Raw genomic sequence first — 227932 nt, forward strand, 5'->3', positions numbered from 1 at the left:
GAAGACCTGCAGAGCGCGGCGGGTGACGACCGTGAACTTGAGTTCGCGCTCGAACCGGTCGAGCCGACTCAGGGCTTTGAGGATGCGGAACAACGAGAGCACGCCCGCCTCCTGGCTGGGGACGATCGCGTCGTCGTCGCCGACGTCCGCCTCGGGGGCGAACCACAGCAGATGGTCGAACTCGCGCTCGGACAGCAGGCGCTCGATCCGTTCGACCGAATCGCCGGCGACGATCGGCTGATGCTGCAGTTCGATCGCGGCCGCACGCAGCCAGGCGAACAGCGCCTCGTCTCCGCCGAGCAGCAGGCAGCGTTCGCCCGGCGCCGGCGTCACCGTGTCGCGTCCGAAGCGGACCGGATTCCAGATCGGGACCAGCGCATGCAGAGCAGGTCTGGACGCCGGGGTCGCGGCCGGTCTCGCGAGCGCCAGCACCGTCCCGACGGCGCGCGTCGAGGCAACGCTGGGCGCGGACGCGACCGTGCGCGAGACCAGACCGCGGATGCTCACGCGCGAACGGCCCTGGTCGTCGATCAGATCGATATCCAGCGACGGCATGCCGGCGACGGACGCGCCCGGAGCGCGGCGGACCCAGACCCACATTTCATCGGTGGTGACGCCGTGGACGATCATCTCGTCGAAGGCGAACGGCATCACCGCGGCGCCGCTTTCGCTGTCCAAGCCGGCGAGCAGGCCAATCGTGCACTGCATCGCCGAATCCATCATCGCGGGGTGCAGGCCGAAGCGCGGGCCGGACGCTTCCGGCAACCGCAGGCGCGCGATCACCTCGTCGCCGTCGCTGCGCAGCTCGGCGATGCCCTGCATCGTCGGCCCATAGCGCAAACCCAGCGCCTGGAAACGCGCGTACAGCGCATCGCGATCGCGGTTCTCGCCCTCGATGGTCTGGCCGACCGCGGCGATATCCAACGGCTCCGCGTCGATGGCCTGCGCACCGCAGCGGACCGTTCCGCGGGCGTGGGGCGTTTCGCCCCCGGCTTCGGAGAAGATTTCATACTCGAGCCAGCGTCCGCCGCTCTCGTCTTCGCTGTTGTCGTGGAGCGCCACCGTCAGCGCGAACGCATCGTCGACCACTACCGGCTGAATCCAGGCGTGATCCTTGAATTCAAGCGTCCGCGTCTGCTCGCCCGGCAGCGCCAGCATCGCCGCGGCGCGCACCATTTCGACATAGGCCACGCCAGGCAGCACGCGGCGTTCGAGCACCACATGGTCGCGCAGGAAGAATTCCTCACCGTCGAACTTGGACGTGAAGATCAGACCCGATATGTCGGACACATTGGCGTGCAGCAAGGGATGCAAGATCGACGGCGCCGCCGCCGCGATTGCTTCCGGCCGGGCGTGTTCGGGCCGCTGCGGTATCGCAAAGCGTCTTTTCTCGAAGGGATATGTGGGCAGCGCAACGCGCCGTGCTCCCGATCCCGCATACAAGGCATCGAACGACAGCTTCGCTCCGCGGCAGTACAGATCCGCCATCGCGAGCAGTTTGCTGCGCGTTTCTTCAGTCGGCAAACCGCCGAGAACCTGCTGCACCAGAAACTGCGCGAACTCGTCCAGGCCAGGCGTCGCGTTGCCGGATTGCTCGACGTCGAGGCCGACAAAGCAATCCGGCGCGCGCCGATGCCGGTTCAAGCGCCCGAGCTTGGCGAGCAGATCGCTGGCATCGCTCGCCACCAGCACGCAGCGATTCGCAAAGGCACTGCGGCCCGTGGCGAGCGTAAAGGCGATGTCGTCGAGATGTTCGCCCGTGCCGGCTTCGAGCCAGGCGGCCAGGTCGGCGACCTTGCGCCAAAGCGCGGCCTCGGTCTTCGCCGACAACACCACGATGCGCGGCATCTCCGCCGCGCGTGGCGGCGCCGGACGCGGCGGCGGCTCTTCCAGCACCATGAAAACATTGGTGCCGCCGATGCCGAGACAGTTGATCGCCGCGCGGCGCGGCGTGTCGGCCTGCGGCCATTGAATTGAATCGGTGTTGACGTGGAACGGGCTGTTCTCGAAATCTATCTTGGGATTAGGCTTGGCGAAATTGATGCACGGCGGAATGTGCTGGAATTTCAGCGACATCGCGACCTTTATCAGGCTCGCCATGCCGGCGGCGATATCCAGATGGCCGATGTTGTTCTTGACCGATCCGATAGCGCAGAACTGGCGACGCTCGGTCTCGCTGCGAAACAAGCGGCTCAGCGCCAGGATCTCGATCGGATCGCCCATCGCCGTACCGGTGCCGTGCGCCTCGATATAGCCCAGGCTGTCGGCGGATACGCCGGCGTTGTCCAGCGCGCTACGCATGCAGTCGAGCTGGCCTTCGACCTTGGTGGCCAGGAAGCTCATCTTCTGGCCACCGTCGTTGTTGATCGCCGATCCCTTGATCACGGCGTGAATGCAATCGCCGTCGGCCAGCGCCTGTTCCAGGGGCTTGAGCAAGACCATGCCGACGCCGCTGCCGAATACGACGCCTCGCGCGTCCGCATCGAAGGCGCGGACCTGCCCGTCGGCGGAAAGGATGTTGCCGCTCTCGTACAGATAACCGGCCACATGCGGCGTGCGCACGCTGACCGCACCCGCCAGGGCCATGTCGCACTCGCCCGAGCGGATGCTCTGGCATGCCATATGCACCGCGACCAACGAGGTCGAGCATGCGGTCTGCACCGCGACGCTCGGGCCGCGCAGATTCAGTTTGTAGGACAAGCGCGTCGGAACGAAATCCTTGTCGTTGCCGACATGCCAATGGCCCCCGGTCTTGCCGACGACATCGGCGTAGTGCCCGGTGCACGACAGCAGTTGGCTGGAGACGATGCCGCCGGACCCGGCGAACACGCCGACCCGGCCGGGTTGGGTGCCGGGTGGATAGCCGGCATCCTCCATGGCCGACCACGCGCATTCGAGCAACAGCCGATGCTGTGGATCCATGACTTCCGCATCGCGCGGCGGAATCCAGAAAAACTCCGCGTCGAAGCAGTCGTGGTCGGCGAGCAGCGGCGCTACTTTCACATAATTCGCATCGGCCAGCGCTTCGGCCGACACCCCATTGGCCAGCAGTTCTTCGGCGGAAAGCGCGGCGATACCCGAGCGACCGGCGCACAGATTGGCCCAGAACTCATGCGTCGAGGCCGAGCCCGGGAATCTCCCGGACATTCCGATGATCGCAATGTCGCTGTGTTTCCTTTCCATACCGAATCCTGCTGCAATGGATGTCTTCGAGTCCGCCACGCAACGTGGCCGGCCCGGGAATCGCTCGTCTTAAAGGGAAACTGCTTGATCAGCGCTCGTAGGCGGCGCAAAGATCGCCGACCGTGCGCAGGCCGGTTATCGGCACATCGCCGCTCGCGAACGGGTCGTAGGAGAACTCGATTTCCAATATCGCGAGAATGCGGGCGATATGCAGCGAGCGGAATCCGAGATTGTCGATGAGCGCGCTGGAATCGCTGATCGTGCCGAGTTGTACGCCCTCCTCCTCGGCGACGCGACGGAGGGTGTCGTAGATGATCTGCTGGTGTGCGCTCATGACGTTCCTGGAATCGGGTTGAACAAAAGAAACAGCGACGGGGTTGGGCGTTAGCATGAGAAACCGCCATCGACCGCCAGGGTCTGACCGGTGATGGCGCGCGTCGACAGCAGGAAACGGGCGCTGTCGACGATGTCGTGGGTAGTGCACATGGCGCGCATCGGCGTCCGGCGAATGATGCGGGCACGCTGAGCGTCGGTCAGGTGGCCGACCATCTCGCTTTCAAAAAAACCGGGCGCGATCGCATTGACGGTGACCCCCTGCGGTCCGACTTCGCTCGCGAGGCTGCGTGTGAGCCCAAGCAGCGCTGCCTTGGTGGCGCTGTAGACCGCCAGACCCTTATGACCGCGCAGGGCGTTGACCGAGGAGATATTGATGATGCTTCCGTGCCGCGCCGCGATCATGGCCTTGAGGCAGGTACGCGTCAGCACGATCACCGACTCCAGATTCAAGGTCAGTGCCAGATGAATGTCGCGCTCCGACGTCATCGTCAGCAAGCCCTCGATGCCGACGCCGGCGTTGTTGATCAAGGCATCGATGCGCTTGTAGCGGCGCAAAACGTTCATGCCGAAGGCCCTGACTCCGTCGAGGTCGGTCCCCTCGATCGCTTCCCAATGGAAGCGCGCGCCGTCGGGATCGGCGCTGCGCAGCTCATCGATGAAGCTGTTGCTGGAACGGCTGAACGTGGCGACGATGTCGCCCGCGTCGAGCCGGTCTTGCACCAATGCCTGCCCCAGTCCGCGGCTGCCGCCGCTGATGATGACCACTCGGTTTTCAGTCGACAATTTCTTGCTCCCTTTCGGCATTAACGACATCGTCCTGCGCTTTGCGCGCGGGGCGGCGAATCTTCTTGAAGCGCGCGCCAAACATGGGTTCTTCGCTGACCCCTACCCCGACCGGCACCTTGAACGGCGGCAGATGCTCCCGGCAATGCGCGCGCACGCGCCGCTCGACCTGCGCCGCCGGCTCGGGCACGATCAGTTGTACCGTCGCGAAAACCAGTTGCCCGGTCAGTGCGCTCGTCTTGCCGCTGACGACGACATCGCTGATGTTCTCCACTTGCAGGATCAGGTTCTCGATCTCGCTCGGGTACACCTTCTCGCCGCCGACGTTGATGATCTCCGACTCGCGCCCGAGTATGCGCAGGTAGCCATCGCGCTCCTCGACCTTGTCGCCGGTGTTGAGCCACCCATCCTGATCGAAAGGAGATGGCGCATTGAGATAGCCGATCATCGCCGCGTCGGTCCTGATCCACAGGATGCCGTCGACGATGCGGGTCTCATGGTGCTGCCCGCCGACCCTCATCCAGGTCGAGCTCGCGTCTTCCGATCGCGTCGGCAGTATCCCGACTTCGGTGAGTCCATAAGTCTGTTTGCAGCGCACGCCGGGCAAGGCTTGGTTCAATGCCTTGAGCGTCGCCAGCGACATCGGCTCGGTGCCGTAGGTGATCAACTCCAGCGACGACAGATCGTAGGTGTGGTGCTGATCCGAAATCAGGAGCATGTTGAGAAAGGTCGGCGTGGTCGGCAGCAGCTGAACGCGTTGCGACTCGATCGCATGACATACCGCGGCGACCGAGCGATCCGCGACAAAAACCGCGGTGCCGCCGTTGAACAGCACATGCAGCAGCGTGTTGACGCCGCCGATGTGGTCGAACATCAGGAAGATCAGGGTGCGATAGGCCGCCCCGGGCTTCTGCAAGACATGCGCGATCAGTCTCGAGAAACGATGCACCGAGGCCTTGTTCTTGCCGGTGGACCCGGAAGTGAACAGGATCAGCCCGGCTTGCTTCGGCTCGCCGCGCAGGCGATCGAGCAGCGGGTGACGCCGACCATGGTCGCAGTGCGTGTACCGACTGCCGCCGTCGTTCGAAAACTCGAAAACGCCATCGACGCATGCGGTCGCGAGCGCGTCTCCCACTTCGAAGTCGCTGGCGGACAGGAAAGGCACCACGACGTTCGCGTTTTCCACCAGCGCGAACAGCAGCCCGATCATGTCGCCGGAGACCTTCCCGCGCAGCGAAATACATGCGCCCGGAGCGATGTCCATCGCCTGGAGTTGCTTGCGCCAGTAACAAATCCTGGCATGCAACTGAGCATAGTCGAGCGTCGCGCCGTCGCAGACAATCGCTGTGCGCTCGGCGTGATCGGCCCAACCTTCGATTAGTTTCGTCAGATTCTGCATTCAACCCTCCGTGTTCGAAGACCCGCAACGCGGGTGGATCAGCCGATTGTCCGGCCCGGCAATGTCAAGTCGACGACAGGATCGATGCCTGCGCGCCGCGGTTGCGGGCGTGGCGAGGCGCATCGCGTCCCGACTTGGGTGGCAAAGATGCATGCTCATCAGCCCGCGCCCGCCTCGAAGATCGCGTCGAGCGCGTCCTCGAATTCGAGGCTCGCCATGCGTTGCTCCGTGTAGTCGGACGCCGGGGTGCGATCTGGGGCGTAGAGCGATTCGAGCATCGAGGCGAACTCCTCGTCGTGCACGCGTTCGGCGTCCGGCGTCGCCGGGTAACCGATCGTCAGGCCCTTGATCTTGATGAGCACGCGGCCGTCGGCATCGATCACGTCGATGTCGATCACGGCACGGCCGTCGTGGCGGCCGCCGCCGCGCGCCGACCGAACCCAGATCACGCCTTCACGGGCACCGACGGATTCGAACGCGATGCGTTCCAGTGCGAGCAAGGTCGTTGCCGACGGTGGAACGCCGCCGCTGGCCAGATGGTCGAGGCCGGCCAGGTGCGAGAGCGAGAGCAACGCGAAGGTGTCCAGCGCATCCACCGCATCGACTGCGCCATCAGGCTTCGGCGGCAAGCGAAATTCGAGCAAGTGCTGTCGCTCGCCGCGAAGGCAGGCGACAACGCCGTCCGGCAGGCGGTCGCGGGCCATGCCTGCATCGACCATGGCGCCATAGAAGTTCGCGGCGTCGTGGACTTCGCCACGGAACAAGGTGCGTAGTTGCGACAAATCGATGCGGTCCGGACCCTTGCTCGCGTCAAAGTTGCCTCGCCCCTCGCACAGCATCGACTCGCCGTCCGCGCCCGAGGTCCTCACTTCGAAGTCGAATTCGCTGTCGCCGGTCGCGTACAGATCCGCGCAGACGGTGCCGCCCTGTGTTGCGGGCTCAAAGCCCGCCCAGGCCAGAGAACGCAGTTCGATGCGCGTCTTGTGTCCACGCTCGCCGAGGGATTCCCGTACCGCCAGCCGTACCATTTCGACCGGCAGCAGGCCCGGCAGTCCGGCTTCGGGCCGCAGCGCCGTCCCGCGCAGCGATTTGTCGAGCGCCGCACTGTCGGACGCGAACGACTGCCGCCCGAACACCGAGACATTGCGATGCAGCAGCGGATGCATGACCGCCTGGCTGCCCGCCTTCTGCTTCTCGGGGGCGATGCTGAACCAATAGCGTTCACGCGCGAAGGCGTAGGTCGGCAGGGCGCAGCGGCGCATGGAGTAACCGCTGTACAGCGCCTTCCAGTCTGGCTCCTGCCCCTGGAGCCAGACGTCGAGCAGCGTCGTCAGATCGCCCTCGCGCAGCCATCGCTCAAGGGTCGCGGCGTCGGTGGTGGGAATGTCCGCCTTGCGGCGCACGCTGGACTGGCGCACGCCGGCTGTCGCGGCGTCGCCGTCGACGTAGGCCTGCAGCCGTTCGATCAGCTCCTGCGCGCTCGCCACGATCAGGGCCATGCGCTCGGGCATCACGTCACGGCCGACCTGCAGCGTATACGCCACATCGGCGACGTCTTCTTCCGGATGCTCGCGCAGATGCGCCAGCAGGCGTGCGGCGTTGGCGCGCAGGCGGTCGGCGTTCTTGGCCGAGAGCACGATGGAATACGGGCCGTTCGGGCGAGCGCGCGGCGTAGTGTCGTCCGCAAGGTATTCCTCCAGCACGACGTGCACATTGGCGCCGCCGAAACCAAACGAGCTGATGCCCGCGCGACGCGGATACGCGTGGCCTTGTGCGTCGACTGCCGGCTCCCAATCCTTGGTCTTCTCCACTGGATAAAAAGGCGTGTTGTCGAGATTGATGTAGGGATTCAGTTTCTCGAAGTGCAGCAGCGCGGGAATCTGCTTGTGTTTGATGGACAGCAATACCTTCAGAATGCCGGCGATGCCGGCCGCGGTTTCCAGATGGCCGATGTTGGTCTTGGCGGAGGTGAGCCCGATGTGCGGCTTTACCGCCGGCGGCAATTGATGCTTGCGGTACAGCTCCGAGAACGCCTTCTTCATGGCCTGTATCTCGATCGGATCGCCCAGGCTGGTGCCGGTGCCGTGGCATTCGAGATAACCGACGCTGCGCGGATCGATCTCGGCCTTTTCGTAAGCTTCGACCAGCAGATCGGCCTGCGCGTTCGGGTTCGGCGCGGTCAGCATCGTCACCTTGCCGCCGTGGTTCTCGGCGGTGGATTTGACGACGGCGTAGATGTGATCGCCGTCGGCGATGGCGTTTTCCAGCGGCTTGATCAGGATCGCGCCGGAACCTTCGCCGCGGACGTAGCCGTTCGCGCGCGAGTCGAAGGTCTTGCACTTACCGTCGTCGGCCAGCATGCCCGCCGCGCCGAAGGAGATGTGGCCCGCGGGGGTGAGCATGACCTGCACGCCGCCGACGATCGCCATGTCGCAGCTGCCGGTGTGGATCGATTCGATCGCGCGGTGCAGGGCCACCAGCGAACTCGAACACGCCGTGTCCAGCGGCGCGCTGGGCCCGTGAAGATTGAGCAGGAAGGACACGCGGTTGACCAAGATCGCGTGCGAGGTGCCCGAGGCCGAATAGCCGTCGAGTTCCGCCTGGTTCGTCGCCATCAGATCGATGTAGTCGCGGGTAGCCGCGCCGACGAACAGACCGGTCTTGGTGCCGGCCAGATCGGAGACGCGATGGCCGGAATCCTCGATCGCGCCCCAGACGCTCTCCAGGAAAATTCTCTGCTGCGGGTCCATCATTTCCGCTTCGCGTGGCGAGATGCCCCAGAACAGCGGGTCGAACTTGTCGACCTCGCGCATGAAGCCGCCCCACTTCGACCGCGTTTTATTCTTCTCGGCCATCGGATCGCCGTAATACGCTTCCCAGTCCCAGCGGTCCGGCGGAATGAGCGTGACCATGTTGTTCTCGGCCTTGCTCAGCTTGTCCCAGTATTCGTCCAGCGTGTCCGCCTGCGGCATCACCCCGCTCATGCCGACGATGGCGATCGGCCGCTCAATGAAACGGCGCCCCGGCGAGAAGCGGCCCGTGCCTGCGGGCGCCGGCGCGTCCGCCACCGCGAGTGTGTTCTTGGATGCGAATACCGGCTGATCGTGGACCACCTGGGCCGTGCCGGTCGATCCGGCGCTGACGGCCGGCGACGGCGTGCCCGCCTGCGCATGCACGCGCAGCATGTTCTCGCGGTAATCCTGCGCGAGATGCTTGGCGATTTCGCGGATGTTCGGATATTCGAAGAACAGGACCGGCGTGATGTCCAGGCCGTACTTGTCGTTGACCATATTGCTGAACGAGGTGAGCCCGATCGAATCGAAGCCCAGGTCCAGCAGGATCGTGTCGAGATCGACATCGTCGGCGTCGATCTTGAGAAAATCCATGACGATCCGCGACAGCCCGTCCTGGACCTGGATCGCCAGATCGCCGCCCTCGCCTGCCACCGCTGCCGGCGCGGTCGCGGACACCGCTACGGCGGCCTTGGGCGCGTCGGCCGCGCCGATGCCCCACGCGCGCTCGACCTTGTCCTTCACGCCCTGCAGCACCGCGAGATGCGGCAGATCGCTGTGCAGGCCCCGCATCAAAGCCTCGATACCGACCTCGCGCCGCAGCGGCCGGATACCGAGATTGCGCTCGAAGAACAGCGCGGTCTGCTCGTCCAGCCGCATGCCGCCCTCGGCCCAGATCGACCAGTTGAGGCTGAGCGCCTTGCCGTGCCGCTGTCCGGCGCGCGCGCGCGCATTGCGCTGCGCGGCGAACGCATCCATGAAATGGTTCGCGAACGAGTAATCGCTCTGGCCGGCATTGCCCGCCAGCGCCGCCAGCGACGAAAACATCACGAAGAAATCCAGCGGATCGTCGCGCGTCGCATCGTCCAGCAGCACCGAGCCGCGGATCTTGGGCGCGAACACGGCCGCCATTTCCTCGCGGGTCTTGTTGCGCAGATACGCATCGCGCAGCACGCCGGCACTGTGGATGATGCCGTGCAGCCCGCCGTAGCGGTCCTTGCACACGCGGACGAGTCTTTCGACATCCTCGCGCCTGGACACGTCGGCCGGCACGTACACCACTTCGCCGCCAGCGGCGCGCATGGATTCGAGCGCCGCTTCGGTTTCCGGCTTGAGCGCACCGCGACCGCTCAGCACCATCCGCGCCTGGAACTGTTTCGCCAGATGTTCGGCGAAGATCAGGCCCAGACCGCCCGCGCCGCCGGTGATGAGGTAGACGCCGCGGTGCCGGATCGGGGCCGCTTCCTGCGCCGGAGCGCTGGGTTCGGGGCAGTCGTGGATGCGGCGCAGATAGCGTATGCCTTCGCGATAGCGCACCGCGAGGGCCTTGGTGTCGTCGCGGAATTCCGCTGCGATCGCGGCCACCGACACCCGGTCGAAACCGGGTTCGACGCCCGAATCCGCGCCGACGATTTCGACGACCTTGCATGCGAGTTTCGGACTCTCCGCGCGCAGGATCGTCGCGAAGCCCTGGATCGCCTCGTTGTGCGGTTGCGCCACGGGCGGCGCGCTGAAGTACAGATACTGCAGGCGGACATCGGCCTCGCATTTCTGCGCGATGACCGCCTGGGTCAAGTAAAGGAACGCGTACACGCCGCGATCGAGCGCCTGCATCGTGGCGTCTTCGGCCGACAAGCCGTCGGCGCCCGTGCCGGGCAGCGCCGACCACGCGAAGCATACGTGCAGCGTGGCATCGGACTGTTCGCGCAGCGCCGAAAGCAGTGTGTCGAAATCCTCGCGCTTGCCGGCATCGATGCGATAGCGATGGGCGTCGACGCGGGCGAAACCGTCGCCGGGCAACACCGCGATCAGCGTGTCGGGATCGCCTCCGGACGCTGCCAGCGCGGCTCGGTAAGCGTCGTGGCTGGCCTCATCGGGCGCGAACAGCACGATGGCCTGTCGCGAGGGCTCGGCCGCAAGGAAAGAGAGCGGCGATGGCTGCCAATCGGTCCCGAAGTACAGGGTCGAGAACGCAGCGTCGGCGTCGCCCGGCGGCGGCGCCTTGGACGCGGCGCCGGGCTTCTCGTGCACGTCGAGCAGCGGCACGCCGACCGAATCGCGCACCCTGACCAGCACCTTGCCCTGCTCGTCGACGATGAGCACATTCATCTTCGACAGGTTGGACGATTTCTTCTCGTCCTTCGCCTCGGTCACGTAGCTGTAGCAGACCTGCGTGAGCGGATGCAGGATCTCCACTTCGCCCAGCGAATACGGCACGAACATCTCGCCGCCCGCGTCCGCCAGCCGCGCGGCCATCGCCGCCTGGAACGAGGAATCGACCAGCGAGGGATGCAGCACGAACTCGTCGAAGCGCGTGCCATCCAGCGCCGGCATCTTCAGCGCGCCCAGCACTTCGAAGGCGGCCTGCGGATTGCGGCGGACTTCGGTCAGCGCCTGGAAGCTGGGTCCCAGGCCCAGACCGAGCGTCTTGAACAGTGGATAGGCGCGTTCGGCGTCCATGACCTTGTCGCAGCGTCCGCGGATCGCGGACAGATCGACGTATTCGTCCTGCGCCGCGTCGTCCTGGGCCGTGGCGTAAAAGAGCTTTCCCTGGCAATAGAGTTGTTTTTTTCCATCTTCGCGTTCGCTGAAGACCTCGAACACCACCGAGTCGCCGGCGGGTTTCAGTTCGATCAGCACCTCGTTGGGAACTGCGTTGCGCACCGTCAGCGGGCTGACCCAGAGGATGTTCCTGATCCTGCGGACCTTGCGCCCCGCGGCGATCTCGCCGGCCTTGCGCGCCAGATCGAGATAGGCCACGCCCGGAAGCGTCGGGATGTCGGATACCAGATGGTCGTAGATGAAGAATTCGCGGTCGGTGAATACCTTGCGGAACACCTGGCGCTCGAACGTGGATTCGTTGCTGTCGATCAGCGGATGCAGGCCGGCGGCCTGCCCGGCCTTCATCGGGCCGATCGCGCTGCCTTCGACGGGTTCGAGCCAATGACGCTTGTCGGCGAACGGATACGTCGGCAGCGAAATGCGCCTGCCCTGCCCGCCGGCCTGCATGCCCTGCCATTCGGACACCAGGCCGTCGATCCACAACTGCGCCAGCTTCATCGGATCGCGCGATTTCGCGAGCAGATCGACGAAGGCTTCCTTTTCCCTGCGGTTGAGGATCTTGGTGATGCCTTCGGCATTCTTCACGTGGCCGATCAGAATGTGCTCGTCGCGCGTGCCCGCCAGGAAGCACTGCAGCCTGTCGATCAGCCGCTCGTGGTTGTCCGCAAGGATGGCGACCCGGTGATCGAAGGATTTGCGGCCAAGCTGCAGGGTGAAGGCGATCTCGTCGAGGCTGGGCGCGGATGCGTCGTCGCGGTGTTTTCCGAGGAAGGATTCCAGCCGCATCGCGACCTGGCGCAATTGCTCTTCATTGCGCGCGGACAGCGGAAAAATCCGCAGTCCGCGTTCCACCGGCGCGCCGTCGCCGGACGGTGCGGTGTCGTCGACCGCTTCGAGAATCACATGCGCGTTGGAACCGCCCGCGCCAAAGGAGCTGATGCCCGCGCGCAGCGGCTGCAGTACGCCGTCCACCTCTTTCGGATGCCACGGTGTCAGCGCCTGCTGGACCACGAACGGCGACTGCGCGAAATCGATGAATTCGTTGAGCTGCGCCGAATGCAGCGACGGCACCAGGGTGCGGTGACGCATCTGCAGGATGGTCTTGCACACGCCCGCGATGCCCGCGGCCGCTTCCAGATGGCCGATATTGGTCTTGATCGAGCCGATCGCGCAGCTGCTCAGCGCGACCTGGTCTTTTTCGAACGCCTGGTTGAGGCCGGCGATCTCGATGGGATCGCCCAGTTCGGTGCCGGTGCCGTGGGCTTCGATGTAGCCGATGCTGCGCGCATCCACGTTGGCGTTCTTCAGCGCCATGGTGATGACGTCGCACTGCGCCTTCGAGTTCGGCACCGCATAGCCGCTGTTGCGTCCGCCATGGCTGATCGCCGAGCTCTTGATCACCGCATGGATGTTGTCCCGGTCGCGCCGCGCCTGCGACAGCGGCTTGAGCAGCAGCGCGCCGACGCCCTCGCCCGGCACGTAGCCGCTGGCGCCGCGGCCGAAGGCGCGGCACAGGCCTTGTTCCGACAACAGGCCGCCGGCGACGGTGATTTCCTGCTTGCACTGGTGCACATCCAGGTTGACGCCGCCGACCAGCGCGGCAGCGCATTCGCCGCGCCGGATGGCATCGCAGGCGAGATGGATCACAGTCAGGCTGGCCGAACACGCGGTGTCTACCGCGATGCTGGGGCCGGTGAAATTCATGAAATAGGAAACGCGGTTGGCGACGCTCCACAGGAACGAGTTGGCGATCACCTGGTTGCCGGCCAGGCGCTCCTCCGCGCCGACCATCTGGTACATCGCCCACACCGCGCCGACGTACACGCCGATCCGGCGCGCGCCCAGTTCATCGCTGTGAAAGGCTTCCGGATAGTAGCCGGCGTCTTCCAAAGCTTCCCAGGCGACTTCCAGGAACAGGCGTTCCTGCGGGTCCAGGGTTTCCGCTTCGCGCGGCGAGATGTTGAAGAACAGCGAATCGAAACGATCGAGGTCGTCGAGAAAACCGCCGCGGTACCGGCCCAGCGCATCGCGGTTGCGCCGGCGATCGAACCGCGACTGCGGAATCTCGCTGATGCAGTCGCGGCCCTGGGTCAGATTCTCCCAAAGCTCGTCGACATTCCTGGCTTTCGGCAAACGCGCGGCCATGCCGACGATCGCGATGTCCATATCGACCTGCATCGGCATCTCGGACGCGCGCGATGCGGCAGCCTCGTCGGCATGCACGCTGTCCGCCGCTTGCGGCGTTGAAGCGGGTGTCGCCGAAGCATGCGTCAGCGCAGCTTGCGGCTGTTGCATGGCAGGATCATGCGCATCGCCCGCGGGCGCCGACGCGACTGTCCGCGGCGACAGCAGTCGATGGAGCGCGAGCCGGACGTTGAGATCGCCCGCGCCCTCGGCGGCGCTGAGGTCGGGAATATTGACGATGTCCGCGAACGCATCCACCAGCCGGTCGCCCAGCTGCTTTACCTCGTCGGCCTTGAGGCCCACGGGAATGGCCAGTCTGACCAGCTGATTGAGCGAGGTGTTCTGCTGCATGCCGACGCTGTGTGCGCCGGCGCGGATGCCCGTCGCCAGATAGAGCCATGCCGCGAACGATGCTACCGGTGCGACGAGATCGCGAAACTCCGGAATCCGCTTGACGTCGATCAAAACGCAGTGAGCCGTCGCCGGACGCACGACAGGCAATTGCCGCTGCGCCAGACGCATCCCTAGCGCACGCACGGCATCGACACGGCGACGGACCTGGGTCTCGATGTAGCCGCGGTTCTGCAGCGATGCCGCGATGCACTTCTTCTCGGTGACGTCCAGCGCTTTGCCACCGCGCTGCTGCAACGCCTGCAGCCGGTCGTGCAGCGCCTGATCGTTGGTGGCGATCAGTCCGCCCTTGTTGACGCAGAAATCCTTCGCCAGACTGACGACGACCGCGTCGGCCTGCGACAACAAGGCCTCGCAGACCTGCCACAGCGAGGCGTCGCGCCATTCAGGGTCGTTGTCGATGACGACCAGTGCGTTCTCCAGCACACGCGTGGCATCGAGGACCAGCGATACTCGGTGTTCGCGCAACAACGCCTTTACCTGTTTGAGATGCGACAGCGACACCGCGCCACCGCCTGTGGCGTTGTCGGTCAGCTCGATGCAGACGAAAGCGATGCCAGCGCCATGAGCGGCGATCTCGGCCTGCAGCGAGGGCAAATCGAGGTTGCCCTTGAAGGGCGCGTCCGAGCGCAGATCGAATGCATCGGCAGTGGGAATTTCTACCGGGGAGTATCCGTTGTCGATCTGATGGAAGATCGTGGTGGGGAACAGGATGTTCTGCGGGACTCGGCCCTTCTTGTCCCATGCCTGGCAGAACAGCGCTTCGGCGGCGCGCCCGGATTCGGCGAGCGTGAAGTGCTTGAACGGGAATACCCGGCGCAAGCCGGCGTTCACGTCGATCGGACGCTGGATCTGCGCGAACAGGGTCGCCATCTGCTTATCGATGGCGGGCAGGTGCAGCTGCGCCCAGGAGTCGGTCTTCAGATCGAACTCGACCTGCGCGGCGGGAATGTTCTGCGGATTGAACCCGGCCGCTTCCAGTGCTTTCCAACGCGGGCTGGATGCGACGTCGACAGCGACGGTTGCGGCGGCGGTCGAGGCAGGCGCCGCATTCGCTTCCGCGGCGGACGCCGGTGCAAGCGAAGCGTCGTCGAGCGGCGGTTCGTCGCTGTCCGCGACCGACGGGTCGGCGATCATCAGGATGATCTCGAGAATATTGTCCGCCTTGCCTGCATCCACGGCACGGCACAGGAAGATGTCCTTGCTTTCCGGACGGAACTTGTTCTTGAATTGGAGATTGCCCGCGTCGTTGAAGATCTCCTGGCGGCGCAGATCCTCGAGGATGTTCTCGATCGCCGGGTCCGCGTCGGGGGAATCGGCGAGTTTGCAGCCGTAGGTGCCGCCGAGGCTGAAGACGCTGCAGCCTTCCTCGCGCAGCGTCTGGATGATGTTGACGATCGCGAATTCCAGCCCGCCGAGCGGCATGTCCGGTCCGTAGAATTCGAGATCCATCAGATAGCCGGCGCCGGCCGCCATCGGCGACACCAGGATCGCGTTGCGCAGGACATCGTCGACATAGGTCAGGAACAGCCGGTGCTCGCGGTCCAGCGTGCCCGCGAGGATCTCGGCCCTGACGATGTGGATCAGCGGATTGATCATCGTGCGCGTCGCGCACCACCGGTCGATGATGCCGGCGACCGCCTCGGCGGTCTTCGCATCGCTGCCGCAGACGTATTCTTCCGTACGGCAGGCGCCGGCGTTCGCGAACTTGGACACCAGATAGCGCAGACGTTTCATCTTCTGGCCTTCCAGCGTGAAGGACGCCAGGTCGGTCACACGCTGCATCACGCCGAACGGCGTCGCGGAAAAGCGCTTGCCGCACAGCTCGGGCAGCCGGTCTTCGACGAACACATTGAACTGCAGGCCGTGCGCGTCGCAGTACCGGTACAGCTGCTCGGCGAGCTGCGGGAAGTGCTCTTCCGGGCCGGTATAGCCGTACGCCAGCAGGATGCCCCTGCCTTTGCCGCAGTTGAAGTAGCCGCGCTGCGCGTCGCCGAAGAACAGCAGCGGCGCGATCATCGCGGTGCCGCGCGACACCGAGGATTCGTTCTTGTATCGATCGAAGATCTCGAGCCGGCGCTGTTCGAGCTGCGGGTAGCGATGCAGATGTCTGAGCGCAATCATGGCCGGCAACCGCGTTTCGCCCGTGTGGCTCGTTACGGCCCGCGCAGGTTCGGTTTGTGCTGAAACGGCTTGTGCCGAAGCGGCTTTCGCTGGAGCGGTATGCGCGTCACTGGCGTTCGACGGACGCGATTGCGCTTGCTGCGTAGGCGCGGACGGCAAGGCGTCCGGGAATTTGCGCGTCAGCACGCCCGCATGCGCCTTGACGAAATACCGGGCGAGATCGCCAACGTTGAAGTTCTCGAACAAAAGCGTCTTCGGCAACGTGCCGAAGTCCTGTTCGAGGCGCTTGAGTATCTTCAGGACCAGGAACGAATTGACGCCGAGTTCGCCGAACGGCGTTTCCGCATCGAAGACCAGCGCCGTATCCGCCGCTTCGCAGATCAGCGATTTCAGATAGCGCTCGGTGCGCTCTTGCAGGGTATCGTGATCCATCATTGCTCAGCACCCCTTGCGTTCCATCCCCAACGCCAAGTCTCTCTGGCGCCACGTCGAATCATAGTCATTTGAAAATATTGCAACAGCGAAAACAGTGAAAAATTCCCGGTAATTTCGCTGTTTTTTCGCGAATCAAAATCTGCGCCACGCCGCAGCCCGGCCACGTCACCGCCTGCGCCCGCGATGCTTCGCGGATACAAGTCAGATCTCGACAACGATCTTTCCGCACGCATGACCTTTCTCCAGATGACGGATGGCATCGGCAGCGTCCCCAAGCGGGTAACGACGATCGATGACTGCACGAAGCACCCCTTGCTCAAGCAATCCGACGAGCGTCGCCAGATCTTCGGCCGTGGGAGTGTTCGACACCACGATCCAACGATGTCCGCGGTCGATGAGCGGCATCGCCAATACTTTCAGCGCGAGGCGCAGCGGACCGAACCAGTGGTTCGTGCCGGTGCCTCCCACCCAGATGAACCGCCCCCGCGGCACAAGCACGCGCCGGCAGCGACGCAGAGGTTGGCTGCTGACCGTGTCGATGATCGCGTCGTAGCGGGTGGAACCGGCGGTGAAATCGTGCTTGCGGTAATCGATGACATGATCGGCGCCGATGTCGTGCATCAGCGATATCTTGGCTTCGCTGCACACGGCGGTGACCGTGGCGCCGAAATGCTTCGCAAGCTGTACGGCATGCACGCCCACCCCGCCGCCCGCGCCGTTGATCAGCACATGCTGTCCGGACGTCACTTGGCCGTAGTCGCGCACTGCGTAGAGCGCGGTGCATCCCGCCAACGGAAGCGTGGCGATTTCGGCGAAGCCGATACCATGCGGCTTATTTACCGCGACCGCTGCATCGACGCACAGGTACTCGGCGAGAGCGCGGGTACGCCCGGTGGAAAAGTCGGCGATCTGGCCGAAGACTTCATCGCCGGCACGAAACGTGGTGACATCAGCGCCGACGGCGTCGACGACCCCGGCGAAATCGAGGCCGACACCGTTGTTTTTCGGGCGTTTCAGGCCGATCTGAAGTCGCAGCATGTAAGGGCTTCCGCGCAGCAGATAGAGATCGGCAGGGTTGACCGAAGCGGCGCGCATGCGGATGCGCAGCTCATTCGGGCGCGGCTGCGGCATCTCCACGTCCCGGAATTGCAGGACATCGGGTGACCCGTACTCGTGGTAGACGACGGCCTTCATGCGCTCGTCCTGATATCGGTCTCGATCTTGACGATCGTGCCCTGCGCGACCGCGACCAGCATGGATTCCTGATTGCGGACGACGTAGACCTTGCAATCGCACACCGCCTGCCTCAATGCGAAGGACAGCACGGAGGACTTGGCGACCAGCAGTTCGCCGATGGTCGGCATCACGTAATTGATCTTGAATTCCGAGGTCACGCAATTGCCGAGCACGGTCGCGCCGGCGAAGGTCAGACAGTTGTCGGCCAGGTAACTGACGACGCCGCCATGCACGAACCCGTAACTTTGCTTGAAATCCTCGCGGATCCGCAGCGACAGTTCGGCATAGCCCTCCGACAGCTCGCACAGCTCCGTCCCCAGCAGCCTGCTGAAGGGCTGCGACACCAGCACCTGCTGGCCCATTTCGAAGAATCTGCTCAACTCGACGCCCTCCTTGCACGAGCGTCACCGAGTCGGTACGCGCTGCCGGCGGCATCGTTCAGGCCGATCCGCTCCAGCGCACCGCGGTAGGTCCGCTCGTCCCTGCCGAAGGAATTGATCACATCGCTGAATGTCGATGCGCTGTTGGCCGGAAGCAGGTACTTGACGAATGTCGCGAGGGTTCCGCTTGGGCCGACGTCCAGCAAATGAAAGTCGCCCCTGTCGAGCAGGCTGCGCACCGTGGCGCCGAACTCCACCGGCTGTCGGAACGTGGTCCACAGGCGCCGCGGCCAGTCTCTTGAATCGCTGTCGCCGTCGTGCACGCGGCCGTCCACACACGACACCGTCGGCGTGCGCAGCGGCGCGAAGTCCAGCTTTTCCGTCAGCGCCATGAACGGCGCTTCGAGCGCCGAGTGCATTTGGGTGTGGAACCCGTAGTTGACGGCCAGCGTCTGATGGACCACGCCGTCGCGCGCCAGCGCTTCGCGCAGCGGTGCGATCGCGTCGGCCGGTCCGGTTACGACAAGATGCCCGTCGAAATTGCGCGCGGTTACCCAGCAACCCGTAAGCCGGTCGGCATAGCGCGTTTCGATGTCGGGCACGCCGACCACCGCCAGCATCGTCGCCGGCGGACTTTGGGCTTCGACCAGCCGGGCGTAATCGACGGCCAAACCGATGCCCTGCTCGATGGTCAGCGCTTCGCCGACGATCGCGGCGGTGAGTTCGCCCAGACTGTAGCCGAGCAGATAGTCCGGCTTGGCGCCCGCTTCGATCAGCACTTTCGCCAGGCTGAACTCGAACGCGACCAGCGCCGGACTGGTGTGCAGCAGGCGGTCGAACGGCTGGCCTTTGTCGCCTTTGCGGTACAGCACATCGCAGAGCGAACCGCCCATCAGCGGCCCCGCGATTTCGTCGCAGTGCTCCATCCACAGCCGGAACCTGGGATGCCGGTCGTACAGCTCGCGTCCCATCTGATGGTACTGCGAGCCTTGGCCGGAAAACATGAAAACGAGAGGAAGGCGCATGGACAGTCAAGCCGCCGAATGTTCTTCGAGCGACAGCTCGTCGAGATCGAAGTAGCCGTTGAAGCCTTCCATGTAGACGGCCGCGCGATGGCCAAACAGCACGATGGCCGGAGTACGCGTGATCAGCGCGCCGTGCTCGGCCGCCACCGACTTCACGCCGGTGCCGACGGGATGACGGGTGTTCCAGGCCGCGACCTTCTGCTCCGCGAGCGCGAAACGATCGTTGTTCGCACCGCCATTGGATTGTGCATGCGCGCCGCTGGCATCCCCGGCGGCGCTCGCGGACGCCGCAACAACGGCGCCAACATTCGGAACCTCCGATTTTTTCTCCACTTGCGCCGTCGGCGCCTGATCCGCGCCGGCCTTCGCCGCGATCTGCCTGATCTTGACGATCATTTTCGCCAGCACGTCTCCATGGCCGATCTCGACGAATTCCATCGTCTCCGACAGCGACATGAGATGGTGGATGGTGTCGTTCCACAGCACGGTGCTGGAGATCTGCTTCGACAGGTACTCGACGACGGCAGCGTCCGGATACGGCTTCGCGGTCAGGTTCGCGATCACCGGAATCTTCGGCTTCGAGAATTTGCGCTTCTTGAGGAAGGCCTCGAACTTGCGCTTCGCCGGGATCATCAGCCGCGAATGGAACGCACCGCTGGTATTGAGCGGAACGTACATCACCCGGTCGAACTGAAAGACCTCCTGGCATGCGGCGATGTCGGCGACAGGCCCGGAGATGACGATCTGCAGCGGCGTGTTGTAGTTGGCGATGTCGACGTTGCTCAAGCCTTTCTCCTTGAGCAACGTCTCGATCTGGTCGCGGGTGGCGTTGACGATAGCGGCCATCGCGCCTTGGTCCGCCTCGCTCATCAACTCGCCGCGCTTCTTGACCAGCTTCAGGCCGGTCTCGAAATCGAAGCATTCCGCCGCCAGCAGCGCGTTGAATTCGCCGAGGCTGTGACCGGCGAGGTAATCGGGGGTCTCGCCGGTGTCCTGGACTCTCTTGTAGTACGACAGCGCATTGACGACGTACAGCGCCGGCTGGGTGAACTGGGTCTTGCCCAGTTCGCGCCGCGGGTCCTCCAGACACAGTTCCTTGATGGAGTAGCCGAGCACCGCGTCCGCCTTCGCGGTCAGCTCCGCGAACGCATCGAACAGGTCGCCGCCCATGCCACGCGCCTGCGAGCCCTGCCCCGGGAACATGTAGGTTTTCATCGAATCCTCCTGAAAGAACGTATGTGCGAGTTTTTTGCCGATCAGCCGCGTTGCAGGCAGATCGCGGTATTGATGCCGCCGAAGCCCATGCTCATGTTGAGCGCGCGCTCGACGACGTGATCGATGGCGGTCGCGCCCACCCAGCGCAATCCCGCGTCGATGGGGTTGTCCAGATTGCGCGACGGATGCAGGCGTCCGGCCTGCATCTGCAGCATCACCGCGATGAGTTCGACCATGCCGGCGGCGCTGAGCGAATGCCCCACCAGCGATTTGGTCGCATTGAGGTAGGCGCGATCCAGCCCGCAGGCGCCCAGCGCGGCCAGCTCGGTCTCGTCGCCGATCACCGATGCGGTGCCGTGCGGATTGACGTAATCGATCGCATCCGCGGGCAGCCCGGCCATCGCCAACGCATCGCGGATCACGGCGGTTTCGCCTTCGAGCGACGGATTGGGATTGCGGTTGGCGTCCCAGGCCATCGCCCAGCCCTTGAGTTCGGCGTACGGCGTGCGCGTCGCGTCGGCGGCACGGCGAACGACGATCGCGCCGCAGGCTTCGCCGAAGATGAAACCGTCGCGGTCGCGGTCGAACGGCCTGCAGGCCAGTTCGGGCGCGTGCGCGAAGCGATCCGAGCCCATCGCGCCCAGCGAACGGAACGCCTGGCACTCGAAGAAGGACAGATCCATCAGCGCGCCGAGCGCGATGCAGACATCGACCTGCCCGGAGCGTACCGCTTCGATCGCCTGTATCGCGGCCAACTGTCCGCTCGCGGACGCGCCGCCGACGGTGATGGCGAGACCGCGGATGCCGAAGGCTTCGCTGCACACGCCGCACAGATCGGTGTCCATGAACGTCATTGCATGCGTCGGACGCAGGAACTCCACCTGGTGCTGATACTTGGCCTGGCTCAGCGCCAGTTCGCGCTGCTGGATGTTGGACCCGCCGACGATCAGGCCGATCCGGCGCGGATCGACGCCATCGAGCCCGGCGTCTTCCCACGCTTCGTGCACGGTCGCGAGCGCCACCTGCGCGGACCAGGACAGGTTGCGCAGCTTCACCGCGGCGATGGCATCAGGCATGCGCAGATCGGCGATCTCCGCGCCGATGAACGGCGGAGCGACGTCGTCAGCCGCGAACGGCTTTTGCCGGCCAGGACGCTGCATCGCCGCGAACCGGTGCTCGCCGGCCAGCAGCGCATCGGTGAAGTCGCGACGGCCCTGGCCGATCGACGCGGTAACGCCGATCCCGGAGACGACGATGGGCGTGGACTGAGCGGAATGCATATTCAGAGCAGTCCATCCTGGGAGCGTTTCATATTCATGGAGCGTGCGTTCACAGGCGGGCGTGCAGCAGCGTCGCCAGTTCGCCCATGTTCTCGGCCTTGGCGAATTCGATCATCGGCGCCTTCAACGACAGCGATTCGAGCGACAGCATCACGACTTCGGAGCGGTCGATCGAGTTCGCGCCGAGTTCGCGCAGGGAGTCCGTGAAACGGAACGCGTAGTCGTCGAGGCCGGGCACGACCTCTCGGGTATGGCCGACGATGGTGGCGAAGACATCTTCAAGGGTCATGGCGATCTCGGTTGCGGAGTAGGCGTTTGTGGAAGGAATCAAAGGGTTCGGATGCGATCGGGTTCGGGATGCTGTTTTCGGTAGCTCGGCTTGTCGTCGGCGGATGGAATGCGTGCGCTCATGCGCCAAACAGCGTGGCGATCTTCGCCTTCACCTCGGGCTGGGCGAAGGTCACCGCATGCATTTCGACCTCCTGCGCGATCGTGGCGGGCAGCGCTTGTCGCAGCGGCGCGCTCAGATGGTCTTTGAATGCGACCAGCGAGACGCGCGGCTTCTCGGCCAGCGTCTGCGCGAGTTCCAGCGCGTGCGCCACTACCTGGTCGCGCGGGACTACCGGAAACGGAATCCCGCGCTTGTGCAGTTCTTCACCGCGGTAGTTGTTCGCCGAGAGCATCATCTCCGTGGCCAGGCCCAAGCCCAGCTTCTGCGGAAGAATGAAGGTCGCGCCCATGCCCGGAGTGAAGCCGTAGCGCATGAAATTGGCGGTGTAGATGTTCTCCCGCCCCAGCACCACCAGATCGGCGAACATGCCCAGCACGAATCCGCCGCCGATGCCGTGCCCCTGCATCGCGGAGATCACCGGCACCGGACAGTGCAACGGCAGGCCGTAGAGCGCGCGGTCGGTGAATGCGCCGCGGCCCTCGGACAGATTCATCAGCTGCTCCTGGGTGCCGCCGCTCGCGAAATAGTTGTCGTAGCCGGTCAGCACCACGACCTTGCACTCCGGCAGACGCTCGACTTCCGCGAACGCGTTCATCAGTTCCTCGGTTAGCGCCTCGGAAAAGGTGTTCTTGCTCGCGCGGTCCTGCATCGTGATCTGAACGATCTGCGGCGCCACGAACTGCAGACTGACGACTTTCTCGGTGCTCACGCCGCGCCCTCCCACGGAAACTGGCCGGTCTTCACGTAGCGCGAGATCCTTTGCAGGTTATCGACATCGCAGAACACCTCGCGATTCGCGGCCAGCGCCATCGGCTCGGCCGCGGCGATGGACGTCTCGATCGCGCTCATGTAGCACTTGTAGCGCGCAACGCTGGTCTTGTTGAGTCTGCGCAGCCGCAGCAGATGCTTGCGCAGCAGGTTCTCGCTGTTGTCCTCGAAGGCGTCGACCAGCCCCCACTCGCGGGCGACCTGCACTGCAACCGGCTGGGTCGACAGGGTCATGGCGTTGGCCTTCGCGAAACCGATCCGGCGCACCAGGAACGGCAGCACGCAGGCCGGCATCAGCCCGAACAGCAGCTCCGAGAGGCTGAACACCGCCGCGGCATCGGCGAGCACGATGTCGCAGGCGGCGACGAAACCGATGCCGCCGGCGTTGGCCTTGCCGCGGACATGCGCGACAGATACGTACGGCCCGGTCGCCAGGCGCCGCCAGACGTCGTACAGCGGCTTGGGGTCCTGCTGCGGCACGCCGTCGCCATCGAAGCTCTTCTGCAACTCGGTGAAATCCGCGCCGAAGCAGAAGACCTCCGGCAGACCTTCGACCACGACGACCTTCGCGCGCGCGTCGCACGCGTCCAGGGCCGACGCGAACTCGGCGATCAGGCGGTCGTTGATCGCGTTGTTCGCTTCGGGCCGGTGGATCTGCAGATACGCGATGTCGTCGTCGAAACGCATGCGCAACGCGGTGAAGTCGGCGCTGTCGATCGGGCTGCCGTCCATCAGCCGACCCACTCGTATTCGCGGTGGAATTCCTTGATCTCCTTCAGGAACAGCACCGGCTTGTCCATCGCGCCGCGGGCCCGGGCGATGAAACCGGTGTCGAGCACGACGTTGCGCGTGCCGAAGCGGACCGCATTGCTGCCTACCAGCAGGCGGTCGTATTCCTCCATCGTCAGTTCGATGCGGCGGTCCAGATGCGCCTGGATGCCCATCGCGCGCAGGCGCTCCTGGCCTTCCTTGCGCACCACGCCGCTGAAGAATTCCGAGCAACAGCCCGAGCCGTAGGAGAAGGCGCCAACGCGCTTCGGGGTTTCGAAATCGCCGTGGTCGATGGTGCTGGCGATCGCCAGCGCCGTGGTCGCGCCCATGATGTTGGCGACGCGCTGGCAGTGGATCATGCCGGGAGTGACGCGACGCTGGAAATCCTCTTCGATCTCCTGCGGCTTGGCCCGCGCCATCTTGCGCATCATATTGCGGTGCGCGCCCTTGATCATGCCGCCGAACGGGCAGTGATAGGCCAGGTAGGTGAAGGTGGCGGCGAAATCCGCGTCCGGCACGCGCTTCTTGTATTCCAGGAAGGCGTTCTCGCAGCAGTCGAGATAGGACAGCAGCGACAGATCCGAATCGCCGGCGTCGCCGTCGGCGGTGGGCCGGCAGGTGTCCATGACTTCGTAGCCGTAATAACCGTTCGCGCCGACATCGACCTGGAAGATGTGCGGCTGATCGCTGATCAGCATCGCGACCGCGCCGGAGCCGTTGCTGGGCTCGGCGAACGACCAGTCGGCGGTCAGCGCGTCGCCGCCCTCTTCGACCATGAAGCGCGAGATGTCGGTGGCGAGCACCAGCGCCTTCGCGCCCGGCGAGGCCTGCGATAGCACGAAGTTCACCGCCATCTGGATGCCGGCCGCGCCGGAATAGCACGCGTTCTTGATTTCGAACAGGCGGCAGTTGCGATTCAGACCGAGCAGCGAGTGGCAGTAGGTGCTCATCGATTTGCCGAAATCGAAGGCCGATTCGGTACAGGTGATCACCATCTCGATGCGGTCCCGCTCCTCCGGGCTCAGCGCATCGACGATGGGCTTCGCGGCGTTGACCGCAAACGTGATCGGGTCTTCGTACGGCAACGCGACCGTCTTTTCCTTCATCAGCAGGTTCTCGAACCGGGTGGTGTCGAGCCCGCGATGCTCGGACAGCTTCCTGACATCCAGGAATGCCGTGCCGGCGAACACGTTCATTGCTTCAATACCCACTGCTTTCATGCTGTTCCTCTCCAAAGACCCAATGTTGTCCTGTGTCGCCGCGTCCGATGCCGGTCGCCGCTACGGGCGCAGAATCCGCCAGTCCAGCTTCGCGCCCGTGACCCAGAGTTCCGCGATCTTTCCGATCTCGCCGGTCTCGACCAGCCGGCGCATGAACTCCTGACCGGCCTGGGTATCGCCGATATCGAGCTTGTCGCCCGCGCCGGCTTTGCTGGACCCGCGGTACACCTTGCGATGGTAGAAATCGTCCTTCTCCTCCAGGAAGCCCTTCAGCAACTCCTCGAATTCGTCGACCGAACGGGCCACGAAGGCCACCCGCTCCTGCATGCCGGTCCTGCCGGACTGCAGGGTGTGGGCGATACGCCGCAGCGTGTCCGCACCGCGATCGATCCTGGCGAGGAAATCGGGATACGCCTGCAAGGTGGCGTGCAGGGTCTGCGCATTGCGCGCCGAGAACACCAGCAGCTGGGCGTTGTCGGCGTTATCCGAGTCATGACCGGAGGCAAGGTCGAGATACTCCTCGATGACCACGTGCGCGTTCACGCCGCCGAACCCGAAGCTGCTGACCCCGCCGATGCGGGTCTGCCCGGCCGGAACCTCCCACTCGACCGCTTGCTGCGCGACCCTGTACGGCGTGCGTTTGAGATCGATCAACGGACTGACCGTGTCGCAATGCAGACTCTTGGCGATCTTCTTGTGGCGGATCTGCAGGATGAGCTTGATCATGCCGACCACGCCCGCGCCGTACTCGAGGTGGCCGATGTTGGATTTGATGCTGCCGAGGTAACACGGAGCGGCGATCTGTTTTTCCGCGGCGGTATCGGCGTCGAGGAGTTCCTTCGCGACGCTCTTCAATCCGCTGATCTCGACCGGATCGCCGAGCTCGGTGCCGGTGCCGTGACATTCGATGTAGCCGACACGATGGAAGTCGATGCCGGCATCCTCGATGGCGCGCAGGATCACCGCGGCCTGCGCGTTGGGATTGGGCGCGGTAAGCGATGTCGTCCGTCCGCCGTGATTCTCGGCCGCGCCCTTGATTACCGCGTAAATATCGTCGCCATCGCGCTGGGCGGCTCTGAGCGACTTGAGCATCAACATACCGACGCCTTCGCCGCGCACATAACCGTTCGCTTTGTCGGAGAACGTCTTGCAGCGACCGTCTTCGCACAACATGCCGGACTTGGTGAAACTGATATACACATCCGGCGAGAGCAACGCGTTCACGCCACCGACGATCGCCACCCCGCAGTGCCCCGCACGGATGGCTTCGATGGCGCGATGCACCGCCACCAGCGAACTGCTGCAGGCCGTGTCGATAGGATTGCTGGGGCCGTGCCAATCCATGTGGTAACTGATCCGGTTCGGCCCCACCGAAGACAAGGTGCCGGTCACCGAATAGGCTTCGATGGGAAGGTGGCTCATCATGGTGGTGTAGCTGCTCGGGCCGCTGCCGACGTAGATGCCGGTGTTGGTGCCCTTGAGGCTGTCGCCGCCGTAGCCCGCGTCCTCGATGCATTCCCAGACCGATTGCATCATCAGCCTCTGTTCCGGGCTCATGTACATCGCTTCCGCCGGCGATATTCCGAAGAACAGCGGATCGAACTCCTTGATGCCGGGAATGAAGGAACCCCAGCGGCTGACACCCGTGTATTCACGCCAGTCCCAGCGGTCCGATGGGATCTCGCTGATCATGTCGCGCCCCTCATCGAGCATCCGCCAGAATTCATCCGGGTTGTTCGCGCCAGCGATACGGCAGCTCATGCCGACCACGGCGATGTCTTCATCGCGATAGCTGGACCGGTTCCGGTAGGCTTCGCGGAACCGGCGCGCGAACTGCGACACGGCAGCGCCGCCCGAAACCACCGGCTCATGCGCTGCCGGCTGCGGCGAGGCATTCGCCGGAATATTCGCCGAGCGAGCGGCGCCCTGCGCCCCATTAACCGCGAACTTCCTGATCATTTCCGCCGCATGATTCTCGGCGAGGAACTGGCTGAAGCGCAGCAAGTTCGAAGCCTCGAACATCGCCGTCGGCATGAGATTCAGATCGTAGACGTTGTTCAGATGCGAGACGAAGCTCGAGATGAGAATCGAATCGAAGCCGAAGTTGGTCCAGTCTTCAGTCTCGTTGATCTGGTTGGGCTTCATTTTCAGATGCTGCGCAGCCTGCAGGCGCATCTCCTGCAGGATCTCGCGCTGCAGCTTGTCGAGTTCGGCCGAAGATTGCTGCGGCCGCACGTCCACCGCCACGGCCTTCGGGGGTGCGAACAGGGCCGCATGCGCATTCTTCTGACCGTAAAGCGGCAGCAGGTTGGCGTGCGGCGAGGCAATGGCCAGACGCAGCGCCTTCAGGCCTTCCGCGCTCGGCAACGGCTTGATCGCATAAGTCCGGGCGAGGGTCTCGCGGCTGGCGTCGTCGATCCGCATCGCGCCTTCTTCCCACAGCGGCCAGTTGATGGCGAGCGAACGCCCGCGCGCCTGCTGTGCGCGCACGCGCGTCGAGCGCGCTTCGATGTACGCGTCCATGTAGCCGTTCGCGGCCGCGTAGTCGAACTGCCCGGCGTTGCCGAGCGCGCCGGCCACGGACGAGAATGCGATGAACAACTCAAGCGGGCAGCCGGCCGTGGCGCGATCGAGGTTCTCGATGCCCTGCACCTTCGGCGCGAATACTCTGTCGATGGCATCGGTGGTCTTGTGGATCACCAAGGCGTCGTCGATGAGCCCCGCCGCGTGCAGCACGACATCGATTCCGGGATGTTCGGCGACGATCTTTTCGACCTCATCGAGCCGCGCGATGTCGCAGCCGCGATGAATCACGTTCGCGCCCAATGCCCGCAGCGCTTCGATGCGCGCCGTCTCGGCCTCGTTCGGCGTGCGCCGGCCCAGCAGAATCAGGGTGCTGCCCGTCGTGCGTTCGGCGATATCCTGTGCGACCAGCAAACCCAGCGCGCCCAGTCCGCCGCTGATCAGCGCGGTGGTGCCGTCGCGCCAGGCGAACTCGCTGCCGATATCGGCGTCGGCATCCTCATAGGACAGCGCCACATACGCGTCCGCGGACTTGAGGCGCACATCGATCTGCGAATGTTCGATCGACACCGTCTTCAACGCCGCCCAGAGCCCGCGCGCGGCGTGGTCGCGCTCGGTCACATGCAGTTCGAGCGCCGAACGGGTGTGCTTGTCCACTGCGAGCGACTGCGCCGCCGCCAGCACCGCTTTGGCCGTCGCGACATAGTCGCCGCTCGCCTCCACCACATGCACCGCCCGATCATCGGCGTGCGGCGGCGTTACGTTTTTCCAGACCGGCCGATGGAAGCTCAAGCGGTCCTGCCTGGCGTTCAGATCGATCTCGCGGCTCTGGAATCCTTCGATGATCACCCGGACGTTGCCGCGCTCATCGGCGGCGACATAGTGCATACCGTCGGGGCGCTGACGGATATGAACGATCATCGTGTCCGTCAGCGCACCGACGACCAATGTGTTGATCACCGCGAACGGCACGACGTTCGCTTCCGGATTATCGACCAGCGCGAGACCGCTCTGGATGATGCTGTCGAGCGCACCCGCGTCCATTACCATGCCGCGCGCAGACGAGCCCGGCAGGCGGATCGTGGCCAGACCCTCGCCCTTGCCGTCGAGGAAAATCTCCTCGACGCCCCGATGGGACGGGCCCAGCTCGACGCCGCGATTCCTGTAGGTCTGGTAGAACGCCGATTTCGTCGGGCCGGGACGTGTGATTTCAGCGCGCAGCCGGGCGATATCCAGCTCCGGAGCATAGCCTTTGCTGGCCAGGCATTCGGACGTCTTCTGCACCGATACACGGGTCTGGAAATGCACTCCCTGCTCGGTGCTCACTTCGACGCCGAACTGACCCGCGCCGCCCGGATACACGCGCACGGTGACCGTTCGCTTGCCCTTCACCGTCAACGCATTGACGAAAACGCTATCGCTCAGCACGAGCATGGCGTCGTCGCCCGCAGGCGCCGACGCCGCGACCGCGGCGCGGGCGATCTCGAGATAGGCCATGCCCGGCAGGATCTTCTGCCCCTGGATGATGTGGTCGGCAAGAAACGGCTCGGTGCCGTCGAACACAGAGCGGAACTCGCCGACGGGATAGTCGTTGCTTGCGCTCGTCGATGCCGCGGTCTTCATGAGCTCACCGCCATTGAAAGTCGCGCACGCTCGCTCGTCGCGATGCTCGACGGTGGCGGCACCAGGGCGCGCAGGTAGAAATTAGTGATCTTCACCAGCGTTTCGCCGCTTTCGCTGAGGATATGTACGTTGAACACCAGGGCGCCCCTGCCCTCGCCGGCGTCGTCGCCGGACCGCTCCACCAGCGCGACGCATCGCGGCGTCAGGCTGCCGAGGATTTCGATCTCGTCGATCGCGAACGGCAGATGCGGCACGCCGCCGTCTTCCGCGGCCAGCAGCGCCACTACCGTCTGCAACGCACCGTCGATCAGGCACGGATGCAGCACGTACTGCTCGAAATCCTTCGTCAACGAGGGCGCCAGCACGAGCTTGGCCAAGGCGCAGCCGTTGCCGATCGCGACCTCGTCGATCACCCGGAAGGTCTGGCCATAGTCGAACCCGAGGCGCTGAAACAGCTCGTAGTAACGTTCGCCGGCATGGCTTTCGCCGCAGCGCTGACGCCATTGCGGCAGCGACTCGCGCGACGACGACTCGGGCCCGCTGCGATCGTCGAAGAGCGCGCGGCCTTCACAATGCAGGACGCTCTCATGATCGTCATCGACCGTGGTCACGGCGAATTCCACGCTGTCGCCGGTCGCATTGCTCAGTCCGATTTTGAGATCCTGCCGCGGATCGGTCAGCGACAGCGGCTGAACCCAATAAATGTCCTTGAGCCGGCGTACGCGTCTTTTTCCGGCGACGGTCGCCGCAATACAGGCCATTTCGACGAAACCTGCGCCCGGGAACACGGCTTGGCCGTGGACCTTGTGATCTCGGGCGTAATACTGGTCCTCGACGAGAGCGGCATCGAAGCACACCCGCTCCAATGTCGAGGCATTGTGCGAGATGAGCGGATGCAGGCGCGGCGGCGTGCTCGCCGGTGCGGCCTCCATCGCGGTGAAGTCGACCGCCCAATGCCGGTCGCGCGCGAACGGATAGACCGGCGCGCCGGCCACGGGCCGCAACGGCGCGCCGTGCGGGCCTATTGCGTCGTGCAACCGCGGCCACTCGACCTTGCCGCCCTGCGTCCAGAACTCGGCCAGCCCGGCGAGATCGGCTTGCGCGCACAGCGTCTGCATGCGTTCGCGCTGCCCGCGCGCGGCGTAGCCGGCCTGGGCCTCGGGACTGCCCTGCCACAGCCGCGCCGTGCCGGAGAGGTTCGGATCGGCGTCGAGCCAGCGCTGCAGGGTCTGCCGCAGTTGCTGCGCGCTGTCGGCGATCAGGGCCAGCCGCTGGGGCATCGCCTCGCGGCCGATCTGCGCGGTGCGGCACAGCGCCGCGAGATCGCAGCCAGGATCGAGCGCGAGGAAATCGACGTACCGATAAGCGTATTCGCGCAGGCGTTCGACGTTCATGGCCGAAAGCACGAACAGATGTCCGCCCGCGCCGGCGATGGGTGCATCGGCTTGCGCGGACGCCACCGATTCGGGCGCCACATATTCCTCCAGCACCGCGCAGGCGTTGACGCCGCCGGCGCCGAACGCGTTGATCAAGGCCCGGCGCGGAACGCCCGCCGTGGTCTCCCACGCGCCCAGGCTAGCCTGCAGGACGCACGGCGAGTGGGCGAAATCGATGTCGGGATTCACGACCTGCGCATGGATGCTGGGCGCGATCTGCTGGTGCTTGAACTGCATCAGGATCTTGGCGATGCCGGCGATGCTGGTCGCGGACTCGGCGTGGCCGATGTTGGCCTTCAGCGACGCCAGCGCGCAGAACCCCGTGTCGGCGGTCTGCAGTGCGAAAGCCTGGGTGATGGCGGCGACTTCCAGGCTGTCGCCCATTCGCGTGCCGGTGCCATGGCCTTCGATGAAACCGATGCTGCGCGCCGGCACGCCGGCCTGGGCCAGCGCCTGCGCGATGACCTGCGCTTGCGCGTTCGGGTTGGGCGTGGCGTAGCCGCTGGAGCGGCCGCTGTGGTCGTAGGCGCTGCCGCGGATCACGCCGTAGATCCTGTCGCCGTCGCGCTCGGCCAGACGCAGCGGTTTAAGCACCAGCGTGCCCACGCCTTCGCCCGGGATGAAGCCATCGTCGCCCGCGCCGTAGCTGCGACAGGCGTCGCCGACCGCGAGCATCCGGCGATGGCAGAACGACTGGTACTTGGCCGGATGCAGATACAGGTTGACGCCGCCGGCGAGCGCGAGCTGGCACTCGCCGCGCCGCAGGCTCTCGCAGGCCAGATGCACCGCGACCAGCGACGACGAACACGCGGTGTCGACGGGCAGGCTCGGACCCTGCAGATCCAGGGCGTAGGACACGCGGTTGGCGATCGACCAGGGCATCGCGCCGGGCGTGACCATGCGGCCGCGCTGCCAGGCCTCGGGGGCCAGCAACTGATAGGAGTTGGTGGTCACGCCCACGAACACGCCGACATCGGCGCTCTTGCCTTTCGGGTAGCGCTGCTTCAGGCGTTCGCGCGTGTAGCCGGCATCTTCGATCGCGGACCAGGCGGACTGCAGGAAGCGGCGCTCCTGCGGGTCGATGATGTCCGCCTCGGCATCGGCGATGTTGAAGAAGCCGGCGTCGAACTTGTCGAAGTCCTCCAGGAAGCCGCCGCGCTTGCAATAGATCTTGCCGCGCTCGGACTGCGCGGGATCGGGATCGTAGAACGACGACGCATCCCAGCGGTTTTCGGGCACGTCCTCGATGAGATCCGTGCCGGCGCGCAGATGCGCCCACAGCGCGTCCATATCGTCGGCCTGCGGGAACGAGGCATGCACGCCGATGATGGCGATCGGCTCGGCGTGTATGTGCGCATCCGGCGCGGGTGCGGCAACTGCCGCCGGTTGCGGCCGCATAGCGGTGGATGCGGCGATTGATGGCGTGGCATCCGTCGCGGATTGCGCAGCGTCGGCGACGCCTTGTGTCGCGCCCTCGCCCGCCAGCTTCGCGGTCAACGCGGCCGCCGCGTGTTCGACGAGATACGCGGCCAGCTCGGCGACGGTCTCGTACTCGTACATCAGGGTCTTCGGCAGATCGCCGAGGTCGTGTTCCAAGGCCGCATTGAGGCGTCCGATCATGATCGAGTCGAAGCCGAACGCCTCGAAGCGTTCTTCGATATCGATCCGGTCGGCCGGAATCCTGGTTTCGGCATGGACCAGCTCGCACAGATAGGCGCGGGTCCGCGCCAGCAGGACGTCGCGGTCGATCGTCGCTGCGCCGGCCTGCGCGGCGGCGATGGCGCTGCTGGACGGGTCGCAATAGGCCGCGATCTTCGAGGGATGGCCGTACAGCGCCAGCGCCCGCGCAAGACCGGAACGCAGCAGCACGTCCCAGTAATCCAAGCCGATCCGTGTCGGCAGCGCGCACAGCCCGGTCCGCTCCTCGGTGCGCTGCAGATCGGCCTCGGACAGTTGCATGCCACCGGCCTGCCAGTACGGCCAGCCGATCGACAGGGTCCTGCCGTAACGCGCACGGCGCGCCCGCGCGGCTTCGCGATGATCGGCGAACGCATCCATGAAAGCGTTGGCATAGGCGTAGTCGGTCTGGCCGACGTTGCCGAAGCTGCCGGCACCCGACGAGAACAGCACGAACAAGTCCAGCGGCTCGTCGGTGGTGAACCGGTCCAGATGCACCGTGCCCTGCACCTTCGGCGCCAGCACCCGGCGGAACTGCGCGCGGTCCTTGCGGATCAGCAGCGCATCGTCGTTGACTCCGGCGCTATGCAGCACGCCGTTCAGCGCGCCGAAGCGCGCCTTGACGTCCGCGATCAGCGTGCGCGTGGGCTCCGCCTCGGCGATGTCCGCCTGCAGATACACCGCTTCCGCGCCGAGCGCACGCAGTTCTTCCAGCACTTCCTCGACCCGCTCGTCCAGCGCCGAGCGCCCGCAGATCGCCAGCCTGGCGCGATAGTGTTCGGCCAGATGGCGCGCGAACACGATGCCCAGGCCGCCCAGGCCGCCGGTGATGAGATACGTCCCGCCGTGCTTGAGCGGCATCGGTCCCGCCGGCACGCGTTCGGGCGACTGCAGCGCCAGCGTACGCACCGAGCGCCGACCCGGGGCGGCGCCGCGCGTCCGGTAGCGGACTTCGGTTTCGCGCTGCGGCGCGGTCTGCAGTTCGTCGAGGAGCGCGGTGACGGTGTCGATGACGCTGGTCGCCGGATCGATGCCGTCGTGCTCGATCGACAGCACGCGACCGTGATAGCGGTTGTTCTCCAGCGCGAGCGAGCGGTAGAAGGCCGCCAAGGCTTCGCACGGCGCGCTGTTCGTCCCGGCGCCGGCGTGGAAGAACGACACGAACGCGCACGGCGCCTGCCGCGCGCCGGCACCGGCCAGCGCCCTGCACAATCCGAACAGCGGGTCGATACCCGCGTGCAGGGCGTGTTCGATGGCCTCGCCCGCCGCCGGGTTCGCCTGCCCGTCGGCGTGCGCCGACAGGCGCGCGGCGTTCGCGTTGTGGATCACCCGGGTCGGCATGCGGCCCTGGCTCCTCAGTGTCTCCAGCAGCGCTTCGAAATGATGCGCCTGCGCGGCGTCCACGCAGAAGTGATCGGCGGCGTCCTGCCGGAAGGCATCGCCAAGACGCACGAGCACAATGGTCTTCAGCGGCGACGCGGTGTGCAGGCGCGCCTTGATCTGCTCGAACAATTGATCGTCGGTGTCGATGATCAGCAGCGCGTCGTCGGGTCCGAAGGCGGCGCGCGGCGCGGGCAGCGCGGCGTCGCGCCAGACCGGCGCATAGCAGGTCGATCGTTTCTCTTCGCCGCTGTCCGCAAGCAGCGGCGCGGGCGCGGATGGCGTTGCGGTGGGCGCAGGCTGGAGGGCCGGGGCCGCCTGTGGCCAGTAGCGTTCCTTAGCGAAAGGATAGCCCGGCAGACCGTGAAGCCGCTGCGGCGGGTAGTCCGCGTAGAACGACGGCCATTCGATCTTCGCGCCCTGCGCCCAAAGCGCGGCGAGCGCGGCGGACTGACGCAGGCCGTCGCGCAGCAGCGCATCGGCGGCATCTTCGCTCGGAATCACGGTGTCCTGCGCGCGCGACACCGTGCCGCGATGGCAGGTCCCGCCGCCGGAAGTCGACACGAATTCGCGCAGCTGCGTCCGCAGTTCGGAAACGCTGTCGGCGACCCATGCGCAGCGCTCGCGCATCGGGTCGCGCCCAATCTGCAACGTGTACGCCAGATCGCGCAAGGCGACCTCCGCGTCGCTGCGATCGGGCTCATCCGCCGCATTCTTGTCGAGGAACGCGAGCAGATCCTGCGCCATGGCCATGAGCTGCGCGGCGGTGCGCGCGGACAGCGGGACTATGCAGGACGGCGATGCCTCCATCGGCGCGGCCGCGCCCCGCGAACGCAGCGCGGGCACGTACTCTTCGATGACCACATGGGCGTTGGTGCCGCTGAAGCCGAACGCGCTGACCGCCGCGCGCCGCTTGCGTCCCGCCACCGAAGGCCAGTCGTGACGCGTCCGGCTGACGTAGAACGGCGAGGCGGCGAAATCGAACAGCGCGTTCTCCTGCCTGAGATTCACGTTCGGGGCCAGGGCCTTGTTGCGCAGGCTCAGCAGCACCTTGTGCACGCCCGCGACGCCGGCCGCGCCGGAGGTGTGGCCGAGATTGGTCTTGATCGCGCCCAGCGCGCAGGCGTTCTTCCTGCCGCCGTGCTCCTTGAATACGGTCGACAGCGCTTCCAGCTCGATCGGGTCGCCGAGCTTGGTTCCGGTGCCGTGGGTTTCCACGTAGTCGATCGACGACGCGTCGATCTCGTAGCGGCGGTAGATGTCGCGCAGCAGTTCGATCTGGCTGTTGACGCTGGGCGCGGTGATGCCGTTGGTCTTGCCGTCCTGGTTGATGCCCGATCCGATGATCACGCCGTGGATGCGGTCGCCGTCGCGCTCGGCGTCGCTCAGGCGCTTGAGCACGAGCGTGCCCACGCCTTCGCCCGGCACGAAGCCGTCCGCGCCGTTGTCGAAGGTCTTGCACTGGCCGTCGCTCGCCAGCATGCCCGCGCGGCACATGCCCAGATAGGACTCGGCAATCAGGTACAGGCTCACGCCGCCGGCGAGGCCGATGTCGATTTCGTGGTTCAGCAGCGCCTGGCAGGCCAGATGGGTCGCTACCAGCGACGACGAGCACGCGGTGTCGATGGGGATCGCCGGCCCCTTCAGATTCAGGTGATAGGCGATGCGCGCCGCGCCGATCGCGAAACTGTTGCTGGTCGTCTCGATGTTCTGCGGATTGCTCTTCGCCAGCAGGAACGAATAGTCGCTGCTCATGATGCCCATGTAGACACCGCACTTGCGGTCGCTCAGCGCGGCGCTGGAATAACCGGCGTCCTGGAAAGCGCGATAGCTTTCCTGCATGAACAGCCGATGCTGCGGGTCCATGACCTCGGCTTCGGCCGGAGAGATCTGGAAGAACATCGGGTCGAAATGCTCGGCGCCGTCGAGCATGCCGAGCCATTTGCAGTACACCTTGCCCGGCTTGCCGGGCGTCGGGTCGTAGTACGCATCCACGTCCCAGCGTTCCGGCGGAATTTCGCGGATCGAGTTCCGACCCTCGGCCAGGTTGCTCCACAGCTGGTCGAGATCGTCGGCGCCGGGATAGCGTCCGGACATGCCGACGATGGCGATCTTCTCCTCGTTGCGCTGCGCTGCGGCCGCGGGCCGCGCTTGCGGCAGCGTCCGCACGGCGTGCGAACGGCGCTGCAGGACGATGCTGTCGCCAGCGGGCATCGGCATCGCTGGGCGCGGCGCGAACGACGCGGCGGCTGCGAACGATGAAGTCGCGGCCGGCCTCGGCGTTTCCCGCTGCGCGGTGGGCATTGCCGCGGATGCGGATTCAATACGCACGGATGCTTCGGGCGCGGGCGCGACCGGCTGCGGACGCGACGCCAGTTCGCCCTGAAGGAAACGGGCCAGCGCCTGGACGGTCGAATAGTCGTAGACCCGGGTCGCGGAAATCTCCAGACCGTAGGCCTTGTTGATCATCTTCACCCATTCCACGCCGACGATGGAGTCCAGCCCCAGATCGACGAACGAGCGCTCGTCGTCGATCGCGGCCTCGTCGAGGTACAGCGCTTGCGCGAGGCTCATGCGCAGCGAGCGCTTGAGCGCATCGTGGTCGACGCCGACGACGGCCTGTGCGACGGGCGTGGGCTGCGAAGCGGATGAGGCATGTTCAACGAGCGCGGGCGCAGCGAGGGCCGGCAAGGCCTGCACAACGCTCGCCGGGCGCGCGACGGCCCGCACGGGCGCCGCGGGCGCGGTGGACACCGCGGGCAACTGGCTTTCGACGAACGCGCTCAGCGCCGTGAGGTTGCTGTAGTCGTAGACGCGGGTCGCGCCGATGTCCAGGCCCAGGCCCTTGTTGATGTTCTTGACCCATTCCACCCCGACGATCGAATCCAGCCCCAGATCGACGAAGGGACGGTCGTCGTCGATAGTCGCTTCGTCGAGATACAGCGCCTGCGCCAGCGAATACTTGAGGAAGCCGAGGACGTCCCGCGCGGACGACGCGGCGTTCTGCGATGCGGTGTTCGGCGATATGTCGATCGACGGAGCAGCGTTCGCCTGCGCGCTCGTCCGGTTCGTCGCCAACGCAGCGGGCGTCGGCGCAATGGATGTCGTCGCATCCAGCATCGGCAGGCGCGAAGCGTTCGGCTTCGGCAGCGCACCGCCGACGATCGCGGGCACGGCGGCCGGTTCGGGCAGCACGATGGCACCGGGCTTTTCGAGCACGGGGGCGGCGGCGAACGCGGCCGGCGCCGCATCGATGTCGATCCTGTCGGCATCGGTCCGCGCTTCGGCCTGCATCGGCAGCAGCCGGCCACGGCCCTGCGCGTGCACGTATTCCTCTTCGGCTTCGCCGCTGAAGATATCGAAGTCGACACCGTCGTGCTCGCTCGATGGATACAGCGCGATGTGCAGAGCGGACGCGCCGTCGACCACGAACGGCGACGCGAAGCGCACTTCGCTCAGCTCGACCGCCGCGGCGGTCGGCGACACGCGCTTGGCGCAGGCGACAGCCACGCGCGCCATGTCCAGAAGCACCGACGACGGCAGCGGCGCGCCGGCGCCGCCGGAATGGCCGACGACGAACGGCTCGTCCGTCTGGAACAGCGATGAATAGCGCAGCTGATCGAGATCGGAGGTGTTTTCGTGCAGCAGCGGATGCAATGCGTTGCCGGCGGCCGCGCCCACCGCACCGGTCCGGGAAGCGGCGCCCGAAGCAATGACGTTGGAGAACATCCCCTTGACCGGGTCGATCCAGTATCTGTCCTTCGCGAACGGATAGGTCGGCAGGTGCATCCGGGTCGGCGCGTTCCTGCCGTGGAACTTGCGCCAGTCCAGATCGAATCCCTTCGCCCACAGCTCGGCCAGCTTGGCCAGCTTGCGCTGCGCGATCCATTTGTCGAGGGCCTCCTCGTAATCGGGATCGGCGGCGAACAGGCCGAGCATCTCGCGGTGCGCCTTCAAGTTGCCGCGATAGGCGCCGTCGGCCGCGGCATCGACCGCACCCGCCTTGACCCATGCGCGAAGCAGCTGCTGCAGCCGGGCCGCGGAATCGACGACGAACGCCAGTCGCTCTTCCATCGGCTCGCGCCCGACCTGCAGCGTGTACGCCAGCGAGGCATGATCGATCCGACGGCCCTCCTCCTCGGCGTCCTGCAGGAATGCCAGCAGGTTCCGGCCCTTGACGAGCAGTTGTTCGGACGTGCGCGCCGACAGCGGCACGATGGTCTGTACGCCCGGCAGCGTTGCATCCGCGGTATGGGCATGCGCAGCGCCGGAAGGTTCTTCGATGACGAAGTGCGCATTCGCGCCGCCGGCGCCGAACGACGACAAGCCGGCGATGCGCGGCATGCGCCTGCCATCGACCACGGGCGCGTCCCAGTCGCGCAGGGACTGGTTGACTTCGAACGGCGTGACCGCGAAATCGATATTGGGATTCAGCCGCTGCGAATGCAGCGATGGCGCGATCTGACGATGGCGCATCTGCAGGATGACCTTGGTCAGTCCGGCGATGCCCGCCGCCGATTCGCAATGACCGATGTTCGACTTCGCCGAACCGATCAGGCAGAAACCGGTGTCCGCGGTATGTTCGCGGAACGCCTTGCCTAGCGCCGCGATCTCGATCGGATCGCCTAGCTTCGTGCCGGTGCCGTGCGCTTCGATGTAGCTGATGTGGCGCGCATCGACGCCTGCGTCCTTCAGCGCGGCGGAGATCACCGCGGCCTGCGCCTGCGGATTCGGCACCGTGTAGCCGTTGGTCTTGCCGCCGTGGTTCAGCGCGCTGCCGCGGATCACCGCATGGATCGCATCGCCGTCGCGCTGCGCGTCGGACAGGCGCTTCAGCACCACCACGCCCACGCCTTCGCCCGGAATGTAGCCGTCGCCGCCTTCGCCGAAGCTCTGGCAGTGGCCGTCGCTGGAGATGAACTGCCCCGCGCTCAGCATGCTGTACTTGTCGGGATGGATGCTGAGATTGACGCCGCCGGCCAGCGCCATGTCGGTGCGGCCCAGCTTCAGATCCTGGCAGGCCAGGTGGATCGCGGTCAGCGACGACGAGCACATGGTGTCGAGCGTCATGCTCGGTCCGTGCAGGTTGAGCGCGTACGACACCCGGTTGGCGATACTGGCCAGGCTGCCCGAGCGGTTGTATTCGCCATACATCACGCCGGCGTAAACGCCCACCTGGCCAGGCAATGCATCGGCCTGCGGCATCCGCAGGCTCTTGCGCGAATAGCCGGCGTCCTCGATCGCCATCCACGCATGCTGCAGAAACAGACGCTCCTGCGGGTCGATGTACGGCGCCTCGCGCGGCGAGATGTTGAAGAACTGCGCGTCGAACTCGTCCGCGCCCTGAATGAAGCCGCCCCACTTGCTGTAGTGCCCGGGCTGTTCGCGGTCGCTGGTGTAGTAGTCCTGCCAGCGCCAGCGCGACTCGGGAATCTCGACCACGCAGTCCTTCCCGTCGCGCAGATTGCGCCAGTAGTCCTGCGGCGTTTCGGCTTCCGGATAACGGCCGCTGAGCCCGACGATGGCGATCGGCTCGGATGTCGTGCGCGCGGAAGGAGCGCGGCGCACCAGTCCATGGCTCTTGCCCCGCAGCGGCGGTTGGGTGTGCGGACGCGCTGCGGCGGATGCATGCCGTGGAACCGACGCGGTCTGCGCGGTGTTCGTTGCCGTCGTGTGCTCGACGGTCTGTACCAGCAGCGCCTGCAGCTCAGCTCGGTACGCCTGGGCGAGATGTTCGCCGAGCGCGGCGACCGTCTGGTATTCGAAGAACAGCGTCTTCGGCAACGGGCCGAGATGTTTTTCGAGCTGAGCGGTGAGGCTCATCGCCAGGATCGAATTGATGCCGTAGCTTTCCAGCGCTTCGTCGATATCGATCTGTGCCGGCGCGATCTTCAGCAGCGGCGCGAACTGTCTGCGCAGGAAATCGCGGACCAACAGCCGCAGATCGCCGCTGCCTGCGCCGGTGCCGACACCGGCATCGACGGAAGCGCCGACGGCGGAAGCATCGAAGAAAGGAGCATCGACGTCGCGCATCGCCGGCGCATGCACGGGCAGGCGTGCGGGCGCACGGCGCGGCACGACGGCCGGCGGCGCATCGAACAGACGGCGCAGCCGGAGGCCATCGCCTTCGACCGTCAGTACCTGCGCGTGCGCGGACGCCAACGCCCGGCGGAACACCGCGATGCCCGACGCGCTGCGCATCGGCAGCATGCCCGTCTGCGCCTGCAGCCAGCGCACGCCGTCGGCATCCGGACGCATGCCGCCCGCGTCCCACAGTGGCCAGTCGATCGCCAGCGTCCTGCCCGAACGCTGCCCTTGCGCGACCCGCGCCTGGCGGAAGTCCGCGAACGCATCGAGGAAACCGTTCGCGGCCGCGTAATCGGCCTGGCCGACGTTGCCGAACGCCGACACGCCGGACGAGAACAGCGCGAAGAAATCGAGATCCGCATCCGCGGTGGCGTCGTCGAGATGCCAAGTGCCGCGAACCTTGGGCGCGAGCACGGCGGCCACGTCGGCGGCGGTCTTCTTCAGGATCAGGTTATCGCTGCGCGCGCCGGCGCAGTGCAGCACGCCGCGCAGCGCACCGATGTCGGCGATCGCTTCGACGACGCGCCGGCACTGCGCGGCGTCATCCAGGTCGAGCTGTCGATAGTGCAGCCGATCGCCGAAGCCGTACGCGTCCAGCCGCGCGGCAATGTCGCGGTCCGGCGCCGAACGGCCGGTCAGCACGACCCGCGCACGCTGCGCATGGTCGAGGATGTCGCGCGCGAACACGCCGCCGAGGCCGCCGAGGCCGCCGGTGATCAGATAGACGCCGTCTTCCCGGTAGGGCGAGTCGCCGAGCTCGCCATGCGCATCGTGCGCGCCCACGGCCGTCTGCGGTAACAGCGTCCAGTCGAGGCTGCGCCATCCTTCCGCGGACGACAGCAGCGGCGAGCGCTGCGGCTGCGCGGCGGCTTCGGCCAGATCGGCGGCGAGCGTATCCGGCGTCGCCTGCGCCTGCACGACGACGAGCTGCGCGGTGAGCGCGGGATTCTCCAGCGCCGCCGTTCTGAGCATGCCGCCCAGGCCGGTCAGCAGCCGCCCTTCCGCGGTATCGGCGATCACGCACTGCAGCAGCGTCGTTTCGCCGCCGGTTCGCTTCAGCACGTCCTGCAGATGTTCGAACACCTGCAGCGCGATGGCCTCGTAGCGCAGCGCGGGATGCGTGGCTTCTGCCGCGGACAACGACTCGACCGCTCTCCCAGGACGCAGCGCCGACAGCGCCGCGGGATCGACGCCGGAATAATCGCAGAGCAGCACACGCACATGCGCGAACTCCAGCGCGCCGGTGTCGAGATTTTCCTCAGCGGCACGACTCGATGCGATACCGCGCGGACGCGGTTCGCTCCATCGCGGCACCGCGACCAGCGTTTCGATGGCGGAAGAGTCGTTCGTGGCGGCGGCGCCGGCGGCGAATCGGCGCGCGCAGAACCCGCGCATCTGCACGCAAACATTGCCGTTCGCGTCGCACAGATCCAGATCGAGGGTGATCTGCGCCGAATCGTCGGACGAGCTATCGGCGCGGCGCACGAACGCATGCAGCCGCTGCGCGCAGTCGCCGAGGATGCACAGCGATTCCATCGCGAAGGGCAGCATCGGATCGGCCGGCGGCGCGTCGCGCCCGCCCAGTCCGATCGCCGCTTGCAGCGCGCTGTCGATCAGCGACGGATGCAGGATGTAGGCGGCGTTGTCCTCGCCGGCAAGCGCGTCGGGTAGCGCCAGATCGGCCAGGACCTGGCCGTCGCCGCTGTCCAAGGCGACGATGCCGCGGTGCGCCGGGCCGTACTCGATGCCGATCCGCGCGTACTGCCGGTATACCGTGTCGGCGTCCCAGTGTTCGCGGCGCATCGCGTCGCGCAGTGCGGCCAGATCCAGCGGCGCTGCGACGCCGTCGCCTTCGAAACCGTATTGCCCGGGATCGTGGAAACGCACACGGCCGGACGCGTGGTCGGTGCGGTGCCCTGCCTCGGTTTCGCTGAACACGGTGAACCCGAGCAGGTCCTCGTCCGCATCGAGTTCGATCAGGATCGCGCGCTCGCCTTCGACCGCGAACGGCGACAGCCACAGCACGTTCTCGAACGCGATCAGCGAGGTGGTCGCAAGCTCCGGCACCGCATCGGCGACCGCCGCGCGCGCCATCTCCAGATAGGCGACGCCCGGCAGCACGCCGAAGGCGGCGCCCGACGGCATCCTGACCCGATGATCGCGCAGGAAGAATTCCTCCCCGGTCAGCTGCGTGCGGTAGCGCTGCCGGGTCAGGGTCGAGACATTGAGATGCAACAGCGGATGCAGGCGCGCAGGCGTCGCCCGGCGGCCGGAGAACTGCCGTATCAGCTCGAGCGCGTTGGCCTTGTCCAGCCGTCTGCTCTTCAGCTCGGAAACAATGTACTCGACGAAATCCACCATGCCATCCGTTCTCGTGTCCTTGTCCGCTGCTCAGTGCAGCAAGTTCAACGCCTTTCCCAACGTGTCGCCCATCGCTTCAGGCCAGTTGCTTCACGCGCGCCGCCACCTCCGCGGGGCTCATCGTGTCCTCTTCCAGTTCCGCGAAAAGCCCGGCGATGACGTCCAGGTTGTGCAGGTATTGGCCGAACGGCGGCGCTGCCGTCGCCGGAGCGGCGGCCGCACGCACCTTGTCCTCGGACGGAAGCCAGCAGTGCATGCGCGCGAAGGCGTAGGTCGGCAGATGAATTCGCTCGGTCCGCCGCGCGCTGCCCGCGTCGGCGTTGTCTGCGTGGGCCGCCTGCCGGTAGCCCTGCGCGCCCAGGTCGGCAACCTGTTCCTGCAGCAACGGATGCGGATGCCGGAATTTTTCGCCGGCGTGGCCCGGCATCGCCACAGCAACGCTGTCGTCCGGCGCGATCCAGTAGACGTCCTCGGCGAACGGATACGGCGGCAACGCGACCATCGGCGGCGTGCGCGCGCCGTGCAGCCTGCGCCAGTCCAGCGCCAGACCTTTCACCCACAGTTCGCACAACTTCAGGGCATTGCCTTCGGCGATGCACTTGTCGACGACCAGAGCCGCCATGCCGGCGTCTTCATTGAGCAGGCGCACGCTTTCGCGCCCCTGGCGGACGTGCGCGGCGAAAAATCCGTGCGGAAGCGGCCGGTTCGAACCCGCGGCGTCGATGTAGACGCCCAACTGGTCGATCACGTCCTGCACGCTGCGTGCAACGAAGCTCAGCCGTTCGTCCATCGCGTCGCGATGGCACTGCAGGCTGTAGGCCAACGCGGCCGGGTCGTATCCGGGATCGCGCGCGGACCCCGCCCGCAGGACGTCGCGCAGATCCGCCGCCTTGCGCAGCAGTTGTTCGGACGAGCGCGCCGACAGCGGCACGATGAAGCCGGCATCGGGCAGCATCGGCGGCTCGACCGCGACGGCCGACCCACGCGCGGCGGACGGCACGTGTTCGGCCAGCACCAGATGCGCGTTGGTGCCGCTGAATCCGAAGCTGCTGATCGCGGCGTGGCGGGCGGCGCCATCGGGCGAAGCCCAGTCGCGCGCGCTGGTGTTGACGAAGAACGGGCTGGCGTCGAGATCGAGGTGTTCGTTCGGTGTTTCGAAGTTGGCGCTGGGCGGCAGCGTGCGGTGCTTCAGCGCCAGCAGCAGCTTGATGAAGCCGGACACGCCGGCCGCGGTCAGGCAGTGGCCGATGTTGGTCTTCACCGAGCCGATCGCGCAGTACTGGCGACGGTCGGTCGCCGTCCGGAACGCCGACTTCAGACCGTCGACTTCGATCGGGTCGCCGAGCTTGGTGCCGGTTCCGTGCGCTTCGACCAGTTCGATGCGGCCGGGATCGATGCCGAAGCGGTCGTAGACGTCGCGGATCAGACGCTGTTGCGATTCCGCATTCGGCGCGGTGATGCCGTTGGTGCGCCCGTCCTGATTCACGCCCCAGCCGCGCACGACGCCGAGGATGCTGTCGCCGTCGCGTTCGGCGTCGGCCAGGCGCTTGAGCATGACCACGCCGACGCCTTCGCCCGGCACGAATCCGTTCGCGCGTTGGTCGAAGGTATAGCAGCGGCCCTCGGGCGAGAGCATGCCCGCCTGTGCCGTCTTCAGGAACATGTCGGCGTTGGCCATCACGTACACGCCGCCGGCGAGCGCGATGTCCGCCGCGCCGGTGATCAGGCTGTCGCAGGCCGACGCGATGGCGACCAGCGACGACGAGCACGCCGTGTCGATGGACACGCACGGCCCCTGCAGGTTCATGAAATACGACACGCGCGCGGCGAGGATCGAGGTCGCGCCGCCGGTGAAGCCCAGCGCGTTGATCTGCTGCTCGCGCGAGAGCAGGTTGTAGTCGCCGTGGGCGCAACCGGCGAACACGCCGCACCTGCTGCCGGACAGCCGTTCCGCGGTGTAGCCCGCATTCTCCATGCCATGCCAGCAGCATTGCAGGAACAGGCGCTGCTGCGGGTCCATCGCTTCGGCTTCGACCGGCGACAGACCGAAGAACAGCGGGTCGAACCGGTCGTGCCCTTCCAGCACGCCCATCCACTTCGAATTGCTCTGGCCGAGCCCGGGCTGCCCTTCGACGTAATAGTCGCGGGTGTCCCAGCGCGACGACGGAATCTCGCTGACGCAGTTGCGGCCGCTGGCGATGTTGTCCCAGAAGCTGTCGACGTCCTTCGCCATCGGGAAGCGGCCGGCCATGCCGATGACCGCGATTTCGGTGGCGTGCATGCCGGACGCAGGCGGCGCCGCTACGACCGTAACCGTGTCTGCGCTGCGCCACGATGCGAGCGCGGGCCAGGCAGACGGCGCGATGAACGCGGTGTCCGCAGCGGACTGCGCGAACTGCGGCGTTCCGGAGGACGCCGAAGTATGCGCTGCGACGCGCTGCGCGAGCGTATCGCGCACCAGACGCGCGAACTGTTCAACGGTCGGATAGGTGTAGACGCGGGTCGCCTCGATGGCGATGTCGTAACGCTGGTTGATCGCGCGCACCCAGGTGACGCCTGAAATCGAGTCCAGTCCCAACTCGACGAAACCGCGATCGGCATCGATGCTGTCTGACGGCTGCCGCAGCTCCTGCGCCAGCAGCTCGATGAGCGTGCGACGCACGGCGCCGAGATCGACGCCCGCCGCGGATGCGGATACGGGTATCGATGGGGGTGCGGACCCTGCGGAGGCCGCCGATGCCGATATCGCACGCTGCGGCTTGGCGGTCTGCGCGTTCGTCGGCGGCGCCACGGCGGTGCTGGCGATCGCCGCATCCTCGCTCTGGCCAGCCTGCGCATCGGTCGGGTCGTGTTCGCCGATGTGCCTGGCGAGCGAACGCAGGTTCGGATAGCGATAGACCTTGGTCGCTTCGATCGCCAGCCCGAAATGCGCGTTGATCCTGCCGATCCAGGTGACGCTGGAGATCGAATCCAGGCCCAGATCGACGAACGGCGTGGCCGCGTCGATCTCCGCCTCGTCCGCGCGCAATTCTTCGGCCAACAGGCGGCGAATGACCGGCAGGATGTCCGCGCCCTTCACGGCGCTCGCGCGATGCGGCGCGGCATCTACCGGTGCCTCTGCTTCCGCCTGAGAAGGCGCGAACCGCTGTTCGATGCGGCGCAGCGCATCGGCATGCCCCACCAGGGTCGTTTCGTGCATCGCGACTTCGCGCGCGAACAGCGCCTTCCAGGCGTCGAGATGCCGTGCGACGCATGCGGCCTTCCAGGCGACGAGGTCGGCGCGCGCATGCCGCGCCGCGCTGCGCGCGAGCGCGAGCGCGGCGTCGACAACGCGCTCGCGCGGCAGCACGTTCAGCAGCCGATTGCGCCGCGCCAGCGCTTCCCCGTCGATCTCGCGCCCGGTGAATAGGCTGTCGCGCGCCAGATCGAAACCCAGCCGGGCCGGCAGGATGGCGGTCGCACCCGCGCCGGGCGTGAATCCGAAGTTCATGTACGGGCTGAGGTAGCGGCTTTCTTCGCTGAACAGCGCGCCGTCGCAGAATAATCCCAGCGTCCAGCCCGCGCCGATGCCATGGCCCTGCATCGCGGCGAAGACCGGCAGCGGGCAGCGCATCGGCAGATGGAACACGTCCTGATCGGTGAAGCGGACCCGGCCTTCCTGGATCGCTTTCAGGCCGTCGCGGGTGCCGCCGGAGGAGAAATAGGTGCCGTAACCGGTGAGTACGACGGCCTTGTATGCGGGCGACGCGCCGATGCGCTCGAAAACTTCCTGCAGTCCGGCGATCAGCGCGTCGGAGAACATGTTGCGCGCGTCGCGGTCTTCCAGACGCACCAGCACCACGCCGTCGGCATCGACGCTGGCGTGGACCACGGTCGAGTCCAGATGCAACGCGCCGGCTTCCGCCGCAGTCGCCGGCGAAGCATCGACAGCAGCGGGATCGGCGGAATGGGACGCATCGCGCAGGAGGCGCGCGACCAGCGAGGGCGGACTGCCGGAAAAGTCGCGAGGCTGCGCGTGCAGCCGTCCGGCGAGCTGCCGCGCGAACTCGGTCGCCGAATCGGCCGCACAGACCTGCAGCAGCGGCAGCCGCTGCCGCAGGGCGCGACCGCTGAAGCGCTCGCCGCTCAGCGCCCAGGTCCGGCCCCAGGCGCCGAAATTCCGGGCCAACAGCGCGTCCAGCAGTTCCAGATGTCCGCAATGCGCGTGCAGGGCGATCGCCCCGTATTCGCCGTCCTCGCTGTAGACCGCGGCATCGCAGGCGAGCGCCAGCAGCAAGCCGGCATCGATCGCGCTCTTGTCCAGCACCGCTACCACGGGTGCGCGCAGCCGCGACAGTTCGCGCAGCGCGTCGCGCAAGGCTTCGTCGTGCGCGCTGGCGTCTTCGGGCAGGAAGCCGTCGAAATCGCTGTGCAACACCACCGCGGCGGCGCCATCGGCCGCGCGCAGCGACTGCTGCAGCTGCCGCAACAGCACGTCGGTGGGCGTCGAAGCATCCGCTTTCAAGCGCAAATGCAGGAAATTATCGTCGTCTCGCGTCAGCGCGACGGCATCGTGCGCGGTCGCGCTGTCGAAGTCGGCCGCCTGCGGCGCGGCGTCATCGATGGAGGCTGCGGCGTTACGCACACCGGCGTCCGCGGCGAGGCCGGCATCGAACTCGCTCGCCAGATGCGCCTTGAGCAACCGCAGAGCATCGGCGGATTTGTCCGACAAGCTCGCGCAGTACGCGTCCACCGTGGCGTCGAAATCGCTGCGCGACACGACCACGGCGCCCCACCCGGCCGCCTGCAGTTCGCGGCCGCTGAGCGGTTGCTCCTGGATCGCCAGCAGCGATGCCAGCGGTTCGCCGAAGCGCGCGGCGAGCCATTCGCGCTGCGCGGCGTCGACGAGGGTCGGTCCTTGTTCGGGCGTGGAGAAACCGTAGTCCTGGTCGTCGACCGCGATGACGCCATCGCAGGCGCAGGCGAACCGGAAGCCGGCGCCGAGCGCCTGCCCGCGGAGCAGCGCCAGCGTCGGCGCGGGAAATGCGGCCAACGCTTGCAGGAGCGAGTGCGTGGCCTCGCGATCGAGCGCCGCCTGGCTGTCGCGCAGGAAGATGCGCTCGTCGCTTTCGATCAACAGCGCCTTCAGTGACGGCAGCGCGGCCGCATGCGCCAAAGCTTGTCGCAGCGCATCGATGAGCGCGGGTTCCAGCGCGCCCGCGGGCGCATGCAGACGCAGCGCGAAGATGCCGTCGCCGCGATCGCGCATCAGCACCGATGCGGAAGACGTCCCGTCGCCGAGGGCCTGGCCATCGCGATGACCCATGTACGCACCGCCCTGCGTCGAAAGCGGCAGCGAGGGTTTGTCCAGCGTCGTCGCGGCGATCGCGGCGATCAGCGCGGGCGGTTCCAGCGCGATCGCGCCGGGCTTGTGCAGCGCGGCCGCGAACGATGCCGCCGCCACGTCGACATCGGCGTGCGACGCGTTGTCGTGGTGCGATGCGCGGCTTTCGAACCGGCGATCCAGCATGCGCACGGCCGGGGTTGCCTGGAGCGTCCGCTCCGGGGCCGGTTCCGCATCAGCCGCGGCGGCTGCCACGGCGGGCAGCAAGGTCAGCGCGGTGAATTCGATGCACGCCGCGCCATCGTCGGTATACAGGGAAATATCGACGCACGGGGCGCCGTCGCGCCGCGGCGTGGCGTGCGCGCGAATCCATGCGTATCGCGGGCGGCCGCGCACGCGATGCACGCGCATCTGCGCAAAGCCCGCGGGCAGATGCGGCACGTCGTGCGCGAAACCCAGCCACTGCGCGGCGAGCATCGCCGCGTCGACGGCGGGCGGGTCGATCGTGCAGTCCGCGAACGCGGTCTGCGACGGCCCCGATGCCTCGAACGTCGCCCACAGCCCGTCCGCGGAGCGCTGTACCGCCGTGACGATCGCATACAGCGCATCGGTTTCGAACCCGTTCGCGCGCTGCGCTTCGATCATCGCGGCGCGGTCGGGGAACATCGTCGAGACGCCGCGCGACCGTGCGGCGATGTCGGGCATCGGCGCGGGCGCATCGGCACAGGCTTCGACGAAGCCTTGGCAGAACACGTGGCCATCGGCGGGCGCGGACAGTTCGAACGCCGCGGTCTGCGGTTCGGGACGCCGCCCCTGGCCCGGCGGCAGCACCGCGATCTCGACCTCGATCGTCGCCGGCATCGCCCGCGGCGCGCCGAAACGCACGTCGCGCAAGGCCCATGCCCTGCCCTGTTCGAGCATGCCTTCCTCAAGCATGCCCAGCCCGTCCGCCAGCGCGGCCCGGGCCGCTTCGAGTTGCAGACCGCGCGGCACAATCGCCTGCCCCTGGAACCTGAGCCCCACGATCCGCGGATCGTCCGCGCGGAACAGGCTGAGATAGCGCTGCTGACCGGGTTTGGAAGCGTTGCGGTGGACCAGCGAATGGATCGCCTGCGCCGTCGTCGCGGCGGCGTGCGCGTCCGTGGATTCCTCGCGCCGGTAGCGTTCGCGCGCGAACGGATAGACCGGCAGATGCATCCGCCCCGGCAGCGGTGCGCCATGCAGTTTCGACCAGTCGAGGTCGAGGCCCTTGGTCCAGACATCGAGCAGCCGCGAAACCTTTCCGGCGACGAACCAGCCGTCGACGCTGGCCTGCAGATCCCGGTCGACGGTGAACAGCGCGATGCTCTCGCGGTGGCGGCGCGACTGCGCGTAGTAGAGGTCGTCCGCGAGCGCGCCGTCCTCGGGATTGTCGTCGTCGAGGAACGCGGCGAGCTTGTCGATCAGTTCGGCGCGCGAACCCACGCGCATGGCCAGGCGCTCTTCCATCGCCTCGCGCCCGAGCTGCAGGGTGCAGGCCAGGCCGTGCAGATCGATGTCGGCGTCGGCCTCGACGAACGCCTTCAGCGCCACGGCTTTTTGCCGCAGCTGCGGCAGGGTGCGCGCCGACAGCAGCACCGCGCAGGGCGTGGTTGAAACGGCGGATTCGTCGCGGGCCGCGCGGGAAACGCCGGTATGCGCCTCCACGATCAGATGGGCGTTGCCGCCGCCGGCGCCGAACGAGGAAATGCCCGCGATCAGCGGCGCTTCCCGGCCGTCGATCACCGGTGCGTTCCACGGCCGCAGACGCTGATTGACCTCGAACGGCGTGGTCCCGAAATCGATGTTGGGATTCAGCCGCTGCGAATGCAGCGATGGCGCGATCTGACGATGGCGCATCTGCAGGATGACCTTGGTCAGCCCGGCGATGCCCGCCGCCGATTCGCAATGGCCGATGTTCGACTTCGCCGAGCCGATCAGGCAGAAACCGGTGTCCGCGGTATGTTCGCGGAACGCCTTGCCGAGTGCCGCGATCTCGATCGGATCGCCCAGCTTCGTGCCGGTGCCGTGCGCTTCGATGTAACTGATGTGGCGCGCATCGACGCCTGCGTCCTTCAGCGCGGCGGAGATCACCGCGGCCTGCGCCTGCGGATTCGGTACCGTGTAGCCGTTGGTCTTGCCGCCGTGGTTCAGCGCGCTGCCGCGGATCACCGCATGGATCGCATCGCCGTCGCGCTGCGCGTCGGACAGACGCTTCAGTACCACCACGCCCACGCCTTCGCCCGGAATGTAGCCGTCGCCGCCTTCGCCGAAACTCTGGCAATGGCCCGCGCTGGAAATGAACTGGCCGGCGCTGAGCATGCCGTACTTGCCGGGATGCAGACTGAGGTTGACGCCGCCGGCCAACGCCATGTCGGTGCGGCCCAGCTTCAGATCCTGGCAGGCCAGATGGATCGCGGTCAGCGACGACGAGCACATGGTGTCGAGCGTCATGCTCGGTCCGTGCAGGTTGAACGCGTACGACACCCGGTTGGCGATACTGGCCAGGCTGCCCGAACGGTTGTACTCGCCGTACATCACGCCGGCGTAAACGCCCACCTGCCCGCCGCGGCAGGCCTGCAGCGCGGCGCGGGTATAGCCCGCGTCCTCGATCGCCATCCACGCGTGCTGCAGGAACAGCCGCTCCTGCGGATCGATCTGTTCGGCGTCTCGCGGCGTGATGCTGAAGAAGCGAGGATCGAATTCGTCCGCGCCCTGGATGAATCCGCCCCAGCGGCTGCTGTGCAGTCCGGCGGCCAGCGCTTCGCCGCCGACGGGGTCGCGATAGTAGTCCTGCCAGCGCCAGCGGTCGGCGGGAATTTCGCGGATGCAGTTCACGCCCTGCGACAGGTTGCGCCAGTATTCGTCCAGATCCCAGGCGTCCGGATAGCGGCCGCTGATGCCGACGATGGCGATGCTTTCGCTATGGAGGGATGGGCCGAGAGTCGGTTCGTCGTCGATGGACGGCTTGTCGATGCGCGCCATCGCGGCAGCGGCGTCCGCGCCGCGCATGTCGGCGTCGCTTCGCGGCGCAGACGCAACGGGCTGCGCCTCGGCGTGCGGCTGCGGCTGGATGGCGTCGGACGTTCGACGCGCCGTGCCGATGCGCTTGCCGGGCACGTGCGATCTCGCGGCCGTCGCCGCTGCGATGGTCGCGAACGGAGCGGTCGCGGTGTCCGCGGGCACGGCACGCGGCGACAGCAGTGAAATCAGGCGGTCGGCGTGCGCGCTGCAGAAATAGTCGTTGAGCTGCGCGATGGTCTGGTATTCGAACGCCAGCGTCTTCGGCAGCCTGCCGAAGATCGTTTCCAGGTGCGTCACCAGCTTCATCGCCAGGATCGAATCGATTCCGTACTGTTCCAGCGGCGCCTGCGGCCGCAGGCGGGCGGCAGGAATCTTCAGTACCTGCGAGAACTGCTGGCAAAGGTAGTCCAGCGCTCTTTCGCGCAGGGTGTCGTCCATGCCCACCGGCGTTGCGTCGACGACCTGGGCGGTCGCGCTGTCGCGGGCGGTCTCGCTTGCAATTCTTGCCGCGGAATCCGTTGCGGAATCCGTTGCGGAATTCGTCGCTTCGAGCAGTGTCCGCATCGCCGGCAATCTGCCTTCCATCACCAGCACACGCGCGCAGGAAAGCGCGAGGCCGCGGTACATCGCGCGCATCGCGGCGACGGTGGACAGCGGACGCATGCCGGTGTGGTCCAGCAGCCGCTCGCGGGTCGCAGCGTCCATGCTCATCCCGCCGTCCTGCCACAGCGGCCAGTTCACCGACAGCGTGCGGCCATGGCGCTCGCCCCGCGCCGCCAGACGGTTGCGGTGCGCGGCGAACTCATCCATGAACGCATTCGCCGCGGCGTAGTCGACCTGGCCGACGATGCCCCAGCACGCCGCGAAGGACGAGCACAGCAGGATGAAATCCAGCGGCAACTCGCGCGTCGCGAGATCGAGATTCGCCAACCCGGCTACCTTCGGCGCCAGCACCGATGCGAACGTCGTCGGCGATTTGCGCAGGATGAAACCGTCGCGGATGATGCCCGCGCAGTGCACGATGCCGCGCAGCGGCCGGTCGTGCTCCCGCAACCTGGCCACGAGCGCGTCGACGGCGCTGCGATCGGTCACGTCGAGCGCGACGTATTCGATCCGGTGCAGCGGCGTCGCCAGCGCATCCAGCATCCGGCGCGCATCGGGCGCGAGCGTCGAGCGCCCGGCCAGCACGATGCGAGCGGAGCGGCACTGCGCGAGGATCTCGCGCACGAACTGAAGACCGATGCCGCCGGCGCCGCCGGTGATCAGATAGCAGCCGCCTTCCCTGAACGCCACCGGCGCCGCGGACTGCGCCTGGCCTTCGACATGCTCTCCCAGCACGCGCCATCGCAAGACTTCGCGGCGCAGGCCGCCGGCGTCTCGCACATGGCGGACGGCCGCGCCGCGCGGCGCATCGGCGCGCGACTCGTCGTGCACGATCTGCTGCAGTTCGGCGGCGCCGATATCGGCCGGCACCCTGATCACGCGCGCGACCAGGGCCGGCGTTTCCTCCATCGCCGTCCTGAACATGGCGTCGAAGCCGCAAGCGACCGCCTCGTCAGCGATCCCCGTATCGGCATCCCTGGTATCGGCGACGATCACCAGCGCGCGAACGCTCCGCGCGCTCGCCAGCATCGACTGGATCGCCGCGAGTCCCTGCAGCGCCGCATCGGCAAAGATTCCATCTATGGAGGTGACATTCGCGGGAGGCGCGAACGCTTCGATCTGCGCGTCCCCACGGCTCGCCTTCAGCGACGCGACCACCGCCGGATCCACGCCCCAAACGAATAGCCTGTCCACGGGCTGCGCCGGGGCCGAGGTCGCCGACGCGGCGAACCATTCGGGTGTCGCGAGCACAACGCCCTGCCCGGCGTCGGACGCCTGTCGTTTCAAGGCCTTGATCCGGACCAGCGCTTCGGCCTGCGCCAGCCGGCCTTCGGCGACCGCGCGGTAGATGGACAGCAGCGAATCCTTCATGACGACAACCCGAGTTCGACGGCATCTTCGGCAGACAGGTCTTTTCTGGAGATGCTTTCCAGCAGGTCCCGATAGAAGGTTTCGTCGAACATTTCCGCTTCATCCGACGTGGCTGATTGCTGCGTGCGCGCTGCGTGCATCGACGTCTCGTCGTACATCACGGTTGCGTCCACCATTCGCGTCCCATTCGACATTCCTGCTCCATCGAAACCCCCTGCCCTGTCCGAATCGCCCGCGTCGCGCGATCCGGCCAGCGTCGCGGCCTTCGCACCGTCTACCGGCCGCCAGCCGAAGCCGCGGATGTCGATGCAAAGCACGCCGTCCGCGTCGAAGATGGAGACATCGCAGCTGTCCACGGCCGCATGTCCGCCGCTGTCGTCGATGGTGCCCGCCGCGGGTGTCAACACGACGACGACTTCCGATGGGCACGGTGCGTGCAGCGTCAGCGAGCGCAGCGTGAACGGCACCGACGGCGCTTGCGGCAGCGCCTGCAGCGACGGCAGGAAGCCGACGCACGCCTGCAGCGCGGAGTCCATGATCCCCGGAGGCATGCGCCAGGCGTCGCCGGCGATGGCGGGTAGCGCGAGGTCCGCCACCAGCTTTCCACCCACCCGGGAGATCGCGCGGATGCCGCGATGCGCGGGGCCGTAATGCAGTCCCATCCGGGCGAAGGCGGCGTAGATCTCGTCGCCGCTCCATCGCTCGCCGCGCTGCGCCGACGCCAGCAGCCCGGCGTCCGCCATGCGCTCGCCGGCGGCATCGACGAAGCGTGCTTCGCCCTGACAGTGAAGGACACGACCATCGCCCGAACCGCTGGCGACCTCGAAAGCGATCACGCCGTCGTCCTCGACGCCGAGTTCGATCTCGACGGCCATCGGCCCGTCCACCACCATCGGCTGCCACCAGACCACATCACTGAGCGTCAATCGCCCGTGCGATCGCGTTGGCGACGCGGCGTGTCCGGACGCCGTATCCGCAAAGGCATCCGGCAGCGCATCGGCGATCGCCGCCGCCGCCATTTCCAGATACGCGACGCCGGGAAGCACATGCTCGACCCGTCCGTCGCCCAGACGCACGCGGTGATCGCGCAGGAAATCCTCGTTACCGTCGAAGGTGGACCGGTAGCGCTGCTGGCGCAGGGTCGACGCGTTGATGTGCAGCAATGGATGGATCTTCGACGACGCGCCTTCGGCGCGCTGCGCCGTCGCCGCGGCGTCGTCTTCCAGCCAGTAGCGTTCGCGCGCGAACGGATACAGCGGCAGTTCGACGCGTCGCGGACCACGGCCGGCTTCGGCCGGATGGAGTTTCGCCCACGGAAGATCGACACCATCGACCCACAGCTCGGCGAGCTTGTCGAGTTTTCCGTCGCGCAGGCAGGTATCGATCAGCGCGGCCTTCAGCTCGGCGTCCTGGCCGATGAAGGCCAGTTTGCCGCCACGCGACAGGCCGCTGCCGACGTGCATATCCGCGGCTGTTCGTTCCGCGGCGAACGCACGCAGCCGCGCTTCGAGTTCGACCAGCGAATGCGCGACCAGCGCGCAGCGCTCCTCCATCGCTTCCCTGCCTACCTGCAGCGTGTAGGCGATGTCGTGCAGCGAAGGCGCGGCCTGCGCGTCGTCGTCGGCGATTCGCGCCGCCAGTGCATCCGCCAGCGACTGCGCACGCTGCCGCAACTGCTCGGTGGTTTTGGCCGACAACGGAATCAGCGCCGGACGCGCAGGAGCAGCGTCGTGCCCGGCGGCGCCGCGCGTCGGCGCCGCTTCCAGCACCAGATGCGCATTGGTGCCGCTGAAGCCGAAGGAGCTGATCACCGCCGAACGCCCGCCCTTCGCGTTCTCGGGCCACGGCTTCAGCGCGGTGTTGACCACGAACGGGCTGTCGGACAGATCGATATGCGGATTGAGGCGTTCGAAGCTCGCCGCCGGCGGAAGTTGGCGATGCTTCAGCGCCAGCACCAGCTTTAGCGCGCTGGCGACGCCGGCCGCGTAGAGGGTGTGGCCGATGTTGCCCTTCACCGAGCCCAAAGCGCAGTAGCCGGTCTTGTCGGTGTAGTGGCGGAAGGCCTGGGTGAGTCCTTCCACTTCGATCGGATCGCCCAGCTTCGTGCCCGTGCCGTGCGCTTCGATCAGCTGGATGTCTTCCGGATCGATGTTGAAGCGGTCGTAGACCGCTCGCATCAGGCGCGTCTGCGACACCGGGTTCGGCGCGGTGATGCCGTTGGTCTTGCCGTCCTGATTGACGCCCCAGCCGCGGATCACCGCGTGGACGATGTCGCCGTCGCGCTCGGCGTCGGCGAGGCGCTTGAGCATCAGCGCTCCCACGCCTTCGCCGGGCACGAAGCCGTTGGCGCGGTGATCGAAGGCGAAGCAGCGGCCGTCGGTCGACAGCATGCCGGACTGACCGGTCTTGACGTGCATCGTCGGGCCCGCCATCACCGCCACGCCTCCGGCGAGGGCGAGGTCGCAGTTGTCCGCGACCAGACTGTCGCAGGCGTTGGATATCGCCACCAGCGAGGATGAGCACGCGGTGTCGATCGACAGGCACGGCCCCTGCAGGTTGAGGAAGTAGGCGATGCGCGCGGCGAGGATCGACATCGCCGCGCCGGTAAAGCCCTGGCTGCTGAACTGATGCTCGCGCGAACGCTGGTGGTAGTCGCTCGCGCCGCAGCCGACGAACACGCCGCAGCGGCTGCCCGACAGGCTGCGCGGGTCGATCGCGGCGTTCTCGATCGCGTGCCAGCAGTTCTGCAGCATCAGCCGCTGCTGCGGGTCCATGCTCTCGGCTTCGGTCGGCGAAATGTTGAAGAACAGCGGATCGAATGCGTCGCAGTCGTCCAACACGCCCATCCAGCGGCTGTTGGTGGTGCCGGGAATCGAAATGTCTTCGCTGAAGTAGCGTTCGATGTCCCAGCGCCGCGGCGGCACGGTATCGATGCAGTCCTTGCCGCCGGCGATGTTGCGCCAGAACGCGTCGAGGTCGCCGGCGCGCGGGAACTGGCCGGCTATGCCGATGATGGCGATGGCGTTGCTGCCCACGGCCTTGCGCGCGCTCTTGTTGCGCCACGAGGCCAGGGTGCGGGCCGATCGTGCGGCTGGGCGCGTGCGCTCAGCGAGCGGCCTGGCGTCGACGGGTTGCGCCGGCGCCGAGGACGGCTGCGGCTGCATCGCACGCGCCGGCAGCAGGCCGGCGAGAAAGCGCGCGAATTCGGCCAGGGTCGGATGGCTGTAGACCTTGGTCGCTTCGATGCGGGTGCCGTAAGCGGCGTTGATCCTGCGAACCCAGGTCACCCCGGTGATCGAGTCCAGGCCGAGGTCGACGAACTGCCGGTGCGCGTCGATCTCTTCCTCCGGCATGTGCAGTTCCTGCGCGAGCAAGTGCCGGAGCGCAATTGAGAGATCCGCCTGCGCGGCCGCGGCATCCGTCGCGACTGGCCCGGTCTCCGTGATCGTCGTCGGCGATGCAGTCGGCGACGACGCCGGTTCCGCGGCGGCGGGCGCCGGCCTGGCGGCATTGGCGACGGCCTGCGTCCCCACCGCGCCCGACAGCGCCATGCGCTCGACGACGAAATCGCAGAACTGGCGCAGCGTCGCGTGGCTGTAGACCTTGGTCGCCTCGATCCGGGTGCCGTAAGCGGCGTTGATCTTGCGGACCCAGGTCACCCCGGTGATCGAATCCAGGCCGAGGTCGACGAACTGCGTGTCTTCGTCGATCTGGGCCGCGTCCATCTGCAATTCGGTCGCGAGCAGGTCCTTCAGGGCATGCGCGATCTTCTGCGGCGCTGCGGTTCCGGGCGTCGTGGCCGCCACGGGAACGGCGTCTTCCTCGGACTGGAAATGCCGGATCACGCCCTGCAGCGCGTGCTCCTTTCCGACGAAGCTGCGCGCGTGCATGGCCAGTTCGCGCGCGTAGGTGTCCTCGATCACGGCCAGGCCGGGGACGGCGAAATACCGCTTCAGCGCACGCACGTCGGCGGGCGCCCGCGCCGCGATCGCGTCCGCCAGCGCCAGCGCATGGGGCAGCACCTCGTCGCGCGCTATGCAGGGGTGCGGCAATCCTTTCGCGCGCAGCTCGCTGCCGCTGTGCTCGACCGCGGCGAACAGGGTCTCCCGGGCGAGGTCGGGACCGAGCGTGGCCGGAAAGATCAGCGTCGATCCCGCGCCCGGTGTGAAGCCGTATTGCATGTACGGGCTGATGTAGCGGCTTTCGGCGCTGAACACGCACAGGTCGGCGAACATGCCCAAGCTCCAGCCGCCGCCGATCGCGTGCCCCTGCATGGCGGCGACGACGGGCACGGCGCAACTCATCGGCAGCTGGTAGATCTTCGTGTCGGTGAACTTGGCGCTGCCCTGCTGGATCGCCAGCAGGCTGTCGCGGGTGCCGCCGCAAGCGAAATAGGTGTCGTAACCGCAGAGCACGACGGCGCGGTAATCGCCCGACGCTTCGATATGAGCGAAGACCTCTTCCAGCCCGCGTACCAGCGCGGGCGAGAACATGTTCTTCGCCTCGCGATCGACCATGCGCACGACCAGCACGCCGTTGTCGCGCAGTTCGGTCTCGATGGCGGGGAATTCGGGCATGGGCTGCCGCGCCGCGACCCGGCTGGCGTCGCCCGCGACCGCGTCCGATACGGCAAACGCGTCCGCAAGCCGGGCCAGCACGGCGCGGCGGCGCGCGCGCAGCGCGGGTGCGCGCAGCACAAACGCATCCGCCAGCGCCCGCGCATGCGTCAGCACCTCGGCCGCATCGCCACGCACGACCGCCGCTGCGGACGCCAGTTCGGCCCCGGCGACCGCCGCCGGCTGGAACAGACAACGCTTCGCGCGATTGGCGCCCAAGCGATGGGCGAACAACACCGCCGCCCGTCGCAGCAGCGACGGGTCACGCCACAGGGTATCTGTCGAATAGCGCGCGCCTTCGGCGTGGACGCAGGCGTCGGCGCTCAATCCCAGCAGCCAACCGGCGCCATCGGCATCGCCTTCGAACGCGACGACGACCGGCGACGGGTACTCGCACAGAACCTGCTGAAGCGCCGCCAGCTCGGCATCGACCCGCTGCGCTTCGGTGGCCTCGCCGATGGCGGGCAGAAACCCGTCGATCTCGCTGCGCAGCACCACCGAAGCATCGCCGGCGTGCTGTGCCAGTTCGGCCAGCGTCGCTCGCAGATCGCGCAACACAGTGGCTGCGGTGGCATCGCCGGTGCTGTCGGCGAGGCGCACCGAAACGGCCGCATCGGATAAGTATTCGACCGCGATTCCCGGCCGCGTCTGCGGCAGTGCAACGGGTACCGTCGCGGAACGCCGCGCATCGGATGCGTCCGCGATCGGCCTGTCGTGCGGGCCCAGACGCGACACGCAGTCCCGCAGCGCGGCGGCCATGTGCGTCTTCAGCAGGTGCAGCGACTCCCGCGGCTTGCTCGCAATGCGCTCGGCAAGCGACAACGCCGCGGCCAGCGCGCCGTCGCGCGCGACGACCGGAACGGTCCATCCCTTCTGCGCCAGCTCACGCCCGCTCATTGCACCGCTGACGTAGATCAGATCCTCCGCCCAGGCGTCGCCGAAGCGGGCCGCCAGCAGCGCGGCCTCCGCGGCCGTGGCTTGCGCACCGTGCTGCGGATCGGAGAAGCCGTAGCGCGATTCGCGCGCGCAGATCATGAAATCGCAAAGCGCGCCGAGCAGAAAGCCGGAGCCGTCGGCACCGCCGCCCAGCACCGCGACGGTCGGCAGTGGGAACTCGACCACGGCGCGATGCAGTCCGGCCGCGACGGCGTCGTCGAGCGTATCCGCGCTGCCGTGCAGGAGATCGGTTTCGGCGCCGACGAACAGCACCACACGCGTATCCTCGCGCTCACACAGATGTTCGAGCGCCAGCAGCGATTGCGCGATGACCGCGCGATCCAGCACGGGTTGCAGCAGGGCAATGGAGAACACACCGCCACCATGCCCGCGCAATTCGACGCAAGCCGGCGGCGCATCCGCACCGGGATCGGCGTCCGGCGATGGCAACGCGACCTTGGATGTACCGGTGGAACGCGGTGCCGGCACTGCATCGATCTCGCCGACTTCGCGCAATCGCATGGCCGTGGGCTTGGCCGTGACCGCGCCCGTGCGCGCATGCGTCCCGGGGGACGCCGCGTGCGGCAGGAAGACGATGCGCGTGCCGATGGCGGACAAGGTCGGCGCCGGCGCGGCGGTTTCCGCGAGGGCGGCCGCGGCGGCTTGAATCGCAACCGCATCGCCCCGGTCCGACGGTGGGGCGGGCGCGTCGTCGAACGCGCGCGTCCACTCCAGATGCAGGCCGTCCGCTCGCAGGCAGGGCTTGCCGTGCGCGTCGTACAGCGCGATGTCGCAGCGCCCGGAATCGTCGTCCCGATAGCTAAGAACGAGATAGGCCGGACGGTCGCCGCCCGACCGCACGCGTACCGTCTGCACCGCGCGCAACGAGACATCCGACGGCACGGCAGGCGTCTGCCCGAGTTCGTCCAGCAGCCAGGCGGCGGCGAGCGGCACGGATGCGAGCGCTTCGGGGGGCAGCGACCACGACTCGGCGTCGGCTGTTTCCGCGGCGAACTCGAGCACCACCTCGCGGCCCGTGCGCGCGAGGCGGTGCGCGCGCAGGCCATGCACGCCAAGCGTCGCCAGCCGGTCGTGGACGGCATCGACCGCAGCGCCGCGCGCGAGGCGTGCGATCAGGGCCGCCACGTCCGCTCGATCCTGTGCGTCCGGCGTCGTGAACGATGCACGCCCCTGGCAATGCACGCGCTCGAGGCCGCCCCGAATCGCGTAGATCTCAAAGCCCAGCGCATCGCCGGTGTCGGGCAGCAGCGCGATGTGCAGCTCGCAGCCGTCGTCGACGAGGATCGCATCGTCGGCAACGACGTCCTCGAAGCGCAATTCGCCTGCGGCGACATTGTCCGGATACGCCGCGGCGATCGCCGCACGCGCCATTTCCAGGCACAGCAGCGCCGGCAAGCGCCGTCGGCCGGCGGCGTCGCGCGCCAGGAAGCGCTCGTCGCCCTGCAAATCGACGCTGTAGGCCGGGCCGCGCAAAGCCGAGGTGTTTCGCTGCAGGAGCGGATGGACCGCCGCGGCCGTCCGGGCGTTGCCCAGCGTGCGTTGCGGCTCGATCCAGTGGCGATCGCGTGCGAAGGGATAATTCGGCAGGCGGACGCGCCTGGGGCGCGCGCCGGCATGGAGCCGCGCCCAGTCGATCTCGACGCCCTTGACCCAGTGCTCGGCGATCCGCGCCAGATCCCGCTGGAGCAGCCAGCCGTCCCGGCGTTCGGCGAATGCGGGATCGGCGTTGCAGCCGGCGAGGAATTCCTTGTGCTTGCGCACACTGCCCCGATTCGCCCCGGGGCCGGGATGCACGGCCTGCGACAGCGCCTGCAGCTGACAGCGCAGGTCGTCCAACGATATTGCGACGAGGGCGATGCGTTCGTCCATCGCCTCGCGCCCGATCTGCAGGGTATAGGCGATGTCGCGCAGGGCGGCGTCGGAGGCGTCGCGTTGCAGGAAACCCAGCAGGCGCTCGATTTTCCACTGCAATTGCTCGGGTGTACGCGCCGACAAGGGCACCACGCAGGCGCCGTCGTTGTCGCGTTGCCAGAGGCCGTCGGCGTAGGCCGGCGATGATGGCGGCTCTTGCAACACCAGATGCGCGTTGGCCCCGCCGGCGCCGAAGGACGAGATGCCGGCGATGCGTGGAACCTCGCGCGCCGCGGCGGCTTCGCCCAGTACCGGCCGCAGCCAGGGCGTCAGGCTGCGCTGCAGGCGGAACGGCGTCGTCGAGAAATCGATCTCGTCGTTGACTTCCTCCGCGTGCAGGGTCGGTACCAGTTGCCCATGCCGGAACTGCAACAACACCTTGGTCAGGGCGGCGATGCCGGCGGCCGACTCGCAGTGGCCGATATTGGATTTCAACGAGCCGATGGCGCAGTGCTGGCGCGCCGCGCCGGCATCGGCCGGCGCGCGGCGGCTGGCGCGGAAGGCCTTGGTCAGGCCGGCGACTTCGATCGGATCGCCGAGCGCGGTGCCGGTGCCGTGGGCCTCGATGTAGCTCACTTCGGCGGAATCGACATCGGCGCGGGCCAACGCGGACGACACCACCTGCGCCTGCGCGGCCGGGTTGGGTACCGTGTAGCCGTGAGTGCGGCCGCCGGCGTTCAGCGCGCTGCCCTTGATCACCGCGTGGACGGTGTCGCCGTCGCGCAGGGCATGGTCCAGTGGCTTGAGCACCACCGCACCGACGCCTTCGGCATCGACGAAGCCGTCGGCGTTGCGGCCGAAGGAGCGACACTGCGCCCCTTCCGACAGCATCCCCAGAGCGGTGAGTTCCAGCATGTGCTGCGGATCGACGATCAGACTGACGCCGCCGGCGATCGCGGCCTCGCACATGCCGCTGTACAGGCTGTCCAGCGCGAGATGGATCGCGGTGAGCGAGGAAGAGCAGGCGCTGTCCACCGCGAACGAAGGGCCGGAGAAATCGAACAGGAACGAGACCCGGTTGGCGATCGAGTAGAACAGCGGCTGCGCGGTGTAGCGCGAATTCATCGCTCCGACGAACACGCCGACCTTGCCGCCCGCAGCGAGCGTCGCGGGCGTGTAGCCGGCGTCCTCGATCGCGTGATAGCTGGTTTCCAGGAACAGGCGTTCCTGCGGATCGATCTTCTTCGCTTCCTTCGGCGCGATCCGGAAGAACAGCGGATCGAACTTGTCGATGTCGTCGAGGAAACCGCCCCAGCGGGTGCAGCTTTTGCCGGGCTCGCCCTTCTGCGCATCGTAATAGTCCTGCCAGCGCCAACGGTCGGCGGGGACTTCGCTCGCGCAGCTGCGCCCGGACGCCAGGTTGTCCCAGAACGATTCCAGATCGGGCGCCTGCGGATAGCGGCCGCTGACGCCGATGATGGCGACATCGAAGCGCGCAGCGCGTTGCGCAGGTGCGTCGGCCGAAGGCGTTGCGTCCGCCGCCGGCCGCATCGGCAGCGCGGGCGGCACATCGCCGCGCGGCGCCGACCATCGGCGGCCGGAGCGATCCAGCGTTCTGCCCGGTGCGCGCACGGCGGGCGGCGACACCACCGGCACCTGCGTCGATGCGGGCGCAACCGCAGTGGACGCCGGCACCGCAGCGGCGTGCACGGAAGCCGCGCGCGCGACGGTTTCCCGATCGTGTTCCAGGAAGTATTCGACCAGGCCGTCGATGCTATGCACTTCGAAGAACAGCGTGCTGCGCGTGTCCGGAAAAAGCTTGCGGAAACGCGTGGTCAGCTGCACGACCAGAATGCTGTCCAGCCCGTAGTGCTCCAGAGGCTTGTGGGCTTCGATCTCGCCCGCGTCCATCCGCAGCGCGCCCGCGATCATCTCCCGGAACAGCTGCGCGCAGGCCGCGCGCATTGCGGCATCGTCGGGCGCTACCAGCGCGGAGGCGCCGGCCGAAGCGGATGTCGCCGCGGGCACGGACGTCGTCGCGGAGGCTATCTCAAGCGCTGCCGTCGCTGGCGCAACCGGCGATACCAGACGCTGGCGAACCACGCCGTCGCTTCTCGCCGCCAGGACCAACTGGCCCAGCCCATGATCCGCGTGCGCCGGGAAGCGGATATCGAGGAAGCGCTCGGCCTTCAGCAGCGATGTCCACTGCTCCGAAGACAGGCACGGGCTGCCTGGCAGGCGCAGCTTCTCGTCCTCGTACAGCCACCAGCCATCGAGCAGGCCGAAGGTGAAATGCGTCTGCCACGACCACGCGCTGAGCTCGTTGACCAGCAGCACGCCGCCGCGCTTAAGCAGCGCCTTGGCGTTGCGCACCGTGTCGCGCATGTCGGAAGTGGCATGCAGCACGTTGGTCGCGATCACCGCGTCGTAGCGGTTGCCCTCGATCGACTGCAACGAAAGCGGTTTGCCCACGTCGAAGATCGCGGTGCGCAGCGCCGGAAACTCCGGTTCGTAGGCCTCCCGCGCATGCAGCAGGAAGGCCTTGGACAGGTCGGTGTAGCAATACTCTTCGACCAGGTCGCCGAAACCGCGCAGCATCGGCAGCAGCCCCGCGGTGGTGCCGCCGGTGCCGGCACCGATTTCGAGCAGGCGCAGGCCGCGCTCGCCGCGCGCGGCCCTGGCGGCGAATTCCGCGCGCAGGGTGTCGCCGAGCACCCGATTGAAGTGATCGGCGATCAGGTTGTGCTTGTAGATGCCCTCGACCAAGTGCATCGACGATTCGGGGAACAGCACGTCGGTGGCGGGCAGCGCTCCGGTCAGGATTTCGGGCAGCCTGCGCAGGCAGGCTTCGATCAGGGTGAGATAGGCGCGATGATTGGCGTTCTCGCACCAGCCCGGCATCGCCGCGTCCCAACGCGGCCAGAGTGCTTCGACGGTTTCCTCGATGAGAAAACGGCAATGCCCCGTCAGCGGATCGACGGCGACGAGCCGATGCGCCTCAAGATGAGCCAGCAGGACATCGAGCCAGCGGCGATGCGAAGGGCGCAGCATGGCCAAGCGTTCGTCCGGCGCGTATTCGCCTTGCGCATCGGCGAACAGCGCACGCACCTGGGCCGCCACGATCGCGGTGGCCAGGCGCTCGGCATCGGCCGGCAGCCGGGCGGCGTCCAGGTCGGAGGCGCAGATATGCGGCGACGCGTGAGCTCCCGTCGGAGTCTTATCCGGTGCGTTCATGCGCGTTGCCACGTCCCTGTTGAGTTAGTGGATCTCTCATCGTCCGGGCAGCGCCGGATCACTTCCGATACCGTCAGATCGTCGAGCGCTGCATCAGACATCACTTCGTCGCTGGCGCAGGCGCAGGCGGCGAAATAGCCCGAACGCCGGCCAAGCGCCGCGACCGCGTCCAGCTTCGCTTCGAACTCCGCATCGGGCGCGCCGCGACCGATCCAGACACATCGGCGTCGTTTCGCCGTGGCCGCTGCCTGATCCATCATTCCCTGCCGGCCCGGAGTGTCGCAATCAGCACAGCAGCGCTTCGTGGTCCGCGAGCTGAGCCATGCGATGCAGACGTTGATGCCACATCAGCGATAGCGCGCTTTCCCTTGCCGTAATGCGGCCACTGCTGCGCGGCCAGCAAGCTCATCCGCGGGATGCGTGCGGGCCTTTGCGGCAATTCATCCCCCCAACAGCGCAGGCCGACCAGACGCATCGATTCGTTGTCGACGACGGCGCCTGGCGCAGCGAGCGCCTTGTGGAGCTCGCTTTCACCGACAGGATTGAAGAGCGACAGGCCCACTTCGTTTTCGGAAGTCTCCGACGCCGAGTCGGATGCCTGCGCGGGTCGATCAGAGAAAATCCGGAAAATCCGGCAAACCGGAGAAAGCACTTCTTCAGACATGGTCGCCTGCTACTCGATCCTAAGAAGACTGCGCGAAAAATAAATGCATGCGGCGCGTACAGCGGTATTCCGACGTCGCGGCTCTCGAGTATCGACATCGATAACAACGACGACGTTTACGCATACGGCGCGCGCAACGGAATCCCGACGTTGCGGTTGTCGAATATCGAAACGAACAACGATGGCTATCCCCATACGGCGCGCACGACGGTATTCCGACGTTGCGGCTTTACGAGTATCGAAAGATAACTACGACGACGATCACGCATACGGCGCACGCAACGGTTCCCGTCATTGCGGCTTTACGAGTATCTATAAAGATAACTACGACGACGATCACGCATACAGCGCACGCAACGGTTCCCGACGTTGCGGTTTACGAGTATCGATAACGACAACAACGACGGCAACGATGCGTGCAGTAGTTGTAAGCAGCGAGAGGTCGATACTCATTCCCCGTGGACACAGTTAGCAGAACGCCCAGCAAAATGTCAACGCGCCGCCACTGTGCTTGTGACACATTGCAAGAGAATGAAAACTTTCCGGAAGATCGTATCGTCTCGTCTACATAAATGAATCGAGGTGACGGATGTCATCCAAATCGATTATGAATGCAGAACATTAGAATTCGTCACATATTTCGAAAAATGCGCAGCTATGATCGCGAGGCCTGGGGTATGGGGAATACCCCCGCAACAGCCTTACGAATCACCATCGCGCATAGGCGAGAAAGGAAGCATGTCTGCACCAATATCCGTCCTGGCGACCGCTGCTCCCGCGCGTTTTTCCGAAGCCAATCGATCCAGCATCGACGTCTGGCTCACCTACTACGACGAGATCGTGGATGACGGCCATCTGTTCGAACTAAGAAAGTTACTTAGCGACGAGGAAGTAGCGCAGGAAGGTCGTTTCTACTTCGCCGACGACCGTAAGCGCTACCTGGTTACGCGATCCATGGTGCGCACCCTGCTCTCACGCTACGCGCCCATCGCTCCGAAGCATTGGGAGTTCTCGAAGAACGCCTATGGCCGCCCCATGATCGCGAACTCGATCCTGGAAGCCCGGGATCACCTTCAAGACCTCAGCTTCAACATCTCGCACACCCGCGGCTTGATCGCGCTCGCGGTGAGCCGCGATCGCGACCTGGGAATCGATGTCGAACATATTTCCAGGCGCCAGATCTGCCTCGACATCGCGCAGCGGTACTTCGCCCCGAGCGAGGTGGCGGATCTCTCATGCGTCCCCCCTGCTCGACAGCAGGATCGATTCTTCGAGTACTGGACCTTCAAGGAGTCCTATATCAAGGCTCGCAGCATGGGCCTTTCGCTGCCGCTGGATGGATTCAGCTTCCAGTTTCCGCATCACCGCGCGGTACGCATCAAGATCGATCCGGAACTCAGAGACGACGCCGAACGCTGGAGCTTGTGGCAATACCGGCCGACCACGGACTACTTGTTGGCGATCTGCGCCGAGCGCGGCGATGGCGCGCCGCCTTGCGTCTCGATGCGGAAGTTCACTCCCTTGGTGGGCGAAGTTCCACTGAGTGCGCGGCATCTCAGGAGTTCGGAGCCCTGTTAGCCGACCTCAACCAGTCGACGCACGGCAATCATGCTCTCCTGCGGATATCCGAAAGCGTTGTTGATGTACGTCACGCCATCGATCATGACCCGTCGATTGATGTGACTGTGGCCATAGACGTGCGTATCCGCGCCAAGCGCACGCAACTGCCGCTCTATGCCGCTACTGCCGAGCACCGGGTTGAGATAGTGCATGGAGGCGGGGACGAAGAACGGAATCAGATCGATCCGCGGCAGGAAGTGCGAAAACGTCACGACCCGATCCCGGCGCGCCTGTTGCGGAAGCGTTTGCGGATTCATCTTGAGGAAGCGTTCGGTCACCTGTTGCGGCCCGATGCCGTCGGGCCAGCGGCACGCGCGGAAGTCCATCCACAACATGCGCAGGTCGCTGTTCGGCTCGCCGAAGGAAAAGTCGTACCACCCAAGCAGCGGCACGATCAGCGTATCCCCGTGGCTGTAGGGGCGGCTGGACACGCCGGAATCCTCCGCGATGGCCATCACCTGTTCGAACTTGCGCAGCGAGCACATGTCGGCGGCTTCGCGTCGAACCCACAGATCGTGATTGCCGGGCACGAACAGCACCTGGCGAAACTTGGCGGCGAAACGCCCAAGGCACCACGCGAGCAGGCGACGGTCTTCGGTGATGTCGCCGGCAAGAATCAGGACATCGTCGCGGTAGTCCATGTCCGACAGGTTATCGACCCATCGGGCATTATCGGGATAGTCGATATGGATGTCGGAAAGGGCAAACAGCTTCATCACGATCCTCGGCTCGACCCGCAAGCTGGGCGCGCGGACGGCCAACTCGGTGCGCCGGGGAGTATATACGCACGGTCCTTGCGCGCATCCAACCATTCCAACGCGATCCGGCGCGAAGCCGATGCTTAAACGCATCTTTCGCAAATCGCGCACTCAACGGCTGTCGGACTATTGTCTCGACGACACGCTGGGCAATCATCTTGACCTGATCTTTTCGGTCAAGCATCAGAAGCAGCGAGCGCTCAATCGAATCATGCGCCAACGCCTGATCGATGGTCGCCAGATGAAGGGACTGGGCGGGCGCACGCCTCGTCCATACCGCGACGGGTTATTGGTGCGATACGGGCTCGGCGACGGCTGCGCGCAGACGATCGAACTGAAAGAGCCCTTCGGCCTGGATCAGGCGGGAGACCGACTGGTCGTGGCCACCGGCGATGAGGTCCGCGTCTACGACACCAGTGCGCAGGTCGTGCATGTCTATCGCAATCCCTGGTTCGCGCAGCTGCATTCGGTGTACTTCTCGGCGGATGGCGAACGGCTGCTGACGGCCTCGACGGGTTTCGATTCGGTGCTTGAGTTCGACCTCGGACTTCGGGAACTCACGTGGGCATGGACGGCATGGGATCACGGCTACGACAAGTCGCCGGCGGGCGTGCGTATCTGCCGGGCGGGCCCGGGCGTGGCGACTGGAAAGCGCATCAACGTGAACGAGGCGCAGAACTGGGGCGGATTCGGGCTTCCTACGTACCTCACAGCCACTCATCTGAACAACGCCTGCTATCGGCACAACGACCTCATCTTCGTCACGCTGTTCCATCAGGGCTGCGCGATCGTGGTCGAACGCAGCTCGGGCGCGTCTCGCGAAGCGCTGAGCGGCCTGCTCAACCCGCATGGCTTCGAGCCTGGATGGGCAGGCGACCACATCGTGACCGACACGCGTCGCGGCAGAGTGATCTTCTTTGACGAACACCTGACCATGAAAATGGCGCTGCGGGTCGAGGCCTGCGCTCCCGTGGAGAGCCGCGCGGGCTTGGGAGAATGGTTGCAGAACGTGCTGCATCTCGACCGCGGCCTGTACGCCGCGATCGACATCCACCGCAGCTGCATCTGGCTGTTCGATCCGGGCACGCGACGCCGGCGCAAGATCGAAGTGAACCCGGATTGGGCGGTCCAGAACGTGATTGCGGTAGACCCTCAACGCGTCAGGGCATTGCATCGACTGAATGAGTTTCCCGAGACACGCCATGACATCGCGGACAGCGCCGGCCTGATGACCCCGATTGCCGCCATGCATTCGCCATTGCGGATGCCGTGGTATCGCAAACTCGCCCGGGCGGCCGGGGCCTGGGTGTAAAGGCTTCCGGGTCCAGAACTCCACACGACATCCGACGAAGGCCCGCGCGCGCTTGACGGCTTCTCCATCGTCGCGCCGGTCTGGCGCATGGGCTCCAAACAGCGCCTGGCTGGCATGCGAGGCGTACTGCTGCTACGAAGGCCGCTTGGACCAAGCCGCCTGAAGACCTCATCCGCCGCAATGTTGGCGCAATCTTTCTTTTTAAGATCGGATTCGAACCTTTCCATAGGGAATCCGAATGAATCCAGCATCGCTGCATCCCGCCGCATCGAAGCCCGCAACCTTGGCGCCTTCCGCGACCGCCCACGGCAGGCTGCGCGATCTGGGTTCGTTCCTGCGTACTTGGCTGCACTCGCCGGCGCGTGTCGGGGCGATCGCACCGTCCAGCGCGGCACTGGCGCGTTTGATTACCAGCCAGATAACGGTTGCCGCGGGCCGGGTCTTGGAGCTGGGGCCTGGCACAGGCGTATTCACGCGGGCACTGCTCGAACGCGGGGTGTTCGAGGAGGATCTGATCCTGGTCGAAGCCGCGCCTGAATTCGCCGCCCTGCTGAAACAGCGTTTTCCGGCCGCGCAGGTGCTGTGCGCGGATGCTCGACATCTGCCGCGCCAACCGTCATGGGGCGACCGCGGTGTCGCCGCAGTGGTCAGCGGCTTGCCGCTGCGCAACCTCTCGCGTCGTCACCGGCTTGCCGTACTGCTGGGCGCATTCCGCTATCTCTCGGCCGACGGCGCGTTCTACCAGTTCACTTACGGCGCCCGTTTCCCGCTGCCGCGATCATGGACCGACCGTCATGGGTTCAAGGTGCAACGGCTCGGCCGCATCTACGGCAACCTGCCGCCCGCGACGGTGTATCGCGTAACCCGGCGAGTGGCCTCGCGATGGATCGGGGCATGAGCAAGCCCATGCGATGGCAGAATGCAGCGGACTCGATGGGACCGGGCTCATGCGCATTCTGCTGATCGAAGACGAACCTGAGTTGGCCGCGGCCCTGACCCAGGCGCTGAAGCGCTACGACATGGTCGCCGACCACGTCCCTACCCTGGGCGAAGGTCAGGCCGCCGCGATGGGCGATGTCCACGATGCGATCGTGCTCGACCGAAGTCTGCCGGACGGCGATGGGGTGGCCTTGATACCGCGTCTGCGGGCAATGGGCCTGCGCACGCCGGTCATCGTTCTGACCGCGCGCGCAGACCTGTCGGATCGCGTCGTCGGCCTGGATGCCGGCGCCGACGATTATCTGGTCAAGCCCTTTGCGATCGAGGAACTGCTCGCGCGGCTGCGCGCCGTCTTGCGCCGGCCGGCACGGATGGCCTCCGATACGATACGCATCGGTCTTCTTGCCTTCGATCTGGTCGCCCGGCTGGCGGAGGTGGACGGCCGAGCGCTGGAACTTCCGCGTCGGGAACTGTTGCTGCTCGAAGCCCTGTTGCGCCGCCGAGGCCGCACGGTGATGCGCAACGTGATCGAGGAAGCCGTCTATGGATTCGACGACGACATACAGTCCAACACGCTCGACTCCCACGTTTCGCGCCTGCGCCGCAAACTGGCCGAGGCCGGCGCCGGCGTGGAGATCCATGGCATCCGCGGAATCGGCTACCTGCTGCGGGAAGCCGCATGATCGGCGTGCGTCCCCACTCGTTGAAATGGCGCTTGCTGTGGCGGTTGCTGGTACTGCAAGGCGCCCTGCTCGCCGTCTTTGGATTGCTGATCGTGCTGGCGCTGTTCAGCGCCAACATCGCAAAGGACGCCGACAACGCGGTCGAGATTCTCCAGCATGCGCTGACGCTGGACCGCAACGGCCGGATGACATTGCGCGAAACAGCCGACCTTGCCGAACTGCGCAGCGAAATTCCGACCCTGTGGTACATCATCCGCGATCAGCGCGGCCGCGAACTCCGCCACGGCCCGATACCGCCGGAATTCGCGGCGATCGGCGGCGCATTGGATCAGGTCAGTCAGGCGCGGCTGGGTTATCTGATAGACGAGGACAAAGCGAGCGGCGCTCGCCTCAAACGGGTCGAAACCTCGTTCGGCCGGGTGCAGATACTGACGACCGAAGAAGGACGGGTGATGGCGCCCGGCCGCGCGAGCTGGCTGATTCTCTCGGTACTGGCCACCATCATACTGCCGCTGCTGATCCTGATGACCCTGGTCACCTCGATAGCCACGCCCAAGGTCGTGCGCTGGTCGTTGAGGAGTCTGGAACCGGTCGTCGAAATCGCACGCCGGCTCGACGTCGAACGCCGCGGAGAACGCTTGCCCGAGGCCGATGTTCCCGATGAGGTGCTTCCTTTGGTATCCGCGGTCAACGATGCCCTGGGCCGTTACGACGAAGGCCACGAGCGTCGCCGGCGCTTTCTCGTAGACGCCGCGCATGAGCTGCGCACCCCTATCGCGATCCTCAACGCCCGCCTGGAGTCGATGCCCCCTGCGCCCGAGCGCGCGCGGCTGCTGCAGGACGTCGCGCGGCTATCCGTGCTGGCGGAGCACTTGCTGAACTTGCAACGCCTGGATCGGGCGAATCCGAATTTTCAGCCGCTCGACCTGGTCGATCTGGGGCAACAAATAGCGGCTAATTTAGCGCCGCTCGCGATTTCCGCCGGTTACGAGTTGGGGTTCGAAACCGATGCCGATGCAGTTCCCGTCGCTGGCGATGCTTTAGCGCTGGAGCGCGTCCTGGTGAATCTGGTCCAGAACGCCATCGAGTACGGCGGCAACCGCGGCACGATCACGATCTTCGTCGGCTGCGACAGCAGCCACGGCATCGTCGAAATATCGGATCAGGGGCCGGGCATTCGTCCAGAGCATCGCGAGAAAGTCTTCGAACGCTTCTATCGCGTTCAAGAGAATCAGCGTGGCAGCGGATTGGGATTGAATCTGGTGCGGGACATCGTGCTATTGCATCGCGGCTCCATCGACATCGTGGACACCCCGCAAGAAGGCGCTTGTTTCAGGTTGTTATTGCCCTTGTCGTACCCGCGACATTCAGGGCATGGGAGCGGTTGGGCGAGCGCAAAAGACAGGCCGGCCAGCGCTGTCTGAAATCGCGACGGTCGAGTGCAGATCGCCCACCCGCTCCGGGCGAATCTATTGGCGCACCTCCACCGACATCACCTTCTGAACAATCTTCCAGCTGCCCTGCACCTTCAGGCACGACAGCAGGTCGGTGAAGTAACGCGGCGGCATCTGCAGCCTCAGCTTCACCAGGGCGAGATTATCCGAAACATCGATCGCGACAATCTCGTCCTTGCGCTCGAGTTCGAGTTTTCGCGGCGCGGTCGCATCGCGCACGCCGGTCAGCCAGGTCTCGATCGGCATCACGCCGACTTCGCCGTCATCGCCGATTCTGGTTACGGCGCTGCGAGGGTGAAATATCGTCTGGAACTGCTCCGCGTCCATGTCGTACGCGGCATCGAAATAGACTTGAACCAAGTCTCGCAAAGCATGTTGGGCGTCTTGCATGGATTTATCCCGCTGGCTGGTATCGGAGATGGATTGCTGCGAAGGATTATTGGATCGCGCTCATATATGAGTAAAGTGCACATATCTGCATAGGACTCATGAGTCGATTTCATGAAGAGCGAACTGAACGACCTCGCGGCGTTCGCCGTCGTCGCCGCGGAGCGAAGCTTTACGAGGGCCGCGGAGCGGCTCGGGGTCACGCAGTCGGCGCTGAGCCACACGATCCGCGGGCTGGAACGTCGACTGGAACTGCAGCTCCTCGCTCGCACGACCAAGAGCGTGTCGCCGACGTCCGCGGGCGCCGAGCTTTTGAAGAGTCTCTCGCCGGCGCTCGAGCAGATCGATCGCGCGCTCAACGAGGTTCGCACCGCCCGCGATCGACCGGCCGGGCGGCTTCGCCTTGCCGTGTCGAAATCCGCCGCTGCGTTGGTGCTGTTGCGCAAACTTCCGGCGTTCGCCGCGGCCTATCCCGAGGTGGTGCTCGATGTGTCGACCTGCACGGGGCCGGTGGATCTGGTCGGTGGCGGGTTCGACGCCGGCATCCAACTCGAAGAATTCATTCAGAAGGACATGATCGCCGCGCGCGTGACCCAGGAGCTGCGGCTGGCCGCCGTCGCTTCACCGGCATATTTCGCGACGCGCGGCCTGCCCTTGAATCCGCGCGACCTGAGCTGCCACAGCTGCATCGGGCTGCGCCTTCCGGGCGGTTCGTACCGATGGGAATTCGAGAAAGACGGCGTGCCCGTGACCACCACGGTCGCCGGGCCGCTGGTCGTCGACGACACCAGCCTCGCCATCCAGGCCGCCTTGGCCGGCCTGGGCATCGCGCTGGCCTATGAAGATCAGGTGGCGGACTGCATCGACCAGGGCCAGCTCGTCAGGGTGCTGGAAGATTGGTCGCCGTCATTTCCCGGATTCTTCATCTACTATCCGGACCGTCGCCACCAATCGGCGGCGCTTTCCGCATTGATCCGCGCCCTGCGCGTGAGCTAGCGCCGCCCGCGGCAATGCAAGCCCGCGGACAGCTCAGCGCGTTTCGTCGGCCGTCATAGCCATCACCGCAAACAGCATCCAGGTGGTGTGCGGAATCCATTGCTCCACCCAGCGCCACTGCTCCGAATCCGGGCCGGGCGCGAAGCTGATGCCGGCGCCGGTGTCGCTGCCAACGGCACCGGTGATGCCGTTGGAGATGCCGCCCACGAACATTTCGCCGGCGCTCTCCAGCACCGTCGGCGGGTTCTTGCGGCCGAAACCGTAGAGCATGCAGATGCCGTAAGGGTTGCGGCCCAGCGTCCAGTCGAGCTGGCTTTGCGCGTAACCGGCACGATCGGCCGGCAGGCCGTAACCGGCGGCGCCGTGGTCCGAAAGCTTGCGGCCGCCGATGATCATGGCCGCGCTGAGCGAGGCCAGACGGGCGCTTTCGCCCTGCCACCAGTAGCCGGTTTCATTGCGATGCGGAATGAAGAAGCCTTCCAGCACTTCGCCCGCGGCCTTGCCGTCCTGCGTCAACTGGAAGCGCTGGCGCGCGTAGCCATACGGATTGGCGACCGCGTTGGTGAGGGTCAACTCATGCTTGAGCGCCAAGCCGATGGCATCCAGCGCACGTTGACGACGTCCCTGCTCCGGTTCGATATCGACATAGGCCGACAGACTGATCACCGGCAAGCCGGCTTCGGCCGCGTGATAATATGGGCGGCTGCCGCCGTCGCTGATGAAACCGCCGTCGGCCTGCTGCCGCGCGATCAGGCTGGCGGCGCGGTCGCGCGCATCGTCTAGGTAGCGCGACTGCGAGGTGGCGTTGTGCAGTTCCACCAGCGCCATCAACGCGGTGTAATCGTCGATGATGTTTTCTTTTCCGTCGGCGCCGTACTGCGCGTTGAACTTGCGCAGGTGCTCGTAGCCACGCTGCGCATCGGCCAGATATTGCGCGCCGTCGAATTCGCCATGGCGGCCGCTTTGCCTGGCCAGCATCGAGGCGCGCGCGAGCGCGGCGATGGCCATGCCGCCGCCGGCGCGGAATGCCGAGCGGTACAGCGTCGTATACGTTCCGGCCGCGCCTTCGTAACCGGTGACCATGCGCTTGGCGCCCGGCGTGCCCCATTGGTCGAACACCGTGGTGTAGAAGTAGCCCTCAGCATCCAGGATGCGGTGCAGATAGTCCGCGCCCCAGAACGCTTCGTCCTCGGCCTGCGTCTGCAGGCCGTGGGCGGTAAACAAAGCTTTGCGTGCATGCGCGCCATAGGCCAGCACCCACGCCGCCATCGAAGCCTGCTGCGGATTGAAATGGTTGGCGTAGCCCAGGTGCGACAAGTATTTGCCCTTGTCGCCGCCGGCGTCCTGCCAGCCGCCCCATACGTTCACTGTGCGCGTGCTCTTGAAGATGGGCAGGTCGCGATCGGCGTCGTCGGTGTGGCGGCTGCGCTTGAAGTAGCCCAGCAATTGCGCGCCGGTGGTGGCGAAGACCGCGTTGTCGCGTACCAACACAGAGGCCGATACCGCATGTTGCTTGCCGATGCGCACTTCCACTTCGTATTTGCCGGCGTCCTCGGCATCGGAAAACTCGACACTGAAATAACGCTTGCCCGGGCTCCACTCGGTAAACGGCTGCAGCGGCCGCAGCTCGCCTTGCTTGATCGGCTTGCCATCGCGCAGCACGGTGTAGCTGCCCACCGCGGCTTCGCCGGCATATTCGACGACGGCCAGTTTCGGCCCCTTGCGTTCCAGCGCCACCTCGTTGATGTGTACCAGCAGCGGCGCTTTGGGCAGGCTCACCGATACCGAGGTCTTCGACGCTTCGGGCGTGGCGGCGCCGGCCGGCTGCAGCAGGCTGGACCACGCCATCGCCAGTGCGGCCATCATTTGAATTCCGGTCTTGCGGGACTGCGGCAAACGGGTCATCGGCACGGTTCCGGATAGACTAGCCACCGCAACTTAGCCATGTCGCCGGCCGTCGTCAATAAATACTTCACATGGATGTATGAATAATACGAGCCATCCCTCCCCTACGCTCAACCGGTTTCGACGCCTATGAACATTGGCCGCGGCGCCACCCAGCAATCCAGCGCCCCCTACAACCGCCGCCTCGTGCTGGACTTCATCCGCCAGCACGGCGCGGCCTCGCGCAAGGACATCCAGGAAAAGGTCTCGCTCAGCCCGCAGACAGTCGCCAACATCACCAATGAGCTGGAATCGATCGGCCTGATCGTCTCGCGCCGGCAAAAGGATCTGAAGACCCGCGGCCAGCCGCCCATCGCCTTCGAAATCAATCCCGACGCCGGCCAGTCCATCGGCATCAGCCTGGAACCGGGCCGCGCCTCGGGCGCGCTGGTCAATCTGGTGGGCCGGATCGATGCGCGCTGCGAGGTGCCGTTGCAGGGCTGCGATCGCCCGCAACTGCTGGCCGCCCTGCTGGAGCTGGTGGCCACGCTGCGCCGCCAGGCCAATGCCCGGCTATGGGGCATCGGCGTGGCCCTGCCCGGCCCGCTCGGCGACACCGAACTGAGTTTTGTCGGGCCCACCGCGCTGGAGGGCTGGAAGGATTTGTCCATCCTCGACCAGTTGCAGGAAGCCACCGGCCTGCCGCTGTTCCACAGCGTCGACAGCGTGGCCGGCGCGCTCGGCGAGACCTTGTACGGCGTGGCCAGGCACCTGGACAACTTCTTCTACCTGCATCTGAGCATGGGCCTGGGCGGCTCGTTGATCGTCGGCCGCAACACCTATCGCGGCGCCGACGGCAACGCCACCGAGATCGGCCACGTGCCGGTCGTCCCGGGCGGCACGCCGTGTTATTGCGGCAACCAGGGCTGCCTGGAGCGCTACCTGTCGCTGCACTCGCTGGCTGAGGCGCTCGGCATGGACGACGGGCAGATCCATACGACGGACTTGCTCGACCGGCTGGACGACGCCGGGGACCAACCGCTGCAGCAGTGGTGCGAGCAGGCATCGCAGCGGCTGCGCGACGCCATCTGCATGATCGAGAACATGCTCGACCCGCAGACCATCGTGATCGGCGGATCGGCGCCGCAGAAACTGGTGCAGCGCCTGGTCGACCTCGCCCAGCCGCTGCACCGCTCGGTCCGCGGCCGCCCCGCCCCGGAATGGCCGCGGGTGATGATTTCCCAGCGCGAGGAAGACTGTTCGCTGCTCGGCGCGGCGGTGCTGCCGATCCATGAGCTGCTCTCGCCGCGCCTGGAAGGCCTGCAGAAAGACGACCTGGAGGAACTGCAGACGGCGGAGCTGCTCGGTCACCGCCCGTCCGTCGGAGGACGCCGCATTTAATTAAACTTCCACTGGATATTTTTATTGACGGGGCGGAATTGGGGTGACTATAGTCGCCCCCCATGAAGCTCGATCAGCCTCAACTCAGCCCTCCCCAATTCAGCATCATCGGCGACGTCAGCGTGGACCTGGTCCTGGGCACGCTGGACGGCTGGCCCAAGATCGGCACCGAACAACTGCTGCCGCGCAGCGAGCTGCGCGCCGGCGGTTCGGCGGCCAACTCCGCCCTCGCGGCCCGGCATCTCGGCCTGAGCCCGCATCTGATCGGCGCGATCGGTAACGACGACCTGGCGCAGTGGCTGCTGCTGCAACTGTCGGGTATCCGCGTCGAACTGCAGACCTGCGCCAGCGACACCACCATGTCGGTGGGACTGCTGCATACCGGCGGCGAGCGCACCTTCTTCACCAGCTACGGGCATCTGCAGCATCTGACGCCGGACTTCGTGCTCAAGCACCTGCCGCAGGCATCGCCCGGCAGTGTCGCCTTGTTCACCGCCCCGTTCCTGTTGCCGGGCCTGCGCGAACATTTCAGCCAACTGTTGGCGCAGGCCTCGACCAAGGGCTATCAGGTCGCGCTGGATACCGGCTGGCCGCCGGAAGGCTGGACGCCGCGGGTGCACGGGGAAGTCGAAGGCTGGCTGGCCCATTGCGACCATCTGCTGGTCAACGAGCTGGAAGCGATGAGCATCGCCGGCCACCCGGACGACTGCCAGGATCTGGAGCTCGCCGTGCAACGCGTCGCCCACCTGCTCAAGCCCGACGCCCATCTGATCGTGAAACTGGGCGCCGCCGGCGCGCTGGCTCACGTCGATGGCCGCAGCCTGCGCTACGCAACGCAAGCGGCGCTGGAAATCTTCGACACCGTGGGCGCCGGCGACAGCTTCAACACCGGCTATCTGGCGGCACGCTTGAATCAGGCCGGCCTGCGCGATGCGCTCGCGGCCGGCTGTCGCACCGCCAGCGCGATCCTGCCCCGCTTCCCGCGCAAGAGCATCGCCGCCGGCGAACTCTCCCACTGCCTGCTGCCGCAGTCCTGACTCAGGAGACGCGACCATGAAGCACCGGCCGATGATCGTCAGCTACATCCTGCTGATCTGGTTCGCGATCTCCTTCATCACCAATCTGATCGGGCCGCTGATGCCCATCGCCATCCAGGACTTCAAGCTGAGCCTGACCATGGCCGGCTTCATGCCGTTCTCCTTCTTCCTCGCTTACGGCCTGATCTCGATTCCGGGCGGCATCCTGATCGAAGTACGCGGCACCCGCTTCACGTTGTTCGCCGCGTTCGCGCTGAATTTCGTCGGCGCGCTGGCGATCGCGGCGATGCCGGGTTACGTCTCGGTCGTGGCCGGCCTGTTCGTCATCGGCTTAGGCATGGCGCTGCTGCAGGTAGTGATCAACCCGCTGATGCGCACCGCCGCCGGGGAGGAGCACTTCGCTTTCTTCTCGGTGATGGCGCAGTTGGTGTTCGGCCTGGCCTCTTTCCTCAGCCCGCTGGCGTTCCGGCTCTACATGCAGCGCCCGGGCATCGAGGGACAGCCGCTGGCCTGGCTGACGTTCTACTGGTACTTCAGCGCCGCCTTCGTGCTGCTGGCCCTGCTCAATTACAAACTGCCGCTGCCGACGGTGGAACTGAAGGACGACGAGCGCGCAGGCAGCCGCGACGCTTACCGCAGCCTGCTGCGGCGCGTCGATGTGCGCCTGTTCTTCCTGGGCATCGTCGCCTATGTCGGCACCGAGCAATCCCTCGCCAACTGGATGTCGCAGTTCCTCCACAGCTACCACGGCATGTCCGCCACCGAGCAAGGCGCGATCGCGGTCAGCCGCTTCTGGGGCCTGATGTCGCTAGGCTGTCTGGCCGGCCTGGGCCTGCTGAAACTGCTGGATTCGAAACGGGTGCTGGCGATCTTCTCGACGCTGGCCATCGCCTGCCTTGGCCTCGCCCTTTTCGGCACCGCGGAGATCTCGCTGCTGGCGTTTCCCGCCGCGGGTTTTTTCCTGTCGGTGATGTTCTCGGTGATCTTCTCGCTGGGATTGAACTCGGTCAGCCAACACCACGGCGCGTTCTCGGGAATTTTGTGCAGCGGCATCCTCGGCGGCGCCGTCGTGCCGCTGCTGATCGGCTTCGTCGCCGACCACTGGGGCCTGCGCGTGGGCTTGTCGCTGGTCTTCATCCCCCTGCTCTACATCCTCAGCGTCAGTGCCTGGGCCAGGCCGCTGGTGCGCAACCAAACCCTGTACTCCGGGAAAAACACTCCCGCCTCGCCCTGACCGGGCCATACCACCAGCCGCTGCCGCGGGTCCGCCGGCCCGAGTCGCCGTACAACCAGGAGCCAATCAATGAAAAAGCATCCCAGCGATGTTCGACCGACCGGCATCGCCGCCGCGGTGGCCGCGGTATTGATCAGTTGCGCGACCGCCCCGGTCATGGCCCAGTCCAGCACGACCGAGAACGACAAGCAGGCCGACGCTGGCGAACCCCGGACGACGCTCGAAACCGTGCACGTTTCCGCCACCCGCATCGAATCGGACCTGCTGAAGACGCCGGTGGCCGTCACCGCCGTCACTCAGGAAACGCTGACCCGCGAAGGCATCCGCGACGTACGCGGCCTGTCCGGCACGATGCCCAACGTGCAGATCGGCGCCGGCCCGGATTCCGGCGTGCAGGTCAGCATCCGCGGCATCGGCGCGAACAACTTCACCGAGATCGGCGATCCGGCCGTGGGCCTGCATGTGGCCGGCCTGTATTCGCCGCGGCCGCAGGGCGCGCTGGCGCTGATGTTCGACGTAGACCAGGTCGAAGTGTTGCGCGGCCCGCAGGGCACTTTGTTCGGCCGCAACTCCACCGGCGGCAGCATCAACATCATTCCGGCCAAGCCGCGCTTCGATTCCACCTTCGGCAGCGCCGAACTGGACGTGGGCAGCTATAACCTGCGCCAGCTCAACCTGATCCAGAACATCACCGTGAACGATCGCTTCGCCCTGCGCTTTTCCGCGACCAAGGTCGAGCGCGACGGCTGGATCGACCAGCAGCAGGACTTCACCGACGTCGATATTCCCGAGCGCGGCTTCATCGCCGACGGCATCCCGGACGTGGACCAGCGCCGCAACGTCAAGGTCGGGCGCGACAAGTACTACTACAACCGCGACGAATGGGCGTTCCGCCTCGCCGCCCGCTTCGCCTTCACGGATAACGTGGAATGGCTGCTGGCGTACGAGAAATTCCAGAACTCCGGCGCCGGTCAGGTGGGAATGAAAGACTGCGACCAGGCCGCCGGCACCCGCTTCGCCTGCCAGGGCGGCAAGTGGGACGTGAAGATCAACGTGCCCGGCAAGACCGACATGTCGATCGACACGGTGCGCTCGAACCTCAACTGGTTCCTCAGCGACAGCAACAGCCTCGAATACAGCGTGGCCTTCGCCACGCAGAAGCGCTCGCAGATCGCCGACGACGACGGCGGCTACCACGAGATCCCCTCGCAGGTCACCGCCACCTTGCCGGTACCGCACGAAGGCGACTGGGGCATCTGGCCGGTGCGCGACAACACCTCCATCACGTTGGACTCGAAGTACCAGTCGTTCGTACACGAGTTGCAGTTCAAGCATCAGGGCGAGCGCCTGAAGCTGGTGTCCGGCCTGTTCTGGATGCACGAGAAGAACCAGATCAACTACGCGCAGGAACTGCTGGTCAACGCGCCGTTCGGCTACCCGATCAGCCAGTTCTACCATCAGCCCAATCGCCAGGTCGATGCCAAGGCGATCTTCGCCCAGGCCGACTGGCGCTTCGCGCCCACCTGGACCGCGACCATGGGCGCGCGCTACAGCCGCGACGAAAAGACCGACCGTGGCGGCCAGGTGTACGGCGGTTGGGATACCGAATCGACGGCCTACTACAACGGCCTGTACGACCCGGGCACGCCGGGCGAGCCGGGCTTCCGCCCGCACAACGGCCGCGACCTGACCGAACGCATGGGCCCGTTCGGCGGCATCGACGCCTACAAGCTGTGGGGACCGCCGGCGGAGAACGAACACTCCGAAGCCTGGCGCAAGTTCACCTATCGCCTGGGCCTGACCAAGGACCTGTCCGATGAGGAAATCCTGTTCGCTTCGTTGTCCACCGGCTACAAGGCCGGCGGCTTCGGCGACAAGGACGATGCCTGCGACGGCAAGGTCTGCATCGACGGCCCGCCCGGCCCGCACTACACCTTCTTCCCGTACAAGCCGGAAACCGTCACCAATTTCGAAATCGGCTACAAGGGCCTGCTGCTGGACAAGCGCCTGAGCCTGTCGGTCACCGCCTTCTACAGCCGCTACAAGGACATGCAGGTGACCGGCGACTTCTACGCCGCCAAGGTTCACGTCGATGAGCCCTGCCCGGCGCAGGACCCGACCTGCGACATCGTCAACAAGTGGCAGACCGTCAACGTCGGCACGGTGAACATCCCGGGCCTGGAAGTGGAAGTGGATTACCTGCCCACGCCCAACACCCGCATCGGCGGTTTCTTCTCGTACATCAACAGCAAGATCAAGGACTACCCGACCTTCAGCGACGAATGGAACTGCGGCGTGCGCGAAGAGTTCGGCGCGCCGGCGTGCCCGGAGCCCTACGCCGGCCCCGACCCCACGCTGGCCGGCCGCCAGATCTACGACATCACCGGCAACCATCTGCCGATGAGTCCGAAATTCACCGCCGGCGTCAACGTGTCGCACACCTTCAAGTTCGGCAACGGCTATGAACTGGTGCCGTGGGTGAACGTGAAGTGGCAGGACAAGATGTACTTCACCCTGCGCAACCTCGACAACGCGCATATCTCCGACGCGCAGGAGGCCTACACCACGGTCGATGCCAGCCTGAGCCTGCAGTCGCCGTCGTTCTGGCGCGCCGAGCTGTATGTGCTCAACGCCACCGACAAGATGAGCAAGAATTCGGCCGGCGACGGCGGCGGTTTCGTCCGCGCTTACTGGAACGACCCGCGCACGGTCGGCCTGCGGGTTCGCCTCGACTACTGATGCTGCGGTTGCAACGCGTAAAGCCCCCTCCGCTTGCGGGAGAGGGGGCTGGTACTTGTACGGCCCTGCGACTGCAAGGACAGTCGCAGGGTTAATACCGCGGCAGGTCGAGACGATGATCCGCCGGCTCTGGCGTGACGCCATGAAGACGACTGCTTCCGACCTGCGGCCTTGAGCCGGAACTCAGCTCAACGAAGCGCTTCGGCCGATGCGCCCTGCGCGCGCGGCTTGGCATCCATGAAGTCCCGGATCAAGCCTGCAATCGGCTCCACGTCCTCTTCGAGGGCGAAATGGCCGGTGTCGAACAGATGGACTTGCGCCTTGGGCAGGTCGCGCTGGTAGGCATAGGCGCCCGGGGTGAGAAAGATCGGATCGTTCTTTCCCCAGACGATCAGCGCCGGCGGCTGATGCTTGCGAAAATACGCCTGCCAGGCCGGATAGTGCGACGGATTCGAGCCGTAGTCGTAGAGCAGGCGCAACTGGATGTCCTGCATGCCCGGACGATCCAGCAGGGCCTGATCGAGCAACCAGTTTTCCGGCGCGATGGCCGCCGGATCGCGCACGCCGTGCAGGTAATGCCATTTTGTAGAACTCAAGCTCAGCAGCTTGTCCGCGATCAGTTGCGACCGCTGCGGCGTGCGCTCCTTCCAATAGGCCCGCAAGGGGTCCCACAACGAGCCCATGCCCTCTTCGTAGGCGTTTCCGTTCTGGATGATCAAACCCTCGATTTCTTCCGGATGGCTCGCCGCGATGCGCAGACCGACCGGAGCGCCATAGTCGAACAGGTACAGGCTGTAGGACTTCACCTCCAACTTGCGCAGCAGACCATGCATGGTCTTCGCGATCCGGTCGAACGAATACTCGTAGTCGGCCGGCGCGGGCACGGCGCTGGCGCCGAAGCCGGGGTAGTCCGGGGCGATCACCCGATAGCGATCGGAGAGCAGCGGCATCAGGCGGCGATACATGTGCGAAGAACTGGGCAGGCCGTGCAGCAGCACGATCACCGGAGCGTCCTTGGGGCCGGCCTCGCGGTAGAAGATTTCCACGCCATCGGCTTCGACGACGCTGTGGCGCGTCGTGGCGCTGGGCGCCGGCGGCGGCATGGCGGACGCGTCGGCCGCCGGCAGAAGCATCGAGGTCGCCAGAACGGCGGTCAGCAGTTTGTCCATGATCGTGTCGAATCCGAAGAAGTTGGGGATGCCGTAGTGGCGTTGCGTCTTCGACGCCACCGGCTGGGCTGGCGGCTAATTTCTCTCATTCCGCTTGAAATAAGAATAACCACGTATCAAAATTTATTATTCCCCCAATCGGAATGATCGACATGGACCGGTTTCATCTGCTGACCGTGTTCGTCGCTGTCGCCGAAGAACAAAGCTTCGCCGCGGCCGCGCGCAAGCTGGGCCTGTCGCCTCCCGCCGTGACCCGGGCGGTGGCGACCTTGGAAGAGCGCCTCGCCGTCAAGTTGCTCAGCCGCACCACCCGCTTCGTTCGCGCCACCGACGCGGGGCGGCGCTACCTGGAAGATGCGCGCCGAATCCTGGCCGAACTGGACCAGGCGGACGAAGCGGCCGGCGGCGTCGACGCCGAACCGCGCGGGCACCTGACGGTAACCGCGCCGGTGCAGTTCGGCCGGCTCTTCGTTCTGCCCGTCATCGGCGAGTACCTGCGGCGCTATCGGTCGGTGCAGGTATCGGCGATGTTCCTGGACCGGGTGGTGAATCTGCTGGAAGAAGGCGTGGACGTCGGCGTGCGCATCGGCGAACTGCCGGATTCGAGCCTGCAGGCCATCCATGTCGCGAATGTGCGCAGGGTGCTGTGCGCGTCGCCCGATTACTTGCGCGAACGCGGCCAGCCGAAGACGCCCGCGGATCTGGCCGGGCACGACATCATCTCGGCCCTGGGCACCAACCCGGTCACCGACTGGAAATTCGGCGAAGGCCGCAAGCAGCAAACGCAGCGCATCGCGCCCCGGCTGATGGTGACGGCCAACGACTCGGGAATCGATGCGGCCTTGAGCGGGTTCGGCATCACGCGATTGCCTTCTTACCAGATCGAATCTTATCTGGCCGCCGGCCGGTTGCAGATCGTCTTGAGCGAATTCGAGCCGGCGAAGGTGCCGATACACGTGCTTCACCGCGAGGGGCGATACACCTCGCCCAAAGTCCGCAGCTTCCTCGATCTGATCGTCGCCGAACTAAGACAGAACACGACATTGCCCTGACAGGCCCGGACTACCGGCTCGCGCGAACAGTCGCCGCCATCGCGGGATGCGCGCTGGCGAATGCCGGGCCGCACGCGGCGGCCATCGGGGTTTCCCAGCGCACGCGAGCCTCCGGCGGCAGTGGCCGTGGTTTGGACGTGCGAGAATGAGTACGAGACCGGCGCCCGCAAAGCGCCCGGGGTGACAGCTCGTTCCAGGAGAGAGCGTTGACGCGCAACAATCAAAAAATCGATGAGCTGCGCCGGCGAATCCCATCGTTCACCTGCATCGTGGGTTGTCACGACTGCTGCGGCCCGGTCACCGCATCCTCGGAGGAAATGGCACGCCTGCCGGTCAAGAGCGAAGCCGAGCATGACGCCGCCCTGGCCCAGTTGAGCTGCCCGCATTTGGGGAGCCACGGGTGCGAGGTTTACAACGAGCGTCCGCTCATTTGCCGGCTATTCGGCACGACGCCGCAACTGCTGTGCCCTAACGGGCAACGCCCGGTGTACATGATCGATACGCGAACCGAACAAGAGATCCACGCCTTCCTCAGGCAAACACGGCAAGTGCTGGTCTGACCAACCTGTAGGAGTTGCCCGCCCTTGAGGGGCCGGGCTGAAGCACCTTTCAAACTCGACGCCCTGCCGGTCCGTCTGCGGCCGCCGGTATCGGCTGCGGCCACCGTCCCCCGCAGTGATCGCGGAAGCAAGCGCAGGCGCCGCCGCCTCATATCGCCATTCCCCAGCCGATGCCAGCAGCGTCCGCCGAGCCGCGGATATCCGCCACGGCGATGGAAAGACCGGCGTGAGCCATGCGCCCTTCGACTGCCCCCCATCCTGGAAACCGTGGCACCCATCCCAATGCGGAAGCCCAAAAGGTGACCCGGTTGGCAAAGGGTCGCCCTTGCTGCGCCGCCACATGCTTTAGGCCCCGGCTTCTGGTGATACTTAGATCGATCCAATCGCTTCCTTAAGCGGATCGAGACAAGCGAAAACCCCACACGTCCATACCTTGTTTAGATCGATCTAAGTGCCGTCGCTCAGTCAAGACACCAGTCACAGGGGCAACTCCGGGGGTAATTCAATGAAAGTCCACGCTCGTAACACCTTGGCAGCGGCGCTGTGCGCGGCGCTCTATGTACCGGTCTGCGTACACGCTCAATCCCAGAACACCCAGCCCGCACCGGCTACCGCCGATGCATCCGGACGGGCCACCGATCTCGACAAGGTCGTGGTCACCGGCTTTCGCTATTCGATCGAAAAAAGCCTGGACCAGAAGCGCAACGCGAACGCGGTGGTCGAAGTCATCACCGCCGAGGACGTCAGCAAGTTCCCGGACAAGAACGTCGCCGATGCGCTGCAGCGCGTGCCGGGCGTGGTGATTACCCGCAGCGGCGGCGAAGGCAAGAGCGTGAGCGTCCGCGGCCTGGCGCCGGACCTCACCCTGACCCAGTTGAACGGCAACTATGTCGCTTCGTCCGAAACCAACGACGAGGCCACGCGCTCGTTCAACTACACCCTGCTGCCGGCGAACATGCTCTCCGGCGCCGAGCTGTTCAAGACGCCGGAAGCGCGCATCGACGAAGGCGGCATCGGCGGCACCGTGATCCTGCGCACCCGGCGCCCGCTGGAGATGGAATCCAACACCGGCTTCGTCACGCTCGAAGGCACCTATTCCGACACCAGCAAGACCACCGATCCGCAGTTGTCGGCCATGTACTCCTGGCACAGCGACGACAGCCGCTTCGGTTTCCTGCTGGGCGCGACCCAGCAGAAACGCACCAACCGCAGCATGGAAGTCAGCACCGAGGATTGGAACTGGTACACCGACAAGGTGAACGGCGTCGCCACGAATCCGGTGACCGACGCCAATGGTCGCCCCCTCGACCCGAGCATCGGCAACTGGTGGGGACAAGGCTCCGCCATCAACGACCAGAACGGCAATAGGTACTCGGGTTTCTTCCTGCCGACCTCGGTCAATTTCGGCGTGCGCGAGGAAGAGCGCGAGCGCAAGGGCCTGCAGCTGACCTATCAATTCAAGCCCGCCGACAACCTGACGCTGACGGCCAACTACTTCCGTTTCGAACTCAAGGGCGACTACACGCTCAATACCCTGAAGATTCCCGAGTGGAACCTGGCCCGCTTCAACTCCGACGGCAACTGGGCCTCGGGCAGGCTGCTCAACGGATTCACCCTCGATCGCAGCGGTACGGTCGTCACCGCGGCGGAGTACGAAAAACTCGCGGGCAAGGCGTATCCCTGCAACGATGCCGAGGCCGCGGCGCAGGGCAAGCCCGGCGGCGGCTGGGGCTCGGACGATTGCACCGTGCCGACGCCGCAACTGACCGGCGGCTACAGCCGCGAAAAAGCGCTGTCGCAGACCGCCGGGATCGAGATGGAATGGCAGGCCACCGATCTGCTCCACATCGCGGCCAAGGCGGGACGGACCTGGTCCGACGGCGGGCCGTCGATGAGCTTCCGCATGTCGGCCAAGCCGCGTCGCAACGTCAACGGCGCATGGGAAGCCGGCAATACCCACAGCGCGTGGAATCTGAGCGGCACGCCGTCGATGACGTTCGCGTCGAATCTTCAGAACCAGTTGATGGCCGGCATCGCCGAGATCGATACCGGTTCCACCGACTCGTCGTGGAAAGAAACCAGCATCACCCAGGACCATTTCCAGATCGACGCCACCAAATCGTTCTTGAGCGGCTGGCTCGAATCGGTGCAGTTCGGCGCCAAGTTCAGCGACAGCTCGGTGCATCGCAACACCGGCAACACCTACTGGGTATGCCAGGGCGCAGACCCGGACGACTACGACAAGCGCTATCAGGCCGGCTGCGATTCGACCGCTGGCATCGCTCAACCGGGCTTCTTCCTGTCCAGCCCGATCGGCAATCTGGCCGGCGGCTTCAACGCCAATGTCTTCCCCGGAATCAACTTCCCGGCCTACATCGATTATCTCAACGGCCGCTACGGCCAGATGCAAAGCCGCCGGGAGCCGGATTTCGTCTACGACGTCGATGAACAATCCACCGGCGGCTACTTCCAGGCCAATTTCCGCACCCAACGCCTGCGCGGCAACTTCGGCGTGCGCGTGGTCAAGACCAAGCAGAGCGCGGCATCGACCGACGCGGTCGAGCGCTTCACGGATTACTTCGCCGATAACGCCGGCGGCACTCCGATGTCGTGCACCGACCCCGCCGCGGGCGCGCTGCTGGGGTCCAATGGCGGCTATACCTGCGAAAGCGGCTTCGTGCGATTGCCCGAGCGACTGGCCCGGTCGAAGACCTTCGCCCTCAACACGCTGGACAAGAGCTACACCGACTACCTGCCCAGCTTCAATATCGCCTGGGACCTGACGGAAAACATCGTGCTGCGCGGGGCGGCGTCCAAGGTCATCGCGCGATCGGCCTTCACCGACATCGCCTATCCCGGCGCGCTGAATTACTACAGCCAGGAATACAGCAACGACCGGTCGGCCGCCGGCGGCAGCGATCTGGGCTGGAGAGGCAACGGCAGCAACAAGGCCCTGGACCCTTACGAAGCCACGCAATACGACATCGGCGTGGAGTGGTACTTCCGTCCGGGCTCGGTGCTGGGTCTTGGCTTGTTCCGCAAGAACGTCAAGAACTTCGTCGTGCCCGTGGTCCAGGACACGGCGGTGACCATCGGCGGGGAAACGGTCACCGTGCAGGACTACAGCACGTCCGCCAACGGCCGCGACGGCGTCTCGCAGGGCGTCGAAGTGTATGCGCAGCACACCTTCGATTTCGGTCTGGGCTTCCAGGCCAACTACACCTACAACGACACCAATCTGGCCGCGGTCGAGCTCAACGGCGAGCAGATCGCCAGTTCGCCGCTGGTGGGCAGCGCCAAGAACCAGGCCAACCTGACGGTGTTCTACGAGACTCCGAAGTTCCTGGTCCGTGCCTCGTACAACCGTCGCGGCGAAGTGGTCGGCGGCCTGCACACCGGCCTGAACTACTACACCGAGCCTTATGCCCAGCTCGATCTCAATGCGTCCTACAACCTCACCGACCGGTTCACCGTGAGCGGTTCGGTGCTGAACGTGACCAAGGAAGAGCAGCGGGCGCACCTCGGCCATGACACCGATGCGCGCCTGTGGACCAACAACTACTCCGGCCGAATCATGTATCTGGGTTTGACGTACAAATTCTGATCGCGGCAGAGGATCGGCAGCGGCCTGCCCTCGCCTCGCGTATGCGAGGGCAGGCTCTTCGATGACAAGGTCGAAGCCGAGGCATCGCGCCGATCAGACTTCAGAAAACCGCCCGCACGGGCGGTTTTCTCGTTCGCCCACATCGCTCATCGCCGATGCCGTCAGGCCCCGGCAAACCTCGTCCTCACGATCGACGCTCCACTCAATGCCCGTCCTTCGCATCGGTCCAGCCCAGATCCGGCTCGGCGTGATAGTGGATACCCAGCGCATCCAGTTGCGGACGCAACGCGCCCATGCGCTGCACGAACCCGGCATAGCCGCGCTGCCCGGCCGGGCTCCATGCCAGTTCGGCCACCGCCGCCAGACGCGGCCACAGATGATCGTCCGCCGCGGCATCGGAGTGCACGTACTCGGTCCATAGCGCGGCTTCGATACCCACCGCGCTCTTGAACGGCGCCGGATCGAAGGCGTAGACCCGGCTCAGCGGCACGCCGTCCCCGCGGCACCAGTCGGCGCCGGGCTGGCCTTTGTAGTTGCCGTGGTCGATATACAGATACGAACACGGCGACAGGATCAGCCGATGGCCCTTGGCGACCGCCGCATCGATGGCGTAACCGTCGTTCCACAGCTGCAGCAGCACGTTGGGCTTCATGTCGGCCACCGAGCCCTCTTCCCAGACGATGGCGGTGCGCCCCATCGCATCCACCATCGCCGCGGTGCGCGAGATGAAATCGGCGTAGAGCGGATGCTTGATCTCGTCCCCGCCGATATGGATTTCGGCCGACGGGAAGATCGCCACCACCTCCTCCAGCACATTGCGCACGAACGGATACACGACCTCGGGCTTTTTCAGGCAGAACACGCTGAAACCCACTTCCACGCCCGAGTAGGCGCTCAGGTTGCCGACATCCTCGCAGGCCAGCTCGTTGTACGAAGCCAGCGCCGCCTGCACGTGCCCGGGCATGTCGATCTCCGGCACGATGGTGACGCCGCGCGCCTGCGCATAGGCCACCAGATGCTTCAGCTCCGCTTGGGTGTAATAACCGGCGCGCCCGTCCTGCACCGCGCTGGCGCCGCCGATTTCGACCAGCTTCGGATAACGCTTGATCTCGATGCGCCAGCCCTGATCGTCGGTGAGGTGCAGGTGCAGGCGGTTCAACTTGAACAGCGCCATGCGATCGATGTGCTTCTCCAGGTACTCGACCGGCAGAAAGCTTCGGGCCACATCCAGGGAAATCCCGCGCCAGCGATACGCCGGCACATCGGTGATCACGACGCGAGGCAGGCGATAGTCGGCCTGGGCTTTTGCCGGCAACAACTGGCGCAGGCTTTGCACCGCGTGCAACAGGCCGGTGTCGGTCCGCGCGCTCAGACGGATCGCATCGTCCACCACCAGCCGATAGCCTTCCTCGCCCAATGCCGGGTCGTCGATCAGCCGCAGCCGGATCGGTGTCGCCGCCGGGCCATTGCCGCCGATGCTCAGCCGGGTCAGCAATTCGTCCAGGGCGCGTCCGGCGTTGGTCGCGGCCGCGTCCTTTTCCACCGCCGCGGAAGACATCCGCAACTCGCCGGACGCTACTGTCATCGACTGAGGAATGGGCACGATATGCGCTGGCGGCGCCTTGGCTTGCGCGACCGCAAGGCGATGGTCGCATCCGCTGGCGGCGACCGCCGTCAGGCAGAGCAGCAGGACTTCAAGCTTGAAGCGCATTTTCATCTGGGCAGGCAATCCGCTGGGGCATCCCCGCATCATGCACAGTTCGGGTCCATAGGAGCAGTGAGGCGCGTCCAAAGCGTGTGCTGGTTCGTTGTTAGACTGGGTCCAACCCCTTGGAGATCGAAAACATGGCGCTCAAGCGGATGGACAACGTCGGAATCGTCGTCGAAGACCTCGAAAGCACGATCGATTTCTTTCTCGAACTCGGCCTGGACCTCGAAGGACGGGCCGCGATCGAAGGAGAATGGGCCGGACGCGTCACCGGACTGGGCGATCAGCATGCCGAGGTCGCCATGATGCGCACCCCCGACGGCCATAGTCGGCTCGAGCTGTCCCGCTTCCTGCGGCCGACGGTCGTCGCGGATCATCGCAACGCCCCGGTCAATGCCCTGGGTTACCTGCGCGCCATGTTCACCGTGGACGACGTCGACGACACGCTGGAAAGACTCCGCGCGCACGGCGCGCAACTCGTGGGCGAAGTGGTCAATTACAAAGACGTGTACAAGCTGTGCTACATCCGCGGACCCGAAGGGCTGCTCATCGGACTCGCGCAAGAGCTCGGCTGAGGACGGTATGGGTCAGCCAGGAATTCTGGCGGCCCAGCCTCATTCGACAACCGGGCCCTGATAGCAGCGGAGGTTTTCAGGAGGCGATTCCCTCCCCTGCTGACGGCGCCGGTACCGCGTCCTGCTGCTGCCCTGCCGCACTTCCAGCCTCCCCGGCGCGCCGATCAGAAGTCGCCGCAGCCGCTCTTGCGTTCGCTCGCCAGACAACTGTTGAGGTTCGGGCGCGAGCGCACCTTCGACCATTCGCGCGCGAGCGTGTCGCCGCCGCGCGCCAGCCCCGGAGTATCCAGCGGCCCCGTCGATGGACACGTCGGCGTCTTGCCGACATTGCTGCTGTAAACGTAACTGTCCGGCGGCAAGCGGGTCATGTCGGGAAGCGTAGGCGGCGGCAACGAGTTCAAGCTCAGCGCGGTGAGATTGGCCGGCGCCTGCGCGAAGGCATAGTTCTGCGCCTCCAGGCCGCTGCCCTGGATCGGATAGACCCCGGGCACCGCATCGGCGCCGACCTCGGCGGAGAACTTCAGCACGCCGGTGGTAGCGGTGCCCTGCGTGTCGCCGTTGCGGAACCCGGCCACGCTGCCGGTGAAGTCGCCGAGCTTTTGCCCGAACAACACCGCCAGCGGATCGGCGACATAGGTCAGCGTCGCCTTCTGGATTTCGAGCGCGGTGGCGTTGCTGCCGGCCGCGACGAACTCGTAGTTCCGCGACGAGACGCCGCCGAAGCCGATGGCGTACCGGCCCACGCCCGAAGCCTGAGTGGCGTCGCTGCTCCAGGCCAGGCTGCCGGCCAGATCGGCCGCGCTCTGGCCGTTGCGGAAGCCGCTGACGGTTCCGCTCAGGGCGCCGTTGGGATCGCCGTACAGGCGGATGAAAGGATCGGCCGTGAACACCAGCGGCGCCTTCCGGATCTCGAGCGCGGTGGCATTGCCGCCGGCCTCGACGAACTGATAGTTCTGCGAGGAGACGCCGCCGAAGTGGACGGCGTACTGGCCCACATCCGAAGCCTGCGTGGCGTCGCTGCTCCAGGCCAGGCTGCCGGCCAGATCGGCCACGCCCTGACCGTTGCGGAAACCGCTGACGGTTCCGCTCAACGCGCCGTTGGGATCGCCGTAGCGGCGGCTGAAAGGATTCGCCGTGAACAACAGCGGCGCCTGCTGTATCTCGAACGCGCTGGCATTGCCCGGCGCTGCGACAAAGTTGTAGTTCTGCGAGGAGACGCCGCTCAGGCCGATGGCGTACCGGCCCACGTCCGAACCCTGCGTGGCGTTCGTGGTCCACACCGGCGTGCCGAGCAGATCGGCCACGCTCTGGCCGTTGCGGAAACCGCTGACGGTTCCGCCCAGCGTGCCGTTGGGATCGCCGTAGAGCCGGCTGTAGGGATTCGCGCTGAACACCAGGCTGGCCGGAGTAATGCTCGCCGTGCCCGGGTTGATTTGCAGGGCGTAACCGGCCGGCGAAGTGAAGTTGCCGCCGATCGCGTAGTTGCCCACGTCGCTGAGGATGGTGGCGAGCGTGGCGGCGTCGCCGGTGATCGCGTTGCCGAACGTATCGCCGAGGATCAACCCGGCGAAGCTGAAGCTCAGCGCCGGATTGTTCAGCCCGTACTCGCGCACGAAGCTGGCGACGTCGATCGTCGCGGTTGGCTGCGCGGCATAGATGAAGTGGTCGCCGGCGGTGGGCACGGTCACGCCGCAAGTACCGCCGAAACTGCAGTTGTACAGGTTCGGCAGCGCGCCCGAGCCGGCCAGGCCGCCTCGCGTTTCGCCGACCCAGGTATTGGCCCACACCCGCCAGCGATTGCTGGCGTTGATGCCCGACCCGGCCGCGTTCTGCAAGCGGCCGGCGGTGACCAGATCCACGTCGGTGCCGCTGACATCCTGATTCAGTGTCAGGTCGCCGGCGTTGTTGCGCACCGACACCGCGCCGCTCGCGCCGATGCCCGATTCCGACAGTGCGCTGACCGCACCGGCCGCGTCGAATCCAACCGCCGCCACGTTGCCGATGCTCAGCGCGTTGATGTCGGTGTAGTTGAAATTTCCCGCCGCGCCGCCGGCCAGGGTATTGCCCGAAACGTCGTTCTGCCCCGCGCTCAGATCGACGCTGCCGTTGTTCGAACGAGCCAGCAGGCTTTGCGCGGTGATGCCGCCCGCCGCGCTTTGGCTGATGTTGCCGCCGCTGACCAAGGCCAAGGTGCCGCTGCCAAGATTCACCGCGCCATTGAGCGCGATGCCGCCGTTGCCGCCGGTATTTTGCAAGCTCAGGTTGCCGCCGCGCGTCAGCGCCTGCGCGATCGTGATCGCGCCGGCGTGATCGGCGTGGCCAATCACCAGGTTCGGCGCGGCGATATTGGCCAGCGAAGCCGCCGATACGAATTCGCCGGCGCCGCCGCCGATCCGCAGCGCCGCGGCGTTGCGATCGAGCACCTCGCCGGCCGCGGTGACTTCGCCCGCGCGCACATTGACCGCACCGGCGGTGACCGTGCCCGCGAGTTGCATGGGGCTGACGACGCCGTTGTTGCCGGCGCGCAGCAGCACCGTGCCGGCGCCGCCGTCGATGCGGCTGGCCGCGCCGATGCTCACGCCCACGCCGCTGCCGTCGGAGGAGCCGTTGAGTTCGATACCGCCGCCGCCGGCGATCACGCCATCCTCGATCACCAGGGCATCGGAGACTTGATCGGCGTTGGGACCGCCGTTCGCGCCGGAATGACCGCTCAGACGGATGCGTCCGCTGCCGCTTTGAATCGCGAATCCGCCCAGCACGCCCAGGCCGGATTCATTCGGGAAAGCGCCGCCGCCGTTGATGCCGACGATGTCGATGGCGCCGGAGGTCGTCGACATGCCCGCGTTGGTCCCGCGGCCGTCTAGCTGCACCCCGTAAGAACCGATATCGCCTACGCCCAGCAGGCTGATATCGCCGGTCGAGGCATGAATCTGCGTGCCGCTCAACAACAAGCCCTCGCCGACGAACTCGCCGGCGCTTGCGCCCAGTCCTCGCGCCCGCACCAGGACATTGCCGCCGCCGTTCGCATCGTTTTGTCCGATGCGCGTGTCGAGCGTGGTTCCGAACAACTGCAAGGCGAAACCGCCGACGGCGGTGGCGAAACCGTTGACCGCGTCGTTCTGGCCGTACATCCGGATCGCGCCGCCGTTGCTCAGCAGCGTTGCGTTGGCGAACGAGATGCCGCCATTGATCTCGGCGGCGAAGACAGCATTGCTGATGACGTCGATATTGAGCGGGCCGTTGCTGGAGCCGATGCTGAAGTTATTGCCGGCAACCTGGTTCTTCGCGCTCAGCATCACGGTCAGCGGCGCGCTGCCGACGCTGCGATTGATCGCCACCGCGCCGGCCGAGCCATCGACATTGAGGTCGCCGCGCAGGCTCGCGGTGCCCAAGGCGACGACGTTGAGGCTGCTGCCCGCATCGAGCCCGCGATTGATATCGCCGTCCTGAAGAACCGTGGCGGTGACCGCTTCATACGGATCGGTCGGCATGGCGCCGGTGGCGGCGCCGTTCACGATCGAAACATTCTGCGCGCCGACGCTCCAGAACCCGCCTCCGGTGCTGACGCGGACTCCGCGCAGATCGAAGCCGGCCGACGATCCGGTCACGACTTGGCCGCCGAAGCCGCCGTTGGCTCCGCCATGCGAGCTGAGATCGCCGAAGATGCGCGCACCGCCGTTGCCGCCCTGCAGTCCGATATAACCGCCGTCGCCGTTGTCGATCGCGTTCGCGCTCAGCACACTGCCGGCATCGACGACCAGGGTGCCGTCGCTGCTGCCCAGGTCCATGCGGCCGCCGCCGGCCTGCCCCGATGCGTCGAGCCGCGCGCCGTTCAAGACCCCGACATCGCTGCCGGTCACGCTGATGGTGCCGCCGCTCTGGCCGGGGTCCGCGCCGCTGACGTCGATCTGGCCGCCGTCGATTTCCACGCGGCGGGTGCCGGCCGACAGCACCACGCGTCCGCCGCGATTATCCAGCGTGCGTGCGCGGATCGTGCCGGTGTTGACGATGCCGCTGGTGATGTCGTTGCTCTGTATCGTCAACACGACCTGACCGCCGTCGGCCGTCAGCGTGCCGCTGTTGTTGATGTCGAACGCCAGCACCGAACCGCCGTCGTCAATGGTCACCTGGGTCAAACCATCGCCCTGGAAATCCAGGGTGAGGCCGCTGCCCTTGGCGCCGATGACGGTGCCGCGCGGGGCCGAGATCTGACCGGTATTGTCCACCGAATCGCTCGACAGCAGCGCGACCGTGCCGCCGGACGTGGCGGTGATCGTGCCGTCGTTGGTCACGCCCTCACCGTTGCCGGTGAAAACGAATCGGCCGCTGTCGACGCCGGCCTGGAAGTCCGCGTTGCTGATGCTGAGCGTCGATGCCACCAGGCTGCCGACATTCACCTGCGAGCCTGCGCCGAACACCACTCCGCTGGGATTGACCAGGAACACGCGGCCATTGGCGTTGAGGCTGCCGAAGATTTGCGAGACCGGCACCACGCTGCCGTCGCCGACCACGCGATTGAGCAACACGCTGGTCGCGCTGGGCTGGGAAACATTGACCGTCGCGGCGCTGCCGATGGAAAAACCGCCCCAATCGATGATCGCGCCGTTGCTGGCCTGAGTGATGGTCATCGTGTTGCCGCCGGGCAGAGCGATGACGGCGTTGCCGCCAATGACGGTACCGTTGATCGGCAGCGTCGTGGGCAGCGGCGGCTGAGCCTGCGCCAGCGAAGTCGCCAACGATGCGGCCAGCGCCAACGGCAAGGCATGCCGGACCAGCGGCCGCGGCGTGCGATGGATGGATCGGACATTGGCTTGCGCGCCCATGGGAGTCTCCACTCAGAGATGCTTCTGCAGTTGCAGGTACAGGCGCGGCTCGCGCCGATCGGCGACAGCGCGTATCTCGGGCCAGGCCAGCGTGGCGTTGAACGCCCAGTTGCCGGGCCGGGCCCAACTCAGTCCCAGGCCGTAACCGCGCAGGCTCTTGCCGTTCTCCGGAACGAGGCGCGAGCGGTCGTGATCGAACGCGCCGTGAGCGGCGTCGTAGAACACGAACGGAGTCACCCGCTCGTTCAGCGCGTAACGCAGTTCGAGGTTGGCGATCCAGCCCTCGTCCACCAGCGCTTCGTTGGTCGAGTACGCGCGCACCGCGCGGGGTCCGCCCAGCGAGAGCTGTTCGGAGGAATCCAGGTTGCGATTGGCGAGTTGCACGCCGACGCCGAGGAACAGGCTCAGGTCCTTCGTCAAGGCCTGCAAGCGCGTCGCCTGCACGGTGAACTTGGTGAAATAGCCCTGGGTTTTCCGCCCGATCGGCGATTGGTCGATGAATTCGCTGACCGGATCGCGGATATCCAGCTCGCCGCGATAGAGCACGCCGTTGACGCTGGTGTAGCCGCCGCCGAACAAGGCATCGCGATGCTCGAACGACCAACCGGCGGTGGCGCCGCGTATGCGTTTTTCGGTCTCGAAATCGACCGCTTCGAACTCGTCGGTCAGCGACTTTCGATCGAAGCCGAAGCGCAGGAACAAATTGGTCCCGCGCTGGCGGATCAAGGGATAGGTGGCCGAGACATCGGCGATGTCGGCCGTGCCCGTGGCTTGCAGGGCGCGGAATTCGCCGCCCAGTTCGTACTGCACGCGGGCGACGCCGGCGCCGACGCGCAGACCGTCGTAGCCGACCGGAAGCTCGTAGGCCAAACGGCCGAACGCGGTATGCGCATCCTCGGCCACCATCACGCGCAGATCGAGATTGTCGCCGTGCCCGGTCGGACTCGCCCAGCGCATGGTGCCGCCGGCGCGGAGGCGTCCCGACTCCGGGGTGCCGTGGTTGTCGACCTCCACCACGAATCCCAGGGCTTCGCCGCGGGACACCTGCACGTTCAGATCGGTGCTGCCGATGGCGGCGCCGGATTCGACCGCGGATTTCGGCCGGATGCCGGGCAAATCCGACAACAGCAGCATCGCGCGCTCGTAACGCGGGCCGTTGAGCGCCTGCCCCGGCTGCAGCACCTTCATCAAGGTTTTCTCGACCCGCGCGGCCGGTATCGGCGCATCGGGATCGACATCGATATGGACCTGGCCCAGGGTGCCTTCGACGATGTTGATCGTGACCTTGCCCTGCTCCACTTCCTGCACCGGCACCACGGCCTGGGCGAGGAAATAGCCGCGATCGCGATAGCGCGCGGTCACGCGCTTGGCGATGTCTTCCAGATCGGCGAGGGTCACCTCCTGTCCGATCCGATAGGCCACCATCGTCTGCAGGTCGGTGTCGCTTAAACGCGTGTTGCCGACGAACTCGATCGCGGTCAGGGTAAAGCGCGCCTGCGACGGCGCCCGCATCTGCGGCTCCGGCAGCGCCTGCTGCGGGGCCTGCGGTTCGGGTTCGGCCCGCGCCTGCCCGCACAGGGCCATCAACACGGCGCAGGCAAGTATGCGCAGGCGGAATACGGAAGGCTGCATCGGCGTCATCTCAGTTCTCCACCGTCAGGCGCCAATTGCCGATCAGGTTGAACGACGCCCAATAGAACGGATGCGAGGTTTCCGGGTGCTCGAGCACCGCCAACTGCCCGGCCTGCATCGCCCGTTGCAGGTCCTCGCCCGCGCGCAGATCGCGGTAGAAGGTGGTCATCAGGCGTTCGGTGTCGCGGTCGGGAACCGGCCACAATGAGGCGACCAGCGCCGAGGTCCCGGCCGACAGGAACGAGCGCGTGAAGCCCAGCACTTCATCGCCGTCGGCGACGCGGCCCAGCCCCGACTCGCAGGCCGACAGCGTCACCAGCGAGACGTTGTTGAGATTCAGGCTCAGCACTTCGCGCGCTTCGAGAAAATTCTGCCGGCCGTTCTCGTCGGCGAGCAGGATCTGCGAATGCAGCGGGTCGGCGATGTCGGCGCGGGCGTGCGCGGCGACGTGGACGATGCGCGCCTTGGGCGCCTCGGATTGGAAACGCGCTTTTGTCGCCGCCGCCTCCAGGTAAACCTGCGGACGCGGGAACAGCGCCGCCAGATTGCCGACTTCGCGCTCCGCTCCAGGCAAGGGCTCGGCGACCGCGGGGCTAACCAGCGGATTGCCGAACGCGAGCAACTGCGGCGCCGTCCTTGGCGCGCGCGAAGCCAAGCGCGCGGCGATGCTGACCGACGGCGCGATCGCGATGGGATGGCGCTGGATCAGGTATTTGCCGTCCACGCGCAGCGCCTGGAACGGCAGGTAATGCAAGGGCCCGTGCGGAATCACGATCAGGCGTTGCCCGTCCTGCAGGCGCAGCGGCGCCAGCAACAAGGTGGCGATGCTGTCGCCCGCGTCCACCGCGGACGGACGCAGGCCGACGATCGCCTGCCGGTAGGCTTCCACCAGGCGCACCAGATCGGCGCGCGACACCGCGATGCGGTGTTCGCTCACGCCCTCCGGCGAGATCACCCAGACCAGCAACTGGTCCGGCAGCGAGTGGAAGGCGACGATGCGCTCGTCGGCGCGCAGCAGCTTGCGCAGGCTGGCGACATCGGCCACCTGCGCGGTGGCGTCCTCCGGCGTCTTGCCGCGGTCGGCGACCGCGTCCAGCAACGCGCGCGCGCGGCTGCGCTCGCTGACGGCGAACGCGCGCTCGGGGTTGCCGGTCTGCGAATACAGACGAATCGCGCGCTCGAACACCGATTGCAGATCCGAGAACAGACCCATCTTGAATTCGTCGCTGCGAAAACGCGCGCGCACGTTGTCGAACGCGGCGAGCGCCTGATCGAGTGCCTGCGCCGCCTGATCGGGATGGCCCAGCGCCTGCTCGCTGCGCGAAACCCCGTCCAGCGCCCACATCCGGTAATTGCCTTCGTCGCCGGGCACCGTCTGCGCGGCCAGGCGCTGGAACAAGGCCAGCGCCTGCTGCGGCTTGTTTTCCGCCAACAACAGGCGGCCGCGCGTGCGTTCGAGTTGGGCGCGCTGCGCCGGATCGTCCGGCGCCTGCAGCGCATCGAGTTCGCGCTGCGCGCGGACGAGGTCGCCGGACTGGATCAGCGCGTTGGCCAGCGAGGCCTGCACCAGCGGGCGGTAGCGCGCGGAACTGGTCTGCAGCGCGAGCTCGTATGCCGCGATCGCCTCCGGATAGCGTTGCTGCCGGCTGCGCACGTCGCCCAGGATCTTGTGCGCCGGGCCGTGCACCTTTTGCGGATCTTCGGCGTGCTTGGACAGCGCGAGCGTGGCGAAGGTCTCGGCGCGGTCGAGCTGGCCGGAGTAGCTGAAAACGATGGCCAGATCACGGTAAGCCTTGGCCAGCAGGTCTTCGTTGCCGGTCTGCAAGGCGACGTGCAGGGCCTTGCTCGCCGCCTGCACGCTGCGGCGGAATTCGCCGCGGTCGGCCAGCGCCACCGCCTGGCTGCAATATTCGTAACCGTCGAGCCGGACGGTTTCCGTCTCGTACAGGGCGGCGCCGTCTTCGGCCAGGGCCAAGGCGGTATCCGCATCGTCCATGCGCGAGATCGCATGCAGCGCCGCGCGCACGTCGGGACGCTCGATCTCCGGCATCGCGGCCGCCGGCACCGGCGCCTGCGCCAACGCGCAAGGCGCGATCGCCACCAGCGCGATCAATGCGACATGGGCCAGACGCGACGCGAGCGCCGAGTCCGTGCGGTTCCGCTTCTGGCAGGAAAGCGGGCGAATAATGCGCATGCCGAAACTCCATGTCCGGGGGAATGTCGATCGCGATCACAAATCGCGGCGACGACCGGAGTCTAGGAAGGCATGCGCGCCGCGCCTATCCGTGAAAGGGAGTAGTGCTTTCGGCTTACGCGGCCCCCGCGTGGAGGCCGAACGACAGACACCGGGCGGCAGAGCGCGCGGTGTGTTTACCGCGAAGCGGTCAGGCCAGCTTCGCCAGACGCAGGCCGGCCGAGCAAGAGACCTCGCTCTCGTCCGCCGCGCCAAGCGCGCGGCCGTCCGCCGATGCGTCGCGGCAGAACTCGATCAGGCTGCCCGGCGTCGGGCCCGAGACGTACACGCATCCCAGCGGTGTCAGGAATTCGGCGCGCCGCTCGGCGGACAGACCCGGCAAGATCGCGCGCAGTACGCGCGGATCGTAGAAACGGAAGAACTGCGTGCGGCCGTCCGCTCCCGGAATCCGCAACCAGGCGCGCAAATGCCCGCGCAACGCCCGGCCGTCGCTGCCGGCGCGGGTGCACAGGACGATGCCGCTGCCGCGTTCCCACACCGCGCGCAGCGCGGCGGCGACGGCCGATGCCTCGCAGTGCAATCGCACCAGATACGGCGCGCATTCGGCCAGGACCGGGTCCAGGCCCTCGGCCAGCAGACACCAGAACTCCGCGCCGGTGGCCCGCAGACGCTCTGGCAGTCCCGGGATCTTGCGTCCATCGAGCACGGCGTAGACATCGCCGGCGCCGGTGAACAGGCGCTCATGCAGCACATCTTCGAGCACGCCCGCGTTCATGCCGGTCTCCCGTGCCGGGGCGGCCGCCCATCCTGGACCTGCCGTCCGCCGCGCACTTCCGACTGCCTTGTCATCGTCCTGCTCCTGTCTGCTGCCGCCCTTCCTGAGCGACAGGGCGAGGGAATTCATCGACCGATTTCTCGATCTGGGCCCCCCGCCATATCTGAAACGAATTAACGCCCATGCAGCGGCCACCCATCGCGACCGCGGCCGCCCGCCTTGCCGGCCCGGCGTATCGCGCCGAATCCCGGCGGACGCGCTAGATTACCTCGGCGATGAATACCCATGTTCAAAATCCGGCCACGCCCGACCGTCGCAGACGGCCCTACGACCTGTCGCTGGTCGCGCGGCTGAGCCTGCTGGCGATCGTTCCCGCCACCCTGATCGCGATCCTGCTGGCGGTGCTGCTGAACGACAACCAGCGCCGCGAAGTCGAGCGGGTCACCTCAGCCTCGGCCGAAGTGGTGGCGGAGAATTTCGCCGCCGCCGCCTCATCGGCGATGAAGCAAGGCGACCGCGCGGCATTGGCGCGCATCGCCAAGCCGTTGGCGAGCAATACCGACCTGGTGCGCGTGCAATTCCTCTCGCGCGAGGGCGAAATCCTGGCCGAGGCGCTCGGCCCGACCGCCGCTTCGCAGTCGCGCTACGTCGAAGTCTCGCGCAAGATCCGTTCCACCTCGGCCTCGGCGCCCTCCCCCGGTTGGGTGCGCGTGCAGTTCGGATTGCAACGCATGGACGACATCCGCACGCGCCAGGCGCAGGCGACCGCGGCGGTGCTGGCGGTGTGCCTGGTGATCGCCGGCGTGACCGGATGGCGCGTGGCCAGGCGCGTCAGCGCGCCGGTGCTGGAACTGGCCGAAGCGGTGGACAAGCTCGGACGCGGCGGGCGCAGCGTGCGCGTCCCGGTCACCCGCGGCGGCGAGATCGGCCATCTGCAGCAAGGCTTCAACGCCGCCTCGGTCGCCCTTACCGAGGCCTGGGAGGAACTCGAAGCGCGCATCGCCGCGGCCACCTCCGAGTTGGCGCACAAGAACGCGAAACTGGAAGCCGCAAGCCAGGCGCGCGCGCATTTCCTCGCCGCCGCCAGCCACGACCTGCGCCAGCCGCTGTACGCCCTGACCCTGTTTTCCTCGGCGCTCAAGGTCGGCGAAACCGATCCCGCCCGGCTCACCCGCGCCAGTCACATCCAGGAATGCGTGGCCACGCTCGACGGCCTGTTCTCGGAGCTGCTGGACCTCTCGCGGCTGGAAAGCGGCGCGATGCAACCGGCGTTCAGCGAGTTCGCCCTCGACCCCTTGCTGGAAGACGTGAACCGCACCTTCCGCATGATCGCGGAGAAACGCGAACTGCGGCTGGTCCTGCGCAAGACCGACGCCTGGGTGCATACCGACCGCATCATGCTCGCGCGCGTCATCAACAATCTGGTCAGCAACGCGCTGCGCTACACCGAGCGTGGCGGCGTGCTGGTCGGCGTGCGCCGCGCCGGCGACACGCACGTGCGCATCGAAGTATGGGACACCGGGCCCGGCATCGCGCCGGAGTACCAGACCCGCGTGTTCGAAGAGTTCTTCCAGGTCGAGCAGGCGCGCGCCGACGCGGAAAACCGCGAACACGGCCTCGGCCTCGGCTTGGCCACGGTGAATCGCTTGATGCATTTGCTGGGCGGCGAAGTCGTGCTGCGCTCGCGTCCGGGCAGCGGCAGCGTATTCAGCGTGACCATCCCGCGCGCCGGCGCGGAAGCCAGCCGCCGCGTCAGCGAACACCCGACCGAAGCGCCGCTGGACGTCAGCGGCCTGCGCGTGCTGGTGATCGACGACGAGCGCGCCATCCTGGAAGGCATGCGCGTGCTGATGCACAGCTGGAACTGCGACATGCGCGCGGCCGAGGACGCCGAGCAGGCGGTGGCGGCGCTGCGCGACTGGGGCCCGCCCGACATCGTGCTGTCGGATCTCAAACTCGCGCGCGGCCGCACTGGCCTGGAGGCGCTGCAGCGGCTCGACGCGCACTACGGCGTGGACGCCGGCGCGGTGCGCCCGTTCGCGCGCCTGCTGATCACCGGAGAAACCAAGGGCGAGCGCCTGCACGAGGCTACCGCGGCGCGCATCCCGGTCCTGCATAAGCCGGTGCCGCCGGAGCGGCTGCGCGAGGCGATGATGGCGGCGATCCTGACCAAGCAGGCCTGAGAACCTGTTCACGATCTCCGCAACAGTAGCGCCAGGAAGGGCAAATGGATGATTGCAAGCAGGTATTGAGCTTGGCGCTGTTCGCATTGGGTATGGATGGCGTCACGCAGCGATGGCTAAGGCCAGTAGAGCGGCGGCATTAACGCCATTGCGGTGAACGAGTTGCCCTGGTCGGTGTTGAAGATATCGGGCGTGCCTTGGTGGGCGATGGCGTCCTCGACCGCCTGAGGCAGAGCGTGGTTTCCATCGTGATCGACACGCGCCAGACGAGTACGCAACGGCTGTACCCGTCGATCACCGCCGCCAGATAGACGAAGCCGCGGGCCAACGGGATTTAGGTGACGTCCATCGCCCAGACTTGGTTGGCGCGGTGATTGGCCGATGGCGCAGCAGGTAGGGATAGATCTTGTGGCGCGGATGGCGGCGGCTCGTGTTGCGCTTGCGATATAACGCTTCGATACCCATCCGCCGCATCAGCGTGGCGACGTGCTTTGAGCAGGTAATCCACCTGTCGGGCTGTGCAGATTTCCGGCGCCAGCTCTCTGTTCGACACAGCTAACTGCGGCAATTAAGTCGCACCTTCCTCAGGCACATTTATTCAACCTTGAAGGTCGTGTCCACACGACGTAGCCTCGAACCCAGCCGCTTCAAGGATTGGATATGCGCCGACACCGCTCATGGATGGCCTGGATTCGCAACCGGTTTCAATTGCCCGCGATCCTTGTCGCTTTACAACAAGCTCAGGCTGGCATTCACGTCCACATCCCGTGGAGATTGCCGTCCCATGTCCCGTCTGGATATCGCCGCGCGGGCGCACCGCCGCCTGAGCCGCCCAAAGGATCCGATATGCGACGACACCTTACTTGGATATGCCTGAGTCTGCTGCTGCCCTTGTCCGCTTGCAGCTCTTCCTCTTCGGAGAAAATCGTGCCCGACTTCAAGCAGAACCCGCACCCCAAGCAGGTTTATCAGCTCACCCTGACTATCGCCAACGCGCCCGGGCCGTTCGCGTCGGTCGAAGGGTTCATGCAGTTCGACGTGGGGACGCCGGAATGCCTGCCACCACCGAGAGAGAACGGCGGCCATCTGTGGCCGACGCCGACCGAAACCATCCCCTTCGCCTGGACCCGCGTCAGCGACACGCAATACACCGGCGTTGTGTACATCGACGGCATGATCGATGAGGACTACTACGGTCGTGGCATGTGCCGTTGGAAATTGATGCAGGCACGCGCCGCATTGAAAGCAACAGGGGCAAAGCGAGAAACGCGGTTCGTTCCGAATATTTATCCGGAAAAATTGATCGCACAGCAAGCTGAAAGCACATATTTGTTAAGAGAGGACTACCCTCGCTATTCCGAGGCTGCGTCAGAAGAGCCTGTGAGCTATGGTCTAACCGACCGTTCGAAAATGGCTCACCTACGGGATGACGAGTTGTTCACCATCACTCTCACGCCCAAGGCGGCTACGCCATGACCATCCCTACCCAGCAGTACGCCAATCTGGCGGAGCAATCCTACGGAGACGATCTCAATGGCCTAAAAGGCCAATGGCAGCATCCGGTCGATCAAGTGTTCGAACTGGAAGGCATGAAGTACAAAGCGTTGGAGTATATGGATCGTCCGTCCGGTTACCAGGGGGCGATCTACCAGCGCGTGGATACCGGCGAGATCGTAGTAGCCCATCGTGGCACTGAGTTTGACCGCGAAGCAAAACAAGATGGCCTCATTGCTGATGGCGGTATGGTGTTCAAAGGCATCAATGCCCAGGTCGAAGACGCTGTGGAATTGACCCAGAGAGCGTTAAACCGTGCCAAGGAACACAGTCGCGCCTATGGACATCCCATCGAAGTCACCACCACCGGCCACTCCCTAGGCGGCGGCCTGGCTCAGATCACCGCGCACAAATTCGGCCTGCGCGGCGAAGCCTTCAACCCTTACGGCGTCGCCAGCTTCGACTACGGCGTGCCCGAAGGTGGCAACCGTTTCGTCAATCACGTCATGGCCGGCGATGCGGTCAGTGCGGCGAGCCCGCACTACGGCCAGGTACGCGTCTACGCCAAGCCGGAAGAAATCAACAGCCTGAAAGCCGCGGGTTACAACAACCACGAGGGCCTTTCGACCGACGTCCTGCATCGCGCTCCGATCGTGGCGGCGGTGCTGTCCGGAACCAAGGGCACCTCGCACAACATGGATAACTTCCTCAACGTTGATGGCGACCAAAAGAAGGACCAGTCCGTACTCAGAGATCCCAGAACCCAGGCCTTGGCGAAGCAATACGAGCCGATGATCGACAAGTACCGGGATGATGTTCGCCACCTGCGCGGCGGCATCACCCAGACGATCGAAATCGGCGAGAAAGTGATCGAGCTGCACGAGAAGGCCGCCAAGAGAGCGGTCGAGGCCGGCGTACAGACCGGCAAGGCGGTCGTCGACACCGGCGAGAAGATTCTTGAGCTGCACGAGAAAGCCGGCAGAAAAGCCGCCGAGGTGGGCGTGCAAGCCGGAAAGAAAGCCGTCGAAACCGGCGAGAAAGCGGTCGATCTTGGCGTTCATGCCGGCAAGAAAGCCATCGAGGCGGGCGAGCAGGTCGGCAGGAAGGCCGTCGAGATCGGCGAAAGCGTCGGCCGGAAGGCCGCGGAGGTCGGGGAGAACGTCGGCAAGAAGGCGCACGAAGCGGCCGACGGCATCGGCGACTTCCTGCATTCCAAAGCCGCCGCTCTCGGCGCGGGCACTGCGCTGCTCAGCAAAGACCCCTTGGCCTTCGTCAAACAAATGACTCAGGCGCATGCCTCCGGCGATCAGGACACCTTCCGCGCGATGACCCAATCCGCCGCGAACCACGGCGCCGGGCAACAGCTGCGCCAACAGGCCATCGCCACCGTCGATCGGCAAGAGCAGCAGGCGGCCGAACACCTGGCCGCGCAACAGCGCGAACAGCAGCAACGCGAACAGCAGCAAGCCGCACCGCACAGCCACGGCGGCCGCTCGCGCTGAGCAGCCCGCCACCGCGGGCACTTGCCGTAACCGTTCGCAAAGGAGCAACACCCTGCATGGATCAGACGGATCGCTGCAAGGAAACACCTCGATCAGTTGCAAGGCGTGCTGGCCGACAGCGGTCATGTGGGCCAACCCTTTGCACACGCCCGGCCTCAGCGCACCTGGTAGACCTGGGTGTTGAGTTGCAACACCGCGTCGAACTGCACCTTTTCGCGCTCCGGCCCCAGTTCCATGAGCGCGTCGATGCGGAATCGCAAGGTACGTTCGAACGCGCGCTGCGGTTCCAGCGAGATCCTGACCCGGGTCAGGCGCGGCTCGTGCAGCGCGACTGCCTGCTCCAGGGCGCGGCGGATGCGGTCGCGATCGTGGACATTGAGCAGACTGTAGGAGGAGAAATCCGGAATGCCGTAGGTCAGCGATGACTTGCGGCATTCCTCGAACGCATCCGGGATCAGCCGCGCGCCTTCCGAGCGCGTATTGAGCAGGCTTTCCAGGTCGCGCGAAATCGCCGCCCTGATCGCGTAGACGTCGCGGCGGTCGCCGGGCGGGCTGTGCTGGTCGAGTTGATCGAGCAGGCTTTGCATCGCGGTGTTCGCTCTCGGCCGGCCGCGCTCAGCGAACCTGCATCAGCATGCAGATCAGCAACGGCTTGAAATCGTCCGGATCGACCTGCTCGGCGCTCTTGGCGCCCCATTCGATATGGATATGGCTCAAGTGCCGGTTGATCACCGAGCCGGTGCGCGGGAATTTGATCCCGGCGCTGTTCCACTCTTCGCCGTTGTAGATCAGACCGCCCCAGCGCATGCATTCGCGCATGCTCAGGAACACATCGACCAGTTGATCGGCGATGGCGCGTTCTTCCTCGACCGTCGCGTCCAGGATGATGTCCAGGGCCCGCCCGGCGATGTGCGGATCGCCGCCCGACTTGTGCGGCCCCGCGGTCGCCTGCAGGCGACCGAGCTGGCGGGGCTTGGGATACTTTTCCAGATACGTGCTGCGGATGAGATCCGGGCCGAAATGGTAGATCGTGTTCTTGGTTTCTTCGACGACTCGCGCGGCCATGAGGGTTCCTGAGAATTTTCGGAGATGCGGAAGATTTCGCCGATAACGGCGCGGCGACACGGCATTCAAGGCGGCGGCATTCATCCCGCCCGCGCCGGACAGACCGGCGCTCGCATGAATCTGCAAGAAGACGTCGTTCGACCAATAAGTGCGCGAGCCCGATGTTCATGCCCGCGCCGGGCAGCACGCCGTTGCCCATCCCTCACCGCATCGCCGGGACCCAACGGCGCCCGGCCCGGCGATGCGGGCCGGGCGCCGCGCTGGCTTACAACTCCGTCAGTTCGTTCGAACCGTCCGAATGCCACATCCACACATCGCCCTCGAAGCCGTCGATGCATCCGTACGGAATCGTCGGCCACGCGCCGGTGGTCTGGGTGTGGTTGGAAGCGATCACCCGGGCCGCGGCGTTCTTGGCCATCGCGCTGCAGAACAGATTGCCGTCGCCGCTGCCGGAGAACGACACGACATTGCAGGCCACCAGATAGATGGTGGATACGCTGGGCGCGAGCAGCGAGAACAGCGGCAGCTGCGCCCAGCCGAAGCCCGTGCCCAGGCCCAGTCGGGCGTTGGCGCCGTGGCAGTTGATCACCAGATTGAATCCGCCCTCGGTAAGCGGCGCCGAACCGGCGACCGATGCGACCCAGGCCATGATATCGACGGGTTTCGCGGCCGGAGGAACCGTCCAGCTGTTCCACATCTTGTAGTACGGCCCGGGAACGCCTTCGGCGTTGAGGACCATGGAAGGTTGTTCTAACTTGATCATTGTCGTGATCTCGAGTCGCGCGCCGGCCCGATCCGTTTCCCGGGATGGGCCCGGGAAACGGCCGCGGGAGATCGCGCGCCCATGTGGGAGCGGTCAGACCTTCTTGTTCGCCTTCAGATCCCAGCCGGCCGAGGCGTTGCCCGCGGCTTTGCCGTCGATGCCGATCTTGGTGTAGGTCATCTCGCACTTTCCGAACACCAGGCTGACCGATTCGATCGGCACGTCCTCGTCGCCCTTGGCGTCCCCGCCGCGGCCGACCGAGCTGATCAGCACGTCGGTGAGCTTGTACTCCATGTACTTGGCCTTGTCGCCGCCGGCGCGATTTAGATGGATGATCGCGGCCGGAACGTGCTGGCCGGTGCAGCAGTACTCGAACAGCTTCGGGCTGGCGATATCCAGCAGCTTGGTGAAGGAAAAATTCTGGATGTTGACGCGCGCCGAGCTGAGGCTGCCGGCGGACGAGGCGGTGCTGGACTGCGGCTGCGAAGCGCCGAAGCCGTAGTTCTTGATCTCGATCCAGTCCTTGTGCTTGTCGTCGGCGCTTTCGCCCTTGACGCCCTCGAGCTGGATGAATGCATCGAATGCCATGATCGTGCTCCTGTATTTCAGTGGCCAGGTAGTGAAGGTCTCAGCGTGCCGACTTCGGCAACTCCGCCACCAGGCGGAGCGAGACGCTGAGTTCGTCGAGCTGGTAGTGCGGGCGCAGGAACGCCACGGACTTGTACGCGCCGGGCTTGCCCGGTATTTCGCTGACTTCGATGCGCGCCTCGCGCAAGGGGAACTGCGCCTTGCGCTCCTGCGACGCGTTGTCGTCGAGCAGGACGTACTGCGCGATCCAGTTGTTGAGGAACATCTCGACGCTGGACTTGGAGGCGAAGCTGCCGATCTTGTCGCGCATCATCGCCTTGAGGTAATGGGCGACGCGGCTGACCGCGAAGATGTACTGCAGCTGCGCAGACAGGCGCGCGTTGGCGTTGGCCGCGTCGGTGTTGTATTCCTTCGACTTCTGCACCGATTGGGTGGAGAAGAACGCCGCGTAGTCGGTGTTCTTGCAATGCACCAGCGGGATCAGGCCGAGGTCGGCGAGTTCCTTCTCGCGGCGGTCGGTGATGGCGATCTCGGTCGGGCACTTGAGCGCCACCTCGCCGTCGTCGGTGCTGAAGGTGTGCGTGGGCATCCCTTCGACCAGGCCGCCGCCTTCCACGCCGCGAATCGCCGCGGTCCAGCCGTACTTGGCGAAGGCGTCGGTGATCTTGCTGCCGAGCGCGTAGGCGGCGTTCATCCACAGGTAGCGCTCGTGCTCCTTGCCGGTGACCGTCTCGGTGAAGTTGAACGCTTCCACCGGCGAGGTGTCCGGCCCATACGGCAGGCGGCCGAGCACGTGCGGCATGGTCAGGCCCACGTAGCGCGAATCCTCCGAGCCGCGGAAGCTCTTCCACTTGGCGTATTCCACCGTGTCGAAGATCTTCGCCAGATCGCGCGGGCCCGACAGCTCGGTGAAGCTCTCGAATCCGAGCAACTGCGCCGAGGCCGCCGACAGGAACGGCGCGTGCGCCGCGGCGGCGACATGCGAGATCTCCTCGACCAGGTACATGTCTTCGGGCTGGCGGCCGAACTCGTAGTCGCCGATCAGCGTGGCGAACGGGGCGCCGCCGAAGGTGCCGTATTCCTCTTCGTAGATCTTCTTGAACAGCGAAGACTGGTCGAAGTCGGAGGCGTTCTTGAAATCCTTGACCAGTTCCTTCTTGGTGCAGTTGAACACCTTGATCTTCAGCGTGGTGCTGGTTTCGCTGTTGTCGACCATGTACTTCAGGCCGCGCCAGCTGCCTTCCATGCGCTGGAAATCCTCCATGTGCATGACCGCGGACAACTGGTCCGACAGCAATCGGTCGATCTCGGCGATGCGCGCGTCGAGCGCGGTGATCGCGTCCTTGGACACGACCAGGGCGCCGTCGGTGACTTGAGCGACCAGTTCGGCCATCAGATCGCGCGCGCGGGCGCGCTCGGTATCGGTCTTGGCGATCTTGGTCTGGGTCAGGATCTGTTCGAGCAGTCCGCCCTCGGCGGCTTCGGCGGCGGCGGTCGAGGCCGCCTGGGTTTCGGTATTGGCCATGATGGACTCGCTAGCTTCGCGGACGGGACGGCTGCCGGTGCCGGCCGCCGTGACGACTTATTCGGACTTCGGCCCGACTTCCTTGCTGAGCTGGGTGATCTTGTCCGTATTGAGCAAGACCTCGTTCAACAGATCCTCGAACTTGTCGTTGCCGGCGGCCTTGTTGCGCAGATCGGCGAGTTTCTGCCGCGCTTCCAGCAATTTGCGCAGCGGCTCGATCTGGCCGATGACCTGTTCGGGCTCGAAATCGGCCAGTTGCGCGAAGGTGAGATCGACCGCGAGCTTGGAACCGTCGTTGGCCAGCTTGTTATCGACCTGCCCCGCCACGCGCGGCTTCATTGCCTTGAGGACGTCGTTGAAGTTGTCCTTGTCGATGTTGACGAACTTGCGGTCCTTCAACTTCGGCAACGGCTCCTCGCTCTTGCCGGTGAAGTCGCCGATCACGCCGGCGACGAACGGCAGTTCCTTCTTCTCGATGGCGTCGCCGACTTCCACGTCGTAGGTCAGCTGCACGCGCGGAGCGCGGACGCGATCGAGCTTGTGCTGGGTGCTTTCCTTCTTGGCCATGATCTCTCCCGGCTTGCGCGGTGATTCAGTGACAGCGAGTCTAGGAATGGCGCGGCGCCGCGAAAATCCGTCGGACGGCCGATCGACGGCCTATGCCGTTCGAACGAGGCGATGCGGCGCGAGCGCGGCGCGGCGAACGCCGAATGCGGCGAACACCGCGTTCATAGAGTCCGCGAAGCCGCGACGGCATCGCCGGATGCGCCCGATTCACTGTTTCAGGCCGACCCGCGCCCGGATCGCCGCCAGCACGCTGTCGTCGCGCACCACTTCGGCGAGAAATTCGTTCAATGGCATATCCGCCCATTGCACCGCCTGTTCCAGCAGGGAAGCCACCGGGCTGTGCGGCTCGGTGCGCTTGAAGTAACCGGCGATGTCGCCGAGCGCGCGCAAGGCGGCCTGTTTCGAGGTCCGGCTGTCGCCGCCGAGATCGAGCGGCGTTACCGCGGCGCCGTTGCGCGGCGATGCGCCGGCGGAACTGTCCTCGCCCTCCCCCGCCGCGGCGCCTGCCGGATTGAGCAACCCCTTCGCTTTCGCGGCCTGCTGCAGCACCTGGGCGATGCGCTTCAGCGTGGATTCGATCTCGGCCAGGCTCGGGGACGCGCGGCCGAACTTCGCGTCCGCCACCGATTTGAGATGCGCATACGCGGTCTGCGCGGCGGCGATGCCGGCGAGCATGCCGCGCAGGTCGGCGTCGGCGACGGCGCGAATGCGCGCATCGAAGGCCTCGCCGCCCAGCTTGCCTTCGGCGAGCGCGGCTTGATGCGCCTCGGCATTCTGGCGCGCCAGATTGTCTACCTCGCGCGAGGTCTGCCAATCGATCAGGGTGACCGCCGTGGCCGCGTCCGTGTTCAAGGGCATGCGTTGCAGCGCCGCCGCGGCGTTGCTGTTGAACCAGGCCAGTTTTCCGGCGCGTTCCTCCAGATCCTCGCCCTCGGCCAAGGGATGCAGGCCGTCCCAATGGCGCTCGATCAGGCCGGCGATCACCGCGAACGCGTCGCGCGCACCGTCCAGGCCGTGGCGAGCGATCAGCGCCTCGCCTAGCCAGCCGGCGGCCTGCAGGTCTTTGCTGACCCGGCTCAGCGCTTCGACCGACAAGTCCAGGGCGAGCCGCCAATCGGCGAGTTTGACCTGGGTCTGCCATTCGCCTTGCGGCAATGACGCGTCGTCGGCGCGGCGCGCTTCGCGGATGCGGTCGAATAGGTCGGAAAACCCGGCATCCTCGCCGCAGGGTGCGTCGGCGCTGATGGGGGCCAGGAGGGCATCGATGTCGATCGCCATGGCGTAGCTCCTAAGCGGCACGCGGGCCGCGTGGTTCATTCGAGAATGGTTTGCGGCAGCGCCAGCGGCGCGCTGCCGCGCGAGGCCAGGAAGCGCTGCATCTGTTCGCTGGGCTCGATGCGCAGATGCACGCGCGCCTGGCGGAAGCCGATCGCCTGCAGCCGCGGCGCCAGTTGTTGCCATTGCGACGGGCTGTAGGAGTCGCGGAAATCGCCGAGGCTGAAGACATGCGCGCCGGGCGCGAATTGTTCGAGCAAGCGCGCGATGCCGTCGGGCCCGCGATAGAGCAAGGTCAGGCGGAAGCTGGTGTCCGGCGGCGGCACGACGGGCGCGGGTGCCGCGGGCGCGGCAGGCGCGGCGGCGGCAGCGTCCGCGGGCGTTGCGGCGATCGCCTCTGTCGCCGCCAGCGTCGGGCTCGCGCTCGCCGGCAGCGAGATGCGGATGCGCGCTTCCGGGCAGGTGGACGGCGACCATTGCGGTTGCATCTGCGCCTCGGTCAGCGATTCCCCGCGGCTGGTGATGCCGATGCTCTGGCCGTTGCAGATCAGCTCGAACGTGGTGCCCTGCGCGCCTTCCAGCAACGTTCCCAGATGCGTCGGCGCATCCAGCGTGAAGGTACCCGCCGCGAACGGCGCGTCGCTCGCCGGCGGCGGTTGTCCGCCGGCGAGCATCGCGCGATAGTCGGCCGACAGCGGCATCGCGACGCCGCTGAGACTGACCGGCGTGCGTTCTTTCTCGCTGAGGAAAGGCTTGAGCCAATCGCCGATGAAGTCTTCGAGTTTGCCTTGCGGCCCCAGCAAGGCCTGCGCCTGCTGCGCCGGCGGCTGCGAAGCCAGCGGCTGGATCACGGTTTCGCGCCAGCGCTGCTGCAGGTGATCGCCGGCGCGGCGCACGGTCAGCCGCAGCAGCAAGTGCGCGGGCCCCTGCGCGATCGACCAGGCCGCCAGATCGTTCGCGGCGAAGGCTTGCGCATAGGGTTCGCCGGGTTTGTCGACCGAACTCAGCAACTGGCCGTATTCGCTCGCCGGCGCGCGTTCGGGCGCGCCGCGGCTGGCGAACAGATCGGCGGCGATGCGATAAGCCTCCTGCCCGTCGCGATCGGCCTGCAGGCGCAGATAGCCGCGCGCGAACATCGGCGCCTGCGGCGCCAGCACCGCCACCTGGGTATCGCGCAACGCGGTCAGCCAGACCGGCGGCTCGATCGAGACCTCGCCGAAGCGAACGCTGTCGCGGACGAATCGTCCCGCCGGCCGCCACGCCACCGACCAGCTCGATTTCATCTGCGCCCAGGTTTCCTTCCAGCGCAGGCCGATCGGACGCTTGAGCGGCAAGGCGTAGAGCTGCGAGCGCAGTGTTCCGAAATACACCGTGTACGGGTTGTTGATGCCGGCCGCGCGCGCGGCCAGTTCGTTCTCGTGCCCTTTCCAGAAGGCGTAGCCTTCGCCGAAGCGCGATTGCAGCGTCGCCCAGGCGAGGAAGTAGTCGTGGAAGTAGCCGTCGCGGAACGCGGCGACCTGCGCGGCCGGGACATCGGCCTGTTCCTGCGCGGTTTCCAGGAACGGCGCGATCACCCCGTTCCAGGTGCGGTAGGTGAATGCGCCCGAGACCGTCGGCAGCGTGCCGCGTTCGATCCCCACGACGCGGTCTTTCGGCAGCCAGAAATCGTCCAGCGCATAGCCCTTGCCGCGGGCGTCGGCCCAGGCCCGGACCTGGCCGACCTCCAGCGAACGCGATTGCATGATCCGCTGCAACTGCGCCTTCAGCCGGTCACGCTCGTCGTCCAGGCTCTTTTTTTTTTGCCAGCGCAGATAGCCCAGATAGGTACCGAACAGGGCCGTGGCGTTGGCGCGGTCGCGCCGGGTGTCGTTGTTCGGAGTGACGAACGGCGCGAACAGGCGCGAGCGGGCGTCGAAGACGACGTTATTCGGCAACTCGCGCGCCAGGCATTCCTCGCTCGCGGAGCGGCAGGCGTCGAGCAGGCGCAGGCGCTGCGCGATCGCCAGCGCATGCTCGAATCCGGCGCGTGAGCGATCGATGTCCTCGCTCAGCATCTGGTCGTAGGGCGCGAGGATGAGGTTGGCGAAATCCTCCGTGACGCGCTGTTTCAAGCCATCGATATCGCGATCGGCGCGGCGGATGCCGAAGCCCAGCAAGGTCCCTTCCGCCGCGGACTCCAGGCGCTCGATGGTGCGGCCGCAACTGGCCACCCATTCGATGCGCGCATTGCCCAGGCGGCCCTCGACTTCGCGGCAGGCGGTGCGCGTGCTGGCGAGCAGTTGCGTATCGTCCTGCCGCGCCGCCGACAGGCCGTAGGCGAGATAGCCGCTGAAGCCCAGCAAGGCGGCCACGCCCAGCCCGGCCACCGCCATGCGCGCGGCGCTGCCGCGCAGGCTGGTCATCGCCAGCGGCTGATCGGCGGGCAGAAAGCGCGTGAACAGATCGGCGACGAACGCGCCGCCCGGATGCGCGGCGTCGGCGCCGCCGGCGAAATACAGGCCGCGCCACGGCGGCGTGCGCTGGAAGGTGTTGTCTTCCAACAGCAGCGTGACGAACAGCGCCAGTCCGGACTCGCAGCGGCGCAGCGATTCGACGAATTCGAATATGTCGCGGCGGGTGGACGCCGTCGCCTGCGCGCGCAGCGCGGTCATGCGCAGCGCATGCAGGCGATCGAGGATCGGCGTGAGGATCTGGTCGAAGCGACCGCTGGTCGCCGAGCTCACGGTTTCGGTCTGCGGCAGCCGGTGCCCCAGCGCCTGGGCGAAGGCTTCCGCCGGCAAGGTGGCGCGCAGGGTCTGGTAGCCGCGCAGGCGCTCCAGGCCGCTGACCACGATGTAGACCGGCACGCGCACCTGCAGATGCTCCATCGCTTCGTCGACCAGACGCCGCAGCCGCGTCGCCGTGGTCTTCAGCGCGTCGGCGGGCCCCAGCAGGGTCTGCACCGATACGGCCAGCACGATGCCGTTGAGCGGCAGCTTCTCGCGCTCGGCGGCGAGCTGCATCAGCGCCTGGTACCACAGCCCGCGCTCCAGCCGCGAAGCGGTGTCGCAGACGATGCGCGGGTGCATCTGGATCGCGATCAGCGATTTGAAGAACCACCAGCGCCACCATTCGCCGCTGTCGCCGGCCGAGGGCGGCGGAAACGACGACACTTCCGCGCCGGCCCGCAACAGGCCGTCGGCATCGGCGTCGGCGTCGCCCAGCAGCAGCATCCACGGCACGCGGTAGAGCGGATCGCGGCCCTTCTCCATTTCCGGCGAACGCACGATGGTGCGCTTGGCCTCGGCGATCGCCTGCGCCATGCGCGCCAGCGGCTCGCGTTCGTCGTCGGGGTTGCCGGGGCCCAGGTCGCCGATGCGCGCGCGCGTGCGGCCTTGCAAGGTGAAGCGGCGCTGCCCGGAGATGAACCACCACAGCACCGCCAGCGCCACCGCGCACAGGCCGAGCAATTGCCAGAAGCGCGCCGGCAAGGTCGGCACGATCGCGATCGCGGCGATCGCCAGCGCGATCAACAGCCCCAGCGCCAGCAAGGCCACGACCAGTCGCAGCAACCACGGCTTCTTCGCGCCTTCGGCGACCGGACGGTACAGGCTGCGCGCCTGCGAGAACAGGCTGCCCAGCCACGAGAAGATCGCCTGCACCGGCGCGAGCGGATTGGACAGGTTCATGGCTTGGGCTCGGTCTGCATGAACAGGAACTCCGCCGCGAGCTTGGGATTGCCGCGATTGCTGTCGATCAGCTGATTGAGGCGCGGCAGGTAGTCTTTCGCCGGCTCGATCTCTGCCGCGGGATTGCCCTGGAACAACGGCGTCGGCGATGCGATCACGGTGATCAACTCCTGGCCGAACGGCGGATCGACGGTCCAGGTGATCGCAGCGGTCGCGCCGACGTTGAATTGCTCGCCGGCGCGGATCGTGCGTCCGCTCTCGGGTTCTTTCGGATTCGGATAGATATGCGCGACTTCGCCGCCGACCGTGTAGTAATCCACGTACAGATACCCGTCGTAGTTGGCTTGCAGCAGCTTGACGATCACCTGTTCGCCTTCGATAAAGCGATCCGAATGCCCGGTGCTCGGCGTTACCGCCAGGCCGTAGCGCAGATCCTGATTGCGCTCGCGGAACGGCTTGAGCATCCGCACCACCTCGCAATGCGGCCAGATGCGCAGTTGCACCCTGAATTGCGGCGCGCTCACGCCTTCGACCTTCGACACGCGCTGCCTGACCGCGGCGATATCGTCGGCGCGCGACACATAGCCTTCCACCACGGTCTCGCCGCGCGGGCCGACGACGGCGGCCAGGTCCGAACAGGGGAATCCGCTGAGCTGCCTGTTCACCAGTTCCTGCACGCTCGGGCCGGTCTGCTTGGGCGCGGCGATCAGCAGGTAAGCCAGATAGCCCAACGGGATCAGCAAGGCGGCGATCACGCCGGCCTTCAGCAGCAGGCGGTCCCATTGCTTGGGATAACGCGGGCCGGCCGGCGTTTCGCCGCTGTAGGGCTGCGGAGTCACCCGCTCCTCGCGCAGCGTATGGATCGCCGCCGGCGCGACCGGCAGCTGGCGCGCGTGCAGTTCCTTGAGCTTGCCCAACTCGCCGCTGTCGCCGGTTTCGTAGTAGTACTGACCGACGAATCCGAGCAGCAGCATGTGGTAGTACACCTCGCGCACTTCGTCCTGCTCGGACTTCAGCGCCGACAGGTGCGAGAAGAATTCGTTGCCGGCGTTGTTGGTGTTGTACAGCGCGACCTGCAGCGGCGCCGCGCCGCTGGTGAGATAGGCCGGATTGCGCGCCATGATCTCGTCGATCCACGCCACCGCGGCGAAGGCCGCGTCCTCGACGTGCTCGGCGCGCTTGCCGTCGGCCTGGGCCGCGGCCTTGGCGCGATCGATCAGCTGGCGTGCCGCGGCCAGAACGCTCGCCGGCGGGTCGTGCGCGGCGGCGGTCGCGATCTTCTCGTCCAGCGCCAGCCCGAACGAACACACCGGCAGGAAATGATGGAGTAACCGCGCCATGGCCGCCCTACTCCTGCGCGCCGACCGGATACAACTTGATCGCGGTGGCGTCCGACGGCAAATCGCAGAACACCGAAATATTGCGAGCGTTCTTGATCATCTGCCAGAACGGATGCGCGGTATCGACCAGGAAATACGTGGTGTTCGGCGTCTTCTGCGGCAGTTCCTCCGGCGGCACCGGCAGCAGGTCGATCTTCAGGCCGAACAGCGCCGCCGACAGCAGGCGCGGCATTTCCTCGGTCGAGGCGATCTTGCCGGTGCGCGACAGGCGCGTGAACAGGTCCTGCCCGCGCAGGTCGGATTCGAACGCCAGATAGAAGCGGGTCTTGTCGGATTCGAACAGGTTCGCCGGCAGATCGGCCTTGTAGAAGCGGCCGTCGAACGCCAGCGCGATGCCGACCTCAGCGCCGACGGTCAGCGCCTTGATCAGCGCTTCGGCGCGTTCGAAGGCGATGCGGAAGCAACGGCGCAAGTCGTCGTGATCGTAATCGGGCAATTCGGTTTCGGCCGGATTCGCGGCCAGTCCGCCGAAATAACCGATGTCCTCCGAGAACACGGAGAATTCCGCGACCAGCGCCCGCAGTTGCTGGTACAGCGCATACGCCGGCACCGTGCCCAACCGGACGTGCTCGGCGAACACCGGGATATAGCGCGCGAAGGTCTGCATCATCGCCACGCGCATCACTTCCTGCGCGCTGGTCGAGGCGGCGCGGATGCCGCGCTGGCGCTTGCTGGCGGCGAAATCCTGTCCGCGCGAGGTCAGCAGGTCGCGCAGGGCGCGGGTCCAGCGCGAAAGATTGCGCGAGGCCTGCAGCGCCAACAGCGGCGGAACGTAGTCGTTCGACAACCGGTACTTGCCCGGCCCCACCGGCACGATCTCGGCGAACTTGTACGCCTCGCACGACCGCACCAGGACTTCGGCGTTGTCGTCCAGCGAGGTCACGATCATCGGCTGGTACAGCAAGAAGTCGACATCGGCGGCCGGCGCCTGCGGATCGAAGGGGTCTTCCAGGCTGTCGCTGGCCAGCGCATGGCGCTCGCTCAGGCGTCCGGCCGGGCCCAGGCCGTGCACGGTGCGTTCGCGATTGAGCACCAGCCACAACGCGATCGGATCGTTGTTGCGCGGCGTCAGGTCCTGCAGGGCGCGATCGGGAATGCGCGCATTGCCGCCGGCCAGGGCCGAGCCGCCGGCGAGCCGTTCTCCGTCGCGCGTGTGCAGTTCGATCTGCTCGATATCGACCACGCCGCTGGCCAGCGCATCCTCGCGCAGCACCAGCGTTTCCAGGCCCCAGGGGTACGGCGTGACAGCCCGCTGCACGCCCTGGCGCATCGCCTGATGCCAGGCGTCCTGCGCCTGCAGGTGCTGCGGGCTGAGAAAGGCGCCCTGGCCCCAGAAGACCTGACGATGGCGGTTCATGCGGTTGCCTCCGCGTGGCGGCGATGGCGCGCCGATGTCGCGGCGGCGGATGTGGTGGCGGCGAGCGTCATAGCGGTTCGGCCTCGATGCGATAGCCGGCGTGCTTCAGCGCCGCCAGCAATCCGTGTTCGCCGGGAAGATGGATCGCTCCGACCGCGATATAGCAGCCGCCCTGGTCGAGCAGGGCGAGCAGTTCCGGCAGCCAGCGCTGGTTGCGTTCCTCGATCAGGCATCGGCGCGCGCGCATCTCGATGTCCTTGCTTTCACCGTCCAGGCCGACCATGCGGTCGACATCGGCCAGCCAGGCGTCGAGATCGCGCCCGCGGTAGTGCGTCAGCGCGCGTTCGGACATCTCGCGCATGATCTGCGGCGCCTTCAGCCGCTCTTCCAGCACCAGCGCCTGGCTTTCGCTCGGAATGCAGTCGAGCGCGCGCAGTTGGTCCTCGGCCGTCTCCAGGTGCACGATGCGCATGCCGCGCTCGGAGGCGATGCGTTGCAGGCGATCGTCGAGGGTCTGCTCGCCGGCCTGCTCGCCGCGCGCCTCCAGCAGCGCCAGCACCATCCACGGCTTCATCCGCTGCAGGGTCGGCGGCGGAATCTGCGGCAGCAAGGACTGCGCCATGGCGAAGCCGTCGGCGCTGATCAGCGTCGATAGCGACTGCTCCGGCGGCAACCAGCGGTAGCGATCCAGATTGCCGCCGCCGGGCGTGGCCAGATCGATCTCGTTCACCAGCGTGAACGACGACGACAGCGCCGAGGCCAGAAGCTCCGGACTCAGTCCCAGTTCTTCGTCGTTGCCGAAGTGAATGGTGCCGAACAGGTAGCTGCTCGCCCGCGGCGGCGGGGATTGCGTCTCGGGCGCCGACGCATCCGCGGTCGCCGGCGCTGTCGCCTCCTCGGGCACGATGCGGAACAAGATGCCGTGCGAGGGAATCGAGAGCGGCTGCGGAATCGATACCGGTATCCGCGCCGGCTCGGGCTTCGCCGCCAGCGCCGCGGTGCGCGCGCATCCGCACACCAGCGCTGCGACGGCCAGCACACATGCGCCGCCAACGCGCGGAATCGACGCGGATCTTAGCCAGGGCAGCCGCAGCATCGTCACAAGCAGTCACTTGAGGATCAGGCGGCTCATCTTTCGCGAGCGCGGCGGCGACGGCCATATCTCGTTGGCGCTATGCCTTTGGTGCGGTGCCCGCTATTGCCGGCGCGGCGGGCGCGGACTATCGTCGCGCTGAGTCTGCGCAGCCATCCATCCGTCCGCGGTGGCGGCGCATGGGGCGTTCGCTGAGGGTCCAAGTGATGAGAGTCCCATGAGAGTACTGATTGCCGACGACCATCGCCTCATCGTCGAGGGCGTCAAGACCAAGCTGTCCGAGCTCGAGCACGAGGTCGAATTCGTCGTGGCGATGAACATCGCCGAGTTCGACGCGGTGCTGAACCGATCCGACAGCGGACTGGATCTGGCGATCATCGACATCTCCATGCCCGGCGCGCAAGGGCATCGCCATATCGCCGAAATGCGCCGCGTTGCCGCCGACGTGCCGATCATCGTGCTGTCGGGATCGGAGGACACCGAACTGATCCGGACGCTGCTGGAACTCGGCGTCCAGGGCTTCATCCCCAAGGCCTATTCGCCCGATGTCATGCTGTCGGCCGTGCGCCTGGTGCTGTCGGGCGGCGTGTACGTGCCGCCGTTGCTGCTCGCCGGGGTCCAGGCGCGCGGCTGGACGCCCGCCGTCGAAATACCGGCCGCGGCGCGCAATCTGTCCACGGCCGCCGAGCAGCATTCGCTCGACGGCCTGCGCCAGATTCTTACCGAGCGCCAGATCGACGTCATGCGCCTGCTGTCGCAGGGCAAGCCCAACAAACTGATCGCGCGCAGCCTCGGCATCAGCGAAGGCACGGTCAAGATCCACCTGGCCGCCATTTTCCGCGCGCTCAACGTTCGCAACCGCGTCGAAGCCGTGGTGGCCTCGCGTCGCCTGGTCGAGCCGTGATTTTCGTCACGATCCCGGCGCCGTGCCGCCCAGGCATGAACGCCGGCCCCCTGCCGGCGAGATGACGCCGGCCACGCCGGCGGTGATATAACGCTATCTCCCCCCGAGACGACCATCCAGTGCGACCGTTCTCGTCCGCGTTCATGCGTCTGAGGCTTGCCTGCGTGCGCTCCTTGCTGCTGTGCATCGGCATCGCGGGAGCGGCGACGGCGGCGCCTCCCGTACCGCTGGCGCCTCCCGCGCAGCCGGCGCCCGCCGCGCAGCCCAAGCCGCTGCAGTTCGGGATACTGCCCACCGGCGGTCCGGCCGAATCCAAGGGCGACTGGCAGGCGCTGCTCGACGATCTGGCGAAGGCGCTGAACCGCCCGGTGGAAGGCGTGTCGGTGAGCACCTACGAGGGCATGCACCAGGCGATCGCCGCGGGCCGCGTCGACGTCGCTTTCCTGTCGGGCAAGTTGGCGCTGGACTCGGTGCTCAACAACGACATGCAGGTATCGGTCCGGCTCACCCGCCTCGACGGCTCTCCGGGCTACCGTTCGGTGCTGATCGCGCGCCGCGGCGGGCCGATCCGGAATCTGGCGACGCTGCTCGGCGCTCCGGGCCGATGGCGCTACGCGCGCAGCGAACCGCTGTCGGTCTCGGGCTATCTCGTCCCGGAAGCGCAGTTGTTCGCGCGCCGCAACCTCAGTTCCGATCTGTATTTCAAATCGGTCGTCGTCAACAATCACCAGAACAACGCCCTCGCCGTCGCCAACGGCGAGGTCGATGTCGCCAGCAACAACGACGCCGATCTGGAGCGGTTCGCCGTGCGCTTCCCTCGCCAGCATGCGCAGTTGCGCGTGCTGTGGCAGTCCGACCTGATCCCGCATGCGGTGTTGGTGGTCTCGCGCTCGCTGCCGGCGCAGACGCGCGCGGCGGTCCGGCAGTTCCTGATCGACTACGGGCGCGGCGCCGATGCCGCCCGGGAACGGCGCAACCTGTTGAAGATCCACGAATTGTCCGGATTCGAGGCCGCCGACAACCGCGCCCTGCTGCCGTTCGAGGAGATCGAATACATCCTGGAACTGCAGCAGGCGCACTCCGCGCGCTGGATCGACGAAAACGCCAAGCGCGCCCGCCTCGACCGCCTGCGCGCCGAGCACGACCGCATCGAAAGGCAACTCACGCGCTAGCGCCGGCGCACACGCGGCCCGGTCGCCCCGCCCGGACGCGGCCGATCCGCGCGGCGCCGTAAGGCATAGTCCGTTCGGCAAATGGCCCCTGGCGGCGGACGCTCCTAGCCTGAGCGCCTGTCCCCCAATCGCACGATCCGCCTGATCGCGGAAGCGCGCGTCCCGCCATGCTCGATGAGCTGCTGCCTTACTACGAGAACGAACTGACGTACCTGCGCCGGCTCTCGAAGGAGTTCGCGGGGCGTTATCCCAAGATCGCCGCGCGGCTGATGCTCGAAGGCGATGTCTGCGAGGACCCGCACGTCGAGCGGATGATCGAATCGTTCGCTTTCCTCACCGCGCGCATCCACAAGAAGCTCGACGACGAATTCCCGCAGATCACCGAGGCGCTGCTGTCGGTGCTGTACCCGCACTTCCTGCGGCCGGTGCCGTCGATGTCGATCGCCCAACTGCGCCCCAGCGCCGGCGCCGAACTCACCGCGATGCAGCACGTCCCGCGCGGCACCGCCCTGCTCAGCCGGCCGGTGAACGGCGTGCCGGTGCGTTATCGCACCGCCTATCCGGTCGATATCTGGCCGCTGCGCGTGGCCGACGCCCGGCTGGAATCCGCCGAGCGTTCGGCGTTCGCGCTGCAACGCCCCGGCAGCGTGGCGACGCTGCGGCTCAGGCTGCAGGCGGAAGGGCAAACGCCGCTGTCGCAGCTCGACGTGCGCAAGCTGCGCTTCTACCTGGACGGCGAAAGCCCGGTGGCGCACGCCCTGTACGAAATCCTGCTGAACGCCACCGCCGCGATCGCGCTGCGCGCGCCGAAAGGCTCGCCGCAGACGCCGCCGCTGCAACTGCCACGCGAAGCCCTGCGCGCGGTCGGCTTCGACGAAGACGAGGGCCTGCTCGACTACGACGCGCGCTCCTTCCTCGGCTATCGATTGATCCAGGAATATTTCGTGCTGCCGGAGAAGTTCCTGTTCTTCGAACTCGACGGCCTGGACTTCTCGCGGTTCGAAGACGAGGTCGAGCTGGTGTTCGAGATCCAGCCCTTCGGTCGCCAGGAACGCCTGCCGCGGCTGGAGCAGGCAGTGAACGCGGACACCTTCCGTCTCAACTGCACGCCGATCGTCAACCTGTTCAAGCAGCAGGCCGAGCCGATCCGCCTGAGCCAGCAACGCCACGAATACCCGGTGATTCCAGACGTGCGCCGCCCGCAGGGGCTGGAAGTGTATTCGGTCGATTCGGTGCGCAAGTTCAGCCGCACCGCCGACCAGGCCAACGTCGTGGATTTCGTACCGTTCTATTCGATCCGCCACGGCCTGCACGATGGCTTCGAGGGATGCCATTGGTACGCCCAGCGCCATCCCTCGTCGCGGCCGAACGACGACGGCAGCGAGATGAGCATCGCCCTGGTGGACCGCGACATGAATCCGCATGTGCCGGCGGTGGAAACCCTGTCCTTGTCGCTGACCTGCACCAACCGCGACCTGCCCTCGCAACTGCCGTTCGGCGGCGAAGAAAGCCTGTTGCAGGTCGAACAAGGCGGCGTGATCGCGCAAGCGCGCCTGCTGAAGAAACCCACCGCCACCTGGCGCGCGCCGATGCGCATGGCCAATCAGTGGCGGCTGATCTCGCACCTGGCCTTGAATCATCTGTCGATCGTCGGCGGCGGCCGCGAAGCGCTGCTGGAAATCCTCAGCCTGTACAACTACGCCGACTCGGCCAGCCTGCGCAAACAGATCGCCGGCATCGTCGAAGTCGACAGCCGGCCTTCGGTGACGCGCATCGGCCGCGCGCCGCGGCAGGCCTTCGTGCGCGGCACCGACGTCGAGCTGACCTTCGACGAGAGCCAGTACGTCGGCGGCGGCGTGTACCTGCTGGCGCGCGTGCTGGACGTGTTCTTCGGGCTGTATTGCACCTCCAACTCCTACACCCGCCTGAGCGTGCGCTCGCAGCAGCGCGAAGGCCTGCTGGCCGGGTTCGCGCCGCGCGCCGGCGCGCTGCCGCTGGTGTGACCGCCGCGCCATGGCCGACACCGTGTCCCTGCCGCCGCCCCCGATCGCCTCCACCGCGGGCGTGGAGACGCCGGTCGCGCCGATCGAGAGACTGCGCAACGATCCGCAGGCGTTCGGATTCTTCCAGGCCGTGCGGCTGATCTACCGCGCACACGACTTCGACGCCCGCGGCAGCGCGGCGCGGCCCGGGCCCCTGCGCTTCCTCACTCCGGCCTCGTTGAATTTCCCTCCGGCCGAACTGGCCGCGCTGGAAGCCGACAACGCCGGCGGCTGGCGCATGCGCGTGCATTTTCTCGGCCTCACCGGACCGTCCGGCGTGCTGCCGCGCCACTACACCGAATGGCTGATCGCGCGCGGCGCGCAGCGCGACCGCGCCGCGCAGGATTTTCTCGACCTGTTCAATCATCGCCTGATCACCCTGTTCTGGCGCGCGTGGGGCAAGTATCGCGCCGACATCGGCCTGGAATTCGGCTTCCGCAATTCGCCGCTGCACTACGTCCATCACCTGATCGGCCTGGGCACGCCGGCGCTGCAGGCGCGCGTGCAGGCGCGAGCGCAACCGTCGGCGAACAACGCACCCTCGCAGCCGCGCCTGCCCGGCGCGGCCACCTCGTATTTCGCCGGACTGATCTCGCAACGCCCGCACGGCGCCGGCGCCCTGTCGCAGGTGGTCGGCGAGGTGGTCGGCGCGCCGGTCGCGGTCGAAGGCTGCCTGGGCACCTGGCAGCGGGTGCCGGCTACCGACCGCACGCGCCTGGGCGGCGCGACATCGGCGCTGGGCGGCGGCTGTCTGTTGGGCGATCGCTTCTGGGATCGCCAGACCACCTTGCGCTTGCGCATCGGCCCGCTGGACCGCGCGGGTTTCCGCCGCTTGCTGCCGCGCGGCGAGTTGCTGTCCGACGTGGTCGAGCTGGCGCGTTTCCTCACCGGTCTGGCGCTGGACTTGCGCATCGAGCTGTCGCTGCGCGCGGACGAAGTTCCGCCGCTGGCGCTGGGCGAACGCGGCGCCGATCGCCCGCAACTGGGCTGGAACACCTGGCTGGCCGGACGCCGCGGCGCGGCGCCGGCCGACGAATGCGAATTCCACTTTTCCGCAATGGGAGGCCAGTCATGGCGCTGAACCTGCGTTCCCTGGTGGGACGCCTCAATACCACCTGCCGCGGCGCGGTCGAAAGCGCCGCCGGCCTGTGCCTGTCGCGCACTCACTACGATGTCGAGATCGAGCACGTGCTGCTCAAGCTGCTGGAAGTCGACAACAGCGATCTGCGGCGGATTCTGCGCCAGTTCGACATCGCGCCCGAGCGCGTCGAGCAAGCGCTGGCGCAGGCGCTGGACGGATTGAAGTCCGGCAATCAGCGCACGCCGGCCCTGTCGGCGCATATTCCGCTGTTGCTCGAACGCGGCTGGGCCTGGGCCTCGATCGAATTCGGCGAGGCGCGCGTGCGCAGCGGCCATCTGCTGGTGGCGCTGCTGGCCGACGCCGAATTGCGCCGCCTGCTGGGCGGTGTCGCGGCCGTGCTGGCGCCCATCAACCTGGAGACGCTGCTGCAGAATTTCCATGCGCTGGTCGAGGCTTCGGTGGAAGCGCGCGACGCGCGCGCACTGGGCGACACCGGCGGCGCGCCGGCTTCGGCCGATACCGCGACGGCCGGCGGCCGGCCCAGCGCCACGCCCAATCTCGACCAGTATTGCCAGAACCTCACCCAGCGCGCGCGCGACGGCAAGCTCGATCCGGTGCTCGGCCGCGACGGCGAGATCCGCCTGATGATCGACGTGCTGATGCGGCGGCGCCAGAACAATCCCATCCTCACCGGCGAAGCCGGCGTCGGCAAGACCGCGGTCGTCGAAGGCCTGGCCGCGCGCATCGCCGCCGGCGACGTGCCGCCGCCGCTGCGCAACGTGGAACTGTTGTCGCTGGATCTGGGCCTGCTGCAGGCCGGAGCGAGCGTCAAGGGCGAGTTCGAAAATCGCCTGAAAGGCGTGATCGAAGAAGTGAAATCCAGCCCGAAGCCGATCATCGTGTTCATCGACGAGGCCCACACCCTGATCGGCGCCGGCGGCGCCGCCGGCCAGAACGACGCCGCCAATCTGCTCAAGCCGGCGCTGGCGCGCGGCGAGATGCGCACGATCGCGGCGACGACCTGGAGCGAGTACAAGAAATACTTCGAGAAAGACCCGGCGCTGACCCGCCGCTTCCAGGTCGTCAAGGTGGACGAACCCGAGGACGACAAGGCGGTGGCGATGCTGCGCGGCGTCGCCCGGGCGATGGCCGCGCACCATCGCGTGCGCATCCTCGACGAAGCGGTGCGCGACGCGGTCAAGCTGTCCTCGCGCTACATCGCCGGCCGCCAGCTTCCGGACAAGGCGGTCAGTGTGCTGGACACCGCCTGCGCCAAGATCGCGATCGGCCAGAGCGCGACGCCGGCCCAGGTCGAAGACACGCGCCGGCGCATGGAGGAGATCGCCACCGAGCGCGCGCAACTGGAACGCGAAACCGCCGGCGGCGGCGATCACCTCGTCCGCCTGGCCGAGCTGGCCGAGGAACACGCCGCGCTGCAGCAGCGGCTGGAAGCGCTCGACGGTCGCTGGCAGGGCGAAAAAGACCTCGTCGCGAAGATTCACGACCGGCTCGACGCGGCCGAAGCGGCGGACACGGACGCCGCCGCGCGCGCCGCGGCGGTCGCGGAACTGGAGGCCTTGCGCGCCGAGCTGCGCGGACTGCAGGGCGAAGCGCCGATGGTGCTGCCGGTGGTCGACGCCACCGCGGTGGCGCAGATCATCGCCGGCTGGACCGGCATTCCGGTCGGGCGCATGGTCGCCGACGAAATCCAGACCGTGCTCAATCTGCGCGAGCATCTCGAACAGCGCGTGATCGGCCAGGGCCACGCGCTCGAAGCCATCGCCCAGCGCGTGCGCACCTCGCGCGCGAACCTGGAAGACCCGAACAAGCCCAAGGGCGTGTTCCTGCTGGTCGGCACCTCCGGCGTCGGCAAGACCGAAACCGCGATCGCCCTGGCCGAGATGCTGTACGGCGGCGAGCGCAGCATGATCACCATCAACATGAGCGAGTACCAGGAGGCGCACACCGTTTCCAGCCTCAAGGGCTCGCCGCCGGGCTATGTCGGCTACGGCGAAGGCGGCGTGCTGACCGAGGCGGTGCGCCGGCGGCCCTACTCGGTGGTGTTGCTGGACGAAATCGAGAAGGCCCATCCCGACGTGCTGGAACTGTTCTTCCAGGTGTTCGACAAAGGCCGCATGGAGGACGGCGAAGGCCGCGAGATCGATTTCCGCAACACCGTCATCATCCTCACTTCCAACGCCGGCACCGATCTGGTCATGCAGGCCTGCCGCGGCGCCGATGCCCTGCCCGACGGCGGCCTGCCCTCGGTCGAACGCCTCAACGAGCTGCTCAAACCCGAACTTAACCGCGTCTTCAAGCCGGCCTTCCTCGGCCGCACCACGGTGATTCCGTTCTATCCGCTGGACGACGCCAACATGCGCAAGATCGTGCGCCTGAAGCTGGGCAAGATCGCCCGCCGCATCCAGGCCAACCACGGCGCGCGCTTCGACTACGACGACGCCCTGGTGGACGCGGTGGCCGCGCGTTGCACCGAGGTCGATTCCGGCGCGCGCAATATCGACAACATCCTCACCGGCAGCCTGCTGCCGGAAGTCGCCGCCGAAGTGTTGACGCGGATGAGCCGCAGCGCCGGCTTCAGCCGCATCCATGCCGGCATCGACGCGCACGGGCGGTTCGCCTACACCCTGGAATGAGCGGCCGCCGCGATGAACACGCAATCCCGAGCCGCCGCGCTATGACGCATGGCCTAAGCCGTCTTGCCACTGGTCGCGCGCCCGCGCGCCGACCAGCATAGCGGCATCCCCCGGAGCGCCCTGGCATGCCCTTGTCGACACAACACCGGATGTTTCTGCTGCGCTGCCCGCTCGGCGAGGACGCGCTGCTGGTGCGCGGGGTTCAGGGACGCGAGGCGCTGTCGCGTCCGTTCGAATTCAGCCTGGACCTGATTTCCGACCGCGACGATATCCAGCCCGAGGACGTGATCGGCAAGCGCTCGACCCTGTGCATCGAAACCATGGACGGCGAGCGCCATTTCACCGGCCTGATGTCGCGCTTCTCCCGCGTCGGCGCCACGCCGGCGCCGGAAGGCGCCGAGGGCGAGTTCTACGCCTACGAATGCGATCTGGTGCCGTGGCTGTGGTTCATGCTGCAGCACGAGGACTCGCGCATCTTCCAGGACAAGTCGATCCCGGACATCGTCGAGGAGGTGTTCAAGCAGTTCCAGTTCACCGACTACGAGCTGCGCCTGTCCGGCGAACACCCGCCGCTGACCTATTGCGCGCAGTACCGGGAAACCAATTTCGCCTTCATCTCGCGGCTGCTGGAGCGCGCCGGCATCTACTACTTCTTCCGCCACGAGCCGGAAAGCGAAACCCTGGTCCTCACCGACAACCGCGACCACAACCCGCGGCTGGAACCCGACGCGCTGCCGTTCCACGATCTGGCCATGGCCGAGGCATCGGACTGCGTCACCGCGCTCAAGCGCCGCGAGCGCATCCATACCGGGCGCGTGGTGCTGCGCGACTATGATTTCGAACGCCCCAGCACCGACCTGGAGATCAGCGTCGATTCGCTGGTGCATATCGGCGACAACAGCAACTACGAACGCTTCGTGCATCCCGGCGGGTACACCGATCGCGCCCTCGGCGAAGGCCTGGCGCGGGTGATGATCGAATCGGAGGAAGCCGATCAGGACCTGCTCGATGCCACCAGCGACGTGCGCACCCTGATGCCCGGGCATGTGTTCGGGCTGGAGCGGCATCCGGAGGACGCGCTCAACGAGGACTATCTGGTCGTCGCGGTGGAGCACCGCGGCCGCAACAATCTGGGCAGCGACCAGGACAGCGGATACGACAACCGGTTTTCCATGATCCCGCACCGCGTGCAGTACCGCGCGCCGCTGGCGACGCGCAAGGCGCATCTGCGCGGGCCGCAGACCGCGGTGGTGGTGGGCCCGCCGGGCGAAGAGATCCACACGGACAAATACGGCCGGGTCAAGGTGAAGTTCCGCTGGGACCGCACGCCGACCGCCGACGACAAAAGCTCGTGCTGGCTGCGCGTGGCGCAGATGTGGGCCGGCAAGCAATGGGGCGCGATGTTCGTCCCGCGCATCGGCATGGAGGTGCTGGTCGATTTCCTGGAAGGCGATCCGGATCAGCCGATCGTGGTCGGCTGCCTGTACAACGGCGAGAACATGCCGCCCTACGCCCTGCCGGCGGAAGCGACCAAGTCCACGTTCAAGACCTACTCCAGCAAGGGCGGCGAGGGTTTCAACGAAGTCCGCTTCGAGGACAAGAAAGGCGAAGAACAATTGTTCCTGCACGCACAGAAGGACATGGACGTGCGCGTGGGCAAGGACCGCCGCGAATGGGTGGAGAACGACCGCAGCCTGGTGGTGAAGCGCGATCGCCTGGAAGAAACCCATCGCAGCCATCACAGCTTCGTCAAGAAGGACCGCATCGGCGAAATCGAGGGCGACGACCACCTCAGCCTGAAAGGCAAGCAGGCGATCAGGATCGCCGGATCGAAGTCGCTGAAAGTGGACGGCGCGGTCGGCGAATCGTTCCAAAGCCACAGCGAGCAGGTCGCCACGAATTACTACCTCAACGCCGGCGCCAACGTGGTGATCGAGGCCGGCGTCATGCTCACGCTCAAGGTCGGCGGCAACCACGTCACCATTTCGCCGGCCGGCGTCGCCATCGTCGGCGCCATGGTGCTGGTCAACAGCGGCGGCGCGCCCGCGTCCGGATCGGCCGCCTCGCTGGTGCCGCCGCTGGCGGTGACCGCGGCGACGGCCGCGGCCAACGCCAAGCCCGGGCAGAAGCCGGAAGCCTCGCCGCTCGGCGACAAACGCCCGGGCAAGCCGCCGGACCGGTCCAATTACGATCCCGATTCGGACGAAAACAAAGACAAGACCCACTGGATCGAAGTCGAGCTGGTCGATGAATCCGGCAGGCCGGTCGCCGGCGAACGCGTGCAGATCACCCTGCCCGACGGCTCGATCAGCGGCGGCACCACCGACGAAAAGGGGCTGCTGAAAGTCGCCAACATCGATCCGGGCGATTGCCAGATCGGCTTCCCGGATCTCGACAAGGACGCCTGGGAATGACGGAGACCGACCATGGCTAGCGATCCTTCCGCGGGCGAGCAGCACGTGATCAGCAAGGGCGAGAGCCTGGCCTCGATCGCGAAGGAGCGCGGCTTTCTGTGGCGGACGCTGTGGGAGCACGGCAACAACGCCAAGCTCAAGGCCAAGCGCAAGAACCCGAACCAACTGGTCGAGGGCGATGTGCTGTTCCTTCCGCAAAAAGGCGACAAGCAGATCGCCAAGCCGGCCGATGCCCGCCACCGGTTCAAGCGCCGTGGCGAGCCGACGCGGCTGAAGCTGCAGATGCTCGACAGCGGCGAGCCGCGCCGCAACGAGGCGTTCACGCTGGTGTTCGGCGATCAGGTGATCCACGGCAAGACCGACGGCGACGGCAAGATCGATCAGCCGATCCCGGGCGAAACGCGCGCCGCCGCGCTGAGCTTCGGCGACGGCAGCGAAAGCTACAGCGTCGAGATCGGATTGCTGGACCCGCCCGGACTGGCCAGCGGCCTGCAACATCGTTTGAACAATCTCGGCTTCGACTGCGGCGGCGAGGACGGCGATATCGGCGATGCCACGCGCGACGCCCTGCTGCGCTTCCAACGCGCGCAGGGCTTGGCCGAATCCGGCGAGGCCGACGACGACACCCGCGCCAGGCTCGACGCCTTGCATGTCTAGCTATCGGCCGGCGCAGCGCGCGGCACCGGAACGGAGACCGCCATGGGAATCATCAGCAACGCCGGCAATGCCGCCAAAGGCGTCACCGACACCCTGACCGACAACGTCGTCGGCGACGCGATCGATGCGGTCGCCGGAGGGCTGAGCGGCCAATCGGGCGGCGGCGCATCGGCGAGCGCGCATTACATCGCCGGCGAAGCGCTCGACCCGCGTCTGGCCAAGGCGGCCAGCATCGCCGCGCAGCCCGAACCGGTCGGCTCCGATCCGGGAACCCAGGCCAAGCCCGGTTCGCACGTGCCCTTCGATGCGCGCAAGCCGCTGCAGTTCGTGCACCTGAGCTTCGCCCACGACGATCATGCCGACCGCTTTCCCGGCGAGTCCGCCGCCCATGGCGTCGCCATGCGCGACGCGCTGATCCGCGAGGACGTGCTGATCTATTCCTTCGCGCGCGCCGCGCAGCGCGTGCTGGAGCAGGCCAAGGCGAGCAAGGGCGCGGCCGGCGCGATGCTCGACACCGCAGGTTCCCTGCTCGGCGGCAAGGCGCAGGCGTCGAGCGGTCCGGAAGCGATCGACCCGGTGCTGGACGCGATCCGCGCCGCCGCCGATCCGGTCAACGTCGAAGCGCCCGGTTATCCCGAAGTGCATGCGGCTGGCGTAAAACTGGCCGAAGCCTGGGCGACGCTGCACGAAACCTGCAAGACCGCGCTGCAGCCCGCGGCCGGCGGCGGGCTCGGGCTGCCGTCGATTCCAGGCCTGAGCAGCCTTGCCGGCGGCTCCGGCATTCCCGAGGTCGTCGCGAAGATTCCCGAATGGCTGTTCAAGGTGCAGGACGCCTATCAGGCGATGTACCGCGCCTCGCGGCAGGCCTACGAGTGGGACATCATCAAGGCCTGTCACGACTATTCGATCCAGGCGATCGCGCAGGAGCGCAAGCCCGGCTTCGATATCTGGTTCCTGCTCGGCGAAAAACAGGGCGAACCGGTCGGCGCCGCCAGCGGCGTCGAACAGACGCTGGAAAACGCGCAACGCAGCCTGCGCGGCCTGCCGCTGATCGGCGGCAGCGCGCCGGTCGATGATGCGGCCGGCGGCCTGGGCGATGTGCAGAAAGCCATTCGCGAGGCGCGCGAAGGCGCGCGCGAACAGGCCGGCGACATCACCGGCTGGCTGGCCACCGCCGAATCCGAGCAGGCCAACCTGCCCGAAGGCAGCGCCGCCGCATTGAGCGCCGCGATCGCTGCCTTGAACGGCAAGCCGCAAGCGCAGCCGCCGCTGCCGGCGCTCGCTCCGCTGATGGCGCAGGCGCTCGGCGAAGCCTTGCTGGGCGCGGGCAAGCCGCTGCCGGGTTTCATGCAGACCGGCGTCGGCGTCATCGCCGACATCGCCATGGTGTTGCTGCCCAAGGTCTACAGCCATCTGCATGGGCGCCTGGGCCTGCCCGATCCGGCGCTGATCCTGGCCGCCACCCACGACGCGGTCGCGGGCAAGATCGTCGATCTGATCTGGGCGTGGATCTTCGGCAAGGGCTCCGCGCCCGGCGGCAACGACGGGGCGGACATGAAAAAACGCGGCACGGATCTGGTCGACGGCCTGAGCCACGGCAGCCTCGCCAGCGGCGGCCTGCCCGGCGTGTCGGCGCTGGAAAACAAGGCCGCCGACCTGGTTCGCGGCTTCATTCGCGACAACGGCCATTACATCGACGCGCTGATCGAATTCCTCGCCGAGGATCTGCACAAGGAACTGGCCGCCGCGCAGGCCGATTGCGCGGGCAGGTCCTGCCTGACCATGGAAGCGTATCTCGGCCGCCTGCCGATGCTGGCCGCGCTGCTGATGCGCAACCTGACCTTCCCGGTGTTCAATCTGGTGCTGAAGATCTTCGGCATCGGCGATCAGGTCGCCGGCATGGTCTGGAATCCGGTCGACGAGAAGATCCGCCAGGCCGGGCAGATCGCGCGCAGCGTCAGGGACACCAAGAACGACGTCCGCGACGCCGGCAATGACATCGCCGCCGGCAGCCAGCGCGCGGAGGACGAGATCGGCCGTCAGCAGCGCGATATCACGGATAAAGCCGGGCAGCTCGCGAATCCGGACGCATCGGTCAGCAGCTTGAGCGATGTGCAGCGGCTGGCGGGCGACAAGGTCGGGCAAGGCAACGATCTGGCCGATGCCGTCGGCGGCGCTCCGGACGACATCATGAAAGCGGCCAAGGGCGAAGACGAGCCCGGCACGACCCCGCCGCCCCCGGCGCCGACCGGCAGCGGTCCGATTTCCGCGTCGCGCGTTCGCGACGGCAAGGCCAAGCCGGTCGCTGCGGGCGAAATTCAACAGGCCGGGCGGGTAACGGTGGAGACGGAAGCCGAGGCTATCGCGGCGCGCAATCAACCGGCCGCCGCGCCGCCGGCTGCGGCGGCGGCGCCATCGCTGCCTTTCTGAGGCTCGACCCACTGTTCCCCGTGTTCGTCGTTTCTCGCGAAAGTGGGAATCCAGAGACTTCAGCGCCATCTCTCCAGACCGTCATTCCTGCGGATGCGGGAATCCAGAGCCTTCAGCGCCATCCTTCCAGTCCGTCATTCCCGCGAAGGCGGGAATCCAGAGCCTTCAGCGCCATCCTTCCAATCCGTCATTCCCGCGAAGGCGGGAATCCAGAGCCTTCAGCGCCATCCTCCCAGTCCGTCATTCCCGCGAAGGCGGGAATCCAGCGACTTCAAACGTTCTCGCACGAAAGGCCCTGGATTCCCGCGTTCGCGGGAATGACGGTAGGTGGGGATGCTGTCTCTGGCTAGATCAATAACGCGGTAGCCGAACGTCCGCAGACTTCAGGACGATCTCTCCAGTTCGTCATTCCCGCGAACGCGGGAATCCAAAGCCTTCAGCGCCATCCTCCCAATTCGTCATTCCCGCGAAGGCGGGAATCCAGAGCCTACAGCGCCATCCTTCCAGTCCGTCATTCCCGCGAAGGCGGGAATCCAGTGACTTCAAGCGTTCTCGCACGAAAGGCCCTGGATTCCCGCCTTCGCGGGAATGACGGTAGGTAGGGACGCTGTCTCAGGCTAGATCAATAACGCGGTAGCCGAACGTCCGCAGACTTCAGGACGATCTCTCCAGTTCGTCATTCCCGCGAACGCGGGAATCCAGAGCCTTCAGCGCCATCTCTCCAGACCGTCTTTCCCGCGAACGCGGGAATCCAGTGACTTCAAACGTTCTCGCACGAAAGGCCCTGGATTCCCGCGTTCGCGGGAATGACGGTAGGTGGAGGCGCAGTCTCTGGCTCGATCAGCATGGATTCCCGCGTTCGCGGGAATGACGGTAGGTGGGGACGCTGTCTCTGGCTCGATCAGCCTGAATTCCCACGTCTGCGGGCATGGTGACATGTGAGGGCGCCGCCTCTGATTCGATCAACAACGCGACGGTAGGTGGAGGCGCCGTCTCTAGCCCGATCAACAACCCGCTAGCCGATCATCACCGTCGGAAAACCTTGCACGATCTTGCCCCCGTGCGCGGTCGCATCGCCGATACGCGCCGCCGGCATGCCGCCGATCATGACGGTGGCCGAGCCTTGCGCGATCACATCGGGCGGGCCGACGCACAGCGCCATGTCGCCGATCCGGGCCGCCGGTTGTCCGCCGACCAGGACGGTCGGGCAGCAGGCCGGCAGGATCGGGCCGCCGACGTGCGGCACCGGCGGCGTTCCCGGCGTCACCATCGGGCAAACATGCATGTCGCCGAGTCGGGCAGCGGGAGGCATAAGCGATTCCATCCGTGTCGTGGAGTGAACACCCGCTGCGTGCGCACCGGTTCATGCCCCGATTCTCGGCCCGCGCCGACGGCTTGGCGATATGCATTTCGCTATAGCCATCCGGCTGAATGCGCCGCGCGCCGGGCAAGGTCGAGCGAACGCGGGTTTCCCGCCGCGGCGCATGCCGGATATCGATCTTCCGGCGCTGTCCGCACCGCGCCATGCGCCGCAAACGATCATTTCCTGCCTGCGCCGGGCCGCTCCATCCGCGAACACAGCGGGCGGCGCAACGATGCGGATACGCAACTCGCTCTAGCACGCACGAGGTATCGAAGCATCGCCGCCATTCGCGTCCAATAACGGCAACGACGGCGCGGGGTGCGCCGCCGCGACGAACGCGATCGCCAGGAGGTCCGCAATGCAGTTCCTCCCCTCTTCCACGAACAAAAGCCGCGCAGGGATGCCGCGCACCGCATGCCGGCGCATCGGCGGCTGACCCTGTGGCTGCGATGGCGGCGATCCCCGCGTGCCAGGGCCTGGGCACTGGCGGGCGCGCTGGCCCTGGTCGTGTGCGCGGTCAGCGTGATCCGCGTGGCGATGCTCGACACGACGCCCGGCGACGGCCAGAGCCCTCGCCTGTCGCAGGCGCAGGCCGCCTCGCCGGACGCCATCGAGGGCGCGCCGCGGCTTGCGCACGCCGACGGCGCGGACACCGGTGAAGCGCGCATTTGGCGGCAAGGCGCGCAGGCGATCGTGGTGCTGCTGTTGCTGTTCGGTGGCTACGATGCCTCGCACCGGCTCCGGCCTGCGCGCGACCCGTCGGCGCCCGCGCAATCGCCGTCCATGGCGGACACGATGCCCTCCGCCGACATGCTGGCCATCGCCGGCGATCGAATGCGGCAATCCCTGCACGCGGCCAGCCTGTTTGCGGGAAGCCTCAACCAGGGCGCGCTGCCGGCGCAGCGCGACGCCCTGCACGGCCTGGAAGCCTGCGTCCGCGATCTGGCCCACATGATCGAGGAAGTCGAACAGATCTCGCGGCTGCTGCGCCACGAAGTGCCGGTGCGGACGATGGATCTGCCGGTGGCGGAGCTGTTCGACCGCTTGCGCGGCATGGTCGTGCGCGACGCGCGCGACGCCGGCGTCGAGGTGCATTGGCACAGCGGCGATCTGTGCCTGCGCGGCGATGCCCTGCTCGCCGAGCGGCTGGTGCATGTCCTGGTCGGCAGCGCCATCCATCGCGCGCGCCATCGGGTGCTGGTCGCGGCGCGATCCGTCGCCGGACGCGTGGCGCTGCAGATCCGCGACGACGGCGACCGGCTCGATATCGCCGCCGATGCGCCGATCCTCGACGCGCTGTCGCGCCACGCGCAAGCCATCGACGAACGCGATACCGCGCTGGGCCTGGCCGTCGGCGCGCGGATCGCGGAACTGCTCGAAGTCGGCGTCGGCCTTCGCCGCGGACCGCGCAGGGGCAACACCATCGCCATCGATTTTCCGCGCGCGAGCCCCGCGTCGCCGCCGCCCGACGACGCCACGCTGCTCACGCTCGCCCTGCTGGAATCGGAGGCGCGGCGCGGGCAGATACCGCCCTCGCGCCTGGGCACGGCGTCCGACACCGGTCACGGGGGCGGTGCGCATTCGGGAACGAGGAACGTCGAGCCCGCCCCGATGCGTACCGCTCCCACCTCGCAAACCGACATCGATCGAATTCGCTGAAACGGCGTCGCGGCCGCGCCACAGGGAATAGGCCGAACGGGATATCGAATTGTGCGCCGGCGATATCCACACTCCTCGCGTAAGGCCGCACCCGCCATTGGGACGGCGTCGACACCGGAGAAAGTCATGAATCGAAAACTCGTATTCGCACGCATCGCCCTGGCATCGGCGCTGTCGCTGGGCACGGCATTCGCCGTGGCGCAGACCCACTACGGCGACAAACCGCCGGCGGTGGACGACATCATCAAGAACCTGGGCAGCGGCAAGGACACCACGCCCACCAGCGGCACGCGCGCCTTGCGCCCCGGCGCGGCGGTCACCGCGACCGCGACGACGACCGCGCCGAAAACCGCGTCGATCTCGATGCAGATCCAGTTCGATTTCAACTCCGACGCGGTGTCGGCCAGTTCGCAGACGACGATGGCGAACCTGGCGCAGGCGATGCAATCGCCGGAACTCGCTTCGCGCCACTTCCTGATCGTCGGGCATACCGACGGCAAGGGTTCGGCGCAGTACAACCAGCGCCTGTCCGAGCGACGCGCGGCTTCGGTCAAGCGTTCGCTGATCCGCGACGGCGTGCCGGCGGACCGGCTCGAAACCGCCGGCCGCGGCAAGAGTCAGCTGCTCAACGGCGACGATCCCTACGCCGCGGAAAACCGCCGCGTGGAAGTACAGGCCAGCGGCTGATCCAGACCCGGGATACCTGCTCATGGACCGCTCCCCTTCCCTTCGCGTTTTCGTTCGCCGTGCCGGCGCATCCGCCGCGCTGGCCGCTGCGTTGCTGGCCGCGCAGGCGGGCGTTTGCGTCATGGCCCAGGAGGCCGCGCCCGAGGCCGTCCTGGGCCAGCCCTTCGCCACCCGCCACGCGGCGTTCGAGCCCGTGCGTTTCGCGGACGTGCCGGGCTGGGACAACGACGCCCTGCACGAAAGCGCGAACGGCATGCGCGAGAGCTGTGATGCGTTGCGGCGCAAGCAAGGATGGAGCACGGTCTGCGCGGCGTTCGACCGCGTGGACACCGGCAGCGACGCGGCATTGCGCGCGTTCTTCGAAAGCAACTTCCACGTCTACCGGATGATGTCGCCGGCGCGCCAGCCCGACGGCCTCATCACCGGCTATTTCGAACCCTTGCTGGAAGGCCGGCGCAGTCGCGACGAGACGTTCCGCTTCCCGGTGTACGGCATGCCGCAAGACCTGTTGCTGCTGGACGCCGCCACGCGCGCCGGCGGCGCCAGGCAATGGCTGCGCAAGCAAGGACAACGGCTGGTGCCGGCCTCGCCCGGCAGCGCCGGCGCGCGCGAGTACACGCTGGCGCTGGACGATTTCTCGGTCGGCATCCGCGACAAACGCATGCGCGTGCGCATCGACGGCGACCGGATCAAACCGTACTGGTCGCGCCAGGACATCGAGCTGCGCTCGCTGCAGGCGCCGGTATTGGCCTGGGTGGCCGCGGCCGACCGCCTGTACTCGATGCAGATCCAGGGCTCGGGCAAGATCCGGGTCGAGGACGGCACCCTGATCCGCGTCTCGTATGCCGAACAGAACGGCCATCCGTTCCTGCCCAACATCACCCGCGGCATCGACGCCTCCACCGTCCTGACCGCGATCAAGATTCGCGGACTCAACGTCGGCGGCAGCGCCGGTGGATCGCGCGCCGATCCCGCCGTATCGGCTCCGGTCAACGACGAAGTCGCGCGCCTGATCGCGTTGTTCCAGGGCAACGGCAAACCGGGCGCCGCATCCGCCGCGCGGCCGCCGCCGAACCAAGGCTCCGCGGTGCGCGTCAAACCCAAAGCCATCAGCAACAGCGCCGATGTCGCCGCGCTGATCGCCGCGCTCAAAGGCGGCGGAACCGCCGCGCCCCGCGCGAATCCGCCCAGCGTCGCCTCCGCGTCGGCCAAGCCGGCGAGCGCGCGCCCCACGCTGCCGGTGTCCGCGATCGGCGCGCCCGCGTTGACCAACATTCCAGACCCGAGCTACGTCTTCTTCCGCAGCAGCGGCGACGGCCCGGAAGGCCCCATCGGCGCGCTCGGCGTGCCATTGACGGCCGGACGTTCGCTAGCGGTGGACCCGCGCTCCACGCCGCTGGGGTCACCGGTCTTTATTTCGACCAAGGAACCGGCCGGCAGCGGTCCGCTGCGGCGGCTGATGTTCGCGCAGGACACCGGCGGCGCGATCCGCGGCAGCGTGCGCGGCGACCTGTTCTGGGGCTTCGGCGACAGCGCCGGGCGGCTCGCGTTGGCGACCAACGAAGTGGCGCAGATGTGGTTGCTGCTGCCGAAGAGCCAGGTCGTCAGCGCGGCGCAGAACGCCGGCCCCACCCTGCGATCGCTGCGCAATTCAGCGCAACTGCCCGATTGCGTGATCGACGATCCGGATTTGTGCGTCGAGGATTGAGCCGCGGCCGGGCGCGTCGTCCGGGTACGCGGACGACTATTTATCGGGCATCGCCGGATCAGTCATTCGCGATGCGCGGTGACGATCCAGGCGCGCGAGTCGAACCATACGCCGTCGGCCGCCTGGTGCCGGGCCAGCAGATCGCGCAGACGATCCACCGCATGCGCGCGCGGGCCACTGTCGAGGCCTGCGATCCGCTCTCGCACCGTAGAGAATTCGGACACGAATTCGAACGCCGCATCGACATCGCGCCCGTAGAAGACCGGCGCCCGCACCTCCTCGAACCTCGGCGCGAGGAAGCCGGCGGAATCGAGAATGCGTTCTGCGACGTCCGTTGCGCCCAGCGAGAAGGCTTGCGGCTCGGCCGAGGCGCTCGCTTCGTCGGATGCGAGGGCGCGTTCGATGGACGTGGCCCATTCGTTGCGATCGCGCGACTGCCAAACCATCATCACCAGCCGCCCCTGCGCACGCAGCGCGCTTCGTAGTTGGGCGAAAGCCGCCACCGGCCGGCTGAAGAACATCGTGCCGAAGCGGCTGATCGCCACATCGAAACGCTCGCGCGGCAGTTCCTGTTCTTCCGCGTTCGCGCAAACGTATTCGACGTTGCCGATATGCGCCGCCGAGGTGAGCGCCCTTGCGCGTTCGATCATCTCCGCGGACCGATCGATCCCGAGCACCGTTCCCGCCGTCGCCAGTCGCGCCGCATCGCGCGTGGTCTGCCCGGTCCCGCAGCCGACATCCACAACCCGATCCGAGGCGCGAATCGCGTACGCGATCCGCAGGACATCGTTGTGATGCCGCAACTCCAGGTCGTAATCGATCATTCGCAAGGCTCCAAGACCGCCGCCGCTTCGATCGGGGAAACCCCCGCCAGCACTTCGCAAACGACATCCCGCCGCTGCAGCATCGCGAGCAGCCCCTGGTCCGGCGCCCTACGAAACGCATCGCCGCCCTTGAGGTACGCCACGCGCATTCCATTGCCGGCGTGACGGACCAGCAACTCCAGTAGCGCATCGCGGTCTTGCGGCGCGGTCAGCCGGGTCGCGTCGCGGCGCGCCATATCGATCACCGCGGCGGGCAGCGCCGGGTCGCAGACCAGCACGTCCGCCTGGTTCAGCACGCGCAAGGCTTTCAGCGTCAGCGCGCCGGGATCGCCGTCGCCGGTGCCGACCAGGGCGACGCTGCCAGCGTTGTCGTCGTCGCGATCGCTTTGCAGGGCCTCGATAAAGGCACGCTCGGCGTCCTCGCGCCGGCCGCTGCGCAACAGCACCGACACCGGCCCGTCGATGACCCGGTCGAACCAGCGCCGGCGCTGCGGCAAGGCCGGGAATCGTTCGCGGATGGCGTCGCGATGCCGCGCGAACAGGCTCGCGAAGTCGCCGAGGGAATGATCGAGTTCGATTTCCAGGCGTTCGCGGATGCGCCGGGCCAGCATCGGCGCGGCGCCGCCGGATGAGATCGCCACCTGCACCGGCGCGCGGTCGACCACGGCCGGGATCTGCACGCTGGACAGCTGCGCGTCGTCGACGATGTTGGCCCACAGCCCGCGCGCTCGCGCCTGCCCGGCCAGGCGCGCGTTGAAGGCATGGTCGTCGGTGGCGGCCACCAGCAGCCAGACGCCGTCGAGCCAGGCGGGATCGAACTCGCCGTCCAGGCGGGTCAGCCGGCCCTGCTCCAGCCAGCCTTGCAGCAGCGGATCGAGCGCCCTCGCGTACACGCGCACTCGCGCGCCCGCACGTAGCAGCGCCTCGATCTTGCGCACGGCCACCTCCCCGCCGCCCACGACCAGCACGGGCCGGCCGGAAAGATCGGCGAGCAACGGAAAGAGCGCCATGCGGATTCCTCCAAGGGGGCTCGCGGCCTGTTATGTTGCATGGCAACATGAGGTTAACGGCGCGTCAACACACCCAGGGGCTTCGACCGGTATGCCTCGCATCTTGTTGGTCAACGATACCGAAAAGCCGATCGGCGAGCTGCGCGACGCGTTGCTCGGCGCCGGCCATGAAGTGCTGGAAGAAGTCGTCGCGATCGGCGCCCTGCTCAAGGCGGTGGAGTCGCAACAACCCGACGTGGTCATTCTCGACATCGACTCGCCTTCGCGCGACACGCTGGAACAGTTGGCCCTGATGCACGAGCACGCGCCGCGGCCGGTGGTGATGTTCTCGGCCGACGGCAACGAGCAGCTGATCCGCGCCGCGGTCGGCGCGGGGGTCACCGCCTACGTCGTGGACGGCCTGTCGCCGACGCGGCTGGCGCCGATCATCCAGGTCGCGCTGGCCCGCTTCGAGCATCAGTCGCACATCCGCCGCCGCCTCGACGAGGTGCAGCAGCAATTGCTCGACCGCAAGCTCATCGATCGCGCCAAGGGCCTGCTGATGGAAAAACGCGGCATGGCCGAAGCCGACGCCTACGCCGCGCTGCGCCAACAGGCCATGAAGAACGGGACGAAGCTGGTGGACGTCGCCCGCCAGATCATCGCCATGGCCGATTTACTGGGATAACCCGCTGGAATGAGGCCGAGATGACCGCACCCGCCGCCGCATCAGACCGTCCATTGCGCCTGGGCTACCTGCCTTTGGTCGACTGCGCGCCGCTGGTGGCCGCGGTCCGCCTCGGCCTGGATCGCCGTTACGGCCTGCGCCTGCAGTTGCAGCGTCAGGCCTCGTGGGCGGCGGTGCGCGACCGCCTGCTGTCGGGCGAACTGGACGCCGCGCACGCCCTCGCCGGCCTGGTCTACGGCGTGGAAACCGGCATCGGCGGGCCGAAGGGCGAACTGGCGATCCTGTCTACGCTCAACCAGAACGGCCAGGCGATCACGTTGTCCTCGCCACTGGCGCGATCGCTCGAACAAGGCGGATCGTTGCGCGATGCGCTCGCCTCGCTGCGGCGGCCGGCGGTGTTCGCGCAGACCTTCCCCACCGGCACTCACGCCATGTGGCTGTACTACTGGCTGGCGGCGCAGGGCATCGATCCGATGCGCGAGATCCGCATCCTGACCCTGCCGCCGACGCAGATGCCCGAGGCCCTGGCGCGAGGCGAACTGGACGGTTATTGCGCCGGCGAGCCCTGGTCGATGCAGGCCGAGCTGGCGGGCGTGGGCCGGCGGGTGATTCGCAGCGGGACGATCTGGCCGGGGCATCCGGAAAAAGTCCTGGCCTGCCGCCGCGAATTCGCCGCGCTGCAACCCGACGCCGCGATCGCGCTGACCGCGACCGTGCTGGATGCGTGCCGCTGGCTCGACGCCGACGTGCGGCATCGGCGCGAAGCCGCGCGATGGCTCGCGGACTCTCAGGTGATCGCTTTGCCCGCGCGCGACATCGAAGCCTGTCTTGTGCCCGTCGACGGCGACGGCGAAACGCAGTTGCGTTTCCATGCCGACGGTCAGGCGAATTTCCCCTGGCGCTCCGATGGCTTGTGGTTCCTGGCGCAGTTCCGCCGCTGGGGCTGGCTGCCGCCGGCGCCCGACGGCGAGGACGCGGCATTGATCCGCCGCGTGCACCGCATCGACAGCTATCGCCAGGCGGCGCAGCGGATCGGCGTGCCGTTTCCCGATGGCGACAGCCGCGTCAACCGGCTGTTCGACGAGGCGTCCTGATCGCGCGCATCGCCGTGCCGTGCGCGCACCAAAATGGAGCGTTGGCGCGCTTGTTTGGTGCTACCTTCGGATTTCGCGAGTATCCGCATGATCGTCGGCGCATCGGGTTCGCACATAAGCGCATGAATCGATGGATGATTCCATTCGCACGAAATCGGTGCACCCACTTGGCACGATGATTGCGTAGCCCTTTGATGGGTGCCCACGTGCACCTGCGATGAGCGACTCCGGCAGGCGGATCAACGGCGGTCCGTCCAGCCAAGACAACGGCGTCTACCCGGTTCGAACAGGACCGGAGGGCGCCGTTTTTCGTTTTCCCCTCCCCTCTCATCGCATCCCTGCCGGTCTTACCGGCATCGGGCGGCGTTCCATTCGGAGATCGCGCAGGTGAATCGATCCTTCTGGCAGGCCGGACACACGCCCACGCTGTTATCGGCGTTTCTGTATTTCGATCTGAGCTTCATGGTGTGGTATCTGCTGGGCCCGCTGCAGGTGCAGATCGCGCAGGCCCTGCAACTGGATACGCAGCAACGCGCGTTGATGGTGGCCGTGCCGATCCTGTGCGGGGCGATATTGCGCTTGTTCCTGGGCATGCTGGCCGATGCCATCGGCGCCAGGCGCACCGGGCTGCTCGCGCAGGGCGCGGTCGTGCTCACCCTGCTGGCGGCGTGGTGGGTCGGCGTGCATTCCTTCGCCCAGGTGCTGTTGCTGGGCGCGCTGCTCGGCATCGCCGGCGCGTCGTTCTCGGTGGCGCTGCCGCTGGCTTCGCGCTGGTATCCGCCCGAGCACCAGGGCACCGCGCTCGGCATCGCCGGCGCCGGCAACTCGGGCACGGTGCTGGCCGCGCTGTTCGCACCGGTGCTGGCCGCGGCGTTCGGCTACGAAGCGGTGTTCGGTCTGGCCTGCCTGCCGCTGGCGCTGGTGATGATCGTGTTCTTCGCCTGCGCCCGGGACGCGCCGGTCGAAATCGAACGCAAACGTTTCAGCGACTACGGCCGCGTGCTGGTAGGCAACCGCGATTCGTGGTGGTTCATGTTTTTCTACTCGATCACCTTCGGCGGCTTCGCCGGTTTCGCCAGCGCCTTGCCCGGCTATTTCCACGATCAGTTCGGCTTCGATCCCAAGATCGCCGGCTGGGCGACCGCCGCCTGCGTGCTGGCCGGCTCGGCGATGCGACCGCTGGGCGGCGTGATCGCCGATCGCATCGGCGGCACGCGCACCCTGCTCGCGGTGTATCTGTCGGTGGCGGTGCTGGTCGCCGCGGCCGGACAGGGCGTCGGCGGCGCGACGATGACGGTGACCTTGTTCGTCGCCACCCTGCTCTGCCTGGGCGCCGGCAACGGCGCGGTGTTCCAACTGGTGCCGCAACGCTTCGGCGCCGATATCGGCCTGATGACCGGACTGATCGGCATGGCCGGCGGCATCGGCGGTTTCGTGCTCGCCGCCGGCCTGGGCGTGCTCAAGCAGCACACCGGCAGTTATGCGCTGGGCCTGTGGGCGTTCGCCGGCTGCGCGCTGCTCGCCTGGGGCCTGCTGTCGAACCTGAGCAAGCAGTGGCGCCACCAGTGGGCGGCGCTCAGCGCCGCGCGTGTTTGAGTGCGGTCGATGACGGAGACACAGCGATGAAGAAACCCAGACTGGTGGTGATCGGCAACGGCATGGCGGGCATGCGCACGCTGGAGGAGCTGTTGAAGCTGGTTCCGGACATGTACGACATCACCGTGTTCGGCGCCGAGCCCTATCCGAACTACAACCGCATCCTGCTCTCGCCGGTGCTGGCCGGCGAGCAGAATTTCGACGAGATCGTGCTCAACCCCATGGCCTGGTACGCCGAGCACGGCATCGAACTGCATCTGGGCAAGGAAGTGGAACGGATCGACCGGGTGCACCGGCGCGTCATCGCCGCCGACGGCACGCAGGCGGAATACGACCGCTTGCTGCTGGCGACCGGCTCGCTGCCGATCGTGCTGCCGATCCCGGGCAAGGACCTGCACGGCGTCATCAGCTACCGCAACATCCACGACACCCGCGCCATGATCGAAGCGGCCAAGGTAAAGAAGCACGCGGTGGTGATCGGCGGCGGCCTGCTCGGACTGGAAGCGGCCAATGGCCTGAAACAGCGCGGCATGGATGTGACCGTGGTGCATCTGGCCGGCTGGCTGCTGGAACGCCAGCTCGATCCCGCCGCCGGGCGGCTGCTGGAGAACTCGCTGTGCGAGCGCGGCCTGAAATTCCGCCTGGGCACCTCGACCACGGAACTGCTCGGCAACGACCGCGGCGAAGTGCGCGCGGTCAGGTTCTCCGACGGCAGCGAAACACCCGCCGATCTGGTGGTCATGGCGATCGGCATCCGTCCCAACGCGCAACTGGCGCAGGCGGCCGGCATCTATTGCAACCGCGGCGTCATGGTCAACGACTCGCTGCAGACCTTCGACCCGCGCGTCTACGCGGTCGGCGAATGCGCTTCGCACCGCGGCATCACCTACGGGCTGGTCGCGCCGCTGTTCGAACAGGCCAAGGTCTGCGCCAATCATCTCGCCCACTACGGCATCGGCATCTATGGCGGCTCGGTGTCCTCGACCAAGCTCAAGGTCACCGGCATCGATCTGTTTTCCGCCGGCGATTTCATGGGCGGCGACGGCAGCGAGGAGATCGTGCTGTCCGACCCGGCCGGCGGCGTCTACAAGAAACTGGTGATCAAGGACGACAAACTGGTCGGCGCCTGCCTCTACGGCGATACCGGCGACGGCGGCTGGTACTTCAAGCTGCTCAAGGACGGCGGCCGCATCGACGGCCTGCGCGATCGGCTGATGTTCGGCGAGAAAGCCATCGGCGACTCCGGCACCGCCGGCCAGAACCGCGCGGTGACGATGGCCGACGCCGACGAAGTATGCGGCTGCAACGGCGTGCGCAAGGGCGCGATCGTCAAGGCGATCAACGAGCAGGGGCTGTTCACCATCGACGAGGTGAAGAAGCACACCAAGGCTTCCAGTTCCTGCGGCTCGTGCACCGGGCTGGTCGAGCAGATCCTGATGAACTGCCTGGGCTCGAATTTCCAGGAAACGCCCAAGACCAAGGCGGTATGCGGCTGCACCTCGCATACCCACGCCGACGTGCGCAAGGCGATCCGCGAACACCGCCTGCTCTCGCACCGCCAGGCCTACGAGTTCATGGAATGGCGCACGCCCAACGGCTGCGCGACCTGCCGCCCGGCGATCAACTACTACCTGATCTCGACCTGGCCGCGCGAGGCCGCGGACGATCCGCAGTCGCGCTTCATCAACGAACGCGCTCACGCCAACATCCAGAAGGACGGCACCTTCTCGGTGATTCCGCAGATCAAGGGCGGCGTGACCAACGCCGACGAACTGCGGCGCATCGCCCACGTGGCCGACAAGTACGCCGTGCCGATGGTCAAGATCACCGGCGGCCAGCGCATCGATCTGCTCGGGGTGAAGAAAGAAGACCTGGTCGATGTCTGGCGCGACCTGGGCATGAAGTCCGGCCACGCCTACGGCAAGTCGATCCGCACGGTGAAGACCTGCGTCGGCAGCGAGTTCTGCCGCTTCGGCACGCAGAACAGCACGCAGATGGGCATCGATCTGGAAACCATGCTCGCCAACATGTGGAGTCCGCACAAGGTCAAGCTGGCGGTCTCCGGCTGCCCGCGCAACTGCGCCGAGTCCGGCATCAAGGACGTGGGCATCATCGCGGTCGATTCGGGCTGGGAGATCCACGTCGGCGGCAACGGCGGCATCAAGACCGAAGTCGCCAAGTTCCTGGCCAAGGTCAAGACCGCCGAACAGGTGCGCGAATACACCGGCGCCTTCCTGCAGTTGTATCGCGAGGAAGCGTATTACCTGGATCGCACCGTGCACTACATCGAACGCGTCGGCCTGGACTACATCCGCCGGCGCGTGGTCGACGACGCCGCCGACCGCAAGACGCTGTACGAGCGCCTGCTGTACGCGCTGGACGGATTGATCGACCCGTGGGAGGCGCGCGTGCGCGAGGACCGCCGGCCGCGAGAGTACGAGCCGCTGCGCATGCCCGCGCAGCTGGCCGGGCAGGAGAACTGAGCATGGACGCCGTCATGCAACGCTCCCTCACCTGGCTGCGCGTGTGCGGGCTGGACGACATCCCCGCGCTCGGCGCGCGCGTGCTCAAACGCGACGGCGCCGACGACATCGCGCTGTTCCGCACCGGCGAGGATCGCGTGTTCGCGCTGCGCGACCGTTGCCCGCACAAGGGCGGCGCGCTGTCGCAGGGCATCGTCGCCGGCGACACCGTGACCTGTCCGCTGCACGGCTGGAACATCGCCCTGGGCAGCGGCGAAGCGCAGGCGCCGGACGTGGGCTGCGCGCGGCGGTTCCAGGTGCGCGTGGAGCACGGCGATGTCTGGCTCGCGCTCGAAGGCGACGGCTGATGGACGGCTCCGCCGCGCCCCTGCCGCGCACGCGCACCCGCTCCACCTGCTGTTACTGCGGCGTGGGCTGCGGCGTGCTGATCGAAACCGAGCGCGACGCGGCCGGCAGCCGCATCGTCGGCGTCGAAGGCGACCCGGCACATCCGGCCAACCACGGCCGCCTGTGCACCAAGGGCCGCACGTTGGCCCAGACCGCGCGCAGCGCGCAGGGCCGGCTGCTGGCGCCGGAACTGCGCGCGCATCGCCAGCAGGCGCGCCGCCGCGTCGACTGGGCGGTGGCGCTGGACACCGTCGCCGATCGCCTCGCCGACATCGTCCACCAGCACGGTCCGGACGCGGTGGCGTTCTATTTGTCCGGGCAACTGCTGACCGAGGACTACTACGTCTTCAACAAGCTCGCCAAGGGATTGCTCGGCACCAACAACATCGACACCAATTCGCGCCTGTGCATGTCGAGCGCGGTCGCCGGCTACAAGCTGGCCTTCGGCGCGGACGGCCCGCCCACCTGCTACGAAGACCTGGAGTTGGCGAAGACCGTGCTGTTCGCCGGCAGCAACATGGCCTATGCGCATCCGGTGCTGCTGCGCCGGTTGGAAGACGCGCGCCGCGACGATCCGCAGATACGCTGGATCGTGATCGATCCGCGCCGCACCGACACCGCGGCGATGGCCGACCTGCATCTGGCGATCCAGCCGGGCACCGACGTGGCCTTGTTCAACGGCATGCTGCATCACCTGCTGTGGGAAGACCTGATCGACCCGGCCTTCATCGCCCGCCACACCAGCGGATTCGGCGAACTCAAATCGCTGCTGCGCGAATACACCCCGCGCATGGCCGCGGAATTGTGCGGCATCGAGGTCGCCGATCTGATCCAGGCGGCGGAATGGTTCGGCCGCAGTCCGGCGACGCTGTCGCTGTATTGCATGGGTTTGAACCAGTCCGTGCACGGCACCGACAAGAACCTGGCGCTGATTCACCTGCATCTGGCGACCGGGCAGATCGGCAGGCCCGGCGCCGGGCCGTTCTCGCTGACCGGGCAGCCCAACGCGATGGGCGGTCGCGAAGTCGGCGGCATGGCGACCATGCTCGCCGCGCATCGCGACATCGACGTCGCCGAGGATCGCGCGCAGGTCGAGCGCTTGTGGGGCCTGCCCGCGCACGCCTTGTCGGCCCGACCCGGCCTGCCCGCGGTCGCCTTGTTCGATGCGCTGCGCAGCGGCAAGGTCAAGGCCGTCTGGATCGCCTGCACCAACCCCGTGCATTCGATGCCCGACATCGGTCACGTGCGCGAAGCCTTGCAACGCGCCGAACTGGTGATCGTGCAGGAAGCGTTCGCCAACACCGACACCGTGCCTTATGCCGACGTGTTGTTGCCCGCCGCCACCTGGGGCGAGAAAGAAGGCACGGTGACCAATTCCGAGCGCCGCATCTCGCGGGTGCGCGCCGCGGTGGCCGCGCCGGGCGAGGCCAAACCCGATTGGTGGATAGCGAATGAAGTCGCGCGCCGTCTCGAAGCGCGTCTGGCGCCGCCGGGCGCGGCGCCGCTGTTCGCGTTCGAATCGACCGCGGCGATCTTCGACGAACACCGGCGCCTCACCGTCGGTCGCGACCTCGACATCGGCGGCCTGGATTACGCGCGGCTGGAAGCCGACGGGCCGCAGCAATGGCCGTTCCCGGCGGACGCCGCGCAGGGGCAAGCCCGCCGCTACACCGATGGCGTCTTCGCCACTGCCGACGGCCGCGCCCGCTTTCACCCGACGCCGTACCGGCCCGTCGCCGAAGCGATTTCGGCGCACTATCCGCTGCGGCTGCTGACTGGGCGCCTGCGCGATCAATGGCACGGCATGTCGCGCACCGGTCGCGTACCCGGCTTGTTCGCGCACAGCCCCAGACCGGGCCTGCGCATGCATCCGCAGGACGCGGCGCGGCGAGGGCTGGCCGAAGGCGAGCTGGTCCGCGTCACCGGCAAGCGCGGCGAACTGGTGCTTGCGCTGCAGCTGTCCGACGAACTCGCCTCCGGCACGGTATTCGCCGCCATGCACTGGAGCGGCCAGTTCCTGTCCAGCGGCGGCATCAACGAACTCACCCAGCCGGCGGTGGACGCGCGCTCGCAGCAGCCGGAGCTGAAGCATGCCGCGGTGCGCGTGGAGAAAGCCGAGTTCGGCTGGCATCTGTTGGCGGCGCGGCGTGGCGACGTATTGAGTCTGCAGGCAGCGGTGCAGCCGCTGTTGCAGGAATGCGCGTTCGCCGAACTCAGTTTCGCGGCCGAGCCCGGCGCCGGCGACGACATCGCCTGGCTGACCTTGCGGGCCGCGCACGCGCAGGCGCCGGCCGACGCCTGGCTGGATGCGCTCACCCAGGCGCTCACGCTGTTGCCGGGCGCCGACGCGGTGGAATACCGCGACGCGCGGCGCGACCTGCTCAAGCGCGTGATATGGCGCGCCGATGCCGGCGAGCGCCATATCGACGGTGTCCTGTTGAGCGACACGCAACCGCATCGCATCGAGGAAACCTTGCTGGAACGCGCGCTGTCCGGCCGCGCCTGGCATGGCTCCGGTCTGGCCGTGTTCGCGCAATCCGGCCACGGCCTGCGCGACGCGTTGGTGTGCAACTGCATGCACGTCGGCGAAACGGCCATCCGTGAACAGGTGGCGCAAGGTGCCGGCGTGCGCGAACTCCAGCAACGTCTGGGCTGCGGCACCGTCTGCGGCTCCTGTCTTCCGCAACTGGCGCAACTGTGCCGGCAACCGCAACGTGCATGAGGCCATCGATGACGAACGACGACGAACTATCGCCGCGCGACGCCCGCCCGGCCGATCGCGGCACTGCCAAAGTGGTGTTGTTGTCGGCGGGCCCGGGCGACCTGGAGCTGCTCACGCTCAAGGCGGCCAAGGCCCTGGCCGCCGCCGAGGTTGTGTTGCTCGACGATCTGGTCGCGCCCGGTATCGTCGAACTGGCGCCGCGGGCGCGGATCGTGCGCGTCGGCAAGCGCGGCGGTTGCCGTTCGACACCGCAGGCCTTCATCTGCCGCCTGATGCGGCGCTATGCGATGCAAGGAATACGCGTGGTGCGGGTGAAAGGCGGCGATGCGCTGCTGTTCGGGCGCGCCGGCGAAGAGATCGCGTTCCTGCGCCAGGCCGGCATCGAGGTCGAGATCGTCAACGGCGTCAGCGCCGGCTTCGCAGCCGCCGCGGCGTTGGGCATGTCGCTGACCCATCGCGATCATTGCCATGGGGTCACCTTCGTGACGGCGCACACGCACGATCACGGCGAGCCCGACTGGGCCGCGCTGTCGGCCACCGGAACCACGCTGGTTATCTATATGGGCATGACCCGCATTCAATCGCTGGCGCGGGCGCTGTTGCGTCATCTGCCGGCCGATACTCCCGCCGCGATCGTGCAATCGGCGAGTCTTCCCGATGAAGTGCGTTTGTTCGCGACTCTGGATCAATTATCTGAACAATCGGATAAAACCTGGCCGGAACGCCCGGGCGTGATTCTGGTCGGGCGGGCAGTCGCGCAAGCGCATGAGGAAGTTGCCTCGAACCCGCGCGCCGGCAAAGAAAATCCGCGGGCGCTTACAGGCTGATTGAGCCCGGCTGCGATCTGCCGTGGCCGAGCCGGCCGACGACCGACCAAGCAACGGCGAGCGCGTGGGTCGCGTGGCGCGGTATCGCGGGCGCCGCCCGCACACGCCCGCACACGCCCGGCCGCGACAGCGTGACCGCCCTGAGGCGGCGCCACGCCGTCGCAGCCGTCGTTCAAACCATCAGCGCCGGTACACGCGCACGTAGTCCACGTGCATCTTCGCCGGCAGCTTGCTTTCGTCGATGTTGAAGCCCGGCCAGTTGCCGCCGATGGCGAAGTTCAGCAGCAGGAAGAAGTCGTTGTGGAACTCATGCGTGCCGTTGATTCCGTTCTGGATGTTGGCTTCGTGGAATTTGGCGCCGTCCACGTACCAGCGGATCGCGTTGACGTCCCACTCCACCGCGTACACGTGCCAGTCGGCGACGTTGAGCGCGGTGTTGCCGCCGTACTGGGCATAGTTGCCGTTGTGGTCGCGCCAGTGGATGGTGCCGTAGGTGCGGTTTTCGTTGTTGATGTGCTCCATGACGTCGATTTCGCCCGAATCGGGCCAGCCGACTTGCGGCATGTTCGCGCCCAGCATCCAGAACGCCGGCCAAGCGCCCATGAACGAGGGCAGCCGCATGCGCGCTTCGATCTTGCCGTACTTGAAGGTGCGCACGCCCTGGGTCTTCATGCGCGCGGAGGTGTAGCGGAAGCCGTTGAAGTCCTGGCGCCGGGCGGTGATGACCAGCGCGTTGTTCTCGATGCCGGCGTTCTCGCGGCGGTAGTACTGGCGCTCGTTGTTGCCCCAGCCGCCGCTGCCGTTGCCGGTCTCGAACACCCAGCTCGGGCCGATCGATCCGTTGAACTCGTCGCTCCATGCCAGTTGCCAGTTCTGCGCGCTGGCGCCGCCGGCGGACATGCACGCGACGGCGAAAACCATGCCTTTCATCAGTTGTTTCATGGTGTGTGATCCTCGTGGGAAACGTGAAAGACGTCCATCGATCCGCTCCGGCTCAACGCGCGAACAGGCTCATGCGTCGCCGCCGGATGACCGCCGCACGCCAGGTTCGCGGCCGAAGCTGTCTCGCGATGACAGCGCTGTCAACGAGCGCTCGTTCCAGGCTCGGGTTTGCGCGGACGGCTTCACACTCTGGATGTGGGCTGGTTGGTAATAAGCGCCGGCATCGGCTCATGCCGTGTTGCACGACAGCACGCGCGGCGCGCCGCGGCGATCGAGCGCCGGGCGCCGTTGTGCATGCAGGTATCTGCGCCCTCAGCATCGCCGGAGACCCCGCCGAAGGCATCTGCAATTGCGCCGGCGACACAACGCGAAAAACACCGGGCAACGGCCGCGAACGATTGGCCGGATGCATGCGCCGATCGCGTCTTCATGTTTGAGCATCTGCGGTGCGCATCACGTCCCGGACGAATTCAATGGCGTATTGCTGCTTGCGGAAACCGCGCTTGCTGATCGTGCTCATGCATGCGTAGACGTTTGTGGAGAAACTTCTTCTGCGGACATGGAGGTTGCAACGCGCATCGACGCATGCGCAGACCAACGACTCGCGGCGATCCTCCCCCCCACCTTTCGACCGGACTTGCCGTGCGCATTCTTCCGCGTCGCGCTCGCGCGCCGCACGTCCGATCAAAGACGAAAGCCGGCACAAGGAACGACGGCGCGCCTGAAAACGCGCCGCCAACACGGCCACGGACGGCTGTACCGGCGAAACGCACGCGCAAGTGCTGTTTCGCCAAAGACCGCTGCGGACTCGGGCCGCGGCGGTCGAACCAGGAAACGCGCAACGCCGGTTCCCGGCCGTTTGCGCTTAGGACTATCCCCCAACATGGAGCTTGTTATGAAAAATCTACTCGCGTTGAGTCTGGTGTTGCTGATCGGCGTTCCGGCGATGAACGCCGCCGAAGCCAAGGAACCGGTATTCAAGAAACTGAACGCCAAAGCCAAGTTCATCCACGGCGACAATCTGATCAAGGGTCTGCTGCCGGAAACCGGCGCCGCGGTCGACGCGCGGATGCAGACGCCGCGACAGAAGGCCGCCGGTTTGAGCGCGGTGATGGTCACGCGCAACGGCGAGGTGTACGAATCCCGGATGAATCCGGAAGACGTCGCCATCTTCGAAAAAGCCATCAAGGACCTGGAAGCGGTCGGCCGCACCGCCACCTCGTTCAGCACGCCGCCGACCTTCCCCACCCTCTATGAAGACGGCCGCGTCACGCCGAAAGTCGTCATCGGCGCGGACAATCGCGTGCAGGTGTCGAACACCGTCGCCTCGCCGTACTGGCATATCGGGCGCATCGGCATCGGTTGCACCGGGACGCTGATCACGGCCAAGCACGTGCTCACCGCGGGCCACTGCGTGTCCAACGGCGCCGGCACCTGGTATTCCGCCCTGAATTTCACCACCGCCCAGAACGGCAGCTATCAGCCCTGGGGCACCACGTCCTGGGCCCGCGCCGTCACCACCACCGCGTGGCATAACAGCGCCGACAGCAATTACGACTATGCGCTGATCGTGCTCAGCTCGGCGCCGCACGGCGGCAACTCAGGCTGGGGCACCTACTCCGGCGGCACCCACACCATCAGCGGTTATCCGGGCGACAAGCCGCTCGGCACGATGTGGACGCACTCCGGATCGGTGGGCACCAGCGGTTCCTACCGCCTGTGCTACACCATCGACACCGCCGGCGGAAACAGCGGCAGCGGCATCGCCAGCGACGGCGGCGTCAACGTCCGCGGCATCCACACCACCGGCTCGGCCAGCCAGAACTGCGGAACCCGGATCACCAGCACGGTCTACAACACGTTGCAGAACTGGATCAGCACGTATCCTTGATCGGGCCGCGTCGATCTGAGCCAATGCCCGCGTGGCGCACCGGAACGACGGTGCGCCACGTTCCCGTCCCTTCGCCAACATCCGAGGCGGCCATGATGAAACCGGTCTTCATCGCGACACTGATGCTGCTCGCGGCCTGCGGCCTCGACAACAAGCAGCCGCCCCAGCCGGCGGCCGTCGATCGCGAGCCGCTGGAAAGCGCGCTGATCGTCGGCAGCGCGGAATCTCCCGACCCGGTGCTGGCCAAGGTCATGGCGTTGGAAAAAAGCGGCGTGGTGAAAGACGTCGTCGTGCAGGAATCCTTTCCGGTGCAGATCCGCCTGCGCGCGCCGCGCAGAGTGATCGACGAACTCAACCGCATGCCCCGAACCGGCCAGTTACGCTAGCGGCGCGGCCGGTTTCGCAGTTGCGTGCGCGGCCGCGGCGGTTCGCGATCACTCCAGCGCCGCATCGACGATGCCCTGCGCCTCGCGCAGCAACGTCTGCAGGTGAGCTTCGCTCTTGAAGCTCTCGGCATAGATCTTGTAGATCGCTTCCGTGCCCGACGGCCGCGCCGCAAACCAGCCGCCGGCGGTCACGACCTTGATGCCGCCGATCGGTTCGCCGTTGCCCGGCGCCGCGCTCAATACCCGTTCGATCATCTCGCCCGCGACGCGGTCGGTGCGCAACGGGTCCGGCGAGAGCTTGGCCAACTTCGCCTTCTGCGCCGACGTTGCGGCCGCGTCGACGCGGCTGGCGAAGGGCTGGCCGAGTTCGTCGGTCAGGCGCGCATACGCCGCGCCCGGGTCCTCGCCGCGGCGCGCGGTGATTTCCGCCGACAGCAGCGCCGGCACCATGCCGTCCTTGTCCGTCGCCCAGACCGTGCCGTCGCGGCGCAGCAACGAGGCACCGGCGCTCTCTTCGCAACCGAACCCCAGCGAACCGTCGAGCAGGCCGTCGGAAAACCATTTGAATCCCACCGGCGCCTCGAACAATCTCCGGCCCAGGCGCCTGGCCACGCGGTCGATCAGCGCGGTGGTGACCACGGTCTTGCCGACCGCGGCGCGCTCGCTCCACCGCGGGCGATGCTGGAACAGGTAGTCGATCAGCACCGACAGATAATGGTTCGGTTCCATCAGCCCGGCGCTGCGCGTCACCACGCCGTGGCGGTCGTGATCGGTGTCGCAGGCGAAGGCGACGTCGTATCGATCCTTCAAGCCGATCAGGCGCTGCATCGCGTACTTCGACGACGGGTCCATGCGGATCTTGCCGTCCCAATCCGCGCTCATGAAGGCGAACTGCGGATCGACCGTGTCGCTGACGACAGTCAGATCGAGCCGGTAGCGTTCCGCGATCGGCGCCCAGTAGTGCACGCCGGCGCCACCCAGCGGATCGACGCCCATATGCACGCCGGCGGCGCGGATGAGGTCGAAGTCGATGATGTTGGCCAGATCGGCGACATAGGTGTTGAGGTAATCGTGTTCGCGCGTGCTGGCGGCCTTGCGCGCCCGCGCCAGCGGCATGCGCCTGACGCCGTCCAGTCCGGCCTCGATCAGCGCGTTGGCGCGGTCCTGCACCCACTGGGTGATGGCGGTGCCGGCCGGTCCGCCGTTGCTCGCGTTGTACTTGAAGCCGCCGCTGTCGGGCGGATTGTGCGACGGCGTGATGACGATACCGTCGGCCAGACCGGCGCTGCGTCCGCGGTTGTGGACCAGGATCGCATGCGATATCGCCGGCGTCGGCGTGAACTCGCCGCCCGCGGCGATCATGGTGTCCACGCCGTTGGCGGCCAGCACTTCCAGCGCATTGTCGAACGCCGGCAGCGACAGCGCATGCGTGTCCAGGCCGATGAACAGCGGGCCGTCGATGCCATGACTCTTGCGGTAATCGCAGATGGCCTGACTCATCGCCAGGATATGCCACTCGTTGAAACTGCGATCGAGCGAACTGCCGCGATGCCCGGAGGTGCCGAACGCGATGCGCTGCGCCGGCACCGAGGGATCGGGCCGAAGATCGGCATACGCCGCCAGCAGCTTGCCGACATCCACCAGCGTGGATGCCGGCGCCGCTTTACCGGCGTATGGGCTGACGATCTGGCTCATACGCTCGATGGTACAGGCTGGGGTTTCACGCGACGCAACGCGCCTCACCCTTCGCGATCGCGAACATGGACCGGCTCAGCTGGCCGCCTTCAAGGCCTGCTTGCGCAGGCTCATGACCTTGTGGCATTCGCGCACTTGCGGCAGCAGGCGCTCGACTTCGGCCCGTGCTGGCGCGGGTGTGTCGGCATCGCTCAGCGTATCGTTGAAGGCCTTCAACAGACGGTCCTCGGACTCTTCCAGCTCGGCCACGTAGCCGTACTGCGTATCGCCCAGGGTCGCCCGCACCTTGCCGTAGAACTGCTGCATCGATCCGACGAAAGTACCGTGTTCGGCCGGCTTGCCGCCGGCCGCGACCACCGCCGAACTCAACGCGTCGACGATATCGGCCTTGACGCCGGCGATGCGTACGAACAGCGCGGACAGCTCCGCGTCTTTCACCTTCTGCGCGGCTTCGTCGTAGAAGTCCTTGCCGTCGCGGGCGATCTCGATGAGATCGTTGAGGTTGTGCGCAATCTGGGCCTGGTTGTTCATTGGAACTCCTGGAGGTTGCGGTCGAAACGGGACGGCGTATTCGCCATGTGGAAACGACTATTTCCCAAGGCTCATTAAGGCCTCGTGACCTGTTCGTTGTTCGAAACGACGATGCGATATCGGCGTTCATGCAATGCGCGATGCGATCGGAGGGGCGATCTCACGCGCGGCGCGCATGAAGTCCGACGACGAAGTCCTGAACGGTTCAGCGCGGCGTCGCTGCCTCTTCATGCACGAGCGATCGCGTCACAGCGAGTGAACATCGGGTTCATCCGATGTCGCCCTCGCCCCCCGTTCTGGCCGAAGGACTCAAGCCGGCAGCGCGCACCGTCTGCGCCAACCGGACGCGGCTGGCCAGACGCGGATCGTCCAGGCGCTGACGCCGCGCTGGCTTACTTCGCGCGCGGCGCGAACGGCAACTGGTTATGCAGGTGAGTCGCGGCGACGGCCGCCTGCCCGACCGCGACCAAAATCTGATTCAGACCGCTGACCATGTCGCCGATGGCGTACAAGCCCGGAACCCGCGTCATCTGGTTCTCATCGACCACGGTCTCGCCCGGTTCCTCGGGCCATGCGCCGGCGGACACCACCAGAGGATGCGCGGTCTGGTTGCCGAGGAACGGATACACCGTATCCAAAACCGCCTCCGCGCCATCGGCCGCGCGATAACGGCAGTATGTTCCGTCGAACGACAGCTCGCCTCCGGGCGGAAATACCCGGACGGTGTCGTCTCCGGGCGCGAGCGCGAAGTCGTCTTCGAACGGCTCATCGGTCGGCAACAACGCCAGATGCGCCGAATAACTGCGCAGGAAGCGGGCGTGCGAAGCCACCGCTTCGCGCGGGCCGTACACGCCGATGCGCAGATCGGTCGCTTCGTAGGCGTCGCAGACCGAGCACAGGCGCAGCGCGCCGCAGGCGATCGCCTGTTCGGCCCAATCGACATCCGGCAGGACATCGCTCACGCCGGTGGCGAGTACGACGGCGCGGGCGTTCCAGGATCGCTCGCCCGCGACGACGAGAAATCCTTCGTCCGTGCGGGTCACCGCATCGACCATCGCCTGTTCGAACGCCACGCCGGCATCGATGGCGTGGGTCTTCATGCGCCGCAGCAGCTCCGGGCCGGACACGCCGTCGGGAACCCGGGGCAATTATGGCTTTCCGGAATGCGCCGGGCGCGGCTGTCGCCGGCGTCCACGACGATGCAGGAACGATGAAAACGGCTCAGGTAAGTCGCCGCGGTCAATCCCGCCGGCCCGCCGCCTATGACCACGACTTCGATCGTTTGCATGCCCTCGTCCCGTCTTCCGATGCGGTTGCGAACCCGGCGCCGGTCGCGATCAGGGATCGCTCCCGCATTCTTTCGCGATCGCGCTCATGACCTTGCGCTTCAGCAGCGCCACCTCGACCTGAACCTCATAGCCGTTCCAGGTGTTGTCCAGCGGCGGCAGCGATTTCAATCTGGAATCCAGCGTGTCGATGTCGGTCGCGACCGATGCCGCCGCCTGCGCGCATCGCCCCGTGCTCAACCGTTTCGCCAGCGGCTCGGTCGCGGCGGCAATGGTGCCCAGTTGCCGCTCGTAGCAGGCGCCGACGATGTTGCCGCAACCGCCGAAGCTGCATTGCTCGCTGTCCTTCCTGGTTTCCCGCATGCATTGATCGAACTGCTTATCCACCTGCAGCTTGATGTCGCCGCCGAACGCGGCACCGGGCAAGAGGACGGACAGCAGGAGCAAGATCGAAACGGATTTCAATGTCGGAGCCCTCGCGCATCGCGGCCGGGTTGAGCGAATGCAAGCATCTCACACGCCCGAGCGCGCCTCGATCGCCCGCAGCACCGCGATCATATCCTCCTGCCCATGGCCCAGCTTCACCGTCTCGCCGAACAGGGCATGGCAGACATCGAGCAAGGGCGAAGCCATGCCGGCCGCGCGCGCCGCCTCGGCGATCAGGCGATTGTTCGTGAGCACATCCAGCGCCGCCGCCTGCACGCTGAAATCGTCCTGGGTCAGTTTGCCGAGCTTGACCCGCGATACCTGGCTGGCCATCGGGCCGGCATCGAGCACGGCCTGCAGCAGGTTCAGATCGAGACCGTGCCGCTGCGCGAAGTGCACCGACTCGGCCAGGCCGGTGACCAGCGAAATCAGGAACAGATTCACCGACAGCTTCATCAACAGCGCGTCGGGCACCGCGCCGCAGACGAAGGACTGGCTGCACATCGGCGCCAGCAACGACCGCACCCGCTCGACCGCCGCGGCTTCGCCGGCCAGCATCGCGACCAAGGTCCCCTGTTCGGCTGGACCGCGCGAACCCGACACCGGCGCTTCGACGTAGGCGCCGCCGGCGGCGCGGATATCGGCTTCCAGCGCGCGCGAGTACTCGGCCGAGGTCGTGCCCATGTGCACCACGATGCGGCCGTGGACGTTCGCACCGACCACGCCGTCGGCGCGTTCCAGCACGGCGTCGATCGCCGCTTCGTCGGCGAGCATCAGGAACACCACGCTCGCCTGCCGGAACAACTCCTGCGTGCTCGCGGCGACGCGCGCACCGGCCTCGCGCAGGACGGCAAGCGCCGGCTCGGAGCGATTCCAGACGATCGGCGCCAGCCCGGCGCGGGCCAGATTCAAGGCCATGGGCCGGCCCATGACGCCCAGGCCGATGAAGCCGATGTCGGTATCCAAGCGGTTCTCCGATGGGGGCGCGGTCTTGCAAGCTTAATTAATGCCGGCGCCGATCAGGTTGAATATTTGTACACACTGCGTTGCGAATAAGCCTCCACGCTGCGAGCCGGCTGAACACGTGCATCGCGCCGAAGGATTTCCTGCGGTTAAATACCCCGGCCAAGCTGCGCCCACCCTTCCACCTGCAAGGCCCGCCCATGACCGACCCGAACGTGGTGATCGATTGGCTGCTCGACGCCGACCCGGCGATCCGGTGGCAGACGATGCGCGATCTGCTCGACGCGCCCGAGCCGGCATGGCAGGCCGAACGGGCCAAGGTGGAGCACGAGGGCTGGGGCGCGCGGCTGCTGTCGGCGCAGGACCCGGACGGGCAATGGGACGGCGGCGCGTTCGTGCCGGCCGGTTTCGATTCGCAGCAGTGGAAACAGCGCGGGCAACCGTGGACGGCGACGTGTTTTGCCTTGACCCAGTTGCGCGAATTCGGCCTGGACCCGGCCTGCGAACGGGCGCGGCGCACGGTCGAGCTGGTCGGCGCGCATTCGCGCTGGGACGAAGGCGGCCAGCCGTATTGGAGCGGCGAAGTCGAGGAATGCATCAACGGCCGCACCGTCGCCGACGGCGCTTATTTCGGCGTCGATGTCTCGGCCATCGTCGCGCGGCTGCTCGGCGAACGGCTCGACGACGGCGGCTGGAACTGCGAGCGTTGCAACGGTTCGCGCTGTTCTTCGTTCGCCACCACCCTCAATGTCCTGGAAGGCCTGCTGGAATACGAACGCGCCTGCGGCGGCAGCGCCGAGTCGCGCGAGGCGAGGCGCTCAGGCGAGGAGTATCTGCTGCGCCGTCATCTGTTCCGCCGCCTCAGCACCGGCGAGCCGGCCGATCCGCGCTTCCTGCAGTTCCTGCATCCGAACCGCTGGCGTTACGACGTGTTGCGCGCACTGGATTACTTCCGCGCCGCGGCGCCGCTCACCGGCAGCGAGCCCGATCAGCGCCTGCACGAAGCCGTCGAACACCTGCGCGGCCGGCGCTCGCCCGACGGCACCTGGCCGCTCGACTGGAGTCCGGGCGGCCGGGTCTGGTTCGACATGGACGAGGGCCCGGGCCGGCCCTCGCGCTGGCTGACGCTGCGCGCCTTGCGGGTGCTCAGGTGGTGGGACGGCGCCGGCGTGGCGGCGCTCAGAACCGGAAGCTGACGCCCACGTTGAAGGAACGCCCGTAACGGCTGTAGCTCTGCGACAGCAGGGGATGACCGTTGATGCTGGAGGTTTCCTCCGCATCGAGCAGGTTCTGCCCTTCCAGCGACAGGCTGAGCCGTTCGTTCACCTGATACGACAGATGCGCGGTGAGCCAGGTCATGGCGTCGGCTTCTTCGTTGAATCCCGTGCCCAGCACGTTGATCGCGGTGACGTAGGCCTGGGTGTGATCGGCGGTGGCGCCGAGCGACCACGGCCCCTTCTCGTACATCAGGCCCAGCGAATAGGTCGCCGGCGCGATGCCTTCCAGCGGCCGCTCCTCGCCCGCCACCCAGCTCTTGGAGCGATTGCGCGTGTACTGAGCGCGAAAGCCGAAGCCGTTGTCCCAGAAATGCTGCAGCCCCACTTCCAGGCCGCGCACCTTGGCGTAGTCGCCGTTGATCGGCCGGGTCACGTTGAACAGATAACCGGGCACGCCGATGTCGCGCTGCGGTTCCCAACTGGTCGTGATCTGGTTTTCGATGCGCTTGTAGAACACCGCCACGTTGAAGATGGACTTGTCCGAGAAATACCACTCCAGCGATGCGTCGGCCTGCTGCGCGCTGTAGGGCTTGAGATCGACATTGCCGCCGTAGGTTTGCGTGAACTCGCCGTAGGACACGCTCGCGGTGGTGTTGGTCGGCGCGAGCTTGTCCACCGGCGGGCGCGCCATGGTCTTGGCCGCGCCCAGCCGCAATTGCAGGTCTTCGTTGAAATGCCAGGTGAAGTTCGCCGACGGCAGCACGAAGGTGTAGTCGCCTTTCTGCGCGATCGGCGTCGGCGCGGCGTATTGCGCGGTGTAGTTGAAGGGGCCGTTCTCGGCGATGCTGAGGATCTTCGCGTCCCAGGCGCGCGAGGTGGTGCGCGTCTTCACCAGCCGCACGCCGATATCGCCGCTCCATTTCTCGCCGGACAAGTCGGCCTGCAGATACGCGGTGTTGGTTTTTTCGCTGACCCGGTAACTCTCCAGCGGGTTCCAGGCCGGCGCCGCCCTGGCGTAGTCGTAGGGCTCGCCGTCCGGACGCGGGTGCCCGTCGTAAGCGCGCAGCTGGCGCAGGTAGGCGGGCACGTCGAAGGCCAGGAAAGTGCGCGGGAACGTCGAGTTCACCCCGTGCATGAATTCGGGCAGCGAAAACGTATGCGACAGCACGTTGCCGCCCAGCTCGCCCACGTTGATGGCGTTATCGACCGAGTAATAATCGGCGCCACCATTGAGCGTGTTGTTGACCAGATCGCGCGATTTGCGCCGGTCGGTGGAGTTGACGCCGAAGCGCAGCCGCTCGAAGACCGACTTGCCGACGAACCACTCGCCGCTGATCGCCCCGCCGGTCACCTCGTCGCTGATGTTGTCGCCGCGCAGTTCCAGGTAGTGGGTGTTGAAGTCGGAAGCGCCGAACTGGCCCCTGGCCAGGCCATCGACGAGATCGCGGCCGTCGTCGAACTTCACCGAGACATTGGGCACGGCCGAGCCGTTCAAGTCGATGCGCGCGCTGTTCGGCTGGTTCATGCGCAGCACCGCGTAGGTGTCCTGCCCGCCCGAATAGCGGCGCGAGGTCGAGCGGTAGAAATCGCCGGCCAGGGTCAGGTCTTCGTTGACCTTCCACTGCGCGTTGAGGCCGTACAGATCGGTGTCGACCACGCGATGCGAAGTCGTGTTGAGCAACTCCGGATTGAGCCTGAGCTCCGGGTCCGGATTGTTCATGGTGAACCCGGTGACGATGCCGTCGCGCACGTGGATGTCGGACCAGCGCCCGGGCGCGAACAGCGGATAGTAGGACTGCTGGTAACCCACCTGCGGCGAATCCAGGCGCGTCTTGAGGCCGTCCACCGCCACGCGGAAATTCTCGCTGGGCCGCCATTCCAGCTTGCCGCTGAAGGCCGTGCGCTTCTTGTCTTCCAGGATCGAACCGACGCGGAACTGGCCCGGCCCGATCAGGCCGTATTCGTCCGGGTCGAGCTCGCCGTTGCCGTTGGGATCGATGTTGCCGCCCCAGGCGTTGCCGCTGAGCCAGTTGGGATCGTTCGGATCGGGATTGCGCGTCCAGCCGCCGTCGTTGCCGGCGATGTCGGTGCGGTCCTTGCGCCGCGCGTACACCGCGCCGAGCAGGATGCCGAGGGTGTCGCCGGCGAAGGTGTTGCTGTAGGTCGCGGTGAACTTGCCGCCGTCGAGGTCCGACATCAGGTTGCGATCGCCTTCCAGGCGCACGATCGCGTGCTGGCCCTTCTGGTCGAAGGGACTGGCCGAGCGCAGATTGACCAGGCCGCCGATCGCGCCTTCGGTGAGCGAGGCTTGCGCGCCCTTGATCACATCGGCGCCGCTGATGACGTCGGCGGGCAGCACGTCGTAGGCGAAATCGCGGCCGGCGCCGTCGGTGGCGAGGATGCGGCCGTTGAACGTGGTCAGGGTGTACTCCGGGCCCAGGCCGCGCACGCTGACCTTCTGCCCTTCGCCGCCGGCGGTGCGCGAGATCGACACGCCGGTGATGTGGCTGAGCGAATCGGCGACGTTGTCGTCGGGGAACTTGCCCAGCTCCAGTGCCGAGATGGAATCCTGCACGGTGCCGGCGTCGCGCTTGAGTTCGACCGCGCGCGCCAGACTGCCGCGCACGCCGGTGACCACCACCGAGTCCAGAGTTCTGAGTTCGTCCTGGTTGGCCGCGACCTGCCCGTCCTGAGCGTCGGCGCCGACCGGCTTCGCCGCCGGCGCCTCCTGGGCCAGACCCGGCCGCGGCAGCAGCAGGGCCAGCGCGATACCGCAGAAGAGCGTGTTCCGGTGCAAGTGGGCAGACTTCACGGGCGGTCCTCGGGACGGGCGGCGGCAATGGATAACAAACGAAATCGAGCCTATATCACGTTTCGTTTTATATCAATACCGAAAGCAAACGAAATATTGCATACTTTCGTCTCACCAAGGAGCTTCATATGACGGCCACCCGCGACACGAGCCAACGACGCCTGCAGATCAGCGAGCTTGTACGCCAGCACGGCAGCGTGCAGGTGGCGGCGCTGGCGGCGCGTTTCGGCGTGAGCATGCAGACGGTGCGCAAGGATCTGCGCTACCTCGCCGAGCGCGGCGTCATGGCGCGGGCCTACGGCGGCGCGATCGACAGCGGCGTGGTCGGCGGCGCCCAGGCCGAGCCGCCGTACGAGGCCAAGCGCACGGTGTTTCTCGAAGAAAAGCGCCGCATCGGCCAGCGCGCCGCGGCCCTGGTCAAGGCCGGCGACACCATCGCCATCGATTCGGGCACCACCGCCATCCAGTTGGCCGAGGCGATGCCCAATATCGAGGTCACCGTGGTCACGAACGACTTCGGCGTGCTGTCGGCGCTGGCGCCGAAGAGCAATATCCATATCGTCATGCTGGGCGGCGAACTGCGGCGCAAGAACATGGCCTTCTACGGCGGGCTGACGGTCGAGGCGCTCGGCGCGCTGCACGTGGACATGCTGTTTCTGGGCGTGGACGGCTTCGATCTGGAACGCGGCATCACCACCCACTACGAACCCGAGGCCATGCTCAACCGCAAGATGGTCGAGGCCGCGCGGGTGGTGGTCGCGATCACCGACAGCTCCAAGTTCGGCAAGATCTGCCTGCACCGCATCATCTCGGTCGGCGACCTGACCACGCTGATCACCGATACCGGGGCGCCGGAGGATATTCGCCAGGCCAGCCAGCAATTGGGGTTTGAGTTGTTGCTTGCCTGAGGCCGGGGTGGCTGTCGGCCGATGGCCGGAACCCATTGCGCATACGCAGTCGATGTCGCGTAAGCCACCGCGTGCGGGGCCGCCGCGGCAGCGAGTTCAGCGCCTCTGAATGATCGCGGGCGGCCGCGTCCGCGGGCGCCCGGGTCACTCGCAGCGACCACCAGCACCCCAATCGAAACTTAAAAACAACAAAACGAAACAAAAAGTATTGCAAGGCCCGATCCGTTGGCGCAGGATGATCCGCACCGCCTCCGGAAGCCCGCCGATGCCGCCAGTTGGACGCCGTACCGTTCTGAAGCTGGCATCGGGCAGCGTGGCCTGGGCCGCCCTGCCCTGGCCGAATGGCGCGACCGCAGCCGGCAAAGGCGCCGCCGCGGACAAACGCGCGCAGGCCCAGGGCGGCGGCCTGTCGATCGGCTTCGATCGATCGCTGCGCACCTGCATCGCCTTCCGCGATCAAGCCCTCACTCCGTATCAGGCCAGCGAAAGCCTGCTGGTCGAAGGCGGCGCGCTGGAGGAGTTCGAATTCGCCGCGCAACGCGTGGAGAGCCTGCGCGACCCGCTGCACGGCGCCGGCCACCGCCACATCGTCAGCGGCCGCTCCGACACCGGCATCGAAAAACAAGTCGAGTTGAGCTTCTACGAGCGCTATCCCGGCATGGCTCTGCTGCAGGTTCGCTACCGCAACACCGGCAGCACGGCGCTGGCGGTGCGCGGCTGGCGCAACGCCGCGCACGAACTGGCCGACGCGCCGGGCGGCTTCTGGAGTTTCTTCGGCGCCACTCACGAAGACCGGCGCGATTGGGTGCAAGCGCTCGGCGACGGCTTCGATCAACGCAACACCTTGTCGATGGCCGCGTCCGATTACGGCGGCGGCACGCCGGTGGCGAACATCTGGCGGCGCGACATCGGCCTGGCCGTGGGCCACGTCGAAGCGCAGCCACGCCTGCTGGATCTGCCAGTGCGCAAGACCGCCGCCGGCGCCAGCATCGGGGTCGAATGCCGGCAGGACCTGCAACTGGCGCCCGGGCAAACGCTGACCACCGACCGCAGCATGCTGTGCGTGCACAACGGCGACCACTACGCGCCGCTGCTCCACTACCAGCGCTTCATGCGCGACCAGCGCATCGCCGCGCCGGCCGCGCCGGAATCGGCGTTCGCACCGATCTGGTGCGCCTGGGGCTATGAGCGCGAATTCACCACCGAACAAGTACTGGGCACGCTGCCCAAGGTTCGCGAACTGGGCTTCGAATGGGCCGTGCTCGACGACGGCTGGCAGACCAACGAAGGCGATTGGCGCATCGACACGCGCAAGTTTCCGCGTGGCGAAGACGACATGCGGGCGTTCGTGCAGGCGATCAAGGCGCAGGGCCTGCGTCCGCGCTTGTGGCTGGCGCCGCTCGCGGCCGATCCGGGCAGCGACGTGCTGCACGATCGCCCCGACATGCTGCTGCTCGACCGCGAAGGCTCGGTGCAGAAAGTCAGCTGGTGGAACGCCTTCACCCAGTGCCCGGCCTATCAGCCGACGGTGGACTACTACGTCGCTCTGATTCAAAAAGTGATCGGCGACTGGGGCTTCGAAGGCGTCAAGCTCGACGGCCAGCATCTCAACGCCGTCGCGCCGTGCTACAACCCGGCGCACAAGCACGCGCACCCGAAAGAATCCTGCGAAAAACTGGCCGATTTCTGGCTGGCGATCCATCGCGCCGCGCATCAGATCAATCCGCAAGCCGTGGTCGAGTTGTGCCCCTGCGGCACCGCCTTCGCCTTTCATAACCTGCCCGCCACCGATCAATACCCATCGTCCGATCCGCTCTCGTCCTGGCAGGTGCGCAGCAAGGGCAAGACGGTCAAGGCGCTGATCGGCCGCGGCAGCAGCTACGCCGGCGATCACGTCGAACTCAGCGACGGCGGCGACGACTTCGCTTCCAGCGTCGGCATCGGCGCGGTGATCTCCAGCAAGTTCACCTGGCCGCGCGACAGCGACCGGCCCATGCTGCAACCGCCGCCGCCGGGAGGCTACGTGCTTACCGATCGGAAAGAAGCGCTGTGGCGGCGCTGGGTCGATCTTTACAAACAGCACATGCTGCCCAAGGGCGATTATCTGGGCGCGCTGTACGACATCGGTTTCGACAAGCCCGAAGCCCACGCCATCGCCAAGGACGGCGCGATGTACTACGCGTTCTACGCCGATACGTGGAGCGGCCCGCTGCAACTGCGCGGCCTGGGCAAGGCGCGTTATCGCGTCCACGACCTGTTCAACGACATCGAGCTGGGCCGCGTGGACGCGCGCGACAATGTGCTGGAAGCGAAGTTCGAGCGCTTCCTGCTGCTGCGCGCCACGCCCGTCGCGGAGCCGGCATGAGCGCGCGCCTCGACCCATCGCGCCGCGGCTGGCTGCTCTACGCGCTGACCACGGTGGTGCTGTGGGGCGTGTGGGGCGCGTTGTCCGGATTGTCGGCGCAGCACGGCTTCCCGGACACGCTGGTGTATTGCGTGTGGGCGCTCACCCTGATTCCGCCGGCGGTGTTCGTCCTGTGGCGCAACGGCCGGGCGCTGGACACGACGCCGCGCGCGATCGGTTACGGCATGACCATCGGCCTGCTCGGCGCGGGCGGACAGATGATCCTGTTCCACACCCTGACCATCGGCCCGGCGTATTTCGTCTTCCCGATCGTGTCGCTGTCGCCGGTGATCACCATCGCCTTGTCGTTCCTGTTGCTGCGCGAGCGCACCGGCTGGCTCGGCGCGGCCGGCATCGCCCTGGCCTTGTTGGCGCTGCCCTTGTTCGATCTGTCGTTCGGGCAAGGCGGCACGCGCGGCGGGCTGGGCTGGTTCGCGCTGTCGCTGCTGATCATGCTGGCCTGGGGCCTGCAGGCTTACTTCATCAAGCGCGCCAACGACAGCGTCGGCGCCGAGAGCATCTTCTTCTACATGATGCTCGGCGCGGTGCTGCTGATGCCGGCGGCGTGGGCGATGACCGATCGCACCGAGCCCGTCAACCTCGGTCTGGACGGGCCGTGGATGGCCGCGGGCATCCAGATCCTCAACGCGATCGGCGCGCTGGCGCTGGTCTACGCCTTCCGCTACGGCAAGGCCATCGTCGTCGCGCCGCTGACCAACGCCGGCGCCCCGCTCATCACCGCGATCTTGTCGCTGCTGTTCGCCGGCGTCGTGCCCGGGCCGCTGAAGATCGCCGGCCTGATCCTGGCGCTGGCGGCCTCGCTGCTGATGGTGCTGGAGCCCGAACGCGAACCCCCGCCGCGCACGCCCTGAGAGACGCACACGATGCAAGCCATGCTCGACCTGATCGCACAGCACAAACGCGGCATCGCCTGCGGCGTGACGTCGATCTGCTCCGCCCATCCGATCGTCATCGAGGCCGCGCTGCGCCACGCCGGCCGCCACGGCGAATCGATCATCCTGTTCGAAGCGACCTGCAATCAGGTCAACCAGGACGGCGGCTACACCGGGATGACGCCGGCCGACTTCGTGCGCTTCGTGCACGGCATCGCGCGCGAGGTCGGCATCGATCCGGCGCGCATCGCCCTGGGCGGCGATCATCTCGGGCCGAATCCGTGGACCGACCTGGATGCGGCATCGGCGATGCGCAAAGCCGAGGTCATGGTCGCGGCCTATGTCGCCGCCGGTTTCCGCAAGATCCATCTGGATTGTTCGATGGCCTGCCGCGGCGATCCGGCGCCGCTGCCCGAAGCGCAGATCGTCGCGCGCGCGGTGCGTCTGTGCGAGGTCGCGGAAGCCGCCTACGCCCAGGCCGGCGGCGAGCCACCGGTGTATGTGATCGGCACCGAAGTGCCGGTGCCGGGCGGCGCCACCGAAGCCATCGAAGGGCTCGCGGTGACCACGCCGCACGCCGCCCTGGCGACGATACAGGCGCATCGCGATGCTTTCGCCGCCGCCGGGCTGGATTCGGCGTGGCAACGCGTCATCGCCTCGGTGGTGCAGCCGGGCGTCGAGTTCGATCACCACCATGTCATGGACTATCAACCCGACAAGGCGCGGGCGCTCAGCCACGCCATCACGCCGGTGCCGGGCACGATCTTCGAAGCGCATTCCACCGACTACCAGACCCGCGACTCGCTGCGCGCGCTGGTGCGCGATCATTTCGCCATTCTCAAGGTCGGCCCCGGCGTCACCTTCGCCATGCGCGAAGCGCTGTGGGCGCTGGACGCCATCGAATCGGAATGGATCGAGGAAAGCCGGCGCGCGCGCCTGCGCGATGTCGTGCTGGAACGCATGCGCGAACGTCCGCAGCATTGGCAACGTTACTACCACAGCCACGGCAAGGCCTTGGACGTGGACCTGCAGTACAGCCTCAGCGATCGCATGCGCTACTACTGGCCCGACGAAGTCATCCAGCAGGCCTGCCGCGATCTGTTCGACAACCTGCGCGACCGCCCGCCTCCGGTCTCGCTGATCAGCCAGCACCTCCCCCACGCACTGCGCGCCCTGCGTAGCGGCCACGCTACCCACGATCCGCATTCCCTAGTCATGGCGCACATCGGTGCCGTTCTCGACGATTATTACTATGCCTGTCACCCACAGCAAAACCATTGAACACCTGGGACTACCCGAAGCGAGCCTGCTGGAATCCGGCGCGGTCTGGACCGCGCGCGAAATCGAGCAGCAGCCGCACATGCTGCACGCCACCCACGTCCTGATCGATGCGTTGCGCGAACAGATCAAGGCCTTCATCGCCCCCATTACCGGCAACGCCAACGCCCGCGTCGTGTTGACCGGCGCGGGCACATCGTCCTACATCGGCCAGTGCCTGGCGCCGCTGCTGGACGCCGAACTGGCCGCGCGCGTGGACGCGGTGGCGACCACCGACCTCGTCAGCGCGCCGCGCTTGTATCTGCGGCCCGAACAGCCGTTGCTGCTGGTGTCGTTCGGGCGCTCGGGCAACAGCCCGGAAAGCCTGGCCGCGATCGCCTTGGCCGAAGCATTGGTCGGCGATGTGCGGCACTTGGTGGTGACTTGCAATCCCGACGGCGCGCTGTGCCGCATCGCCGCCCGCGAGGCCATGACGCTGCTGCTGCCGGAGCCGACCCACGACGCCGGTTTCGCCATGACCTCCAGTTTCAGTTGCATGATGTACGCGACCGTGCTGGCCTTGAGCGAGGCCGGCGACATGCACACGCGGATCGGCCCTATCGCCGCGGCCACCGGACAGGCGATCGACGCAACCCGCGACACGCTGCGCGAGTTGGCGCAGCTTGGCTATGATCGCGTGGTCTACCTCGGCAGCGGCCTGCTGCAGGGGCTCGCCCGCGAAGCGGCGCTGAAGCTGGGCGAACTCAGCGACGGCGCGGTCGCCACCTGTTTCGACACGCCGCTGGGTTTCCGGCATGGGCCGAAGACCTTCATCACCGGGAACAGCTTGGTCATGGTCTTCGTCTCCAACGACGCGCTCACCCGCCGCTACGATCACGACCTGATCGACGAATTGCGCCGCGACGGCCGCGCCGCGCGGGTGATCGAAGTGAGCGCGCAGCCGCGCCCGCAGGCCGCATGCGACACGCTGGCGGTGACCGGCATGGCCGCGGCCGCCGACGTCGATCTGCTCTGGCCGTATGTGGCGATCGCGCAGATCTACGCGTTCCACGCCTCGCTGGCGCTGGGCTTGTCGCCGGACAATCCGAACCGCGAGGGCATGGTGAATCGCGTGGTGCAAGGCGTGCGGCTGCATTCGCTGACGTCATGACCGTCTTCGAATGCTTCCTGGGCGTGGACGGCGGCGGGACCAAGACCCGTTTCGCCTTGATCGACGGCCAGGGCCGCATGCTCGCGCAGGCGCAACTGGGCGCCAGCTATCACCCGCAGGTCGGCATCGACGGCGTCCGCGAGACCTTGGCGCAAGGCGTCGGGCAGATTCTGCACGACGCCGGCGTGGGCAGCGATTCGATCCGGCATGCGTTCTTCGGCATTCCCGCCCACGGCGAGGACAGCCGGATCACGCCGCTGCTCGATGCCATCCCCGGCGCGATCCTCGGCCACGGCCGCTATGCCTGCGACAACGACATGGTCTGCGGCTGGGCGGGTTCGCTGGGTTGCGCGGATGGAATCAATATCGTCGCCGGCACCGGTTCGATCGGCTATGGCCAGCGCCAGGGCGCGGCGGCGCGCGCCGGCGGTTGGGGCGAGGCGTTTTCCGACGAAGGCTCGGCGTACTGGATCGCGATGCAAGGCTTGAACGCGTACTCGCGCATGAGCGACGGGCGGATGGCGAAGGGGCCGCTGCATGCGCACTTCAAGCAGGCGCTGGGGCTCGAATACGATCTCGACCTGTGCGCGCAGGTGTACGGCGACCATGCCGGCAGTCGCGGCGAACTCGCGCGCCTGTCGTTGCTGGTCGCGCAGGCGGCGCAGTCGGGCGACGCCACCGCCGCCGGCATCTTCGCTCAGGCGGCGCGGGAACTGGCGCAGATCGCCGATACGCTGCGCCGGCAGTTGCGATTTCCCCCTGGCGAAGCGGTACCGCTGTCGTACTCCGGCGGCGCCTTCAGCGCCGGCGAGGTGTTGCTGGCGCCGTTCGTGGCGGCGCTGCAGGCCGCCTGCCCCGCGTTCGAGTTGCGCGCGCCGTTGCATGAGCCGCATTACGGCGCGGCTTTGTATGCCGCCAGGCTGGCCGGTCGCCCACTTTGATTTTGTGGAAGAGGCTCTTGTGGGAGGGGCTTCAGCCCCGATGCTTTTCGCTCAGATGCGGTGGATCTTCATCGCCGGAGCGAAAAGCATCGGGGCTGAAGCCCCTCCCACAAGAGCCACAAAAGAATTCGCGGTTTCGATCACGCGCCCAGCAACTGCGCTGGCCCGGGCGCCCGCGCCTGCCGGCGCGAGCGCAACCAGTCGGAGAACCGCTCCATATACAGATAGATCACCGGCGTGGTGTACAGCGTCACCAATTGCGACACCAGCAGACCGCCGACGATCGATACGCCCAGCGGGCGCCGCAGTTCGGCGCCGATGCCGTTGCCCAGCGCCAGCGGCAGCGCGCCCAGCAGCGCGGCCGCGGTGGTCATCATGATCGGGCGGAATCGCAACAGGCAGGCGCGGCGGATGGCGTCGGCCGCGCTCAGGCCGGTGCGCTGCGCTTCGATGGCGAAGTCGATCATGATGATCGCGTTCTTCTTGACGATGCCGATCAGCAGCACGATGCCGACGATGCCGTCCACCGACAGGCTCATCCCGCACATCATCAACGCCAGCAACGCGCCCACGCCGGCCGGCGGCAGGGTCGAGATGATGGTGACCGGGTGGATGTAGCTCTCGTACAACACGCCCAGCACGATATAGATCACCACCACCGCCGCCAGCAGCAACACGATCTCGTCCGACAGCGACGCGGAGAACTCCGCCGCCTTGCCGATCAGCTGGCCGCGTATCTGCGGCGGGAACTTCAGCTCGCGCTCGACCTCGGCGATGGCCTCCACCGCCTGCGACAGCGAGTAGCCCGGCGCCAGATTGAACGACAGCGTCACCGCCGGCAGTTGCTGCTGATGGCTCACCACCAGCGGCGCGCTGGTGACGCGGGCACTGGCCAGCGACGCGAGCGGGATGGCGCCGCCACCGCCTATCCGGAAGCCGACGTTGCCGGTATCGCCGATGCCCGAAGGCGTGGCCGAGTTGCTCGAACTGAGCTGGCCGTAATCGGTGGCGTTGCTGCCGGTGAGCGCGCCGTTGCCGTTGCCGCGCACGGTCAGCTGGTTGAGCAGCGCCTCGCTGGTGCGGAACTGCGGCCCCACTTCCATCACCACGCGGTACTGATTGAGCTGGGTGAAGATGGTCGAAATCTGGCGCTGGCCGAATGCGTCGTAGAGGGTGTCGTTGATGGTCTGCATCGGCACGCCCATGCGGCTGGCCTTGGCGCGGTCGATGGTCAGATCGAGCGCGTTGCCCTGCGCGGCCAGATTGTTGCCGACATCATTCAGCTCCGGCCGCTGGCGCAGGCGCTGCGTCATCGCGGTGGCGTAGCCCGCCAGCTCGGCGGCATTCACCGCCGACATCGAATATTGGTACTCGGTGGCGGCGACGCGGCTGTCGAGGGCAAGGTCCTGCACCGGCTTGAGATACAGCGCCACGCCGGGAATGTCCGCCACCGCCCGCTGCAGCCGCGGCAGCAGCGCGTCCAGTCCGTCGCGCTCGCCGCGATCCTTCAGCACGATGCTCAGCTGCGCCTGATTGAGCGTGGGATTGACCGAACCGGCGCCGATGAACGCGGCCACGCCGGCCACGCCGTCCTGCTTGCGCAAGGCGTCGGCGACCGCGCGGGTGCGCTGCTGCATCTGCGCGAAGGCGACGTTCTGGTCGGCCTGGATCACCCCGGCGATCAAACCGGTGTCCTGCTCGGGCAACAGCCCCTTGGGGATGATCGCGTACAGGATCACGGTCAGCGCCACGCTGGCGGCGGCCACCGCGATGGTCAGGCGCTGGTGGCCCAGCACCCAGTCCAGCGAGCGCTCGTAGCCGCCGACGATGCGCGCCCACGCAGTGCGCCGGCCGCCGGCGGCGGCGCGCTCGTGCGCCTCGTCGCCGTCCGGCAGCGCTTCGCGCTTGAGCAGGTAGGCGCACATCATCGGCGTCAGGGTCAGCGACACCAGCATCGAGATCGTCACCGCGATGGTCAGCACCCAGGCGAACTCGTGGAACAGGCGGCCGGTGACGCCGGGCATCAACAGCAGCGGCAGGAACACCGCGACCAACGACACCGTCAGCGACAGCACGGTGAAGCCGATCTGCTTCGCGCCGATTTCCGCCGCCTCCTTGCTGCTCTTCCCCTGTTCCATGTAACGCACGATGTTCTCGACCATCACGATGGCATCGTCGACCACGAAGCCGGTGGCCACCGTCAGCGCCATCAGCGACAGGTTGTCGAGCGACATGCCGGCGAAGGCCATGACGCCGAAGGTGCCCAGCAGCGACAACGGCACCGCCACCGACGGGATCAGCGTCGCCCACACGCGGCGCAGGAACACGAAGATCACCCCGACCACCAGGCAGATGGTCAGCACCAGGGTGAACTCCACATCGTCCACCGAGGCGCGGATGGTCACGGTGCGGTCGGCGAACACGTCCAGATGCACATCGGCCGGCAGCACGCCGCGCAGCTCGGGCATGATCCGCTGGATGCGCTCCACCGTCTGCACGATGTTGGCCCCGGGCTGGCGGCGCACGTCCAGCAGCACCGCCGGCTTGCCGTCGGCCCAGGCGGCGAGCTGATCGTTCTCGACGCCGTCGATCACCTGGGCCACGTCGGCCAGCCGCACCGGCGCGCCGTTGCGGTAGCTGATGACGGTGTTCTTGTACTCGGTCGCATCGCGCAACTGGTCGTTGGTGCCGATGCTGTAGGACTGGGTCTTGCCGTTGAGCGTGCCCTTGGGCGCGTTGACGTTAGCCTGGGTGAGCGCGCTGCGCACGTCCTCCAGCGTCAGGCCCAGATTGGACAGTTGCGCCGGATCGACCTGCACCCGCACCGCCGGCCGCACATTGCCGGCGATCGACACCAGTCCCACGCCCTGCACCTGCGAGAGCTTCTGCGCCAGGATCGAATCGGCGTAGTTGTTGATGTCGCGCAGCGGCAGGCTGTCGGAGGTCAGCTTGAGGGTGAGGATCGGCGCGTCGGCCGGATTGACCCGGTTGTACACCGGCGGATACGGCAGATTGCTCGGCAGGATGCCCTTGGCCTGGCTGATCGCCGCCTGCACGTCCTGGGCGGCGACGTCGATGTCGCGGTCCATGTTGAACTGCAGCACGATCGTGGACAGGCCCGCGGACGAATCCGAAGTCATCATCGCCAGACCCGATATCTGGCCGAAATTGCGTTCCAGCGGCGTGGTCACCAACGCCGCCATCGTCGCCGCGCTGGCGCCGGGGTATTGCGTGGTCACGACCAGACTGGGCGCGTCGATCTGCGGCAAGGCCGACACCGGCAACTGCCGATAGCCCAGAACGCCCAGCAGCATCACCGCCACCACCAGCAGCGAGGTGGTGATCGGGCGGCGGATGAAGAGAGTCGAGAATCCCATGGCGTGGTCAGTGCGCGGCGGCGATGGGAGCGGCCGGCGCCGCCGCTTCGCCGGGCTTCAAGGCCTTGACCTTGCTGCCCGGCTTGAGCCGGAACTGGCCCTCGGTGACGATGCGCGCGCCCGCGGCGAGGCCTGAGGCGACCATCACGTGGCTGTCGCCGACTTCGCCCGCCAGCTTGACCGGCTGCATCTTCACCGTCTGGTCGGCCTGCAGCAGATAGACGTAATCGCCGTCGGGACTGCGCTGCACCGCCTGCGCCGGAATCACCAGCCCGCCGGCCACCGTGCGCAGCTTCAGCCGCACGTTGACGAACTGCCCCGGCCACAGCGCGCCTTGTTCGTTGACGAACACCGAGCGCAGCTTGAAGGTGCCGGTGGCGCTGTCCACCGTGTTGTCGATGACCTCAAGCGTGCCGCCCTGGGCGACGGTATGCGCGTCCACGCGGTCGAGCGCATCGACTTCCAGCGCCGCCGCGCCGCGGGCGGCGCTGCGCACCATATCCAGGTTCTGCTCGGGCAAGGTGAAGCTGACGTAGATCGGCCGCACCTGGGTGATGGTGACGATGTTGGTGCTGGTGGTCACCACGTTGCCCGGATCGACGCCGCGAATGCCGGCGACGCCGTCGATCGGCGAGACGATACGGGTGTAGTCCATCTGCACCTTCGCGTTCTGGATCGCCGCCTGATCCGCCGCCACCTGGGCCTCGTTCTGGCTGACCGTATTGCGCTGGGTGTCCAGATCGATCCGGGACACGTACAGGCTGTACTTGGGATCGGAGGAGCGCTGGTAATTGCTGCGCGCGGTCGCCAGCGCGGCCTGATCCTGGCGCAGCTTGGCGGTGGCCTGATCGTAATTGGCCTGGGCGTTGCGCGGGTCCAGTTGCGCCAGCAGCGCGCCCTTCTTCACTTCCTCGCCTTCCTTGAAGTTGATGCTCAGCAATTGCTGCCCGCCGATCTGCGGATTGACCGCGACGCTGTTGCGCGCCTGCACGGTGCCCTGGGCGAGCAGATACACCGGCACGTCCTGGCGCGAGACCGGCTCGACGGTGACCGGGATCGGCGTGGCGTCGGCGCCCGCCTGCGCGCCGGGGCCGGCATCGGCCGAGGACGTGTGCAGCACGCCCATGGTCGCCACTGCCATCACGACCACGACGGCGGCGATCAACGCGATCTTGCTGAAACGCGACATGAAACACTCCTGGCATGCATGAGGCAGGTGGCGCATCCGCCGGCGGCGGTCGGCGCGCACCTGTCGTTTATCAAGGCCCCGCTACAACGATTTGAAATCCGGCGAAAACCTGGTGTTTGAAGCGAAGACTGTGAGCGTTCACCCTTTTCGAAACCGCGCGAACATCGCCTGCGCCAGCCCCTGCGCCTTGAACGCGCGCCGGGCCGCGCGCTTCTCGCGCCGCTGCGCCTTGCGTTGTTTGCGATCGTGGTTCCACAGGTAAATGGCCGGCGTGCTCAGCAGGGTCAGCAGTTGCGACACCAGCAGTCCGCCGACGATGGCGATGCCCAGCGGCTGACGCATTTCCGCGCCCACGCCGAAGCCGATCGCCAGCGGAAACGCCGCGCCGGTCGCGGCCAGCGTCGTCATCAGGATCGGGCGGAAACGCACCAGCGCCGCCTCGCGTACCGCCTGCAGCGGGCTCAGGCCGCGCTCGCGCTCGGCGGTCAGGGCGAAATCGACCATCAAGATCGCGTTCTTCTTGACGATGCCGATCAGCAGCAGCACAGCGATGATCGTCATCAAGGTCACCGGCGTCTGGGTGACCAGCATGGCCAGGAACGCTCCCACCGACGCCGCCGGCAGGGTCGACAGGATCGTCAGCGGGTGCTCCAGGCTTTCGTAGAGAACGCCGAGCACGATGTACATCGCCGCCACCGCCGCCAGCAGCAGGATCAGGCCGTTGGATTGCGCCGATTCCATGCGCAGATTTTCGCCGGTCAGATTCAGACGGATGCCGGCCGGCACTCCGGCCTTGCTCACCGCCTGCCGGATCAAGTCGGCGCTGCGATCGGGAGTGACGCCGTCGGCGAGGTTGTAGCTGATCTTCACCGATTCGAGCTGGTTGTAATGGCTGATGCTGGCCGCGGCGATGTTCGGCTCGATCCTGGCCATCGTCGACAACGGGATCATTCGTCCGGCCGGGGAGCGCACATAGGTGTTGAGCAGCGCATCGACACTGAGCCGGCCTTCGTTGGACGAAGTCAGCACCACCCAATACTGGTTGATATCGGAATAGATCACCGACACGGTGCGCTGGCCGAACGCGCTGGACAGGGCGGAGTCGACATCGGCCATGCTGATGCCCAGGCGGCTGGCGATGTCGCGATCGACCTTCAGCATCTGCTGCTTGCCCACCGCGTCGTAGCTGCTGCCGACGTCGCGGAATTCCTTCATCGCGCGCAACTCCCGCTCGACCTTCAGCGCCCACGGCTGCATGTCGCCGCTCAGGCCGTTGACCAACTGGAACGAGAACAGGCCGCCGCCGCTGCCCTTGCCTTCGTCGCCGCCCAGCAACTGCAGCGGGCTGATCACCACCGAGATCCCGGACAGTTTTTCGTAGCGCAGGTTCAGGCGCTCGATCACCTGGCGCAGGCTTTCGCGGCGCTCGCCGGGCCCGGTGCCCAGCGGCTTGAGATCGACGAACATGTTGCCGCCGCTGCCGACCGCGCCGCCGCCGCTGTCGGACCCCAGAATGGTGGTGACGTCGAGAATGGCCGGATCGGCCTGCATGATCGCGATCAGTTCTTCCGCGCGATCGGCCAGCAAGGTCGGCGAGATGTTGGTGTCGGCGCGGAACGTGGCTTGCAGCATGCCGGTGTCCTCCTCCGGCATGAACGCGCCGCCGGCGGTTTCGACCACCGCCAGGGCCAGGCCGACCGTCGCCACCAGCAGCAGCAGCGGCTGCCAGCGCATCAGCCGGCGGTGGCGCAAGGCCCAGTCCAGCGAACGCTCGTAAACGCCGTGCAGCCACCGGTCGATACGCTCCACGCTCGCTTCCAGCTTCGACACCCGCGCCGGCTCGCGCGGCTGCGCCGTCAGATAGCGCGCGCACAGCGCCGGGGTCAGGGTCAACGAGACGATCGCGGAGATGATCACCGCCGCGGCCAGGGTCATGGAGAACTCGCGCAGCAGCACCACCAGCTCGTTGTTGCCCAGCAGCAGCGGCAGGAACACCGCCAGCAGGGACAAGGTGATCGAGACGATGGTGAAGCCGATTTCGCCGATCGCGGTCATCGCCGCGCGCAGCGGCGGTTGGCCCAGTTCCATGTGGCGCACGATGTTCTCGATCACCACGATGGCGTCGTCCACGACGAAGCCGATGCACAGCACCAGCGCCACCAGCGACAACGTGTTGAGCGAATAATCCAGCGCCCACATGGCGATGAAGGCGCCGGCCAGCGACAGCGGAATGCTGAGCATGGCGATCAGGGTGGGCCGCAGCCGGCGCAGGAACACCAGCATCACCGCGGCCACCATGGCGATGCTCAGCAGCAAGGTGATCTCGACCTCGTGCAGGCCCGATCGCACCGTGCCGGTCAAATCGAACATCGGTACCACCTGCACGTTAGCGGGCAAGGCCTGCACCAGCGCCGGCAATCGCTCGCGAATCTGCGCCACGGTGCTGACCGCGTTGGCCTGCGGGCGCTTGCCGATCTGAATCGTCACCGCCCGCTGCGAGCCGAACCACGCCGCCTGGTAGCGGTCCTGCTGGCCGCTGGCGACGGTGGCGACATCGCCCAGGCGCACCGCCGCGCCGTTGCGCACCGCGATCAGCAGATCGGCGAATTCCTTCGGATCGTGCAAGGCGCCGTTGGCGCTGACCGTCATCTGGGTGCGGCCGTCGCTGAGGATGCCTTGCGGCGAGGTGACGTTGGCGGCGATCAGGGCGTTGCTGACATCGTTGGCGGTGATGCCCTTGGCCGCCAGCGAGACCGTATCGAGTTCCACCCGCACCGCATGCGGCGCGCCGCCGGTCACCTGCACCTGGGCCACGCCTGGAATCTGCGCGATCGCCGGCTTCAGCAAGGTATCGGCCAGATCGTAGAGTTTGTCCGGCGGCTGCCCGTCGGAGGTCAGCGCCACCATCAGGATCGGGATCGCGTCGGTGTTGGCCTTGAAATACTGCGGCGGCGCCGGCATGCCCGCGGGCAGATCGGGCGCGGCGTCGTTGATCGCCGCCTGCACGTCGCGCGCGGCCTTGTCGGCGCTGCGGCCGAAATTGAACGACAACTGGATCTGCGCCGCGCCTTCGCCGATCTGCGACTCCATCGACTGCAGTCCGGCGATCCGCCCCAGCCGGCGCTCCAGCGGCGCGGCCACCGTGGTCGCCATGGTCTGCGCGCTGGCTCCGGGCATCTGCGCCATCACCACCACGCCGGGAAATTCCAGCGACGGCAACGCCGCCACGCCGAGCAGCAGATAAGCCCACAGTCCCGCCAGCACCAGACCGATGCCCAGGAGCGACAAGCCGACGGGACGGCGAATCAGCGGAGCGAAAATATTCATGCAACGATCAAAACCCGGTTGGCGTCGTGGATCGCCCGGCCGCCGCGCGCGGAGCCGGCGCGCCGATGCGCCGGCCCGCGCGATCGGCGCGGCGAAAGAAGCCAGTGAGCGCCGCACGGCGCGACGCATCACTCGCAGGGTGGGCGGCGCTAACCGATAGCCGTGCTCGCAGGCTCCAGCACGGCGATGTTCTCCGGCACGCGCTGGAAATAACGCGCCACCAACCGGGCGTAGTACGGATGGGTGCGATTGAGTTCCTCGTGATTGCCCATGCCCGAGATGCGGCCGCTCTCCAGGAAGTAGATCCAGTCGGCCTGCATCACCGTGGTCAGGTTGTGGGCGACGACGATGTTGGTGCGGCCCTTCATCAACAAGGCCAGGGCCTGCTTGACCTGATGCTCGGTCTCGCTGTCCAGGCTGGAGGTGGCTTCATCCAGGATCAGGATGTCGGGATTGCGCAGGAACATGCGCGCGATGGCGATGCGTTGCCGTTGCCCGCCCGACAGGTTGTTGCCCTGCTCGATCAGCTGCGTGTCCAGCCCTTCCGGCATGCGCGAGATGAAATCCAGGGCGCCGGCCTGCGCCGCCGCTTCCAGGATCATTTCGTCGCTGTAGCTGCCGGTAAGGCCGTAGGTGATGTTGTCGCGTACGCTGCCGGGCATGATCGGCGCGCCCTGGGCGACGTAGCCGATGCGGCTGCGCCATGAGGCCAGGGTGAAGTCGGTGATGGGCCGGCCGTCGTACAGCACTGCGCCGTCGCTGGGTTCGTAGAAACGCTCGATCAGCGACAGGATGGTGGTCTTGCCGTTGCCGCTGGCGCCGACCAGGGCCGTGGTCGTGCCCGGGCGGAATTGCAGGGTGACGTCCTGCAATACCTTGCTGCCCTGCCCGCCCGGATACGAGAACGACACGTCGCGGAACTCCAGCATGCCGCGCGCATGCTCCAGGATCTCGGCCTGCGTGCTCGTGTCTTCCACCGCGTCCTGCAGCAAGGATGCGATTCGGGTGGAGGCGCCCTTGGCTTTCTGGAACTCGGCGGTGAAGTGAGTCAGCTGCACCACCGGCGTGGCGACGTTGATGATGTACAGGACGAAGGCGGTCAGCGTGCCGATGGTGATGTCGCCCTTGCTGACCCGCATCGCCCCGTACACCAGGATCGCGATCACCGCGGCCATCAGCGCCAGGGTCATCAGCGGCTCGATCCAGACATTGACCTTGGCCTGGCGGATGCCGATCCGGCGGATGCCTTCTATCTCTTCGTCGCTGCGGCCGTTCTCGCGGGTTTCGGCGGTGAAGGCCTTGACCAGACGGATCTCGGAGAACACGTGGGTGAGGATCGCGCCGAGTCGGGCGGTACGGTCCTGGGTGCTGCGGGCCAGGCCTTCCAGCAGCATGCCCAGCGGAATCACCAGCAAGAACGCGCATCCCAGGCTGCCCAGCAGCATCAGCGTCAGGCGCACGTCCAGCAGGATCAGCACCGTCACCGAACCCGCCAACAGCAGCACGCTGGTGAGCAGATTGATGGCCTCGCGCGTCACCAGTTCGGAGATCGACTGGCAATCGTTCAACACCCGGCTGACCCAATCGCCGGTGCTGTTGCGGTCGAACGCCGCCACCGGCAGGGCCACGACCTTGCGCACCAGCAGGCCGCGCAAGGTCGCGACCACGCCGTAACCGACCCGCGACAGCAGGTAGGCGGTCAGGGCCGTGGCCAGCGCCGAGCCGGTCAGCGCCGCGGCCAGCAGCGCGATGCTGACCGGCTGCACGCCGCCGGCCGGGATCTGATCGACCACCTGCTTGGTCAGCATCGGAAACGCCAGGGTGCTGGCCACGGCGACGAAGGAACTGGCCGCCGCCGCGGCCAGCAGCGCCCGCGACGGCTGCGCCGCCCGGATCAGCTGCGCGAGCGGACCGCGGAAAAGGCCGGAGCGATTTGCCGCCGCGCGATTCACAACAGCAACTCCATCTTGCCGAACAGCAACTCGGCTTCGCGGCCCTGCGCGCGCAGCGTCGATTCGACCAGGCGCGCTTCCTTGAACTGGGTCGTCTCTTCCGAATACAGGATGCTGGTGATGTGGGTCAGCCACGGCTCGGCGCCCATCGCGTAGATGAAAAGGCGCTCGGGGTTGAAGTACTCGTGCATGCTCAGGGCCTTGGCCGAGTCGCAGCCGTCCAGGCGCCGCGACTGGTCTTCGCCGCGGGTGAGCATCTTCTGCAGCAACGGCCCGTACAGCCAGGTCGCCGGCGCGCCCACGCATTCCATGCCCAGGAACAGGCAGTCCACGCGCGGGAACATCGCCTTCAGCGGTTCGTAGAATTCCGGCGACGGCGGATTGGAGTCGGCGAAGAACAGGCAGGCGCGCTGATTCATCTCGATGCCGAACACCAGCTTGGCGCGGATGTCCAGATCGGCGTGCTCGCCGTAGAACGGCGCGCCGAGGATGCGTCCGCCCTTGAAGGTCACGCTCTCGTATTCGCTCAGCTCGGTGACGTTCTCGAAGCCGCAGCTTTCCAGCATCAGCTTGAGCGACACGTCGGCCAGGCCGCCGCCGCCGGCGCGGCCCACCACCACGTGATCGACGCGATGGCGCAGACGCAGCAGGGTCTCGAACACCACGTGGTCCTGATGCGGATGGGTGATCAGGACGTAGTCGATGCGTGCGGGCAGATCGTCGAAGGTGAAGTGCGGAATCTCCGCCTCGCCGGGATAGCTGATCAGCGGATCGATCAGGATGCTGACGCCGGCGCACTGGATCATCACGCAGGCATGGCCGAAGTAGCGGATGCGCGGGGTTTCCTGCGTCCACTCCGCGTCCTGCGCGGCCGGCTGGGGAACGTCCAGCATGCCCTTGAGCAGCGGCACCTCGCGCTCGGGTTCCCGCATGTACGGACGCAGGCGCTCGGCCAGGCCGTCGGCGTCGGCGGTGCCGCCGTACAGTTCGTTCCACAGCGGATCGCCGAACGGCAGGCTCAAGGTCACCGAGGTCTTGTCGGTCTTGATCTGCGGCGTGCTCAGCACGAAGGTGCGCGGCTCGTAGCTGGCTTTTTCCAGCACGCAGGTCTGCAGCTGCGGCGCGTTGAGCGGGCTGTTGTAGAAAATCGATTCGATGAAGCGCGCGCCGGGCTGCTTGCTGACGTCGTAGGAGATGTCCACGCCGTAGCGGATCAACTCATCGACCTGTGCGTACAGCGCCGGCACGCCGCTGCCCTTGGCCTGGCTGAACAGCATCTGGTACAGGTTGTTGATCGCATCGGCGCAGCGCAGGTGCAGCGAGCACTTGTCGATGGTTTCGTCGCGAAAGCGCGTCATGTCGGCCGGATCGCCAGTGTAGTTGATGAACGGTCCGCCGAGCAGCTCCGGGGTGTTGGACGAGACCAGGTGCTGCTCGGGATCGTCGATGAATGAATCCAGCATCGCCAGGTGCGCGTGCTTGGTGTAGAGACCCAGGGTCAGCGGCGACATCAGGTAGATGTGCGCGAACCACTGGTTGACGAGCGGAACGCTGCGCACATCGGCGGACAAGGACTGAAGTGTGTTCATGTTGACTCGACTTTGATGGAATGGTCTTTGGCAGGTTGAGCGGTGGCGTCGTGTTTGCCGGCGGCGGACACGACATGCAGCGGCCAGGCCTTGGCCAGGACGGCCGCGAGCTGGTTCACGTGGGGGAATCGCAATACGCTCATGTGGTCGCCATGCAGCGCGTGGATATCCAGGTTCTTCGCGTATCGGTGCCAGCCTTCGGCCTGCTCCGCCGGCGACAGCAGGGACCGCTGCACCGACGGCGGTTTGTCCGATGCCTGCGCGTTGAGCAGCACCACCGGGCCGGCATAGACCGCGGCGGGCTGGTAGCTGGCGTTCAAGTTGGCGGTGAACACGCGCAGCAAGGCCTGCAGCTGCGGCAGCGAGGTGCGCGGCGGCAGCAGCCCGGCATCGACCATGCACGCGAGCAGGCGCTGGTCCTGCTGGCGCGGATCGAGCGCGGCGAGCGTCTTCGCGCTCAGGCCCAGATCGCGGGCCTGATCCATCTCCAGCAGATCGACGAACTGCGTCAGCACTTCCAGGTGATTGGACGCGCGCACCCGCTGCGGCGGTTCGCAGTCGACCAGGATCAACGGCGCCACCGGTTCGCCGGCGCGTTCGAGCAGGCAGGCCAGCTCGAAGGCGATCCATCCGCCGAAGGAATGGCCCAGCAGATGGTAGGGACCGCCGGCGCCCATCGAACGGATTTCCGGCAGCAGGGCCCGCGCCGCGGCTTCCACCGAGGCGTGCGGCACCGACTTGCCGTCGTGGCCGCGCGACTGCAGTCCGGTCAGCGGCAACTGGCTGCCGCAGGCCTGGGCCAGCGACAGGAAGCAACTGACGTTGGCGCCGGCGCCGGGGATGCAGAACACCGGCGAGGTGCCCGGCTTGGCCGACTGGATGACGATGCCGGCCTTGTGCGGATGCGACGGCGGCGGCGTGGGTTCGGCTTCGGCCCGCGCCAGCAGCGCGTTGATGCGCGCGGCCAGCTGGCCCACCCGAGGTTCTTCCATGATCGACTTGTGGGTGCCGCCGACGACTTCCAGGCGCAGGTAGTCGCCCGCCAGTTCGGCCCAGCCGTGCGAAGGGTCCTTGCCGGCGGGGATGTCGGCGGTGAACAGATACGTCGGCATCGGCAGCAACTGCGGGCGATAGCTCAGGCAGGCGACCGACAACTGCTTCATCAACGCCGCGCGCCAGGACAGTTCTTCCGCGCTGAAGCTCGGCGGCAGCCAGCCGATGCCGCGGCAATGCGCCATCGCCGCTTCCAGGGTGCCGCGCGACTCCAGTGCTTCCACTTCGTCCTCGTCCAGGCTCGGGTCGAGATAACGGATGTGGCTGAAGAGGAAATCCCAGCGGAAACGCTCTTCGTCCTGCGGCATGTCCTGCGGCCGCAGATTGCCGGGACGGCCGCTGTCGATCATGCCGAGGAACTCGACGCTCTCGTCCTCGCCCAGCAGCTGTTGGGCCATTTCGTAGGCCAGATGGCCGCCGCCGGACCAACCGGCGAGACGATACGGCCCGCTCGGCTGCACGCTGCGGATCGCCTCCACGTAGCGCTTGGCGAGCATCTGCGCGGTGATGTGGCCTGCGGCGTCGCTGCGGTCGGCCTGCAGGCCGTAGACCGGCAGGTCGTCGTCCAGGTGCCGCGACAGACGCTCGTACGACAGCACTTCGCCGGTGGGCTCGTGGATGAAGAACAGCGGCCGCCGCGCGGCGCCGAAACGGATCGGCACCAGATGCCTGGACAGCGGCGCGCGGGCGACGCGATGGGTCCGGCTCGCCACGTCCTGCAGCGCGGGCGTTTCCACGATGGTGCGGATTTCCACCTCGAAACCGAGCTTGCGCAGGCGATCGACCACGTGGATCACCATCAGCGAATGGCCCCCGAGATCGAAGAAGCTGTCGTGACGGCCGACCTGTTCCACCTGCAGCAGTTCCGACCATATCTGCGCCAACGCGATTTCGATCTCGCCCTGCGACGCCTCATACGGGCGTTGCGCATAGGCCTCGCCTTCCGGCGCCGGCAGCGCCTGCCGGTCGAGCTTGCCGTTGGGCGTCAACGGCAGGGACTGCAGCACCACGCAGGCGGCCGGGATCATGTAGTCGGGCAACTCGCGCGACAGCGCCGCGCGCAACTGCGCGGTCTGCGGCGCTTGCTCGCCGACCACGTAGGCGACCAGGCGCTTGTCGCCGGGTCGGTCTTCGCGCGCCAGCACCACCGCCTCGCGCACGCCCGGCAGCTTCGCCAGTTGCGCTTCGATCTCGCCCAGCTCGATGCGCTGGCCGCGGATCTTGACCTGATGATCGTTGCGGCCGAGATACAGCAGCGTGCCGTCGTCCTGCCAGCGGGCCAGATCGCCGGTCTTGTACATGCGCGCGGCCGGGCGGTCGGAGAACGGATCGGCGAGGAAACGCTCGCCGGTCAACTGCGGCCGGTTGAGGTAACCGCGCGCCACCTGCACCCCGCCGATGAAGAGTTCGCCGGCCGTGCCCGCGGGCACCGGTTCGCCATGACGGTCCAGCAGATAGATCGCGGTGTTGGCGATCGGACGGCCGATCGGAATGTTTTCCGGCAGCGCGTCGTGATCGCAGGACCAGGCGGTGACGTCCACCGCGGCCTCGGTGGGGCCGTACAGGTTGTGCAGACCCACGCCCGGCAGGCTTTGGCGGAAACGCCGCGCCAACGCGCCGGGCAAGGCTTCGCCGCTGCACATGACCCGGGTGAGGCTGGCGCACGAAGCGGTGTCGGCCACATCCAGGAACACCTGCAGCATCGACGGCACGAAATGCATCGTGGTGATCCGCCGATCGCGGATGACCTCGGCCAGATAGCGCGGGTCCTTGTGCCCTTCCGGACGCGCCATCACCAGGCGCGCGCCGGTCATCAGCGGCCAGAAGAACTCCCACACCGACACGTCGAAGCTCGACGGCGTCTTCTGCAGCACCGCGTCGTCGCCGGTCAGCGCGTAGGCCTCCTGCATCCACTGCAGGCGGTTGACCACGCCGCCGTGCTCGTTCATCACCCCCTTGGGCTGGCCGGTGGAACCGGAGGTGTAGATCACGTAGGCCAGCTGATTCGCGCCGACCTGCGTCGTATCGGCATCGGTATCCGGCAAGGATTGCCACGCCGAGGCGTCGCGATCGAGCTCGATCACCGTCAAACCATCGCCGATCGGCAGGCCCGCGCGCACCTCGCTGTGGCTCAGCAGGACCTTCGGCGCGCTGTCTTCGAGCATGTAGGCCAAGCGCTCGGACGGATACGCCGGGTCCAGCGGCACGTAGGCGCCGCCCGCCTTCAACACCGCCAGCAGGCCGACCATCATCTCCAGGCTGCGCGGCATGGCGATGGCGACGCGCTCATCCGCGCCCACGCCGAGCGTGCGCAGGTGATGGGCCAGCCGGTTCGACTGCGCATTGAGTTCGGCGTAGCTCAGCCACTGGCCGTCCTGCGCCACCGCCACCGCAGCCGGCGTGCGCGCGACTTGCTGTTCGAACAGGTGATGGATGGCCTGCACTTGCGGATACGCACGCGCGGTGTCGTTCCAGGTCTGCAGCACTTGCCGGCGCTCGTCCGCGTCCAGGATCGCGATGCGCTCCACCGGCTGGCTGTCGTCCGCGGCCATGCCGCGCAATACGGCCTTCAGGTACTCGGCGTGGCGCGTCATCGTGGCGTGGTCGAACAAGGACGTCGCGTACTCCAGATTGCCGACGATGCGGCCGTCGAGCTCCTGCAGCCCCAGCGACAGATCGAACTGGGCGCTGCGGCGTTCGCCGCCGTCCAGGTCGCGCAACTGCAGCGCGCCCAGTTGCAGCGACGACTGCGGCGTGTTCTGCCAGGTGAACATCAGCTGGAACAAGGGGCTGTGCGCCATCGAGCGCGCCGGCTTGAGCACTTCCACCACTTGCTCGAACGGCACGTCCTGATGCGCTTGCGCCTGCAGCACCTGCTCGCGCACCCGCGCCAGCAGTTCGCTCACCGTCGGCTCGCCGCTCAGATCCAGGCGCAGCGCCAGGGTGTTGACGAAGAAACCGATCAAGGGCTCGACTTCGACCCGCGAACGATTGGCGACCGGCGTGCCGATCACCACTTCGTCCTGCCCGGCTAGACGCGACGCCACTGCACTCCAGGCCGCCAGCACAGTCATGTACAGCGTGGTGCCGTGCTTGCGCGACAACGCCCGCAGCGCCTCGCTCAAGCCGTCGTCCAGTTCCAGGTCCAGGCTGGCGCCGGCGTATTCCTGCACCGGCGGTCGCGGCCGATCGGTCGGCAAGGTGATCAATGCCGGTGCGCCGGTCAGGCGTTCACGCCAGTAGGTCTGCTGTTTCTGCTGCACCTCTCCGCTGAGCCATTGCCGCTGCCACAGCGCGTAGTCGGCGTACTGGATCGGCAACGCCGGCAGCGGATCGGTGTGGGTCGGCGTGCCGTCCAATGCATAGGCGCGATACAGCGCGCTGAGTTCCTCGACCAGCACGCCCATCGACCAACCGTCGGAGACGATGTGATGCAGGGTCAGCAGCAGCACATGGTCCTGCTCGCCGGCCTGCAGCAACCGCCCGCGCGCGAGCGGGCCCGTGGCCATATCGAACGGCGCCTCGACCTCGATCCGGCTCCAATGCGCCACCTGCGCCTCGACATCGTCCGCGCCGCGCAGATCCTGGCGCAGCAGGCCGAAGCGGCCGTGTTCGTCGATCCGCTGCACCGGCTGGCCATCGGCCACTTCGAAACGCGTGCGCAATGCCTCGTGCCGCTGCGCGATCCGGTCCAGCGCGGCCTGCAAGGCCTCCACGTCCAGCGGGCCGTGCAAACGCATGCCGCCGGCGATGTGGTACGCCGCGCTCGCGGCCTGATCCATCTGGGTGATGAACCACAAGCGCTGCTGCGCGAACGACAGCGGCAAGGCCTGGGTGCGCTCGGCGGCGACGATGGCCGGCAACGCCTCGCCCTGCCGCTGTCCGGCGACGCGGGCGAAATCCCGCAGCACCGGATGGGCGAACAGTTCCGGCAGGGCCACGTCCAGGCCCAGGCGCTGACGCAGTCGCGCGGTCATCTGCAAGGCCATCAGCGAGTGCCCGCCCAGTTCGAAGAACTGGTCCTGGCGCCCGACCCGCTCCACCCGCAACAACTCGCTCCAGATTTGCGCCAGCACGGTTTCCACCGGCCCTTGCGGTTCCTCAAAGACGCGCTGGCCGAAGGCGTCGCCTTCCGGCGCCGGCAAGGCACGGCGGTCGAGCTTGCCGTTTGGCGTCAGCGGCCACCGCTCCAACGCCACGTACGCCGCCGGGACCATGTATTCGGGCAAGGACAACTGCAGCTGCGTGCGCAACGCGTTGCTGTCCACCGACGCGTCGGCGGCCACGTAGTAGGCGACCAGCCGCTTGCTGCCGGGCAGGTCTTCGCGCGCGGCGACCACCGCTTCGCGCACGCCGAAGCACTGCGACAGCTTGGCTTCGATTTCGCCCAGCTCGATGCGGAAGCCGCGGATCTTGACCTGATCGTCGTTGCGGCCCTGATAGTCGATGACGCCGCCGGGCAACCAGCGGCCGATGTCGCCGCTACGGTACATCCGCGCCTGCGCATCATCGGCGAAGGGATCGCGCAGGAAACGCTCGGCGGTCAGTTCGGCGCGGTTGTGGTAACCGCGGGTGACCCCGGCGCCGGCGATATAGATCTCGCCGCTCACGCCCGCCGGCACCGGTTCGCCGTGCGCATCGAGGATGTAGATGCGGGTGTTGGCGATCGGACGGCCGATCGGGCAATAGCCCGAATCGTCCACGCCGGCCGAGGCCTCGTGCACCACGCAGCCCACCACGGTTTCGGTCGGGCCGTACTCGTTGACCAGACGCGAATCCGGGCTGAGCCGGCGCCACAAGGCCACCGTGGACGCCGGCAAGGCTTCGCCGCCGATCACGAACAACTGGCTTTCGCAGCCGGCGCCGAGTTCTTCCAGGCGCTCGCCGAGCGCGCGCAGATGCGAGGGCGTGATCTTGATCAGATGGCCGGCGGCGGCGCTCAGTATCCAGTTTTCCAATCCGACCAGTTCGTCGCCGTCGCGCAGCAGGTGTGCGCTGCCGCCGCTGATCAGCGGCAGATACAGGCTGGTCACGGTGGCGTCGAAGGCCACCGGCGAAGAGACCACCGCGTCGCGGCGTCCGCCGTCGGCGTAATGGCCCAGCGCCCAGCCCAGGTAATGCGCCAGCCCGCCGTGCTCGACCATCACCCCCTTGGGCTTGCCGGTGGAGCCGGAGGTGTAGATCACATAAGCCAGGGTCGCCGCGCCGATGCCCAGCGCCGACGGATCGGGATCGGCGTCGGACAGGCGCTGCCACGATGCGCAGGCATCGTCCACCAGCACCACGCTCGCGGTCATCAAGGCGCGGCTGGCCGGCAGTTGTTCTTCCAGGCTTTGCTGCGTCAGCACGACCTTGGGCCGGCTGTCGTCGAGCATGAAGGCCAGACGTTCGGACGGATATTGCGGGTCCAGCGGCACGTAGGCGCCGCCGGCCTTCAGCGTGGCCAGCATCGCCACCACCAACTGCGGGCCGCGTTCGAGCAACAGCGCCACGCGCTGATCCGGACGCACGCCGAGCGCGACCAGGTGATGGGCCAGGCGATTGGCCTGCGCGTTGAGCTCGGCATAACTCAGGCTGCCGTGCTCGGACACTACCGCCGGCGCGTCGCCTGCGCGGGCGGCCTGGGCTTCGAACCAGGTGTGGATCAAGTCTTGCGTGCGCGCGGCGTGCTCCGGCGCCGCCGGTTCCAGTGCGGCTTGCGCGGTGTCGTTCCAGTCGCGCAGCAGCTGGCGCCTGTCGTCCGAAGACAGCAACGGCAAGCGGCTGACCTGGGTCGCCTCTTCGGCGACCATCGCGCGCAACAGCACCTGCCAATGGCCGATCCAGCGCTCGATCGTGGCCGCGTCGAACAAGGCGCTGGCGAACACCACCTCGCATTCCAGGCGTTCGTCCATTTCCGTGACCGACCACCACAGATCGTTCTGCGCGGTGGCTTCTTCCACCGGCATCGCCTCGATCTGCAGGCCCGGCAGGCTCAGGCCGGCGTCGGCCATGTTGTGCATGACGAACACGACCTGATACAGCGGCGTGTAAGCCAGGCTGCGCACCGGCTTGAGCGCTTCCACCACCTGCTCGAACGGCAGGTCCTTGTTCGATTGTGCGGCCAGCGCGGTGGCGCGCACCTGGGCCAGGAACTCGGCCACGCTGGGATCGCCGGACAAATCGAAACGCAGGGCGACGTTGTTGATGAACAAGCCGATCAGCGGTTCAAGCTCGGTGTGATTGCGATTGACCATCGGCGTGCCGACGACGACATCGCCCTGCCCGGACAGGCGGCTCAGCAGCGCCGCCCACGAGGCCAGCAGGGTCATGTACAAGGTCGTGCCGTGGCGCTGGCTCAGTGCGCGCAGATCGCGGGTGATGTCGGCATCGACGAGGAAGCGGCGGCTTTCGCCGGCATGCTCCTGCACCGGCGGACGGGCGCGGTCGGTCGGCAATTCCAGCAGGCCGGGCGCGCCTCGCAGATGCTCGCACCAATAGGCCTGCTGGCTTTGCAGCAGCTCACCGTCGAGCCAGCGGCGTTGCCATACCGCGTAGTCGGCGTACTGCGCCGGCAGGGCCGGCAGCGGATCGATATCGGCCGGCGCTTCGTGCGAGGCGTAGGCGCGATACAGCTCGCCCAGTTCGTTGATCAACACACCCATCGACCAACCGTCGGAGACGATGTGGTGCATGGTCAGCAGCAGCACGTGCTCCTGCCCGCTCAGGCGCAACAGCCGTCCGCGAATCAGCGGGCCGCGGTCCAGATGGAAGGGTTCGTGCGCTTCGCGATGGCTGCACTGCGCCAACTCGGCGGCCGGATCGGCGCTTGCGCTCAGGTCCTGCCGCGCCAGGGCGAAGCTCGCCTGCCGGGCGATGCGCTGCACCGGCTGGCCTTCGACCAGTTCGAAGTGCGTGCGCAAGGCCTCGTGGCGCTGCACGATCCGGTCCAGCGCCGCCTGCAACGCGCTTTCGTCGAGCGCGCCGCGCAGGCGCAAGCCGCCGGCCATGTGATAGGCGCCGCTGGACTGTTGCCCCATCTGGGCGATGAACCACAAGCGCTGCTGAGCGAACGACAACGGAATGAGGTCCGGCCGCTGGCCTGACACCAGCGCGGGCAGGACATTGACCGCGGCCTCACTGACGTGACGGGCGAACGCGCTCAACACCGGTTCGAAGAACAGCGCCGACAGCGGCACGTCCATGCCCAGGCGTTCGCGCAAGCGCGAGCCCATCTGCACCGCCAGCAGCGAGTGCCCGCCCAGTTCGAAGAAGTGGTCCTGACGGCCCACCCGTTCGACCTGCAGCAACTCGGCCCAGATCTGCGCGAGCGTGGTTTCCACCGGCCCCTGCGGCGCTTCGAACTCGCGCTGCGCATAGGCGTCGCCTTCCGGCGCGGGCAAGGCGCGACGGTCGATCTTGCCGTTGGGCGTCAGCGGCAAACGTTCCAGCGTCACGTAGGCCGCCGGCACCATGTAGTCGGGCAGTTCCTGCGCCAGCGCCGCGCGCAACCGCGCGGTCTGCGCGATCTCGTCGCCGACCAGATACGCGACCAGACGCTTGTCGCCCGGGCGGTCTTCGCGCGCCAGCACCACCGCTTCGCGCACGCCGCTCTGACGGATCAGGTAGGCCTCGATCTCGCCCAGTTCGATGCGGAAACCGCGGATCTTGACCTGGTGATCGTTGCGGCCGAGGAACTCGACGCTGCCGTCGGCCAACCAGCGGCCGAGATCGCCGGTGCGATACATCCGCGCACCGATGCGGCTGGCGAACGGATCGTCGAGGAAACGCTCGCCGGTCAACGGCGCGCGGTTGAGATAGCCGCGGGCGACGCCGTCGCCGCCGATGTAGATCTCGCCGGCCACGCCTTGCGGCACCGGTTCGCCATGCGCATCGAGCACATAGATCGAGGTGTTGGCGATCGGACGGCCGATGCCGGCCGGCGGCGACGACGGCCGCACCCGATCGACCATCGACCACACCGTGGTTTCGGTCGGGCCGTACATGTTCCACAGCTGCCCGCAACGTTGCAGCAGCTCCGCGGCCAGATCCGGCGGCAGCGCTTCGCCGCCGATCAGCGCCTTGAAGCCTTCGCCGCCCTGCCAGCCCGCTTCGATCAGCAGGCGCCAGGTGGCCGGCGTGGCCTGCAGGATCGTCGCCGCGCGGCTTTCGAGCAGTTCCTTGAGGCGGGCGCCGTCCATCGCCTGTTCGCGGTGCGCCAGCACGATGCTCGCGCCGCTGATCAACGGCAACCACAGCTCCAGACCGGCGATGTCGAAGCTCAGCGTGGTGACCGCCAGCAGGCGGTCGCCGCGCTCCAGCCCGGGCTGTTCCTGCATGCTCAGCAGGAAGTTGCTCAGGGCCCGGTGCTCCACCATCACGCCCTTGGGCTGGCCGGTGGAGCCGGAGGTGTAGATCACGTAGGCCAGATGCCCGGCGCCGGCCGGCGAAACCTGAGCGTCGAGGTCGTGTTCCGGCAGCGACCGCCATGCCGATGCGTCGCGATCGATCTCGATCACCGCAGGGCCATCGACGGCCGGCAGATTCGCGCGCACCTCGCCGTGGGTCAGCAACACTTTCGGCGCGCTGTCTTCGAGCATGTAGCCCAGACGCTCGGACGGATACGCCGGGTCCAGCGGCACGTAGGCGCCGCCAGCCTTGAGGGTCGCCAGCAAGGCCACCAGCATGTCGGCAGTGCGCGGCATGGCGATCGCGACGCGATCGTCCGCGCCGACGCCCAGCGCCCTGAGGTGACGGGCCAAACGGTTCGAGCGCGCGTTGAGTTCGGCATAGGTCAGCGATCGGCCGTCGTGTTCCACCGCCACCGCGTCGGGCGCTTGCGCCACTTGTTGTTCGAACAATTGATGGATGCACTGCAGCTGCGGATACGTACGCGCGGTGTCGTTCCAGGCCTGCAGCACGTGTTGCCGTTCGCCCGCATCGAGAATCGCGATGCGCTCCACGGCCTGGCTGTCGTCCTCGCTCATGCCGCGCAGCACGGCCTTCAGGTAGCCGACGTGGCGCAGCATCGTCGCGCGGTCGAACAAGGCCGTGGCGTATTCCAGGCTGCCGACGATGCGGCCATCGACTTCCTGCATGCCCAGCGACAGATCGAACTGAGCGCTGCGATGCTCGCCTTCGTCGAGGTCGCGCAACTGCAGCGCGCCCAGTTCCAGTGCCGGTTGCGGCGTGTTCTGCCAGCTGAACATCAACTGGAACAGCGGGCTGTGGGCCATCGAACGCGTCGGCTTGAGCACTTCCACCACTTGCTCGAACGGTACGTCCTGATGCGCCTGCGCCTGCAGCACCCGCTCGCGCACCCGCGCCAGCAGCTCGGCCACATTCGGATTGCCTTGCAGATCCAGGCGCAGCGCCAGGGTGTTGACGAAGAAACCGATCAGCGGCTCGACCTCGACCCGCGCCCGATTGGCGACCGGCGTACCGATCACCACTTCGTCCTGCCCGGCCAGGCGCGAAGCCAAGACGCTCCACGCCGCCAGCAGGGTCATGTACAGCGTGGTGCCGTGCTTGCGCGACAAGGCCCGCAACGCATCGCTCAAGTCGTCGTCCAGTTCCAGGTCCAGGCTGGCGCCGGCATATTCCTGCACCGCCGGCCGCGGCCGGTCGGTCGGCAAGGTGATCAGCGCCGGCGCGCCGGTCAGTTGCTCGCGCCAGAACGTCTGCTGCTTGAGCTGGACCTCGCCGCTGAGCCATTGCCGCTGCCATAGCGCGTAATCGGCGTATTGCACCGGCAGCGCCGGCAGCGGATCGATCCGGGCCGGCACGCCTTCCAGTGCATAGGCGCGATACAGCGCGCCCAATTCGCCGACCAGCACGCCCATCGACCAACCGTCGGAGACGATGTGGTGCAAGGTCAGCAACAGCACGTGTTCCTGCTCGCCCAAGCGCAGCAGGCGACCGCGCGCCAACGGGCCGGCGGCCAGATCGAACGGCGCGGCGGCTTCGGTTTCGCTCCACTGCGCGACCTGCGCCGCGGCATCGGCGGCGTCGCTCAGATCGTGCCGCACCAGGCTGAAGCGGCCGTCCGCGTCGATGCGCTGCTGCGGTTGCCCATCGACCCGTTCGAAACGGGTGCGCAGCGCCTCATGCCGCTGCACGATCCGGTCCAGCGAGGCCTGCAGCGCGTCCACGTCCAGCGGGCCGCGCAGACGCAGGCCGCCGGCCATGTGATAGGCCGCACTCGCGGCCTGATCCATCTGCGCGATGAACCACAAGCGCTGTTGCGCGAACGACAGCGGCAGCGCTTGCGAACGCGGCGCGGCAACGATGGCCGGCAGAGCTTCGCCGTGCTTCTGCCCGGCGACGCGGGCGAAATGCTGCAGCACCGGCTGGGCGAACAGATCCGACAGCGCCACGTCCAGGCCCAGGCGTTGCTGCAAGCGCGCGGTCATCTGCAAGGCCAGCAGCGAATGCCCTCCCAACTCGAAGAAGTGATCCTGGCGCCCCACCCGCTCCACTTGCAGCAATTCGGCCCAGATCTGCGCCAGCGCGGTTTCCACCGGCCCTTGCGGCTCTTCATAGGCCCGCTGCGCGTAGGCGTCGCCTTCCGGCGCCGGCAAGGCGTGGCGGTCGAGCTTGCCGTTGGAAGTCAAGGGCAAGCGCGCCAGCATGACGTAGGCCGCCGGCACCATGTAGTCCGGCAACTCGCGCGCCAGCGCGGCGCGAAGCTCGGGCGTATCGGGAACTTCGTCGCCGACCAGATACGCGACCAGGCGTTGATCGCCCGGCTGGTCTTCGCGCGCGATCACCGCCGCTTCGCGCACGCCCGGCAGGCGCGCCAGCTGCGCTTCGATCTCGCCCAGCTCGACGCGGAAACCGCGCAGCTGCACCTGGTTGTCGATGCGGCCCAGGTAAATCATCTCGCCCGAATCCAGCCGCTTGGCCAGATCGCCGGAGCGGTACAGGCGTTCGCCGGGACGATACGGATCGGCGATGAAGCGCTGCCGGGTCAGTTCGTCGCGATTCAAATAACCCTGGCCGACGCCGAGGCCGCCGACGTACAGCTCGCCCGGCATGCCGGCCGGCAGCAGGCGCTGGTGGCTGTCGAGGATGTAGGTGCGCGTGGTCGGAATCGGCGCGCCGATGTTGCACGCGCCGCTCTCCAGGTCGGCCGCTTCCAGCCGCTTGAAGGTCACATGCACGCAGGTCTCGGTGATGCCGTACATGTTGATCAGTTCGACCTGCGGATGGACCGCGCGGAACTCGCGCAGCCGCGACGGGCTCAGCGCTTCGCCGCCGAAGATCACGTAGCGCAGCGCGGCCAGCGCCGGTTCGCCGCGGCGCACCGCGACGTCGGCCAGATGGTAGAACGCGCTCGGGGTCTGGTTCAGCACCGTCACCTGTTCGCGCTGCAGCAGTTCCAGGAACCGCTGCGGGTCCTTGCGCTCGGCGTGCGGCACGATCACCAGCCGTCCGCCGTACAGCAGCGCGCCGTAGATTTCCCAGACGGTGAAATCGAAAGCGTAGGAGTGGAACATCGACCATACGTCGCGTTCGGAGAAATCGAACTGCGACTGGTCGTTGATCATCAGGCGCACCACGTTGCGGTGCGACAGCAAGGTGCCCTTCGGGCGGCCGGTCGAACCGGAGGTGTAGATCACGTACAGCAGATCGTCCGGCGAGTTGAGCGGCGCCGGGTCGCTCGACGGTTGCGCGTCCACGGCGTCGCGGTCGCGATCCAGGACGATCGCCTGCGCCGCCGTGTCCGGCAACGCCGCGACGCGCTCGGCGCTGGTCAGGACGAAGCGGCAACCCGCGTCTTCAAGCATGAAACGCACGCGGTCCTGCGGGTACTCCGGATCGATCGGCACATAGGCCGCGCCGGCCTTGATGACCGCGAGCATGGCCACGATCATCTCCGCGCAGCGGTCCAGGCACAGCGCCACCCGCTCCTGCGCCAACACGCCGCGCGCGCGCAGGTGATGGGCCAGGCGATTGGCGTGTTGGTTGAGTTCGCGATAACTCAGGCGGACATCGCCGCAGCTCACCGCGATCGCGTCGGGCGTGCGCGCGGCCTGTTCCTCGAACAGCCGCGTCACGGTCTTGTCGTGCGGATAAGCGGCGTCGGTCTGGTTCCAGGCCAGCAGCGTTTGCTGCTCGGATTCCTCCAGCAGCGGCACGTCGTCGATGACCGCGGCCGGATCGTCCACCGCCGCGCGCAGCAGGCGCACGTAGTGGCGCATCATCAGCTCGATCAGCCAGGCGTCGAAGAAATCCGCGTTATAGGCCACCCGCGCCTGGAAGCCGTCGCCGGCCGGGAACAGATGCAGGTGCAGGTCGTACTTGCCGTAACCCAGGTTGGTCTCCATCGGCAAGGCTTCGACCGCGCCGGCGCGGATCGGCCGGCCGCTGTCTTCGTCGTACTGGAACAGCACGTCGAACAAGGCCGTGCGGCTCATGTCCTTTTCCGGATCGAGCTTGCGCGTCAGCAGTTCGAACGGCATGTCCTGATGCTGCAAGGCGCGCCGGCGCGTATGCGCCAGCGATTGCAGCAGGCGCTCGAAACTGCAGTGCGCCGGCAGCTTGGTGCGCAACACCAGCAGGTTGGCGACCGGGCCGACCAGGGTTTCGAAGCCGGCATGGTCGCGGCAGGCCGCGCCGGTGCCGATGACCAGTTCGTCATGACCGGCGTACCGGCGCAGGAAGGCGTTGAAACCGGTCAGCAGCACGTCTTCGACGCTCACGCCGCGCATGTCGGCCAGAGTACGCAGGCGCGAGCCGAGTTCGCCGTCGAGGGCGAAGGCGTGGCGCGCGGCGGTGAAGGTATGCACCGCCGGCCGCGGCCGGTTCAAGGGCAGTTCCAGCGCCTGCAGGCGGTCGTGCAACTGCTGCTTCCAGTACAGCAATCCGGCTTCGATGAACTCCGGCGTCTGCGCCGCCTGCCAATGGGCGTAGTCGCCGAACTGCAGGCCGGTCGCGGGCAGATCGGGGCTGCGCCCTTCGATCAGCGCCTCGCAGGCCTGCACCAGTTCGCGCGCCAGCGCCTGCATCGACGGGCGGTCGACGACGATGTGATGCGCGGTCACGCACAGCAAGGCATCGGCGCCGGCGCCGCGCCACAGCGTGGCGCGCAGCAGGCGGTCGCGACCGAGCGCGAACGGCCGCGCGGCATCGGCCAGCGCCGCCTCCAGCAAATCTTCGCCCTGCACGGTAACGCGCGACAGCGTCAGCGAGCCGTCGCGATCGATCTGCTGCCAGGCGTTGGTGCCGTCGCTGCGGATCGAGGTGCGCAGCGCGTCGTGGCGGGCGATGACGGCATTGAGCGCCGCCTCGATATGCTCCGCCGATACGCCGGCGTCGAACTGCAGCAGCAAGGGCACGTTGTGGTAGACCGGCGAGGTCTCGTAGACCTTGCCGGTTTCGAAAGCGTCGATGAACCACAGGCGCTGCTGATGATGCGACAGCGCGATGCGCTCGCCGCTGTCGAGCCGGCCCGCGGCGGCCGCCGGCAAGGCCAGCGCCTGGGTGCCCGGCAGCGCCAGTTCGTCGATGCGCGTGGCCGGCGCGCGGCTCAACTCGATCAGCAGCCGGTTGAAGTGCCCGGCCAGACGCTCGATGGTTTCCTCGCGGAACAAGGCCTGACTGTATTCGTAGGCCAGATGCAGCGCGCCGTCGCGCTCGGTGACGTACACGGTCAGATCGAACTTGGCCGTATGCTCCGGCGGCGGCAACGCCTGCATGCTCAGGCCCGCCAGCTGCAGCTGCTCCATCGGCATGTTCTGCATCAGCAGCATGACCTGGAACAGCGGCGGCACGCCGGCCTTGCGCGCCGGTTTGACCACGTCGAGCACCTGCTCGAACGGCAGGCCCTGGTGGGCGTAGGCGCCGAGCAGATTGGCGCGCACCTGGCGCAGCAGTTCTTCGAAACGCTGCTGCGGATCGATGCGGGTGCGGATCGCCAGGGTGTCGAGAAACAAGCCGATCATCGGCTCGAACTCGGCGCGGTCGCGGTTGGCGACCACCGTGCCCAGGCAGATGTCGGTCTGCGCGTTGTAGCGCGACAGCATCACGCTCAGCGCCGCGGTCAACACCATGAACGGCGTCGCGTGCTCGCGCCGCGCCAGATCGGCCAGCGCCTTGCTCGCGTTGGCGGGCAGCCACGCCTCGACCATGCCGCCCTTGAAATTCTGTTCGGCCGGACGCGGCTTGTCGGTGGGCAGGCTCGACATCGCCGGCGCGCCGGCCAGATGCGAGCGCCAGTAATCCAGATGGCGGCTCTCGGTGCCGGCGTCGAGCCACTGGCGTTGGGCCACGGCGTAGTCCGCGTATTGCAGCGGCAGCGGCGGCAAGGGATCGACCGCATGAGCCACGCCGCCGGCCGCGTAAGCCCGGTACAGGACGCCGAGCTCATGGATCAGCACGCCCATCGACCAGCCGTCGGAGACGATGTGATGCATGGTCAGCAGCAGCACGTGCTCCTGCTCGCCCAGGCGCAGCAGGCGCCCGCGCACCAGCGGCCCGGTGCTCAGATCGAACGGTTCTTCCGCCTCGACTTCGCTCCAGTACTCGACCTCGGCCTGCGCATCGTCGGCCTGGGTCATGTCCTGGCGGATCAGACTGAAGCCGTTCGCATCGCTCAGCCGCTGCGCCGGTTGTCCATCGATCACGGCGAAATGCGTGCGCAGCGATTCGTGCCGCTGCACGATCCGGTCCAGCGCCGCCTGCAGCGCGTCCACGTCCAATGGCCCCTGCAATCGCAGGCCGCCGGGGATGTGATAGGCGACGCTGGCGTGCGCGCCCATCTGCGCGATCAACCACATCCGCTGTTGCGCGAACGACAGAGGCACGACCTGCGGACGCGACTGCGGCTGCAGCGCCGGCTGCGCGCCGCGGGCGGCCTGGTGGGTCAGCGCGGCGAATTCGTGCAGAACCGGTTGCGCGAACAGATCCGACAACGCCACCTCCAGGCCCAGTTGCTGGCGCACGCGCGAACTCATCTGCACCGCCAGCAGCGAATGCCCGCCGAGTTCGAAGAAGTGGTCGCCGCGGCCGACGCGTTCGACCTGCAGCAGTTCGGCCCAGATTTGCGCCAGCGCGGTTTCCACCTCGCCCTGCGGCGCTTCATAGCTGCGCTGGGCGTAAGCGTCGCCGTCCGGCGCCGGCAAGGCGCGGCGGTCGAGCTTGCCGTTGCGCGTCAGCGGCAGGCGCTGCAGCGCCACGAAGGCCGCCGGCACCATGTATTCGGGCAGTTCCTGCGCCAGGGCCGCGCGCAGTTCCGCGCTGTGCGGCAAGGCGTCGCCGACCACATACGCCACCAGGCGCTTGTCGCCCGGGTTGTCTTCGCGTGCGAGCACGATGGCCTCGCGCACGCCGGGCTGCTGCGTCAGGCAGGCCTCGATTTCGCCCAGCTCGATGCGGAAGCCGCGGATCTTGACCTGATGATCGTTGCGGCCGAGGAACTCGATCGTGCCGTCCTCCAGCCAGCGGCCGAGGTCGCCGGTGCGGTACATCCGCGCGCCGTCGCGGTTCGCGAACGGATCGTCGAGGAAACGCTCCGCGGTCAACTCCGGACGGTTCAGATAGCCCAGCGCAACGCCGACGCCACCGATATACAGCTCGCCGGCCACGCCTTGCGGCACCGGTTCGCCGTGCGCATCGAGCACATACACCGACGTGCCGGCGATCGGTCCGCCGATCGGTACGTTGCTCATCGACTCGGGAACGCGGCCGATCTCGCAGGTGGTGGCGAAGGTGGTGGTCTCGGTCGGGCCGTAGCAGTGAATCAGATGGCGCGGGCCTTCATGCGCCAGCAACCGCGCGAACTTGTCCGGATCGGCGCGTTCGCCGCCGCACATCAGATAACGCAGACCGGCCAGGGCGCGCGGTATCGCCAGCACGTACTGATTGAACAAGGCGGTGGTGACGAACATCGCCGTCACCTGCTGTTCGCTCAGCGCCTGGGCCAGCCGCGCCGGCTCCAGCAGCACGTCGGCCGCGATCACCACCAGCCGGCCGCCGTTGAGCAGCGCGCCCCACACTTCCATGGTGGTGGCGTCGAACGCCGGATTGGAGGCGAACGCCACGCGGTCGCCGGCGTCGAACGGCGCGTAGCCGTTGTCGCGCACCACGCGGCCGATGGCGCGATGCGGCACCATCACGCCCTTGGGCTGTCCGGTCGAACCGGAGGTGTACATGATGTAGGCCGTGGCCTCGCTGTCCACGCTCGCGCCCAGGTCGTCGGCCGCGAGCGCATGCAGGTCGATGCTATCGAGATCCAGGCGCCGCGCTCCGCCCAGCGGCGGCAAGGTCTCGTCGGAACGGGTGATCAGGATCGCGGCGGCGCTGTCCTGCAGCAGAAAGGCCTGGCGTTCGATCGGCGCGTTCTGGTCGATCGGCACGTAGCAGGCGCCGCATTTGAGAATGGCGATCTGCGCCGCGACCAGATCGGTCGAGCGCTCCAGCACGATCGCCACGCTGTCGCCCGCGCTCACGCCGAGCGAGCGCAAATGACGGGCCAGGCGGTTAGCCGCTTGATTGAGTTGCCGGTAGCTGGTGTGGCGGCCGTCGTGGACGACGGCCACGGCATCGGGCGTGCGCGCGGCCTGTCGTTCGAACAGTTCGTGGACGCACTGGGTTTGCGCATACGCCGTCTGCGCGGCGCCCCATTGCTCCAGCAACTGGGCGCGCTCGGCCTGCGCCAGCACGCCGACGCGCCAGGCCGGCGTTTCGGCCGTGCGTTCCAGCGCCTGCACCGCCTGCTCCAGCACGCGGTGCATGTACTCGCACATGCGCTGCGCGTCGATCGGCGAGGCGATCTGCAGGCCCAGATGGAAATCCTGGCCGAGATCGTCCACCGACAGGCTCAGCGGATAGTTGTGGCGCTCTTGCGCGGCCAGGACCTCGATGCCGTCGCCCAGGCCGGCGTCGGACACGTTGTCGAGTTCCAACGTGCTGTGGCGATAATTCAACAGCGCGGAGAACAGCGGCGTGGACGACGGCAAGGCGCTGCAGCGCTGCGCCAGCGCCAGCGGCGCGTGCTCGTGCCAGACCAGTTGCGACAGACTGGCATGGGTGCGGCGGATGCTTTCGCGCACGCTCGCCTCACCCAGACGGATGCGCACCGGCAAGGTGTTGATGAACAAGCCCATCGCCCGATCCGCGCGCGCGCCGCCGTGCATGCGCCCGAACAGCACCGTGCCGAACACCACGTCCTCTTGCCCGGTGGTCTTCGCCAGCACTTGGCCCCAGGCCCAATGGAACACGCTGGCCGCGCTCACGCCCAGGGCCTTGACCTGCGCGCGGATGCGGCGCGACAGGTCGCTGTCCACCGCGCGGTGCGCTTCGCGGATGTCCTGGCCGCCGCCCTGCACGTCCTTCAGGCCGAACGGCGTGGTCGGTTCCTCGACATCGCCGAGCATCTCGCGGAAATACTGTTCGTGCTCCTGCACGCTCACGCCCAGACGCGCCTGGGCGACGAAATCGCGGAACGGCACCGGCTCGGACAGCTCATCGCCGCGGCCGCTCTGGATCAAGGCCAGTTCCTGCATCAGCAGGTCGCTGGTGATGTGATCCATGATCAGGTGATGCTGCAGCAACACCAGCAGCCAACGTTGCTGGCTGGCGTCGAAGGCGGCGAAGCCGCGCATCTGCGGCGCGCTGCGCACGTCCAGGCGGTAATGCGCCGGATCGGTGTAGGCGCGCAGATGCGTTTCGACGTCGGCGCCGTCCAGCACCAGCGTTTCTACTTCGATCGTCGCTTCGCGCCAGACCACCTGCACCGGTTCGGGCAGGCCTTCCCACTGCACCGCGGTGCGCAGCACGTCGTGACGGCCGATCACCGTCTGCAGCGCTTGCACGAAACCGTCCAGGCGCTCGCGCGAATCGAAGGCGAGCGTGGTCGACAGCAGGTAGGGGTCGCCCTGCTGATGCAGCAGGTGATGGAACAGGATGCCTTCCTGCAACGGCGCCAGCGGATAGATGTCCTGGATATTGGCCGCGCCGCCGGGCACCGCATCGACGATGCGCGCCAGTTGTTCGGCATCCAGCGCCACCAGCGGCAACATCTGCGGGGTCAGCTCGGTGCAGCCCGGTTCGATGCCGTTGGCCGGCACCGGCACTTCGCGCCAGTCGCGCTGCCGCGCCTGCTCCACCGCCTGCGCCAGCGCCGACAAGGTCGGCTGCGCGAACAGCGTGCGGATGTCGGCGTACAGCTGTTGATGGCGCATGCGCTCCATCAACTGCACGGCGAGCAGCGAATGGCCGCCGAGTTCGAAGAAATGATCCTGGCGGCCGACTTGCTCGACCTGCAGCAGTTCGGACCAGATCTGCGCCAGCGCGGTTTCCACCGCGCCCTGCGGCGCTGCATACGCACGTTGCGCGTAGGCGTCGCCTTCCGGCGCCGGCAAGGCGCGGCGGTCGAGCTTGCCGTTCGGCGTCAGCGGCAGGCGCTCCAGCGTCACGTAGGCCGCCGGCACCATGTACTCGGGCAGTTCGCGCGCCAGCGCGGCGCGCAGGTCCGCGGTCTGCGGCAACGCGTCGCCAACCAGGTACGCGACCAGGCGTTTGTCGCCCGGGCTGTCTTCGCGCGCGTGCACCACCGCTTCGCCGACGCCGGGCAACTTCGCCAGTTGCGCTTCGATTTCGCCCAGCTCGATGCGGAAGCCGCGGATCTTGACCTGATGATCGTTGCGGCCGAGGAACTCGATCGTCCCGTCCGGCAGCCAGCGGCCGAGGTCGCCGGTGCGGTACATCCGCGCACCGATGCGGCCGGCGAAGGGATCGTCGAGGAAGCGCTCGCGGGTCAGTTCGGGGCGATTGAGATAGCCGCGCGCCACGCCCGCGCCGCCGATATAAATCTCGCCGGCCACGCCTTCGGGCACCGATTCGCCGTGCGCGTCGAGCACATAGATCGACATGTTCGCCAGCGGACGGCCGATCGACAGCGCGCTGGTCCGCGCCGAGCAATCCAGGACGCAGGCGTTGATGGTGGTTTCGGTGGGGCCGTAGGCGTTGGACAGCGCCGGACGATGGCCGCCGCGCGACCACCACGCTTGCAGGGCGGCGGGACTGACGGTATCGCCCCCGATGATGATCTGGCGCAGACCCGCGGGAATCGCGACGTCGGCGGCTTGCGCGAGCTGTTGCCAGAACAGGGTCGGCAGATTGGCTACGGTCAGCGCATGTTCCGCGCACAGCGCGCACCACTCGGACGGGCCGGTGATCCAGGCCTCGGTGCGCAACACCAGGGTCGCGCCGCTGAGCAAGGTGGTGAATATTTCCTCGACCGACACGTCGAAGGTCGGCGCGACGAACTGCAGGATCCGGTCGCTCGGCTGCAGAGCGTAATGCGCCTGCAGGGCGGTGATCTGATTGCACAGGCCGCGATGTTCCACCATCACGCCCTTGGGCTGGCCGGTGGAGCCGGAGGTGTAGATGACGTAGGCCAGATGCCCGGCGGTCACGCCCAGCACCGCGGTATCGAGGTTGCACTCCGGCGCCGAGCGCCATGCCGGCGCATCGGTATCGATCTCCACCACCGTCAACGACTCGGCCGCGGACAGGTTCGCGCGCACCTCGCTGTGGGTCAGCAATACCTTCGGCGCGCTGTCGCTGAGCATGTAGTTGAGGCGTTCGGACGGATAGCTGGGGTCCAGCGGCACGTAGGCGCCGCCGGCCTTCAGCACCGCCAGCACCGCCACGATCATGTCCGGGCTGCGCGGCATGCCGATCGCGACCCGATCGTCGGGGCCCACGCCCAGCGTCCTGAGGTGATGGGCCAGGCGATTGGCCCGGGCGTTGAGCTCGGCATAGCTCAGGCCTTGACCGCCCTGCTCCACCGCCGCCGCATCCGGGTTCGCCGCCGCCTGTTGTTCGAACAGTTCGTGGATGCACTGAGCATGCGGATAGGCGCGAGCGGTGTCGTTCCAGGCCTGCAGCACTTGTTGCCGTTCAGCGGCATCAAGAATCGCGATGCGCTCGATCGGCTGACTGTCGTCCTGACTCATGCCGCGCAGCAAGGCCTTCAGATACTCGACGTGGCGCAGCATCGTGGCGCGGTCGAACAAAGCCGTGGCGTATTCCAGATTGCCCGCGATCCGGCCGTCCACTTCCTGCAGCCCCAGCGACAGATCGAACTGCGCGCTGCGATGCTCGCCCTCATCGAGATCGTGCAGTTGCAGCGCGCCCAGTTCCAGCGCCGCCTGCGGGGTGTTCTGCCAACTGAACATCAGCTGGAACAGCGGGCTGTGCGCCAGCGAACGCGCCGGCTTGAGCGCTTCCACCACTTGTTCGAACGGCACGTCCTGATGGCTCTGCGCCTGCAGCACCTGCCCGCGTACCCGCGCCAGCAGTTCGCCCACGGTCGGGTTGCCGCCGGCATCCAGACGCAGCGCCATGGTGTTGACGAAGAAGCCGATCAGCGGCTCGACTTCCACGCGCGCCCGATTGGCGACCGGCGTGCCGATCACCACTTCGTCCTGTCCGGCCAGTCGCGACGCCAGCGCGCTCCAGGCCGCGAGCAAGGTCATGTACAGCGTGGTGCCATGCTTGCGCGACAGCGCCCGCAGCGCATCGCTCAACTCTTCGTCCAGTTCCAGTTCCAGGCTGGCGCCGGCGTATTCCTGCACCGCCGGTCGCGGCCGGTCGCTCGGCAGGGTGATCAGCGCGGGCGCGCCGGTCAGCTGTTCGCGCCAGTAAGCCAGTTGCTTGAGCTGCAGATCGCCGCTCAGCCATTGGCGCTGCCACAGCGTGTAGTCGGCGTACTGCACCGGCAACGGCGGCAAGGGATCGATTTGCGGCGACAGGCTTTCCAGGGCGTAGGCGCGGTACAGCGCGCTGAGTTCCTTCACCAGCACGCCCATCGACCAGCCGTCGGAAACGATGTGGTGCAGGGTCAGCAACAGGACGTGTTCGTCCTCGCTCATGCGCAGCAAGCGGCCGCGCGCCAGCGGGCCGGCGGCGAGATCGAACGGAGCTTCCACCTCGACCCGGCGCCACTGCGCGAGTTCGGCCTGCGGATCGGCGGCGGCGCTGACGTCATGCCGGCTCAGCGCGAAGGCCGCGTCGTCGTCGATCCGCTGCACCGGCTGACCATCGACCAGTTCGAAATGCGTGCGCAGCGCTTCATGCCGCTGCACGATCCGGTCCAGCGCGGCCTGCAGCGCTTGCGCGTCCAGCGGGCCGCGCAAGCGCAGGCCGCCGGCCATGTGGTAGGCGGCGCTGGCCGCTTCGTCCATGCGCGCGATGAACCAAAGGCGCTGTTGCGCGAACGACAGCGGCAAGGTCCGCGGACGCTCGCCGGCGATGATGGCGGGCAAGGCCGCGCCCTGCTTGTTCGCGGCGATGCGGGCGAACTCGTGCAACACCGGTTGCGCGAACAGGTCCGACAGCGCGACCTCCAGGCCCAGGCGCTGCTGCAGGCGGGCGGTCATCTGCAGGGCCAGCAGCGAGTGTCCGCCCAGGTCGAAGAAGTGATCCTCGCGGCCGACCTGTTCGATCTGCAGCAACTCGGCCCAGATCTGCGCGATCGCGGTTTCCAGCGGGCCTTGCGGCGCGGCGTAGGCGCGCTGCGCGTAGGCGTCGCCGTCCGGCGCCGGCAAGGCGCGGCGGTCGAGCTTGCCGTTGGGCGTCAGCGGCAGGCGCTCCAGCGCCACGTAGGCCGCCGGCACCATGTAGTCGGGCAAGGACTGTTGCAGATGCGCGCGCAGCGCATTGCTGTCCAAGGGTTGTTCGCCGGCGACGTAGTACGCCACCAGGCGCTTGTCGCCGGGACCGTCTTCGCGCGCATGCACCACCGCTTCGCGGATGCCGGGCAACTGCGCCAATCGCGCTTCGATCTCGCCCAGTTCGATGCGGAAGCCGCGGATCTTGACCTGATGATCGTTGCGGCCGAGGAATTCGATCGTGCCATCCGGCAACCAGCGGCCGAGGTCGCCGGTGCGGTACATCCGCGCACCGTCGCGGTTCGCGAACGGATCGTCGAGGAAGCGCTCCGCGGTCAACTCCGGACGGTTGAGATACCCGCGCGCCACGCCCGCGCCGCCAACGTGGATTTCGCCGGCCACGCCTTCGGGCACCGGTTCGCCGTGCGCGTCGAGCAGATAGATCGTCGTGTTCGCGATCGGACGGCCGATATGGACGATGGCGCCGTGCGGATCGAGACGGCCGGAGGTCGCCACCACCGTGGTTTCGGTCGGGCCGTAGTTGTTGATCAACTCGTAGGGAAGATCGCGATCGGGCAGACGGCTGAGGCGATCGCCGCCGGTCAGCAGGCTGCGCAGCGGCTTGCCCGGTTGCGCGCGGCTCAGGGCGATTTCAGCCAGCGCGGTGACCAGGAAACTGCTGTGCAGATCCTGCGCTTCCCACCATTGCAGCAACTTCATCGGGTCGCCGGCGGTGTCGCGCGGCGGCAGGGCCAGGGTCGCGCCCATGTTCAGCGCAGGCCAGATTTCCCAGGTGCAGGCATCGAAGGCGACGCCGGCGGTGCTGGCGGTACGTTCGCCCGGCTGCAGCGGGAAATTTTCGCTATGCCAATGGATCAGGTTCGCCAGATTGGCGTGTTCGACCATCACGCCCTTGGGCTGACCGGTGGAACCCGAGGTATAGATGACGTAGGCGAGATGGTTCGCGGTCAGGCCCCGTTCGGCCGGATCGGGGTTCTCCGCCGGATACGACTGCCACGCCGAAGCGTCGCGGTCCACGTCCAGCACCGTCAGCGAATCGACGGCCGGCAAGCGATCGCGCACCTCGCGATGCGTCAGCAGCACCTTCGGCGCGCTGTCGTCGAGCATGTAGGCCAAGCGTTCGGCCGGATACGCCGGGTCCAGCGGAACGTAGGCGCCGCCCGCTTTGAGCACCGCCAGCAGGCTCACGATCAGGTCGAGGCTACGCGGCATGCCGATGGCGACGCGGTCGTCCGCGCCGACGCCCAGCGCCCTCAGATGATGCGCAAGCCGATTGGCACGCGCATTGAGTTCGGCATAGCTCAGCGAGTGTCCATCTTGCTCCGCCGCGATCGCCTCCGGGGTGCGCACAGCCTGCTGTTCGAACAGCCGATGCACGCACTGCCCTTGCGAGTAGTCGCGCTGCGTGGCGTTGTGCGCTTCCAGCACCTGCCGCCGCTCGCCATCGGCCAGCAACGCGATGCGATCCACCGACTGGCTGTCGTCGCCGGCCATGCCGCGCAACAGCGCCTTCAAGTACTCGACATGCCGCGCCATCTTGGCGCGGTCGAACAAGGCCGTGGCGAAACCGAGGCTGCCGACGATGCGTCCGCCGACATCCTGCAAGCCCAGCGACAGATCGAACTGGGCGCTGCGACGCTCCTGTTCCGGCAGCGCCTGCAGTTGCAGCTCGCCCAGCCGCACCGCGTCGCCGCCGGAGGCGTTGTGCCAGGTGAACATGAGCTGGAACAAGGGCGTATGCGCCATCGAGCGCGCCGGCTTGAGCACCTCCACCACTTGCTCGAACGGCACGTCCTGATGCGCCTGCGCCTGCAGCACCTGCTCGCGCACGCGCGCCAGCAATTCGGCCACCGTCGGGCTGCCGCTCAGGTCCAGGCGCAGCGCCAGGGTGTTGACGAAGAAGCCGATCAGCGGTTCCACTTCGACCCGGGTGCGATTGGCGACCGGCGTGCCGATCACCACTTCGTCCTGCCCGGCCAAGCGCGAAGCCAACGCGCTCCAGGCCGCCAGCACAGTCATATACAGCGTGGTGCCGTGCTTGCGCGACAGCGCTCGCAGCGCTTCGCTCAGGTCTTCATCAAGTTCCAGATCGAGGCTGGCGCCGGCATATTCCTGCACCGCCGGCCGCGGCCGGTCGGTCGGCAGCGTGATCAAGGCCGGCGCGCCGTCCAGTTGCTCGCGCCAATAGGCCTGTTGCTTGAGTTGCACCTCGCCGCTCAACCATTGGCGCTGCCACAGCGCGTAGTCGGCGTACTGGATCGGCAGCGCCGGCAGCGGGTCGGTCTGCGCCGGCACGCCTTCGAGCGCATAGGCGCGATACAGCGCGCTGAGTTCCTCGACCAGCACGCCCATCGACCAACCGTCGGAGACGATGTGATGCAGGGTCAGCAACAGCACGTGTTCGTCTTCGCTCAACCGCAGCAAGCGTCCACGCGCCAGCGGGCCGGCGGCGAGGTCGAACGGCGTGTCGGTTTCGATATCGATCCAATGCGCGAGTTGGCCCTGCGCATCGGCCTGCCCGCTCAGATCGTGGCGCAGCAGGCTGAAACGGCCGTCCTCGGCGATGCGCTGCATCGGCTGGCCATCGACCGGCGCGAAGCGGGTGCGCAGGCTTTCGTGGCGCTGCACGATGCGGTCCAGCGCGGCCTGCAGCGCGGCCGCGTCGAGCGGGCCGCGCAGACTGAAATGGACCGGAACGTGATACGCCGCGCTGGCCTGTTCGCCCATCTGGCTGATCAGCCACAGGCGTTGCTGGGCGAACGACGACGGCCACTGCGTCGGGCCGCCCGCGCGCGGCGCGATGGCGTCCTGGCGCGCGCCGTCGTTCCTGGAAATCCGCGCCGCTTTCGCCCGCGCCAGCAGCGCCTCGCGTTGCGCGCGGCTCATCTGATCCATCGAAGAGGTCGTCATGACGCTAAGCCTTTTTTCAAGTCGTGCCCTGCGAGGAGGGCCTGGATTTCCTGCGGGTCGAAGGTCGATAGTTCGTAATCGACGATCACCCCCGAAAGCGCGGACAGGGTCGGGTTCGAGAACACTTCCGCCAGCGGAATGTCCAGCTCCCATTCGCGGCGGATGCGCGAGACCAGCTGCGTCGCCATCAGCGAATGGCCGCCGATTTCGAAGAAGTGGTCGTGACGCCCGACCCGCGGCAGCTTCAGCAGCTCCATCCACACCGCGGCGAGGTTGTTCTCGATATCGCCCTGCGGTTCTTCATAGCGCTGCTGCGCGTAGGCATCGCCCTCCGGCGCCGGCAGCGCGCGGCGGTCGAGCTTGCCGTTGGGCGTCAACGGCAAACGCTCCAGGGTCATGTAGGCGGCCGGCACCATGTATTCGGGCAACTCCTGCGCCAGCGCCGCGCGCAGTTCCGCGGTCTGCGGCAACGCCTCGCCGACCAGGTACGCGACCAGGCGCTTGTCGCCCGGGCTGTCTTCGCGCGCCTGCACCACCGCTTCGCGCACGCCCGGCAGCTTGGCCAGCCGCGCTTCGATTTCGCCCAGTTCGATGCGGAAACCACGGATCTTGACCTGATGGTCGTTGCGGCCGAGGAATTCGATCGTGCCGTCCGGCAACCAGCGGCCGAGATCGCCGGTACGGTACATCCGCGCGCCCTCGCGGCCGGCGAAGGGATCGTCGAGGAAACGCTCCGCGGTCAGCTCCGGCCGGTTGAGGTAGCCGCGCGCCACGCTGGCGCCGCCGATATGGATCTCGCCGGCCACGCCTTGCGGCACCGGTTCGCCGTGCGCGTCGAGCAGATAGATCGAGGTGTTGGCGATCGGCCGGCCGATGTGCACCACGTTGTCGTCGGCGCGCAGGCGGCCGGAGGTCGCGACCACCGTGGTTTCGGTCGGGCCGTAGTTGTTGATCAACTCATACGGCAGATCGCGTTCGGGCAGTCGGCTGAGGCGATCGCCGCCGGTCAGCAGGCTGCGCAGCGATTGGCCCGGTTGCGCGCGGCCCAGCGCGATCTCGGCCAATGCAGTGACCAGGAAACTGCTGTGCAGATCCTGCGACTCCCACCACTGCAGCAGTTTCATCGGATCGCCGACCGTGTCGCGCGGCGGCAGAGCCAAGGTCGCGCCCATGCTCAGCGCCGGCCACACTTCCCAGGTGCAGGCGTCGAAGGCGATGCCGGCGGTGCTGGCCGTGCGCTCGCCCGGCTGCAAGGGGAAGGTTTCGCTATGCCAGTGGACCAGATTCGCCAGATTGGCGTGTTCGACCATCACGCCCTTGGGCTGACCGGTGGAGCCCGAGGTGTAGATGACGTAGGCGAGATGGTTCGCGGTGATGCCGAGCGCGGCCGGATCGGGATCGGCGTCGGACAGGCGCTGCCAGGGCGCGGCGGCATCGTCCAGCGCCAGCACGCTGGCGGTCATCAGGGCGCGGCTCGCGGGGAGTTGCTCTTCCAGGCTCGCCTGGGTCAACACCACCTTGGGCCGGCTGTCGTCGAGCATGAAAGCCAGACGTTCGGACGGATACTGCGGGTCCAACGGCACGTAGGCGCCGCCGGCCTTCAGCGTGGCCAGCATCGCCACCAGCAACTGCGGGCCGCGTTCGAGCAGCAGCGCCACGCGTTGATCCGGACGCAGGCCCAGCGCGAGCAGATGATGAGCCAGACGATTGGCCCGGGCGTTGAGCTCGGCATAGCTCAGATCGCCGTCTTCGTGCGTCAACGCCGTCACCGCGCCGGCCTGCAGCGCCTGCGCCTGCACGCGCTGGACCACGCCGACACCATGCGGATACGGCCGCCGGGTGTCGTTCCATTCCTCCAGCACCTGACGGCGCTCGCCCGGCGACAGCAGCGACAAGCGGCCGATCCGGCGCGCATCGCCGTCGGCCATGTCGCGCAGCAGGGTCTGCCAATGCCGGCTCCAGCGCTGCACCGTCCGCGCGTCGAACAGCGCCGCGGCATAGACCACCGAGCATTCGATGCGATCGCCGATTTCGGTCGCCGACCACCACACGTCGATCTGCGCGGCGGTGTTCTCGTGCGCGATCGGGGTGATCTCCATGCCCGGCAGGCGCAGCGCGCCCTCGGGCGTGTTCTGCATGACGAACGCGACCTGGTACAGCGGCGTATGGGCGAGGCTGCGCGCCGGCTTGACCGCCTCGACCACTTGCTGGAACGGCACATCGTTATGCGCCTGCGCCGCCAGCGCGGTCTTGCGGATGCGCGCCAGCAGTTCGGCCACGCTGGGCTCGCCGGACAAATCGATGCGCAGCGCCAGCGTGTTGACGAAGAAGCCGATCAGCGGCTCGACCTCGGCATGACTGCGATTGACGCCGGCGGTGCCGATGACCAGATCTTCCTGGCCGGACAGACGCCCGAGCATCGCCGCCCAGGCGGCCAGCAAGGTCATGTACAAGGTGGTGCCGTGGCGCTTGCTCAACTCGCGCAGGCCCTGGCTCAGGCCGGGGTCGAGTTCGAAGGTGAAGGTGCCGCCGCTGAGATCCTGCAACGCCGGCCGCGGCCGGTCGGTGGGCAGTTCCAGCAGCGTGGGCGCGTCGTGCAGATGCTCGCGCCAGAAATCCACCTGCCGTTGCAACACCGCGCCTTGCAGCCACTGGCGTTGCCAGACGGCGTAGTCGGCGTACTGCACCGGCAACGGCGGCAAGGGATCGTCCTGCGGCGCCACGCCATCGACCGCATACGCGCGGTACAGTTCGCCGAGTTCGCGCATCAACACGCTCATCGACCAACCGTCGGAGACGACGTGATGCACGGTCAGCAACAGGATGTGATCCTGATCGCCCAGGCGCAGCAGGCGGCCGCGGATCAGCGGGCCGGCGCCGAGGTCGAAGGTCTCGTGGGCCTCGATCTGACTCCAATGCGCCACCTGTGCGTCCAGATCGCCGGCGCCGCTCAGATCGTGGCGAACCAGACTGAAGCGGCCGTGCGCGGCGATGCATTGCACCGGCTGGCCGTCTTCCAGGCCGAAGCAGGTACGCAGCACTTCGTGGCGCTGGACGATGCGGTCCAGCGCGGCCTGCAGCGCTTGTTCGTCCAGGCGGCCGTGCAAGCGCAGGCCGCCGGGTACGTGATAAGCCGCGTTCGCTTCCTCGCCCATCTGCGCGAGGAACCACAAGCGCTGCTGGGCGAACGACAGCGGCACCGCCGACGGCCGCTGGCCGGTGCGGATCGCCGGCAAGGTGCTGGTTTCGGCCTGCCGCACCCGTTCGGCCAGTTCGCACAGCACCGGGCTTGCGAACACGCTCGCCAGTTCCAGTTCCTGCCCCAGGCGTTGGCGCACGCGCGAGGTCAGCTGCATCGCCAGCAGCGAGTGGCCGCCGATTTCGAAGAAATGATCGCGGCGCCCCACCCGCTCGATCCGCAGCAGTTCGGTCCAGATGTCGGCGAGCACGCTTTCGATCTCGCCCTGCGGCGCTTCGTACTCGCGCTGGATGTAAGCGTCGCCGTCGGGCGACGGCAGCGCCTTGCGATCGAGCTTGCCGTTGGGCGTCAGCGGCCACGCCTGCAAGGTCACGAACGCCGACGGCACCATGTACTCGGGCAATGCCTTGCTCAGCGCGATGCGCAGCTCCTGCGCTTCGGGCACCGCCGGCCCCAGCAGATACGCGACCAGGCGCTTGTCGCCCGGGCTGTCTTCGCGCGGCAACACGATCGCTTCCTGCACGCCCGGCAGACGCGTCAGCTGGGTTTCGATTTCGCCCAGTTCGATGCGGAAACCGCGCAGTTTCACCTGCGCATCGTTGCGGCCGAGGAATTCCAGCACGCCGTCGGCGCGCCAGCGGGCCAGATCGCCGCTCTTGTAGACGCGCGCGCCCGGCTCGGCCGCGAACGGATCATCGAGGAAGCGCTCGCGGGTCAGCTCGGCGCGATTGAGATAACCGCGCGCCACGCCGGCGCCGCCGATATGGATCTCGCCGGTGACGCCGACCGGCACCGGTTCGCCGTGGCCGTCGAGCAGATAGATTTTTGCGTTGGCGATGGGCCGGCCGATCGGCGGATGGCCATCCTCGCCCGCGTCGCAGGCGTGGAAGGTCGCCCAGATGGTGGATTCGGTCGGGCCGTAGGCATTGACGAAGCGGCGCCCTTGCGACCAGCGCTCGACCAGGGCCTTGGGGCAGGCGTCGCCGGCCACGACCAGGGTGCGCACGCTGGCCAGATCCTGCGGCTGCTCCAGCGTCATCAACACCGCCGGCGTTAGGGTGACATGGGTGATGGCGTGATCGCGCACGGCCCGCGCCAGCACCGCGCCGGCGAGCAGTTCGCCGGGCGCGGGCAAGTGCAGGATCGAGGCGTGGCACAGCGCCATGACGATTTCGAACACGCTCGCATCGAAACTGAGCGAGGCGCACTGCAGCACGCGGCTGCCCGCGTCCACCGCCAACGCGTCGGCCTGCGCGGCGACCAGATTGCACAGGCCGCGGTGCGGCACCATCACGCCCTTGGGCTTGCCGGTGGAACCGGAGGTGTAGATGACGTAGGCCAGATGATCCGACGTCAGGCCCAGCGCGGCCGGATCGGGATCGGCATCGGACAAGTCCTGCCAGGGCGCGGACGGATCGTCGAGCTCGACCACGCTCGCGGTCATCAGCGCGCGGCTGGCCGGCAGCCGTTCCTGCACGCTGGCCTGGGTCAGCACCACCTTCGGCCGGCTGTCGTCGAGCATGAAGGCCAGGCGGTCGGGCGGATACTGCGTATCCAGCGGCACGTAGGCGCCGCCGGCCTTCAGCGTGGCCAGCATCGCCACGATCAGATCGGCGCCGCGCTCCATCGCCAGGGCGACGCGCTGATCGGGACGCACGCCCAGCGCGATCAGGTGATGGGCCAGACGGTTGGCGCGCGCGTTGAGTTCGGCATAGCTCAGGCGCAGGCCTTCGCATACCAGCGCGGTCGCGGCGCCGTCGCCGGCGGCCTGCGCTTCGAACCAGGCGTGCACGTGCGGGTGCGGCGGCAACGGCCGCGCGGCGTCGTTCCAGCCGAGCAACACTTGATCGCGCTGCGCCGGCGACAACAGCGGCAGCCGGCTCACGGCCTGGGCCTGATCGGCGACCATCGCCCGCAGCAGTACCTGCCAGTGGCCGATCCAGCGCTCGATCGTGTCCGCGTCGAACAAGGACGTGGCGAACACCACTTCGCACTGCAGACCATCGCGCGCTTGCGTGATCGACCACCACAGATCGGTCTGCGCGCGGGTGACGTGCGAAGCCAGCGCTTCTACTTGCAGATCGGCCAGACGCAGGGTTTCGTCGGCCTCGTTCTGCATGACGAACACGACCTGGTACAAGGGCGTGTAGGCCAGGCTGCGCACCGGCTTGAGGGTTTCCACCACCTGCTCGAACGGCAGGTCGATGTTGGCCTGCGCGGCCAGCGCGGTGGTCCGCGCCTGCGCCAGCAACTGCGCCACGCTGGGGTCTTCGGACAAATCGAAGCGCAGCGCCAGGGTGTTGACGAACATCCCGATCAGCGGTTCGAGTTCGGTGTGATTGCGATTGACCATCGGCGTGCCGACGACCAGATCGCTCTGCCCGGACAGGCGGCTCAGCAAGGCCGCCCATGCCGCCAGCAGGGTCATGTACAAGGTCGTGCCGTGACGCTGGCTCAGCGCCTGCAACTCGCGGCTCAGATCGGCGTCGATGCTGAAGCGGCGGCTTTCGCCGGCGTGTTCCTGCACCGGCGGACGCGCGCGGTCGGTCGGCAATTCCAGCAGGCCCGGCGCGCCTTGCAGGTGTTCGCGCCAATAGTTCTGCTGGTTGTGCAGCACAGCGCCGTCGAGCCAGCGGCGCTGCCACACGGCGTAGTCGGCGTACTGCACCGGCAGGGTCGGCAGCGGATCGACCTGAGTCGGCACGCCCTCCAGCGAGTACGCCCGGTACAGCGCGTCGAGTTCCTCGATCAGCACACCCATCGACCAACCGTCGGAGACGATGTGGTGCAGGGTCAGCAGCAGCACATGCTCGCGCTTGTCCAGGCGCAGCAGGCGTCCGCGGATCAGCGGGCCCTGGTCCAGGTGGAACGGCTCGTGCGCTTCGAGTTGGCGCCAGTGCGCCAGTTCGGCGTGCGGATCGGCGCTGGCGCTGAGGTCCTGGCGAGTCAATGCGAACGCCGCATCCTCGGCGATGCGCTGCACCGGCTGGCCTTCGACCAGTTCGAAGTGCGTGCGCAAGGCTTCATGGCGCTGCACGATCCGCTGCAGCGCGGCCTGCAACGCGGCTTCGTCCAGATCGCCCGACAGGCGCAGGCCCAGCGGAATGTGATGCGCGGCGCTGGCTTCCTCGCCCATCTGGGCGATGAACCACAGCCGCTGTTGCGCGAACGACAGCGGAATCAGCGCCGGGCGCTCACCGCCGAGCAAGCCCGGCATGTCGTCGTGGCCGGCCTGCGCCAGGGTCCGGGCGAAGTCGCACAGTACCGGCGTGGCGAACAAGTCCGGCAGCGACACGCTCAGCTTCAGGCGTTGGCTGACCCGCGACAGCAGACGCATCGCCAGCAGCGAGTGTCCGCCCAGTTCGAAGAAATGATCGCGCCGGCCCACGCGCGGAACTTGCAGCAGTTCGGCCCAGATCTGCGCCAGCGCGGCTTCCACCTCGCCCTGCGGTTCTTCGAAGGTCCGTTGCGCGTAGGCGTCGCCGTCCGGCGCCGGCAAGGCGCGGCGGTCCAGCTTGCCGTTGGGCGTCAGCGGCAGTTGCTCCAACAGCACGTATGCCGCCGGCACCATGTAGTCGGGCAGATCGCGGGCCAGGGCGGCGCGCAGGTCGGCGCTCGGCGCGATGCCCTCGCCCACCAGGTACGCGACCAGGCGCTTGTCGCCGGGGCGGTCTTCGCGCGCATGCACCACCGCTTCGCGCACGCCGGGCAGTTGCGCCAATCGCGCTTCGATCTCGCCCAGTTCGATGCGGAAGCCGCGGATCTTGACCTGATGGTCGTTGCGGCCGAGGAATTCGATCGTCCCATCCGGCAACCAGCGGCCGAGATCGCCGGTGCGGTACATCCGCGCGCCGTTGCGGTTCGCGAACGGGTCGTCGAGGAAGCGCTCCGCGGTCAACTCCGGACGGTTGAGATACCCGCGCGCCACGCCGGCGCCGCCGACATGGATTTCGCCGGCCACGCCTTCGGGCACCGGTTCGCCGTGCGCGTCGAGCAGATAGATCGTCGTGTTCGCGATCGGACGGCCGATATGGACGATGGCGCCGTGCGGATCGAGACGGCCGGAGGTCGCCACCACCGTGGTTTCGGTCGGACCGTAGTTGTTGATCAACTCGTAGGGAAGATCGTGATCGGGCAGACGGCTGAGGCGATCGCCGCCGGTCAGCAGGCTGCGCAGCGGCTTGCCCGGTTGCGCGCGGCTCAGGGCGATTTCGGCCAGCGCGGTGACCAGGAAGCTGCTGTGCAGATCCTGCGCTTCCCACCATTGCAGCAACTTCATCGGGTCGCCGGCGGTGTCGCGCGGCGGCAGGGCCAAGGTCGCGCCCATGTTCAACGCCGGCCAGATTTCCCAGGTGCAGGCATCGAAGGCGACGCCGGCGGTGCTGGCGGTACGTTCGCCCGGCTGCAGCGGGAAATTTTCGCTATGCCAATGGATCAGGTTCGCCAGATTGGCGTGTTCGACCATCACGCCCTTGGGCTGGCCGGTGGAACCCGAGGTGTAGATGACGTAGGCGAGATGGTTCGCGGTCAGGCCCTGTTCGGCCGGATCGAGGTTCTCCGCCGGATACGACTGCCACGCCGAAGCATCGCGGTCCATGTCCAGCACCGTCAGCGAATCGACGGCCGGCAAGCGATCGCGCACCTCGCTATGCATCAGCAGCACCTTCGGCGTGCTGTCGTCGAGCATGTAGGCCAAGCGTTCGGACGGATACGCCGGGTCCAGCGGCACGTAGGCGCCGCCCGCTTTGAGCACCGCCAGCAGGCTCACGACCAGGTCGAGGCTGCGCGGCATGACGATGGCGACGCGATCGTCCGCGCCGACGCCCAGCCCCCTCAAATGATGCGCAAGCCGATTGGCCCGCGCATTGAGTTCGGCGTAGCTCAGCGATTGTCCGTCCTGCTCCGCCGCGACCGCCTCCGGCGTGCGCGCGGCTTGCTGCTCGAACAGTTGCTGCACGCACTGCCCTTGCGAGTAGTCGCGCTGCGTGGCGTTGTGCGCTTCCAATACCTGCCGCCGCTCGGCCTGCGCCAGCACGCCGATCCGCCATGCGGGCGTTTCCGGCGCATGCTCCAGCGCCTCCACCAGTTGTTCCAGCACCCGGTGCATGTACTCGCCGATGCGCTGCGCGTCGATCTTTGAGGTGATCTGCAGGCCCAGGTGGAAATCCTGTCCCTGATCGTCCACCGACAAGTTGAAGGCGTAGTTGGTCCGCTCCTTGAAATCGAGCAGTTCCACGCCTTCGCCCCAACCCAGTTCCAGGTCGATGCCCAGCGCGCCGGCGCTGTAGTGATAATTCAACAGCGCGGAGAACAGCGGCGTGGACGACGGCAAGGCGCTGCAGCGCTGCGCCAGCGCCAGCGGCGCGTGCTCGTGCCAGACCAGTTGCGACAGGCTGGCGTGAGTGCGGCGGATGCTTTCGCGCACGCTCGCCTCACCCAGACGGATGCGCACCGGCAAGGTGTTGATGAACAGGCCCATCGCCCGATCCGCGCGCGCGCCGCCGTGCATGCGCCCGAACAGCACCGTGCCGAACACCACGTCCTCTTGTCCGGTGGTCTTCGCCAGCACCTGGCCCCAGGCCCAATGGAACACGCTGGCCGCGCTCACGCCCAGGGCCTTCACCTGCGCGCGGATGCGGCGCGACAGGTCGCTGTCCACCGCGCGGTGCGCTTCGCGGATGTCCTGGCCGCCGCCCTGCACGTCCTTCAGGCCGAACGGCGCGGTCGGTTCCTCGACATCGCTGAGCATCTCGCGGAAATACTGTTCGTGCTCCTGCACGCTCACGCCCAGGCGCGCCTGGGCGACGAAATCGCGGAACGGCACCGGCTCGGACAGCTCATCGCCGCGGCCGCTCTGGATCAAGGCCAGTTCCTGCATCAGCAGGTCGCTGGTGATGTGATCCATGATCAGGTGATGCTGCAGCAACACCAGCAGCCAGCGCTGCTGGCTGGCATCGAAGGCGGCGAAGCCGCGCATCTGCGGAGCGCTGCGCACGTCCAGACGGTAATGCGCCGGGTCGGTGTAGGCGCGCAGATGCGCTTCGAGGTCGGCGCCGTCCAGCACCAGCGTCTCCACCTCGATCGCCGCCTCGCGCCAGACCACCTGCACCGGTTCGGGCAGGCCTTCCCACTGCACCGCGGTGCGCAGCACGTCATGACGGCCGATCACCGTCTGCAGCGCTTGCACGAAACCGTCCAGGCGCTCGCGCGAGTCGAAGGCGAGCGTGGTCGACAGCAGATAGGGGTCGCCCTGCGGATGCAGCAGGTGATGGAACAGGATGCCTTCCTGCAACGGCGCCAGCGGATAGATGTCCTGGATATTGGCCGCGCCGCCGGGCACCGCATCGACGATGCGCGCCAGTTGTTCGTTATCCAGCGACACCAGCGGCAGCATCTGCGGGGTCAGTTCGGTGCAGCCCGGCTCGATGCCGTTGGCCGGCACCGGCACTTCGCGCCAGTCGCGCTGCCGTGCCTGCTCGACTGCCTGCGCCAACGCCGACAGGGTCGGCTGCGCGAACAAGGTGCGGATATCGGCGTACAGCTGCTGATGGCGCATGCGCTCCATCAACTGCACGGCGAGCAGCGAATGGCCGCCGAGTTCGAAGAAATGATCCTGGCGGCCGACTTGCTCGACCTGCAGCAGCTCGGACCAGATCTGCGCCAGCGCGGTTTCCACCGCGCCCTGCGGCGCTGCATACGCACGTTGCGCGTAGGCGTCGCCTTCCGGCGCCGGCAAGGCGCGGCGGTCGAGCTTGCCGTTCGGCGTCAGCGGCAGGCGCTCCAGCGTCACGTAGGCCGCCGGCACCATGTACTCGGGCAGTTCGCGCGCCAGCGCGGCGCGCAGGTCCGCGGTCTGCGGCAACGCGTCGCCAACCAGGTACGCGACCAGGCGCTTGTCGCCCGGGCTGTCTTCGCGCGCGTGCACCACCGCTTCGCCGACGCCGGGCAACTTCGCCAGTTGCGCTTCGATTTCGCCCAGCTCGATGCGGAAGCCGCGGATCTTGACCTGATGATCGTTACGGCCGAGGAACTCGATCGTGCCGTCCGGCAGCCAGCGGCCGAGGTCGCCGGTGCGGTACATCCGCGCACCGACGCGGCCGGCGAAGGGATCGTCGAGGAAGCGCTCGCGGGTCAGTTCGGGGCGATTGAGATAGCCGCGCGCGACGCTGGCGCCGCCGATATGGATTTCGCCGATTTCGCCCTCGGCCACCTGCGCTGCATCCGCATCCAACAGATAGATCGAGGTGTTGGCGATCGGCCGGCCGATGTGCAGCACTTTGTCGTCAGCGCGCACGCGGCCCGAGGTGGCCACCACGGTGGTTTCGGTCGGGCCGTAATTGTTGATCAGCTCATACGGCAGATCCTTGCCGGGCAGACGGCTCAGACGATCGCCGCCGGTGAGCAGACGGCGCAGCGGCTTGCCCGGTTGCGCCCGCTCCATCGCCATCTGCGCGAACGCGGTGACCAGAAAACTGCTGTGCAGATCCTGCGATTGCCACCATTGCAGCAATGCCATCGGATCGCCGGCGAGCGCGGCCGGCGCCAACACCAGCGTGGCGCCCATGCACAAGGTCGGCCAGATTTCCCACGCGCAGGCATCGAAGGCCAGGCCGGCCATGCACGAGCTGCGTTCGTCGGGCTGCAGCGGAAACGCCTGGCAATGCCACTCGATCAGGTTGCGCAGATTTCGGTGCTCCACCATCACGCCCTTGGGCTGACCGGTGGAACCGGAGGTGTAGATCACGTAAGCCAGATGCTCATGCCCGGCGCCGGATTCCTCGCGCTCGAGATTGCCCGACGGCAGCAGCTCCCACGGCCGCTGCGCCTGATCCAGCGCGACGGCGATCGGCGCGGCCGGCACGGACGAAAAATCGTCCTGCGCCTGCACGGTGAGCAAGATCCTGGCGCCGCTGTCGGCGACCATGTAGTTCAGTCTTTCGCGCGGATAGGCCGGGTCCAGCGGCAGATAAGCCGCGCCCGCCTTGGTCACCGCGAGCATCGCGATGATCATTTCCGCGCAGCGCGGCATGCAGATGGCGACGCGATCGTCGGGATCGATACCGAGCCCGCGAAGGTAGCGCGCCAGCCGATTGGCGCGCATGTTCACTTCCGCATAGCTCAGATCGCGTCCGTCGTGATGGACCGCGATACTCGATGGGGCCAATTCGACCTGCCTCTCGAACAGCTCGTGCGCGCACGGATACTCGCGAGAGGGTTTATCCCGGTCAATCGGGTCGGCCAGAACTTTCTGACGGTTAGTGTCCGTTCTCATCGATTTTCCATTTAGTGGCTCCGCACCTCCGCCGTACGGCCATCGCCGTGGCGATGAGGCATGGATTGCAAGTTTCGAGTCGTTTCGCGTGCGAAAGCCCATGAAAACCCGGCTTTTCGCAAATCCGGACAACACTCCTCCGACAGGCGCGCGCGCTCGATGTGCAGGCGCGAACCCGGGAAGGATTTATCGATTAGTTAGTGATTGTGGCGACCAGCGCCCGGCACTAATGGTGCATGTCGTTACATGACATTGTCTTGTACATAAATCATGAGAGTTCGAAATTTGATCATGCCGAAAGAAACCGCGCGAATGCGCGGCGCGCATAGAACCATCCGGAGGCCTGTAAAAGCCCCGGAAATCGGGATGAATATCTGATGCACGGAATGGGGATTGAAATCGAATTGCCGGCTGCGCGAGAGGCCGACGACCGCCGCGACGGTCTCCCCTTCCACTGGGTATTTTCCTATGCAGTGCAACGCGCTCTACGGAATTAAATATAAAGTGATGGAATCACATGTTGTGTGATGCCTTTCTGGTTTGGCCTTTCCGCTGCTTTTTTTGCTGTGATAGCTGTCAAAGTAGTGATTGAACATGACACCGCGTTAGATGCATCGCCGCGCGATAGGTTGATGAAAGCATCACGCGATGTTCGCTTCGCGAATACGATGAGTCGCAACAATCGCGTTGTGAGAGGCCTCAAGAATCGACAGCGACATGACACATCCGTTCCTCGAGCCGTGATCGCACGCACACGCATTAAGCAAGACGACTTGAACCAGGCCACGCGCGAGCTTGCATGTCTTCACCGCACCGTCCGCGCAGCGATGTGCGCGCATCACGATTTATCTATGCGCACATGTTCGCAATGACAATGATCACCTCATCGCGCGAAACGACATCTGATCGACTTCCGCAAGCGAACGGCAATGGCATGGCTTGGCGACAAATAGAAGAAATCCGCGGGGAAACACCGATTTCTGCCGCAGCGATGCCTGTCGCGAAGCAACAGGAACTCGGCCCGACGATCGCCAGACCAGTACGCATCGGCGTTGCGCCTGACGAAGCATACGCTTCGTTGGATATGTGTCTGGTCGTGGCCGCGCCACGCAACGGCAGCGATGTCGTTGTGCAGCGCAGCGGCGACCGTGAATTACATTTGTACGACAAGAACCGACACAATCTGCAAACCTATCGCTGCATCGACACCGGCGCAGATGATGGCGCCGCGACCAGCAGATGGCGTGCTTGCTTTCTGCGACCGGATACCCGGCGCCGACTTCAGGCAGCCTGATTGCTTCATCGGCACAGCGGGAACTGACAGACGCGATCGACGATCTTCTGCGTCGCCGCCTCATCCGGCGATGCATACATGCGATCGCCGCGAACCAAGCGCCGGCTCGCGCAGCTTCTCGACGAAAGAACGAGCCGGGCCTTAACGAAAGTGAGTCGTCGGCGTGCGAGCCGGCCCTTGCGCCTGTCCTCGTAGCGGCCATCGGCAACGGTTATCCTGCTGCGCTCGCCAACGCCCGCATGCAGGACAGATCGATGACGGCCAAGACGGTATTCATGTTTTCCGGGCAGGGGTCGCAGTATTTCCAGATGGGCAGACAGTTGTTCGAAACCAGTGAAGTGTTTCGCCACTGGATGATTCGCCTGGACAAGCTGGCGCAGGAAATGGCCGGCGTGCCGGTCATCGACGCCGTGTACGCATCGCCCCTTACCGACAGCTTCGATCGCACGCTCAGGACGCATCCGGCGATCTTCATCATCGAGTACTCGCTCGCGCAGTGCCTGATCGGCGACGGCATCGAGCCCGACCTGGTGCTGGGTACCAGCCTGGGTTCGTTCACCGCCGCCGCGCTGGCCGGTCATCTCGATGTCGAACACGCCCTGGCCGCGGTCGTGCAGCAGGCGATCGCCCTGGAAGACACCTGCCCGCGCGGCGGCATCATCGCGGTACTGGCCGGACGCGAACTGTTCGAGCAGGACTGGCTGCGCGGCCATGCCGAACTGGCGGCGGACAACTTCGCCACCCACTTCGCCCTCGCCGCGCCGCAGGAGCGGCTGGACGGGATCGAGGAACAACTGCGTGCGCGCGGCATCGCTCATCAGCGTCTGGCGGTGTCGTTCGCTTTCCATTCGCGCTGGATCGATCCGGCGCAGGCGCCGTTCCAGGCGTTCATGCATTCGGTTCCGCGCGGCCGCGGGCACCTGCCGCTGGTGTGCTGCGAACAGGCCGCGGTGCTGGCGGACCTCCCGGACGATTTCTTCTGGCGCGTGGTGCGCCGGCCGATCCGCCTGCGCGACGCCATCGCGCAATTGGAAAGCCAGGGATCGCATCGCTATATCGATGCCGGCCCGTCCGGCACCATGGCGACCTTCGCCAAGTACGCCCTGCCCGCCGGCAGCGCATCGACGGTGCATCCGGCGCTGACGCCGTATGGGCAGGACTCGAAAACCATGGCGGCGTTGCGGGCGGCGTTCGCGGGGCCGGCCGCCTCGACTTGACGCGAAGCGCGTCGCAGGCCGGATCGTTGCAACGCCGCGTCGCTCGCGGGCCCGCCCGCGATGTCACAGCGTTCCGATGCAGACCAGTCGCTTGGCGGTGATCATATCTTCGTGCGGATAGCCGAAGGCGTTGTTGAAGTATTCCACGCCATCGATGCGGACGTTGCGATTGATATGGCTGTGGCCGTAGACATGCGCGACCGAACCGAGCCGGCGCAACTGCGCGTCGAGCCGCGTGCTGCCCAGCACTGGATCGAGGATGCGATGCCGGGCCGGCACGAAGGACGGCACCAGATCGAGCCTGGGCAGGAAGTGCGAGAACGTCATCACCCGATCGACGCCGTCCGGCACCCGGCTCAGATTCATCGCGGCGAAATGCGCGGCGACGTTCGCCGGATCGAATCCGGGCGGCCAGCGGCAGGCGTAGAAGTCGCTCCAGCGCTGCAGCAGGTCTTCGCCGGGTTCGCCGAAGGAATAGTCGTACCACCCCAGCAGCGGCGCGATCAGCGTTGCGTTAGCCACGTAGGGGCGCATCGACACGCCGCAATCGGCGGCGGTGGCGGCCACGTCGTCGAACTTCTGCAACGAAGTCTTGCCCGGCGCCTCGCCCACGACCCATAGATCGTGATTGCCCGGGACGAACAAGACCTGGGCGAAGCGTCGCGCGAATTCGTTCAGGCACCACGCCAGCAGCGGCCGGCGATGGGTAATGTCGCCGGCCAGGATCAGCAGATCGCGCCGATAGTCCGCGGCGGACAGGCTGCGCAGCCAGTTGGCGTTGTCGTCGTGATCGACATGGATATCGGACAGGGCAAATATGCGCATCGCGTCGCTGGATCGCCGACCGGCGGTCGGGTCGCCGCCGGCTCATCGGGATAGAAGCCGTCTTTATAGCCCGTCTATGCACCGTGGCGCGATGGCCGGACAACACCGCGGTCCCGATGCGCCGCTCCATATCCGGATAATCCATTTGCGTGGACTTAGCCTGGGCGCCGACGCCGTGACGATGGTCCCATGCCGCGGCATGGGGCGCACGCGCGCTCGGCTTACCTGGGCGACAAGGTCACGCCATTCTGCCGCGCCCATATTTCAGCGCGGTTATTGAACGACTCCTGCAACTGGCTGTTGAGCGGCGCGCCGTTGAGTTTGCTCAGATCGCCATCGACGCTGTCGAGCACCTTGTGCGCGACATCGCGCATTTTCCACAGCAGTTCGCCGCCGTAGTCGCTGCCCAGGCTGTTGAGCAGGTCGCGGGTCTGCTGCGGGGTCAGGCCTCGGTCGGCGCCGTACTTCATCAGCAAGGGCAGCGGGCTCAGGCCTTCGCCGCTGTTGTCGTAAAGGATGTCCGCGGCCTGCGGGTTGTAGCCGACATCGCGCAGGAACTGCTTGTTGGTGTCGTTCTGGTGCTTATCGGCTTCGGCCTTCTCGCGGAACATGCTCACGCCCAGGCTGGCCAGCGCGGCCAGACCGCCGACAATGGCGCCGGCCGGGCCCCAGGCCGAACCGGCGCCGAAGATCGCCACCGCGCCGCCCAGCGCGCTGACCGTCTGCAATGCGCCCTGCAGGTTGTCGCCCTTGTCGAACGCGTCCACCGCGCCGACCGCATCCAGCGCCACGCCGACGCTGCCGAGCAGCTTGGTGACGCCGGCGTTGCCGGCATAGCGTCCGAGCGGACCGGATTCGCTGATCAAGCCGGCGCCCGAACTCATCTGCAGCACTTGCTGTGCGACGTCGAAGCCCTGCGCCGAAGCGTTGACCACGTTGATGAAGGACGGATCGTCGACCGCCATGCCGGTGGACTTGGCGAACGACAAGGCGCTGACGGTGGTGGCCAGGGTGCGGAACACCTGGCCGTGCGCGGTGTCGGCGGCGAAGGCCTCCTGTCCGGCCAGCTCGCCGTTGATGTGGTTGTCGATGAAGGCGCGCAGCTCATCGGGCGTGCGCAGATTGCCGTTGGCGATATCGGTGTTGAGCGTCTGCAACTGGGTGATCGCTTGGTTGAGCGCGCCCTCGGACATGCCCAGCGAACGCGCCAGGCCCGGTTGCTTCAGCGACTCCAGTTCGGTCAGCAGCCGCTGCGGATCGGGCGGATTCATGCCGGCCTTGAGCGCATCGCCGACTTCGCGGCGCAGATACGCCGTGCCCAGCGCCTGCGCGATCTGCGGCAGCGCCTTGAAGCCGCTGCCGCCACCGCCGGCCGCCGCGGCCATCCAGTCGCGGGTCGCCGCGACGGTCGGATCGGCGGCGATTTCCGGCCTGCCGTTCAACGCCATCTTCACCGCGAACTGGGTTTCCTTCGCGCCGAACATCGATTCGGTCAGGGCGCGCGCGTCGGCCTCGGGCAGCGTCGTGCGGATCTGGCCGGCGACGTCGAGCAGTTGCGCGCCGCGATCGGTCAGCTGGTTCTGCAGCGACTGATACGTGGCTCGCCACTGCGGCCCCTGCGCGTTGACGTAGTTGTTGATCGCCTTCTGCAGTTCTTCCGGCGATGCGGTCTTGCCCTGATTGCTGACGAACCAGGCCAGGTCCTTGGTGTGGTTGTTGTACTTCTGGGTGAGATCGGCGATCTGCGAGTTGTTGTAGCGGATGATGTTGTTGACCAGCGCGTAAGGCTCGCTGACGCCGTTGGCCGCGTCTTTCTTCGCCAGTGCCAGGTACAACGGCAGTCCCTGCATCGAGGCCTGATCGTTCAAGGTCATCTGCGCGGTGCCGCTGGAACCGCTGGGCGTGACCATGCTCAGGGCCGGGTTCTTGCCGGCGTCCTGAACCAGCCGGTCGAACAAGGCGGTATCGCCCGAACGCCGGACCACCGCGGCGATGCGGCCGGTCTGTTCCAGCAGGGTCTTGTTCTCGAAGCTGGCGCCGTTGTTGTAGTTCTTGCCGATCGCGCTCTGCAGATCCGGCCATACGCGCCCGACCAGCGCCGCGGCGTCCTTCGGATTCATGCCCTGGACGGTGTTGGCGAGCAGTTCGGTCGCCTGACCGAGGGTGGCGAGATTCTGCTGCTGCGCCCCCGAACGTTGCTCCCCGCTCAAAGGATCGATCAATTGCCCCAGCTTGGCGCGGATATCGGCTTCCGAACGTCCTTGCAACAGTGTGCGCAGATCCGGATTCAAGCCCGGGTCCATCAGCAGCGAATTGATGTCGCGGGTGCCGTGGATGTTGTCGCTGCCGATCTCGCCGTTGCGGCTGGCGGCGGTGTCGAGCATGGCGTTGAGCGCGGCGTCCTTGTCGCCGCCGGCCAAACCAGCGGCGTTATTGAGCCCGGCGCGGTCGATCATGCCGTCGATCTTGCCGCCGCCGGGACCGGCGTCGACGAAATTGAGTTGGGCCGGATTGTCGAGCAGGAAGCGCGCGGCTTCCTGTTGCTCGGGCGTGAAGCGATTGCCCACGTTGTCGGCCACCTGGCGCAAATCGTCCAAGCTGATCAGGCCGTCGGTCTTGCTCGCATCGCCCTTGAGCGCGGAGTCGTAAGCGGCGAAATCGCGGTTGAGGGTCTGCAGCGCGGAATTGAGCGTAGTGGTCACGATTCGATCCTTGGGTAGTCAGGCCCTTGTTCGATGCGGTGCCGGGACGGGCGCGCAACAGGCGGGGCCATGCCTCGCCACCGGCATAAGGCTAGCGCCCTGTGCACCGGGCACCATTTAGGGCTAACCCTATGTGACGCATGCACGGTTCAGGATTGCGGCGGCGTATGACGCGCGGAGCCTGCGTTTCAGGCGTTAACGCAGTTCACGTCGTGCGCGATATCGCGGCCTGCGCGGCAAGCGGCATGGGTCATGTCAGCGCTGAGCGATATCAGTCCCGCGCGTTCGCTGCCGCCCGTCAGCCGCTCGCGACAACGCGGAGCGAGAACTGCGAACCAATGCTCCGAATTCGCGTCCGCGAACGCCGAACGGCCACGCCGGTGCGCCCCGGCTCTGCTTAATCTGCTATTTGGATCGATCTAAGTCACTGAATACGCGCCTTCTTCGCCGTCCCGCCACGCCGGAAGACGCGGCACCCGATCCATCCGCCGGCCATCCCTTCCAAGTGAAAAGGACCTTGCATGAAATCGAGCCACCGTCTTACTCCATCCAAACGCCTGCAAGCCGCGAGCGCGCTGCTGCTGTGCCTGGGCGTCGTCGATGCCGCCAGCGCCGCCAATCTGGCCTTGAACAAGCCCGCCACGGGCTCGGCCTCGTGCAACGCCAATGAAGGCCCGGCCAAGGCCTTCAACGGCAGCACCGGCGGCGGCAACAGCGACAAGTTCTGCTCTTCGGCCGGCAGCAAATGGCTGCAGGTCGATCTGGGTTCGAGCAAATCGATTTCCGCTTTCACGATCAAGCATGCCGGCGCCGGCGGCGAGCCGGCGTCGTTCAACAGCAAGAACTTCAACATCCAGACCTCGGCCAACGGCAGCGCCTGGAGCACCGCGGTCACCGTCAGCAACAACACCGCCAACGTCAGCACCCATACCGTCGCCGCGATCAGCGCGCGCTACGTCCGCCTCAACATCACCACCCCGACCCAGACCAGCGACAGCGCCGCGCGCATTTACGAATTCGAAGTCAACGACGCGCCGCCGGCGACGGAGAAACTCGTGCAGGTGCTCGATCAGGTGCCGCAGTTCGGCATCTACCGCAGCACCGAGCCGACCACCTACACCCCGCCGGCCGGGGTGCTGATGTGGAAGCGCGGCACCGAGTTCGCGCGCAAGCTCAGCGACGCGGAGAAGGCCAAGATCGGCGACGACGTCGCCCTGCGCATCACCTATCACGCCCAGTGCGATCCCTACGACCGCTTCGCTTCGGCATTCTTCATCAGCACCGCCAAGGATGTGGCGCCGACGGTCGACACGCCGCGGGTGACCTTCACCGATTTCATCTCGCCCTTCAGCGACATGTGGCAAGGCGCGAAGGCGACCCGGGTGTATCCCGACGCGCCGATGGACCCGTATGCCGCGGCGCTGGCCAATCCCGATCGCGACATCTGGGTCGGCATCAGCGGCGGCGCCAATCCGCAGTACGGCGGCGATGCCTGCGAACAGCACGGCGTGACCGATCCGGCGATCGCCGAGGTCGGCTTCAAGTATTCGCTGGCGCTGGTCTCGACCAAGACGCTCACGCCGGGCAGCGATCCGGACGTGATCGGCCTGTTGTCGCGCTCTTCGGAGAAGGACGACGCCATCGCCACGGCGACCACGGCGCACACGGCCAATCTGGGGATCGCGACCCTGGCGGTCAGCATCGCCGGCTACGGCGCGGCCTCCGGCGGCCAGGAATACACCAACACCAACATCGCGGTGAAACTCAACGGCGCGCAGATCGCCAGCTTCAGCACCAAGATCGATTGCGCCAACTACGAGCAATTCAGTCCGCGCGGCAATCCGGGGATCTTCCGCAACAACAACACCACCAATCCCAGGAGCTGGTGCCCGGGCGCGCTGGTGCCGATGCGTTATTTCGATCTGGGCGACATCGCCGGCAAGACGTTGCAGGTCGGCCTTAGCGTCGGCAATCCTTCGCCGTGGACCGCCGACTCGCAGTACGTCACCAGCGTGAGCGTGCTGGAGCATTGATCGCATGACAACGCGCCGGCCGCCGTCGCGGGCGGCCGGCGCGGCGGCCTGGAAAACAAACGGCGCGCCATGAGCGCGCCGTTTGCCGTTTGCGTCGCGTGGTGCGATCAGACTTCGTTATTGATCTCGTTGGAGCGCTGCTGCGCCGCTTCACGTGCAACCTTCGCCAGTTCCGGCTTGCCTTGAGCCTCGTAGCGCTGGGCGATCTGCTCGCCGAGGGCGACCGCTTCCTTGCCGTAGGCTTCGCGGCTGTTGCCGCTGTAGGTCATGCTGCTGTCGATCTCGGCCTGCACCGCTTCGCTGAACTCATGGCGCGTCGATGAGGTGGCCTCGGCCTTGTCCCGCGCGTCCTGACCGCTGGTGTTGGGCGTCTTGTCGTCGGCCAGCGCGGCTTCGTAGTTCGCCGCCGCGGTGGCGGTGGCCTTGGATTCCGGGCCCGGCGCGAACACCACTTCGCCCGGATACACCAGATCGGGATTGCGCGTGCCCGGGTTCGACGCCGGGTCCTGACTGAACTGGGGATTGGCCGCGAGCAACTGCTCCAGCGACACGCCGTTGGCGGCGGCGATCTGGGTGAGGTTGTCGCCCGGCTGCACCACGATGGGTTTCATACCCGCCGGCGTCGCGACCTGCCCGGTTTCGATCTCGGACTTGGTGTTGACCAGCGCGCCCATTTGCGGGCCCGAGTAAGACGGGCCATTCAAAGTCGTCATGCGTTGCCTCGAATAGTTGCGAGAGATGAGCTGGGGAGGTCCGGCTGACGACATTTCAGCCGATGGACGTCGCAGCTCACAGCTGGGGACAACCCTAGTTTTCGATGAATGCGCGCATCGGAACGCGCTGTCGAATGTCTGTGCACATTCAATCGCCGACGGCGGCGAAACCGCCGCGTTCAGCGCGACTGCCGCGCGTCAATCGCGCGCCAGCACGACGGCGGCGATCGCCACCATGCCGCCGGATACGCCTTCGACCCAACGGCGGCGGCGATCGCTGAAACCGCCGCCGCGGCGCAATCCCAGCAGCACACTCAAACCGGCATAGACCAGCGCGCACAGGGCGATGAAGATCGCCGACAGCGCCATCGCCTGCGCCGCGGCGGGTTCGTCGGCGCGCATGAACTGCGGCAGGATCGCGAAGTAGATCATCATGCCCTTGGGATTCAGCGCCGCGGTCAGCAAGCCGCGGCGGAACTGGCGGCCGCGCCCGGCCGCTTGCAGGCCGATGGAACCTGCCTTCATCGCCGAACGGATCAGGCGCACCGCCAGGTAGGCCAGATACGCCACGCCGATCCAGCGCAGCGCTTCGAACAGCCATGGCGAGGCGGCGATGATCGCCGCCAGTCCCAGCGCCACCAACAGCGAATGCAGCGCGTAACCCGCGCAGACCCCAGCGGTGGCGCGCAGGCCCGCGGCCGCGCCGCCGTTGATGGCCTGCGAGGCGATGAACAGCAGGTCCGGCCCCGGCGTGCAGATCAGCGGGAGCACGGTGACGGCGAACAGCAGCAGCGGGGTCGGTTCCATGGCCGATAGCGTACGCGGCAAGGCCCGCAATCGGGTTGCGAATATTGCTCAATATCCTAGTAAATTGGCATCTAATGCCAAACAATTATCGACATGGACAATTCGATGCCAACCCAGTTGGATGAGATCGACCGGCGCATCCTGCGCGCCCTGCAACGCGACGGCCGCCAGCAGAACACCGAGCTGGCGCAGGAAGTCGGACTGTCGCCCTCGCCCTGCCTGCGGCGGGTGCGGTTGCTGGAAGACGCCGGCGTGATCGAGCGCTATGTCGCCGTGCTCAACGCGGCCAAGGTCGGCATCGGCATGACCTTGTTCACCCGCGTCTGGCTGACCGCGCAGGACGCCGACACCATCGAGCATTTCATCGAGGCGATGAAGCGGCTGCCGCAGGTGATGGAGTGCTACATCATGCTCGGCGAAAGCGACGCGCTGCTGCGCGTGGTGGTCGAAGACCTGGACGGTTACCGGCAATTCCAGACCCGCCATCTGACCCGCGCCAACGGCATCCAGAACGTGAAGACCGATCTGCCCAGCCAGATCGTCAAGCAGAGTTACGCGCTGCCGTTGTGAATGCGCGCGGTGTCGGCGCGCACGGCCTTTCGTCAACTTCGCTCACACATCGAGCGAGCGCCTGGTCGCCATCGCCGGATGATCCGATGGCGACCGCTCTGCGCGCTCACGCTTTGCGATCCCGAACAGCGCGCCGCGCATCGAATCTGTATCGATGAACCGCGCGACGCCACGCCCGCGCCGATTCGCCACCTGCGTCACTGCCGGTGCGACCGGGCGAATCTAGACTGCGGCCATCAAGGCGACACGGATGACGTCGCCTCCAGGATTCGAGACGCGCAAGGGATTGCCACACTCGCCTGCCGCCTTCGAATGGCTGCCCGCGCCCCGCGGGAATTCTCAGTCCATGCACGAGGGATCACCCATGTCCGACCATCGTTCCGTACCTTTGAACGCGCTTGCGCTCGCCACCGCCGCGGCCTTGTCGTTGTTCGTGTGCTCGCCGGCCGCCGCCGGCCAGGCCAATCTGACCGGCGTCGCGCCGGGCGCGAACTTCAATCAGTTCATCGTCAAATACAAGGACGGCGCGGCCGAACGCAGCGACGCGCTCGCGCGCAAGCGCGGGCTCGACGGCATCGCCAGCGCGTTCGGCCAGCGCCAGGGCCGCGCGCTGAATCTGAGCCACAAGCGGCGCATGGCGATCGGCTACGACGTGATCGCCAGCGATCGCGAACTCGACAGCGTCGCCGCCGAAGCGCTGATCCGCCGTCTCGCCGCCGATCCCAATATCGAATCGGTGCAGGCCGACGCGCGGATGCATGCGCTGTTCACGCCCAACGATCCGCTGTATCCGCAGCAATGGCATTACTACCAGGCCACCGGCGGCCTCAACCTGCCGCCGGCCTGGGACCTCGCCAACGGCAGCGGCGTAACGGTCGCGGTGATCGACAGCGGCATCCTCGGCCACGCCGATCTCAACGCCAATCTCGTCGCCGGCTACGATTTCGTCAGCTCCACCAGCGCCGGCAACGGCGGCTCGGGCGACGGCAACGGCCGCGACGCGGACCCGACCGATTCGTCCAACGTCCAGCACGGCACGCATGTCGCCGGCACCATCGCGGCGGCGACCAACAACGGCGTCGGCGTGGCCGGCGTCGCCTTCGGCGCCAAGGTTTCGCCGCTGCGCGTGCTCGGCAACGGCGGCTACGGCAACCTTTCCGATATCGCCGACGCGATCGTCTGGGCCTCGGGCGCGGCGGTGCCCGGCGTGCCGGCCAATGCCAATCCGGCCAAGGTGATCAACCTCAGCCTCGGCGGCGGCGGCGCTTGCGATGCGGTGTATCAAAACGCCATCAACACCGCGGTTGCGCGCGGCACGGTGCTGGCGATCGCGGCCGGCAACAACAACTCGGACGTGTCCGGCTTCCGCCCGGCCAACTGCGCCAACGTGATCGCGATCGCGGCCAACGACATCGGCGGCAATCGCGCGTATTACTCCAACTACGGCGCCGGCATCGACGTGACCGCGCCCGGCGGCGAAACCGCGGTGGCCGGCGAAGGCGTGCTGTCCACCGTCGGCGGCGGCGGTTACGCCTGGTATCAGGGCACCTCGATGGCGGCGCCGCACGTCGCCGGCGTGGCCGCGCTGATCCTCGGCCGCGCCAACAAGACGCCGGCGGAAGTCGAGTCGATCCTGACATCGACCGCTCGCGCCTTGCCGGGCGCGTGCCCGGGCGGTTGCGGCGCGGGCATCGTCAACGCCGCCGCCGCGGTCAATGCGGTGGCGCCGCAGGCTCCCGCGCTGTACACGATCTACAAGCAGGGCGCGTCGGCCAAGACCGAGGTGCATGCGCTCAACGGCGCCGACGGCTATCAATCCTTCCTCACCCACACCGCCACCGCCCTGGGCCAGACCGGCGTGGATCAGTCGTGGATCTTCGACCTGGGCGATTACAACGGCGACGGCGTCAAGGATCTTTACTCGATCGCCAAGCAAGGCGCTTCGGGCAAGACCGAAGTGCATGTGCTCAACGGCGCCGACGGTTATCAGAGCTTCCTCAGCCACATCGCCACCGGCCTGAGCCAGACCGGCAACCATGCCGGCTGGCTGTTCAACGTCGGCGATTACAACCGCGACGGCAAGCTGGATCTGTACGCCATCGCCCGCCAGGGCGCGTCGGGCAAGACCGAGGTCCACGTGCTCAACGGCGCCGACGGCTTCCAGACCTTCCTCGCCCATACCGCGACCGCCTTGTCGCAGACCGGCGCGGGCAACGACTGGGCCTTCGATGTCGCCGACTACAACCGCGACGGCGTGCTCGACCTGTACGCATTCTCGAAACAGGGCGCATCGGGCAAGACCGAAGTGCATGTGCTCAACGGCGCCGACGGTTACCAGAGCTTCCTCACTCATCTGGCGACGGGCTTGCATCAGACCGGCAGCGATCTGGGTTGGAACTTCGAGTTGGGCGACTACAACGGCGACGGCACGCTGGACTTGTACGCCATCGCCCGCCAGGGCGGCTCGGACCGGACCGAAGCGCATGTGCTCGACGGCGCCGGCAGCTTCCAGAACTTCAGCGCCCATATCGCCACGGCCTTGCAGCAGACCGGCAACGACGGTTCGTGGCTGTTCCTGATCGGCCAGCGCTGAGCGATCCGCGTATCGATCCGAAACGGGGCCTTTCGCTCAGTTCGCCGC

At 66.8% G+C, this 227932-nt stretch carries 111 protein-coding genes and 1 pseudogene (1 of these 112 only partly in view); 49 read left to right on the forward strand and 63 right to left on the reverse strand.

What is annotated here, in order from left to right:
• The 20 genes from J7J50_RS13280 to J7J50_RS13375 form a co-directional block, all read right to left on the reverse strand.
• Nucleotides 1-3183 carry the 5' portion of a type I polyketide synthase gene (locus tag J7J50_RS13280; RefSeq protein ID WP_285222312.1) on the reverse strand. The gene continues 1038 nt to the left of window position 1, outside the view, so the window shows 3183 of its 4221 coding nt (coding positions 1-3183); its start codon is at nt 3181-3183; its stop codon lies beyond the left edge, outside the window.
• Between the two features lie 88 nt (nt 3184-3271).
• Nucleotides 3272-3517, reverse strand: a complete 246-nt coding sequence (locus J7J50_RS13285; protein ID WP_215058593.1) for a hypothetical protein — start codon at nt 3515-3517, stop codon at nt 3272-3274.
• Between the two features lie 50 nt (nt 3518-3567).
• Nucleotides 3568-4284: an SDR family NAD(P)-dependent oxidoreductase gene (locus tag J7J50_RS13290; RefSeq protein WP_215058594.1), complete on the reverse strand. Its 717-nt coding sequence runs from the start codon at nt 4282-4284 to the stop codon at nt 3568-3570.
• Nucleotides 4285-4291: 7 nt separating this feature from the next.
• Nucleotides 4292-5701 (reverse strand): fatty acid--CoA ligase family protein, encoded by a 1410-nt coding sequence (locus tag J7J50_RS13295; RefSeq protein ID WP_215058595.1) that lies wholly within the window; start codon nt 5699-5701, stop codon nt 4292-4294.
• Between the two features lie 158 nt (nt 5702-5859).
• Nucleotides 5860-16428 (reverse strand): SDR family NAD(P)-dependent oxidoreductase, encoded by a 10569-nt coding sequence (locus J7J50_RS13300; protein ID WP_215058596.1) that lies wholly within the window; start codon nt 16426-16428, stop codon nt 5860-5862.
• Between the two features lie 201 nt (nt 16429-16629).
• Nucleotides 16630-17622, reverse strand: a complete 993-nt coding sequence (locus J7J50_RS13305) for an NAD(P)-dependent alcohol dehydrogenase (protein WP_215058597.1) — start codon at nt 17620-17622, stop codon at nt 16630-16632.
• Nucleotides 17619-18044 (reverse strand): PaaI family thioesterase, encoded by a 426-nt coding sequence (locus J7J50_RS13310; protein WP_215058598.1) that lies wholly within the window; start codon nt 18042-18044, stop codon nt 17619-17621. Before J7J50_RS13310 ends, J7J50_RS13305 begins: the two co-directional genes overlap by 4 nt.
• Nucleotides 18041-19069 carry an acyltransferase domain-containing protein gene (locus J7J50_RS13315; RefSeq protein WP_343222500.1) on the reverse strand — a complete coding sequence of 343 codons (1029 nt, stop codon included), beginning with the start codon at nt 19067-19069 and terminating at the stop codon, nt 18041-18043. The genes J7J50_RS13310 and J7J50_RS13315 overlap by 4 nt, the downstream gene beginning before the upstream one ends.
• A gap of 6 nt (nt 19070-19075) precedes the next feature.
• Nucleotides 19076-20284, reverse strand: a complete 1209-nt coding sequence (fabD, locus tag J7J50_RS13320) for an ACP S-malonyltransferase (RefSeq protein ID WP_215058600.1) — start codon at nt 20282-20284, stop codon at nt 19076-19078.
• Nucleotides 20285-20325: 41 nt separating this feature from the next.
• Nucleotides 20326-21564 (reverse strand): beta-ketoacyl synthase N-terminal-like domain-containing protein, encoded by a 1239-nt coding sequence (locus tag J7J50_RS13325; protein WP_215058601.1) that lies wholly within the window; start codon nt 21562-21564, stop codon nt 20326-20328.
• Between the two features lie 49 nt (nt 21565-21613).
• Nucleotides 21614-21853 carry an acyl carrier protein gene (locus J7J50_RS13330; RefSeq protein ID WP_215058602.1) on the reverse strand — a complete coding sequence of 80 codons (240 nt, stop codon included), beginning with the start codon at nt 21851-21853 and terminating at the stop codon, nt 21614-21616.
• Nucleotides 21854-21971: 118 nt separating this feature from the next.
• On the reverse strand, nt 21972-22724 hold the full coding sequence (locus tag J7J50_RS13335; protein WP_215058603.1) for a polyketide synthase: 753 nt from the start codon (nt 22722-22724) through the stop codon (nt 21972-21974).
• Nucleotides 22721-23515, reverse strand: coding sequence for an enoyl-CoA hydratase/isomerase (locus J7J50_RS13340; protein ID WP_215058604.1), 795 nt, complete (start codon nt 23513-23515; stop codon nt 22721-22723). Before J7J50_RS13340 ends, J7J50_RS13335 begins: the two co-directional genes overlap by 4 nt.
• Nucleotides 23515-24774: a hydroxymethylglutaryl-CoA synthase gene (locus J7J50_RS13345; RefSeq protein ID WP_215058605.1), complete on the reverse strand. Its 1260-nt coding sequence runs from the start codon at nt 24772-24774 to the stop codon at nt 23515-23517. The genes J7J50_RS13340 and J7J50_RS13345 overlap by 1 nt, the downstream gene beginning before the upstream one ends.
• Nucleotides 24775-24834: 60 nt before the next feature.
• A complete protein-coding gene (locus J7J50_RS13350; RefSeq protein ID WP_215058606.1) occupies nt 24835-28920 on the reverse strand; it encodes an SDR family NAD(P)-dependent oxidoreductase in 4086 nt (1361 codons plus the stop codon).
• Complete coding sequence (locus tag J7J50_RS13355; RefSeq protein ID WP_215058607.1) at nt 28917-41861, reverse strand: SDR family NAD(P)-dependent oxidoreductase; 12945 nt, start codon at nt 41859-41861, stop codon at nt 28917-28919. The genes J7J50_RS13350 and J7J50_RS13355 overlap by 4 nt, the downstream gene beginning before the upstream one ends.
• 76 nt (nt 41862-41937) lie before the next feature.
• Nucleotides 41938-52200, reverse strand: a complete 10263-nt coding sequence (locus tag J7J50_RS13360) for an SDR family NAD(P)-dependent oxidoreductase (RefSeq protein ID WP_215058608.1) — start codon at nt 52198-52200, stop codon at nt 41938-41940.
• Nucleotides 52197-62858: a beta-ketoacyl synthase N-terminal-like domain-containing protein gene (locus J7J50_RS13365; RefSeq protein WP_215058609.1), complete on the reverse strand. Its 10662-nt coding sequence runs from the start codon at nt 62856-62858 to the stop codon at nt 52197-52199. Before J7J50_RS13365 ends, J7J50_RS13360 begins: the two co-directional genes overlap by 4 nt.
• Nucleotides 62855-63115, reverse strand: a complete 261-nt coding sequence (locus J7J50_RS13370; RefSeq protein ID WP_215058610.1) for a hypothetical protein — start codon at nt 63113-63115, stop codon at nt 62855-62857. Before J7J50_RS13370 ends, J7J50_RS13365 begins: the two co-directional genes overlap by 4 nt.
• On the reverse strand, nt 63115-63522 hold the full coding sequence (locus J7J50_RS13375; protein ID WP_215058611.1) for a hypothetical protein: 408 nt from the start codon (nt 63520-63522) through the stop codon (nt 63115-63117). The genes J7J50_RS13370 and J7J50_RS13375 overlap by 1 nt, the downstream gene beginning before the upstream one ends.
• Nucleotides 63523-64260: 738 nt before the next feature.
• Here J7J50_RS13375 and J7J50_RS13380 point away from each other — a divergent pair.
• Entirely contained in the window at nt 64261-65100 is an 840-nt protein-coding gene (locus tag J7J50_RS13380; RefSeq protein ID WP_215058612.1) for a 4'-phosphopantetheinyl transferase superfamily protein, read from the forward strand.
• On the opposite strand, the gene J7J50_RS13385 is transcribed toward J7J50_RS13380, so the two are convergent.
• Entirely contained in the window at nt 65097-65858 is a 762-nt protein-coding gene (locus J7J50_RS13385) for a metallophosphoesterase (RefSeq protein ID WP_215058613.1), read from the reverse strand. The two genes, J7J50_RS13380 and J7J50_RS13385, sit on opposite strands and share 4 nt — an antisense overlap.
• Here J7J50_RS13385 and J7J50_RS13390 point away from each other — a divergent pair.
• The 4 genes from J7J50_RS13390 (at nt 65833) to J7J50_RS13405 (ending at nt 70258) form a co-directional block, all read left to right on the forward strand.
• Complete coding sequence (locus J7J50_RS13390; protein ID WP_215058614.1) at nt 65833-67212, forward strand: hypothetical protein; 1380 nt, start codon at nt 65833-65835, stop codon at nt 67210-67212. The genes J7J50_RS13385 and J7J50_RS13390 overlap by 26 nt on opposite strands.
• Nucleotides 67213-67450: 238 nt before the next feature.
• Nucleotides 67451-68110, forward strand: a complete 660-nt coding sequence (locus J7J50_RS13395; RefSeq protein WP_215058615.1) for a methyltransferase domain-containing protein — start codon at nt 67451-67453, stop codon at nt 68108-68110.
• Between the two features lie 49 nt (nt 68111-68159).
• Complete coding sequence (locus J7J50_RS13400; RefSeq protein ID WP_215058616.1) at nt 68160-68834, forward strand: response regulator transcription factor; 675 nt, start codon at nt 68160-68162, stop codon at nt 68832-68834.
• Nucleotides 68831-70258 (forward strand): HAMP domain-containing sensor histidine kinase, encoded by a 1428-nt coding sequence (locus J7J50_RS13405; protein ID WP_215058617.1) that lies wholly within the window; start codon nt 68831-68833, stop codon nt 70256-70258. The genes J7J50_RS13400 and J7J50_RS13405 overlap by 4 nt, the downstream gene beginning before the upstream one ends.
• Nucleotides 70259-70303: 45 nt before the next feature.
• Here J7J50_RS13405 and J7J50_RS13410 read toward each other — a convergent pair whose 3' ends face one another.
• Complete coding sequence (locus J7J50_RS13410; protein ID WP_215058618.1) at nt 70304-70678, reverse strand: nuclear transport factor 2 family protein; 375 nt, start codon at nt 70676-70678, stop codon at nt 70304-70306.
• A gap of 111 nt (nt 70679-70789) precedes the next feature.
• Here J7J50_RS13410 and J7J50_RS13415 point away from each other — a divergent pair, with 111 nt between their 5' ends.
• A complete protein-coding gene (locus J7J50_RS13415) occupies nt 70790-71671 on the forward strand; it encodes a LysR family transcriptional regulator (protein ID WP_215058619.1) in 882 nt (293 codons plus the stop codon).
• A gap of 33 nt (nt 71672-71704) precedes the next feature.
• Here the strand turns inward: J7J50_RS13415 and J7J50_RS13420 are convergent, their stop codons facing one another.
• Nucleotides 71705-73576, reverse strand: a complete 1872-nt coding sequence (locus J7J50_RS13420; protein WP_215058620.1) for a glycoside hydrolase family 9 protein — start codon at nt 73574-73576, stop codon at nt 71705-71707.
• 129 nt (nt 73577-73705) lie between these two features.
• Between J7J50_RS13420 and J7J50_RS13425 the strand changes: the two genes are divergently transcribed.
• The 4 genes from J7J50_RS13425 to J7J50_RS13440 all read left to right on the forward strand — a co-directional run bounded on the left by J7J50_RS13425 (nt 73706) and on the right by J7J50_RS13440 (nt 79966).
• Entirely contained in the window at nt 73706-74956 is a 1251-nt protein-coding gene (locus tag J7J50_RS13425) for an ROK family transcriptional regulator (protein WP_215058621.1), read from the forward strand.
• A 62-nt stretch (nt 74957-75018) separates the two neighbouring features.
• The gene (locus J7J50_RS13430) at nt 75019-75993 is read left to right on the forward strand and encodes a carbohydrate kinase family protein (protein ID WP_215058622.1); all 975 of its coding nucleotides are present in this window, start codon (nt 75019-75021) and stop codon (nt 75991-75993) included.
• A 16-nt stretch (nt 75994-76009) separates the two neighbouring features.
• Nucleotides 76010-77227 (forward strand): MFS transporter, encoded by a 1218-nt coding sequence (locus tag J7J50_RS13435; RefSeq protein ID WP_215058623.1) that lies wholly within the window; start codon nt 76010-76012, stop codon nt 77225-77227.
• A 69-nt stretch (nt 77228-77296) separates the two neighbouring features.
• Entirely contained in the window at nt 77297-79966 is a 2670-nt protein-coding gene (locus J7J50_RS13440) for a TonB-dependent receptor (protein ID WP_215058624.1), read from the forward strand.
• Between the two features lie 188 nt (nt 79967-80154).
• Here J7J50_RS13440 and J7J50_RS13445 read toward each other — a convergent pair whose 3' ends face one another.
• The gene (locus tag J7J50_RS13445) at nt 80155-81195 is read right to left on the reverse strand and encodes an alpha/beta hydrolase (protein ID WP_343222502.1); all 1041 of its coding nucleotides are present in this window, start codon (nt 81193-81195) and stop codon (nt 80155-80157) included.
• 92 nt (nt 81196-81287) lie between these two features.
• On the opposite strand from J7J50_RS13445, the gene J7J50_RS13450 reads away from it, so the two are divergent.
• The 3 genes from J7J50_RS13450 (at nt 81288) to J7J50_RS13460 (ending at nt 86351) form a co-directional block, all read left to right on the forward strand.
• Nucleotides 81288-82187 (forward strand): LysR family transcriptional regulator, encoded by a 900-nt coding sequence (locus tag J7J50_RS13450; protein WP_215058625.1) that lies wholly within the window; start codon nt 81288-81290, stop codon nt 82185-82187.
• A 206-nt stretch (nt 82188-82393) separates the two neighbouring features.
• Nucleotides 82394-82747, forward strand: coding sequence for a YkgJ family cysteine cluster protein (locus tag J7J50_RS13455; protein WP_215058626.1), 354 nt, complete (start codon nt 82394-82396; stop codon nt 82745-82747).
• A 505-nt stretch (nt 82748-83252) separates the two neighbouring features.
• Nucleotides 83253-86351 carry a TonB-dependent receptor gene (locus J7J50_RS13460; RefSeq protein ID WP_215058627.1) on the forward strand — a complete coding sequence of 1033 codons (3099 nt, stop codon included), beginning with the start codon at nt 83253-83255 and terminating at the stop codon, nt 86349-86351.
• 202 nt (nt 86352-86553) lie between these two features.
• On the opposite strand, the gene J7J50_RS13465 is transcribed toward J7J50_RS13460, so the two are convergent.
• Nucleotides 86554-88068, reverse strand: coding sequence for a beta-N-acetylhexosaminidase (locus J7J50_RS13465; protein ID WP_215058628.1), 1515 nt, complete (start codon nt 88066-88068; stop codon nt 86554-86556).
• Between the two features lie 113 nt (nt 88069-88181).
• On the opposite strand from J7J50_RS13465, the gene J7J50_RS13470 reads away from it, so the two are divergent.
• A complete protein-coding gene (locus J7J50_RS13470) occupies nt 88182-88634 on the forward strand; it encodes a VOC family protein (protein ID WP_215058629.1) in 453 nt (150 codons plus the stop codon).
• Nucleotides 88635-88798: 164 nt separating this feature from the next.
• Here the strand turns inward: J7J50_RS13470 and J7J50_RS13475 are convergent, their stop codons facing one another.
• The 4 genes from J7J50_RS13475 to J7J50_RS13490 form a co-directional block, all read right to left on the reverse strand.
• On the reverse strand, nt 88799-93457 hold the full coding sequence (locus J7J50_RS13475) for an MBG domain-containing protein (RefSeq protein ID WP_215058630.1): 4659 nt from the start codon (nt 93455-93457) through the stop codon (nt 88799-88801).
• Between the two features lie 12 nt (nt 93458-93469).
• Nucleotides 93470-95089, reverse strand: coding sequence for a ShlB/FhaC/HecB family hemolysin secretion/activation protein (locus tag J7J50_RS13480; RefSeq protein ID WP_215058631.1), 1620 nt, complete (start codon nt 95087-95089; stop codon nt 93470-93472).
• Between the two features lie 10 nt (nt 95090-95099).
• Nucleotides 95100-97283 (reverse strand): CHAT domain-containing protein, encoded by a 2184-nt coding sequence (locus tag J7J50_RS13485; protein WP_215058632.1) that lies wholly within the window; start codon nt 97281-97283, stop codon nt 95100-95102.
• 190 nt (nt 97284-97473) lie between these two features.
• Entirely contained in the window at nt 97474-98058 is a 585-nt protein-coding gene (locus tag J7J50_RS13490) for a DUF4123 domain-containing protein (RefSeq protein WP_215058633.1), read from the reverse strand.
• A gap of 275 nt (nt 98059-98333) precedes the next feature.
• On the opposite strand from J7J50_RS13490, the gene J7J50_RS13495 reads away from it, so the two are divergent.
• A complete protein-coding gene (locus tag J7J50_RS13495) occupies nt 98334-100241 on the forward strand; it encodes a hybrid sensor histidine kinase/response regulator (RefSeq protein ID WP_215058634.1) in 1908 nt (635 codons plus the stop codon).
• A 149-nt stretch (nt 100242-100390) separates the two neighbouring features.
• Here J7J50_RS13495 and J7J50_RS24825 read toward each other — a convergent pair.
• Nucleotides 100391-100733 (reverse strand): annotated as a pseudogene (locus tag J7J50_RS24825) (DDE-type integrase/transposase/recombinase); the annotation flags it as partial.
• A gap of 435 nt (nt 100734-101168) precedes the next feature.
• Between J7J50_RS24825 and J7J50_RS13500 the strand changes: the two are divergent.
• Both J7J50_RS13500 and J7J50_RS13505 read left to right on the forward strand, forming a co-directional pair.
• Nucleotides 101169-101717 (forward strand): hypothetical protein, encoded by a 549-nt coding sequence (locus J7J50_RS13500; protein WP_215062815.1) that lies wholly within the window; start codon nt 101169-101171, stop codon nt 101715-101717.
• Nucleotides 101714-103237: a hypothetical protein gene (locus tag J7J50_RS13505; protein ID WP_215058636.1), complete on the forward strand. Its 1524-nt coding sequence runs from the start codon at nt 101714-101716 to the stop codon at nt 103235-103237. Before J7J50_RS13500 ends, J7J50_RS13505 begins: the two co-directional genes overlap by 4 nt.
• A gap of 155 nt (nt 103238-103392) precedes the next feature.
• On the opposite strand, the gene tssE is transcribed toward J7J50_RS13505, so the two are convergent.
• The 11 genes from tssE to J7J50_RS13560 all read right to left on the reverse strand — a co-directional run bounded on the left by tssE (nt 103393) and on the right by J7J50_RS13560 (nt 116484).
• Nucleotides 103393-103824 (reverse strand): type VI secretion system baseplate subunit TssE, encoded by a 432-nt coding sequence (gene tssE / locus J7J50_RS13510; protein ID WP_215058637.1) that lies wholly within the window; start codon nt 103822-103824, stop codon nt 103393-103395.
• A gap of 28 nt (nt 103825-103852) precedes the next feature.
• Nucleotides 103853-104302 carry a hypothetical protein gene (locus J7J50_RS13515; protein ID WP_215058638.1) on the reverse strand — a complete coding sequence of 150 codons (450 nt, stop codon included), beginning with the start codon at nt 104300-104302 and terminating at the stop codon, nt 103853-103855.
• A gap of 265 nt (nt 104303-104567) precedes the next feature.
• The gene (locus tag J7J50_RS13520; RefSeq protein ID WP_215058639.1) at nt 104568-105065 is read right to left on the reverse strand and encodes a hypothetical protein; all 498 of its coding nucleotides are present in this window, start codon (nt 105063-105065) and stop codon (nt 104568-104570) included.
• 93 nt (nt 105066-105158) lie between these two features.
• Nucleotides 105159-105653: a type VI secretion system tube protein Hcp gene (locus J7J50_RS13525; protein WP_215058640.1), complete on the reverse strand. Its 495-nt coding sequence runs from the start codon at nt 105651-105653 to the stop codon at nt 105159-105161.
• 40 nt (nt 105654-105693) lie between these two features.
• The gene (gene tssC / locus J7J50_RS13530; protein WP_215058641.1) at nt 105694-107178 is read right to left on the reverse strand and encodes a type VI secretion system contractile sheath large subunit; all 1485 of its coding nucleotides are present in this window, start codon (nt 107176-107178) and stop codon (nt 105694-105696) included.
• Nucleotides 107179-107235: 57 nt separating this feature from the next.
• A complete protein-coding gene (gene tssB / locus J7J50_RS13535; protein ID WP_215058642.1) occupies nt 107236-107745 on the reverse strand; it encodes a type VI secretion system contractile sheath small subunit in 510 nt (169 codons plus the stop codon).
• Between the two features lie 207 nt (nt 107746-107952).
• Entirely contained in the window at nt 107953-109023 is a 1071-nt protein-coding gene (gene tssA / locus J7J50_RS13540) for a type VI secretion system protein TssA (RefSeq protein WP_215058643.1), read from the reverse strand.
• Nucleotides 109024-109058: 35 nt separating this feature from the next.
• Nucleotides 109059-112688 (reverse strand): type VI secretion system protein, encoded by a 3630-nt coding sequence (locus J7J50_RS13545; protein WP_215058644.1) that lies wholly within the window; start codon nt 112686-112688, stop codon nt 109059-109061.
• Nucleotides 112685-114028, reverse strand: coding sequence for a DotU family type IV/VI secretion system protein (locus J7J50_RS13550; protein WP_215058645.1), 1344 nt, complete (start codon nt 114026-114028; stop codon nt 112685-112687). The genes J7J50_RS13545 and J7J50_RS13550 overlap by 4 nt, the downstream gene beginning before the upstream one ends.
• Before the next feature lie 7 nt (nt 114029-114035).
• On the reverse strand, nt 114036-115445 hold the full coding sequence (gene tssK / locus J7J50_RS13555) for a type VI secretion system baseplate subunit TssK (protein ID WP_215058646.1): 1410 nt from the start codon (nt 115443-115445) through the stop codon (nt 114036-114038).
• Nucleotides 115446-115512: 67 nt separating this feature from the next.
• Nucleotides 115513-116484: a TraB/GumN family protein gene (locus J7J50_RS13560; protein ID WP_215058647.1), complete on the reverse strand. Its 972-nt coding sequence runs from the start codon at nt 116482-116484 to the stop codon at nt 115513-115515.
• Between the two features lie 271 nt (nt 116485-116755).
• Here J7J50_RS13560 and J7J50_RS13565 point away from each other — a divergent pair, with 271 nt between their 5' ends.
• From J7J50_RS13565 to J7J50_RS13600, 8 genes are all read left to right on the forward strand, one after another.
• Nucleotides 116756-117442, forward strand: coding sequence for a response regulator transcription factor (locus J7J50_RS13565; protein ID WP_215058648.1), 687 nt, complete (start codon nt 116756-116758; stop codon nt 117440-117442).
• A 164-nt stretch (nt 117443-117606) separates the two neighbouring features.
• Nucleotides 117607-118614: a phosphate/phosphite/phosphonate ABC transporter substrate-binding protein gene (phnD, locus tag J7J50_RS13570; protein ID WP_343222505.1), complete on the forward strand. Its 1008-nt coding sequence runs from the start codon at nt 117607-117609 to the stop codon at nt 118612-118614.
• A 167-nt stretch (nt 118615-118781) separates the two neighbouring features.
• Entirely contained in the window at nt 118782-120617 is a 1836-nt protein-coding gene (tssF, locus tag J7J50_RS13575) for a type VI secretion system baseplate subunit TssF (RefSeq protein ID WP_215058650.1), read from the forward strand.
• A gap of 10 nt (nt 120618-120627) precedes the next feature.
• On the forward strand, nt 120628-121737 hold the full coding sequence (gene tssG / locus J7J50_RS13580; RefSeq protein WP_215058651.1) for a type VI secretion system baseplate subunit TssG: 1110 nt from the start codon (nt 120628-120630) through the stop codon (nt 121735-121737).
• Nucleotides 121728-124391, forward strand: a complete 2664-nt coding sequence (gene tssH / locus J7J50_RS13585; protein ID WP_215058652.1) for a type VI secretion system ATPase TssH — start codon at nt 121728-121730, stop codon at nt 124389-124391. Before tssG ends, tssH begins: the two co-directional genes overlap by 10 nt.
• A 125-nt stretch (nt 124392-124516) precedes the next feature.
• Nucleotides 124517-126805, forward strand: a complete 2289-nt coding sequence (gene tssI, locus J7J50_RS13590; RefSeq protein WP_215058653.1) for a type VI secretion system tip protein TssI/VgrG — start codon at nt 124517-124519, stop codon at nt 126803-126805.
• 12 nt (nt 126806-126817) lie between these two features.
• Nucleotides 126818-127462 (forward strand): peptidoglycan-binding protein, encoded by a 645-nt coding sequence (locus J7J50_RS13595; RefSeq protein ID WP_215058654.1) that lies wholly within the window; start codon nt 126818-126820, stop codon nt 127460-127462.
• 42 nt (nt 127463-127504) lie between these two features.
• A complete protein-coding gene (locus tag J7J50_RS13600) occupies nt 127505-129892 on the forward strand; it encodes a methyl-accepting chemotaxis protein (protein ID WP_215058655.1) in 2388 nt (795 codons plus the stop codon).
• Between the two features lie 1015 nt (nt 129893-130907).
• Here the strand turns inward: J7J50_RS13600 and J7J50_RS13605 are convergent.
• Nucleotides 130908-131204 (reverse strand): PAAR domain-containing protein, encoded by a 297-nt coding sequence (locus J7J50_RS13605; protein WP_215058656.1) that lies wholly within the window; start codon nt 131202-131204, stop codon nt 130908-130910.
• A gap of 465 nt (nt 131205-131669) precedes the next feature.
• Between J7J50_RS13605 and J7J50_RS13610 the strand changes: the two genes are divergently transcribed.
• The 3 genes from J7J50_RS13610 to J7J50_RS24830 all read left to right on the forward strand — a co-directional run bounded on the left by J7J50_RS13610 (nt 131670) and on the right by J7J50_RS24830 (nt 135309).
• The gene (locus tag J7J50_RS13610) at nt 131670-132914 is read left to right on the forward strand and encodes a hypothetical protein (RefSeq protein WP_215058657.1); all 1245 of its coding nucleotides are present in this window, start codon (nt 131670-131672) and stop codon (nt 132912-132914) included.
• A gap of 126 nt (nt 132915-133040) precedes the next feature.
• Complete coding sequence (locus tag J7J50_RS13615) at nt 133041-133601, forward strand: OmpA family protein (protein WP_215058658.1); 561 nt, start codon at nt 133041-133043, stop codon at nt 133599-133601.
• 22 nt (nt 133602-133623) lie between these two features.
• Nucleotides 133624-135309 carry an MltA domain-containing protein gene (locus J7J50_RS24830; protein WP_251044087.1) on the forward strand — a complete coding sequence of 562 codons (1686 nt, stop codon included), beginning with the start codon at nt 133624-133626 and terminating at the stop codon, nt 135307-135309.
• Nucleotides 135310-135371: 62 nt separating this feature from the next.
• On the opposite strand, the gene J7J50_RS13625 is transcribed toward J7J50_RS24830, so the two are convergent.
• Nucleotides 135372-136133 carry a class I SAM-dependent methyltransferase gene (locus tag J7J50_RS13625; protein ID WP_215058659.1) on the reverse strand — a complete coding sequence of 254 codons (762 nt, stop codon included), beginning with the start codon at nt 136131-136133 and terminating at the stop codon, nt 135372-135374.
• Nucleotides 136130-137143 (reverse strand): NAD(P)-dependent oxidoreductase, encoded by a 1014-nt coding sequence (locus tag J7J50_RS13630; protein ID WP_215058660.1) that lies wholly within the window; start codon nt 137141-137143, stop codon nt 136130-136132. The genes J7J50_RS13625 and J7J50_RS13630 overlap by 4 nt, the downstream gene beginning before the upstream one ends.
• Before the next feature lie 91 nt (nt 137144-137234).
• Between J7J50_RS13630 and J7J50_RS13635 the strand changes: the two genes are divergently transcribed.
• The 7 genes from J7J50_RS13635 to cobA all read left to right on the forward strand — a co-directional run bounded on the left by J7J50_RS13635 (nt 137235) and on the right by cobA (nt 146919).
• On the forward strand, nt 137235-137810 hold the full coding sequence (locus J7J50_RS13635; protein ID WP_215058661.1) for an ANTAR domain-containing protein: 576 nt from the start codon (nt 137235-137237) through the stop codon (nt 137808-137810).
• Nucleotides 137811-137830: 20 nt separating this feature from the next.
• Complete coding sequence (locus J7J50_RS13640) at nt 137831-138904, forward strand: CmpA/NrtA family ABC transporter substrate-binding protein (protein WP_215058662.1); 1074 nt, start codon at nt 137831-137833, stop codon at nt 138902-138904.
• A 426-nt stretch (nt 138905-139330) separates the two neighbouring features.
• Nucleotides 139331-140500, forward strand: a complete 1170-nt coding sequence (locus J7J50_RS13645) for a nitrate/nitrite transporter (RefSeq protein WP_215058739.1) — start codon at nt 139331-139333, stop codon at nt 140498-140500.
• Between the two features lie 26 nt (nt 140501-140526).
• Nucleotides 140527-142983, forward strand: a complete 2457-nt coding sequence (gene nirB, locus J7J50_RS13650; RefSeq protein WP_215058663.1) for a nitrite reductase large subunit NirB — start codon at nt 140527-140529, stop codon at nt 142981-142983.
• A gap of 14 nt (nt 142984-142997) precedes the next feature.
• Nucleotides 142998-143330 carry a nitrite reductase small subunit NirD gene (gene nirD, locus J7J50_RS13655; RefSeq protein ID WP_215058664.1) on the forward strand — a complete coding sequence of 111 codons (333 nt, stop codon included), beginning with the start codon at nt 142998-143000 and terminating at the stop codon, nt 143328-143330.
• A complete protein-coding gene (locus J7J50_RS13660; RefSeq protein WP_215058665.1) occupies nt 143330-146092 on the forward strand; it encodes a nitrate reductase in 2763 nt (920 codons plus the stop codon). Before nirD ends, J7J50_RS13660 begins: the two co-directional genes overlap by 1 nt.
• A 71-nt stretch (nt 146093-146163) precedes the next feature.
• Nucleotides 146164-146919, forward strand: a complete 756-nt coding sequence (gene cobA, locus J7J50_RS13665; protein ID WP_215058741.1) for a uroporphyrinogen-III C-methyltransferase — start codon at nt 146164-146166, stop codon at nt 146917-146919.
• A gap of 180 nt (nt 146920-147099) precedes the next feature.
• On the opposite strand, the gene J7J50_RS13670 is transcribed toward cobA, so the two are convergent.
• Complete coding sequence (locus tag J7J50_RS13670) at nt 147100-147861, reverse strand: glycoside hydrolase family 16 protein (protein ID WP_215058666.1); 762 nt, start codon at nt 147859-147861, stop codon at nt 147100-147102.
• 895 nt (nt 147862-148756) lie between these two features.
• On the opposite strand from J7J50_RS13670, the gene J7J50_RS13675 reads away from it, so the two are divergent.
• Both J7J50_RS13675 and J7J50_RS13680 read left to right on the forward strand, forming a co-directional pair.
• On the forward strand, nt 148757-149752 hold the full coding sequence (locus J7J50_RS13675; RefSeq protein WP_251044083.1) for a trypsin-like serine protease: 996 nt from the start codon (nt 148757-148759) through the stop codon (nt 149750-149752).
• A gap of 23 nt (nt 149753-149775) precedes the next feature.
• Entirely contained in the window at nt 149776-150138 is a 363-nt protein-coding gene (locus J7J50_RS13680) for a hypothetical protein (protein WP_215058668.1), read from the forward strand.
• Between the two features lie 48 nt (nt 150139-150186).
• Here the strand turns inward: J7J50_RS13680 and pgm are convergent, their stop codons facing one another.
• From pgm to J7J50_RS13705, 6 genes are all read right to left on the reverse strand, one after another.
• On the reverse strand, nt 150187-151833 hold the full coding sequence (gene pgm / locus J7J50_RS13685) for a phosphoglucomutase (alpha-D-glucose-1,6-bisphosphate-dependent) (protein WP_215058669.1): 1647 nt from the start codon (nt 151831-151833) through the stop codon (nt 150187-150189).
• A 75-nt stretch (nt 151834-151908) separates the two neighbouring features.
• Nucleotides 151909-152364 carry a PA2169 family four-helix-bundle protein gene (locus J7J50_RS13690; RefSeq protein WP_215058670.1) on the reverse strand — a complete coding sequence of 152 codons (456 nt, stop codon included), beginning with the start codon at nt 152362-152364 and terminating at the stop codon, nt 151909-151911.
• Nucleotides 152365-152756: 392 nt separating this feature from the next.
• A complete protein-coding gene (locus J7J50_RS13695; RefSeq protein WP_251044149.1) occupies nt 152757-153512 on the reverse strand; it encodes an NAD(P)/FAD-dependent oxidoreductase in 756 nt (251 codons plus the stop codon).
• The gene (locus J7J50_RS24835; protein WP_251044081.1) at nt 153461-153652 is read right to left on the reverse strand and encodes an FAD-dependent oxidoreductase; all 192 of its coding nucleotides are present in this window, start codon (nt 153650-153652) and stop codon (nt 153461-153463) included. The genes J7J50_RS13695 and J7J50_RS24835 overlap by 52 nt, the downstream gene beginning before the upstream one ends.
• A gap of 49 nt (nt 153653-153701) precedes the next feature.
• Nucleotides 153702-154097: a hypothetical protein gene (locus J7J50_RS13700; protein WP_215058671.1), complete on the reverse strand. Its 396-nt coding sequence runs from the start codon at nt 154095-154097 to the stop codon at nt 153702-153704.
• Between the two features lie 66 nt (nt 154098-154163).
• Nucleotides 154164-155042 carry an NAD(P)-dependent oxidoreductase gene (locus tag J7J50_RS13705; RefSeq protein ID WP_251044079.1) on the reverse strand — a complete coding sequence of 293 codons (879 nt, stop codon included), beginning with the start codon at nt 155040-155042 and terminating at the stop codon, nt 154164-154166.
• Between the two features lie 197 nt (nt 155043-155239).
• Between J7J50_RS13705 and J7J50_RS13710 the strand changes: the two genes are divergently transcribed.
• Nucleotides 155240-156235: a hypothetical protein gene (locus tag J7J50_RS13710; protein WP_215058672.1), complete on the forward strand. Its 996-nt coding sequence runs from the start codon at nt 155240-155242 to the stop codon at nt 156233-156235.
• On the opposite strand, the gene J7J50_RS13715 is transcribed toward J7J50_RS13710, so the two are convergent.
• Complete coding sequence (locus J7J50_RS13715; protein ID WP_215058673.1) at nt 156219-159068, reverse strand: TonB-dependent receptor; 2850 nt, start codon at nt 159066-159068, stop codon at nt 156219-156221. The two genes, J7J50_RS13710 and J7J50_RS13715, sit on opposite strands and share 17 nt — an antisense overlap.
• 128 nt (nt 159069-159196) lie before the next feature.
• Here J7J50_RS13715 and J7J50_RS13720 point away from each other — a divergent pair, with 128 nt between their 5' ends.
• The 6 genes from J7J50_RS13720 to J7J50_RS13745 all read left to right on the forward strand — a co-directional run bounded on the left by J7J50_RS13720 (nt 159197) and on the right by J7J50_RS13745 (nt 166642).
• Nucleotides 159197-159976 carry a DeoR/GlpR family DNA-binding transcription regulator gene (locus J7J50_RS13720; protein ID WP_215058674.1) on the forward strand — a complete coding sequence of 260 codons (780 nt, stop codon included), beginning with the start codon at nt 159197-159199 and terminating at the stop codon, nt 159974-159976.
• A gap of 265 nt (nt 159977-160241) precedes the next feature.
• Entirely contained in the window at nt 160242-162341 is a 2100-nt protein-coding gene (locus J7J50_RS13725; RefSeq protein WP_215058675.1) for a glycoside hydrolase family 36 protein, read from the forward strand.
• Nucleotides 162338-163252 carry a DMT family transporter gene (locus tag J7J50_RS13730; RefSeq protein ID WP_215058676.1) on the forward strand — a complete coding sequence of 305 codons (915 nt, stop codon included), beginning with the start codon at nt 162338-162340 and terminating at the stop codon, nt 163250-163252. Before J7J50_RS13725 ends, J7J50_RS13730 begins: the two co-directional genes overlap by 4 nt.
• Before the next feature lie 21 nt (nt 163253-163273).
• Nucleotides 163274-164554, forward strand: a complete 1281-nt coding sequence (locus tag J7J50_RS13735) for a D-tagatose-bisphosphate aldolase, class II, non-catalytic subunit (protein ID WP_251044077.1) — start codon at nt 163274-163276, stop codon at nt 164552-164554.
• Entirely contained in the window at nt 164526-165701 is a 1176-nt protein-coding gene (locus J7J50_RS13740) for an SIS domain-containing protein (RefSeq protein ID WP_215058678.1), read from the forward strand. Before J7J50_RS13735 ends, J7J50_RS13740 begins: the two co-directional genes overlap by 29 nt.
• Nucleotides 165698-166642, forward strand: a complete 945-nt coding sequence (locus tag J7J50_RS13745) for a BadF/BadG/BcrA/BcrD ATPase family protein (RefSeq protein WP_215058679.1) — start codon at nt 165698-165700, stop codon at nt 166640-166642. Before J7J50_RS13740 ends, J7J50_RS13745 begins: the two co-directional genes overlap by 4 nt.
• Nucleotides 166643-166782: 140 nt before the next feature.
• On the opposite strand, the gene J7J50_RS13750 is transcribed toward J7J50_RS13745, so the two are convergent.
• From J7J50_RS13750 to J7J50_RS13780, 7 genes are all read right to left on the reverse strand, one after another.
• Nucleotides 166783-170019 carry an efflux RND transporter permease subunit gene (locus J7J50_RS13750; RefSeq protein WP_215058680.1) on the reverse strand — a complete coding sequence of 1079 codons (3237 nt, stop codon included), beginning with the start codon at nt 170017-170019 and terminating at the stop codon, nt 166783-166785.
• A gap of 7 nt (nt 170020-170026) precedes the next feature.
• Nucleotides 170027-171208, reverse strand: a complete 1182-nt coding sequence (locus tag J7J50_RS13755) for an efflux RND transporter periplasmic adaptor subunit (RefSeq protein ID WP_215058681.1) — start codon at nt 171206-171208, stop codon at nt 170027-170029.
• A gap of 138 nt (nt 171209-171346) precedes the next feature.
• On the reverse strand, nt 171347-174535 hold the full coding sequence (locus tag J7J50_RS13760) for an efflux RND transporter permease subunit (protein WP_215058682.1): 3189 nt from the start codon (nt 174533-174535) through the stop codon (nt 171347-171349).
• A gap of 149 nt (nt 174536-174684) precedes the next feature.
• Complete coding sequence (locus J7J50_RS13765; RefSeq protein ID WP_215058684.1) at nt 174685-176487, reverse strand: ABC transporter ATP-binding protein; 1803 nt, start codon at nt 176485-176487, stop codon at nt 174685-174687.
• Entirely contained in the window at nt 176484-178076 is a 1593-nt protein-coding gene (locus tag J7J50_RS13770; protein WP_215058686.1) for an MBL fold metallo-hydrolase, read from the reverse strand. The genes J7J50_RS13765 and J7J50_RS13770 overlap by 4 nt, the downstream gene beginning before the upstream one ends.
• Nucleotides 178073-203659, reverse strand: coding sequence for a non-ribosomal peptide synthase/polyketide synthase (locus tag J7J50_RS13775; RefSeq protein WP_215058688.1), 25587 nt, complete (start codon nt 203657-203659; stop codon nt 178073-178075). Before J7J50_RS13775 ends, J7J50_RS13770 begins: the two co-directional genes overlap by 4 nt.
• On the reverse strand, nt 203656-215130 hold the full coding sequence (locus tag J7J50_RS13780; protein WP_215058690.1) for a non-ribosomal peptide synthetase: 11475 nt from the start codon (nt 215128-215130) through the stop codon (nt 203656-203658). Before J7J50_RS13780 ends, J7J50_RS13775 begins: the two co-directional genes overlap by 4 nt.
• A 799-nt stretch (nt 215131-215929) precedes the next feature.
• Between J7J50_RS13780 and J7J50_RS13785 the strand changes: the two genes are divergently transcribed.
• Together J7J50_RS13785 and J7J50_RS13790 are read left to right on the forward strand one after the other, a co-directional pair.
• A complete protein-coding gene (locus J7J50_RS13785) occupies nt 215930-216424 on the forward strand; it encodes a hypothetical protein (protein WP_215058692.1) in 495 nt (164 codons plus the stop codon).
• Between the two features lie 254 nt (nt 216425-216678).
• Nucleotides 216679-217641 (forward strand): acyltransferase domain-containing protein, encoded by a 963-nt coding sequence (locus J7J50_RS13790; protein WP_215058694.1) that lies wholly within the window; start codon nt 216679-216681, stop codon nt 217639-217641.
• 63 nt (nt 217642-217704) lie between these two features.
• Here J7J50_RS13790 and J7J50_RS13795 read toward each other — a convergent pair whose 3' ends face one another.
• Together J7J50_RS13795 and J7J50_RS13800 are read right to left on the reverse strand one after the other, a co-directional pair.
• The gene (locus tag J7J50_RS13795; RefSeq protein ID WP_215058696.1) at nt 217705-218466 is read right to left on the reverse strand and encodes a metallophosphoesterase; all 762 of its coding nucleotides are present in this window, start codon (nt 218464-218466) and stop codon (nt 217705-217707) included.
• 221 nt (nt 218467-218687) lie between these two features.
• Nucleotides 218688-221168, reverse strand: coding sequence for a hypothetical protein (locus J7J50_RS13800; protein WP_215058698.1), 2481 nt, complete (start codon nt 221166-221168; stop codon nt 218688-218690).
• Nucleotides 221169-221689: 521 nt separating this feature from the next.
• On the opposite strand from J7J50_RS13800, the gene J7J50_RS13805 reads away from it, so the two are divergent.
• On the forward strand, nt 221690-223201 hold the full coding sequence (locus J7J50_RS13805; RefSeq protein ID WP_215058700.1) for a discoidin domain-containing protein: 1512 nt from the start codon (nt 221690-221692) through the stop codon (nt 223199-223201).
• A gap of 107 nt (nt 223202-223308) precedes the next feature.
• On the opposite strand, the gene J7J50_RS13810 is transcribed toward J7J50_RS13805, so the two are convergent.
• Nucleotides 223309-223914, reverse strand: coding sequence for a LysM peptidoglycan-binding domain-containing protein (locus J7J50_RS13810; protein ID WP_215058702.1), 606 nt, complete (start codon nt 223912-223914; stop codon nt 223309-223311).
• A gap of 198 nt (nt 223915-224112) precedes the next feature.
• Complete coding sequence (locus J7J50_RS13815; protein WP_215058704.1) at nt 224113-224721, reverse strand: LysE family translocator; 609 nt, start codon at nt 224719-224721, stop codon at nt 224113-224115.
• A 105-nt stretch (nt 224722-224826) separates the two neighbouring features.
• Between J7J50_RS13815 and J7J50_RS13820 the strand changes: the two genes are divergently transcribed.
• On the forward strand, nt 224827-225291 hold the full coding sequence (locus J7J50_RS13820; protein ID WP_215058706.1) for an Lrp/AsnC family transcriptional regulator: 465 nt from the start codon (nt 224827-224829) through the stop codon (nt 225289-225291).
• A 364-nt stretch (nt 225292-225655) separates the two neighbouring features.
• Nucleotides 225656-227884 carry a S8 family serine peptidase gene (locus J7J50_RS13825; RefSeq protein WP_215058708.1) on the forward strand — a complete coding sequence of 743 codons (2229 nt, stop codon included), beginning with the start codon at nt 225656-225658 and terminating at the stop codon, nt 227882-227884.
• Nucleotides 227885-227932 lie beyond the last annotated feature (48 nt).

Origin of the sequence: Lysobacter sp. ISL-50, from assembly GCF_018612875.1 — a bacterium.
Lineage (GTDB): Bacteria > Pseudomonadota > Gammaproteobacteria > Xanthomonadales > Xanthomonadaceae > Lysobacter.

Bases quoted from the DNA above. Each gene is read 5' to 3' on its own strand.
- J7J50_RS13285 (WP_215058593.1), bottom strand. From the start codon at position 3,517: ATGAGCGCACACCAGCAGATCATCTACGACACCCTCCGTCGCGTCGCC.
- J7J50_RS13295 (WP_215058595.1), bottom strand. From the start codon at position 5,701: ATGCAGAATCTGACGAAACTAATCGAAGGTTGGGCCGATCACGCCGAG.
- J7J50_RS13300 (WP_215058596.1), bottom strand. From the start codon at position 16,428: ATGATGGATCACGATACCCTGCAAGAGCGCACCGAGCGCTATCTGAAA.
- J7J50_RS13305 (WP_215058597.1), bottom strand. From the start codon at position 17,622: ATGAAGGCCGTCGTCTACCACGAGTACGGGTCACCCGATGTCCTGCAA.
- J7J50_RS13315 (WP_343222500.1), bottom strand. From the start codon at position 19,069: ATGCGCCTTCCTCTCGTTTTCATGTTTTCCGGCCAAGGCTCGCAGTAC.
- fabD (WP_215058600.1), bottom strand. From the start codon at position 20,284: ATGAAAACCTACATGTTCCCGGGGCAGGGCTCGCAGGCGCGTGGCATG.
- J7J50_RS13325 (WP_215058601.1), bottom strand. From the start codon at position 21,564: ATGCATTCCGCTCAGTCCACGCCCATCGTCGTCTCCGGGATCGGCGTT.
- J7J50_RS13330 (WP_215058602.1), bottom strand. From the start codon at position 21,853: ATGACCCTTGAAGATGTCTTCGCCACCATCGTCGGCCATACCCGAGAG.
- J7J50_RS13340 (WP_215058604.1), bottom strand. From the start codon at position 23,515: ATGGACGGCAGCCCGATCGACAGCGCCGACTTCACCGCGTTGCGCATG.
- J7J50_RS13345 (WP_215058605.1), bottom strand. From the start codon at position 24,774: ATGAAAGCAGTGGGTATTGAAGCAATGAACGTGTTCGCCGGCACGGCA.
- J7J50_RS13350 (WP_215058606.1), bottom strand. From the start codon at position 28,920: ATGAAGACCGCGGCATCGACGAGCGCAAGCAACGACTATCCCGTCGGC.
- J7J50_RS13355 (WP_215058607.1), bottom strand. From the start codon at position 41,861: ATGGTGGATTTCGTCGAGTACATTGTTTCCGAGCTGAAGAGCAGACGG.
- J7J50_RS13360 (WP_215058608.1), bottom strand. From the start codon at position 52,200: ATGAAGGATTCGCTGCTGTCCATCTACCGCGCGGTCGCCGAAGGCCGG.
- J7J50_RS13365 (WP_215058609.1), bottom strand. From the start codon at position 62,858: ATGAACGCACCGGATAAGACTCCGACGGGAGCTCACGCGTCGCCGCAT.
- J7J50_RS13370 (WP_215058610.1), bottom strand. From the start codon at position 63,115: ATGGATCAGGCAGCGGCCACGGCGAAACGACGCCGATGTGTCTGGATC.
- J7J50_RS13375 (WP_215058611.1), bottom strand. From the start codon at position 63,522: ATGTCTGAAGAAGTGCTTTCTCCGGTTTGCCGGATTTTCCGGATTTTC.
- J7J50_RS13380 (WP_215058612.1), top strand. From the start codon at position 64,261: ATGTCTGCACCAATATCCGTCCTGGCGACCGCTGCTCCCGCGCGTTTT.
- J7J50_RS13390 (WP_215058614.1), top strand. From the start codon at position 65,833: ATGTCGGAAAGGGCAAACAGCTTCATCACGATCCTCGGCTCGACCCGC.
- J7J50_RS13385 (WP_215058613.1), bottom strand. From the start codon at position 65,858: ATGAAGCTGTTTGCCCTTTCCGACATCCATATCGACTATCCCGATAAT.
- J7J50_RS13395 (WP_215058615.1), top strand. From the start codon at position 67,451: ATGAATCCAGCATCGCTGCATCCCGCCGCATCGAAGCCCGCAACCTTG.
- J7J50_RS13400 (WP_215058616.1), top strand. From the start codon at position 68,160: ATGCGCATTCTGCTGATCGAAGACGAACCTGAGTTGGCCGCGGCCCTG.
- J7J50_RS13405 (WP_215058617.1), top strand. From the start codon at position 68,831: ATGATCGGCGTGCGTCCCCACTCGTTGAAATGGCGCTTGCTGTGGCGG.
- J7J50_RS13410 (WP_215058618.1), bottom strand. From the start codon at position 70,678: ATGCAAGACGCCCAACATGCTTTGCGAGACTTGGTTCAAGTCTATTTC.
- J7J50_RS13415 (WP_215058619.1), top strand. From the start codon at position 70,790: ATGAAGAGCGAACTGAACGACCTCGCGGCGTTCGCCGTCGTCGCCGCG.
- J7J50_RS13420 (WP_215058620.1), bottom strand. From the start codon at position 73,576: ATGACCCGTTTGCCGCAGTCCCGCAAGACCGGAATTCAAATGATGGCC.
- J7J50_RS13425 (WP_215058621.1), top strand. From the start codon at position 73,706: ATGAACATTGGCCGCGGCGCCACCCAGCAATCCAGCGCCCCCTACAAC.
- J7J50_RS13430 (WP_215058622.1), top strand. From the start codon at position 75,019: ATGAAGCTCGATCAGCCTCAACTCAGCCCTCCCCAATTCAGCATCATC.
- J7J50_RS13435 (WP_215058623.1), top strand. From the start codon at position 76,010: ATGAAGCACCGGCCGATGATCGTCAGCTACATCCTGCTGATCTGGTTC.
- J7J50_RS13440 (WP_215058624.1), top strand. From the start codon at position 77,297: ATGAAAAAGCATCCCAGCGATGTTCGACCGACCGGCATCGCCGCCGCG.
- J7J50_RS13450 (WP_215058625.1), top strand. From the start codon at position 81,288: ATGGACCGGTTTCATCTGCTGACCGTGTTCGTCGCTGTCGCCGAAGAA.
- J7J50_RS13460 (WP_215058627.1), top strand. From the start codon at position 83,253: ATGAAAGTCCACGCTCGTAACACCTTGGCAGCGGCGCTGTGCGCGGCG.
- J7J50_RS13465 (WP_215058628.1), bottom strand. From the start codon at position 88,068: ATGAAAATGCGCTTCAAGCTTGAAGTCCTGCTGCTCTGCCTGACGGCG.
- J7J50_RS13475 (WP_215058630.1), bottom strand. From the start codon at position 93,457: ATGGGCGCGCAAGCCAATGTCCGATCCATCCATCGCACGCCGCGGCCG.
- J7J50_RS13480 (WP_215058631.1), bottom strand. From the start codon at position 95,089: ATGCAGCCTTCCGTATTCCGCCTGCGCATACTTGCCTGCGCCGTGTTG.
- J7J50_RS13485 (WP_215058632.1), bottom strand. From the start codon at position 97,283: ATGCGCATTATTCGCCCGCTTTCCTGCCAGAAGCGGAACCGCACGGAC.
- J7J50_RS13490 (WP_215058633.1), bottom strand. From the start codon at position 98,058: ATGAACGCGGGCGTGCTCGAAGATGTGCTGCATGAGCGCCTGTTCACC.
- J7J50_RS13495 (WP_215058634.1), top strand. From the start codon at position 98,334: ATGAATACCCATGTTCAAAATCCGGCCACGCCCGACCGTCGCAGACGG.
- J7J50_RS13505 (WP_215058636.1), top strand. From the start codon at position 101,714: ATGACCATCCCTACCCAGCAGTACGCCAATCTGGCGGAGCAATCCTAC.
- tssE (WP_215058637.1), bottom strand. From the start codon at position 103,824: ATGCAAAGCCTGCTCGATCAACTCGACCAGCACAGCCCGCCCGGCGAC.
- J7J50_RS13515 (WP_215058638.1), bottom strand. From the start codon at position 104,302: ATGGCCGCGCGAGTCGTCGAAGAAACCAAGAACACGATCTACCATTTC.
- J7J50_RS13520 (WP_215058639.1), bottom strand. From the start codon at position 105,065: ATGATCAAGTTAGAACAACCTTCCATGGTCCTCAACGCCGAAGGCGTT.
- J7J50_RS13525 (WP_215058640.1), bottom strand. From the start codon at position 105,653: ATGGCATTCGATGCATTCATCCAGCTCGAGGGCGTCAAGGGCGAAAGC.
- tssC (WP_215058641.1), bottom strand. From the start codon at position 107,178: ATGGCCAATACCGAAACCCAGGCGGCCTCGACCGCCGCCGCCGAAGCC.
- tssB (WP_215058642.1), bottom strand. From the start codon at position 107,745: ATGGCCAAGAAGGAAAGCACCCAGCACAAGCTCGATCGCGTCCGCGCT.
- tssA (WP_215058643.1), bottom strand. From the start codon at position 109,023: ATGGCGATCGACATCGATGCCCTCCTGGCCCCCATCAGCGCCGACGCA.
- J7J50_RS13545 (WP_215058644.1), bottom strand. From the start codon at position 112,688: ATGAACCTGTCCAATCCGCTCGCGCCGGTGCAGGCGATCTTCTCGTGG.
- J7J50_RS13550 (WP_215058645.1), bottom strand. From the start codon at position 114,028: ATGGCGCGGTTACTCCATCATTTCCTGCCGGTGTGTTCGTTCGGGCTG.
- tssK (WP_215058646.1), bottom strand. From the start codon at position 115,445: ATGAACCGCCATCGTCAGGTCTTCTGGGGCCAGGGCGCCTTTCTCAGC.
- J7J50_RS13565 (WP_215058648.1), top strand. From the start codon at position 116,756: ATGAGAGTACTGATTGCCGACGACCATCGCCTCATCGTCGAGGGCGTC.
- tssF (WP_215058650.1), top strand. From the start codon at position 118,782: ATGCTCGATGAGCTGCTGCCTTACTACGAGAACGAACTGACGTACCTG.
- tssG (WP_215058651.1), top strand. From the start codon at position 120,628: ATGGCCGACACCGTGTCCCTGCCGCCGCCCCCGATCGCCTCCACCGCG.
- tssH (WP_215058652.1), top strand. From the start codon at position 121,728: ATGGCGCTGAACCTGCGTTCCCTGGTGGGACGCCTCAATACCACCTGC.
- tssI (WP_215058653.1), top strand. From the start codon at position 124,517: ATGCCCTTGTCGACACAACACCGGATGTTTCTGCTGCGCTGCCCGCTC.
- J7J50_RS13595 (WP_215058654.1), top strand. From the start codon at position 126,818: ATGGCTAGCGATCCTTCCGCGGGCGAGCAGCACGTGATCAGCAAGGGC.
- J7J50_RS13600 (WP_215058655.1), top strand. From the start codon at position 127,505: ATGGGAATCATCAGCAACGCCGGCAATGCCGCCAAAGGCGTCACCGAC.
- J7J50_RS13605 (WP_215058656.1), bottom strand. From the start codon at position 131,204: ATGCCTCCCGCTGCCCGACTCGGCGACATGCATGTTTGCCCGATGGTG.
- J7J50_RS13610 (WP_215058657.1), top strand. From the start codon at position 131,670: ATGCCGGCGCATCGGCGGCTGACCCTGTGGCTGCGATGGCGGCGATCC.
- J7J50_RS13615 (WP_215058658.1), top strand. From the start codon at position 133,041: ATGAATCGAAAACTCGTATTCGCACGCATCGCCCTGGCATCGGCGCTG.
- J7J50_RS24830 (WP_251044087.1), top strand. From the start codon at position 133,624: ATGGACCGCTCCCCTTCCCTTCGCGTTTTCGTTCGCCGTGCCGGCGCA.
- J7J50_RS13625 (WP_215058659.1), bottom strand. From the start codon at position 136,133: ATGATCGATTACGACCTGGAGTTGCGGCATCACAACGATGTCCTGCGG.
- J7J50_RS13630 (WP_215058660.1), bottom strand. From the start codon at position 137,143: ATGGCGCTCTTTCCGTTGCTCGCCGATCTTTCCGGCCGGCCCGTGCTG.
- J7J50_RS13635 (WP_215058661.1), top strand. From the start codon at position 137,235: ATGCCTCGCATCTTGTTGGTCAACGATACCGAAAAGCCGATCGGCGAG.
- J7J50_RS13640 (WP_215058662.1), top strand. From the start codon at position 137,831: ATGACCGCACCCGCCGCCGCATCAGACCGTCCATTGCGCCTGGGCTAC.
- nirB (WP_215058663.1), top strand. From the start codon at position 140,527: ATGAAGAAACCCAGACTGGTGGTGATCGGCAACGGCATGGCGGGCATG.
- nirD (WP_215058664.1), top strand. From the start codon at position 142,998: ATGCAACGCTCCCTCACCTGGCTGCGCGTGTGCGGGCTGGACGACATC.
- J7J50_RS13660 (WP_215058665.1), top strand. From the start codon at position 143,330: ATGGACGGCTCCGCCGCGCCCCTGCCGCGCACGCGCACCCGCTCCACC.
- J7J50_RS13670 (WP_215058666.1), bottom strand. From the start codon at position 147,861: ATGAAACAACTGATGAAAGGCATGGTTTTCGCCGTCGCGTGCATGTCC.
- J7J50_RS13675 (WP_251044083.1), top strand. From the start codon at position 148,757: ATGAAAAATCTACTCGCGTTGAGTCTGGTGTTGCTGATCGGCGTTCCG.
- J7J50_RS13680 (WP_215058668.1), top strand. From the start codon at position 149,776: ATGCCCGCGTGGCGCACCGGAACGACGGTGCGCCACGTTCCCGTCCCT.
- pgm (WP_215058669.1), bottom strand. From the start codon at position 151,833: ATGAGCCAGATCGTCAGCCCATACGCCGGTAAAGCGGCGCCGGCATCC.
- J7J50_RS13690 (WP_215058670.1), bottom strand. From the start codon at position 152,364: ATGAACAACCAGGCCCAGATTGCGCACAACCTCAACGATCTCATCGAG.
- J7J50_RS24835 (WP_251044081.1), bottom strand. From the start codon at position 153,652: ATGCAAACGATCGAAGTCGTGGTCATAGGCGGCGGGCCGGCGGGATTG.
- J7J50_RS13710 (WP_215058672.1), top strand. From the start codon at position 155,240: ATGACCGACCCGAACGTGGTGATCGATTGGCTGCTCGACGCCGACCCG.
- J7J50_RS13720 (WP_215058674.1), top strand. From the start codon at position 159,197: ATGACGGCCACCCGCGACACGAGCCAACGACGCCTGCAGATCAGCGAG.
- J7J50_RS13725 (WP_215058675.1), top strand. From the start codon at position 160,242: ATGCCGCCAGTTGGACGCCGTACCGTTCTGAAGCTGGCATCGGGCAGC.
- J7J50_RS13730 (WP_215058676.1), top strand. From the start codon at position 162,338: ATGAGCGCGCGCCTCGACCCATCGCGCCGCGGCTGGCTGCTCTACGCG.
- J7J50_RS13735 (WP_251044077.1), top strand. From the start codon at position 163,274: ATGCTCGACCTGATCGCACAGCACAAACGCGGCATCGCCTGCGGCGTG.
- J7J50_RS13740 (WP_215058678.1), top strand. From the start codon at position 164,526: ATGCCTGTCACCCACAGCAAAACCATTGAACACCTGGGACTACCCGAA.
- J7J50_RS13745 (WP_215058679.1), top strand. From the start codon at position 165,698: ATGACCGTCTTCGAATGCTTCCTGGGCGTGGACGGCGGCGGGACCAAG.
- J7J50_RS13750 (WP_215058680.1), bottom strand. From the start codon at position 170,019: ATGGGATTCTCGACTCTCTTCATCCGCCGCCCGATCACCACCTCGCTG.
- J7J50_RS13755 (WP_215058681.1), bottom strand. From the start codon at position 171,208: ATGTCGCGTTTCAGCAAGATCGCGTTGATCGCCGCCGTCGTGGTCGTG.
- J7J50_RS13760 (WP_215058682.1), bottom strand. From the start codon at position 174,535: ATGAATATTTTCGCTCCGCTGATTCGCCGTCCCGTCGGCTTGTCGCTC.
- J7J50_RS13770 (WP_215058686.1), bottom strand. From the start codon at position 178,076: ATGAACACACTTCAGTCCTTGTCCGCCGATGTGCGCAGCGTTCCGCTC.
- J7J50_RS13775 (WP_215058688.1), bottom strand. From the start codon at position 203,659: ATGACGACCTCTTCGATGGATCAGATGAGCCGCGCGCAACGCGAGGCG.
- J7J50_RS13780 (WP_215058690.1), bottom strand. From the start codon at position 215,130: ATGAGAACGGACACTAACCGTCAGAAAGTTCTGGCCGACCCGATTGAC.
- J7J50_RS13785 (WP_215058692.1), top strand. From the start codon at position 215,930: ATGTCTTCACCGCACCGTCCGCGCAGCGATGTGCGCGCATCACGATTT.
- J7J50_RS13790 (WP_215058694.1), top strand. From the start codon at position 216,679: ATGACGGCCAAGACGGTATTCATGTTTTCCGGGCAGGGGTCGCAGTAT.
- J7J50_RS13795 (WP_215058696.1), bottom strand. From the start codon at position 218,466: ATGCGCATATTTGCCCTGTCCGATATCCATGTCGATCACGACGACAAC.
- J7J50_RS13805 (WP_215058700.1), top strand. From the start codon at position 221,690: ATGAAATCGAGCCACCGTCTTACTCCATCCAAACGCCTGCAAGCCGCG.
- J7J50_RS13810 (WP_215058702.1), bottom strand. From the start codon at position 223,914: ATGACGACTTTGAATGGCCCGTCTTACTCGGGCCCGCAAATGGGCGCG.
- J7J50_RS13815 (WP_215058704.1), bottom strand. From the start codon at position 224,721: ATGGAACCGACCCCGCTGCTGCTGTTCGCCGTCACCGTGCTCCCGCTG.
- J7J50_RS13820 (WP_215058706.1), top strand. From the start codon at position 224,827: ATGCCAACCCAGTTGGATGAGATCGACCGGCGCATCCTGCGCGCCCTG.
- J7J50_RS13825 (WP_215058708.1), top strand. From the start codon at position 225,656: ATGTCCGACCATCGTTCCGTACCTTTGAACGCGCTTGCGCTCGCCACC.